The sequence below is a fragment of the Thermosynechococcus sp. PKX82 genome (assembly GCF_031583255.1).
In the GTDB taxonomy this organism is placed as follows: Bacteria; Cyanobacteriota; Cyanobacteriia; order Thermosynechococcales; family Thermosynechococcaceae; genus Thermosynechococcus.
On record NZ_CP134169.1, the window covers coordinates 515997 to 746682 of the forward strand.

Annotated in this window: 204 protein-coding genes, 7 tRNA genes, 1 other RNA gene and 3 pseudogenes (2 of these 215 only partly in view); 112 read left to right on the plus strand and 103 right to left on the minus strand. The window is 54.0% G+C overall.

From position 1 onward, the window contains the following. A protein-coding gene (locus tag RHH53_RS02440) for a Photosystem I reaction center subunit III (RefSeq protein WP_206200909.1) crosses the window boundary here: on the minus strand, positions 1-465 show its 5' portion. It extends 30 nt beyond the left edge of the window; the window shows 465 of its 495 coding nt (coding positions 1-465); it begins with the start codon at positions 463-465; the stop codon falls past the left edge of the window. A 316-nt stretch (positions 466-781) separates the two neighbouring features. Between RHH53_RS02440 and RHH53_RS02445 the strand changes: the two genes are divergently transcribed. The 4 genes from RHH53_RS02445 (at position 782) to RHH53_RS02460 (ending at position 5545) form a co-directional block, all read left to right on the plus strand. Further along, positions 782-1981: an adenylate/guanylate cyclase domain-containing protein gene (locus RHH53_RS02445; protein ID WP_206200910.1), complete on the plus strand. Its 1200-nt coding sequence runs from the start codon at positions 782-784 to the stop codon at positions 1979-1981. Between the two features lie 237 nt (positions 1982-2218). After that, entirely contained in the window at positions 2219-2623 is a 405-nt protein-coding gene (psbU, locus tag RHH53_RS02450; RefSeq protein ID WP_302677231.1) for a photosystem II complex extrinsic protein PsbU, read from the plus strand. A 31-nt stretch (positions 2624-2654) separates the two neighbouring features. After that, complete coding sequence (gene nadB / locus RHH53_RS02455; RefSeq protein ID WP_302678748.1) at positions 2655-4295, plus strand: L-aspartate oxidase; 1641 nt, start codon at positions 2655-2657, stop codon at positions 4293-4295. A gap of 41 nt (positions 4296-4336) precedes the next feature. Further along, on the plus strand, positions 4337-5545 hold the full coding sequence (locus RHH53_RS02460; protein WP_206200913.1) for an MlaD family protein: 1209 nt from the start codon (positions 4337-4339) through the stop codon (positions 5543-5545). 372 nt (positions 5546-5917) lie between these two features. Here the strand turns inward: RHH53_RS02460 and RHH53_RS02465 are convergent, their stop codons facing one another. Beyond that, complete coding sequence (locus RHH53_RS02465) at positions 5918-6292, minus strand: hypothetical protein (protein WP_310744040.1); 375 nt, start codon at positions 6290-6292, stop codon at positions 5918-5920. Positions 6293-6549: 257 nt separating this feature from the next. On the opposite strand from RHH53_RS02465, the gene RHH53_RS02470 reads away from it, so the two are divergent. Next, the gene (locus RHH53_RS02470; RefSeq protein WP_206200915.1) at positions 6550-7083 is read left to right on the plus strand and encodes a tetratricopeptide repeat protein; all 534 of its coding nucleotides are present in this window, start codon (positions 6550-6552) and stop codon (positions 7081-7083) included. 109 nt (positions 7084-7192) lie between these two features. Here RHH53_RS02470 and RHH53_RS02475 read toward each other — a convergent pair whose 3' ends face one another. From RHH53_RS02475 to pyk, 6 genes are all read right to left on the minus strand, one after another. Continuing rightward, positions 7193-7309, minus strand: coding sequence for a photosystem I reaction center subunit VIII (locus RHH53_RS02475; protein WP_149820283.1), 117 nt, complete (start codon positions 7307-7309; stop codon positions 7193-7195). A gap of 50 nt (positions 7310-7359) precedes the next feature. Then, positions 7360-7827, minus strand: a complete 468-nt coding sequence (locus RHH53_RS02480; protein WP_310744041.1) for a photosystem I reaction center protein subunit XI — start codon at positions 7825-7827, stop codon at positions 7360-7362. A 162-nt stretch (positions 7828-7989) separates the two neighbouring features. Then, on the minus strand, positions 7990-9162 hold the full coding sequence (moeB, locus tag RHH53_RS02485) for a molybdopterin-synthase adenylyltransferase MoeB (RefSeq protein WP_310744042.1): 1173 nt from the start codon (positions 9160-9162) through the stop codon (positions 7990-7992). Positions 9163-9232: 70 nt separating this feature from the next. Beyond that, positions 9233-10585 (minus strand): DUF3370 domain-containing protein, encoded by a 1353-nt coding sequence (locus RHH53_RS02490; protein ID WP_310744043.1) that lies wholly within the window; start codon positions 10583-10585, stop codon positions 9233-9235. A 9-nt stretch (positions 10586-10594) separates the two neighbouring features. After that, on the minus strand, positions 10595-11302 hold the full coding sequence (locus RHH53_RS02495; protein WP_302677241.1) for an SIMPL domain-containing protein: 708 nt from the start codon (positions 11300-11302) through the stop codon (positions 10595-10597). 82 nt (positions 11303-11384) lie between these two features. Next, positions 11385-12818 carry a pyruvate kinase gene (pyk, locus tag RHH53_RS02500; RefSeq protein ID WP_310453214.1) on the minus strand — a complete coding sequence of 478 codons (1434 nt, stop codon included), beginning with the start codon at positions 12816-12818 and terminating at the stop codon, positions 11385-11387. Positions 12819-12945: 127 nt separating this feature from the next. On the opposite strand from pyk, the gene RHH53_RS02505 reads away from it, so the two are divergent. The 3 genes from RHH53_RS02505 to RHH53_RS02515 are packed head-to-tail and all read left to right on the plus strand — an operon-like array spanning position 12946 to position 17318. Next, positions 12946-14670 (plus strand): ABC transporter permease subunit, encoded by a 1725-nt coding sequence (locus RHH53_RS02505; RefSeq protein WP_310453215.1) that lies wholly within the window; start codon positions 12946-12948, stop codon positions 14668-14670. Between the two features lie 9 nt (positions 14671-14679). Then, positions 14680-15816, plus strand: coding sequence for an anhydro-N-acetylmuramic acid kinase (locus RHH53_RS02510; RefSeq protein WP_310744044.1), 1137 nt, complete (start codon positions 14680-14682; stop codon positions 15814-15816). Then, positions 15813-17318: an NAD(P)H-hydrate dehydratase gene (locus RHH53_RS02515; RefSeq protein WP_310744045.1), complete on the plus strand. Its 1506-nt coding sequence runs from the start codon at positions 15813-15815 to the stop codon at positions 17316-17318. Before RHH53_RS02510 ends, RHH53_RS02515 begins: the two co-directional genes overlap by 4 nt. Here RHH53_RS02515 and gatB read toward each other — a convergent pair. Both gatB and RHH53_RS02525 read right to left on the minus strand, forming a co-directional pair. Then, positions 17301-18803, minus strand: coding sequence for an Asp-tRNA(Asn)/Glu-tRNA(Gln) amidotransferase subunit GatB (gene gatB / locus RHH53_RS02520; protein ID WP_310438000.1), 1503 nt, complete (start codon positions 18801-18803; stop codon positions 17301-17303). The two genes, RHH53_RS02515 and gatB, sit on opposite strands and share 18 nt — an antisense overlap. A 273-nt stretch (positions 18804-19076) precedes the next feature. Continuing rightward, positions 19077-20225: a citrate synthase gene (locus tag RHH53_RS02525; RefSeq protein WP_302678757.1), complete on the minus strand. Its 1149-nt coding sequence runs from the start codon at positions 20223-20225 to the stop codon at positions 19077-19079. A gap of 199 nt (positions 20226-20424) precedes the next feature. Here RHH53_RS02525 and bchB point away from each other — a divergent pair, with 199 nt between their 5' ends. The 10 genes from bchB (at position 20425) to RHH53_RS02575 (ending at position 33683) form a co-directional block, all read left to right on the plus strand. Beyond that, positions 20425-21951, plus strand: coding sequence for a ferredoxin:protochlorophyllide reductase (ATP-dependent) subunit B (bchB, locus tag RHH53_RS02530; protein ID WP_310744254.1), 1527 nt, complete (start codon positions 20425-20427; stop codon positions 21949-21951). A 72-nt stretch (positions 21952-22023) separates the two neighbouring features. After that, positions 22024-22407: a hypothetical protein gene (locus RHH53_RS02535; RefSeq protein ID WP_302678758.1), complete on the plus strand. Its 384-nt coding sequence runs from the start codon at positions 22024-22026 to the stop codon at positions 22405-22407. A gap of 51 nt (positions 22408-22458) precedes the next feature. Beyond that, positions 22459-23748: an adenosylhomocysteinase gene (gene ahcY, locus RHH53_RS02540; RefSeq protein WP_302677248.1), complete on the plus strand. Its 1290-nt coding sequence runs from the start codon at positions 22459-22461 to the stop codon at positions 23746-23748. Positions 23749-24102: 354 nt separating this feature from the next. Further along, positions 24103-25665 (plus strand): ferredoxin--nitrite reductase, encoded by a 1563-nt coding sequence (locus RHH53_RS02545; protein ID WP_310744046.1) that lies wholly within the window; start codon positions 24103-24105, stop codon positions 25663-25665. Between the two features lie 22 nt (positions 25666-25687). Beyond that, on the plus strand, positions 25688-27007 hold the full coding sequence (locus RHH53_RS02550; RefSeq protein ID WP_310743328.1) for a CmpA/NrtA family ABC transporter substrate-binding protein: 1320 nt from the start codon (positions 25688-25690) through the stop codon (positions 27005-27007). 12 nt (positions 27008-27019) lie between these two features. After that, positions 27020-27865 carry a nitrate ABC transporter permease gene (gene ntrB / locus RHH53_RS02555; protein ID WP_310744761.1) on the plus strand — a complete coding sequence of 282 codons (846 nt, stop codon included), beginning with the start codon at positions 27020-27022 and terminating at the stop codon, positions 27863-27865. A gap of 65 nt (positions 27866-27930) precedes the next feature. Continuing rightward, positions 27931-29925 carry a nitrate ABC transporter ATP-binding protein gene (locus RHH53_RS02560; RefSeq protein WP_310744047.1) on the plus strand — a complete coding sequence of 665 codons (1995 nt, stop codon included), beginning with the start codon at positions 27931-27933 and terminating at the stop codon, positions 29923-29925. Positions 29926-29944: 19 nt separating this feature from the next. After that, entirely contained in the window at positions 29945-30760 is an 816-nt protein-coding gene (locus RHH53_RS02565; protein ID WP_310744048.1) for a nitrate ABC transporter ATP-binding protein, read from the plus strand. Between the two features lie 7 nt (positions 30761-30767). Continuing rightward, on the plus strand, positions 30768-33191 hold the full coding sequence (locus tag RHH53_RS02570) for a nitrate reductase (RefSeq protein ID WP_310744049.1): 2424 nt from the start codon (positions 30768-30770) through the stop codon (positions 33189-33191). 36 nt (positions 33192-33227) lie between these two features. After that, positions 33228-33683 (plus strand): nitrate reductase associated protein, encoded by a 456-nt coding sequence (locus tag RHH53_RS02575; protein ID WP_206200933.1) that lies wholly within the window; start codon positions 33228-33230, stop codon positions 33681-33683. Between the two features lie 4 nt (positions 33684-33687). Here RHH53_RS02575 and RHH53_RS02580 read toward each other — a convergent pair whose 3' ends face one another. The 12 genes from RHH53_RS02580 to gltB all read right to left on the minus strand — a co-directional run bounded on the left by RHH53_RS02580 (position 33688) and on the right by gltB (position 50078). Beyond that, the gene (locus RHH53_RS02580; RefSeq protein WP_206200934.1) at positions 33688-34827 is read right to left on the minus strand and encodes a putative sulfate/molybdate transporter; all 1140 of its coding nucleotides are present in this window, start codon (positions 34825-34827) and stop codon (positions 33688-33690) included. Next, complete coding sequence (locus RHH53_RS02585) at positions 34828-35880, minus strand: anthranilate phosphoribosyltransferase family protein (protein ID WP_310744050.1); 1053 nt, start codon at positions 35878-35880, stop codon at positions 34828-34830. Next, positions 35861-36769 carry a LysR family transcriptional regulator gene (locus RHH53_RS02590; protein ID WP_310744051.1) on the minus strand — a complete coding sequence of 303 codons (909 nt, stop codon included), beginning with the start codon at positions 36767-36769 and terminating at the stop codon, positions 35861-35863. The genes RHH53_RS02585 and RHH53_RS02590 overlap by 20 nt, the downstream gene beginning before the upstream one ends. A 366-nt stretch (positions 36770-37135) precedes the next feature. Further along, positions 37136-37639, minus strand: coding sequence for a molybdenum cofactor biosynthesis protein MoaE (locus RHH53_RS02595; RefSeq protein WP_225901625.1), 504 nt, complete (start codon positions 37637-37639; stop codon positions 37136-37138). Positions 37640-37646: 7 nt separating this feature from the next. Further along, positions 37647-37901: a molybdopterin converting factor subunit 1 gene (gene moaD, locus RHH53_RS02600; protein ID WP_206200937.1), complete on the minus strand. Its 255-nt coding sequence runs from the start codon at positions 37899-37901 to the stop codon at positions 37647-37649. After that, positions 37885-38943: a cyclic pyranopterin monophosphate synthase MoaC gene (gene moaC, locus RHH53_RS02605; protein WP_206200938.1), complete on the minus strand. Its 1059-nt coding sequence runs from the start codon at positions 38941-38943 to the stop codon at positions 37885-37887. Before moaC ends, moaD begins: the two co-directional genes overlap by 17 nt. 4 nt (positions 38944-38947) lie before the next feature. Then, on the minus strand, positions 38948-39913 hold the full coding sequence (gene moaA / locus RHH53_RS02610; RefSeq protein ID WP_310744052.1) for a GTP 3',8-cyclase MoaA: 966 nt from the start codon (positions 39911-39913) through the stop codon (positions 38948-38950). A 5-nt stretch (positions 39914-39918) separates the two neighbouring features. Next, positions 39919-41094 carry a molybdopterin molybdotransferase MoeA gene (locus RHH53_RS02615; protein WP_206200940.1) on the minus strand — a complete coding sequence of 392 codons (1176 nt, stop codon included), beginning with the start codon at positions 41092-41094 and terminating at the stop codon, positions 39919-39921. Positions 41095-41107: 13 nt separating this feature from the next. Beyond that, complete coding sequence (locus RHH53_RS02620) at positions 41108-41785, minus strand: urease accessory protein UreF (protein WP_310744053.1); 678 nt, start codon at positions 41783-41785, stop codon at positions 41108-41110. Continuing rightward, on the minus strand, positions 41775-42209 hold the full coding sequence (gene ureE, locus RHH53_RS02625; protein ID WP_302678771.1) for an urease accessory protein UreE: 435 nt from the start codon (positions 42207-42209) through the stop codon (positions 41775-41777). Before ureE ends, RHH53_RS02620 begins: the two co-directional genes overlap by 11 nt. Further along, complete coding sequence (locus RHH53_RS02630; protein WP_310744054.1) at positions 42209-45391, minus strand: ATP-binding protein; 3183 nt, start codon at positions 45389-45391, stop codon at positions 42209-42211. The genes ureE and RHH53_RS02630 overlap by 1 nt, the downstream gene beginning before the upstream one ends. Before the next feature lie 61 nt (positions 45392-45452). Continuing rightward, positions 45453-50078, minus strand: coding sequence for a glutamate synthase large subunit (gene gltB, locus RHH53_RS02635; RefSeq protein ID WP_310744055.1), 4626 nt, complete (start codon positions 50076-50078; stop codon positions 45453-45455). A 380-nt stretch (positions 50079-50458) separates the two neighbouring features. Here gltB and gyrA point away from each other — a divergent pair, with 380 nt between their 5' ends. The 4 genes from gyrA to RHH53_RS02655 all read left to right on the plus strand — a co-directional run bounded on the left by gyrA (position 50459) and on the right by RHH53_RS02655 (position 55708). Beyond that, positions 50459-53020, plus strand: coding sequence for a DNA gyrase subunit A (gene gyrA, locus RHH53_RS02640; RefSeq protein WP_310744056.1), 2562 nt, complete (start codon positions 50459-50461; stop codon positions 53018-53020). Next, positions 53017-54006: a hopanoid-associated sugar epimerase gene (gene hpnA / locus RHH53_RS02645; protein WP_310453231.1), complete on the plus strand. Its 990-nt coding sequence runs from the start codon at positions 53017-53019 to the stop codon at positions 54004-54006. Before gyrA ends, hpnA begins: the two co-directional genes overlap by 4 nt. Positions 54007-54055: 49 nt before the next feature. After that, positions 54056-55138 carry a class I SAM-dependent methyltransferase gene (locus RHH53_RS02650; protein ID WP_302678775.1) on the plus strand — a complete coding sequence of 361 codons (1083 nt, stop codon included), beginning with the start codon at positions 54056-54058 and terminating at the stop codon, positions 55136-55138. A gap of 120 nt (positions 55139-55258) precedes the next feature. Then, positions 55259-55708 (plus strand): hemerythrin family protein, encoded by a 450-nt coding sequence (locus tag RHH53_RS02655; RefSeq protein WP_206200947.1) that lies wholly within the window; start codon positions 55259-55261, stop codon positions 55706-55708. 9 nt (positions 55709-55717) lie between these two features. Here RHH53_RS02655 and RHH53_RS02660 read toward each other — a convergent pair whose 3' ends face one another. From RHH53_RS02660 to RHH53_RS02690, 7 genes and pseudogenes are all read right to left on the minus strand, one after another. Next, entirely contained in the window at positions 55718-57454 is a 1737-nt protein-coding gene (locus tag RHH53_RS02660; RefSeq protein WP_310743335.1) for a diflavin flavoprotein, read from the minus strand. Positions 57455-57595: 141 nt separating this feature from the next. Beyond that, entirely contained in the window at positions 57596-58051 is a 456-nt protein-coding gene (locus RHH53_RS02665; RefSeq protein WP_310744057.1) for a hypothetical protein, read from the minus strand. Then, positions 58029-58898, minus strand: a complete 870-nt coding sequence (locus RHH53_RS02670) for a DNA adenine methylase (protein ID WP_310437981.1) — start codon at positions 58896-58898, stop codon at positions 58029-58031. The genes RHH53_RS02665 and RHH53_RS02670 overlap by 23 nt, the downstream gene beginning before the upstream one ends. Beyond that, positions 58898-59191, minus strand: a complete 294-nt coding sequence (locus tag RHH53_RS02675; RefSeq protein WP_315863358.1) for a YggT family protein — start codon at positions 59189-59191, stop codon at positions 58898-58900. Before RHH53_RS02675 ends, RHH53_RS02670 begins: the two co-directional genes overlap by 1 nt. A gap of 27 nt (positions 59192-59218) precedes the next feature. Next, positions 59219-59542: a metal-sensing transcriptional repressor gene (locus tag RHH53_RS02680; RefSeq protein ID WP_310744059.1), complete on the minus strand. Its 324-nt coding sequence runs from the start codon at positions 59540-59542 to the stop codon at positions 59219-59221. A gap of 67 nt (positions 59543-59609) precedes the next feature. Beyond that, positions 59610-59768: a hypothetical protein gene (locus RHH53_RS02685; protein ID WP_310744060.1), complete on the minus strand. Its 159-nt coding sequence runs from the start codon at positions 59766-59768 to the stop codon at positions 59610-59612. A gap of 14 nt (positions 59769-59782) precedes the next feature. After that, positions 59783-60100, minus strand: a pseudogene (locus tag RHH53_RS02690) (helix-turn-helix domain-containing protein); the annotation flags it as partial. A gap of 320 nt (positions 60101-60420) precedes the next feature. On the opposite strand from RHH53_RS02690, the gene RHH53_RS02695 reads away from it, so the two are divergent. Then, positions 60421-60876, plus strand: coding sequence for a hypothetical protein (locus tag RHH53_RS02695; RefSeq protein WP_206200953.1), 456 nt, complete (start codon positions 60421-60423; stop codon positions 60874-60876). On the opposite strand, the gene holA is transcribed toward RHH53_RS02695, so the two are convergent. Next, positions 60813-61820 carry a DNA polymerase III subunit delta gene (holA, locus tag RHH53_RS02700; RefSeq protein ID WP_302678780.1) on the minus strand — a complete coding sequence of 336 codons (1008 nt, stop codon included), beginning with the start codon at positions 61818-61820 and terminating at the stop codon, positions 60813-60815. The genes RHH53_RS02695 and holA overlap by 64 nt on opposite strands. A gap of 60 nt (positions 61821-61880) precedes the next feature. Here holA and RHH53_RS02705 point away from each other — a divergent pair, with 60 nt between their 5' ends. Genes RHH53_RS02705 through RHH53_RS02720 form a run of 4 tightly spaced genes read left to right on the plus strand, consistent with a single transcriptional unit; the run spans position 61881 to position 65311 of the window. Beyond that, a complete protein-coding gene (locus tag RHH53_RS02705) occupies positions 61881-62327 on the plus strand; it encodes an LptA/OstA family protein (RefSeq protein WP_302677271.1) in 447 nt (148 codons plus the stop codon). After that, positions 62287-63075 carry an LPS export ABC transporter ATP-binding protein gene (gene lptB / locus RHH53_RS02710; RefSeq protein ID WP_302677272.1) on the plus strand — a complete coding sequence of 263 codons (789 nt, stop codon included), beginning with the start codon at positions 62287-62289 and terminating at the stop codon, positions 63073-63075. The genes RHH53_RS02705 and lptB overlap by 41 nt, the downstream gene beginning before the upstream one ends. A gap of 2 nt (positions 63076-63077) precedes the next feature. Next, entirely contained in the window at positions 63078-64214 is a 1137-nt protein-coding gene (locus tag RHH53_RS02715) for an LptF/LptG family permease (protein WP_206200956.1), read from the plus strand. A 35-nt stretch (positions 64215-64249) separates the two neighbouring features. Then, positions 64250-65311, plus strand: a complete 1062-nt coding sequence (locus tag RHH53_RS02720; RefSeq protein WP_206200957.1) for a 3-deoxy-7-phosphoheptulonate synthase — start codon at positions 64250-64252, stop codon at positions 65309-65311. Positions 65312-65338: 27 nt separating this feature from the next. On the opposite strand, the gene RHH53_RS02725 is transcribed toward RHH53_RS02720, so the two are convergent. After that, entirely contained in the window at positions 65339-65677 is a 339-nt protein-coding gene (locus RHH53_RS02725; protein ID WP_206200958.1) for an STAS domain-containing protein, read from the minus strand. Between the two features lie 201 nt (positions 65678-65878). Here RHH53_RS02725 and RHH53_RS02730 point away from each other — a divergent pair, with 201 nt between their 5' ends. Together RHH53_RS02730 and RHH53_RS02735 are read left to right on the plus strand one after the other, a co-directional pair. Beyond that, the gene (locus tag RHH53_RS02730) at positions 65879-66109 is read left to right on the plus strand and encodes a photosystem I reaction center subunit IV (protein WP_011057407.1); all 231 of its coding nucleotides are present in this window, start codon (positions 65879-65881) and stop codon (positions 66107-66109) included. 11 nt (positions 66110-66120) lie between these two features. Beyond that, positions 66121-66975: a DNA-formamidopyrimidine glycosylase gene (locus RHH53_RS02735; protein WP_206200959.1), complete on the plus strand. Its 855-nt coding sequence runs from the start codon at positions 66121-66123 to the stop codon at positions 66973-66975. Here RHH53_RS02735 and RHH53_RS02740 read toward each other — a convergent pair. The 3 genes from RHH53_RS02740 to RHH53_RS02750 form a co-directional block, all read right to left on the minus strand. Next, the gene (locus RHH53_RS02740; protein ID WP_302678781.1) at positions 66945-68183 is read right to left on the minus strand and encodes a sensor histidine kinase KdpD; all 1239 of its coding nucleotides are present in this window, start codon (positions 68181-68183) and stop codon (positions 66945-66947) included. The two genes, RHH53_RS02735 and RHH53_RS02740, sit on opposite strands and share 31 nt — an antisense overlap. Positions 68184-68259: 76 nt before the next feature. Further along, entirely contained in the window at positions 68260-69582 is a 1323-nt protein-coding gene (gene rimO, locus RHH53_RS02745) for a 30S ribosomal protein S12 methylthiotransferase RimO (RefSeq protein WP_310744061.1), read from the minus strand. Positions 69583-69601: 19 nt separating this feature from the next. Continuing rightward, a complete protein-coding gene (locus RHH53_RS02750; protein WP_310453236.1) occupies positions 69602-70258 on the minus strand; it encodes a Mo-dependent nitrogenase C-terminal domain-containing protein in 657 nt (218 codons plus the stop codon). A 127-nt stretch (positions 70259-70385) separates the two neighbouring features. Here RHH53_RS02750 and RHH53_RS02755 point away from each other — a divergent pair, with 127 nt between their 5' ends. From RHH53_RS02755 to RHH53_RS02780, 6 genes are all read left to right on the plus strand, one after another. Next, the gene (locus RHH53_RS02755) at positions 70386-71021 is read left to right on the plus strand and encodes a chorismate lyase (RefSeq protein ID WP_302678784.1); all 636 of its coding nucleotides are present in this window, start codon (positions 70386-70388) and stop codon (positions 71019-71021) included. 98 nt (positions 71022-71119) lie between these two features. Further along, positions 71120-72553 (plus strand): 15-cis-phytoene desaturase, encoded by a 1434-nt coding sequence (gene pds / locus RHH53_RS02760; protein WP_302678785.1) that lies wholly within the window; start codon positions 71120-71122, stop codon positions 72551-72553. Beyond that, on the plus strand, positions 72537-73472 hold the full coding sequence (locus RHH53_RS02765) for a phytoene synthase (RefSeq protein WP_206200965.1): 936 nt from the start codon (positions 72537-72539) through the stop codon (positions 73470-73472). Before pds ends, RHH53_RS02765 begins: the two co-directional genes overlap by 17 nt. A gap of 5 nt (positions 73473-73477) precedes the next feature. Beyond that, a complete protein-coding gene (locus RHH53_RS02770) occupies positions 73478-73996 on the plus strand; it encodes a phosphoribosyltransferase (RefSeq protein ID WP_206200966.1) in 519 nt (172 codons plus the stop codon). Beyond that, the gene (locus tag RHH53_RS02775) at positions 73993-74988 is read left to right on the plus strand and encodes an aspartate carbamoyltransferase catalytic subunit (RefSeq protein WP_310453237.1); all 996 of its coding nucleotides are present in this window, start codon (positions 73993-73995) and stop codon (positions 74986-74988) included. The genes RHH53_RS02770 and RHH53_RS02775 overlap by 4 nt, the downstream gene beginning before the upstream one ends. Continuing rightward, positions 74985-75230, plus strand: coding sequence for a 2Fe-2S iron-sulfur cluster binding domain-containing protein (locus RHH53_RS02780; RefSeq protein WP_302677281.1), 246 nt, complete (start codon positions 74985-74987; stop codon positions 75228-75230). The genes RHH53_RS02775 and RHH53_RS02780 overlap by 4 nt, the downstream gene beginning before the upstream one ends. Before the next feature lie 17 nt (positions 75231-75247). On the opposite strand, the gene RHH53_RS02785 is transcribed toward RHH53_RS02780, so the two are convergent. Then, entirely contained in the window at positions 75248-76597 is a 1350-nt protein-coding gene (locus RHH53_RS02785; RefSeq protein ID WP_302678786.1) for an ArsB/NhaD family transporter, read from the minus strand. A 382-nt stretch (positions 76598-76979) separates the two neighbouring features. Here RHH53_RS02785 and RHH53_RS02790 point away from each other — a divergent pair, with 382 nt between their 5' ends. From RHH53_RS02790 to RHH53_RS02800, 3 genes are all read left to right on the plus strand, one after another. Continuing rightward, the gene (locus RHH53_RS02790; RefSeq protein WP_310437985.1) at positions 76980-77885 is read left to right on the plus strand and encodes a bifunctional riboflavin kinase/FAD synthetase; all 906 of its coding nucleotides are present in this window, start codon (positions 76980-76982) and stop codon (positions 77883-77885) included. Then, the gene (locus RHH53_RS02795) at positions 77878-78786 is read left to right on the plus strand and encodes a MoxR family ATPase (RefSeq protein ID WP_310453238.1); all 909 of its coding nucleotides are present in this window, start codon (positions 77878-77880) and stop codon (positions 78784-78786) included. Before RHH53_RS02790 ends, RHH53_RS02795 begins: the two co-directional genes overlap by 8 nt. 118 nt (positions 78787-78904) lie before the next feature. After that, positions 78905-79261, plus strand: coding sequence for a hypothetical protein (locus RHH53_RS02800; RefSeq protein WP_310744062.1), 357 nt, complete (start codon positions 78905-78907; stop codon positions 79259-79261). A gap of 1 nt (position 79262) precedes the next feature. On the opposite strand, the gene RHH53_RS02805 is transcribed toward RHH53_RS02800, so the two are convergent. From RHH53_RS02805 to serS, 3 genes are all read right to left on the minus strand, one after another. Next, a tRNA-Asn gene (locus RHH53_RS02805) sits at positions 79263-79334 on the minus strand. A gap of 48 nt (positions 79335-79382) precedes the next feature. After that, positions 79383-80726 (minus strand): UDP-N-acetylmuramoyl-tripeptide--D-alanyl-D-alanine ligase, encoded by a 1344-nt coding sequence (murF, locus tag RHH53_RS02810; RefSeq protein WP_310744063.1) that lies wholly within the window; start codon positions 80724-80726, stop codon positions 79383-79385. Continuing rightward, positions 80723-82015, minus strand: coding sequence for a serine--tRNA ligase (gene serS / locus RHH53_RS02815; RefSeq protein ID WP_310744064.1), 1293 nt, complete (start codon positions 82013-82015; stop codon positions 80723-80725). The genes murF and serS overlap by 4 nt, the downstream gene beginning before the upstream one ends. A 197-nt stretch (positions 82016-82212) precedes the next feature. Here serS and apcD point away from each other — a divergent pair, with 197 nt between their 5' ends. After that, positions 82213-82698 (plus strand): allophycocyanin subunit alpha-B, encoded by a 486-nt coding sequence (gene apcD, locus RHH53_RS02820; RefSeq protein WP_190278062.1) that lies wholly within the window; start codon positions 82213-82215, stop codon positions 82696-82698. A gap of 1252 nt (positions 82699-83950) precedes the next feature. On the opposite strand, the gene RHH53_RS02830 is transcribed toward apcD, so the two are convergent. The 4 genes from RHH53_RS02830 to RHH53_RS02845 form a co-directional block, all read right to left on the minus strand. Further along, the gene (locus RHH53_RS02830) at positions 83951-85090 is read right to left on the minus strand and encodes an AI-2E family transporter (protein WP_399373157.1); all 1140 of its coding nucleotides are present in this window, start codon (positions 85088-85090) and stop codon (positions 83951-83953) included. An 84-nt stretch (positions 85091-85174) separates the two neighbouring features. Beyond that, positions 85175-86269, minus strand: coding sequence for a metallophosphoesterase (locus tag RHH53_RS02835; protein ID WP_206200974.1), 1095 nt, complete (start codon positions 86267-86269; stop codon positions 85175-85177). 9 nt (positions 86270-86278) lie between these two features. Then, positions 86279-87835, minus strand: a complete 1557-nt coding sequence (gene purH / locus RHH53_RS02840; protein ID WP_302677289.1) for a bifunctional phosphoribosylaminoimidazolecarboxamide formyltransferase/IMP cyclohydrolase — start codon at positions 87833-87835, stop codon at positions 86279-86281. 45 nt (positions 87836-87880) lie between these two features. Then, complete coding sequence (locus RHH53_RS02845) at positions 87881-88915, minus strand: ribose-phosphate pyrophosphokinase (RefSeq protein ID WP_315862898.1); 1035 nt, start codon at positions 88913-88915, stop codon at positions 87881-87883. 73 nt (positions 88916-88988) lie between these two features. Here RHH53_RS02845 and RHH53_RS02850 point away from each other — a divergent pair, with 73 nt between their 5' ends. After that, complete coding sequence (locus RHH53_RS02850) at positions 88989-89885, plus strand: sugar ABC transporter permease (protein WP_310744066.1); 897 nt, start codon at positions 88989-88991, stop codon at positions 89883-89885. Here RHH53_RS02850 and RHH53_RS02855 read toward each other — a convergent pair. From RHH53_RS02855 to RHH53_RS02875, 5 genes are all read right to left on the minus strand, one after another. Then, positions 89882-90001, minus strand: coding sequence for a photosystem II reaction center protein J (locus RHH53_RS02855; protein WP_099798822.1), 120 nt, complete (start codon positions 89999-90001; stop codon positions 89882-89884). The genes RHH53_RS02850 and RHH53_RS02855 overlap by 4 nt on opposite strands. A gap of 43 nt (positions 90002-90044) precedes the next feature. Then, positions 90045-90158, minus strand: a complete 114-nt coding sequence (locus RHH53_RS02860) for a photosystem II reaction center protein L (protein WP_149820459.1) — start codon at positions 90156-90158, stop codon at positions 90045-90047. A gap of 12 nt (positions 90159-90170) precedes the next feature. Then, positions 90171-90308: a cytochrome b559 subunit beta gene (psbF, locus tag RHH53_RS02865; RefSeq protein ID WP_099798824.1), complete on the minus strand. Its 138-nt coding sequence runs from the start codon at positions 90306-90308 to the stop codon at positions 90171-90173. A gap of 7 nt (positions 90309-90315) precedes the next feature. Continuing rightward, positions 90316-90570, minus strand: coding sequence for a cytochrome b559 subunit alpha (gene psbE, locus RHH53_RS02870; protein ID WP_149820457.1), 255 nt, complete (start codon positions 90568-90570; stop codon positions 90316-90318). A gap of 139 nt (positions 90571-90709) precedes the next feature. Then, positions 90710-93739 carry a CHASE2 domain-containing protein gene (locus RHH53_RS02875; RefSeq protein ID WP_310744067.1) on the minus strand — a complete coding sequence of 1010 codons (3030 nt, stop codon included), beginning with the start codon at positions 93737-93739 and terminating at the stop codon, positions 90710-90712. 205 nt (positions 93740-93944) lie between these two features. Here RHH53_RS02875 and chlG point away from each other — a divergent pair, with 205 nt between their 5' ends. Continuing rightward, on the plus strand, positions 93945-94940 hold the full coding sequence (chlG, locus tag RHH53_RS02880) for a chlorophyll synthase ChlG (protein WP_310744068.1): 996 nt from the start codon (positions 93945-93947) through the stop codon (positions 94938-94940). A gap of 9 nt (positions 94941-94949) precedes the next feature. Further along, positions 94950-95903 carry an RluA family pseudouridine synthase gene (locus RHH53_RS02885; RefSeq protein WP_310744069.1) on the plus strand — a complete coding sequence of 318 codons (954 nt, stop codon included), beginning with the start codon at positions 94950-94952 and terminating at the stop codon, positions 95901-95903. On the opposite strand, the gene RHH53_RS02890 is transcribed toward RHH53_RS02885, so the two are convergent. The 5 genes from RHH53_RS02890 to RHH53_RS02910 all read right to left on the minus strand — a co-directional run bounded on the left by RHH53_RS02890 (position 95890) and on the right by RHH53_RS02910 (position 101914). Continuing rightward, the gene (locus RHH53_RS02890) at positions 95890-98403 is read right to left on the minus strand and encodes a GIY-YIG nuclease family protein (protein WP_310744070.1); all 2514 of its coding nucleotides are present in this window, start codon (positions 98401-98403) and stop codon (positions 95890-95892) included. The two genes, RHH53_RS02885 and RHH53_RS02890, sit on opposite strands and share 14 nt — an antisense overlap. After that, on the minus strand, positions 98393-99406 hold the full coding sequence (locus RHH53_RS02895; RefSeq protein WP_310744071.1) for a PDDEXK nuclease domain-containing protein: 1014 nt from the start codon (positions 99404-99406) through the stop codon (positions 98393-98395). The genes RHH53_RS02890 and RHH53_RS02895 overlap by 11 nt, the downstream gene beginning before the upstream one ends. Next, a complete protein-coding gene (locus RHH53_RS02900; RefSeq protein WP_399385495.1) occupies positions 99399-100994 on the minus strand; it encodes an Eco57I restriction-modification methylase domain-containing protein in 1596 nt (531 codons plus the stop codon). The genes RHH53_RS02895 and RHH53_RS02900 overlap by 8 nt, the downstream gene beginning before the upstream one ends. Then, positions 100978-101634, minus strand: a complete 657-nt coding sequence (locus RHH53_RS02905; protein ID WP_315863342.1) for a DNA methyltransferase — start codon at positions 101632-101634, stop codon at positions 100978-100980. Before RHH53_RS02905 ends, RHH53_RS02900 begins: the two co-directional genes overlap by 17 nt. 207 nt (positions 101635-101841) lie before the next feature. After that, positions 101842-101914: transfer RNA gene (locus RHH53_RS02910), tRNA-Ala, on the minus strand. A gap of 196 nt (positions 101915-102110) precedes the next feature. Here RHH53_RS02910 and RHH53_RS02915 point away from each other — a divergent pair. The 3 genes from RHH53_RS02915 to RHH53_RS02925 all read left to right on the plus strand — a co-directional run bounded on the left by RHH53_RS02915 (position 102111) and on the right by RHH53_RS02925 (position 105571). After that, positions 102111-103421: a PrsW family glutamic-type intramembrane protease gene (locus RHH53_RS02915; RefSeq protein ID WP_225901633.1), complete on the plus strand. Its 1311-nt coding sequence runs from the start codon at positions 102111-102113 to the stop codon at positions 103419-103421. Between the two features lie 97 nt (positions 103422-103518). Continuing rightward, the gene (locus RHH53_RS02920; protein ID WP_310744074.1) at positions 103519-104769 is read left to right on the plus strand and encodes a branched-chain amino acid ABC transporter permease; all 1251 of its coding nucleotides are present in this window, start codon (positions 103519-103521) and stop codon (positions 104767-104769) included. Beyond that, positions 104759-105571, plus strand: a complete 813-nt coding sequence (locus tag RHH53_RS02925; protein ID WP_310445728.1) for an ABC transporter ATP-binding protein — start codon at positions 104759-104761, stop codon at positions 105569-105571. The genes RHH53_RS02920 and RHH53_RS02925 overlap by 11 nt, the downstream gene beginning before the upstream one ends. A 118-nt stretch (positions 105572-105689) precedes the next feature. On the opposite strand, the gene RHH53_RS02930 is transcribed toward RHH53_RS02925, so the two are convergent. From RHH53_RS02930 to RHH53_RS02945, 4 genes are read right to left on the minus strand one after another with little or no spacing between them, the layout of a single operon-like run. Further along, positions 105690-106523, minus strand: coding sequence for a YwiC-like family protein (locus RHH53_RS02930; protein ID WP_310744075.1), 834 nt, complete (start codon positions 106521-106523; stop codon positions 105690-105692). Positions 106524-106537: 14 nt separating this feature from the next. Further along, positions 106538-106984 (minus strand): CopD family protein, encoded by a 447-nt coding sequence (locus RHH53_RS02935; RefSeq protein WP_302677304.1) that lies wholly within the window; start codon positions 106982-106984, stop codon positions 106538-106540. Next, positions 106984-107700, minus strand: coding sequence for an iron-sulfur cluster repair di-iron protein (gene ric, locus RHH53_RS02940; protein ID WP_302678802.1), 717 nt, complete (start codon positions 107698-107700; stop codon positions 106984-106986). Before ric ends, RHH53_RS02935 begins: the two co-directional genes overlap by 1 nt. 34 nt (positions 107701-107734) lie before the next feature. Next, positions 107735-110026, minus strand: a complete 2292-nt coding sequence (locus tag RHH53_RS02945) for a nitric-oxide reductase large subunit (protein WP_310744076.1) — start codon at positions 110024-110026, stop codon at positions 107735-107737. A 187-nt stretch (positions 110027-110213) separates the two neighbouring features. On the opposite strand from RHH53_RS02945, the gene RHH53_RS02950 reads away from it, so the two are divergent. Next, positions 110214-110816 carry a Crp/Fnr family transcriptional regulator gene (locus RHH53_RS02950; protein ID WP_310744077.1) on the plus strand — a complete coding sequence of 201 codons (603 nt, stop codon included), beginning with the start codon at positions 110214-110216 and terminating at the stop codon, positions 110814-110816. A 98-nt stretch (positions 110817-110914) separates the two neighbouring features. On the opposite strand, the gene dnaG is transcribed toward RHH53_RS02950, so the two are convergent. Beyond that, positions 110915-112993 (minus strand): DNA primase, encoded by a 2079-nt coding sequence (dnaG, locus tag RHH53_RS02955; protein WP_310744078.1) that lies wholly within the window; start codon positions 112991-112993, stop codon positions 110915-110917. Between the two features lie 192 nt (positions 112994-113185). Between dnaG and RHH53_RS02960 the strand changes: the two genes are divergently transcribed. Further along, a complete protein-coding gene (locus RHH53_RS02960; RefSeq protein WP_302677308.1) occupies positions 113186-114295 on the plus strand; it encodes an ATP-dependent 6-phosphofructokinase in 1110 nt (369 codons plus the stop codon). Between the two features lie 11 nt (positions 114296-114306). On the opposite strand, the gene miaB is transcribed toward RHH53_RS02960, so the two are convergent. Then, a complete protein-coding gene (gene miaB / locus RHH53_RS02965) occupies positions 114307-115659 on the minus strand; it encodes a tRNA (N6-isopentenyl adenosine(37)-C2)-methylthiotransferase MiaB (RefSeq protein ID WP_206200996.1) in 1353 nt (450 codons plus the stop codon). Between the two features lie 15 nt (positions 115660-115674). Next, on the minus strand, positions 115675-116361 hold the full coding sequence (grpE, locus tag RHH53_RS02970) for a nucleotide exchange factor GrpE (protein WP_302677309.1): 687 nt from the start codon (positions 116359-116361) through the stop codon (positions 115675-115677). A gap of 326 nt (positions 116362-116687) precedes the next feature. Here grpE and RHH53_RS02975 point away from each other — a divergent pair, with 326 nt between their 5' ends. The 8 genes from RHH53_RS02975 to cobJ all read left to right on the plus strand — a co-directional run bounded on the left by RHH53_RS02975 (position 116688) and on the right by cobJ (position 123885). Continuing rightward, complete coding sequence (locus tag RHH53_RS02975; RefSeq protein ID WP_310744079.1) at positions 116688-117134, plus strand: hypothetical protein; 447 nt, start codon at positions 116688-116690, stop codon at positions 117132-117134. 147 nt (positions 117135-117281) lie between these two features. Next, positions 117282-117977, plus strand: coding sequence for an aldehyde oxygenase (deformylating) (locus RHH53_RS02980; RefSeq protein ID WP_149820418.1), 696 nt, complete (start codon positions 117282-117284; stop codon positions 117975-117977). A gap of 44 nt (positions 117978-118021) precedes the next feature. Continuing rightward, positions 118022-119050, plus strand: a complete 1029-nt coding sequence (locus RHH53_RS02985) for a long-chain acyl-[acyl-carrier-protein] reductase (protein WP_302677311.1) — start codon at positions 118022-118024, stop codon at positions 119048-119050. Between the two features lie 23 nt (positions 119051-119073). Beyond that, the gene (locus tag RHH53_RS02990) at positions 119074-120048 is read left to right on the plus strand and encodes an acetyl-CoA carboxylase carboxyltransferase subunit alpha (RefSeq protein WP_206201000.1); all 975 of its coding nucleotides are present in this window, start codon (positions 119074-119076) and stop codon (positions 120046-120048) included. Next, positions 120045-120752 carry an SDR family oxidoreductase gene (locus tag RHH53_RS02995; protein ID WP_310744080.1) on the plus strand — a complete coding sequence of 236 codons (708 nt, stop codon included), beginning with the start codon at positions 120045-120047 and terminating at the stop codon, positions 120750-120752. Before RHH53_RS02990 ends, RHH53_RS02995 begins: the two co-directional genes overlap by 4 nt. A 47-nt stretch (positions 120753-120799) precedes the next feature. Next, complete coding sequence (gene folE / locus RHH53_RS03000) at positions 120800-121474, plus strand: GTP cyclohydrolase I FolE (protein WP_225901689.1); 675 nt, start codon at positions 120800-120802, stop codon at positions 121472-121474. Positions 121475-121563: 89 nt separating this feature from the next. Then, complete coding sequence (locus tag RHH53_RS03005; RefSeq protein WP_225901636.1) at positions 121564-122052, plus strand: TM2 domain-containing protein; 489 nt, start codon at positions 121564-121566, stop codon at positions 122050-122052. A gap of 3 nt (positions 122053-122055) precedes the next feature. Beyond that, a complete protein-coding gene (cobJ, locus tag RHH53_RS03010) occupies positions 122056-123885 on the plus strand; it encodes a precorrin-3B C(17)-methyltransferase (RefSeq protein ID WP_310438011.1) in 1830 nt (609 codons plus the stop codon). On the opposite strand, the gene RHH53_RS03015 is transcribed toward cobJ, so the two are convergent. Both RHH53_RS03015 and RHH53_RS03020 read right to left on the minus strand, forming a co-directional pair. After that, the gene (locus RHH53_RS03015) at positions 123882-124241 is read right to left on the minus strand and encodes a phage holin family protein (RefSeq protein WP_206201004.1); all 360 of its coding nucleotides are present in this window, start codon (positions 124239-124241) and stop codon (positions 123882-123884) included. The two genes, cobJ and RHH53_RS03015, sit on opposite strands and share 4 nt — an antisense overlap. Before the next feature lie 17 nt (positions 124242-124258). After that, positions 124259-124471 (minus strand): hypothetical protein, encoded by a 213-nt coding sequence (locus RHH53_RS03020; RefSeq protein ID WP_149820404.1) that lies wholly within the window; start codon positions 124469-124471, stop codon positions 124259-124261. 140 nt (positions 124472-124611) lie between these two features. Here RHH53_RS03020 and RHH53_RS03025 point away from each other — a divergent pair, with 140 nt between their 5' ends. Together RHH53_RS03025 and RHH53_RS03030 are read left to right on the plus strand one after the other, a co-directional pair. After that, on the plus strand, positions 124612-125859 hold the full coding sequence (locus RHH53_RS03025; RefSeq protein ID WP_310744081.1) for a site-2 protease family protein: 1248 nt from the start codon (positions 124612-124614) through the stop codon (positions 125857-125859). A gap of 11 nt (positions 125860-125870) precedes the next feature. After that, a complete protein-coding gene (locus tag RHH53_RS03030) occupies positions 125871-126554 on the plus strand; it encodes a type I restriction endonuclease subunit R (RefSeq protein ID WP_206201007.1) in 684 nt (227 codons plus the stop codon). Here the strand turns inward: RHH53_RS03030 and RHH53_RS03035 are convergent. From RHH53_RS03035 to RHH53_RS03045, 3 genes are all read right to left on the minus strand, one after another. After that, positions 126555-126627, minus strand: a tRNA-Trp gene (locus tag RHH53_RS03035). Positions 126628-126635: 8 nt separating this feature from the next. Further along, on the minus strand, positions 126636-126998 hold the full coding sequence (gene rplS / locus RHH53_RS03040; protein WP_302677316.1) for a 50S ribosomal protein L19: 363 nt from the start codon (positions 126996-126998) through the stop codon (positions 126636-126638). A 65-nt stretch (positions 126999-127063) separates the two neighbouring features. Continuing rightward, the gene (locus tag RHH53_RS03045) at positions 127064-127660 is read right to left on the minus strand and encodes a nucleoside triphosphate pyrophosphatase (RefSeq protein ID WP_302677317.1); all 597 of its coding nucleotides are present in this window, start codon (positions 127658-127660) and stop codon (positions 127064-127066) included. A gap of 113 nt (positions 127661-127773) precedes the next feature. Here RHH53_RS03045 and RHH53_RS03050 point away from each other — a divergent pair. The 5 genes and pseudogenes from RHH53_RS03050 to RHH53_RS03075 all read left to right on the plus strand — a co-directional run bounded on the left by RHH53_RS03050 (position 127774) and on the right by RHH53_RS03075 (position 133365). Continuing rightward, a pseudogene (locus RHH53_RS03050) lies at positions 127774-129749 on the plus strand (long-chain fatty acid--CoA ligase). A gap of 5 nt (positions 129750-129754) precedes the next feature. Continuing rightward, a complete protein-coding gene (locus RHH53_RS03060; protein ID WP_399375675.1) occupies positions 129755-130201 on the plus strand; it encodes a YlqD family protein in 447 nt (148 codons plus the stop codon). 65 nt (positions 130202-130266) lie between these two features. Then, positions 130267-131541, plus strand: a complete 1275-nt coding sequence (locus RHH53_RS03065) for a dihydrolipoamide acetyltransferase family protein (RefSeq protein ID WP_302677320.1) — start codon at positions 130267-130269, stop codon at positions 131539-131541. Positions 131542-131544: 3 nt separating this feature from the next. Further along, positions 131545-132192 (plus strand): energy-coupling factor ABC transporter ATP-binding protein, encoded by a 648-nt coding sequence (locus tag RHH53_RS03070; RefSeq protein ID WP_302677321.1) that lies wholly within the window; start codon positions 131545-131547, stop codon positions 132190-132192. A 3-nt stretch (positions 132193-132195) separates the two neighbouring features. After that, positions 132196-133365: a glycoside hydrolase family 10 protein gene (locus RHH53_RS03075; protein ID WP_302678813.1), complete on the plus strand. Its 1170-nt coding sequence runs from the start codon at positions 132196-132198 to the stop codon at positions 133363-133365. Here the strand turns inward: RHH53_RS03075 and ilvB are convergent. From ilvB to efp, 3 genes are all read right to left on the minus strand, one after another. After that, a complete protein-coding gene (ilvB, locus tag RHH53_RS03080) occupies positions 133362-135170 on the minus strand; it encodes a biosynthetic-type acetolactate synthase large subunit (protein ID WP_302677323.1) in 1809 nt (602 codons plus the stop codon). The two genes, RHH53_RS03075 and ilvB, sit on opposite strands and share 4 nt — an antisense overlap. A 176-nt stretch (positions 135171-135346) precedes the next feature. Further along, positions 135347-135826: an acetyl-CoA carboxylase biotin carboxyl carrier protein gene (gene accB / locus RHH53_RS03085; protein WP_206201594.1), complete on the minus strand. Its 480-nt coding sequence runs from the start codon at positions 135824-135826 to the stop codon at positions 135347-135349. Between the two features lie 11 nt (positions 135827-135837). Further along, positions 135838-136395: an elongation factor P gene (gene efp / locus RHH53_RS03090; RefSeq protein WP_149820380.1), complete on the minus strand. Its 558-nt coding sequence runs from the start codon at positions 136393-136395 to the stop codon at positions 135838-135840. Between the two features lie 183 nt (positions 136396-136578). On the opposite strand from efp, the gene RHH53_RS03095 reads away from it, so the two are divergent. Genes RHH53_RS03095 through RHH53_RS03105 form a run of 3 tightly spaced genes read left to right on the plus strand, consistent with a single transcriptional unit; the run spans position 136579 to position 138623 of the window. After that, positions 136579-136821, plus strand: a complete 243-nt coding sequence (locus RHH53_RS03095) for a NifU family protein (protein ID WP_206201015.1) — start codon at positions 136579-136581, stop codon at positions 136819-136821. Positions 136822-136850: 29 nt separating this feature from the next. Next, entirely contained in the window at positions 136851-137333 is a 483-nt protein-coding gene (locus RHH53_RS03100) for a CRR6 family NdhI maturation factor (RefSeq protein ID WP_206201016.1), read from the plus strand. Between the two features lie 15 nt (positions 137334-137348). Continuing rightward, positions 137349-138623 carry an FGGY-family carbohydrate kinase gene (locus RHH53_RS03105; RefSeq protein WP_302678814.1) on the plus strand — a complete coding sequence of 425 codons (1275 nt, stop codon included), beginning with the start codon at positions 137349-137351 and terminating at the stop codon, positions 138621-138623. Here the strand turns inward: RHH53_RS03105 and RHH53_RS03110 are convergent. From RHH53_RS03110 to RHH53_RS03130, 5 genes are all read right to left on the minus strand, one after another. After that, positions 138616-140004: a GTP-binding protein gene (locus RHH53_RS03110; protein WP_302678815.1), complete on the minus strand. Its 1389-nt coding sequence runs from the start codon at positions 140002-140004 to the stop codon at positions 138616-138618. The two genes, RHH53_RS03105 and RHH53_RS03110, sit on opposite strands and share 8 nt — an antisense overlap. A 51-nt stretch (positions 140005-140055) precedes the next feature. Next, positions 140056-140129: transfer RNA gene (locus RHH53_RS03115), tRNA-Arg, on the minus strand. 38 nt (positions 140130-140167) lie between these two features. After that, entirely contained in the window at positions 140168-140752 is a 585-nt protein-coding gene (locus RHH53_RS03120; RefSeq protein WP_302678816.1) for a peroxiredoxin family protein, read from the minus strand. 29 nt (positions 140753-140781) lie between these two features. After that, positions 140782-141966, minus strand: coding sequence for an NAD(P)H-quinone oxidoreductase subunit H (locus tag RHH53_RS03125; protein WP_149820368.1), 1185 nt, complete (start codon positions 141964-141966; stop codon positions 140782-140784). 193 nt (positions 141967-142159) lie between these two features. Then, entirely contained in the window at positions 142160-143449 is a 1290-nt protein-coding gene (locus tag RHH53_RS03130; protein WP_302676858.1) for a glucose-1-phosphate adenylyltransferase, read from the minus strand. A 143-nt stretch (positions 143450-143592) separates the two neighbouring features. Here RHH53_RS03130 and RHH53_RS03135 point away from each other — a divergent pair, with 143 nt between their 5' ends. From RHH53_RS03135 to RHH53_RS03155, 5 genes are all read left to right on the plus strand, one after another. Next, complete coding sequence (locus tag RHH53_RS03135) at positions 143593-143799, plus strand: translation initiation factor IF-2 (protein ID WP_206201021.1); 207 nt, start codon at positions 143593-143595, stop codon at positions 143797-143799. Positions 143800-143820: 21 nt separating this feature from the next. Next, positions 143821-144312 carry a photosystem II cytochrome c-550 gene (gene psbV, locus RHH53_RS03140; protein WP_302676857.1) on the plus strand — a complete coding sequence of 164 codons (492 nt, stop codon included), beginning with the start codon at positions 143821-143823 and terminating at the stop codon, positions 144310-144312. A 29-nt stretch (positions 144313-144341) separates the two neighbouring features. Then, a complete protein-coding gene (gene psbV2, locus RHH53_RS03145) occupies positions 144342-144869 on the plus strand; it encodes a photosystem II cytochrome PsbV2 (RefSeq protein WP_206201023.1) in 528 nt (175 codons plus the stop codon). A 99-nt stretch (positions 144870-144968) separates the two neighbouring features. Beyond that, positions 144969-145307, plus strand: coding sequence for a cytochrome c6 PetJ (gene petJ, locus RHH53_RS03150; protein ID WP_302676856.1), 339 nt, complete (start codon positions 144969-144971; stop codon positions 145305-145307). 199 nt (positions 145308-145506) lie between these two features. Then, positions 145507-149559 carry a GAF domain-containing protein gene (locus RHH53_RS03155; RefSeq protein WP_310744084.1) on the plus strand — a complete coding sequence of 1351 codons (4053 nt, stop codon included), beginning with the start codon at positions 145507-145509 and terminating at the stop codon, positions 149557-149559. Here RHH53_RS03155 and RHH53_RS03160 read toward each other — a convergent pair. Genes RHH53_RS03160 through rpsF form a run of 3 tightly spaced genes read right to left on the minus strand, consistent with a single transcriptional unit; the run spans position 149556 to position 152490 of the window. Continuing rightward, positions 149556-150425, minus strand: coding sequence for an S-methyl-5'-thioadenosine phosphorylase (locus RHH53_RS03160; protein WP_302678819.1), 870 nt, complete (start codon positions 150423-150425; stop codon positions 149556-149558). The genes RHH53_RS03155 and RHH53_RS03160 overlap by 4 nt on opposite strands. A gap of 60 nt (positions 150426-150485) precedes the next feature. Continuing rightward, positions 150486-152105, minus strand: a complete 1620-nt coding sequence (locus RHH53_RS03165) for an ABC transporter substrate-binding protein (protein ID WP_310438017.1) — start codon at positions 152103-152105, stop codon at positions 150486-150488. Between the two features lie 40 nt (positions 152106-152145). After that, entirely contained in the window at positions 152146-152490 is a 345-nt protein-coding gene (gene rpsF / locus RHH53_RS03170; protein WP_206201028.1) for a 30S ribosomal protein S6, read from the minus strand. Between the two features lie 115 nt (positions 152491-152605). Between rpsF and RHH53_RS03175 the strand changes: the two genes are divergently transcribed. Beyond that, positions 152606-153415: a fumarylacetoacetate hydrolase family protein gene (locus RHH53_RS03175; protein ID WP_206201029.1), complete on the plus strand. Its 810-nt coding sequence runs from the start codon at positions 152606-152608 to the stop codon at positions 153413-153415. Between the two features lie 102 nt (positions 153416-153517). Here RHH53_RS03175 and RHH53_RS03180 read toward each other — a convergent pair. Beyond that, positions 153518-154323 (minus strand): annotated as a pseudogene (locus RHH53_RS03180) (IS630 family transposase). Between the two features lie 148 nt (positions 154324-154471). Between RHH53_RS03180 and phoU the strand changes: the two are divergent. After that, a complete protein-coding gene (phoU, locus tag RHH53_RS03185) occupies positions 154472-155110 on the plus strand; it encodes a phosphate signaling complex protein PhoU (RefSeq protein ID WP_206201030.1) in 639 nt (212 codons plus the stop codon). A gap of 132 nt (positions 155111-155242) precedes the next feature. Then, positions 155243-157120: a caspase family protein gene (locus RHH53_RS03190; protein WP_310744085.1), complete on the plus strand. Its 1878-nt coding sequence runs from the start codon at positions 155243-155245 to the stop codon at positions 157118-157120. Here the strand turns inward: RHH53_RS03190 and RHH53_RS03195 are convergent. Together RHH53_RS03195 and yqeK are read right to left on the minus strand one after the other, a co-directional pair. Beyond that, positions 157117-157962 (minus strand): ABC transporter permease, encoded by an 846-nt coding sequence (locus RHH53_RS03195; protein WP_302678821.1) that lies wholly within the window; start codon positions 157960-157962, stop codon positions 157117-157119. The genes RHH53_RS03190 and RHH53_RS03195 overlap by 4 nt on opposite strands. 45 nt (positions 157963-158007) lie before the next feature. Next, positions 158008-158658, minus strand: a complete 651-nt coding sequence (gene yqeK, locus RHH53_RS03200) for a bis(5'-nucleosyl)-tetraphosphatase (symmetrical) YqeK (protein WP_149820967.1) — start codon at positions 158656-158658, stop codon at positions 158008-158010. Positions 158659-159014: 356 nt separating this feature from the next. On the opposite strand from yqeK, the gene RHH53_RS03205 reads away from it, so the two are divergent. Next, entirely contained in the window at positions 159015-160586 is a 1572-nt protein-coding gene (locus tag RHH53_RS03205; RefSeq protein ID WP_310743371.1) for a serine/threonine-protein kinase, read from the plus strand. Positions 160587-160623: 37 nt separating this feature from the next. Here the strand turns inward: RHH53_RS03205 and nrdJ are convergent, their stop codons facing one another. Next, on the minus strand, positions 160624-164988 hold the full coding sequence (nrdJ, locus tag RHH53_RS03210; RefSeq protein WP_310744086.1) for a ribonucleoside-triphosphate reductase, adenosylcobalamin-dependent: 4365 nt from the start codon (positions 164986-164988) through the stop codon (positions 160624-160626). A 156-nt stretch (positions 164989-165144) separates the two neighbouring features. Here nrdJ and RHH53_RS03215 point away from each other — a divergent pair, with 156 nt between their 5' ends. After that, the gene (locus RHH53_RS03215; protein ID WP_206201034.1) at positions 165145-166383 is read left to right on the plus strand and encodes an aspartate aminotransferase family protein; all 1239 of its coding nucleotides are present in this window, start codon (positions 165145-165147) and stop codon (positions 166381-166383) included. Here RHH53_RS03215 and RHH53_RS03220 read toward each other — a convergent pair. After that, positions 166380-169361, minus strand: a complete 2982-nt coding sequence (locus RHH53_RS03220; RefSeq protein WP_310744087.1) for an FHA domain-containing protein — start codon at positions 169359-169361, stop codon at positions 166380-166382. The two genes, RHH53_RS03215 and RHH53_RS03220, sit on opposite strands and share 4 nt — an antisense overlap. 232 nt (positions 169362-169593) lie before the next feature. Here RHH53_RS03220 and RHH53_RS03225 point away from each other — a divergent pair, with 232 nt between their 5' ends. The 4 genes from RHH53_RS03225 (at position 169594) to RHH53_RS03240 (ending at position 172291) form a co-directional block, all read left to right on the plus strand. Further along, complete coding sequence (locus RHH53_RS03225; RefSeq protein ID WP_206201036.1) at positions 169594-170346, plus strand: response regulator transcription factor; 753 nt, start codon at positions 169594-169596, stop codon at positions 170344-170346. 35 nt (positions 170347-170381) lie between these two features. Continuing rightward, positions 170382-171557 carry an 8-amino-7-oxononanoate synthase gene (gene bioF / locus RHH53_RS03230; RefSeq protein WP_206201037.1) on the plus strand — a complete coding sequence of 392 codons (1176 nt, stop codon included), beginning with the start codon at positions 170382-170384 and terminating at the stop codon, positions 171555-171557. Between the two features lie 81 nt (positions 171558-171638). Continuing rightward, on the plus strand, positions 171639-171845 hold the full coding sequence (locus RHH53_RS03235; protein ID WP_206201038.1) for a glycogen debranching protein: 207 nt from the start codon (positions 171639-171641) through the stop codon (positions 171843-171845). A gap of 131 nt (positions 171846-171976) precedes the next feature. Next, positions 171977-172291 (plus strand): DUF5132 domain-containing protein, encoded by a 315-nt coding sequence (locus RHH53_RS03240; protein WP_190278082.1) that lies wholly within the window; start codon positions 171977-171979, stop codon positions 172289-172291. Positions 172292-172347: 56 nt separating this feature from the next. On the opposite strand, the gene RHH53_RS03245 is transcribed toward RHH53_RS03240, so the two are convergent. Further along, on the minus strand, positions 172348-173238 hold the full coding sequence (locus RHH53_RS03245) for a universal stress protein (protein ID WP_310438048.1): 891 nt from the start codon (positions 173236-173238) through the stop codon (positions 172348-172350). A 576-nt stretch (positions 173239-173814) separates the two neighbouring features. On the opposite strand from RHH53_RS03245, the gene RHH53_RS03250 reads away from it, so the two are divergent. Further along, positions 173815-174102: a Mo-dependent nitrogenase C-terminal domain-containing protein gene (locus tag RHH53_RS03250; protein ID WP_149820949.1), complete on the plus strand. Its 288-nt coding sequence runs from the start codon at positions 173815-173817 to the stop codon at positions 174100-174102. 18 nt (positions 174103-174120) lie between these two features. Next, the gene (locus tag RHH53_RS03255; protein ID WP_310438049.1) at positions 174121-174834 is read left to right on the plus strand and encodes a ComF family protein; all 714 of its coding nucleotides are present in this window, start codon (positions 174121-174123) and stop codon (positions 174832-174834) included. On the opposite strand, the gene cobS is transcribed toward RHH53_RS03255, so the two are convergent. The 6 genes from cobS to RHH53_RS03285 form a co-directional block, all read right to left on the minus strand. After that, entirely contained in the window at positions 174765-175496 is a 732-nt protein-coding gene (cobS, locus tag RHH53_RS03260) for an adenosylcobinamide-GDP ribazoletransferase (protein ID WP_310744088.1), read from the minus strand. The genes RHH53_RS03255 and cobS overlap by 70 nt on opposite strands. Continuing rightward, positions 175493-177004, minus strand: a complete 1512-nt coding sequence (locus tag RHH53_RS03265; RefSeq protein ID WP_225901639.1) for a pitrilysin family protein — start codon at positions 177002-177004, stop codon at positions 175493-175495. Before RHH53_RS03265 ends, cobS begins: the two co-directional genes overlap by 4 nt. Before the next feature lie 8 nt (positions 177005-177012). After that, on the minus strand, positions 177013-179850 hold the full coding sequence (gene polA, locus RHH53_RS03270; protein WP_310744089.1) for a DNA polymerase I: 2838 nt from the start codon (positions 179848-179850) through the stop codon (positions 177013-177015). 81 nt (positions 179851-179931) lie between these two features. Further along, entirely contained in the window at positions 179932-183012 is a 3081-nt protein-coding gene (locus tag RHH53_RS03275) for an FHA domain-containing protein (RefSeq protein ID WP_206201045.1), read from the minus strand. A gap of 100 nt (positions 183013-183112) precedes the next feature. Continuing rightward, positions 183113-183352, minus strand: coding sequence for a hypothetical protein (locus RHH53_RS03280; protein ID WP_206201046.1), 240 nt, complete (start codon positions 183350-183352; stop codon positions 183113-183115). Continuing rightward, complete coding sequence (locus tag RHH53_RS03285) at positions 183349-184020, minus strand: PHP domain-containing protein (RefSeq protein WP_225901640.1); 672 nt, start codon at positions 184018-184020, stop codon at positions 183349-183351. The genes RHH53_RS03280 and RHH53_RS03285 overlap by 4 nt, the downstream gene beginning before the upstream one ends. A 120-nt stretch (positions 184021-184140) precedes the next feature. Between RHH53_RS03285 and ffs the strand changes: the two genes are divergently transcribed. The 4 genes from ffs to nadA all read left to right on the plus strand — a co-directional run bounded on the left by ffs (position 184141) and on the right by nadA (position 187512). Further along, positions 184141-184237, plus strand: an RNA gene (gene ffs / locus RHH53_RS03290) — signal recognition particle sRNA small type. 23 nt (positions 184238-184260) lie between these two features. Then, complete coding sequence (gene hisIE / locus RHH53_RS03295; protein WP_149820934.1) at positions 184261-184905, plus strand: bifunctional phosphoribosyl-AMP cyclohydrolase/phosphoribosyl-ATP diphosphatase HisIE; 645 nt, start codon at positions 184261-184263, stop codon at positions 184903-184905. Between the two features lie 78 nt (positions 184906-184983). Continuing rightward, positions 184984-186480 (plus strand): C-3',4' desaturase CrtD, encoded by a 1497-nt coding sequence (gene crtD, locus RHH53_RS03300; RefSeq protein ID WP_302678829.1) that lies wholly within the window; start codon positions 184984-184986, stop codon positions 186478-186480. Positions 186481-186552: 72 nt separating this feature from the next. After that, a complete protein-coding gene (gene nadA / locus RHH53_RS03305; protein WP_206201049.1) occupies positions 186553-187512 on the plus strand; it encodes a quinolinate synthase NadA in 960 nt (319 codons plus the stop codon). A gap of 19 nt (positions 187513-187531) precedes the next feature. On the opposite strand, the gene RHH53_RS03310 is transcribed toward nadA, so the two are convergent. The 6 genes from RHH53_RS03310 to RHH53_RS03335 form a co-directional block, all read right to left on the minus strand. Continuing rightward, positions 187532-188419, minus strand: a complete 888-nt coding sequence (locus RHH53_RS03310; protein ID WP_302676834.1) for a hypothetical protein — start codon at positions 188417-188419, stop codon at positions 187532-187534. A 10-nt stretch (positions 188420-188429) separates the two neighbouring features. After that, positions 188430-188930, minus strand: a complete 501-nt coding sequence (locus RHH53_RS03315) for a hypothetical protein (RefSeq protein ID WP_302676832.1) — start codon at positions 188928-188930, stop codon at positions 188430-188432. Between the two features lie 53 nt (positions 188931-188983). After that, complete coding sequence (locus RHH53_RS03320; protein WP_225901641.1) at positions 188984-189688, minus strand: lipoate--protein ligase family protein; 705 nt, start codon at positions 189686-189688, stop codon at positions 188984-188986. After that, positions 189685-192342: a bifunctional acetaldehyde-CoA/alcohol dehydrogenase gene (gene adhE / locus RHH53_RS03325; RefSeq protein ID WP_310744090.1), complete on the minus strand. Its 2658-nt coding sequence runs from the start codon at positions 192340-192342 to the stop codon at positions 189685-189687. Before adhE ends, RHH53_RS03320 begins: the two co-directional genes overlap by 4 nt. Before the next feature lie 39 nt (positions 192343-192381). Next, positions 192382-193146, minus strand: a complete 765-nt coding sequence (gene pflA / locus RHH53_RS03330) for a pyruvate formate-lyase-activating protein (protein ID WP_206201054.1) — start codon at positions 193144-193146, stop codon at positions 192382-192384. Between the two features lie 489 nt (positions 193147-193635). Continuing rightward, a complete protein-coding gene (locus RHH53_RS03335; protein ID WP_302678833.1) occupies positions 193636-194301 on the minus strand; it encodes a 1-acyl-sn-glycerol-3-phosphate acyltransferase in 666 nt (221 codons plus the stop codon). 73 nt (positions 194302-194374) lie between these two features. Here RHH53_RS03335 and RHH53_RS03340 point away from each other — a divergent pair, with 73 nt between their 5' ends. Continuing rightward, complete coding sequence (locus tag RHH53_RS03340) at positions 194375-196318, plus strand: ABC transporter ATP-binding protein/permease (RefSeq protein WP_206201056.1); 1944 nt, start codon at positions 194375-194377, stop codon at positions 196316-196318. On the opposite strand, the gene RHH53_RS03345 is transcribed toward RHH53_RS03340, so the two are convergent. After that, positions 196315-197700, minus strand: coding sequence for an NAD-dependent succinate-semialdehyde dehydrogenase (locus RHH53_RS03345; RefSeq protein ID WP_310744091.1), 1386 nt, complete (start codon positions 197698-197700; stop codon positions 196315-196317). The two genes, RHH53_RS03340 and RHH53_RS03345, sit on opposite strands and share 4 nt — an antisense overlap. Before the next feature lie 162 nt (positions 197701-197862). Between RHH53_RS03345 and RHH53_RS03350 the strand changes: the two genes are divergently transcribed. Further along, a complete protein-coding gene (locus tag RHH53_RS03350) occupies positions 197863-198312 on the plus strand; it encodes a fasciclin domain-containing protein (protein WP_302678835.1) in 450 nt (149 codons plus the stop codon). A gap of 4 nt (positions 198313-198316) precedes the next feature. On the opposite strand, the gene RHH53_RS03355 is transcribed toward RHH53_RS03350, so the two are convergent. Continuing rightward, positions 198317-198556 (minus strand): hypothetical protein, encoded by a 240-nt coding sequence (locus RHH53_RS03355; RefSeq protein WP_310453321.1) that lies wholly within the window; start codon positions 198554-198556, stop codon positions 198317-198319. A 143-nt stretch (positions 198557-198699) separates the two neighbouring features. Here RHH53_RS03355 and queF point away from each other — a divergent pair, with 143 nt between their 5' ends. The 5 genes from queF (at position 198700) to hisG (ending at position 202171) form a co-directional block, all read left to right on the plus strand. After that, on the plus strand, positions 198700-199098 hold the full coding sequence (queF, locus tag RHH53_RS03360) for a preQ(1) synthase (protein WP_149820908.1): 399 nt from the start codon (positions 198700-198702) through the stop codon (positions 199096-199098). A 19-nt stretch (positions 199099-199117) separates the two neighbouring features. After that, a tRNA-Gly gene (locus RHH53_RS03365) sits at positions 199118-199189 on the plus strand. Between the two features lie 168 nt (positions 199190-199357). After that, a complete protein-coding gene (locus RHH53_RS03370; protein WP_302678837.1) occupies positions 199358-200299 on the plus strand; it encodes a DnaJ domain-containing protein in 942 nt (313 codons plus the stop codon). Positions 200300-200305: 6 nt separating this feature from the next. Next, positions 200306-201532: an ATP phosphoribosyltransferase regulatory subunit gene (locus tag RHH53_RS03375; protein WP_206201061.1), complete on the plus strand. Its 1227-nt coding sequence runs from the start codon at positions 200306-200308 to the stop codon at positions 201530-201532. A 3-nt stretch (positions 201533-201535) separates the two neighbouring features. Continuing rightward, positions 201536-202171: an ATP phosphoribosyltransferase gene (gene hisG / locus RHH53_RS03380; RefSeq protein WP_206201062.1), complete on the plus strand. Its 636-nt coding sequence runs from the start codon at positions 201536-201538 to the stop codon at positions 202169-202171. Positions 202172-202173: 2 nt separating this feature from the next. On the opposite strand, the gene btpA is transcribed toward hisG, so the two are convergent. Further along, the gene (gene btpA, locus RHH53_RS03385; RefSeq protein ID WP_149820900.1) at positions 202174-203064 is read right to left on the minus strand and encodes a photosystem I biogenesis protein BtpA; all 891 of its coding nucleotides are present in this window, start codon (positions 203062-203064) and stop codon (positions 202174-202176) included. A gap of 69 nt (positions 203065-203133) precedes the next feature. Here btpA and folK point away from each other — a divergent pair, with 69 nt between their 5' ends. Beyond that, complete coding sequence (gene folK, locus RHH53_RS03390) at positions 203134-203715, plus strand: 2-amino-4-hydroxy-6-hydroxymethyldihydropteridine diphosphokinase (protein WP_206201063.1); 582 nt, start codon at positions 203134-203136, stop codon at positions 203713-203715. Here folK and tadA read toward each other — a convergent pair. After that, positions 203636-204130, minus strand: a complete 495-nt coding sequence (tadA, locus tag RHH53_RS03395) for a tRNA adenosine(34) deaminase TadA (RefSeq protein WP_302678838.1) — start codon at positions 204128-204130, stop codon at positions 203636-203638. The two genes, folK and tadA, sit on opposite strands and share 80 nt — an antisense overlap. Positions 204131-204209: 79 nt before the next feature. Between tadA and RHH53_RS03400 the strand changes: the two genes are divergently transcribed. Both RHH53_RS03400 and RHH53_RS03405 read left to right on the plus strand, forming a co-directional pair. Then, entirely contained in the window at positions 204210-204350 is a 141-nt protein-coding gene (locus RHH53_RS03400) for a photosystem II reaction center protein K (protein ID WP_011056031.1), read from the plus strand. 85 nt (positions 204351-204435) lie between these two features. Next, complete coding sequence (locus tag RHH53_RS03405) at positions 204436-205188, plus strand: YebC/PmpR family DNA-binding transcriptional regulator (protein ID WP_310438055.1); 753 nt, start codon at positions 204436-204438, stop codon at positions 205186-205188. Between the two features lie 290 nt (positions 205189-205478). Here the strand turns inward: RHH53_RS03405 and recJ are convergent, their stop codons facing one another. Beyond that, entirely contained in the window at positions 205479-207731 is a 2253-nt protein-coding gene (gene recJ / locus RHH53_RS03410; protein ID WP_310438056.1) for a single-stranded-DNA-specific exonuclease RecJ, read from the minus strand. 158 nt (positions 207732-207889) lie between these two features. On the opposite strand from recJ, the gene RHH53_RS03415 reads away from it, so the two are divergent. Genes RHH53_RS03415 through RHH53_RS03440 form a run of 6 tightly spaced genes read left to right on the plus strand, consistent with a single transcriptional unit; the run spans position 207890 to position 213676 of the window. Beyond that, complete coding sequence (locus RHH53_RS03415) at positions 207890-208339, plus strand: hypothetical protein (RefSeq protein WP_206201067.1); 450 nt, start codon at positions 207890-207892, stop codon at positions 208337-208339. Between the two features lie 12 nt (positions 208340-208351). Beyond that, positions 208352-209341 carry an o-succinylbenzoate synthase gene (locus RHH53_RS03420; protein WP_310744092.1) on the plus strand — a complete coding sequence of 330 codons (990 nt, stop codon included), beginning with the start codon at positions 208352-208354 and terminating at the stop codon, positions 209339-209341. 23 nt (positions 209342-209364) lie between these two features. Beyond that, a complete protein-coding gene (locus RHH53_RS03425; RefSeq protein WP_310744093.1) occupies positions 209365-210678 on the plus strand; it encodes a nicotinate phosphoribosyltransferase in 1314 nt (437 codons plus the stop codon). Further along, complete coding sequence (locus tag RHH53_RS03430; RefSeq protein WP_302676822.1) at positions 210675-211235, plus strand: nicotinate-nucleotide adenylyltransferase; 561 nt, start codon at positions 210675-210677, stop codon at positions 211233-211235. The genes RHH53_RS03425 and RHH53_RS03430 overlap by 4 nt, the downstream gene beginning before the upstream one ends. Beyond that, positions 211232-211942 carry an NrtR DNA-binding winged helix domain-containing protein gene (locus RHH53_RS03435; RefSeq protein ID WP_206201071.1) on the plus strand — a complete coding sequence of 237 codons (711 nt, stop codon included), beginning with the start codon at positions 211232-211234 and terminating at the stop codon, positions 211940-211942. The genes RHH53_RS03430 and RHH53_RS03435 overlap by 4 nt, the downstream gene beginning before the upstream one ends. Before the next feature lie 18 nt (positions 211943-211960). After that, positions 211961-213676 carry an NAD+ synthase gene (locus RHH53_RS03440; RefSeq protein ID WP_302678843.1) on the plus strand — a complete coding sequence of 572 codons (1716 nt, stop codon included), beginning with the start codon at positions 211961-211963 and terminating at the stop codon, positions 213674-213676. Position 213677: 1 nt separating this feature from the next. Here the strand turns inward: RHH53_RS03440 and RHH53_RS03445 are convergent, their stop codons facing one another. Genes RHH53_RS03445 through murC form a run of 3 tightly spaced genes read right to left on the minus strand, consistent with a single transcriptional unit; the run spans position 213678 to position 217086 of the window. After that, positions 213678-214754: a glycosyltransferase gene (locus tag RHH53_RS03445; RefSeq protein WP_310744094.1), complete on the minus strand. Its 1077-nt coding sequence runs from the start codon at positions 214752-214754 to the stop codon at positions 213678-213680. A gap of 5 nt (positions 214755-214759) precedes the next feature. Next, positions 214760-215665, minus strand: a complete 906-nt coding sequence (murB, locus tag RHH53_RS03450) for a UDP-N-acetylmuramate dehydrogenase (RefSeq protein WP_310744095.1) — start codon at positions 215663-215665, stop codon at positions 214760-214762. After that, positions 215662-217086, minus strand: coding sequence for a UDP-N-acetylmuramate--L-alanine ligase (gene murC / locus RHH53_RS03455; RefSeq protein ID WP_315863526.1), 1425 nt, complete (start codon positions 217084-217086; stop codon positions 215662-215664). Before murC ends, murB begins: the two co-directional genes overlap by 4 nt. A 347-nt stretch (positions 217087-217433) precedes the next feature. Between murC and RHH53_RS03460 the strand changes: the two genes are divergently transcribed. The 5 genes from RHH53_RS03460 (at position 217434) to fba (ending at position 222357) form a co-directional block, all read left to right on the plus strand. Further along, positions 217434-218684 carry a Ycf66 family protein gene (locus RHH53_RS03460; RefSeq protein ID WP_310744096.1) on the plus strand — a complete coding sequence of 417 codons (1251 nt, stop codon included), beginning with the start codon at positions 217434-217436 and terminating at the stop codon, positions 218682-218684. A gap of 554 nt (positions 218685-219238) precedes the next feature. Further along, positions 219239-219442 (plus strand): DUF2811 domain-containing protein, encoded by a 204-nt coding sequence (locus tag RHH53_RS03465; protein ID WP_011056228.1) that lies wholly within the window; start codon positions 219239-219241, stop codon positions 219440-219442. Positions 219443-219466: 24 nt separating this feature from the next. Beyond that, entirely contained in the window at positions 219467-220870 is a 1404-nt protein-coding gene (hemG, locus tag RHH53_RS03470; protein ID WP_310744097.1) for a protoporphyrinogen oxidase, read from the plus strand. A 2-nt stretch (positions 220871-220872) separates the two neighbouring features. Next, on the plus strand, positions 220873-221118 hold the full coding sequence (locus RHH53_RS03475; protein WP_206201077.1) for a type II toxin-antitoxin system HicB family antitoxin: 246 nt from the start codon (positions 220873-220875) through the stop codon (positions 221116-221118). Positions 221119-221277: 159 nt separating this feature from the next. Continuing rightward, positions 221278-222357, plus strand: coding sequence for a class II fructose-bisphosphate aldolase (gene fba / locus RHH53_RS03480; RefSeq protein WP_181495590.1), 1080 nt, complete (start codon positions 221278-221280; stop codon positions 222355-222357). 113 nt (positions 222358-222470) lie between these two features. Here fba and RHH53_RS03485 read toward each other — a convergent pair. Further along, positions 222471-222544, minus strand: a tRNA-Arg gene (locus RHH53_RS03485). A gap of 113 nt (positions 222545-222657) precedes the next feature. Between RHH53_RS03485 and RHH53_RS03490 the strand changes: the two genes are divergently transcribed. The 5 genes from RHH53_RS03490 to RHH53_RS03510 all read left to right on the plus strand — a co-directional run bounded on the left by RHH53_RS03490 (position 222658) and on the right by RHH53_RS03510 (position 228578). After that, the gene (locus RHH53_RS03490) at positions 222658-224325 is read left to right on the plus strand and encodes a hypothetical protein (RefSeq protein ID WP_302676815.1); all 1668 of its coding nucleotides are present in this window, start codon (positions 222658-222660) and stop codon (positions 224323-224325) included. Positions 224326-224349: 24 nt separating this feature from the next. Continuing rightward, positions 224350-224431, plus strand: a tRNA-Leu gene (locus tag RHH53_RS03495). Between the two features lie 205 nt (positions 224432-224636). Continuing rightward, a complete protein-coding gene (locus RHH53_RS03500) occupies positions 224637-225767 on the plus strand; it encodes a site-specific integrase (protein WP_310744098.1) in 1131 nt (376 codons plus the stop codon). A 68-nt stretch (positions 225768-225835) separates the two neighbouring features. Next, positions 225836-226246 carry a hypothetical protein gene (locus RHH53_RS03505; protein WP_310438063.1) on the plus strand — a complete coding sequence of 137 codons (411 nt, stop codon included), beginning with the start codon at positions 225836-225838 and terminating at the stop codon, positions 226244-226246. Then, positions 226239-228578 carry a VapE domain-containing protein gene (locus tag RHH53_RS03510; RefSeq protein WP_310744099.1) on the plus strand — a complete coding sequence of 780 codons (2340 nt, stop codon included), beginning with the start codon at positions 226239-226241 and terminating at the stop codon, positions 228576-228578. Before RHH53_RS03505 ends, RHH53_RS03510 begins: the two co-directional genes overlap by 8 nt. A 547-nt stretch (positions 228579-229125) precedes the next feature. Here the strand turns inward: RHH53_RS03510 and RHH53_RS03515 are convergent. Further along, positions 229126-230568: a TldD/PmbA family protein gene (locus RHH53_RS03515; RefSeq protein WP_302678850.1), complete on the minus strand. Its 1443-nt coding sequence runs from the start codon at positions 230566-230568 to the stop codon at positions 229126-229128. A gap of 45 nt (positions 230569-230613) precedes the next feature. Here RHH53_RS03515 and RHH53_RS03520 point away from each other — a divergent pair, with 45 nt between their 5' ends. Continuing rightward, positions 230614-230686, plus strand: the 5' end (the start) of a protein-coding gene (locus RHH53_RS03520; protein ID WP_310744100.1) for a TMEM165/GDT1 family protein. It continues 563 nt past the right edge of the window; the window shows 73 of its 636 coding nt (coding positions 1-73); it begins with the start codon at positions 230614-230616; the stop codon falls past the right edge of the window.

The following is a 230686-nucleotide window of genomic DNA, read 5'->3' on the forward strand; positions in this document are numbered from 1 at the left end:
TTTGGCGGTGAGTTCACCCGATGCCAGCTCCTTGAGGGCAGCCAATGGCCAAGCAAACCCCGTGAGCATGCATTTGATGGCAAGGGGCACATCAATAATGATTTCTTTTTCATTGGCCTCACCGCTGTTGCGCACAGCAATCAAGTAGGCGCGACCCACCCAGCCAATCCAGCCGGCAATGTACAGGAAGAGCACACTGGGAATGAGAAAATCACCGGCACGGCTGAGGCGACCATCCACAACGAGGTGGGGCAAACCATCTTGGCCGCATAGGGCTTGACTATAGCGCTCAAACCGTTTTTGACCGGAGGCGGGATCAGCGGTGGTATTCACAGCAGCGGCAGCACGTTTTTGAAAGGCAGGAGAATCTTTGCAGGGGACGAGTCCTGCCACATCAGCGGCGGCTAGAGGGGTAAAACCTAGCCACAGGGTCAAGACAAGGAGTAGGGCTAACAATCGACGCATGGAGTGTTGTCCTCAAATGCAGACAGGTCAAAGTGCATTCACGGAGAGAGCAATCCCTCCCAAAGCTGCCATCATTTTAGCGGATGGGCTTCAACCCAACCCTAGGGGAAAGGTTAATAATTTTTACGAGGGCAAATGCTGACTAATGCTTCCTCTGGCGATCGTTCTATGGTTGATTGGTGCTACCGCACAAACTGCATCTATTGAGCCAGACAAAGCTCCTTTGCTAGACTGGATCTATTGCTGGATTTGACTTTGAAACATCTACACATCGGTGGCGCTGGGGGGAGAGCTGACCCACGGTGATTTCGCAACCATGAAAAGTGTTTCTCCTATTTTACCCCCCATGGATGCTGACCTGACCTTTAACTTGCCCGACCAAAAGATCCTCGAGACCTTACCTGCCCAACAGTTAGTGGCGATTATTTTGCGTCAGCAGCAAATTATTAATCAACTCCGCCATACCCTCTCGCAGATTCCCGGCGCCCCTGAGGTCGTTCACCTTGAGACCCCACCCCCCTCAGAACCCCATCTGGCACTGGTGAGTGAGGACACGGTTTGTTATTTTCCCTTGACAGGGGGGAACTGCTGGACCATTGGCCGCAGTGAAGACAATTCCATTGTGCTCAGCGATCGCTGGATGTCACGGAACCATGCCATGATTCAGCGCATGGGACAGGGGGAGTTTTATCTCATTGATCTCGGCAGTCGCAATGGCACGTTCGTCAATGGTCGCCGCGTCAGTATTCCCGTGGCCCTGCACAATGGCGATCGCATTACCTTTGGCCAAACGGAACTGGACTTTTTTAACGAACCCTTTGCCTCCCTATTTGCCGAAAATGCCACTCTGTCTTTGCCTCAATCCGAAGGCTCCTCCACAGCACTGCTCCATGTCCGCCGCCTGTTGACGGTTCTGGTGGTGGATATTCGTGACTTTACCAAGCTAACGCGGCAACTCGAAGAGGAGCTACTGTCGGAGCTAATTGGCACGTGGTTTCATCGGGCGGGCGAGATTATTCGTCAGTACGGCAGTTGGGTTGATAAGTACATTGGCGATGCGGTCATGGCGGTTTGGATCCACGAAAGCGAGGAGATTGGCTATCAAGAAATTTGCCACACCCTCTCTGCCTTAGAGGATTTACGGCTGATGACGGGAGAACTGCACCAGCACTATCCCTTGCCGTGGCCACTGCGCATTGGTTCTGGTTTGAATACGGGCTATGCCATGGTGGGTAATACGGGGAGTGGCGATCGCCCCGACTATACTGCTCTGGGAGATACCGTTAACGCTGCCTTTCGCCTTGAGAGTGCCACCAAAACCATTGCCGCTGATCTGGCTATGGGGGCAACCACCTACCACTACCTTGTGCAGTCTTGTCCAACCGTTGTCCCCTTTCGACCCCAAGTGCTGAACCTCAAGGGCTATGATGCTCCTGTACCCGCCTACGTGGGCAGCTTTGATGACCTCCATCGGTTCCTTGCCCAAGCCATCAAAGGGAGGGACACCCTGCACTAAACACCTGAAAAAAGGGATTAAGGGACGGCCTCCCTCTGATATTATTGAATCACCTGTAGGGGGCAGTCTAGACATCAGTCTATTGTGGGCGTGATGCCTCAGTTTCCTCTGTCACCCTGCTGGCGATCGGCTACCGCCGCCTGCGCTCGCTGTGCGATGTGGTCAGTTCTTTGCTTTGACTCTTAATGAACCGCTGTTTTTTGTAATGACCTGTGAGATTTGGGAGGTAAAGGAATTATGCAACGTTTGGGCCGCTGGCTAGCACTGGCTTACTTCGTGGGCGTTAGCCTGTTGGGCTGGATCAACTGGAGTGCCCCAACCTTGGCGGCAACTGCATCCACCGAGGAAGAACTGGTCAATGTGATAGATGAGAAACTTGGCACTGCCTATGGTGAAAAAATTGACCTTAACAATACCAATATTGCCGCCTTTATTCAATACCGGGGGTTATACCCAACCCTAGCTAAGTTAATCGTTAAAAATGCCCCCTACCAATCCGTTGAAGATGTCCTGAATATTCCCGGCTTGACGGAGCGGCAAAAGGAAATTCTGCGGGAAAACTTGGATCACTTTACCGTGACCGAGGTGGAAACGGCTCTCGTTGAGGGTGGCGATCGCTATAATAATGGGCTATACAAATAACTACCCTCATTAGATCAACTTTGGGTTAGCGTTGACTCCCGCAACTTCTGGATTTGATGTCTTAATCATTGGCAGTGGTGCTGCGGGTCTCAGTGCTGCCCTTGCCCTTCCCCCTAGTTATCGCATTGGCCTGATTACCAAAACTGACCTTCGCCAATCTGCCAGTGGCTGGGCACAAGGTGGTATGGCTGCGGCCATTGACCCGGCGGATTCTCCCCTACTCCATGCCCAAGATACCCTTGCTGCGGGGGCTGGCCTCTGTGATCCAGTGAGTGTTCAGTTTTTGGTTGAGCAGGCACCGGCACAGGTGGAGCGGCTCTTGGCGATGGGGGTAGCTTTTGATCGCGTGGGCGATCGCCCGGCTCTGACCCTCGAAGCGGCTCATTCTCGTCCTCGGGTACTTCATGCCGCTGACACCACAGGTCAAGCCCTGATTACAACACTGCTCGAACAGGTCACTGCTGCACCCCATATCGCGCTTCTGCCCAATAGCTTTGTCTTTGATCTGTGGCTAGAGTCGGGGCGATGCTGTGGGGTGTGTCTGTTGCGTCAGGGACAACTTCAGTGGCTGCGCTCGGGGGCAGTTGTTCTCGCCACAGGGGGCGGCGGTCAAGTTTTTGCCCAAACCACGAATCCCCCCTTAAGCACTGGCGATGGTGTGGCAATGGCATGGCGGGCAGGAGCACACATTCGGGATGTCGAGTTTTTCCAATTTCATCCCACCGCTCTTGCCGTTGAGGGAGCACCGCGATTTCTGATCAGTGAAGCAGTGCGTGGTGAAGGGGCACATCTCATAGACCACACAGGGCATCGCTTTGTGGCGGACTACCATCCTGCTGGCGAGCTGGCACCACGGGATATTGTCAGTCGCGCCATTTACCGTCACCTTCAGCAGAGCCATGCCCCCCATGTCTGGCTGGACTTACGACCGATTTCTCGCGATCGCCTGCACTACCGTTTTCCGAAAATCATTGCTGTCTGTCGGCAGTGGGGCATTGATGTTGAACAGCAACCCATTCCCGTGTCTCCAGCAGCCCATTACTGGATGGGAGGAGTCGTCACCGATTTACAGGCCAAGACCAGCCTTCCCGGCCTCTATGCCGTTGGTGAAGTTGCCAGTACTGGTGTCCACGGTGCCAATCGCCTTGCGAGTAACTCCCTTTTGGAATGCTTTGTCTTTTCAGCTCAACTGGCACATCTGCACCCTCAGCCCCTTCCCTTGGCGGTGTCCCCTGTTAGCCAGCAAGCCCTTGAAATTGAGCCAGTGAGTTTTCGGCAGTGGCGCCAAGATCTGCGGGAACTCCTGTGGCAAAGTGCTGGCATTTGTCGCGATGCTCCCACACTGATGGCCGCTCTTTCCCAAGTGAAAGAATGGCGCCAAGAACTGCTGGCTCATCCGATTGCGATCGCCCTTCGTGAACTCAACCCCAATCACTGCTATACCCTCAGCAATACAGCCGCCCAGACAACTCTTTGGGAATGGGGCGAGCTACGCAATCTCTTGGACATTGCCTACTTAATTCTCAAAAGTGCCCTCTTTCGGGAGGAAAGCCGCGGAGGCCACTACCGTCAAGACTACCCCCAACCCGATCCCAATTGGCAAATGCACACCCTAATTTGGGGAGAGCACTGGCAAAAAGCGGCAATTCAAGGCGTCCAGAGTAAACTATAGTTGCTATAGATTCCAAAAATTTTTTGCGGTGATCTATCCCTATGATGCAGTCACGGCGTGTGCAGGAAAGTTTGGTGGGTCTGGTGATCCTTGCGGGCTTAGCCACATTAGGGGTCGGCCTACTCTGGTTGCGGGGCAACCTTGCCGGTACCAATAGCTACACCCTTGAGGTGGAATTGGATACAGCACCCGGCTTAGCGGTGGGGACACAGGTGCGCTATCGCGGTGTCCAAGTGGGTCGCGTCACGGCCATTGGGTTTGACGCCAATGGTGTCCAAGTGAGTGTGCGCGTCAATAATGTGTTGATTCCCCGTAGTGCTGTACCGGAGATTCGCCAGTCGGGCTTTATTGGTCAGGCTTTCTTGGACTTTACCCCCAAGGAGCGAGTACCGGAGATTCCCGAGGGCGTCACTGCCTTTGCCCCCAAGTGCCAACCAGACTTGATTTACTGCAATGGCGATCGCGTGACGGGCGTCCGAACAGCCAGCCTCGAAGACCTCATACGGGCAGCTACCCGCTTTACTCTAGCGCTGGAAGAATCAGGGATTATCAATAACGCCAATACCCTCATTCTGGGCGCAACCCGCACCGTCAATCGTGCCGATCAATCCCTGACGAAGGTGACCACTGCCCTCGATAGTTTCAACGCCCTCAGTAATGAAGCCCGTGCTGAACTACGGAACTTTAGCACAGCCTCGCAAGCGGTGACCCGTGCGGCCAACCAGATCAGTGAAATGGTTGAGGTCAACCGCAACACGATTAACTCCGCCTTGCGCAACATTGATGGCGCGGCCCGCGATCTGAGAACCACGCTTCATGCCCTTCGTCCCCTGACCAAGCAGCTGGAGCAGGGGGAATTATTGGCCAATTTGGATGCCCTCATTAAAAATGGTGCTGAGGCAGCAGCCAATCTCAATAAAGTCTCTGGGACACTGAGCAGTCCTATCATTATGCTGTCGATCGCCCAAACCCTAGATGCAGCACGGGCAACATTTATCAATGCCCAAAAACTCACGAATGACTTGCTCAAACTCACGGGCGATGAATCGTTCCAGTCTGATTTGCGACGCCTCATTAAAATCCTCAGCCGCCTACTGGCTTCGAGTGAGGAGCTTGAGCAGCAATTCTTGGCACTCCATGCCACTTCCCTAGGAGAAACTCAGCCACCACCCCCCAACCCTGCCCCGAGTCCAAGTGTGGCTGCGACGCCCCCCAAAGAGGAAGAAGCTGCCGTGACCAGTGATCCCTAGGTTGGCAATTGGTTGAGCGGGCGGTTTCTGTGCTACCCATACAGGTAAAGCGCACTTCGCTACGACGACGGGAAACATCTGGATTGCGGTTTACTGGTGCGAGTTGACCATTGAGCCAGTAGGGCTGCCCCGCAGAGTAGGCGCGAAATTTCAGGCCAGCCAGTTTGGGTTGTTTTGCTTGGGCCTTGCGCAGTTCGTTGGCGATCGCCAGTGCCCGCATCAGACCGAGATCAGCATTCGAGCCGGGGGTCAAGCGGTTCAATGTATTACTGGCTGCCGCCTGCTCTAGCAAGGCAAGGATTGGCGTTTAGTACAGCCCTTTTCCAAAATATCCCGTGCCCAATCCCGACGTAAAAATCCGTAACGTTGATTTTAACGAGCTGTTCGGGTTTCTCCTGTGCGGGTAAAGCGCACTTCGATACGACGCCGGGAAGCATCTGGATTGCGGTTCGCTGGTGCGAGTTGACCATTGAGCAAGTAGAGCTGCCCCGCAGAGTAGGCGCGAAATTTCAGGCCAGCCAGTTTGGGTTGTTTTGCTTGGGCCTTGCGGAGTTCGTTGGCGATCGCCAGTGCCCGCATTAGACCGAGATCAGCATTCGAGCCGGGGGTCAAGCGGTTCAATGTATTACTGGCTGCCGCCTGCTCTAGCAATGTATCGAGATTACTGCCACTGCCTTGATTGGGCTGGCCGTCGGTATGGCCAATGATTTCCACGGTGTCAATGGCGTATTCGTCGCGAGTAGCCATAATCTTGGCGGCTCAATCAACCCAAATGTATTGGCGAAACGGTTCAGAGAGTTGCGCACTGCCTGTAGGGAAACAAAATTTTTCATTATCTGGAATAGAGCGATCGCCGGCAACCGCAAGTGGATTCATGGTCAGTGGATGAAATTGCGAGATTTCTAGGGTTAAAGGGGTCGCCTCTGTTTATCATAGACCTAAGGAATAAATGCGTAGAGCCTCAATTTTAGAATGATCGGTTGTTACTGGGGATACGACTTACCATGGAGAATGCCTTACCTGCGGTTTATTTAAGTGTGTTGATTATTCTACTCGGCGTCTCAGCTTGGTTTGTGGTCAAACAAATCCTCAAAACCCGCCGCATTGAATCTACTTTGGCACGCCTGCAACGAAAACTCAAGCAGGAACCAGGGACCACTCAAGAATACTTTGAACTCGGCAGCATCTACCTGACAAAGAAACTGGCCAGTCAAGCGATTCCCCTGTTTCAAAAAGCCCTGAAGGCGGCTGAAAGTGAAGGTGAAACCTATGTGGCTCCCATCTACAATGCCCTTGGCTATGCCTATTTCATGCAGGAGCAGTATGATCTCGCAATTCGCCAGTACAAGGAGGCTCTGAAAAATCAGCCTGAGTACATCACGGCTGCCAACAACCTAGGCCATGCCTATGAGAAAAAGAATCTAGCCCAGCCAGCCCTTGAGGCCTATCAGCACACCCTGAAATACGACCCCAACAATGCGATCGCCCAACGGCGGGTGAATTCCCTGAAAAAACGGCTGAGTGGCGCGGCGGCTTGAGGATCCCTCGCCAAACAAAAACTGGTTAACAATAAAAAACTGGCTAGGACATTCCCCAACCAGTTCGCAATTCACTCTGTGTATTTAGCTGGATAAGCTACCCCTCGGTTTAGGCGTCTCCTTCGATGTAGAGGAACAGCAACCCCATCACCACCGTGGGCATCAGCCAGCACACTACGGGAATAAAAATCCAAGGCAAAAAGGATGCAGCGTAAGATCCCATCATAATCAGCGGTTCTCCTTCTGGGTGATCAAAAGTAAAGTGTGACCAAGGCCCTAGTTAAAGAGGCCGGTCATGATGCCATCCACAACAGCAAAGTTTTCGAGGAGGAAGAAGGCAACAAAGGCACCACCCATAGCCCCCACAAAGAAGCCAGCCGTAAACTGACTCCAACCCTCACCGGTTTTCAGGGGATCGCTGCTGCTGCCACCCTTTTGAAAACTCACAAGGCCATAGGCTGCTAAGCAGGCCGTGGCAATCAAAATCAGGGCGATACCAGAAATCAAACCGCCCAAGTTGGCCACATCGGAGTCCCGCAGGGGACCGAGCTTGACCCAAGGACCAATGAGAAAGTAGCCATGGGCCATGCCAATTTCAAGACCCCGCAGAATGGGGGAGAGGCCTTGACGATAGGCGGGGAGATTGCCAATAAAGGTCTTGACTAGGCCAGAGTCAGAAATGGGTGTAGATAGGTGACCGATAAAGGGATCACCATTGTATGGCTTAACCAGTTCTTCTGCCATGATTTTTATTTCCCTAGCATTCCGTCATGTCCGCGCACAGGCACGAACCTAAGTGGTTATTCTAGGCAAGGGCGGGCGATCGCGCGAGAGAGAGCGTTCATCTCTTTAAGAAAGTTCATGTATCGCAACATCCCCTTACGCAGACCCGCCCTCAAGTTGGGGTTAGTAGGTGGGTACGCTGGGATCGACTTCCTGACTCCAAGCGTTGATGCCCCCTTTGATATTGATCCCCTCAATGCCAGCCTGTTTCAGTATGCCCAAGGCTTTGGCAGAGCGACCCCCCATCTTGCAGTGCACCAAGAGGCGATGGCCATTCACCAGATTGCGGATTTTCTCCACACCGGGGCCATTTTCAATCTCCGAGAGGGGAACGAGTACAGCGCCGGGAATCCGAGCAATTTCGTACTCGTTGGGGTTGCGCACATCCACAAGAACGTAATCTTGGGCACCGCTGTCCATGAGGGCTTTGAGTTCCTGGACGCTCATTTCGGGAATTTCTGCCATTTGGGCGGCCTCCTGTGCTTTGGCTTGGCGAATACCACAAAATTCTTCGTAGTCAATGAGCTTGTCAATGACTGGCCGTTCGGGGTTTGGGCGCAGCTTGAGTTCACGGAATTTCATCTCTAGGGCGTTGAAGAGCAAGAGGCGGCCACTGAGGGTTGTGCCTTTGCCAAGAATAATTTTAATCGTCTCCGTGGCTTGGATGACGCCAATAATACCCGGCAGAATCCCAAGAACGCCCCCTTCCGCACAGGAGGGCACTAGGCCCGGTGGCGGCGGTTCCGGATAGAGATCACGATAGTTGGGGCCGCCTTCATAGTTAAAGACCGTGGCTTGGCCCTCAAAGCGAAAGATGGAGCCATAGACATTGGGCTTATTCAGGAGCACACAAGCATCGTTCACCAAGTAGCGGGTGGGGAAGTTATCGGTGCCATCCACCACAATGTCGTAGTCCGCCATAATCTCAAGGGCATTGGCGGCGCTCAAGCGAGTTTCGTAGAGATCCACTTGGCAGTAGGGATTGATCTCAAGGATGCGGTGCTTCGCCGATTGAATTTTCGGCTTGCCCACCCAAGAGGTGCCGTGGATCACCTGCCGTTGCAAATTGGAGCTATCCACCACATCAAAATCTACAATGCCAAGGCGGCCAATACCGGCAGCGGCGAGATAGAGCAGCAAAGGCGATCCCAATCCACCCGTGCCAATGCAAAGCACGCTGGCAGCTTTGAGGCGTTTTTGACCCTCAACACCCACCTCTGGCAAAATCAGATGGCGGGAATAGCGTTCATAGTCGTCTTTCGTGAGTTCAATCGTAGAAAGGTCTGGATTTAGCATGGTAGCCCTTCATAAAAAATGTGGCTGATCTAACCCGATCAGCAAGGGTGAGGGGACTTTCTTATTTTACTTAGGGGCGCGACAGAGGATCTGCCAAGGTTTCAATTGTCAACACTTGCGGGGGGGTGGCATCCGGCGGATAGAGCAGGGTGAACTGTACCCAGCGGATTTCTTGGGGTTGTAGCGTGAGCCGCACCAGATCGTCCCCCTGCTGGCCTTGGCGTTGGACAAGGTGAATGATCCGACTTTGGGGGGTGCCTTGATCATCGCGGAAGCGCAATCGGACACTGCCTCGGAAAAAGATGCGGTTGGGTGGTTCAGCAAAGAACCGTAAGCCCCTGGCGGGGGCGTCGAATTTGATGGGGGTTTGGAGGGCAAGGCGCAGGGTCTGGGGGCGATCGCTGGTGTTTTGTAGCGGTAGCACCAGATCATATTCAATGCCATAGTTGCCATGGGCAGCATAGGCCGTATCGGGATAGCGCACCACGAGGGGAGCCGTTTGCACTTGTCCTGTGCCCAAGCGCCCTGCCACTAACGAACTAATGGGATAGGAGAAGGCGGTCCCCGCGGCGGGAATCGGAATTGGTTGTTGTTGGGGATTGTGCCAGCGGGAGCCAAGGGCGACACCCGCCACTCGGCCATAGATAATGCTGCCCCCTTGATCGGGGGGGGTGGGGGCGCGATCGCGGGGGGTGACCAATTCCCCTGCCGTCAGTGTCTGCTGCCATTGCTCTAGGGTCGGCGGTTCATTGCCAAAGCGGGCTAAACTGGCGAGGTAGAGGTTGCCACTACTGCGGGCACGAATCAGCAGCGAACGGCCATTGAGGGGGGGGTCGAGTCCCTTGACCGGAATCGGTAAATTGGCGATCAGGGCATAACTGCGCGGGGGAATCATGATTTGTGCGGGCCATCCCGATTGCCGCCGTTGTCGCAAAATATCCAGCATGACGCGATCGCCCGGACCAGCAAAAACTTGGCCGAGATCATTGGCCTGCTGATTGGGCAGAGGACGAAAGGGCGCATCCGGCTGACTCAAGTAACTGGCGGCATGGATCAAATTCACCGTTACCGGTTCAGAACTGGGGTTGTAGGCGAGAATCCCTAGGTAGAGGGTCGTGAGATCCTGCGGGTCGAGGGGCTTCGCAATATGGTGGACAAAAATATCAAAGCGATCGCGAAAAGCAAAGTTCAAGTGGGCACTAGGAGTTGCTTTGCCCTCTGGCGGAAATGTGGACAGGAGAATCCCTGATCGCTGCACCACCTCTGGGCTATTGCTATTCAACACAGGCACCCGATCAAGGGCACCCGGCAAAGGGAGCACTTTTTGCGGTTTTTCAATTGTTGCCGGCGCCTGAGCTAGCACTGGGGAAATGACAACCAAGGCCGCACCGCTCGCCAACCACCAACGGAAATCAACAGACATTACCGAGACCTAGTAGCTCATTTGCAGCGTTACACTCGCCTCTACCTGTAATTCCCCGGACACCACAGGGGTGCTATCGGCCATGTTTGCTGCGCGAACGGCAAGGGGTCTTGGCGGGGGTGCCGCCTGATTAATTTGAATGCTCACCACTTGGCGCGGTTGGAGATTGAGGGCACTGAGTACCGCTTGGGCTTGACTTTGGGCATCTTGGGTCGCGCGCTGCAGGGCAGTGCGTTGGGCAGCGGCAATCGTCGCCTCTGGTGCGGTGAAGCTAATATTGTCAATCGTGGTTGCGCCAGCTTGGACAGCAGCATCAAGAAGGGACCCTACGCGATCGCTAGCAATGCGAAAACTCACCGTATTGCGCCCGATATAGCCCACCAGTATCCGCTGATTGTTGGTGTACTGATAATTGGGACTGAGGCTCAGCCCCGTGGTTTGCAGTTGACTGACTTCCCGTGCCCGCAGAACCGCCAAAACGGCATTGGCTCGCCGCGCCACCTCTTGCTGTACCTCTTGAGCCGTGCGACCTTGCACCTCGACCCCTAGGCTGACTTGGGCAAGGGTTGCTGAAATGGCTTCTGTCCCTCGACCTGTAACCGTCAGGGTACGTTGGGCTTCTTGGCTCACGGCGGGTCGCTCAGCAACCACCACAGATCCCCCAACAAGAAGCGCGGCAAGACTGAGGGTATAAAAAGGCGTTAACGGATGTTTCACAGCGGTATTCACCACAGCTCAGCAAAAAACTCATGAACCTTGTTCCTCTCCAGACCGCCTCCCACTCGGATTCTGTTCCCCTTTAGGCGCTAATCGTATGAATTTTAATAAAATTCGTTCCTTGGGGAGTTTGGGCAGGAATGCCGCCCAGAATCAAAATTTTATCGCCCTCAGTGACCATCTGGCGCTCCTTGAGTTGGTTTTCAGCCACGGCAATCATCCCTTCAAACGTCATAGGCAGCGTTTCCAAAAGAATCGGCTTCACACCCCAGAGCAAATTCATCCAGTGATAAACGCGGGGGCGATCGGTAAAGGCGACAATCATGGGTTTCACCCGTTCCCCAGAGGCAATGGTTGCGGTATAGCCCGTTTCCGTAAAGCAGGCGATCGCCCGCAGATCGAGGATTTGAGTAATGGTGGTTAAGGCTTCACCTAGGGCATGGGTCTCATCATTGCGGTAGGCGGGCATATTGTCAAACTCAAGGTGCGGCTCCACATCCGCTGCAATCCGCGCCAACATCTTCACCGCCTGCCCAGGAAAAGCCCCCACAGCAGATTCGCCCGACAACATCACCGCATCTGTACCATCAAGAATGGCGTTGGCGACATCACTGGCCTCTGCCCGCGTCGGACGGGGATTGTGAATCATGCTCTCTAGCATTTGGGTTGCCGTAATCACAGGAATACTGCGGTAGTTGCACTCGCGAATAATTTGCTTTTGCAGCAGCGGCACCTTCTCTACCCGCATCTCCACACCGAGATCGCCCCGCGCAACCATGATTGCATCGGCCACCCCCAAAATCGCTGAGAGATTTTCCACTGCTTGGGGTTTCTCAATTTTTGCCAGCACGGGCATATCACTGGCACCGTGGGCCGCCAAGTACTCCCGCAACTCCCAGAGATCCTCAGCTCGGCGCACAAAACTCAGGGAGATAATATCAACCCCCTGCTCAATGCCAAATTGAATATCCTGCTTGTCTTTGTCTGTGAGGGAAGGCAGCCGCAGATTGAGATCCGGCAAGTTTACCCCCTTACGACTTTTGAGCGTGCCCCCCTGCACCACCCGGCAGGTGACCCGATCTCCCGCAATGGCCTCGACCACCAATTCCAAGAGGCCATCATCCAAGAGCACCTGCATCCCCGGCTGCGCCTCTTCGGCAAGATAGGGATAATCAATGCCAATGCCTTGTGTCTCTTCCTCAGTGAGCGGCACGAGGTGGACTTGCTCCCCTTCCACTAATTCGATGCTCCCTTCAGGAAGCTGGCCAACGCGAATCTTCGGCCCTTGCAAGTCTTGCAGCAGGGTTAAGGGGGTTGCTGCTTCATTGGCCACTTGTCGTAGCAGAGTAATGGTTTCGGCATGATCTTTATAGTCACCATGGGAGAAATTTAACCGTGCCACATTCATGCCGGCGGTTAGCATCTGCTGAATCACTTCCCGCGATCGACTGGCAGGGCCAATGGTGGCCACAATTTTGGTGCGACGAAACAGCATAGGAGAGGGGGATAACTTCATGCTCTCCTAAATCTTAGGCATAGGTCAGGGAATCCGGTGGTGTTCTGGCTTGCATTGGACATTAACTTTTGTGGCTACAGGGATGTGGCTATAATTTGCCTCGTGGAGACTACCGCTGGAGGCCGCGATGGCACGCCCCCTTACCCCCGATAATCAAACGCTGAATCGTGCTTGGACTTGGCAAGATGGCCTGATTATTTTGGCCTTGATTGCCCTGATCTTTTGGATTGTCAACACGGCGGCGCAGTTTACAGGACAGTATGACCCCACGATCACCATTGAGCTGAGTCCAGCGGTCTTGCCCAGTTACACCGCTCAAACGCTGCTGCGGATGCTGATTGCCTACATCATCTCCTTGGTGTTTAGCATCCTCTATTCCTATATTGCCTACTACAATCGCACTGCTGAAAAAATCCTGCTGCCGCTGCTGGATATTCTGCAATCGATTCCCGTGCTGTCGTTTTTGCCGGGGGTGGTGCTGGCACTGATTGCCCTCTTTCCGGGGAGCCGTATTGGCGTGGAATTGGCGGCCATTATCCTCATCTACACGGGAATGGCTTGGAATATGACGTTTAGCTTTTATCAGTCTTTGATTAGCGTGCCTCGAGAGCTGCGGGAGGTGGCAAAAATTTATCGGCTGGGGTGGTGGCAGCAGGTGTGGACGCTGGATTTGCCGGCGGGTGCCATTGGCCTGATCTGGAATAGTGTGATGTCAGTGGCGGGGGGCTGGTTTTTCCTGATGGCGATCGAGTCTTTTACCATTGGCGAGAAAACCTTTACGTTGCCGGGGTTAGGTTCCTATCTGGCGGAAGCAGCCAACCAACAGGACTATGCAGCATTGGCCTACGGTCTGGCGGTATTAATTGGCATCATTATTGTAATTGATATTCTGGTGTGGCGCCCTCTCATTGCTTGGGGCGAAAAATTCAAGATGGAAATGGTCGAGGCGGAGAATGTGCCTAAATCCTTCGTTCTTGATTTCCTGCGGCGATCGCCCACGTTGCGAGCCTTCCACCAAAATATCTTTGCCCCCGCCTGGGAACGACTGGATGAGCAGTTGCGCCCCAAACACCCACGTCAATCTGTTGCCCCCCAGAATGACCAAGGCAACTGGCCGATAACCCCCATCATTTTGCTGATTTTTGCCGCCTTCGTGGGTTGGGGAGCGATCGCCTTTTTGCGGCAAATGTTTGGTGTCAGTTGGCAAGATTGGCAGCAAATTGGTCTAGGGGCGGTTCTGACCACGGTGCGGGTAGCGGTGGCACTGGTTCTCTCCCTACTGTGGACAGTTCCAGTGGGGGTGGCGATCGGTCGCAATCCCCGTGCTGCTCAAGTGTTGCAACCCATTGTCCAAATTGCGGCATCGGTACCGGCTACGGCGCTGTTTCCAGTGCTGCTGTTGGCGCTGGCCAATGTGGGTGGGGGTTTGGAGATTGGCTCTGTGGCGCTGATGATGCTGGGCACGATGTGGTACATCCTCTTCAATGTCATTGCCGGTGCCCAAGCGATTCCCACGGAATTATTTGAAGCAGCGGTAGTCTATCAACTCTCTTGGTGGCAGCGGTGGCGCACCCTGATCCTGCCCGGCATTTTTCCCTATTTGATTACGGGCATCATTACGGCGGTGGGCGGCGCTTGGAACTCCAGCATCGTCAGTGAATATGTGGAATTTCAGAATCAAACGGAGCAAACCCTTGGCTTGGGGGCCACGATTTCTGAGGCTAGCGTTCGGGGGGATTTTCCCCTACTGATGGCCGCCACGGCAGTCATGTCACTATTGGTGGTTTTGACCAACCGCTTGGTTTGGCGCCCCCTCTACCGCTTGGCGGAAACCAAGTATCAACTGCTGTAGGCGGTGAAGATGCGCGTTATTGGCCTCATGAGCGGTACCTCGGTGGATGGCATTGATGCGGTTTTAGTGGAGCTACAGGGGGGCGATCGCGACCTTGAGGTACAGGTGCTGAATTTTTGTACGGTGCCCTATCCCACAGCCCTACGGCAGCAGATTCTCGACATTTGTGGCGCAAAACCTTTGACCCTTGCAGCGTTGGCGGAGTTGGATGAGGCGATCGCCGAGGCCTTTGCTTTGGCAGCACAAACGGTTCAACAGGGATATCCCCGCGCAGATCTCATTGGCTCCCATGGCCAAACGGTCTTTCATCGCCCCCCCACGGGCGATCGCCTCGGCTACAGCCTACAACTGGGACGGGGAGATTGGATTGCTTGGCGCACGGGGATTACCACCATTGCTAACTTTCGTGCTCAAGATATTGCCCTAGGCGGCCAAGGAGCGCCCCTTGTGCCTCGGATCGATTGGTGTCTTCTCAGTCATCCCACGGAAGTCCGCTGTGTGCAAAACATCGGTGGCATCGGCAATGTTACCTACTTGCCGCCTCAACGAGAGGATCCTGAGGGCAAAGGGGTCATGGGTTGGGATACAGGTCCCGGCAATGTGCTGCTTGATCTGGCCGTAACGGAGTTATCGGGGGGTGAATTCACCTACGATGCCGATGGGGCATGGGCGCGGCAGGGCAAAATTATCGATCCCCTAGTAGAGCACTGGCTGCAAGACCCCTTCTTTCAGCAGCTGCCGCCAAAGTCCACAGGGCGAGAATACTTTGGTCTGCCCTTTTGGCAGCGATGCCGCACTGAGGCTGCTGGTCTGGCGCCTGCGGATCTGCTGGCCACACTGACGGAATTTACGGCTCGCAGTATGGTTGAGAGCTATCGCCAATTTTTGCCCCAAAAACTGCAGCGGCTCTTCCTCTGTGGCGGCGGTGCCCACAATCGTTTTCTCAGGGAGCGCCTTCAGGTGCATTTAGGAGACATTCCCGTGGAAACCACTGCGACGGCGGGCGTACCGGTGGATGCCAAAGAGGCGATCGCCTTCGCTATTCTCGCCTACTGGCATGAGTTGGGCTTGCCGGGGAATTTGCCCCAAGTCACAGGTGCGCGCCAAGCGGTTCCCTTGGGTCAGTGTTGGCTGGGACAGTCATGAAAACACCCTTTCCAGCCATTGTCACCACGGCTGAAATGCAGGCAATCGAAGGGGCGATGTTCAATGCCGGCTTTCCAGTGGCTGCCCTGATGGAAAAGGTGGGACAACGCCTCAGCGACTTTCTCCAGCGTCAGTTTCCACCGTATTCCCGTGTTGGGGTTTTGGCCGGTCCGGGGCACAATGGCGGCGATGCTCTGGTGGTGGCGCGGGAACTATGGCACCGCGGCTATGGGGTGAAGGTCTGGCAGCCCTTTGAACGTTTGAAACCCCTGACGGCAGATCATGCCCGCTATGCCCGCTTTCTCGGTCTGCCCTTTGTCGAGACAGTGGACAGCTTGCAAGAGGTTGACCTGATCGTGGATGGTCTTTTTGGCTTTGGCCTAGAGCGGGAACTGACGGGTGAACTTGCCGCTGCCATTGACCAAATCAACACGTGGCGGCAACCACGGGTGAGTATTGATGTCCCCTCGGGGCTCCACAGTGATACCGGGGCAGTTTTGGGTACGGCAATTCAGGCCGATCGCACCCTCTGTTTAGGACTCTGGAAGCGGGGGCTACTGGTAGAGGAAGCACAGCCTTGGGTGGGGCAGGGGGTGTTAATTCCCTTTGATATTCCCTCGACGCTGATTGAAGCGGTGTTGGCGACTGCGCCTCGGCGATATTGCTTAGATGCTTCCTGTTGGCAAGAATTGCCCCTGTCGCGATCGCCCATTACCCACAAGTATCAGCAGGGACAACTGTTACTCATTGGCGGCTCTGCCCAGTTTGGCGGCAGTATTCTCCTCAGTGCCCTTGCTGCACGCTGTACGGGTGTGGGAATGCTGGTGGTGGCGGTGCCCCAGTCCCTGAAGTCCCTTGTGCTCTCACGAGTCCCCGATGCCATTGTTGTTGGCTGTCCAGAAACAGCGAGGGGGGCGATCGCTGGCTTGCCGGAACCACTAGACTTGAGCAAGTTCTCAGCCATTGCCTGTGGGCCGGGGCTAACCCCTGAGGCGGTGCCCGTTGTGGAAACCGTTCTCGATGCCGGGCAACCCCTTGTCTTGGATGCCGATGCTCTGAATATCCTAGCGACGCTCTCGCCATGGCCGCTGCCAAGTCCGACCATTTTGACCCCCCACTATGGCGAATTTCGGCGGCTCTTTCCAGACCTTGTCACCGGCGATCGCCTTGATCAAGTGACCGCCGCCGCGAGCCGCAGTAATGCCATTGTTCTTCTCAAGGGCGCACGCACAGCCATTGCCTCTCCGAAGGGTGAGCTTTGGATCAACCCCCACAGTACCCCTGCCCTTGCCCGAGGGGGTAGTGGGGATGTTCTCACTGGCCTCATTGGTGGCCTTTTGGCGCAGCAGGAAGCCCTCAGCGCCACCTATGGTGGGGTTTGGTGGCATGCCCAAGCCGGCCTTCAGGCAGAACGAGAGGCCACTGCTCTAGGGGTCTATCCTGAACAACTGATTGCCCACCTGTTACCGACGCTGCACGCTGCTCTAACTGCTGGCGTTTAGCTTTTTGGCCAAGAGTTGATTGGTCAGCTTGGGATCAGCGCGCCCGCTGGTTTTCTTCATGATTTGGCCAACAAAGAAGCCCTGAAGTTTCGTTTTGCCCGCGCGGTATTGTTCCAGTTCATTGGGGTGCACTGCTAGCACTTCATCAATCATTGCCTCTAGGGTAGCCACATCGGAAATTTGGCTGAGGCCTTTTTTCTCGACAAGGGCTTTCGGGGAGCCACCTTGAGCCAGTAATTCCGGCAGCAGATCCTTGGCCATTTTGCTACTGATAGTGCCCGCCTCAATGAGTTGGATCAATTCCGCCAATTCAGCAGGTTTCAGAGGTAGTGCCTCGATCGCCAGTTTTTGTTCCTTGAGATAGGCGGTAATATCGCCCATGATCCAGTTGGCCGCTAATTTCGGGGGTGCCCCGGCGGCAACGGTGGCTTCAAAGTATTCGGCAACGGCTCGCTCATCGGTGAGGACACGGGCATCTTGGGGGGGCAGGCCCCACTCGGTCTCGTAGCGGTGCCGCTTTTGCGCTGGCAGTTCAGGCAAATCCGCACGCCAAGTGGCCAGTTGCTCCGCACTGACTTCAATGGGGCCGAGATCGGGTTCAGGAAAGTAGCGGTAGTCACTGGAGCCTTCCTTGACCCGCATGGTGCGTGTTTGCTGCGTGGCCTCATCCCAGAGGCGGGTTTCTTGAACGATGGCTTCGCCCGCTTTCACAGCAGCGACTTGCCGCTCAATTTCATAGTCAATGGCGCGTTGGATGGCACTAAAGGAGTTCATGTTCTTAATCTCGACCTTGGTGCCAAAGGTGTTGCTGCCCACGGGGCGCACGGAGATATTCACGTCGCAGCGCAGCGACCCCTCCTGCATATTGCCATCGCAAACCCCCAAGTAACGGAGAATACGCCGCAGTTCTTGGGCATACTCGGCAGCTTCTTGACCCGTGCGCAGATCTGGCTCAGAGACAATTTCCACAAGGGGCACCCCTGCCCGATTCAAGTCCACTAGGGAGTAGGTGGAGCCAGACAGGCGATCGCTCCCCGCGTGAACCAGTTTGCCGGCATCTTCCTCCATGTGCAGGCGAGTAATGCCAATTTTTTTACGGTGGGCGGTGCCGTTGTCATCCACCAGTTCAATCTCAAGGTAGCCATGCTGGGCAATGGGCAGGTCGTACTGCGAGATTTGATAGTTTTTCGGCAAGTCGGGATAAAAATACTGCTTGCGATCGAATTTGCTGTAGGGGGCAATCTGACAATTGAGGGCTAAGCCCGCCTTCACGGCATACTCGAGCACCTTTTCATTCAAGACAGGGAGTGTCCCCGGCAAACCCAAACACACTGGGTCAATGTTGGTATTCGGGGGTGCCCCAAACTGGGTCGAGCTAGACGAGAAAATTTTGGTTTGGGTACTCAGTTGGCAGTGAATCTCTAGGCCAATCACCGCCTCGTAGGTGAGACTGGCGGGATCCACAGGGGTGGGTTCAGGCGCAATGGTTGCTGCCTGCTGCGTCGAGGTTGGTGGGGTGGATTTCGCCGTTTTTGATGTTTTTGAGGTTTTCGATGCTTGCCGTTTGCTTGATTTTGCCTTTGCCATCAGAAACTCCACAAGGGTACCGCCACTATAAAGCAGCTTACAGCCCTTTTCCCAAGGATGGAACACGCTCAAGGCTGTGAAAGCAAGTACAGGAGAGTATTTGATTGCCCTAGGTCTATATGCATTTTCAGAAAAGGACTGTCTTCAGGGGGGGGAATTGAGGATCAAGAGCTAGGGGCGATGATTGCGCTCCTCCATGGGCACATAGGGCTGATTGTGGGCACCCGTATAGACTTGGGTGGGGCGATAGATGCGATTGGCCTCCAGTTGTTCTTTCCAGTGGGCTAGCCAACCGGCCACGCGGGCGATCGCAAACACAGGCGTAAACAGATCACTGGGAATGCCCAACCGCCGATAGACAAGCCCCGAGTAAAAGTCCACATTGGGATAAATCCCCTTGTAACTGAGGTATTCACCCACCACTTCTTCCAGTTTCAGGGCAATGTCGTAGTAGCGATCGCCACCAAACTTATCAAACAACTGCTCCGCCAGCTTCTGCAAAATCGTGGCACGGGGATCCTTGACCTTATACACGCGGTGGCCAAAGCCGGCAATTTTGATCTTATTCTGAACGCACTTTTCCACATAGGGACGCACATTCTCGACACTGCCGATTTCCTCGAGCATATTGATCACCTCTTCATTGGCGCCCCCGTGGAGCGGCCCTGCCAGTGTACCCACCGCTGAAGCAACCACAGCGTAAGGATCTGTCAATGTCGAGGCCGTCACCCGCGCCGAGAAGGTAGAGGCATTCATCGTGTGCTCGGCATGGAGAATCAAGCAAATATCAAATACCCGTGCCGCAAAGGGATCGGGACGCCGCTCATTGAGCATGTAGAGAAAGTTGGCCGCATAGTCCAGCTCATCACAGGGCATGACCGGATCATTCCCCTTGCGAATCAGTTGAAACGCCGCCACCATTGTTGGAATTTTGGCCAAGAGGCGGATGACTGCTGCCCGAATGTACTCCGGATCGTCGAGGGCCCGCCGCGAATAGAACAATCCCAAGGCGCCCGCCGAGGCCTGTAGGGCATCCATGGGGTGGCCACTTTCTGGGAAACATTTCATCATGTCGCGAATGCGATATTTGACCCGACGGTGGTAGGTAATATCGTGCTCAAAAGCGGCCAGTTCTTCCTTAGTGGGCCAGTAGCCCCAAATCAACAAAAAGGCGGTTTCCAAAAATGTGCTTTTTTCCGCCAGTTCCTGAATTGGGACACCGCGATACTCCAGAATACCGGCTTGGCCATCCACATAGCTAATGGCCGACTGGGCAATGGGAATCCCTTCAAGACCAGGGCTAAATTCGCAAGCAACCATGCGTGGGTGTCCTTAAAAGGGGGCAAACTGAATCGCAATTGCAACATCTATCAATTTTAGGGGAGAGGGGAAAGATGTTGAGATGTTAAGCTGCATTCCCGCTTCCTTGAAGTTTTCCAACGTTTTGTCGGGCGAGGGAAAGAGCCTCGCTACGATCGCGATCGGACATCAAAATGCCTTTGCCCAAGGAGTTGACGCGATGAAACTTGCCTACTGGATGTATGCAGGGCCGGCCCACATTGGTACTCTGCGCATTGCCAGTTCCTTCAAAAATGTTCATGGCATTATGCACGCGCCCCTTGGAGATGACTACTTCAACGTCATGCGATCGATGCTCGAGCGAGAGCGCGACTTTACGCCTGTCACCGCCAGTATTGTCGATCGCCATGTCTTGGCACGCGGCTCCCAAGAAAAAGTGGTGGACAATATCACCCGCAAAGACACTGAAGAGCACCCTGATTTAATTGTGCTCACCCCCACCTGCACCTCTAGCATTCTTCAGGAAGACTTACAAAACTTTGTCCAACGCGCCAGCCTCAGCACCACTGCCGATGTCCTCTTGGCGGATGTCAATCACTATCGCGTCAATGAATTGCAAGCCGCCGATCGCACCCTTGAGCAAATCGTGCAGTTTTATATTGACAAAGCCCGCCGCCAAGGCACCTTAGTGACCAACAAAACCCCCACCCCTAGCGTCAACATTATTGGCATCACCACCCTCGGCTTCCACAATCAGCATGACTGCCGCGAGCTGAAACAACTCATGGCCAACCTTGGGATTGAGGTGAATCTGGTGATTCCTGCGGCGGCCAGCGTCCACGACCTTGCCCGACTGCCCCAAGCATGGTTTAACCTTGTCCCCTATCGGGAAATTGGCGGCCTCACCGCCCAGTACCTAGAAACGGAATTTGGCCAGCCAAGCGTGAGGATGACGCCGATGGGTGTGGTGGAAACCGCCCGCTGTATCCGTGCCATTCAAGCGGTGCTCAATGCTCAGGGGGCCAATGTGGACTACGAAGCCTTTATTGAACAGCAAACACGGGAGGTGTCCCAAGCCGCTTGGTTTTCTCGCTCCATTGACTGCCAAAACCTGACCGGCAAAAAAGCAGTGGTCTTTGGGGACAATACCCATGCAGCAGCGATGACCAAAATTCTCAGTCGGGAAATGGGCATCCACGTTGTTTGGGCAGGTACCTATTGTAAATACGATGCCGATTGGTTCCGCGCAGAGGTGGCGGGCTTTTGTGACGAAGTACTCATTACCGATGACCACACCGTGGTGGGGGACGCGATCGCCCGCGTTGAACCCGCGGCCATCTTTGGCACCCAAATGGAACGCCATGTGGGCAAACGCCTCAACATTCCCTGTGGCGTCATTGCCGCTCCCATCCACATCCAAGACTTTCCCGTCGGCTATCGCCCCTTCTTGGGCTATGAGGGCACGAATCAACTGGTGGATTTAATCTACAACTCCTTTACCTTGGGCATGGAAGACCACCTGCTAGAGATTTTTGGTGGCCATGACACCAAGGAAGTGATTCACAAGGGGCTTTCCGCCGACTCGGATTTGACATGGACCGCGGATGGGCTAGCGGAATTAAACAAGATTCCCGGCTTTGTGCGCGGCAAGGTGAAGCGCAACACCGAAAAATTTGCCCGCGAACAGGGGATTAGCGAGATCACCGTAGAAGTGCTCTACGCTGCCAAAGAAGCCGTGGGGGCTTAAGTTTCACCTCTGGAACCTGTATGAACCTGACCCTTGCAGCGTATAGCGATTGGCATTTAACAAGCAATTGCTATGGTATTGCTGAAACGTTTCATTGCCCTTGGTTTACTGGCAGCAGGGGTTGGCTTTGCACCAAGTGCCCTTGCGCAGCGGGTGCCGCGTTTACGCCAAGGCATGAGCTATGCGGATGCCCGCCAACGCCTCCTTGATCGGGGTTGGCAACCCGTGGTTAATCCAGCAATGGTGAATCCGACAACAACGACCCCGATTGTGGCCTATCTCGTCGGTCAAGGCTATAGCGAACTGATGGGTTGTCAACTAATAGGGGGGGTGGATCTCTGCACCTTTCAGTTTCGCAATCGCAAGGGGCATCTTTTGGAAATTGGCACCGTGAATTTGCTCATTTTCCCCGGCGGCACGGTGACCAGTTGGGTATTGCGGAAGAATTCCCCCTAGGCGATTCTTGCGTATAATGGGGAGCCGTAACCTTTTTTAAGGAACCGCAGTATGGTGTCTTCTCCGATTAAATCTGAAGCCCCTGTTCGTCACGATGTCAAAGACTTGAGCCTTGCACCCTTAGGGCAGCAGCGCATTGAGTGGGCCAGTCGGGAGATGCCGGTACTGCGGCAGATTCGCGATCGCTTTGAGAAAGAAAAGCCCCTTGCCGGTATTCGCTTGGCCGCCTGTTGCCATGTGACCACAGAAACCGCCAATCTAGCGATCGCCCTCAAAGCCGGCGGTGCTGACGCGGTTCTTATTGCCAGTAATCCCCTCTCCACCCAAGACGATGTCGCCGCTAGCCTAGTGGTGAACTACGGCATCCCGGTCTTTGCCCAAAAAGGGGAAGACACCGCCACCTATATGCGCCACGTCAATATTGCCCTTGATCACCGTCCCAACATCATCATTGATGACGGCTGTGATGTGGTTGCCACCCTCGTCAAAGAGCGCCAGCACCAACTCAGTGACATTATTGGCACCACCGAAGAAACCACCACTGGCATTGTCCGCCTCAAGGCCATGTTCCGCGATGGCGTCCTCACCTTCCCCGCCATTAATGTCAACGATGCCGACACCAAACACTTCTTTGACAACCGCTACGGTACCGGTCAATCCACCCTTGATGGCATCATTCGGGCAACGAACATTCTGCTTGCCGGTAAAACCGTTGTCGTGGCTGGCTATGGCTGGTGCGGTAAAGGGACAGCGCTGCGGGCACGGGGCATGGGTGCCAATGTGATTGTGACGGAAATTGATCCCGTGCGTGCCATTGAAGCAGTCATGGATGGCTTCCGGGTCATGCCCATGCTTGAGGCGGCGCCCCTTGGGGATATTTTCATTACCGTGACAGGGAATAAGCATGTGATTCGCGCCGAGCACTTTGCCGTCATGAAAGATGGGGCAATGGTAGCCAACTCCGGTCACTTTGACATTGAAATTGACCTTGCCACCCTAAAAACCCTTGCCAAGGAAGTCCGGGTTGTGCGCAACTTCACCGAAGAATACATTCTCCCCAGCGGTAAATCCATCATTGTTTTGGGTGAAGGCCGCCTGATTAACCTTGCGGCTGCCGAAGGCCACCCGGCGAGCGTTATGGATATGAGCTTTGCCAACCAAGCCCTTGGCTGTGAATATCTCGTCAAAAATAAAGGTCAGTTGGCAGCCGGCATTCACCCCATTCCCACCGCCGTGGATCAAGAAATTGCCCGTTTGAAACTCCAAGCCATGGGCATTGCCATTGACACCCTCACTCCCGAACAGGTGGAGTACATGAACTCTTGGACCTCTGGCACTTAGACCCCCCAGCCACCTGCAAAATCATTAGAACGTTGCGTGCTGCATCCTAGCTAGGGCTAACCTCAGGGTGCAGCTTTTTATTTATCGCTTAATTTATTGTCATCAACAGCCTTTTTCTAAAATAGTGGCTACCGCTACCGGCTGTCATCTTGTTATAGAGCAATTTGGGCTGTTTTAGTTGTTTGGGCAGATTTAATCTCCCGCCCTGAAGTTAAGGTTAGATACAGTTTTGGCATATTTTTAATACGGAAACTGTATAGCGACAAAGAAAATGTAGCAAAATTTACAAATGTTCATGATTGACCTGCCTAAATTGGGTGTTCAAGTAACCCGTTGAAACCAAGGGCAACAACCGTGAGCAACAAAATTGAAGCCATTAAAAAAGAGAAAGATGTCTTAGCGGTTAAACAAGAGCTAGAGAAATTCGCAGCCATGGGCTGGGAAAACATTCCTGAAGCTGACCGCGATGTTCGCCTCAAGTGGCTTGGGATTTTCTTTCGCCCCGTTACCCCTGGCAGGTTCATGATGCGGCTGCGGGTACCCAATGGGATTCTCACCAGTCAACAACTGCGAACCCTTGGCGAAATTGTGGATCGCTATGGTGAGAACGGCAATGGTGACATCACCACCCGTCAAAACATTCAGATTCGGGGTCTGCCCATTGAGGATATTCCTGAAATCATAGAGCGGCTGCAAGCCTGTGGCCTGACCTCTGTGCAATCCGGCATGGACAATGTGCGCAACCTCACTGGATCGCCAGTGGCGGGCATTGATGCGGCCGAACTCATTGATACTCGCCCCTTGATTATGAAATTGCAGGCCATGATTACCAACAATGGTCAGGGGAATTTGGAATTCAGCAATCTACCCCGCAAATTCAACATTGCGATCGAGGGGGGGCGGGATAACTCTGTCCATGCGGAAATTAACGATGTTGCCTTTGTGCCTGCCTATCGGCAAGGGCGTTTGGGCTTCAATGTTTTAGTCGGTGGTTTCTTCTCTGCTCGGCGTTGCGCTGCCGCTATCCCCCTCAATGCTTGGGTGCCTCCCGATGATGCTGTGGTGCACCTCTCACGTGCCATCCTTGAAATTTTCCGTGACCATGGCCTACGGGGCAATCGCCAAAAAGCGCGGCTCATGTGGCTGATTGATGAATGGGGTATCGAGAAATTCCGGGCAGCAGTCGCCGCTAAACTCCCCTTTGAACTCCTCAGTGCCGCTCCCAAGGATGAAATTGACTGGGACAAGCGAGATCATCTGGGGGTGCATTGCCAAAAACAGCGGGAGTTGAACTATGTGGGACTGCATGTGCCCGTAGGGCGCCTCTATGCCACTGATTTTTACGAGTTGGCACGGCTAGCTCAAGTCTATGGTCAATCGGAAGTGCGGCTGACCGTGGAGCAAAATCTGATCATTCCCCATGTACCTAGCGCTGTTTTACCAAGCCTGCTGCGCGAACCCCTCCTCACTAAGTTTCGGCCGGAACCACCGCCTTTAGAACGTGCCCTCGTTTCCTGTACGGGTGCTCAGTTTTGCAACTTTGCCCTCATTGAAACCAAAAATCGTGCCCTTGCCCTCGTCCGCTGGCTGAATCAACAACTGGTGCTCTCTCAACCGGTGCGCATTCACTGGACCGGGTGTCCCAACTCCTGTGGTCAACCCCAAGTAGCCGATATTGGCCTAATGGGTACAAAAGCCCGTCGTAACGGCGAAACCGTGGATGCCGTGGATTTGTACATGGGTGGCAAGGTCGGTAAGGATGCCAAGCTGGGCACCTGTGTGAAAAAAGCGATTCCCTGTGATGAACTGCCGGAGGTACTGCGCCAACTGTTGATTGATCACTTTGGTGCTCAGCCCATCAGTTCACATACGCTGCAGGTTCCGATACACGCTGAATTAGCCTTGTCGATTGTTTAGGAATTAAAGGATTTGTAAACCAATGGTGACTTTCTCCCGGCGTCACTTTCTCGTGACCGCTGCGGCTACAACGGCCGTGACATTGATCTCCCACGGTTGTGGTAATAGCCAGCAAACTAGTGATGTTGCCCAACCCACCACCCTAGCGGAAACTCCAGAAGTGATGGGAGCGAAACTGGGCTTTATTGCTCTGACGGACGCGGCTCCCCTGATTATTGCCAAGGAAAAGGGCTTGTTTGCCAAGTATGGGATGCCCGATGTGGAGGTGATTAAGCAGGCTTCTTGGGGCGTGACCCGCGACAACTTGGTCTTGGGTTCTGCCGGGGGTGGCATTGATGGTGCCCACATTCTCACACCAATGCCCTACCTGATGACCGTGGGAACCATTACCGGTGGCAAACCTGTACCCATGTATATCTTGGCGCGGTTAAACACAAATGGTCAGGGAATTGTCTTGGCTAATGCTTACAAGGATCTCAATATCAGGACTGACAGTAGCCCCCTGAAGGAGGCCTTTGCTAAAACCCGTGCTGAACGGCGTGCCCAGAATCAGCAAGAGCAGATCAAAGTGGCAGTGACATTTCCAGGGGGCACCCATGATCTGTGGATGCGCTACTGGCTGGCTGCCGGCGGCATTGATCCTGAGAAGGACGTTTCTGTGATCGTTGTGCCTCCTCCGCAAATGGTGGCCAATGTGAAAACTGGAACCATGGAAGCTTTCTGTGTGGGTGAGCCATGGCCACAACAAGCGGTGAATCAAAAGGTGGGGGTTGATGCTATTACCACGGGTGAATTTTGGCAGGATCATCCTGAGAAATCGCTGACTTTGCGGGCGGATTGGGTTGATCAGCATCCGAAGGCCACTAAAGCTCTATTGATGGCTGTGATGGAAGCACAACAGTGGTGTGACCAACCTGAAAATAAACCAGAAATGGTCAAGATAATTGCCCAGCGGCAATGGTTGAAGGTACCCGAGAAGAATATTTTGGATCGCTCCCTCGGTAAGTTTGACTTTGGCAATGGCCGTACCTTTGACAACCCCGATCTAGCGATGAAGTTCTGGCGAGACAATGCCTCTTATCCCTACCAAAGTCATGATCTGTGGTTCCTGACGGAGGACATTCGCTGGGGGTATTTGCCGCCGAATATGGACACTAAAGCTCTCATCCAAAAAGTGAACCGTGAGGATCTGTGGCGCGAAGCCGCTCAAGCGATGGGGGTGCCGGCAGCGGAAATTCCCACCACCACCTCTCGGGGCGTGGAGACCTTTTTTGATGGTGTGGCCTTTGATCCCCAAAATCCTCAGGCCTACTTGAGTGGTTTGGATTTGAAAAAAGTTTAGAGGTAAAGAGCAATGGCAAGTTCTTCTATGGGTTTCACTCAATCTCGACGGCGGCGCTGGTTAAAGCATCTCAAGAAGTCAGCGATGTTCCGCAAAGTGGTACTGGGTAGTTTGGGGGCGCTGTGTTTCTTGGTCATTTGGCAGTTTGTCTGCATGGCGGGGCTACTTCGCCTGCCAACGCCCCTCACTGTTATTACTGAAACTTGGGGGTTGATAGTTGATCCCTTTTATCAAGGGAGTGGCACGGATGTGGGGTTGGGGTGGCAAATTCTCTCCAGTCTGCGGCGGGTGGCCGTTGGCTTTTCCTTGGCAGCAGTCATTGGGGTGGGGCTGGGGATGCTGATTGGCTCTAGTCGAGTGCTCTACGATGCAGTGGATCCCATTTTGCAGGTGTTGCGTCCGGTGCCCCCCCTTGCGTGGTTGCCCATTTCCTTGGCGGCTCTGCGGGACAATGAACCGGCAGCGATTTTTGTGATCTTCATTACCGCAATTTGGCCGATTATCATCAACACAATTGTTGGTGTGCAGCAAATTCCCAAGGACTACAAGAATGTGGCACGGGTGTTGCAGCTTTCCCGCAAGGATTATTTCCTGAATATTCTCGTACCAGCAACGGTGCCCTATGTGTTTACGGGGCTGCGCATTGGCATTGGGCTGTCTTGGTTGGCGATTGTGGCAGCGGAGATGCTCATTGGCGGTGTCGGCATTGGCTTCTTTATTTGGGATGCCTGGAACAGTTCTCTGATTAGTGAAATTATTGTTGCCGTGATCTATGTCGGCATTGTCGGCCTGGTTCTGGATCGCTCGGTAGCCTTTGTGGGTTGCCTGCTCAGCCACGGTGAAGAGGCGCATTCCTAGCTCCCTCACGTAACCCATCCTCCCCTCTTTTCCCCTTACTGTCGAACATTAGGTTGTTTAACCCTATGGCCAAGTCTTTACCGTTTATTGAAATTGACCATGTGGATCAGGTTTTTGATCTGCCCGGGGGCGATCGCTACATTGCTCTCAAGAATATCCACCTCGAAATCCAAAAAGGGGAGTTTATTTCCCTTGTCGGTCACTCTGGCTGCGGCAAGTCCACGCTCTTGAATATCATTGCTGGCTTTCAGCGGCCTAGCAGTGGTGGCGTGGTGATGGCAGGACGGCAAGTGACGGAACCGGGTCCCGATCGCATGGTGGTGTTCCAAAACTATTCGCTGTTGCCTTGGAAAACGGTGTACCAGAATGTGGCCTTGGCGGTGGCAGCGGTGCTGGGGCATTTGAGCAAGGCAGAGCAACGACAGCGGGTAGAGGCGGCGCTGGAACAGGTGCACCTCAGTAAAGCCCGCGAGAAGTTCCCTGCCCAACTGTCGGGGGGGATGAAGCAACGGGTGGCGATCGCCCGTGCCTTGGCGATTCAACCGGAGGTGCTCCTGCTGGATGAACCCTTTGGTGCCCTTGATGCTTTGACGCGAGGCTCTTTGCAGGATGAGTTGATGCAAGTGTGTCAAGGCAGTCAAACCACCTGCATTATGGTCACCCATGATGTGGATGAGGCACTACTGCTCTCTGATCGCGTGGTGCTGCTCACCAATGGCCCTGAAGCCCACATTGGCCAAATTCTCAAAATTCCCTTTGCCCGTCCCCGCAATCGCCATGACGTGCTCAACCATCCCAGCTACTATGGCCTGCGCAATGAGATGATTGCCTTTCTCAATCAGCAGAAACGCCGCTGCCCGCCTTTGGAGGTGCCCATGGTTGCACCAACAGTGCCGGCAGGTCTGACCCTTGGCTTTATGCCCCTGATAGACAGTGCCCCCCTCATTGTCGCCAAGGAAATGGGCTTCTTTGCTAAGTATGGTTTGGAGCCAGTCACGCTGCATCGCGCAGAAAGCTGGCAGGACTTGGTGATGGGGGTGATCGCGGGTCGCTTGACGGGCGCTCAACTGTTGGCGGCCATGCCCTTAGCCATGACCTTGGGGTTAAACGGTCAGCCTTCACAACCGCTGATGACCTCGTTGGTGCTGAGTCGCAATGGCAATGCCATCACCTTTAGTCGCCAGTTGTGGCAGCAGGGGGTGAAGACTGCTGAAGATCTGCGCGCCTATATTCAGCGCACGGGCGATCGCCCCCGGCTGGGAGTGGTTCATGCCGCATCAATGCACAACCTCCTGTTGCGGTACTGGCTGGCCGCCGCTGGCATTGACCCCGATTACGATGTCGAGTTGTTGGTGATTCCCCCCTGCCAAATGATCTATCACCTCAAGGCCGGCCATATCAGTGGCTTTTGTGTCGGTCAACCGTGGAATTCCCATGCAGTGCGCGAGGGTATTGGGGTGATTGTCGCTACGGATTTGGATATTTGGTCGGGGCACCCGGAAAAAGTTGTGGGTATGCGTTCCGATTGGGTGCAGGCCAACCCGCAGCTACACCAAGCGTTGGTCAAGGCATTGATCGAAGCCTGTGAGTACTGCGATACGATCAAACATCGCCCCGAAATTGCCCAACTGCTTTGTCGGCCAGAGTATGTGGGGTGTACTCCTGAGGATGCCTATGCCGGCTTTGTGGATCCCCTTGATTGGGGGGATGGCATTGTTGCTGCTTTTCAACCCCGGTTTCACCAGTTCTACGTGGATCGCTCTCCCTGTCCTGGGCGGTTGGAAGGGCTGTGGATCATGACCCAATTGGCTCGCTGGCAACTTACGCCCTTCCCAAAAAACTGGCTAGAAATTGTTGAGCAGGTGCGGCGGGTAGATCTCTTTGGGGCGGCAGCGCGGGAACTGAAGGTTGTAGATAATGAGCCAGATCGTTCTGCCTTTGCTCTTTTCGATGGACTGCCCTTTGACCCCGATAATCCCCTTGGCTACATTGAGGCGGCTGCGATTCGCCGTGGCCTTGATATTCGCACTGTTGATCCCCAAGAGGTTGTTGCTGTCTAGGTATTTTTGAGAGAAGTCTATGGAAACCCTCTATCGTCTTGACCCCCATTTAACGGCCACCCAGCATCTACGCATTGATGGGGTGAGCAAAGCCTACCCTACGGCTAATGGCGACCAGGTGGTACTTGAGGATATTCACCTTGAGGTGAGCAGCGGCGAATTTGTCTGTTTCATTGGCCATTCCGGCTGCGGCAAAACCACACTCTTGAATATGGTTGCGGGTTTTACAGCGCCAACACGAGGGGAAATTACTCTCAATGGCGTGCCCGTGCGCCGTCCGGGGCCGGATCGCATGATGGTGTTTCAAAACTACGCGCTGCTGCCTTGGCTGACGGCCTATCAAAATATTGAGCTAGCAGTGAAGTCTGTCTATCCCCAGAAAACTCGCCAACGCCGGCGCCAAATTGTCGAGGAGCACTTGGAACGAGTGGGGCTAACAGCGGCTGCCCACAAACGCCCTGCTCAACTGTCGGGGGGCATGAAACAACGGGTGGCGATCGCCCGCGCCCTCGCCATTCGCCCTGAAGTGTTGATTTTAGATGAACCCTTTGGTGCCCTCGATGCCATCACGAAGGAGGAGTTACAGGATGAACTCATAAAGATTTGGCGCAGCCACCGACTGACGGTACTGATGATTACCCACGACATTGATGAGGCGCTGTACCTCGCGGATCGGGTGGTGATGATGACCAATGGCCCTGCCGCCCGCATTGGCGATATTGTGAAGATGCCTTTTCCGCGGCCACGGCGGCGATCGCAACTCCTTGAGGATCCGCAGTACTACCATCTCCGCAACCAAGTGGTTGACTTTCTGTACACGCGGTTTGGGCACTAAGTAGCGTATGAGTACCCCACGGGTTGGCTCGTTAGCCGTTCAGTCCAGTCGTTACCTCTGCTACTACCGCAATACCAGCGAGAGCGTTCAGCAGATTTATTTGTCAAATCAGCCCACTTGGCAACGGGTAGTGTTTCCGAGGCAAGAGCTTTTTTTCCATGGCGATGCTACAGCGGATCTGATCATTTGCTCAGAGCAAGGGGTCAGGCGCTGTTCCTGTGAATTCCTGCGGTTTGAGGAAAAAGGGCGTGCTGTGCCTGAACCAAGTGAGCCAGTGTCCTCGCTGTGTCCCTACTGTGGGGTGGGCTGTGGCTTAGAAGCAGTCCCTCAAGGCAAGGGAGCCTATAAAATTCGGGGCGATCGCCAGCATCCCTCCTCCCAAGGCATGGTCTGTGTCAAGGGGGCAACTATTCTAGAAGCCCTTGATCGCGATCGCTTGGTTTACCCCCTGTGGCGGGAGCGTTTGGATCAGCCCTTTACGGTCATTTCGTGGGACGAGGCCATGACCCGCCTTGTGGAACGCATCCAATGGGTACGCTGTGAGCGGGGCGCCGATGCCATTTGTATGTACGGTTCCGGTCAATTTCAAACCGAGGACTACTATGTGGCGCAAAAGCTAATCAAGGGCTGTTTGGGTACGAACAACTTTGATGCCAACTCGCGGCTATGTATGTCCTCGGCAGTGTCGGCCTACATGGCTAGCTTCGGCGCTGATGGCCCCCCCTGCTGCTACGACGATTTGGAGGCTACCGATTGTGCGTTCCTTATGGGTACTAATACTGCCGAATGCCATCCCATTGTCTTTAATCGTCTGCGCAACCACCACAAGCGCGATCGCCGCGTCAAGTTGATTGTTGTGGATCCGCGGCGCACCCCGACAGCGGAAGTGGCGGATCTGCACCTTGCCATCCGACCCGGCACGGATATTGATCTGCTCCACGGCATTGGCCATTTGCTACTGCAATGGGGACAGATCGATGCTGAGTTTATAGAGGAGTGTACCCAAGGCTTTGCCCAGTATGTAAAGCTGCTGGCGGCCTACACCCCAGACTGGGTAGCGGAACGCTGTGGCATTGCTCAAAGTGATCTAGAACAGGCGGCTCGCTATTGGGGGCATGCCCAAGCGGTACTCTCCCTTTGGTCAATGGGCATTAACCAGTCTGCTGAAGGGACGGCCAAAGCTCGTTGTCTCATCAATCTCCACCTGTTGACGGGGCAAATTGGCCGCCCAGGGAGTGGTCCTTTTTCGCTGACGGGGCAACCCAACGCCATGGGGGGGCGCGAAGCCGGCGGCTTGAGCCATCTGTTGCCCGGCTATCGCCAAGTGACCAATCCACAGCATCGCCAAGAGGTAGAGGACTTTTGGGGACTGCCGCGAGGGCAAATAAGCGATCGCCCCGGTCGCACGGCATGGCAAATTGTCGAAGGTCTAGAACAGGGAGAAGTGGGTCTGCTGTGGATTGCGGCCACCAATCCTGCGGTTAGTTTTCCCCATTTAGAGCGTGCCAAGGCGGCCTTTCTCAAATCTCCTTTTACCGTCTATCAGGATGCCTACTTTCCCACTGAAACAGCAGCCTATGCCCATCTGATTTTGCCGGCGGCGCAATGGAGTGAGAAAACAGGTGTGATGACTAACTCTGAACGCCGCGTCACCCTTGCCCCCGCCTTTCGATCGCCCCCCGGTCTGGCTCGCCCTGATTGGGAAATTTTTGCTGAGGTGGGGCGCCGCTTGGGATATGGGCATCTCTTCCCATTTGCCGATGCCGCTGCCGTCTATGCCGAATTTGTCCAACTCACTGCCGGTCGCCCCTGCGATCAATCGGGTCTGAGCCACGAACGCCTTGCCCGTTTAGGCGCCTTGCAGTGGCCCTGTCCTGCCGGTATGGATGATGAAGAAGCCCGCAAACCCAAACGCCTCTATACTGACTGGCGATTTCACACACCCAATCAACGGGCATATTTTTGCCTTGCCCACAGTCAGGGCGTGGCGGAACCCACCGATCACATCTATAGCTTTACCCTGACAACGGGTCGTCTCTACGGCCACTGGCACACTCAAACCCGTACCGGTCGCATTGCCAAAATTCAAAAAATGCACCCCGATCCCTTTGTGGAAATGCACCCCGACGATGCCGCAAACTTACATCTCAAAGACGGGGATTGGGTAGAGGTGCGATCGCGTCGCGGTCAAGTGTGCCTGCCGGTCATCCTCACCAAGGCCATTCGTCCGGGCACTCTCTTTGTACCCATGCACTGGGGCTTTCTCTTTGCTGATAGCGGTGAGGCAAACCAACTGACCCATCCCATTGCCTGTCCGGTCTCAAAGCAGCCAGAACTCAAAGCCTGTGCGGTGCAGGTGCTGCCCCTGAAGTTGCGGCAGACGCCCCATACCCCCACCATGCAGGAAAGCGGCACTGCCCTCAAGCAATAATAGAATCTGATTCCCTGTGGAGGGTTATGGCTATTGATGTCCCACTTCTTTGCGTTTGAGGCCGAATTCACGGCTTCGTTACGCTGTATTCCAATGATTGTTCGCTATAAACTAGATTTATGTGGGGTCAAGCTGAAGCTGCTCCACTGGCATCAACTTTCCCAAGAACAGCGACAATGGCTTGTGGTGACTCCCTGCGACACCCCCGAAGCTCAGGCAGACTATCGTCAGCAACTGCGGGATTGGGTGACCCACACCCATGGAACCCCACCGAGTGATATAGAGATTCGCCAACCCTACCCTTGGGACATCACCACTGAACTGCCAGAGACAGTGCAGCAACAACTGACCAAGGTACCTCACCACAGCCTGACGGTGGAAAAATGGTCAGCCCTGACCCCCCTCCAACGCTTTGCCCTTGTGAAGCTCAGCCAGCCCGGCCACGAGAATCGCAATTTTTGGCCAGCATTGCAGGAATTTGGTCTGGCTTAGAGGGCTAGGAGAGTTGTAGTGGCATTTTTCTGCTGAGGTAGTACAGAGTTGTACCAACAAGGGTGCCCACTAAGAAGCCTTGGGGCACACTGAGGGCGATCGCCCCCACTAAGAGGGTAATCATCCAATTTGCGGGCATGGCGGCTTGATCTTTAATAAAGCCCATGAGTACCCACGCTTCAAACAAAAGAATGACCCCCAAAATCGAGAGGGGAAAAATTTCCAGCAGCTTATCCACACTGGAACCAAAAAAGAGACCCAAGAGAAGGTAGAGACTGCCATAGATCACCACCGCCCCACCTGTGCGGGCACCAAGGGCATAGTGTCCTGCCAAACCGCTACAGCCATGGCAGAGGGGGACACCACCAAAGAAGGGCAGGATCAAGTTGGTGAGGCTATACGTGAGGCCAATTTGGCGAATCGAGAGGGGGCGATCGGGAAAGAGATCGTGGGCAGTTTGCTGGGTTGCAATCACTGCATTGGCGATCGATAGGGGTAACTGCGGCAGTGCCAATAGCACGAGTCCGGGAATCAAGGCCTGAGGATCTAAAGGCTGCAGGTAGGGAAGCTGCCAAGCAATGGTTAACTGCAATTCTGTCTCAGCCAGAACACGGCTAATCGCTACACCCACCCCCAGCAACACCACCAGTAACCCTGCGGGAACTCCCCGTTCCTTGGGTAAAAGGAGCAAGATCAAAAAGCCCATGGCACCCAACAGATAACCAAAGAGGTCACCCGCGGGCAAGTAGGTCTTGAGGGCAACGGCGGCTAGAGACAGTCCCAGTCCCAATTGACAGCCCCGCACCACGGGTTGGGGAATCCAGCGAGCCAGTCGGGTCAGGATTCCGGTGGACGTTAACACCAACATCATCGCTCCTACCATCAGTCCCCCTGCCCAAAGGATAGATCCAGTGAGTTTTTCCGTCATCACAATTACAGCCATTGCCTTTAGGGGTTGCATCGGCATGGGAAGGCCATAGAATACCCCCGTGAGAATTTGTGCCACGCCAAACAAAGTGAAGACGTTAGCACTATCCAACTGGGCAGCCATGATCATCCCCACCAGTAGGGGCAAATCCGTACCCAAATCACCAAAACTGCCACTGAGTTCTTGCCAATTAAAGCGCAGTCGCTCCCGCAACATCTATATCTTCTCCAACATGGTTTGCAATTTCTGTAGGTGTTGAGCCACCCGACCACTACGGAGGAGTTCGCTGCTGAGTGCGAGTCCGGAATTGAGACTATCGGCTTTGCCCCCCTGCCACAAGTAAAACCCACTGTTCCAGATAACGGAGGTGGTGAGGGGCTGCTCCTCGGCAGCTAAGACGGCAGCCATCATTTTTGCAGCAGTTGTTGTGTCCGCTGGCCAAGGCACATTACTGCTGGCCATACCATACTCTTGGGGATGGAGACGCAGGCGTTGCCAAGGAGGGTCTTGATCACGGGCAAGGCCGATAATGGCGGTGCGTTCGCGGGGCAAATCACAACTGCCTTCAAGACCTTTGACGGTAGTAAATTCATGAACACCGTGGAGATAGAGGGCATCGCGCATGATCCCTTCTGTCGGCGGATGAACAAACCCTGCTACGAGGTGACTGCGCCCTTGGTAAGGATTCCAGATTAATTCCAATGTGGCAATGGGGGGACGTTTACCAATTTGCTCCCGGTAGGGGACTAGCCCTTGGGCTGCTGGAAAATGACGCGGGAGATAGACAAAACCTAAACCTGTTTGCTCTAGGCAGTGGGTGATTTGTTCTAGGGTTAGGGTTGACCAGTCCACCCCTAAACATCGCCATAGCTCAATGAGGGGAATGCCTTCTTTGGTGGGTATGCGATCGCCCCCGTGTTGAAGTACTGGAATCCCAGCAGCCGCCAAAACCAATGCTGTTAAAGGACTCAGGGGAAACGTGCGATCGCGACCATCATAGGGCTGACTGAGGATCATCACGGGGCAACTGGTCTCAACCGCTGGAATCTTTGGCCCTAGCTCGTTGTAGGCATCGAGCATACCCGCCATCTCTTCCGAGGTGGGTCGCTTAATCCGATGAGCAATCAAAAACGCCCCAATTTGGGCAGGGGTTGCCACCTGCTCCAGCATGAGTTGCAACGCCAAGGCTGCCTCGGCGCGGCTCAGGTCTTTGTGGGTGTGGGCACCACTGCCGACTTTTTTAAGGAGATCACGAAAAAGAGGACTCATGGGCAGCCTGCTGGCGGATCAACGTAAGCAACTGGGCAACGGGCGGTAAGGTCAGGCGATCGCGGGTGGTAATGGCCAACACCTGACGCAGGGGCAGTGGCGTGGATAAATCACGAATCCCTAGGGCAGGATCGTGGAGCGCTTCCTTGAGGGCAGAGCGCGGCAGCAAGGCAACCATCTCACTTTCGCGGATCACAGCAATAAACGCATCAGGCGTGTTGAGTTCAAGAGCGGGTTGCCAAGGTAAACCCCGACGGCTAAATTCTTCAGCCACCAAGCGGCGCATGCCATAGCCATCCTTAAATACCACATGGGGAAAGCGAGCTAGTTCTTGCCATGTCAAGGTCTCATTAACAGTGAGGGGATGTTCAGCCGCCATTAGCACTTGCACAGGCTCACTGTACAGCGGTTCAATCACCCATTCCGCCTGTTTTAAGAGGTGGCGATCGCCCATGACAATTGCTAGATCTACTAGGCTATCCTGCAAGACTTTGAGGGCGCGATCGCTCCCTAGGGCAGTCACCCGCAACTGCATTTGGGGAAATGCTTGGCAAAACGTCGGTAACAGCGTGGGCAAAAAGTAGCGGCAAATGGAGTGAATAGCGGCAATGCAGAGTTCCTGCTGCTGGCCATTTTGCATGGCTTTGAGTTCAGCATTGGCGGCCTGCCACTCTTGCCAGATGCGATGGGCACGGCGCAAAAACAAGTCCCCCGCCACAGTTAACTTGGCGCGATTCGAGCGGTGAACAAGTTGCATCCCCAAACTTTCTTCTAGAGCTTGAATTTGCCGACTAATTGTGGGTTGCGTCACCCCACACCGCCGCGCTGCCGCTTGAAAACTCCCCGTTTCAGCAACAGCTAAAAAAGATTGAAACTGATCAAGTCGCATAATACTTGCTGTGTTCTCCCTCTGCGTCTATGTCTATTGATGCAATTGTGGCTCTTGTGGCTCTTCATCTTATGCAACTTTCGGATAGTAAAGGGTGTTAATTGATACAGTTTCTTGAGAATGTCCTACAGCATACCCTCTTGGTTCCAGCGCTGAATGAGGTAAACTGATTGGTCATACTTGCCCTCCCATGCCAGTTCTGTTTCTTCTGTGCGCATTTGAGAGGTTAGGCTATACTCAAAGCGTCATGAATGTTACTCAAGAATATGAGCTATAGCTTGGACTGACGAGAGCGGGTTGTCTCCTACATCCAGCAAGGTGGCAAAATTAGTGAAGCAACTCAAATCTTCTAGGTCAGTTGCGCCACTATCCATCGCTGGCTGAAGCGAGACGACTTAGCCCCCACGGTTGTCCCCCGTCGTCATCAAACAGACCGTAATGGTGATGCTCACGGCAATACACCCAAGTAGCTGGCTCATTTAGATAGTATTCCTTTTTCCAAATGGGTAGGCGGTGTTTAATTTCATCAATGATGTAGGCCGCACCAGCAAAGGCTTGTTGGCGATGAGGCGCCGTCACCCCTACCCACACAGCAATCTCGCCAAGAGTTAGCGTTCCATAGCGATGGCTGGCGATCGCCCCCAGCAAGTCAAATTTCCCAATGGCTTCTGCTAGGATCTGTTCTCCTTCTTTAAGAGCCAAGGCAGGATAGACCTCGTATTCTAGGGCAGTGACGATCTTGCCGTGGTTGTGATTGCGCACCCAACCCTCAAAGCTAACAAAGGCACCGGCTCGCAAGTTGGCCAAGGGCTGCCACAACTGAGCTGGCTCTAGGGGAGTATTGGTTAGGGAAAATTGCTTGATCACCATCGCTTAGTTAACCCCCGGCAACAGGGGGAATAAAGACGACCTTATCTCCAGCTCGTAGGGGTTGATCCAGTGTCACAAACGTATCATTAGCCGCAACCTTAACATGGGTCAGATCAAGGGTAAACCCGTACTGGGTCTTTAGTTCTTGGTATAGCTCGCCATAGGTTTGGGCGGTGGTCACTCGCTCCTCCTGTTCCCGTTGGCTTTGCTCGCGTAACTGGGCAAAGTAGCGTAGATGAATAGTTTTAGGGCCGTCGGACATGGTGTAGGGCTTCCAGATAATCTTCAGGGGTGTTGATGTTGGCAGTAATGGTCGGCTGGGGTGGGGCAATCCGCTGGCAGGGCGATCGCTGGAGAATTTTCACAGGGCAGTAGATCCCTTCTGCATAGGCGGCCTCAAATACCGGCAGAGCTTGGGGGGTATAAATGGCACACAATGGCTCTGGGAAACCCTCTTGGGGATGGTGATAGCAGGTGGCCACCACATCTTCGCGGTAATGGTGCAACAGGGGCGCAAGGGTTTCTGTGGTCAAATAGGGCAAGTCACAGGCCACCACTAACCAGTTCACGTGGGGATAGGCACGTAAAGCTGTTAGGATGCCGGCAATGGGGCCAATCTGAGGCAGGGTATCGGGGAGGGTTGGCAAATCGGCAAGGGGAGTCCCCTGCCATTGATTGGGTTGCGCTGAGAGAAAGACTTGTTCGCAGGATTGAGCCAACAAATTGTAGAGGTACTGGGCATGGGGTTCGCCGTAGTAGTCTAGCAGGGCTTTGGCCTGACCCATGCGCTGACTCTGGCCGCCAGTGAGCACAAGGCCGTAGAGGGGATATTGGCCGAGGGTTTTCTTGCCACCACTTTTCGCCAGCAGGCGCACCTCGCGAATCACAATATGGGGGCTGAGGGCTTTGGCCATGTCGTAGATTGTGAGGGCTGCGATCGCCACCCCATGCAGGCTTTCCATTTCCACCCCGGTGCGATCGCGGGTTTTGACCTCACAGCGCAGGCGAATTCTAAGGCCACTCTCAAGTGACTCGATATCCGTCTCAAAGCGACAACTAGTAATCGGCAGCGAATGGCAAAAGGGAATGACTTCAGCGGTGCGTTTTACCGCCATTGTGCCAGCAATAATCGCCGTTTGCACCACAGGCCCTTTCGTGAGAAAGAGATCTCCCCCTTGCACATAGGCCTGAAAGACTGGTGGCAATTCAATCAGGGCTTCTGCCACCGCTCGGCGATCGCTCACGGCCTTCTCGCTAATATCCACCATCTGGGGTTGTTGGTTCTCATTGATGTGGGAGAGCATCCTCCTAGCCTCCAATCTGGTGCATCGCATGGTGAACTTCTGCTCCGCGCAAGCTGGGTTTCATGCCCAACACTTGCTCATAGGCGGCATACCGTTCCCTTTGACTTAAGCCCCGTAGGGACACCCCCGCCTCCTTAAACAGGCACGCTCGCAGGACACCATCCGCAGACAAGCGCCAACGGGAGCAGTGGCCACAAAAGGGTTGGGATTCTGAAGCGATAAAACCAATCTGCCCGCCACAGGCCGTCTCAAAGTTAAACGAAGTGGAATCCAAAGGACGTGGCACAGGTCGCAGATCATAATGCTGACGCAAGCGCTCAATCATCGTGGCAGCACTAACAAAGCGATCGCCCCCCAAGTGGCAAGCATAGCCAATGCGCATCAGCTCCAAAAAGCGCACCTCAATCCCCAACCCCTTGGCGTACTCCACCATCGGCACCAGTTCGTGATCATTGACAACCGCCATAACCACCATGTTCAGCTTCACCTGAAACCCTTGGTGAACCGCAGTGGCCACCGCCGCCTTCACCGTTTCCAAGTGGTGGCCATGACTAATGGCGGCAAAGGTTTCGGGGTCTAGGCTATCCAGACTGATATTCAAACGCCGTACCCCATATTGTTCCAAGAGGGGCAAAAAGGGCACCAAGCGAATCCCATTCGTGGTTAAGCTTAGCTCTGGCACCCCCACTGCCACCAAGGCTGCGACAATCTCAGCAAACTCGGCTCGCAGGAGCGGTTCACCCCCCGTTAGGCGCACCGACTCAATCCCCAGTGCCACCAGTTCAGCCACAATCGTGGCATACTCTGTGGGGCTTAAATAGGTCTGGGGGGGCATAAAGGCGGCATCCACGGGCATACAGTAAGTACAGCGCAAATTACAGCGATCGGTAACCGACAGGCGCAACTTGCGAATGTGTCGCCCTTGGTTATCCAGCAAACGTTGGCTAGGGATAGCTGTGGTGACAACCATCCGCCCTAACTCCACGGAAAATAGCGATAGCACTCCCCAGCGGCAAATATCCCTTGCGAGGCAGGTAGTTCCAAGAAGCCATCACTGTCAGCCAAGGCCAAAAAATCACCAGAGTTTTGCATCGGACGGGGGTGGGCAATCAGTTCAGCAGTTTTCGTGGTTTCTAGTTTAACGGGTAAAAAGTAGGTTAAGGGCTTCTCAAAAGAGAAGGGAGTGGCCAAGCGGGCATAGAGGCGTGGCATGTCCAAAATATAGCGGTGTAAACACACCAAACTGGAGACGGGGTTCCCCGGCAAGCCAAAGACTGCCGTTTGCTGCGTGTGATCCACCCCAAACCAGAGGGGTTTTCCGGGGCGCTGAGCGACACCGTGGATATATTGCTGCACGCCATGATCGCGCCACAGTTGCGGTAAATAGTCAAACTTGCCCTTGGAAACGCCGCCGCAATAAATCAGGAGATCGTACGCTTGGCTCGCTTGGCAGTAGTGGGTTGCCAGTTGCAGCGGATCATCGGGTAAATGGGTGATGCTGACGTGGCTGTACCCTTGGCGCTTGAGGGCAGCCATTAGGGCGTAGGCATTGGAGAGGCGCAGTTGATGGGGTTGAGGGACGTGGTCTGGCGGAATCAGTTCATTGCCGGTGGCAACAATTTGAGTGCGGGGGGTGCGCTGGACACAAACTTCGCTCTGCCCCACAGAGGCAAGAATGCCCCAAGCCGGACTGTGTAGAGGGGTGCCTGCCGCCAGCACCTGTTGACCCGCCGGCGCATCACTGCCACAGCGGTGAACAAATTGATAGGGCGACCACAGTTCGGCGTGGCGGATATGGGCAATGCCGTCACGAATTTCCAGAGCCTCGTAGGGAATGACCAGATCGCAGTTCTGGGGCAACGCGGCACCAGTCATCACTTCCAAGCAGGCCTGTGGATCCGTCAACGTGGGGGGTACCTCACCAGCAGGGACAACCCCCAGAATCGGGAAGGCACGCTGACCAGATTCATAGGCGGCCCACCGCAGGGCAATACCATCCATCATGATGCGGTCAATGGGTGGGTAGGGGCGATCGCTGGTAATGGCTCCTGCTAGTCGGCTGTACTGAGGCTCAGTCAAAGAGATGGTCTCTGTGCCCCAATCGGGCAAATGCTGCTGAATCAGGTCAACGGCTGTTTCGACGGAAATCATTTTCTAGACAGGATTAACTGCGAAATAGGCGGCAGTAGAGCGTTTCGTGCTGCATACTGGCGAGGGCTAAGCCCAAGGTACAGCTTTCTAAATCATTGTCAGTCACATTTAAGCTCTGCTGCACGGTTTGCTGAATCTGGGGCTGAAGTTGGCGCAGAAGCACTTGACCCGCCGTCTGACCAAGGGGAATCAGTTTCACCGCTGCATTGATCAGAGTAGTGACCCAACTATGGAGATAGCCTAGAAGTGCGGTTTCTAGGGGAATGTCGGCAAGGGCAGCGGCAATGCAAAAGGCAACACTGACATTCCAAGGGTAGGGCTGACCAGTCTGAAGTTCTGGCGGTAGGCGATCGAGGGCAGCGACGAGGTTGATCAATGCTGTTCCCATTTGCCAATTTTGGGCACGCAGTTCGGCGCTTTCGCGGGCAGCCGAGAGCCACGCATTCCACTGGTGAACAGCGTCAAAATCGCCCTTGGCGATCGCCCCATAGACCCGCCCTATCACTGCTGTTTCCAAGTGAGCACTGCCAAAAGCCAGTTCAAAGGTGAGCCAATCCTGTACGGCGGCTGCTGAGGTGATCTTGCCTTGGGCAATCAGGGTCTCCAAGCCCTCGGAGTAGTTAAAGCCGCCAATGGGCAAAGCGGGACTCACCCACTGCAACAAGGTTAACAGCGCTGACTCAGTGAACATGGTAGGCACCGCGCTCGGGACAAAAGGGCGCGACTTCAAACGTTACTATTAAGCCCCGCTGTTCCAGCATGGTTTGCAACACGGAATCTGCCCCCCAGCGAAGATAATCGGTGTGAATTTCCAAGGGGAGGTGGCGATTCCCAAGGTGGTAGGCGGCCTGTAGAAGGTCAAGGGGAGTGGTAGCCATCACCTTTAGCGTGGGTTCGGGTTTGGCGTGAACCGTGACGACTACTGTGCCGTCCTCGTCCTGAAGGCGATCGCCCGGCTGTAACGTCATCCCGCGCGGCAACTTCAGATAGAGAGATTCCCCCTCATCACTGTGGCAATGGAGACGACTGCGACAGCGTTCCTCTGCGGTCAATGAGAGGTGCAACTGACGGGCATTTTCCAATGTTGTAGGGCAAAGTTGCGTCAGCGTGAACATCAAACCAGCGTCAACTCGACAATTTTATCAAAGCGGAATGTTTTCACCAGTTGCTGAAGGCCTGCAATCAAGGCGGCTTCTTCGGATGGGATTTCAGCAATCAGTTCGCGAATGCGCTTGGCATTGAGCTTTTTGGCCGCTTCTTGGAGTTCAGCAATCCAAGGGCGGGGCATCACCATTAGGGCGGCTGGATCCAGCACCTGAGGACGGGGAGCACTTGCGGGGGGCAGAGCATCCTCGTAGGCATACTCTAGATTTAACTGGGCGGCGAGTCGTTCAAAAATCGTTTGCGGACGGAAGGGCTTGGCAATGTAGTCATCACAACCGAGATTCAGCAGTTCCTGTTTGTCCTGCTCAAAGCCACTGGCGGTCACCGCAAGAATTTTCGGGGCGCAGACGGCTTCGCCGCGTCGGAGGCGATCGCTCACTTCTTTCTTGATCTGTCGCGTTGCCGTTTTACCATCCATCACGGGCATGCGAATATCCATGAGAATTGCATGGGGCTGCCATTCTCGCCAGATCTGCACCGCCTCTTGACCATTGCCGGCTTCTCGACAGCGAAAGCCCACGGGTTTTAGGAGTTGGGTGAGCAGTTGGCGGTTTTCGGGAATATCATCTACCACCAGAATGCGGACTGCTGAGGTGGGCGATCGCAGGCCAACAACGGTTTGTGCCCTTTCCTCCTCTAGCGCTTGAGGATCGCCAAGGCCAATGTTGATCTCAAAGTAAAAGTGACTTCCCTGCCCCTTGGTGCTGCGCACCTGAATATCCCCCCCCATCAATTGCACAAACTGGCGACTAATGGCCAACCCCAGCCCAGTGCCTTCACTCACTTTTTTACTGCTATCGGTTTGGACAAAGGGCTGGAAGAGCATTTTCAACTCTGCCGCGGTCATGCCAATACCCGTATCACTGACTTCAAAGGCGAGTCGCGGGGGTTCTTGGGCTTTATAGCTGACCTTGAGGGAGACGCCCCCCTCTTTGGTGAATTTAATGCCATTGCCCAAGAGGTTCACCAATACTTGGCGCAGCTTCATTTCATCAGTGGTTACCGCCACCGGCAGATTGGCGGGCAAATCAAAGACCAGACGCAACCCTTTAGCTTCAGCTCGCACCTTGAGCATTTCTTCGAGGGTTTGCAGCATCCGCCGCAAATCAAAGGTGGTTTCCTGAAGCGTGATACGCCCAGCTTCAATTTTGGCCATGTCAAGGACATCGTTAATCAAACCCAAAAGGTGTTCACCGCTGCGGTTGATCTTTTCAAGGGTTTGCCGATGCTGCGGTGCAAGGGTGCGATCGCTGAGCAAAATTTGACTAAAGCCGAGAATGGCATTGAGGGGGGTGCGCAGTTCATGGCTCATGTTGGCAAGGAAAATACTTTTGGCTTTGTTGGCTGCCTCTGCTGCCTCTTTGGCCTTGAGTAACTCCCGCTCCGCTTGATGACGTTGATGGGCTGCAAGGGCGATTGTGACAATATCCGCCACATTGGAGACAAAACTGCGTTCCTCCACCAGCCAAACCCGATGCTCGCCAATACTCTCAACACAGATCACCCCCAATAATTGACCATTGAAGATGATCGGCGCATCAATCCGAGAATACACCCGCTGAAGTTTGGCATAGTCCCGCAGTTCGTGGGTGCGCGGATCCGTGAGTAAATCATTGACCACGAGGGGTTCCCCGGTGCGCAGCAGTTTCAAGTACTCTGGATAGGGGGGCTGGGTGAGGTAGGTGGATTGAGTAGGGTTGTTGGCGGCAGGGTCGTACTGGACAACACATTTGAGGCGATCGCCCTGGAGTTCCCATGCCGAAGCCCGCTGGACGCGCAGTGTTGTTGCCGTCACTTGGATAATCTCCTGCAACGCCATACGAAAGTGTCCCTGTTGCACATGGGGAGATTGGCTCAGCTGCACCAAAGCAACATTGTGGTCATGAAGTACCCGTTCTTTTTCGGTCAGTTGTCGATTGGCCGCCTCAAGGGCAGCCGTCCGGTGCGCCACTTCCTCTTCGAGGCGTTGATTAAAGCGGTGGAGTTCACTAAAACTTTCCTGTAATTGCCCTGCCATATCCACAAAGGTGCGACCGAGGTTGCCCAACTCATCCTGAGTTGCGGTGTCCACCTCAGCGGCAATGTCTAGATCACCCACTGCAATTTTGTGGGCTGCAGCATTTAGCCGCTTCAGGGGGCGCACGATGTAGCCTGTCACTCCCCAAGTCAGCAAACTAATCAAGCCAAAGGACATCCCCAAAATCCACAGACCCGCCCACGTTTCTTCATGAATAAAGTCAAGCAGTGTGTCTTCATTGATACGAATGGCCAGACTCCAGCGTGCCTCGGGAATCGGCGCATAAAAGACCCATTGGCGCTCTTGGGAAAGCCAATCAGTGACCCATTGCTGTCCCCTTTGACCCGCCACCATTGCTCTGCCTAGGGCGGCAAGATCGCCGTGGTTGTTTTCCTTGGCAATGTAAAAAATAGATTGACCAATGAACTGGACATCGTTATGAAAGATAATCCGTCCCTTGCGATCCAAGACAAAGAACTGGCCTTCTTGGAGGGCTTGAATGTTCATGGTCTGCTGCAGGCTTTCTAGAGCCACATCCACCGTGGCGACTCCCCGAATTTGACCTTGGCGGCGGAAGGGCACCGAATAGGTTACCATCCAACTATCCCCCGCACCCCGATCAAAATAGGGATCACTCCAGCGGGGCTGACCGCTTTGAATTGGCTCTGTGTACCAGTTCCATTGGGGTTGGGTGTAGTCGTAAATTGTTCCCGTATCCTTTTGCCGCCATGTGCCCCCCTGCCGATAAATATAGGGGCAAAAGAGGCGCTTGCGGGGAGAAAAGCTATAGGGAGTAAAGGCAATCGCCGATCCATAGACCAAGGGATTGACAGTGACATTGCGGCGCAAAAATGCATACAGCTGCTGTTCATCGACCTTGGGGAAGGTTTCTAGGGCATAGGCAGTGGTGGTTGCCAGTTGCGCCACCTGCGCCAGTGAGTCGTTAAATTGATCGGCGTAGAGGGACACCAGCGTTCCCTGCCACTTTTCATAATCGGCAGTACTGCGGCCAATCAGGCGCGCCCGAATGTAGAGGAAAAGGCCGGTGTAGATGACAACAATCGGCAGGAGCGTCCCCAGCAAGAGCTTATGGCGAAAGGATAGCTTGCTGAGCATGGCGGCCTCGACCTCCCTAGGCTTTCCCCTTAATTTTAGGCTGCCTAAAAAGACCAATCCTCTAGGAAAGGGGACTGAGTACTTTGCTGTCGCTGTCAGTGGCCACTTCACCCACCACTTCCGGGGTATTGGCTTCCGAAGGCGGCACCACCTGCCAGAAGAGGGGTAAATAGTGCTCCCACTGCTGGAGAATCATTGCGGCCTTGGCACTCCCCGTGCGCTCGTGGTGGGCAGTAATCAGTTGTTTGAGTTGGGCGGCACCAATGGCAGAGGTGACCCGCTGGAGTTTGACAACTTCGGGGTTGACCTTGGCGGGGAAGTTACCCGCTTCATCCAAGATGTAGGCCAAGCCACCGGTCATACCGGCACCCACATTGCGACCCGTAGTGCCCAAGACCACGACCACCCCACCGGTCATGTATTCGCAGCAGTGATCCCCTGTGCCCTCGACAACGGCAGAGGCTTTGGAGTTGCGGACAGCAAATCGTTCACCGGCGCGGCCATTGGCAAAGAGAAACCCCCCCGTGGCGCCGTAGAGACAGGTGTTGCCAATAATCACATTCTCCGCAGCCGCATAGGGAGCATTGGCCGGCGGCTTGATAATGATTTCACCCCCATGCATCCCTTTGCCGACATAGTCATTGGCTTCGCCGGTGAGGTTGAGGATCATCCCCGGCAGGTTGAAGGCGCCAAAGCTCTGGCCAGCACTGCCGCGGAAGTGGAGGGTAATCTGACCTTCAAAACCTGTGTTGCCATACTTTTTGGCAATGGCACCCGCGATGCGTGCCCCGACAGTGCGATCAGTGTTGACAATGGGCAGCTCTAATTCAACGGTTTGCTGCTTCTCAATGGCGGCTTGCACCTCTGGGCGTGCCAAAATTTCATCATCGAGAACGGCACCGTTACTGTGCACTGTTTCGTGCTGCAACCACTGGCGATCGTGCCGCGTGTCGGGCAGCTTCGTCAAGCAATCCAGATTTAGGGGTGCAGTTTTTGCAAGGGTAACATCTTGGCGCGGTACCAGCAAATCCGCCCGGCCAATGATCTCGTTCAGGCTGCGGTAGCCCAGTTGAGCCAGAATTGAGCGCACCTCTTCGGCAATAAAGAGGAAGAAGTTCACCACATGCTCAGGCATACCGGGGAAGCGCTGGCGCAGTTCTTCTTTTTGGGTGGCCACGCCCACGGGACAGTTATTGGTGTGGCAAATCCGCGCCATGATGCAGCCCTCGGCAATCATTGCCACCGAGCCAAAGCCAAATTCCTCGGCACCCATCAGAGCCCCCATGACCACATCCCAGCCACACTTGAGGCCACCATCCACCCGCAGAATCACGCGATCGCGCAGTTGATTTTCCAAAAGAACGCGGTGCACCTCCGTCAGCCCCAATTCCCACGGACTGCCAGCATGCTTAATCGAACTCAGGGGCGAAGCACCGGTGCCACCATCGTGACCGGAAATTTGAATCACGTCGGCGTTGGCTTTTGCCACCCCAGCAGCAATCGTACCAATACCAATTTCGGCCACTAGTTTCACGGAGACTTGCGCTTGGGGATTGATCTGGTGCAGATCAAAGATCAGTTGCGCCAAATCCTCAATGGAGTAAATGTCATGGTGGGGCGGCGGCGAAATTAAGGACACGCCCGGCTTTGATCGCCGCAGCATAGCAATGTAGGGGCTGACTTTCGTGCCCGGCAGTTGACCGCCTTCCCCCGGTTTCGCGCCCTGGGCAATCTTGATTTCAATTTGCTGGGCATTGATCAGGTACTCTGGAGTAACGCCAAAGCGCCCAGAGGCCACCTGTTTAATGGCGGAACTGGCGGTATCACCGTTGCGCAAGCCCCGCAGATGGGGAAATTGGGGAGAGTGCCCCTCACCATCCACATCCGTCAGCACTTGGAAGCGAATCGGATCTTCGCCCCCCTCGCCAGAGTTGGATTTACCGCCAAGGCGGTTCATAGCGATCGCCAGCACCTCATGGGCTTCCCGCGAGAGGGCACCCAAGGACATCCCCCCTGTGCAGAAGCGTTTGACAATTTCACTGGCGGGTTCAACCTCTTCGAGGGGAATACTGGGGCGATCGCTCTGGAAGTCCAGCAGATCCCGCAGTGCCGTGGGTACCCGACCGGTGAGTTGACGGCGATAGACCTCGTAATGGTCATAGCTATTGCTGCTCACGGCTTTGTGGAGTGCCTTGGCCATCTCCGGATTATTCATGTGGTACTCGCCACCGGGACGGAATTGGACAAAGCCAAAGTTCTCCAGTTTCTTGGCGGTGAGTTCGGGGAAGGCCTTGTGGTGAAAAGCAATGGTTTCTTGAGCCAAGTCTTGAAGCGTCAGACCCCCCACCCGCGACGTAGTGCCAATGAAGGCCTTGTTGAGCAGGTCATCACCAATACCAATGGCCTCAAAAATTTGGGCACCGCGATAGCTAGCAATCAGAGAAATCCCCATCTTGGAGAGGATTTTTAGGAGTCCCTCCTCCACGGCTTTGCGATAGTTGGCCTGCACCTGTTGCAGTGTCAGTTGCGGCAGTTTGCCCTTGGCCATCAGGTTTTGGGTGCGATCGCTATGCCACCACTGGCGAATTGTTTCCCATGTCAAGTAGGGACACACTGCTCCGGCGCCATAGCCAATCAGGCAGGCAAAGTGATGGGTACTCCAGCATTGGGCTGTTTCCACGACAAGGGAGACGCGACGGCGAATGCCTTGGGCAATCAAATGGTGGTGCACTGCCCCCACCGCCAATAGGGGTGGGATATAGGACGTGTCGGCATCCAAAAGATGGGGTTCGCCAGCAAGGTTGTGGCGATCGCTGAGCACAAGGATTTCGGCGCCTCCTTTGACGGCGGCAGCGGCCTGTTCACAGAGCCGATTCACAGCGGCCTCAAGCCCCGCAGGCCCTTGGGCGATCGCAAACTGTGTCGAGAGCCGAGTGGTACCAAAGGGAGCCTTGAGAATTTCCTCTAGCTCTGCTTCATTAATGAGGGGAGAATTGAGTTGCAGCAGGCGGGCATCTTCTGGGCTTTCAACGAGCAAATTCCCCCGCGCACCAAGGCGAGTCACCAAGGACATCACCAGTTTTTCCCGCAGCGGATCAATGGCCGGATTGGTGACCTGGGCAAAGCGCTGCTTGAAGTAGTCGTAGAGTAGGTGGGGTTGTTGCGACAGCACCGCCAAGGGAATGTCATCCCCCATGCAGAAGGTGGGTTCCTTGCCATCCTTGGCCATGACCTCAATGATCATTTCCACATCTTCGGCGCTGAAGCCAAAGGCCATTTGCTGTTGTAGGCAGGTTTGGCTTTCGAGGGTGGGGGTTTCGCCATAGGGTTGAGGGGCAAGTTCTTGGCGATAGGTTTTCAGCCATTCGCCGTAGGGTTGCTGCTGTGCCACCCGCTGTTTGATTTCCCAGTTGGTGAGCAGCTCTTGGTGTTCTAAGTCAACGGCAATCATCTGCCCAGGGCCAAGGCGGCCTTTTTCAATCACCGTTGCTTCATCAATTTGAATGCTGCCCGCTTCGGAAGAGACAATCACCAGATCGTCATTAGTGAGGGTGTAGCGTGCAGGTCGCAGGCCATTGCGATCAAGGGTGGCGCCGACAATTTTGCCATCAGCAAAGGCCACTAGTGCTGGACCATCCCACGCCTCTTGAAGGCCACTGTAGTATTCGTAAAAGTCCACCACCTCGGGGTGATCCGCCAAATCGGGCTGGTTTTGATAGGCCTCGGGAATCAGCATCATCATTGCCTGCAGGGGCTGCCGTCCCGATTGCACCAGCAATTCCAGCACATTGTCGAGGTTGGCGGAGTCACTATTTTCGGCATTGACAATGGGCATGAGATCCGCAAAGGCTTCGCCCCAATAGGGATGGCTCAGTTGGGCGGCTCGTGCCCGCATCCAGTTGATATTCCCCAAGAGGGTATTGATTTCGCCGTTGTGTCCCAGCATCCGCATCGGTTGCGCCAAGGGCCACTTAGGCATGGTGTTGGTGCTAAAGCGGCGGTGATAAAGGGCAAAGGGGGTGATGTAGTTGGGGTTGCGCAAATCCTCATAAAACTGGGCCAGTACTGCCGAGCGCACCATGCCCTTATAGACAATGGTGCGGGTGGAAAAGGAACAGATATAGAAGTCCTGTCGCCAGTCCGCCTTGATTTGGGCGATCGCCCGCTCAATGCGCTTGCGCGCTAAGTAGAGCTGCCGCTCCAGTTCATCACCACTGGCTTTACTGGAAGCCACAAAGAGCTGTTCAATTTGGGGCTGATTTTGCCTTGCTTGGCGCCCTAAAACACTGGGATTCACGGGCACTGCTCGCCAGCCCAACAGGCGCAGTTCATTTTCACTGAGCACCCGTTCCACAATCCCCTTTGCCGCTGCCGTTGCCGCCCCTTGGGGCAAAAAGATCATCGCCACCCCAATCCGCTGCCGCGGCACGCCAAACTCCGGCAACAACTCCCACGGAATCGCCGTCATGATGCCAGCCCCATCCCCAGAGTCGCGATCGGCACTACAGCCCCCGCGGTGTTCAAGGCAGGTCACTCCCTCTAGGGCTTGGGTCAAGATGCGATGACTAGCTATCCCCTTGCGATGGGCAACAAAACCCACACCACAGGCATCTCGCTCGGCCACAAGCCAAGGCTGTCCATGGTAACCAACTTGATGCACGGGGGAAGAAAAGGCGGATTGTTGCATGGGTCTGAAAGCGTTCAATCGACTGAGGGGTCTAACGTTGTCTTGACAACAGCAACCAGCTCTAGGGACTGAAAAACGCCACGACTCGAAGGGAGGAGCCAAGGCGACAGTATACAGAGATTAGAGAGGGCTGGTGATGGAGCAACGTATAGGGTCTTTCGCTATTATAGGGGCTTCGCTTGGATCCAGAAACGCCAAAGCAAGAGATTGTTAAGGTTTGGCCATAGGAGCCGGCAAACCAGCGATCGCTGAGGCTGACTTGAGGGCTAGAACGCCGCAGCAGAGAGGGGTTAAGGTTGGCGTTTAGGCTGGCGTGATATCATTAAATTTTCCAACTGAACAACAAGGCTTCCCGATTAATTGCTTGGTAAAACACGCCCATGAGCTTTGCTGCTGATTCTTCTCGGATCATTCCCACTGAGTTGCGGGACGAAATTTCGCGCTCATACCTTGAATATGCCATGAGCGTCATTGTTGGGCGTGCCCTTCCCGATGCCCGCGATGGTCTCAAACCCGTACACCGCCGCATTCTCTATGCCATGCATGAGTTGGGGCTGACCAGCGATCGCCCCTTCCGCAAATGTGCCCGTGTGGTGGGGGAAGTGCTAGGGAAATATCACCCCCACGGCGATTCAGCGGTCTATGATGCCCTCGTGCGGATGGCGCAGGACTTTTCTATGCGTCACCCCCTCATTGATGGCCATGGCAACTTTGGCTCGATTGACAATGATCCGCCGGCCGCGATGCGCTACACCGAGTGTCGGCTGCAAGCCCTAGCCACAGAAGCCCTCTTGCAGGACATCGAGCAGGAAACCGTTGACTTTGTTGATAACTTTGACGGCTCGCAGCAGGAACCCCTAGTTTTACCGGCGCGGATTCCCCAGTTGCTGCTCAATGGCACCTCCGGCATTGCCGTGGGGATGGCGACGAATATCCCACCCCATAATTTGGGAGAACTGGTGGATGGGCTGGTGGCCTTAATTCATAACCCCCAGATTAGCGATCGCGAGCTAATGCGCTACATTCCGGGGCCAGATTTTCCCACTGGGGGGCATATCCTCGGCCAAGGGGGCATTGAAGAGGCCTATACCACCGGTCGCGGCTCGATGACGCTGCGGGCAGTGGCCACGATTGAAACCCTTGAAGCACCGGGTCGCCAACCCCGCGAGGCGATTATCGTGACGGAGTTGCCCTACCAAACCAACAAGGCAGCGCTGATGGAAAAAATTGCCGAGTTGGTCAACGAGAAAAAAATTGAGGGCATTGCCGATCTGCGGGACGAAAGCGATCGCGATGGCATTCGGGTGGTGATTGAGCTAAAGCGGGATGCCTACCCACGGGTGGTACTCAACAATCTCTACAAGCAAACCCCCCTACAGGTGAATTTTGGTGCCAATATGCTGGCGATCGTCAACGGCGAGCCGCAATTGCTGACCCTCAAACGCAGTTTAGAGGTGTTCCTTAGTTTCCGTGAAGCGGCGATCGCCCGCCGTACCCGCTATGCCCTGCGCAAGGCTGAAGAACGGGATCACCTGCTCCAAGGGTTGCTGGTGGCGCTGGCCAATCTCGATGCCGTGATTCAACTCATTCGCAGTGCGAGTGACACGACCCTTGCTCGTCAGCAATTGATGCAAACCTATGCCCTCAGTGAAGCCCAAGCCGATGCCATTTTGCAGATGCAACTGCGGCGCCTCACGGCCTTAGAGGCGGAAAAAATTGAGCGGGAGCACGCAGACCTTCAGCGGCAAATAGCCGATTATCGCGATATTTTGGCCAATCGCCAGCGGGTACTGGAGATTATTGAAAAAGAAGTCACCGACCTCAAGGCCAAGTTTGCCACGCCCCGCCGATCGCTGATTGTGCAAGCGGATGGCGAGATTAGCGACACCGATTTAATTGCCAACGATAAATCCGTCATTCTCGTTACCCAGCAGGGCTACATCAAGCGGATGCCCGTGGATACCTTTGAAGCCCAAAGTCGCGATGGGCGGGGACGCAAAGGGGCAGAGATTAAAGAGGATGATGCCGTTGAGCACTTCTTTAGCTGTAATGATCACGATCGCATTCTTTTCTTTAGCGATCGCGGTTTAGTCTATGCCTTGCCCGCCTACCAAATTCCCAGTGGCTCGCGCCAAGCCCGCGGCACCCCCATTGTCCAACTGCTGCCCATTCCCCGCGAGGAAAAAATTACCTCCGTCATTGCCGTCCAAGAGTTTAGGGAAGATGAGTATCTGGTGATGCTCACCCGCAAGGGCTTCATTAAGAAAACGGCGCTAGCGGCCTTTAGCAATATCCGCACCAATGGCCTGATTGCCATTTCCCTTGAGGAGGGGGATCAACTGCGGTGGGTGCGGCGTACCCGCGAAGAGGACACCATTATCATCGGCTCGCGGCAGGGCATGGCGATTCACTTTCGCGCCAGTCACGATCAACTGCGCCCCCTTGGCCGTGCCACGCGGGGGGTCAAATCCATGAGCCTGCGTCCGGGGGATGAACTAGTGGGGATGGATATTCTGCCGGCGGCGATCGCCAACCGTTTTGCTACCCCCCCGGAGGATGACAGTGCCGAGATGGAAGACGTTGAGGAGACGGTGGCGCAGGGTGAAGGCCCTTGGGTACTGGTGATTACCACCAATGGCTACGGCAAGCGGGTACCCGTGCAACAGTTTCGGCTGCAAAACCGCGCCGGCATGGGCATTACCGCCACCAAATTCAAAGCCAAAAGTAACGAGGATCAACTGGCGGCTCTGCGGATTGTCAATGCCGAGGATGAATTGATGATTGTCACCAGTCGCGGCATCATTATTCGCCAAAAGGTGATGGATATTTCCTCGCAGTCGCGATCGGCCACGGGCGTCCGTCTGCAACGCCTAGATGAGGATGATGTGATTGTCACGGCAGCCGTCTTGCCCCCCGGTAGCATGGAGGCTGAGGAAGATTGAGCACCACCGCCTTTCTCACGGGTGCCAGTGGCTTTGTCGGTACCCATGTGGCACAAGTCCTTGCCGAGAGGGGGTATCGTGTCCGTGCCCTTGTGCGCCAACCGCAGCAGGCTGCCCATCTCAAAGCGTGGGATGTGGCGTTGGTGCAGGGGGATCTCCGCACCAGTGACTTAGTGCCCTTGATGCAAGGGTGCCAAGTGCTCTTCCATGTTGCCGCCCATTACAGTCTGTGGCGGCGCGATCGCCCCCTCCTCTATGCCGTCAATGTGGAGGGCACCCGTCGCATCTTAGCTGCTGCCCGTGAGGCTGGCATTGAGCGCACCGTTTACACCAGTTCCGTGGCCGCCATTGGTGTGGATCCCAGTGGCCAACCCACCACCGAAGCCTACCAAAGCCCCCCCGAAAAGCTGATTAGCGAGTACAAGCGCTCCAAGTACTGGGCAGAGCAGGTGGCTCACGCGGCAATCCGCCAAGGGCAAGATATTGTCATTGTCAATCCCAGTACCCCCATTGGCCCTTGGGATGCGAAACCCACCCCCACTGGCGAGATGATCCTGCGTTTTTTGCGGCGACAGATGCCCTTTTATGTCAACACGGGGTTGAACCTGATCCATGTGCGGGATGTGGCGATCGGTCATCTCTTAGCCTTGGAAAAGGGCAAAACCGGTGAACGCTACATCCTTGGCCACCACAACCTCACACTGGCAGAAATTCTAGGACGCCTAGCCACGATAACTGGATTGCCGCGTCCCCTTGGCGAAATTCCTGTGGTGATTCCCCTCGTAGTAGCTTGGTTCGATGAAGTGGTGCTGGGGGCTTTGGGCAAACAACCAACCATCCCCGTTGACGGAGTGCGCATGGCACAGCAAAAAATGTTTTACGATGCCCGCAAAGCCGTGGCCGAATTGGGCTTGCCCCAGACGCCAATTGAGGAGGCGCTCCGAGACGCCGTGACTTGGTACCGTGAACGCGGCTACTGCCCCTAGGGTTTGCGATATAGTGAGGAATGGAAATTATGAAGTTTAGTTAAGAACTATGCTGGTTGCGCCCTTTACCTCGCAGTTGCCGCTTGTGGAAGAGACGCTTCATCGTGGCTACCAAGCCCTGCAATGGGGCAAAAACATTTTCGCGATCGCCCACAAAACCCTGAGTGCTCGTCTTCTCAATACTCTCTTTCCCACCGAAGAGCGGACGCAACCCCTCAGCCCTGAGTTGCAAGCATGGCTCAAGGAACGTTATGAAGCCCTACTCCAGCAGGATTGGCAGGATGCGGTGGCTGGCTTGTATCCCCCCACACTTCTCTTTGATGCCCCTTGGGAAGAATTTTTGCGCTTTTATCCGGTACTGTGGCTAGATTTGCTGCAGATGTGGCAGCGGGCGCGATCGCGCCAATTTCAGGAATTTGCCAAGGACGTGCGCCTTGAGGACTATCCGCAGTATTATCGCCAAAACTTCCACTACCAAACCGATGGCTACCTCAGTGAGACCTCGGCCAACCTCTACGATCTGCAAGTGGAGCTGCTCTTTGGCGGTACGGCAGATGCGATGCGGCGGCGCGTGATTGCTCCCATTGCCCAACATTTTGCCACTCATCCTCCTACGCCACCTGTACGCATTCTCGATGTTGCCTGTGGCACCGGTCGCACCCTAAAACAACTGCGCTATGGCTTCCCCAAAGCAGCCCTCTTTGGCATTGATTTGTCCCCTACCTACTTGCGCAAAGCCAACTCCCTACTGGCCACCCAGACCGGGGATTTGCCACAACTCATTCAAGGGAATGCCGAAAGCTTGCCCTACGTGGACAACTACTTTAGCGCCGTCACCTGTGTCTTTCTCTTCCATGAACTGCCCGCCCCAGTGCGCCAAAACGTGATCAATGAATGTGCCCGCGTTCTCCAGCCGGGGGGTGTCTTTGTCATCTGTGACTCGATTCAAGCCCTGGATTCCCCAGAGCAGCGCCCGATGATGGAAAACTTTGCCAACCTTTTCCACGAGCCCTTTTACCGGAATTACATTGAAGATGATCTCAACATCCGCTTAGAAAAAGCAGGCCTAGTGGTCAAAGAGGTGCAGCACCACTTTATGAGTAAGTATTGGGTGGCCGTTAAGCCTTCTTAGCCCAAAGGTACCAGTCCGCTACACTTTGTAACGGTGCCCACCTCCTGCGATGCGGGGCTGCTAGGCTGAACACAGTATGTCAAAATGTCTTTTCCCTGTGGCAGTCTGGAGGGTTAATTGATGGATGGGCTGGCATGGCAAGCGGAGTTTGTCTCTGGCTTGGCGGAAATCGATCAGGAACATCAGGCACTGCTGGCGATGTTACAGCAGTTACGCTCGGCGATCGCTGAGGGAGCAACCTTTTCGCAAGTGAAGCCGCAATTACTAGAGTGCGCCAGCGAAACAGAACGCCACTTCCAGCACGAAGAAACTCTGATGGCTGCTGCCAACCATCCCCTCTATCTCTCCCACCGTGCGGCTCACCAAAATCTGCTACGGGATTTGAGTGGGGTGCTTGAGCAGGTGCAGGGTCATCCCGAAAAGCTGACACCAGAGACGATTGAGGCGATTGGTGCTCTAGTCGTGCGCCATATTCGCGAAGAAGATCTGCCAATGCTCTACCTGCTCACCCATCCCGAGGAGCTAGCACAGCAACAAGCGGCTGAGTTGACGGCGGAAACTGCCTTTTAGATCTCGGGACTAACCACTGGTTTTGCGATGTTGGATGGCCGTTAAGCCACTGGTTTGCAGCAATTCACCACTCTCGACCACGGCATAGATCAGCGAGTGGTTGCCACAGTTCATGCGGGACTCTACCGTACATTCCAAATAGGCAAGGGCATCGAGCAAAATCGGGGCACCACTCTCAGCGCTTTTGAGGCCAAGGGTGGCTAATTGTTGCTCACCAAGGCGTTGTGCCTGCTGAAATTGGCGAACGAGGGGACTGCCTTCCTTGAGAATATTCAAGACAAAGCGATCGCCCACCAAGCAGAGGCTTTCTGCCCATTCCTGCGGCAAGGACACTGTGATACCGGGGGGATTAAACGAGGCTTGGGAGACCGACGACACCAAAATCGCTGCCGCTTGGGTGAGGTGAAAACACCCTTCCGGTAGGGTGGTCAGAACACACAGGGAACCCACGACCCGATTCACTGCCTGCTCGGTGCGATCCACCTGTGCCTCGACGAGACTGGGGGGGCGGACGGTGCGACTCTTGCGCAGTTTCTTCAGGGCTTGGGCAAACTCGTTGGCGGCAATTTGGCATTTTTCAAGATCGCTCGCCGTGGGGGTAAACTTCACCCGCAGCGTTTCAAAGCCAAGGGTATAACCAGCATCAAGCAACTTTTGTTCAATGTCATCAATGGCCTCACCACTCCAGCCGTAGGAGCCAAAGACCCCCGCCAGCTTGGTTTGGCTGCCCTCCGCCAAAATAAACCCCAAAGCGGTCTGCACCTGTGTCGGCATGTGTCCCCCTAGGGTGGGCGAGCCAATAATAAAGCCGTCGCTACTGTGGATCAGGGCTTGCATTTCTGCTGGGGGTGTGGTTTCACAGTTAATGGCCTCCACTTGCACACCGGCTGCCGTTAGGGCTTGGGCGATCGCGTTGGCTAGAATTGCTGTATTGCCATAGGCAGAGGCATAGAAAAGTGCTACCTTGGTGTCCTGTTCCGTTTGGGCTTGGCACCAGTCGCGATAGTCCTGAAAGAGGCGGCTACGGCTAAACTTGACGATCGGGCCGTGGGCGGGGGCATAGAGGCGCGGTGGCGGTGTCAGTTCTACCAAGCGATCCAAAATGCTTTCCACTTGGCGGGTTTGCGCCGCATGCAAACATTCAAAGTAGTAGGCACGATCCGCATCGAGTTTTTTCCACTGCTCATCGTAGAGGCTATCGCCACAGACATGGGCACCAAAGAGCTTATCGGTAAACACAATTTGATTCTGAGGATCAACGGTGATCAAGCCATCGGGCCAGCGGGGCGTAGCAGCAGCAATAAACTCCAGTTGGCGATCGCCCCCTAACTCTAGGGGTGTTTCCGCACGGGGAATCCAGAGATTCAATTGCTCGCCAAGGGTGGAGCGCAAGGTTACTGCCCCTGCCTTAGAGCAGACGATAATGATCTGGGGCGCTTTTTCCAGCAAAACCTTGACGGTCGCCAGACGGTTGGAGTTGACATGACTAAGAATCAGGTACCGCAGTTGACTCAGATCAATGTGCTGCTGGAGTTCCTGCAAATAAATTTGGGTAAAGGATTCCCCTGGCGGATCCAGCAGGGCGGGTTGGGGTGCTCGGATCAGGTAGGAATTGGAGGTGGTTCCCTGCTGACGGCCGTACTCCACTTCAAACTTCAGCCGATCCCAAGTGCGCGATCGCAAGACCAAAACCCCGGGCGCAATTTCTGCGACTTGAACATCACGGGGACGAGTTTCCGTGAGCATTGGACACCTCCTGAAAACCTATCTGCGGTACTGCTATCGAAAATATCGAAATAGCACTGCCACTATAACGTAGTTTAATCGCCTAGGGAATTACCAGTAAAATTTTTATTCTTGATCATTGATGTTTTATTTGATCATTTTTCAAATCGCAGGGTTATTAAAAAGGCTATTAAGTAATTGGAATTCAAGAAATTGGTTAACGCTTAAAAACTTTAATAATTTTTTTAATCTTATCAAATAAAGAGATTCAATATTATGGTTTTTAATCTTTGTTTTTATATTTGCTTTATAATACCAATTCAATTTGAAGATAGGGTTAATAAAGGCTGTGTAATAAATGACCAGCCCGTCAAAGAACGAATCACTGCCGTCGTCAGTTGTAACAATACAGCTTGCAGGTTTTGACGCAGGGCTTCCAGCGCCTCGAACGACTGCCATGCTCATGCTGCTCGCAGATTTTGCCACAACCGCTCCATGGGATTGACCTCGGGGGCAAACACAGGCACAACATTCCGTGGCTTCTTGAGTGATATTCATGAATTTTTGAGTATAGCTTATCCCTCTTGAAAATATCTCACTCCCTTTCGAAATAGCCATAGGTAACAACCAGCAGCTCGCTAATCTTACCGCGTTTGTGGCGATTGGAGTTGATCACACGGCTGGCCTTGAGTTCAATACAGTGCCAAGAGCGATACAGGTGCAGCATGGGTTCAACCCAAGCATTGCTAAGCATGACGTAGCATCCCCGTTGAGCCAACTCAGCGACAACGTTGGCCAGGGCAATCTGTTCTGCCTCGCCAAAGGGCTGATCAGTGTAACTGGTGAAGCTGGCTGTTTTAGAAAGAGGATAGTAAGGTGGATCAAAGTAGATAAAATCCCCCGCCGTTGCCCAAGTTAAGACCTCTTGAAAATCCGCCACACTCAATGTCACCTTTTGCAGAGCAAGGCTCGCTTGGCGCAGAGCCTCTGGATCAAAAATTTGGGGATTGCGATAACGACCCATGGGAACGTTGAACTGCCCGGCACGATTAACACGATAGAGGCCGTTAAAACAGGTTTTGTTCAGATAGATGAAGCGAGCTGCTCGCGTGAGGGGATCAAGTTGCTGCTGATCTAAGCTACGAATGTGGTAGTAAAAAGCTTCGCTGTGCTGTTGGCGATATGCCGTGAGTTCTTGAATTAAGTCCTCCACGCGATCGCGCACAATTTGGTAGCAGTTCATTAGTTCAGGGTTGCGATCGCTCAACCGCACCTGCTGAAACTGAAATTCCCCCTGTTGGGCTTGGCCAAAGAGATACCAGTAGAGCGCTGCACTGCCACAAAACGGCTCAGCATAACAGCGACATTGATGGGGTAAATAGGGAGCCATTTGGCTCAACAATTGCGACTTGCCCCCCGCCCACTTGAGAAATGGCTTCGGGCTGAGGATCGTTGTTGTCCCCACTAGACCGGTGGAAACAGGATGAACAACAGTCCCTGCTGCCCCACGAGCAATTCCCGTAGGAGCGTGACAATACCCACCCAGATAATGGGACTAATATCCACTCCCCCAAGGGGCGGCACAACGCGGCGAGTTGGTGCCAGCACAGGCTCTGAAAGCCAGTAAATCACTTTCAATGGCCCTTGGGTGAGGTTAATCTGGGGGTACCACGTGAGGACAATCCGCACCAGAAAGATCAGGGTAAAAATGGCGAGGATGATTCCCAGTACCCAATTGATGACAATAACCACAGGCATTGGCATCGCTTACACTATCCCAAATCATTATCCCAAAAAATGATCAAGGGCAGCTTTAAGTTCTGCGAGTTCCTGATCAATGCGTCCCTCTTGAGCGGCACGAGTCACACATTCATTCAAATGCTCATCGAGAATCAGCCGTGCCACCCGATCCAACGCTCCCCGCACTGCGGCAATTTGAATCAGTACCTCTGGGCAAGGGCGACTATCCTGCACCATCGTTTTGATACCACGCACGTGCCCTTCAATGCGCGAGAGCCGATTGACGATCGCCCGCAGCGATTCCTCACTGTGATGATGGGGATGGGAATGCAGGGAAGGAGAAGAATGGGAATGGAATTCAGTGCTCACGGCAAATAGTCCTAAACAATCAGTACAACAATCAACCTATTCAACAAAATATTCAACAGATTAGGAACTAGGGTTGTGTTGCTCCCTGTTGAAAATAATTTCTTAAATTCACTAAGCGTTGGCGATTCATAGCCGCCGGTTGTTGGCGCTGAGCAGGGCTGAGAACTTGTTGGACTTCTAAAGCAGCCGCAAAATGTGTTCGTTGCACCATCTCCCGTAAGCTCATCACCAATGCCGCCGCTCAAACGCTTGGTCTAGCCGCTTCAAGACTTGCTGCAATGCTTGGGCGTTAACCGACGCTAAATCAGGGTTGAACTGCTTTGCTTCAGTCAATCGTTGGCACTGCACGTTGAAGCTGGGGTAAGGGGCATCCGCTGGGATGATGTACTCGCTACGCACAGAGCAGGCATTGACTGGACATTTGCGCGAAGCAATCCAGTCTTTGCGTTCCCTCAGCGGATCATTCCAAACTTGGCGACACACGTCTAGATCGTGGTCGATCTGCTTGGCCTGCTGCTGGGTTAGTTTGAGTTTGTACTCGTACGTCAGGGTGAGCATGAGTGCATTATAGCGATTAGTCACGCCCGATGTTCGGTGCTAGCTCAATATATCCAGCAACAAGCTGAGATTGAGTGACTGCTCCCTGCGGTCGCCCGCCGCCTCACCACCTAACCGCTTTGCGGTATAGACGGAGCACTGCGGCGAATTTTGGTAGCAAACTTGCTAGCTGCACTTGGTTTTGGCCATGAATGTGACGGCTCTTTCCTAAATTTTCAAGTGGGCGTTTGCCTTGGGCGTCACTCCCGTAACTGTTGTCCCTAGGGAAGTCGTGATAGTATCGGGACACATCCCCCGCAGGATTCAGTGGACGAACCAACGTGACAGAACCAATTTTTTGGTTGGCGGTGTCACTGGTATTAGTGGCCGTATGCTTGGCAGCCGTTCTGGTTGCTGCGATTCCGGCGTTTATGGAATTGGCACGGGCGGCGCGCAGTGCCGAAAAGCTCTTTGATACCTTGGGGCGTGAATTGCCCCCTACCCTAGAAGCAATTCGCTTGACAGGTCTAGAGATTAGCGATCTCACCGACGACATTAGCCAAGGGGTAGAAAGTGCAGGCAATGTCGTCAAGCAGGTGGATCAAGGAATTGCAGCGGCAAAACGCCAAGTTCAAGAGGCGAAAGTGACCACCCGTAGTGTTTTTGCCGGGGTAAAAGCCGCATGGCAAACGTGGAATCGTCCCAGTCGCAAACCTTCGCGGTTGCCGCCGAGTCAATTGTCACCGCCGCCCGAGCGATCGCCCCAAGAACGCCGTGAGCAGGCCAAGGAAAGCTGAATCATCCCTTGGCGTAGAGTCGCCACTGGCTCAGCCCCTAGCTTGAGTTGATACTCCGTGGTTAAGAGAATCTGCAAACAGGCTTGAAGGGCCGGCAAAGCAACAGCGTTCACTTCTTTTTGCAGGAAATAGACCCGTTTCGGATTTCCCACTTCGGCGAGCTTGGCAATGCGTTGATGGTCGCGCTCATGGCTGAGCAACTTGACCCACAACCAGGTGCGAAATTGTTTCGTCAGGGTGGCCAAAAGGCGCAAGGGGGGTTCATTTTGGAGTAGCAAGTCCTCCAGTTGGCTCAGGGCAGTGGCTGTGTCTCCCCGCAGCAGCGTACTGGCAAGGGTGAGGCTACTTTGTTGGGTGGCATGAACAAGGGTGGTGATGTCTTCAGCGGTAAGGGGGCGATCGCCCGCAAACAAGGCCAATTTTTCTAATTCATTGTGGAGTTGGCGACTGTCATTGCCCACGGCTTCGGCAAGCAGTTGTATTCCTTCTGGGGGCAGGCGGACTGGATAGCGTTGAGTCGCCTCACGGATTTGCTGTTCAATCTCAGCGGTTTTCCAAGCGGCAATCGGACTAAATTCCTGAATCTTGCCATGCTGTTGCAGCAGCTTGACGGCTTTACTGCGGCTGTCGGGTTTTTGGCGACTGGTAAGAAGAAAATGACAGTTCGGGGGAATTTGTGGCAAGGTGAGTTCTAAATCTGCGAGTAGTTCCGCACTACAGCGTTGACCTAGCGTTGTATTCACTAGCCACACCAAGCGATCGCCTTCTCCAAAGGGCGGCGTCATCACCTGCGCCAACGCGGCTTGAACGGCCTCAGCATCCTCCCCAGCAAATTTTTCGAAGTTAAAACTCTCCCACAGGGGATCGACCACTTGTTGCCGTAGGTCTTTCACGGCCTGCTCGAGTCGGAATTGATCCTCCCCCCAATAGAAGTAAACGGGCATGATGCGGAAATTTTCCCTTATCCACTAGGATAAAGACATTGTGGCGGAGACTTTAAGGAAATGTTGCACTCTTGTTCCCGATGGCCATCCCGCCTTTTGGCGCTGGGTACACTGGGGGTAGGGTTAGCAATCGCTCCCCTCTTCTGGCAGCCCGCAGACTCCCAAGAAACGCCTTCCCAAGCACTTACCATTTTGGCCGATGTGCAGCAGGCGAATGCCGTCACAGGCGTGATCACGGCACGGGGCAATGTGCAACTGCGTTATCCCGCCCGCCAAATTCAGGCCACGGCGGCACAAGCACAATACTTTAGCCGGGAGGGGCGCATTGTCCTCAGTGGGAATGTGTATGTTTTGCAACAGGGGAACAGTCTCCGCGCTGACACCATCACATATCTTATTGAGGAAGCAAAATTTGTCGCTCTGCCCGCCCCCAGCCGCCAAGTCGAATCTATTTTAATGATCCCCGATGACCCTAACCAACAAATTCTTACACCTGTGCAGCCCTAATGGGCGGTTTGCGCTACCGACCACGCTTCGCCTAGAGGGGGTATGTAAACGGTATGGCAGTCGTTGGGTGGTGGATCACGTCAGTCTCTCGGTGGCTCGCGGAGAGGTGGTGGGTCTGCTGGGGCCCAATGGTGCAGGGAAAACGACAACCTTTTACATGGCAACGGGGATTGAACGACCGGATGATGGCCGAGTATGGCTGGATGATGAGGATATTACCCAAGCTCCCTTACATCAGCGAGCACGGCGGGGCATTGGCTATCTGCCCCAAGAACCGAGTATCTTTCGCCAGTTGACGGTTGCTGAAAATATTCTCTTGGTTTTAGAGGAGACGGGAGTGCCGCGGCGGCAGTGGCGCGATCGCTTGGATCAACTACTCACGGAATTCCGCCTCACCCACATTGCCCACACCCTCGGTCGGCGAGTCTCAGGGGGAGAACGGCGGCGCACCGAATTAGCCCGTGCCTTGGCAGCAGGTAAGCAAGGCCCCAGTTTTTTACTGCTCGATGAACCCTTTGCGGGCGTGGATCCCATTGCCGTGCATGACCTCCAGGACATGATTGCCAAGCTGCGCGATCGCCAAATGGGCATTCTCATTACCGATCACAATGTGCGGGAAACGCTGGAAATTATTGACCGCGCCTACATTTTACGGGAAGGGCAGATTTTAGCCGCAGGGAATAGCTGGGAATTGGCCCAGGATGCCAAAGTGCGGCAATACTACCTCGGTGAGGATTTTCGCTTCTAGACATGATCAGAGCACTGCGGCGGATCTGGTTGCCGACCCTTCCCAAGTTAGATCAGTATCTTCTCTCGCTACTGCTGCCGGGGTTTGTTTTTGGCGTTACAATCTTTACCACTTTGGCGCTGACCGTCGGCACGATTTTTGATCTGGTGCGACAAATTGCCGATGCTCAACTGCCCCTAACGATTTTGCTGCAATTGATTGGCTATCAACTGCCCAGCGTCTTGGTCTTGGTGTTTCCGATGGCCGTGTTGCTCGCGGTTGTGGGGGCGATGAGTCGGCTCTCAGAGGAGGGGGAGTGGATTGCGCTGCGCAGTGTGGGGATTTGTCTGCGCCGTGTCCTCGTCCCTGTGGTGGTTTTTGCATTGTTTGTGAGTGGGTTGACCCTTGCGCTCAATGAAATCGCCGTACCCATCGCCAAGTATGAATCGCAAAAACTCATGCGGGAGTTACTGCAACAGGAGCGTACCCTCGGCTCAGGCACCGATATTTTCTACCCTGAGTACGATCGCCAAGGAGATGTGCGGCGACTGTATTATGGGCATCGCTTTGATGGCAGCCGCATTCAGGGAATCACGGTTTTGGACTTTTCACAACCACAGGTGACTCAGGTCATTAGCGCTGAATCCGCTGAGTGGAATGTGCGTGAGAGTCGCTGGTTACTCTCTCAGGGGGTAGCCTATTTGATTACCCACACGGGAGTCAGCCGCAATCTCTTGCAATTTGATCAACAGGAGATCCGCTTGCCGCGGCCTGCCCAATCTCAACAACTGCGGCCAACAGATGTGGATGAACTCTCGATCACCCAAGCACGCCGTGCCCTGCAACGTCTCGATCCCAATCAAGAGCCAGAACTGGTGCGTGCCCTCAAGGTTCATCTGGCTCAGGCCTATGCCCAACCCTTCTTGGCGGTGGTCTTTGCCCTTTTGGGGGTGGGGTTTGGCCTCAGTCCCTCCCAACGACGGGGGCGCCAAGGATTTGGCATTAGTGTGGCAGTGGTGTTTGGTCAGTACGTGCTCACGTTTTTTCTCGGTGCACTGGGGACGATTGGCACCCTCTCCCCCCTTGCAGCAGCGTGGTTGCCCCACGGTATTGGCTTGGTGGTGGCGATCGCCCTACTGTGGCGCGCGGATCGTAGCTAGAGAGGTATGATGAAAAAAGTGCTGATTGCTGATCCATGCCGCAAACGTTTGATCTTCACGTTGTTGAGACGCGACCCTTGTTGACGCCTGCTACCCTGCTGGCGGATTTACCGCTGACCGAATCCCAAGCCACCCTTGTGGCCACAACCCGCGATCGCATTCGTGACATTTTTAAGGGGCGCGATCGCCGACTGCTGGTCATTGTGGGGCCTTGTTCAATTCACGATGTCAAGGCAGCCTTGGAATACGGGGAAAAGTTGGCGCGGCTGCGCGATCGCCTGCGGGATAGTCTTGAAATTGTCATGCGGGTTTATTTTGAAAAACCCCGCACCTCTGTAGGCTGGAAAGGGCTGATCAACGATCCGCACCTCGATGGCAGCTATGATATCAACACCGGCTTACGCCTCGCACGGAAGCTGCTGCTGGATTTGGCCAACTTGGGGATGCCCGCCGCTACAGAATTGCTCGATCCAATCATTCCCCAGTACATTGCTGACGTTGTGAGTTGGACCGCCATTGGTGCTCGTACGACGGAAAGCCAAACCCACCGTCAAATGGCGTCGGGTCTCTCGATGCCCGTAGGCTTCAAAAATGGCACCGATGGTCACTTAGATTCCGCAATTAATGCCATGATCGCGGCACAGCAGTCACACCATTTTCTGGGAATTAATGCTGAAGGCCGTGCCAGTATTGTTGCCACCACTGGGAATCCCGATACTCACCTTGTACTGCGCGGCGGCAAAGAGGGCCCTAACTATTCTGCCGCTCACATCGAAATGGCGGCTGCCCTCCTAGAGCGTAAGGGACTCACCCCCCGCCTGATGGTGGATTGCAGCCATGCCAACGCTGCCAAAGATGCCCAACGCCAAGTGCTAGTGTGTGAAAATCTTGCCCAGCAGGTACAGCAAGGTTCCCGTTATTTGGCGGGTGTGATGATCGAGAGCCATCTCAAGGCGGGTAATCAACCGATTCCCAAGGATCTCTCGCAGTTGGTCTATGGTCAAAGTATCACCGATCCCTGCGTGGACTTTGCGACAACAGTAACGATGCTCGAACAATTGGCTAGTGCGGTGGGGTCACAACTGGTTGCCAGATAACTGAATCGCCTATTGTAGCAGGGGAAGCTAGTTACTTGCCCCTTGGGAAGGTAGATTCAATGAAAAGAACTCTTCCTCATTTTTGAGGATGTGAAAGACCTTATCCATGCTCGTGAGTTCAAAGAGCATCATCATCTGCTTGGGAATATTGCATAGGTAAAGCTGTCCCCCACCTGCCCGGACGGTTTTTAGGGCAACAACAAGAGCGCCTAAGCCAGAACTGTCAATGAAGGTGACCTCACCACAATCCAGCAATAGGGCTTGAGTCCCCCCTTGAACCAGCTCACCAATGGTTTGACGAAATTCCTGAGCTTGGGGGCCACCAAAGACCCCAGACAGCTTAATCACTTCGACAGTATTAGCCATAACAGGATGATGGAAAGGAGTTCCCCGCTAGTATACAGCCTTTTTTTCACCGAGATTCGTCACGCGACCAACCCATAACCGCCCTTTGCTGGGTTCCAGAGATGGGGTGCTCTGTGAAATTTTGTGGAGTGAGCGTAACAGGCCGTAGTAGTCATAGTAGGCTTAACTCTAGCCGTTGAGAAATTTTTAGGACGATAACTCATGGTGCAACGTGGTTCTAAAGTCAAGATTCTCCGCCCTGAATCCTACTGGTACAACGAAGTGGGCACCGTCGCCTCTGTGGATCAAACCCCCGGCGTCAAATATCCTGTGATTGTGCGCTTCGACAAAGTCAATTACACCGGCTACAGCGGCAGTGCCAGCGGTGTGAACACCAATAACTTTGCGCTGCACGAAGTGCAAGAAGTGGCTCCGCCCAAAAAAGGTAAATAGTTTCTCAGACCGTGCCGGAATTACCGGAAGTTGAAACCGTACGTCGTGGGCTAGAGGTGGTCACCCTTGGGCAACCCATTGTGGGGGTGGAGGTGCTTCTAGCCCGTTCTATTGCGCTTCCTGAAGAGCCGCAAGCGTTTATTGATCACCTGCGCGATCGCGCCCTGCAACAATGGCAACGGCGCGGCAAGTATCTTTTAGCCACCCTAGATGACGGCAGCCACCTCGTCATTCATCTGCGCATGAGTGGTCAGTTACTGTGGCTCACTGATCCGGTGCCCCTTTGTTCCCATACCCGTGTACGCTGGTTTTTCGCAACGGGGGCGGAACTCCGCTTTGTGGATCAACGGACGTTTGGTCGCTGTTGGTGGATTCCTGCACACTGCCGCCCCGAAACGGCGATTCCCACACTGGCCAGCTTGGCACCAGAACCCCTGAGTGAGGCCTTTACAGTTTGGTTCTTGGCGGAGCGGTTGGTGCATTATCGTCGCGCGCTAAAAACGGCACTTTTGGATCAAACCGTTGTTGCCGGCATGGGGAATATCTATGCCGATGAAAGTCTTTTCTTGAGTGGTCTGCACCCCGCCCTACCCACCTACACCCTAACGATTGAGCAGATCGTTCACCTCCATCAGGTGATTCGCCAAGTGCTGAGGGAAGCGATTGCAGCGGGCGGTACGACAATTCGTAGCTTCGTCACTCCGGCGGGGGTGAATGGTCGCTATGGGGGTCAAGCATGGGTCTATGGTCGCAAGGGGGAAGCCTGCCGCGTCTGTGGCACAACGATTGAACGGCTGCGCTTGGCAGGACGCTCCAGTCACTATTGTCCCCGCTGTCAGCCGCTGTCTTCCGCAATGGGCAAATAAAGGGTGAGAATTTCGCCCGCTTGGCGATCGCGCCGTTGAATGACCTTAGCGCCGACTGCTTCTATTAAGAGTTTTGCCGCCTGAAAGTTGAGACTCAGTTGGCCGGTTGCGGGATGCCACAGGAGCAGGTGCCCCAAGGCGGCCAGATCGCTGCGGTGTTTGTACTGGGGCGATCGCAATTCTAGCTTCACGTGCTGCCCTGCCCGCTGCACCACCAATTTCAGTTCACTCTCTGGGGCAAGGGTTTGGCTATAGTATTCCACTAACCCAGTCAAGACCTGATCCAAAGACGCTGGATCACTGAGAACAAGGGGTAAATTGGGCGGATAGTCGAGAACCAATTTGACTTGACGACGCGCCGCCTGTTTTTGCCAGCGAGCCAAGTTGGTCGTGAAGAGTTCCGTCAAGTGGGTTTGCCCAAACGCAAGGGGGGGTTTGGGGCTAGGACTAGTGAAGATTTCGGCGGCATCACTCAGGAGATTAAAGCGGGTGATTTGATCCTGAATCTCTTGACCAATCTTTTGCAGATACTGGTACGTGCGCTGCGGTAGATTCTCTTGCCGTTGTAGCAATTGGATAAAGGTATTGATGGTGGTGAGGGGAGTGCGCACCTCGTGGGAAAGGGCTTGCAGCAGGCTAATATCCGCAGCCATGGGGGTAGAAGTCACAGTCAGGGGCGTGGCCGCCGGTTGACTATAGTCCAGCAGCCATTGAGCAAACTGACTCACCAAACGATAGCTGGGGGGCACCATCTCGACACTGGCCAGCCACTGATCAATGGGGTGGAGATTGGCTAAGGGAAGTTGCTGCCGCAATTGCTGCCAAAAAGCATGAATTTCCTCAGGGGCAAAGGAAAAGTGCAGTCCGCGCTCCCCTTGATAGATCAGTAAAAGATTGACCTCTGGACTCAGAAGCAGGCAAAAGGGATTCATGCCTTCTCGCGCTGCGGGCAAAAGGGTCATTGCTGGCAAAGCAGGATTGGCGTCTGTAGGGGGCAGGTAGGGCAGCGATCGCCCTTGGGGCATGAGGACATAGGTTTTTAGGGGACAATCTTGAAGAATGAGGCTGGGGAAGGAAACTAAAAAGCCCTCAATGGGATGCGTGACTGCCAATAATCTTTCTAAGGCAGCAACCCCCGCTTGCCACTGCCAAAAGCGATCGCCAGCACGGGTATCATACCGATCAATGGTGGAATGAGAGCGTCCCATAGCAGCCGATGCAACGTCCCCAACTGCCTTGACCATAGCCCCAATAATTCCAATCTGCCTAGGAGTAAAACCGTACTTAGGCAGGGATGATGCCGTACAGGTCGTAAATATCAGCAGCAGTAATCTTCACGGGGACAATTGTGCCCAAGGTGGCTCTTCCCTTCACATAGACCACACCATCAACATCGGGGGCAAATCGGGGCGATCGTCCAATCAATTCCCCAGTTTGTGGGTTTTCCTGCTCAATGAGCACAGGTACGGTTTTGCCCACTTCAGCAGCATTTTTGCGCTGGGCAATGGGTTGTTGCAGTTGCATCAGGCGATCGCGCCGCGCCATTTTGATTTCCTCTGGAACCTGATCCGGCAGATCATAGGCGGCAGTCCCTTCCTCGGCGGAGTAGGCAAAGACCCCCACATGGTCAAATTCATGGCGCTGCACAAACTGGCAGAGATGCTCAAAGTGGCTCTCGGTTTCCCCCGGAAAGCCGACAATAAAGGTCGTGCGCATCACTGCTTCGGGTAAGTCCTGCCGTAGCCGTTCAATCAGGCGATCGTTCACCCCCGCTTGCCAAGGCCGATTCATCGCCCGCAGCACCTCTGGGTGGGAATGTTGCAACGGCAAATCCAGATAGGGCAAGATATTGGGGGTTTCTCGTATCGCTGCAATCACCTCAGGCGTTAGCCCCGTAGGATAGGCGTAATGCAACCGAATCCAAGGTACATCCACCTCCCCAAGGGCACGGATCAGCGCCGCGAGTTGGGGTTGACCATAGAGATCAATGCCATAGTTGGTGGTAATTTGCGAAACAATAATGATTTCTTGGACGCCCTCGCTGGCGAGTTGATGGGCTTCCTTAACAATGGATTCAATGGAGCGCGATCGCTGGTTGCCCCGCAGATGGGGAATGATACAAAAGGCACAGCGATAGTCACAGCCCTCAGCAATCCGCAGATAGGCCACCGGTTCCGGCGTGGTGCGGTAGCGAGGAACGGTTTCATCGGCAATGTAGGTGGGCACAGCACTAATTTGTTGCACCCGCTCACCCGTTTCTACCCGCTCAATCACCTCAACAATGTGCTGGTAATCGCCACTGCCAACGACGGCCACCGCCTCAGGAAGCTCCGCCAAGAGTTCCCCTTGAAAATGCTGCGCTAAGCAGCCTGTGATCACAATCTTCTTATTGGCTTCTGCCAGTTCTACCAGTGTGCGCACCGACTCTTCGCGGGCGGCTTGGATAAAGCTACAGGTATTGACAATAACGTAGTCGGCTTCGGTTTCATCGGTACCCACCCCATAGCCCGCTGCCGCCAGCAGGCCAATCATGTGCTCCGTATCCACGCGGTTCTTATCACAGCCAAGGTGGGCAAAGGCAATTTTCGGTTTGGTTGGGTTTGGCATCTAAACGGGTCAGCACCATCTAACAGTAGGGGGTAATATCTTCACCACACTCGTCGGCCAAATAGCTGAGCGAGCGGAAGCGCAACCCCACTAATTGATCATAAAGGGGATTGAGTTTACAGAGGGGGGGAATATGGACAATCTTGCGACCAAAAAGGGTAATGTCGCGCTCAAAGGGGCATTGAGGGGGAATCAGGCGGCAGAGAAAGCGAGCCACCTTGGCATCTTTGACCTCTAAACCATCCAGCCAGTGGCGCACGGGATCCAATAGGCGCAGGGTTTGTTCATTGCTCTCGTGCTGACCATCAAGGGTGTGCTTCAGGGACTCAAGGGCAGCAATTTCCAGTCCCAAGGCGTTGCAAAAGCGTTGCAGTTCGGCATCCTCTGGTTGGGAGTAAATGCCATTGGCAAGCGCCACCATCACGGCTGTACGCACGAAATTTTCCGCAAGGGCGCGATCGCCGCCAAAGGTGGCCACCAGTTCTTCATTAGTGACTGGAGCAAAATGTTCAAGATCTATTTCTGGGGCAATTTCCTCGCGAATCAGGCTCGCAATCAGTTGCTTCTCTTCGGGATCAAAGTGACCATCGGCGCCGGCAATGCTCAAGAGACCCTTAATCCAAATGGCCGTTTGTTCCGGTGTCAGTTCTAGGGTAGATGCTGCGGTGGTTGCCATAGAGATTGCCCCAAGATTGCTGCTCACTACGACTGTACTCTAGGTCTGGGTCCTTCGTGCCATCCTGAAGGACGGATAAAATCCTTGCTACAATTGACGAAGTTTTGTTAAGCACTGTGTCCCGTCCTTGACTGTTTCGCTGTTGCCCTCCACCTGCTCAACCCCTTGGTATGCCCTTGATCCCATTTGGCAGGGGGATGCGGCGGCGATCGCCCAAGGATTACCTCATGATCTTTTAGCGCCGGCGTGGCAAATCCTGATTCTTGGGGATGGCTCCCCCACCCGCCACTTGCAACTGCTGACGGGTGAAACCACGGAAGTGGACGTGATTGATATGTCCGCCATTGGCCATGCCAGCGATCGCGCCCCGGCGCAACTGCAACTCATTCCCGGCCCGCGGCTGCGGCGTCAAGTGTGGCTACGCACCGCTTCAGGTCAACGTTTGGCCTACGCCACCTCTTGGTGGGAAGCTGCCCATGTGGATGAGTATTTGCAAAACCGTGCCATGCCCATTTGGACGAACCTCGCCCAACGCAAGGTGGAGCTTTATCGCGACATTCAGGCGGTGTATCTCGGGCACTCTGAAACCTTGGCGGCAGCCTTTGGCGAGGCGGGGCCTTTTTGGGGGCGGCATTATCTCTTTTGGCACGATCGCCGTCCCATTACGCTGATTTATGAAGTCTTTTCGCCCTACCTCTGCCGCTACCTTGGTCCGATGGGAAGTACGGCCTATTTGGCAAATTCAGGCTCAACATTAGCCTAAAGCGGCTGCCTCCGTAACGTTTTGTAAATATAATATGAACAGCTTTTTGTCCCCCTAGGGGGTTGCGTTCATCTTCGTCAGTTAGGGTAGCGTCATTCATGCGAGTTGCAATTGCCGGTGGTGGCTTAGCGGGCTTAGCTTGCGCCAAGTATCTAGTGGATGCAGGACATACCCCCATGGTGTTTGAGCGTGCCAATGTCCTTGGTGGCTTGGTGGCGGCATGGCAGGATGCCGATGGGGATTGGGTGGAAACGGGCTTGCACGCCTTTTTTGGTGCCTACCCCAATATGCTGCAACTCCTAGCGGAATTGGGGATTAGCGATCGCCTGCAATGGAAACGCCATGCCCTGATTTTTAACCAACCGGAAAAGCCGGGGGTGCTCTCGTGGTTTGATGTTCCCGATATTCCTGCGCCTTTTAATGTACTGCTCTCCATTTTGCGCAACAACGATATGCTGACGTGGGAGCAGAAATTCCGCTTTGCCTTGGGGCTGTGGCCAGCGATCGTGCGCGGCCAAAAATACGTCGAGGCAATGGACAAGTACACCCTCCTCGAATGGCTGCAACGCCAAGGGATTGATGAGCGGGTAAACTCCGACATTTTTATTGCGGCCTCAAAGGCACTGACCTTCCTGAACCCCGATGAGGTCTCGGCCACGATTCCCCTGACGGCGATGAACCGCTTTCTGCGGGAACGCTATGGCTCAAAAATTGCCTTCTTGGATGGGGCACCCCCCGAACGGTTGTGTCAGCCCATTGTGGATTATGTGACCGCGCGGGGCGGTGAAGTGCACACCAATGTGGCTCTGCGGGAGATTGTCCTCAATGAAGATCTCTCGGTGCAGTCCTTTGTCATGGCCGATCGCGAGGGACAACAGCGCTTTGAAGTCACAGCGGATGCCTATGTCTCAGCAATGTCGGTGGATGCCATTAAACTGCTGCTGCCGAAGCCGTGGCAAGACCTACCCTTTTTCCAGAAACTCAATGGCCTCGAAGGCGTCCCGGTGATTAACGTCCAAATCTGGTTTGATCGCAAATTGCCGACAGTGGATCATCTCCTCTTCTCGCGATCGCCCCTGTTGAGTGTTTATGCCGATATGAGCGAAACCTGCAAGGGTTATGCCGATCCCGACAAGTCAATGCTAGAGCTAGTATTGGCGCCTGCTGCGGAGTGGATTGGCCGCAGTGATGAGGAGATTGTTGAGGCGACCCTTGCGGAACTGGCCAAACTCTTCCCCAATCACCTACCGGAACCTGCTAAAGTGCTGAAAACGGCGGTGGTGAAAACCCCCCGCTCAGTCTATAAAGCCACCCCCGGTCGCCAAGCCTTTCGTCCGGATCAGGCCACACCCATTCCCAACTTCTTCCTGGCGGGGAGCTACACGATGCAGCCCTACCTAGGGAGTATGGAAGGTGCGGTACTTTCTGGTAAGCTGACAGCGCAGGCGATCGCGAAGCGGCTCGCAGAGAGCAACGCCCCGCAGCCCCCTAAAACCTCTATTCAAACTGCCGCCAATGCTGCAACTGCCTAGAGCCGAGTACGTCCCTCCCCTGATTTCCCTCGACGAGGCCTACGAGTTGTGTCGTCAGGTCACTGCCGCCTATGCCAAGACGTTTTACCTCGGCACGCTGTTGATGCCCCCCGCCAAGCGCCGCGCCATTTGGGCAATTTACGTCTGGTGTCGGCGCACCGATGAACTGGTGGATGGCCCCCAAGCCGCAACGACAACCATGGCCACCCTTGATGAGTGGGAAGCGCGCCTTGAGGATATTTTTGCTGGACGTCCCCACGATGGCATGGATTTAGCTCTAACGGCAACGCTGGAACAGTACCCCCTCGACATCCAGCCCTTTCGGGACATGATTGCTGGCCAGCGGATGGACTTGCACCGCAGTCGCTATGAAACCTTTGCTGAATTGGAACTCTATTGCTACCGCGTGGCCGGTACCGTCGGCCTCATGTCCCTTGAGGTGATGGGGGGAAACCCCTACAGCGATCGCCTGTGTTCCCCTTGGGTGGATCCCTATCAGGCTAAAGGTACCCTCAAGGATCAAGCCATTGCCCTTGGCATTGCCAATCAACTGACCAATATCCTGCGGGATGTGGGCGAAGATATGCGGCGGGGGCGGATTTATCTGCCCTTAGAGGACTTGGCTGCCTTTAACTACACCGCAGAAGACTTGCAGCGGGGAGTGATTGACGATCGCTGGCGGGCATTGATGCGCTTTCAAATTCAGCGGGCACGGCAATTTTATCGGGAAGCCGAAGTGGGGGTGGCTTACCTAGAGCGGGATGCCCGTTGGCCCGTGTGGTCGGCATTGATGCTCTATCGCCAGATTCTTGATGTCATCGAAGCCAACGATTACGATGTCTTTAATCGGCGCGCTTTTGTCTCTGATTGGCGCAAGCTGCTGTTTATCCCTATTTCTTGGTTCAAGGCCAGCTTCTAGGCACCATGGCAGATCTGTACGTGGATTGGGACGAGTATCATCGCACCATTGAACAGTTGGCGATCGCTATCTATGAATCGGGATGGCAGTTCAATCAAATCCTCTGCTTGGCCAAGGGGGGGCTGCGGGTAGGGGACATTCTTAGCCGCTTGTTTAATCAACCCCTCGCGATTCTGGCGGTGTCCTCCTATGGCGGTGTCAATAACCAAGAGCGGGGTCGCATCACCTTTGCGCGAGATTTAACCATGACCACCGCTACCCTTGGCAGTCATGTCCTCTTAGTGGATGATTTGGTAGATTCTGGCCTTTCCTTGCAGAAAACCCTGCGCTGGCTAGAGGTCAAATATGGCTTTGCGGTGGAGGAAGTGCGCACTGCCGTTCTCTGGTACAAAGCGGCCTCTTGTATTCGTCCGGACTACTATGTTCATTACCTGCCGGAAAATCCGTGGATCCATCAACCCTTTGAACACTACGAACAACTGACAGCGGCTGATCTTGCTCAAACCCTAACCCCCTGTCCATGACGCCTACCCTCACTCCCCCCCTCCAATGGCAGCGTCGCCACGTCCTCTCCCTGCAAGACTTTACGGTGGCGGAGCTAGATATTGTGCTGCAAACAGCGCTCAGTTTTCAGGAAGTCCTGAATCGTCGCACCAAAAAAGTCCCTACCCTGCAAGCGCGGGTGGTTGCTAATCTTTTCTTTGAAAGCTCGACGCGCACCCGCAATAGCTTTGAACTGGCGGCCAAACGTCTTTCTGCGGATATTCTCAACTTTTCGCCCGGTACCTCGGCCCTGAGTAAAGGGGAAACGATCCTCGATACCGCTAAGACCCTGTGGGCGATGGGGGCAGAGTTCATGGTGATTCGCCATCAGCAGTCGGGGGTGCCCCATACGATTGCGGCGGAAATGGATCGCCTTGGCGGTCAGGTGGCGGTTCTCAATGCCGGTGATGGCTTGCACGAGCATCCCTCCCAAGCCCTGCTAGATTTGTTTACCCTTTGTCAACTCTACGATCCGCGTCAGCCCCGCTGTGCCCTGTTGCAGGGGAAGAAAATTGCCATTGTCGGGGATATTCGCCATTCCCGTGTGGCGCGATCGAACCTCTACAGCCTCAAGACCGCTGGTGCCGATGTTCACTTGGCCGGCCCCCCCACCCTCTTGCCGCCAGAATTTGCAGACTATGGAGCAACGCTCCACTGGACACTGGAACCTGCCCTTGCTGATGCCGATATTGTGATGACGCTGCGCCTGCAACGGGAACGCATGGATCAGCACCTGATTCCCAGTTTGCGGGAGTACCATCAGCAGTTTGGTATCACCCATGAACGGCTGCGCCTATGCCGACCGGAGGTGCGGGTTTTGCATCCGGGACCGGTGAATCGCGGCGTGGAATTGAGTTCGGCATTGCTGGATGATCCGCAGTTTAGTTTAGTGAATCAGCAGGTGACCAGTGGGGTAGCGGTACGGATGGCGTTACTGTATTTGATGGGAACGTATCATGGAGGCAGGCCATGATTAAGGTCACCTTTGTGCCGGATCAGGTTTCCGTTGAGGCCGAAGTGGGGGAAAGTTGGCTGAGCGTTGCAGCGCGCGCTGGGGTCGACATTCCCACGGGTTGTTGCATGGGCAGTTGTGGTGCCTGTACGTTGGAATTGGAGGATGGCGAGGAAATTCGCGCCTGTATTTCTACGATTGCGGGCGATGGCGAGGATGGTACCCAGATTACTGCCTATGTCTTTCGAGATCCCACGTGGTGATCACAGGAATCAAACCCTTAGCGCCAAATGAGAAAGCGCACAGTTAGAAAGAGTGCTGAAACCCCCAACTGCAAGGCCGTAATCGGTACCCCATAACGCAGGAAGGTTTTGAAGCTAATCCGGCGGCCATGGAGTTCCGCAATCCCGGCACCAACAATGTTGGCAGAGGCGCCCACCAGCGTGGCATTGCCGCCCAACGTTGCCCCTAGCATCATGGCATAGAACAGGGGCAGCACCTGGGGGGGCAAATCACCCCCATAACCAGGGTGGAGAATTTCTGAACCTGCTAGACCCACATCGACAAGGTATTTTTTCAGCAGTGGCACCATCGCCACCACAAGGGGGATATTGGAAATGACGCTAGAGAGAATGCCAATCGCAAATAAGAGCAGCAGGGAGCCAAAAAAGATATTTTGGCCAATGAGAATGGCGAGGAGGTGGGAGAGTTGACCAATGATGCCGGTTTTTTCTAGGCCACCGATCAAGACAAAAATGCTCATAAAAAAGATCAGGGTGGCCCAGTCCACATCCCGCAGAATGTGGGTCACCGTATCGATTTTGCTTTGATGGGATAAAAGGAGTGCAAGGGCAGCCCCCATTAAAGCGACCGCAGGGGGAGACACTTTGACGACCATGCCATCGCCAATAACAAAGAAGGTCAAGACAAAGACGATGATCACACAACCCACCGCTAGGGTGCGGGGATGATTAATTTTGGGGTGGGGCAAGTGATCAAGGGAGTTGAGTTCTTTGCGCCAAATGCGGCGAAAGAGAACCGGCAGACAAAAAACAATGACAGCGATCGCCAGTACACCCCCCAAGCTGAGACGCAGGAGATAATCGGCAAAGCTGAGATTAATGGCATCCCCGACAATATAAGTCGCTGGATCCCCGACAAGGGTCAGCAAGCCAGCGCTATTGGAGACAATCACCATCAAGATAATCAGGGGGACAAAGTCCACCCCCACTTCAGCCGCCATGGGGGGCAACAGGGGGGCAAGGAGCATCACTGTTGTGGCATTGGGCAGTACGGCACAGATGGGGGTTGTCAGAGCCACGATCCCCAGCAGCAGGCGTTTTCCCTGACCGCGGGCAAGCAGAACCATTTGGGTGGCCAGATACTCGAACACCTTAGTGGGTTCAAAGGCTCGCACCAGAACCATGACGCCGAAAAAGAGGGCAAGGGTGCCATGACTGCGGCCAATGTAGCTAATGGCCTCCCCAAGGGTCATAATGTTGAGAAAGACAAGGAGAATCGCACCCAAAAAGGCAGCAACCGTGATGTTGATCCACTCGGTGATGATCAGCAGGATCACCCCCAGAAAAATGGTGCCAGCAGCGAATGCATGCCAGTGTTCAATCAGCATTGAGATTCCTAAAAGAGTTCTAAAGTCAAAAATTCAGTCAACACCACGAAACTGCATCCTTGGAACACTGAGCAGTTGTGAAAAACAGCCAGTCTCCAACTAAATCCCGACAAGGTTAGCTGCCGGACGAGGATTTATTAGTCTGCCTTCGCGGTTGAGAACGCGCTCCCTATTAGTTAATTCCTCCGATCTACGCCGCAAACGCTCAGATGAGGCAAAAAAAGATAAATTGGTACTCAACCTAGCATAGGCCTCTTAGAGGATTCAAGAGAAGTCCTTCTATGAAGTGAATAGAAAATCTTAATAAAAACTTTCCCAGACTGTTGCGCCGCGGTTAAATGTGTCAAAATGTTTCCTGTGTCAATTGAATAGCGGCCTACCCTTGCAAACTCCTACGGCGATCGCCCTTGGCAATTTTGACGGTGTCCATCGCGGGCACCAAGAGGTTATCCGTACGCTTGTTGAAGCAGCGCCTCCCGACTGTTACCGGTCAGTGATTACGTTTTCGCCCCACCCGCAGGCATTTTTTACGGGAGAAGAGCGCCTGCTGCTGACCCCAGAGGCGGAAAAACGTGCCCTTTTGAACCACTATGGCATTGAGCAGGTGATTGTCCTGCCCTTTACCCATGCTCTTGCCCAACTGTCGCCCTTGGAGTTTGTTGAGCAGATTTTGGTACAGCAGTTGCAGGCCAAGGTATTGAGTGTGGGTTTTAATTTTGGCTTTGGCCGTGGGCGATCGGGGACAGCGGCGGATTTGCGCACCCTCTGTGCTGCCTTTGGTATTCCAGTGCATATTGTGCCCCCCTATTGTCGGGGGAGCGATCGCGTCAGTAGCTCAGCAGTAAGGGCCGCCCTCGCCGAGGGAGATGTGGGCTTGGCACGGGAGCTTTTGGGACGCCCCTACCAATTGAGCGGCACCGTGATTCAAGGGGAACAGTTGGGACGGCAGTTGGGATTTCCCACCGCCAATCTAGCCCTCCCCCCAGACAAATTATTGCCTCGCCACGGCGTTTATGCTTGCCGCGTTACGGGGGCAGCGTTTGCGACTGAGCAATTGGGGGTGGTGAATGTTGGGATGCGACCGACGGTGACGGGTCGGCAAGTGACCACAGAGGTGCATCTATTCAACTGGCAGGGGAATCTTTACAATCAAGAGATCACACTTCATTTAGAGGCCTTTATTCGCCCAGAGGTACGGTTTCCCAGTTTGGCTGCCCTACAGGCGCAAATTGCTGCCGATTGCCAAGTAGCGGCTGATCTTCTTGAACGAGTGGTCTCCTATGCGTGAACCCCTACAGCGACTGGTCAATAACCTTGGACAGGTCATGGTGGGCAAAGAAGCCGCCATTGAACTCATGTTAGTGGGGTTGCTGGCGGGGGGACACGTTTTGCTGGAGGATGTACCGGGGGTGGGAAAAACCCTCTTGGCCAAGGCCTTGGCGCGATCGCTGGCGGGTACCTTTCAGCGCATCCAAGCCACACCCGATCTCCTACCCACGGACTTATCGGGCACCAATATCTGGAATCCCAAAACAGCGGAGTTTGAGTTTCGCCCAGGTCCTGTCTTCTGCAATATCCTGCTGGCGGATGAAATTAACCGCGCCACACCCCGCACCCAATCGGCACTCCTAGAGGTCATGGAGGAGTACCAAGTCACCATTGATGGCGTCACCTACCCCCTGCCCCGGCCCTTTTTTGTCATTGCCACCCAAAACCCCGTGGAATACCAAGGCACCTTTCCGCTGCCCGAAGCCCAGTTGGATCGCTTTGCCCTGTGTTTTAGCTTGGGCTACCCCACCGAGGAAGAGGAACTACAAATGCTGCAACGGGTGCAGGGGGGCTTAGATGTCAATCAACTGGAACCGTGCCTCAGCTTGGCGGAGATCCAACAGTTGCGGCAGCAGGTGCTACAGGTGCGGGTAGATTCAGTGTTGCAAAAGTACATTCTTGCCCTTGTGCGGGCGAGCCGCGAGAGCGATCGCATTACCTTGGGGGTGAGTCCTCGCGGTACCGTGATGCTCCAGCGCACAGCTCAGGCCTTGGCCTTTCTCAATGGCCGTGACTATGTCCTCCCCGATGATGTCAAGCAATTGGCGCCCCATGTTCTAGCTCATCGTCTGATTACAGCAGCAGGGCGCTCAGGGCGGGCCTGTGTGGCAGAATTGTTGGAAACGGTAGCCGTTCCCTAGGGAGAGTTGGCGCGACTGTTCTCTATGAACATCTCTGCGATCGCCAAGCTGTCATTGTAGTGTTAAGTCTTTTTAACATCGCGATCGCCCTCGCAACCGTCGAAGGATTTAGGCATTGATGACAACGATACTCATGACACAAGCCCTCCAACGGCAGGGAGAAATTTGGCACAACATCCTCAGCAGTCAAAACCTTACGGTCATCTGGGAAAACCTTGATGCTGACATCCTTACTGTGCTAGAGGGCATGGAGACGGCTGGCCTAGCATTGTCCCAATTGCTGCTGTTAGATATGGGCATGATGGTCACCAATCCCTACCGCTTTTGTCAGGTGGCACAGTCTCGCTTTCCGGCGATACCTGTGGTTATTAGGGCGGGTCACGATCGCCAAATTAGTGCAGCCGACACAGCTCCAACCCCAAAGGGAGAGGATGATGGGCAGCGCCGCCGTCGCTATCGTGGCTCAAGTTATTAAACTCCCCAGGCTGGATTCGAACCAGCGACCAATCGGTTAACAGCCGACCGCTCTACCGCTGAGCTACTGAGGAATATTGACGATTTTTTAATGTAGCGTAGTTCACCGCTCTTGGCAAGTCTCAACCGGACTGAAGTTTTGGCCAGCGCTGCTGCAGTTCATTCACTACGCGATCCAAGGCAACGGCATGGGAGGCCTTAAAGAGGAGGCGATCGCCCGGCTGTAAATGCTGCAGCAAATAGGCCACCAATTCTTCATGGGAAGCAAATTGCTGACTGGGAACGCGCCCTGCCCCCCGCGCAAGAGCTGCTCCCTCATCGCCCTTATCGAGAATTAAAAGGCCATCGAGGTCTAATTGGGCAACCGTGGCTCCCACCTGCTCATGGAAGGCAACCGCAAAGTCCCCCAGTTCCCGCATAGGGCCAAGAACTGCCAGATGCCGCTGACCGGGGAGCGATCGCAACAGGTGCAAGGCGGCGACCATCGATTCCAGACCCGCGTTGTAGGTTTCATCCAGTAGCCAAATATCGGGTTCGAGGCGATAGCGACCGCCCCGACCACTGGGCAATTCTAACGTCAACTGTCGGGGTAGGCGATCGCTCTTTAAGTCCAAGGCTTGCAGCACCCCAAGGGCAGCCAGAAAGTTCAAGGCATGGTGTGCCCCCGCAAGGGGAACGGTGTAGGTGCGTCCAGCCACGTGGAGGGTTTGGGGCGGTTGATAGATTCCCCGTAGGGTGCCCCCCTCAAGGCCATAGGTAATTGTGGGCCCTGACCAGACCTGCGCCGCTGTCGGCAAAAGTAGGGGACTATCGGCATTGAGCACGGCTGTTCCCCCTTGGGGCATTTCGGCAAGCAGTTCGCATTTGGCTTGGGCAATGGCTTCGCGGGAACCGAGGCGGCCAATATGGGCAGTACCCACATTGGTAATCACGGCAACATCCGGTTGGGCAATCTGGCTCAAAAGGGCAATTTCACCGCGCGCCCGCATCCCCATTTCAATCACGGCAAATTGGTGGTGGGGTTCCAGTTGTAAAAGGGTTTTGGGCACGCCAATCTCGTTATTGAAGTTGGCTTCGGTTTTGAGGACGGCGCCATAGTGACTCAGAACAGCGGCAATCATTTCCTTGGTGGTGGTTTTGCCCACGGAGCCAGTGACGGCAATGACTTTGGCTGGACATTGCTGCCGCCACCACTGTCCCAAGCGTTGATAGGCACTCAGGGTATTGGCTACCTGAAGTTGCGGCAGAGCAGAAGACACCGGCACCTCGACAATTAGGGCGATCGCGCCGGCGGCGGCGGCCAGATCGACAAATTGATGGCCATCAAAGGTTTCCCCCCGCAGAGCAACAAAGAGATTGCCAGTTGCGATTTGGCGGGAGTCAGTGGAAATGCCTGTGATTGGCAGATCTGGATGAGTTGTATCTAACCCCAAAGCTTGGGCGATCGCCCCGAGGGTGGTGTTCACGATTTTGCCCCGCCAATGTGGCTACACTTCAAGTAAGGTTGCAGCACCGCTGGTACCCGCACCGTCCCATCGGGTTGTTGGTAGTTTTCGAGAATGGCTGCCATGGTTCGTCCAACGGCTAGACCAGAGCCATTGAGGGTGTGGACAAACTGTGTCCCTTTTTGCTTGGCAGCTTTGAAGCGAATCTTGGCACGCCGCGCTTGGAAATCGCCAAAATTGGAGCAACTGGAAATTTCGCGGTAACAGCCGGCAGCGGGCAGCCACACCTCTAAGTCGTAGCACTTCATGGCGCCAAAGCCCAAATCGCCAGTACACAGTTCAATCACTCGATAGGGCAACTTCAGGGCTTGGAGAATATACTCGGCATCGGCCACAAGGGCTTCATGTTCAGCGGCAGAAGTGTCCGGATGGACAAACTTGACCAACTCCACTTTGTTGAATTGGTGTAGGCGAATCAGGCCACGTGTATCTTTGCCATAGCTCCCCGCTTCACGGCGAAAACAGGGGGTGTAGGCACAGTGGTAAATGGGCAATTGATCGGCAGCTAAAATTTCATCGCGGTAGAGATTCGTCACCGGCACTTCCGCTGTCGGAATCAGCCAGAGATCATCATCGGCACAGCGAAAACTTTCCTCAGCAAACTTGGGTAACTGCCCCGTTCCCGTCAGCGAGACACTATTGACTAGCAACGGCGGCAAGACCTCCACATAGCCGCGATCGCGGTGCGTATCAAGCATGAATTGGATCAAGGCTCGCTCAAGGGCAGCCCCCATGCCCAAGAGGGTAACAAAGCGACTCTGCGCTACTTTCACCGATCGCTCCACATCCCAGAGTCCCAATTGAGTCGCAATGTCCCAGTGGGGCTGACAAGGCTGGCTCGGTTTATACTCCTCACCCCAGCGGCGTACCTCAACGTTTTCGGTTTCATCGCGGCCAATGGGGGTGGTCTCACTGGGGGGGTTGGGAATCGTTAGCAGCAGGCGTTCCAATTCTTCCTTGAGTTGCCGTTCTTGGGGTTCAAGATCACTGAGTTGCTGCTTGAGCTCGTTGGCCTCAGCCTTGAGGGCTTGAATTTCGGGGTCAGTGGCGGCAACGCCGGACTTGATCTTTTTGCCAACGAGGGCACCAATTTCGTTACTGCGGGCTTGGAGGTGCGATCGCTGTTGTTCCAGCTGACGCTGTTGCGCATCCAACTCTAAAATGCGGTCAAGGTCAAAGTCACCGCCGCGCCGCCGCAGGCGATCGCCAAAGGCTTGGGGATTTTCTCGCAGTTGTTTGAGATCAATCACAGGTGAACGAAAACCAGTGCAAACCGCATTGATCCTATCACCAAGGGAGCAGATTGGCTCTAGGGGGCTGTCTTGCTGTGGTTTGCCATCGACACCGCTAAATTCCTCTATCAACCGTCGAGATTTTGATCAGGAGTGGCGTCAACAAGGGGTCGCCGTCCTCTAAAATGAGGGATGTATTAAGCGGTGTTAGCAATATGAGTGTCATTAGTCAGGTTCTTCTTAAAGCGGACGATGAATTGCGCTACCCCACCACGGGCGAACTCCAGACGATTAGTGACTTTTTCCAAACGGGTGAGCAACGCCTCCGCATTGCCACGACACTGGCCGAAAATGAGAAACGCATTGTTGAGCAAGCCAGCAAACAACTGTGGCAGAAGCGGCCTGACTTCATCTCACCCGGGGGCAATGCCTACGGCCAGAAACAGCGTGCCCTCTGTCTGCGTGACTATGGCTGGTACATGCGCCTGATTACCTATGGCATCCTCGCGGGTGACAAAGACCCCATTGAGCGCACGGGTATTATTGGGGTGCGGGAAATGTACAACTCCCTTGGTGTGCCGATGACAGGGATGGCAGAAGCCATTCGTTGCCTCAAGGACGCCTCCTTGGCACTGCTCAGCACTGAAGATGCTGAAGTGGCGGCACCCTACTTTGACTACATTATTCAAGAAATGTCTTAGGGAGACTGACGGCAGCCAATTTTGCATTCAAGGGGAACATAACCCATGACATCTCCCCTTGAAATTGTGGTTGTCAGCAATGGCCCCGGTGAACTGGCCACTTGGGTGTATCCCTTTGTAACAACGCTGCGGCAACAGGTCAGAGAGGGGCTGCGGGTTTCAGTGGTCATTGTTCCCTGTCCCCATGCCAGTGGTCAGGAGGCGGGGATTGCGCGCCGCTATGCGGGGGTGGATCGGGTGCTGCCCGCGGCAGAGTTCTGGCACCTCCTGCGCACAAAGACCACCCGTAGTAATTGGGATTGGTTTGCCCAAGGGGTTGTGGTCTTCTTGGGGGGCGATCAACTCTTTGCGGTGCTGTTGGCCAAGCGTCTGGGCTATCGCTGTGTGCTCTACTGTGAGTGGCAGGCACGCTGGCAAGGGTGGGTGGATGGCATTGGGTTGCGGCGTCCGCTCCCCGTGGGCAAAACAAGAGCTAAGGTGGCGGTGGTGGGGGATCTGATGACCGATGTGCAAGCCCTTGCCCTCGATTCTCTGCCTGATGTGCGCCAACAGTTAGGCGTTGCTGCAGATGCTCCCCTTGTGGGTCTGATGGTGGGTTCCAAGCCCAATAAGCTCAAGCTGGGGGTGCCCCTTTCGCTGGCGATCGCCGACCATTTAGCTGCTGCTCATCCCCCGATTCAGTGTGTGATTCCAGTGGCACCCACCCTGACGCTCAAGACCCTCAGTTGCTACGCCGATCCCCGCTTTAACCCCGAACTCAAGCACGTTGAGGGCACGACGGCGACACTCATCCAACCCAGTGAGGGGCTACCCTATCTGGAGACGCCGAGGGGTACGAAGGTCTATCTCTGGCAGCAGTTACCCAACTATCCCCTGCTGCGGCAGGTTGCCCTCTGTGTGACGACCGTTGGCGCCAATACCGCTGAACTGGCCGCCTTGAATGTGCCGATGATTGTTCTTTTGCCGGCCCAACAACTGCGGGTACAGCGGGCACACCCTTGGGATGGGTTAGCCGGGTTGCTGGTGGGCTTGCCAGCGATCGGGCGACAGTGGACGGCATTGGTGTTTTGGGCACTGGTGGCCAAGGGATTGGGCTGGCGGCGATTTTGGCAGTTGTGGCGATCGCCAGAGATGGATTGGGACTTAGTGAAACAGGGTCTCGGCTACAAGGCGTGGCCGAATATCTGGGCAGGCAAAGAAATTGTACCAGAACTGGTGGGTCCGATTGAGCCGGCGGTGGTTGCTGATCAGATTAAGTCTCTATTGAGCCATCCTCAGAAATTGCATCAGATGCGGCAGGATTTGCGGCAGCAGGTGGGGGCGGCGGGGGCAGCGGCAAAATTGGTGGATTTGACCCTGCAGGTGGCGGGCTGGGCTGCCAGCGATCGAGAATGTCCTTGAGCACAATTTCTGTAAACCAAATTTGACCCACAATCACCAGAGGCAGTGCCAGCAGTAAGCCCAGAAAGCCAAAGAAAATGGCAAAAACAATTTGTGACACCAGCGTCACAGCGGGCAGTAGAGCCACCTGTTTGGCCATGACGACGGGCACCAGCAGGTATTGCTCCAACTGTTGAATCACAATGTAGGCAATGAGAACGGCCACCGCCCGCCACGGATTGTCAATAAAAGCAATGATCATCGGCGGAATCACACTCAGGGCAGGGCCAATATTGGGAATCGCCTCCAGCAGACCGGCCAGGAAAGCATTGGCCAAGACCAACCGCACCCCCAGTAGCGCAAGAGCAATGCCACTGACCACACCAATGACCAGCATATTCAAGCCTGTGCCCGCCAGCCATGCCAAGAGCGCCTGTTCACTTTCGGTGAGAATCGTGTCAATGCGAGACCGATAAAACGCTGGAAAGAGGCGAATGAATCCCCAACGGTAGGACTGAGGATCAATCACTAGCATCACCGTCAGCACCAAGACCAACAGCGTATTTAGTAAGACTGCCAGTGTATTGGAAAAGAGGGCAAGGAAGTTATTAAAGATTTGCTCAAGGAATGGCTCTAACTGGGTAATCAGCCGATTAATGACAGGGGTATCATCAAAGCTGCTACTTGGCAAAAGGTAAGCCATCTCATCCAGCCATGCTTCCACCCGTCCTAACCCCTTGGGAATCAATACACCCAGTTGCTGCGCTTCCTGCAAAAAGGGGGGAATGATCATCCAAAAGAAACCAAAGATGATCAGGAAAGTCAAGCTAATACTGATGGCGATCGCCCGGCCTCGTTGTAGTCCCCAGCTCTGGAGTCGCAATTGCAGCCAGTTGAGTGCCGTTGCCAAGACCACCGCCAAAAAGACCAAGAGTAACACTTGGCGAATTTCCCAGAGGATGTAGAGACACACCCCCAGTACCAGCAAGCCAATCCACTGACCAAACGTCACTACTTTGCGTCCAATTCGTGCCTCAACCCCCTATTAGAGCAGGTTTTGGGACTCTACCATCCCAACCAAAGGAATTGCGAGGTGCTAAATGACAAAGACCGTATTGTTGTCCCGCAGCTGGGGATACTCCGCTGGTGCTCTGTGGTTAAACTGGGCAAAGTAGGCGGCCAAGGGTTCGGGTAGGGTCGGTAGTGTGACTTGGGTATCTCCTTGGGCAATTTCTGGCCAGAGGGACGATAGGGCTTGGGCGAGGGGCTGGGCCTCAGTTTCCGATAAATTAAAGGGCGGTAAGGTGAGAAAGCGCACCATAAACCCCGCACCCCGCTGCAGCATCCATTGGCGGGAGAGATCACTCAAGGTGGGATAGGTCTTCAGAGATTCAATGCGGTAGGATTCCACATCCACTTGCCAGCCCCCTTGGGGATGTTGCTGCAAAATGAGCCGGCGATAGGGATGGGGATAGCTGACGAGGGAACCCGTCGTTAGATCAAACAGCCCCTGCTCATAGGCAATGTCTTGGACATGAAGATGTCCGGTTAAGACCAAGGCCACCCCCGCCGATCGCAGGAGGTTGAGGAGTTCCACCCGATTCTCCAAGAGGTAGCGCTGCCCCATTGGACTTTGGCTCTGTTGTGGCCAATGCTCAAGGACATTGTGGTGAATCATTACAAGGCGCAGTCCGGCAAAAGGTTTTGCCAATAGAGCCGCCAACCATGCCAGTTGTCCTTGATCGACTGCCCCCATCTGCTGACCTGTCGGGCTAAATTGGTTGGAATTCAGGGCAATCAGTTGTAGGTTGTCTGCAAGCAGGGTTTGATAGTAATGCTTGGCGCCCTTGCCATAGCCCGCATGGGGATACCACTGGGGAAAGTCAGCCCAACCAATACGCTTGTGATCTCCTAGCGGCAGAGGCACATCGTGATTCCCCGGAATCACATAGCAGGGAATGGGCAGGGTTTGCAGATAGCGACTGAGCCAGCGGTGGTTAACGACTTCGCCATCCCGCGTCAGGTCACCGGGCATCAACAAAGCATCAATACCCAGATCAAGAAGATGAGTGACGGCTGCTTCAAAAGCAGGAATACTCACTTCATAGAGAAAAATGGGGGGATGATCCGTCGGAATCGTCTCCGGCAGAGCAATGTGGGGATCACTGATAATACCGAGCCGCACCGCCATCGCTATTTCCTAGTGGCGGAAGTGTCGCCGGTTGGTAAAGACCATGGCAATTCCCGCTTCATTGGCTGCTTGGATAGACTCATTATCCCGCAAACTGCCCCCCGGTTGAATAATCGCCGCAATACCAGCAAGGGCAGCGGCTTGCACAGAATCGGCAAAGGGGAAAAAGCCATCACTGGCCAGTACAGCGCCGCGGGCAGCCTCACCGGCCTCCCTGAGGGCAATGTGTACAGCACCCACCCGATTCATTTGACCGGCGCCAATGCCGCGGGTTTGGCGATCGCGACTGACCACAATGGCATTGGACTTAACGTGTTTCACCACTTTCCAAGCAAAGATCAGTTCTGCCATCAACTCTGGACTGGGTGCGGTGGCGGTGACCACTTGCCACGCCTCTGGATCAATGGGGACGGGGTGAATATCTTGGACAAGAAAGCCGCCAGCAATGGTTTGAATCGCCGTCGTGGGAGCCGTCTGCAACTCAGGTAAGGTGAGAACCCGCATCTTGGGTTTGGTTTTCAGGATCGGTAGCGCTGCTTCCTCACAGGCGGGAGCCACCACACACTCTAAAAAGGTACGGGTGAAGGCTTCAGCGGTGGCCACATCCAAGGGGCGATTCAGGGCAACAATGCCGCCAAAGGCAGAAACACTGTCGGCAGCCAAGGCACGTTCGTAGGCTTCCACAAGGGTTTTGCCCTCAGCCACGCCACAGGGATTGGTGTGTTTAATAATGACGGCAGCGGGGGCACCCTCCCCTAAAAATTCACTGATCACTGCCCGTGCCGCTTCTAGATCTAGCAGGTTGTTGTAGCTAAGTTCTTTGCCCTGAAGCAGGTCGGCGGCTGCCCAACCACTGGGGTGTGCGCCACTGATGTACCAAGCAGCCCGTTGATGGGGATTTTCGCCATAGCGCAAGACTTGTTTTTGCTGCCCCGTCAGGTGGAAGACCGGCGGCAGAATTTCTGGTTCAGTACCAGGGGACGTGATTTCTTGGAGATACTCGGCGATCGCCTGATCGTAACTGGCCGTCAGCGCAAACGCCCGCTGGGCACAGGCAAGGCGAAAAGCAGGTTGAGCTTCCCCGTGTAATCGTAATTCCTGAAGGTAAGTTTCATACTGGCTGGGATCCACCAATACTGTCACATGGGCATGGTTTTTGGCAGCAGCGCGAATCAGCGTCGGCCCACCAATATCAATTTGCTCGATCGCCTCGGCAAGGGTCACGTTGGGCTGGGCAATTGTTTCGGCAAAGGGATAGAGATTGACAACCACCAGATCAATCGGATGAATCCCTTGGGCTTGCAGATCAGCCGCGTCTTCGGGGCGATCGCGCCGTGCCAAAATACCGCCGTGAATTTTGGGATGCAGGGTCTTGACCCGCCCACCAAGGATTTCCGGTGCTCCTGTGTACTCCGAGACCGTTGTCACGGGAATCCCCGCTGCCTGTAAGGTCTTTGCGGTGCCACCACTACTCAGGAGCGTAAAGCCAAACTCCTGCACCAAGGCCGTAGCCAACGCCACCAGTCCCTGCTTATTGCTGGTGCTGAGTAAGGCCATTCGCCCCATGCCTGCAATCCTCCTAGGCGACTAAGAACACCTATTTTAGCGGTTTTAGCGGAACATACTGCTCACAGAGCTATCTTCATGGATGCGCCAAATGGTTTCGCCGAGAATACTCGCCACCGACAGCACCGTGAGTTGGGGAAAGCGTTGCGTCTCCGGTACAGGAATCGTGTTGGTAACAATCACCTCTTCAAAATCGCCTCCTTGGAGTCGCTCGATCGCTGGCGGTGAAAAAACCGCATGGGTGGCACAGGCATAGACTTCCTTGGCACCTTCCCGCCGCAGTAACCGTGCTCCTTCTAAAATCGTGCCGGCCGTATCAATCATGTCATCCACGAGCACCGCTGTCTTGCCCTTAACATCCCCCACCACGTTCATCACTTCAGCCACATTGTGGGCTTGGCGTCGTTTATCAATAATGGCTAGGGGCGCATCATCAAGCTTATTGGCAAAGGCACGGGCACGAGCCACCCCACCCACGTCGGGGGACACCACCACAATATCCTCAAGATTTTTGCTGCGCAGGTAGTCAAGGAGCACGGGTGAACCATAGACATGATCCACGGGAATGTCAAAATAGCCTTGAATTTGCGCTGAGTGCAGATCCATGGCCAGAACGCGACTCGCTCCCGCTTGAGTAATCAGGTTGGCTACTAGTTTAGCGGTAATGGACTCGCGGCCAGCGGTCTTGCGATCGGCACGGGCATAGCCATAGTAGGGAATCACCGCAGTCACTTGGCGGGCTGAAGCGCGGCGGCAGGCATCCACCATGATCAGCAGTTCCATCAGGTGGTCATTGACGGGTCGGCAACAGGGCTGGATCAGATAGACATCACAACCGCGAATGGATTCTTGAATCTGCACATACAGCTCGCCATCAGCAAATCGCTTGCGCACCATTGGGCCGAGATCAATACCGAGGTAGCGGGCAATTTCCTGAGCAAGGGCAGTGTTGGCAGAACCCGAAAACAGCTTTAGACGATTATGATCAGAAATGTGAGAGGGGGTAGTCGTGGGCAATGGCGCAGTGTGAATCACAGCATCTCCCCAAGATGGCGTGCATTTTGATTTTGATCTTATCATTTCCAATTTTGGGAGCCACTACCCTAGGATTGAATTTATAGAAAGATGAATTTTGAGGTCATCAGCTTTGCCAATGGCGCGATCGCAACTCCCACGATTGGGGGATGTTTTTTTGTCACCGATAGGAGTCGCTTGGTTATTCCTTTTACCTGCACTTTTGTTTCTGACAATTTTTGTTTTTTTGCCGATTTTGTACCTTGTCTATCTTAGTTTTACGACGGGGAGTTTTAGTCAAGAAGGGGTGCGTTGGGTTGGGCTGCAAAATTATCAGCAATTGCTCCTGAGTCCAGACTTTTGGCAGGTGATTGGCAATACCATTTATTTCACAGGGGCAACGGTGCTCCCCACGATTGTGCTGCCCTTACTCTTGGCGGTGGGTCTCAACCAAGGGATCAGGGGACGGGATCTGCTGCGCACGGCCTACTTTTTGCCAACAATGACCTCGATTGTGGCGGTGGGTTTAGGGTTTCGTTGGCTGTTTCAAACCGATGGCCCGGTGAATCAACTGGTGCAAACCTTAGGGGGGCAGCCGATTGCTTGGCTGAGTGATCCCACTTGGGCAATGCCAGTGCTAATTTTGCTCAGTAGCTGGAAGCAGTTGGGGTTTAATTTAGTGGTCTTTTTGGCGGGGTTGCAAACCATTCCTCGCGATCGCTATGAAGCGGCACTGCTCGATGGCGCCAATGCTTGGCAACAGTTTCGCTACATTACGCTGCCGGGGCTGCGACCCACCTTAATTTTGGTGTTTGTCACAACAACGATTTTCACATTGCGCAGTTTTGAACAGGTCTATGTGGTGACCGGTGGCGGCCCCTTAGATACAACAAACCTGCTGGTATTTTATATTTACCAACAGGCGTTTGCGTTATTTGACTTTGGCTATGCCGCTGCCGCAGCAACGGTTCTTTTGGGAGTCACCCTAGGACTGATCTGGCTACAATTGCGTACGCGCCAAGACCCCAATCTTTAGAGAGAGGAGCCAAGACCAGCGTAAGCACCGTAGAAGAACAGCCCGACAATCACAATGACCCCCATGCCAGCCACCGTGGCCACAACCCACAGGGGAATGCGTCCGCCTTCAGACAACATGATCAATTCCTCCTAAGCAGATTCAGTTATAGAGAAGAATTTAGTTAAAGAAGTAGCTTGAAAAGAGCAACGCAAGGACGAAGATCAGCAACAACCCTAGGTACAGGGATGTGCGATTCAGTTCGACCGGCTGACGATTGGGATTCGGTTCCATGGCTGCACCTTCCTAACGTTGGATAAACTGCATAGCCGCGATCGCCCCGAGGAAGAAAATCGTGGGCACAGCAAGCGTGTGAACGGCCAACCAGCGGACCGTAAAAATCGGGTAAGAAACGGGTTCTTGATTGGGGGTATTACTGGTCATGGCAATCCTACTTCACCTGTTCTAAGAAGGTTTCAACTTGTTGTTTAGCTTGAAAGCGATCGGTCACCAGAGGAATCGACCGCTGTTCCTGAGCATAGTAGCTATCGGGGCGTGGTGTGCCAAACACATCATAGGCCAAACCGGTGCTGACAAAGAGCCAGCCAGCAATGAACAACGCCGGAATGGTGATGCTATGAATCACCCAATAACGGACACTGGTAATAATGTCGGAAAATGGTCGTTCTCCTGTCGTTCCAGCCACGTTGCGATGCCTCCAAAGTGTCTAATGTTAAAAAAAGGAAACGGTACTATCTATCATACAGCCTTTTTTCACAACGATTGAGCCGCATAAATAAGAACTGCGAACCCCCTCTACAGCGCTAAAACTTGGGTCTATAGGCCTAAAGTCCAGCCTTGGTCAAATCGGTGAGCACCTCTGCAGCACTCTGGTAGCGATCGCGAAAGTTATACTTGATCATTTTATTGATAATGGCAACAAACTGCGGCGAAAGATGCCGTCCCGGCTGCCAAATCATATCACCCGTGTTGCGATCAGAGGGCAAATCCATCGGGGCGAGTCCCGTCAGACCTTCAACAATAACCATACCCAAAGAGTAAATATCACTGGCAATCACCGGTCGTCCTGCCATTTGCTCGCTAGGGGCATACCCACGGGTACCAATTGAGATCGTATATTTGCCGTGCTGGAGCAACTCCTCGGGCTGGACATGGCGTACCGCCCCAAAGTCAATCAAAAACAGTTGTTGATCACTGCGGCGGCGCATGATATTGGCAGGCTTAATGTCGCGATGCACCACCCCAAACTGATGCACATACTGCAAAATTTCCAGAATGCTCTTGAGAATGGTGAGGGCTTCGGCTTGGGAGAGGGTAATTTTCTTTTCAAACTCCTCCTTGAGGGATTCCCCATCCACATACTCTTGGGTGAGATAGAAATATCCCCCCTCTTCAAAGTAAGCCAGTAATCGAGGGATACGCTCGTGTTGACCCAATTGGGCTAAGGTTTTTGCTTCCCGCTGAAAGAGGCGACGGGCAATGGCCAAAAAACGTTCATCCTTACGGGAGGGCACCAACTGCTTGACCACGCAGATCGGATGATCTGGCAGATGTAAATCCGCAGCCAAGAACGTGCGCCCAAATCCCCCTTCGCCGAGTTGACTGAGGACACGGTAGCGTCCCCCCACAGTTTGTGGTAAGGGTTCACTGGCTTTTTCGCTGATGTCAGAAATGACGGTGGTTTTGGGTTGGGTGCCGCTCGGTGTTTGCGTTTCTGTCGTTGGGGGGGGCGGCGAGGGGACTGTCGTGGTGGGAATCACCTCTGGCCGCTGGGTGGGATCCACAGGCGCCGCGGTTAAGGGGTCAGGGTTGGATGGCTGGGTTGCTGGTAGGTCTCCCTTGGGGGTGGCTGGGATTGACAATTGGGTTTCGGGCAAATCTGCGCTGGTTGTAAATTGGGTGGGTGGAGTTGAGGTGATGTCCGGTGCCGTCTCAGGAATGGATAGTTGCGTTTCAGGCAAGTCCACACTGGTTGCAAATTGGGTTGAGGGCGTCGAGGTCGGTTCTGGGGTCGTTAGTGGCTCAGGTAGGGTGAGTTGCGTTTCGGGTAAATCAACAGTAGGGATGCTAGGGGTCTCTGGCATCGTTGTTAAGGCTTCGGGAACCGTCAGTTGGGTTTCTGGTAAATCAGGGCGCAGTGTCGAGGGGATCTCTGAGGGAACTGTTGGCTGCGGGGTAGGAACCACCCTCTGGGTTTCAGGAAGATCAATATGGGTAGGTTCAGGAGCAGTTGTGGGAGTTTCTGGCAATTCGGTGGCGGCAGTGGCAGCATCCTCAGGGTGAACCACTAAGAAGGTTTCCCGCTCAGTGATGGATTGTGGTGGTGTCTCGCGGATCTCTGTGGGGGGAATTTGATCAACGACGGAGGTGAGGAGGGTAGGTGCGGTGTGGGGTTGATCTCTAGGGGGTGGGGTAGGTTCGATGGGGGTAAAGGAAATTGCTGTTTCCGGTTGCAGCACCGTTGCATTGGCATCCGTCTCTAGGCGAGAGACTTCTGTTGGCGAGGTTTCGGGGATTTCCAGAATGGGGGCTGATTCAGGTGTGGTTGATTGACTGATGCCTTCAGTCATGAACTCCAAGGGAGTTGCTGAGCGGCCACTGGGAACAGCCGTCGGTGTAGAGGGGGTAGGGGTGGATTCTGCAGGACTGAAGGCACGATAGCCCAGCATCAAAACCGCCGCACTGCCAAAGCCAACCAGAGGTGCCACCAGCGGAATCCAACTCCCCTGTAAAAAGAGGAGGAATGTCAGGCCACTGAGACCCAGTCCCCCAGCAACCAGCAGCGGCACAATCACCCAGCGCTGTCCCTTGGCGATGATCAGGGCACCAAGGCCAGACCAAGCCAGAATCCAAAGGGCGATCGCCCCCTGCGGCCATGTACCCATAGGAGAACGGTTATCGAGAGCCGCTGCTAGCAAATCTTCAAGGATCGCTGCTTGAACCACAACACCGGGGGTCAGGCGGTTGGTTTGCCCCGGCAGTGTCATTGGAATCAAAAACTTATCGTTACTACTACTGCCAGTGAGGCCAATGAGGACGGCGCGATCGCGCACCTTAGAGGGCAAGACTTGCCCCTTGAGCACCTCGCTCAGGGTCACGGTTTCATAGGGCTGGGTTGGGCGGGCGTAGTTGATCAGGATTTGAAACCCGGCTGCATCTAAGTGGCTGTAGCCTCCCCAGTTACTGGTTAAGGCTTGAAAGCGAGCCGTTCCCAAGTCAAGGCGGTTCTGAGTCACTGCTTGGGGATTCACCCCTAAAAAAAGACGCGCCAAAGCTAAAGCGAAAGATTGAGGGGTAGAGCAGCGATCGCTGGCTTCGGGTTGAGTTGCCAAAATCGCCCGCCGCACCACACCATCCTCATCAATGGGAATGTCTGCAAATCCCACCTGATCATTGAGCAGTCCAGCGGGTGGGGCAATTCCGGGATCTGTTTCGCCCCCCACTTTACAGACAATAACGGTGTTGGGCTGGGTCATCATCACCCGTCCGAGGGAGGGCAGCACATCGGTTGGCAGCTTGAAGCGATCGGGCACCGGAAAATCGCGAAAAATGTCAATGCCAATGACCTTGGGTTGGTGCTCCTGCAATTCATTGACAGCTTGAATGAGCACCTCGTCGGGAATGGGGTACTGCTTGAGGGTTTGAATATCAGCCTCGGTAATTTCAACAATCAGCAGTCGCTGGGACGTGGCCGGTGTCGATCGCCAGCGCAGCCATTGGTCATAGACTCTCAATTCCAACGGTTCCAGCAGGCCCCCCACTCGCAGCGCAAGGACACCCACCGTGGCGATCGCCGTGGCAATGGCCGCCGGTAGAGCGCGTTTAAGATAATCAGGGATGGAGACAGGGGTCATGGCACAATCTGCGGTTGTTCCACTGACGCTGAAGGATTCTAAAAGGAGTTTCGCTTCTATCCTGACCTACACCACGGGCGATCGGCAAATTTACGAGGACAACTTTTAACATCCTGCCCACGCTAGAGGGCAACATGATCCCCCTAGGTGGCGGAAGGTGAAACGACTATAATCATTGAGGTGATTGCTGAGCACAACAAGCGCTATGACGGAAACCCCCGATTCAACGACGACTTCAACATCCACGGAAACCACTACTGCAGCCGCACGGCAACTGCTGGGCATGAAGGGTGCCAAAAGCGGCGAGACCAATATCTGGAAAATTCGCCTGCAACTAATGAAGCCGATTACATGGATCCCCCTCATTTGGGGCGTGGTCTGTGGTGCAGCCTCGTCGGGGGGATTTACCTGGAGTCTGGAGGATGTGCTCAAGGCAGCGACCTGTATGCTGCTGTCAGGGCCTTTGATGGCGGGCTATACGCAAACGCTCAACGATTACTACGATCGCGAGATTGATGCGATTAACGAACCCTACCGTCCCATTCCTTCAGGGGCGATTTCCCTTAACCAAGTGCGGGCGCAGATTATCTTCCTCGTTGTCGCAGGTTTGGGTCTAGCTGTTCTACTCGATCTATGGGCTGACCATCCCACGTTCCCTGTGACCAAAATTGCTTTGCTGGGAGGCTTTTTGGCGTATATTTATTCCGCACCGCCCCTGAAGCTGAAAAAGAATGGTTGGCTGGGAAATTATGCCCTCGGAGCCAGCTACATTGCTTTACCGTGGTGGGCAGGTCACGCCCTTTTTGGCGAATTGACACCGACGATTGTGATCTTGACGTTGATTTACAGTTTGGCGGGCTTGGGTATTGCCATTGTCAATGACTTCAAAAGCGTTGAGGGCGATCGCCAACTCGGCTTGGCTTCCTTGCCGGTGATGTTTGGCGTTACTACCGCCGCATGGATTTGTGTTCTGATGATTGACATTTTCCAGTTGGGGATTGCGGGCTACCTGATGGCGATTCATGCCAATCTTTATGCAGTGCTGCTGATTTTGCTGATTATTCCCCAAATTGTCTTTCAGGATATGTACTTCCTGCGGGATCCCTTGAAAAACGATGTCAAGTACCAAGCCAGTGCTCAACCCTTTCTCGTCTTAGGGATGCTAGTGGTGGGTTTAGCCCTTGGGCATACGCCAGTGTAGTTGGGGGGCATGACGACATCGCTGACCTTCAAGGTAGAACAGGGGGGCGATCGCCTCGATACGTTTCTTGCACAGCGGCATCCTGAACTCTCGCGATCGCGCTGGCAGCAGCTGATCCAACAGGGCTATGTGCGGATTAATGGCCAAGTGTGCGATCGCAAAAATCAGCCCCTCAGTGGTGGTGAGGTACTGCAGGTGGTGCTCCCTGAACCAGAGCCGTTGGATTTAATCCCTGAACCCCTACCCCTGAGTATTCTCTATGAGGATGATGAGTTACTGATTCTCAATAAACCCGTGGATCTAGTGGTGCATCCTGCGCCCGGTCATCACCACGGCACCTTGGTTCATGGTCTGTTAGCCCATTGCCCTGAATTGACAGGCATTGGCGGTGTCCAGCGACCGGGGATTGTGCATCGCCTAGACAAAGACACCTCTGGGGTGATGGTTGTTGCCAAAACGGAGTTTGCCCTACACCATCTGCAACAGCAATTGAAAGCACGGCAAATGCAGCGCCATTACCTTGGTGTCGTCTATGGCCAGCCCCCGCAGGACAGTGGAACGGTAATTACGCCCATTGGTCGTCACCCGGTGGATCGCAAAAAGATGGCGGTGGTGCCTCCAGAAAAAGGCCGCACAGCAATTACCCACTGGTACGTGCAGGAGCGCTTCCGCCACTGTGCCCTTGTGGAGTTTCGCCTTGAAACCGGTCGCACCCATCAAATCCGCGTTCATGCTGCTCACTTGGGTTGGCCGCTGTTGGGGGATCCTGTCTATGGCCGCGGTGCACCGCTAAAAGTAAAACTGCCCGGCCAAGCGCTCCATGCCTATCGCTTAGCGTTGCAGCATCCCCGTACAGGTGAGGAGATTGTGGCGATCGCCCCTCTGCCAGAGCATTTAGAAAAACTACTGCGGATATTGCGCCAGCAAGCGCTCAATTCCGAATCAATCCCTATAAATTGCTAACTTCAGGCAGGGATGAGGGGCAATTTCCTCGACAGAGGACGGTATCATACAAGCCGATCTCTTTCCCTTCATGCTTATTAATCCCTGTGTAAGCCAAGCTCGGGTCTTCATATCTTTTGAACTTATACACCGCATCGTTCATCAACGCGCTGTTGAACACCCCCAAGCTGACGAGCAGTTCAAAGTCTTTGACCGTCAACCCTGTGACCTTCTTGAACAACCCCGGCTCCAATTGCGTGATCACGTCCCGCAGTGTTCGTTCCCGGTAATCGGTCAGGTACATGAAAATGGGGATGCGGGTGGCAAATTTGATCAGTTTTTCCTGAATTTGCTTACGCTTGCTCTTGAATTCCTTTTCTTCTTCTGTGAGCTGCTTTTTCTTTTGAGAGGAAAGTTTCTGGTCATTTGCCTCTTTCTTCGCCTTCTTGACCGCTTCAGATTTGTTGATGATGGTCTCGATCTCCTGATTGAGATTGCGGAACCCCTCGATGCGCATCAGCGCCTGCATCGCCTCTTCATTGTTCATCAACCGCCGCAGCGTGTCGTCGTCCACGTTCACCAGCAGCGCGCTTTCCCAGCGGCGAGCCAACAGGGTTGCCGTGGTCCCGGCCATGGCCATATCGAGCACCCCGGCGGCGTCAATCTGCTTCATGGAACTGCCGTCGTAGGCCAACACCGGCAAAAATTGGATAAATTCCGCCACCTTCTTTTCCGGGTCTTCCCCGTTGACGTTCAGGCGGCAACTGTAGTCGGCGATCTGACGCAAGGCCCGATCCGGCGCAAAATCGAAGACGTAGCACTCCTTTTTGAGGATCAGCTCCTCATTAGGCGAAACGCCGTCGGGATTTTTGATGGTCCACGGGCTTTGCACGCGAAAGGCGGCCTGAAAGTAGGTCTCTGGGCTGGAGGTGTTGCGCAGCATGAAGATCCCTGTCCAAGGCCGCACCGTCACGCCGGTGGTGAGCTTGCCGCAGGTGAGGGTGATGGTTTTGGTCTTGAGGGGATCACCCATTGCTTTGAGAACAGGCGGCAGAGCATTGACCCCAATACCCGCGGCGGCGCCGGCAGCAACGATGACTTTGTAATCGTGGTAGAATTTATTTTGGCTCTTTGCCAGCAGATTCTGCATAGCGTAGCAAGAGGCAACGCTGGGCAAGAACCACAGGGTATGCGAGAGCACATTCAACAGCCGCATATCCGAGAAAGGCAGCGGCGGTTTCTCCGCACCCAGTTTTAAGTTGTCTAAACTCGTGGGGAGATAGGCGCCCCGAATCAGATCGAGCCACTTCTGTACTTCCTCTTCATACGTGAACCGCGCCTGATCGTCGACGCCTTCCGCCGCGAAGAAGAGGTTCAGGTCGAACTCGTTGAACTCGCCCTTCATGGCCACGTCGCGGATGTCATCCGGCAGTTGGTACGTCATCAGCACCATCCGCGGCAATGCAGCGTAGGGGTTATTGTCTCCCTGCCACTCTTCTTTAGCTTTCTGTTCGTCAGAATAAGTCCAGTTGTAGATCTGCTCTTCGATGAATTCGCCGGTGGCAATGGCTCGAAACGGCGTGCCTGAGAGATACAAGTAGTGATCCGCGGTGATGGGCAGAATGTCTTCATCAAAGTAGTCGATCGCTTCGCCTTCCGCCGCTTTGCGTTCCTGTTCGTCTTCGGATTCAAAAAGGTCTTTAGCTTTCTCCCGCCAAGCGCCGAAGTGATATTCATCGAACATCACGCAGTCCCAGTGTGTGGTATGCACCCATTCATTCTTGGTTTTAATCCCGCCGGTGCTCGGATTGCGGCCCAGATAATCCTGAAAGGAACCGAAGCAGACGATGGGTCTGTTCTTGTCCGCCTGTTCGTAGGTGAGGCCGCCGGGTTTGATGAATTGCCAGCCCTGAAAATCCACGTGACAGCGCAGGTCTTCTTCCCAAGCGCTTTGCACTGCCGGCTTGAAGGTGAGCACCAGCATCTTTTTCCAGCCCATGCGCTTGGCCAGTTGGTAGGCGGCGAAGGTCTTGCCAAAGCGCATCTTGCAGTTCCAGAGGAAATGGGGCGGCTTGTCGTTTTCCCGGCGGCAGGTCTGGAAATAGGCGACGGTTTTTTGAATCGCGGCTTCCTGCTCGGGACGCAAGCCGAAACTCAGCGATCGCTGTTCTTCTATCAATTGACCTGCCCGCACAGCATTGATAGCGGACTGCACATCTTTGTCCGTGCAGCGGAACCACTCGCCGCCGGCATGCGGGATGCCGTTGATGCGCAGCATCCGGTGCACGTCGTGGTCGGTAAAGCCGGTGCCGTCGTTGCGGATAGCCGGCTCATCCACCACGATGCGATAGGGCTTCTCGCCAGGACGGAGCGTAGGATACTGCTGCGCCACCCGCTCCTGCACGCTCTTCGTGGTGTAGCCGATCTTGAGCAGGCCCGCATATTGGGGATTCGTATCCTCGTAGGCGTAGATTTTCGGCTCGATTCTGGGCCGTTGTGGAAAGAAATCTTTATGCGTCATGGGTCAAAAGCCTCTCCAATTCTTCCTGCAATTGTTTTTTGTCTGGCAAATAAAGCTGATATTTGCTCACGAAGAGTTTATTACTGATGTTTTGGGTAGCATATTCCACCAGGATATGGTCTTTGTAAGCTCCAAGCACGATGCCGATGGGCGGATTATCGCCTTCGACATTTTCCTCTTTGGCAAAATAATTCAGATACATGTTCATCTGCCCGATGTCGGTGTGCTCGATTTCCCCACGCTTGAGGTCGATCAGCACAAAGCACTTGAGTATGCGGTGATAAAACACCAAATCCACATAAAAATGGCGGTTTGACAGCGTGATTTTGTATTGCCTGCCAACGAAGGCAAATCCCTTGCCCAACTCCAGTAGGAATAACTCCAGGTTTTGAATCAGCCTTTGCTCCAGTTCGCCTTCCAGATATTGGTGTTGGGGTGGAATGCCAAGAAATTCGAAAATATAGGGGTCTTTAATCAGGTCTTCGGCATGCTGAACATCGCTGCCCTTTTGAGCAATCTCAAGTACGCCGGCCTTGTCCTTACTCAGAGCCAGACGGTGAAAGAGCATGCTCTTCATCTGCCGCTTCAATTCACGCACGCTCCAGCCCTCTTTCTCGCATTGTTTTGCATAAAAACTGATCTCAAGGTCACTGTCTGCTTTTATAATTTCGACATAGTGACTCCAGCTTAATTGTCCAGACAGTGTCTGGATTTTTGGAAACTTGAGATAAAATTGTCGAATCTGGAACAAATTTGAGCGGCTAAACCCCTTGCCGAATTCCGCGGTCAGGTCTTTTGATAGCCGATCGAGCAGTTCGCTGCCGTACTCGGCTTTCACATTTCCTTTTTGTTCGAACTCTACGATGTGTCGGCCGATCTGCCAGTAAGTCTGCACAAGAATTGTGTTGATGGCCCGGCCCGCCTGAATCCTTCCCTGACGGAGCAGTTCACCAATTTGCGTCTTTAACTGCTCATAGGGATTTGACGCAAGATGGCTACTCATCGGCAGGCTCCGTTTCTTCGTTTTTTGCGCCGTTTTCTTTAGTCGCCGGCATCGGGCGAATTTTCGACTCAATAAAGGCAATTTCTTCTTCCGTAAGCCCGTATCGCTCGTAAAGCTTTTCGTCGGTCCACTCGGTGTTCATGTCGAGGATGGGCACGAAGGCGTAGGCCTCTTTTGTAATGTGATGGGAATACATGAACTGGGATACCAAGAAACGGAAAAACCGAGTCTTCATATAAGCGACCAAATGTTCAGCCTGCTTTTGGGAAGCATAAGCCCCAATTACCAGATACGTTTCTGTGCAGATGGTTCTCGGAGGTAGTATGTCTATTTTGGAGAAAACCCTTCTCCTTCCGTCTGATCCTGGATTTCCGGCATGGTCATAGCCCACGTAGGATGTAATAACCTTCCATTTGTCGATCATTTCCACGCCAACGGTTATGTCCTCCCTTTTGTACGATCCTTCGCCGTTTTGCCAGCGCAGGATGAGATCGCCAGATTTTTGGGGGCGCACGAAAGTGCGCAATCCGAAAGGTTTGCTAGCTGATACCTGTTCGCTCATACTCCTTTCTTTCTTGGCGAGCACTTTTCTCACAATGGAAACGGCCTGACTATGGCGGATGAAGGTTGGGAATTCATCGAGTTTTCGTGTCGAAACGACCTTTTCTCCTTTATGCACATTGGTCACTTCGCAAGTCCCACGCGCGTCCCGTTCCCAAAGGAAATAACACACACCGCCAGCAATATCTACGCCGGGGAAGACCTCTGATGCATCCTCGAAGTCCACCAGTTTTCGGATGCGATCATCGCCAAGCATCTCGGCTCGGAAGGAATCCAAGCCCTTACCGCCAGCAAACCAGCGGGAAGGGATGATCATCACCAGATAGCGTGGATTCAGTTTTTTTGCTTGATGGACAAACTTGTTGTAAATGGGCGTTGCGCTTCTACCAAACCCCCCGTCGCTCAACTGATACGGCGGATTGCCGATGATGACATCGAATTTCATCGATTTCTCCTCGCTGTGCTCGTCGAAATGACATGGCTCGCTGTGCTCGTCGAAATGACGGAGTGGGTTTTCCGTATGGATGAACTCATAGGCGTGGGTTTCCAGTTCCTCGCCACGGGCGTAGTTGGCTTCGTTGGCGCCGCAGAAGAGGCAGCGGCCGTTTCGCCAGGTGTGCTCGGTGCGTCGGTAGCGGATGTTGCCTTCTTCGGTGTTAAAGGCGGTGCAAATGGAGTATTTGCCGTTGGCGTGTTTGGAGCAGTAGAGGGTGCGGCGCGCGATGAGCGCCGTCAGTTCGGTGATGGCGATGCCGAAGAGCTGGTGCTTCATGATGTGGTTGATGCGCTCTTGGCGATCGGGGATTTGGGTTTCCAGGCCCTTGTCGAGCCGCTTGGCGATCTCGCGCAGAAACACTCCGGACTTGCAGGCTGGGTCAAGAAAGCGGGCGTCGGGGTTGCTCCAGAGATCGGGCGGCAGCAGATCCAGCATCTGGTTAGCCAGCGCCGGCGGGGTGAAGACCTCGTCGCTGGAGAGGTTGGCCAGGCACAAGAGCACGTCCGGGTTGTGGCTACTCATCGTAGGCATGGGCAACCTCCAGAAAATGCACCGGTGGGTAGTCTTTGACCGGTTCAGGGATGAACACCTCCTCGCCGGCATCCGAAAAGAGCGGCAATTCCCGCATCGCTCCCTGGTTCACCAGTTCATGGAAGGCAAAGTCCCGCCGCTTGAGCAGGCTGCCGTTGACCAGCGACCATTCAGGAAAAATAATCGGTTGGGGGTTCGCCCCTACGGTTTTCAACGTCAGCGCGTCGCCGTGGACAATGTTTTTGCTGAGGATATAGCGCACCGTTTCCCGGCAGGGCGCTTTGGCCTTGTCTTTGAAAAGCCGCGTGTAGGCTTCATCAAAAACGGCAAACAGCCGCTGCCGGCATTCCGCAGCGTTGTCTTCCAGAATGTCAATCCCGTAGAGCGACGACACGGCCAGGATGGCGTAGCGCTCGTATTCCAGTTGGACCCTAGCATAGCGCGCTTCCACCACGCGTAGTTTCCGGTTCAGGATTTCGACGAGAAAGTTCCCCGTGCCGCAGGCCGGCTCTAGGAAGCGCGAATCAATGCGCTCCGTCTCCTGCTTGACCAGATCGAGCATGGCGTTGACGATATGCGGCGGCGTCAGAACCTCGCCGTAATCCACAACCCGCTGTCTGGATTTTGTCATGGTTCTCATCGCTCACCAACATGGAAGTCAAACCTGAATCTCGACCTGTGGGCAACGGTTCGGCCTGTGGGTCGGTCTGGAAGGGAGGATTAAGCGCTCCTTGTTTCGGGTGGATGCGATCGCGGGTGCCATGGTTCATTGCAGTGCTAATTTGGAGTGACAGCCTATACTGACTGCACCCCTCGGTCTAACAAAAAGCATGGTTTGCGTTTCCACTGGAGCTAAGCGGATTCGAACCGCTGACCCCTTCAATGCCATTGAAGTGCTCTACCAACTGAGCTATAGCCCCGCATCAGCAGAACTCTATCATTGCGCAAAATGCTGCCCTTTGTCAACTCCTGCCCCCAAAGTAACCCTCTGCCTAGGATGGACAGCCATGGTTTCCCCTCGCGATCGCCCTCTCGCTCAAAGGAAGTATCAAGTACCCAGTGTATAGTGGGTGTGAGTGCTGAGCAGGTCGGACTTTGGGAGTCTCATCGTCCCCCTTGCAGTTGATACGGGTACCAATGAATCGCGATCGCTCCCCCCTCCATCCAACGCTGAAGTATGCGGGTGTGCTGCGGCAAGTTTCCCCTGAAATGGGGCAGTTTTGGCTGTCTCAGGAGGAGGTGACCATTATTGGTCGTGACCCCGCTACCTGCCACATTGTCCTTGACGCTCACATCTATACTTCTGTTTCCCGCCACCATGCCCAACTCACCTGTCAAAAGCGTGGCAGTATTCCCGTGTGGGCGATCGCTGACCTCGGCAGTGTCAATGGCACCTATGTCAATCAACAGCGAGTAGAGAGCTTAACTGTGCTCAATGCCGGCGATCGCATTCAATTGGGGCGCCAAGGGCCTGAATTTGTCCTAGAATATCTTCCCCTCACCGAAGTCGTGAGTACCCAGCCCGATCAACCCCTCACCCTTACCCAACTCCTGCCTATTTTTGCCATTCATCCCGACTGGGTACGCAAAGCCTATCTGGTACCGGGGATTGTTACGGTTGTTGCGGTTATCCTCCTTTTCGCCACGGCTGGCTCCCCCGATGCCTTCAAGGTCATCTTGGCGCTCTATTTGGGCAGTGCTGCCTATTACTTTATCTATCAACTCTGTGGCAAGCGCAAACCCGCATGGGTTCTACTGGGCACATTGACGCTGGAAATGTTGATTCTGCAAAGCCCAATTTTGCCAGCCATGATCTATCTCTTTCGCACCATTTTACCCGGCCAACTGCATCCGCCCCATCCTTCATTTTGGGTGTTATTCAGCCGCAACTTCATTGGTGCCGGCTTAATGGAAGAACTCCTCAAGGCGTTACCCATTGTTGTGGCCTATGGCTTAGGGCGATGGCTGCCGAGTCCGTGGAAACAAAAGGTGGGCGTATGGGAACCCCTCGATGGCATTCTCTTGGGAGCGGCTGCCGGTCTGGGTTTTACTTGGATAGAAACCCTTGGGCAGTATGTCCCTAGTATTGCCGGTCAATTTGGTAATTTAGCTGGTCTGCAAGTACTGATTCCTCGGGTCTTGGGATCCCTAACGGGGCACATGGCCTACACGGGCTACTTGGGCTATTGTGTGGGATTGAGTGTATTGCGCCCCCATCGAGCGCCCTTGATTTTAATGGTTGGCCTAGGTCTAGCGGCCTTTCTGCATGCCCTTTGGAATACGGCTGCCGCCCGTTTTGGTCCGATGGGTTTGGCAGTGGTGGGGATTTTGGCCTATGTATTTCTCACCGCCGCGATTTTGAAAGCGCGTCAACTGTCCCCGACGCGATCGCAAAACTTTGCCACCCGGTTCTATGGTTATCGCTAGGCAGGTGTATAAAATATATTCATTTTGATTCCTTCATCCACTGGCGCGATCGCAACAGCGCAGCGCAACTGTCTCGCCCTTAACTTCGATGATCTAAATGGTTGGCTATCTCATTTCCCTTGGTATCTTTACTGCCACCTTTGCCCTTTTTAGCTTGGGGCTGAATTTGCACTGGGGCTATACGGGGCTAATTAACTTTGGCCATGTTGGTTTTTTGGCCATTGGTTCCTACACCACGATTTTGTTGGGAATTGCTGGCGTCCCCATGTTCTTTGCTGTCCTTGCTGGCGTGGTGCTGGCGATGGGACTGGGCTTTTTAATGGGGATTGCGACGCTGCGGCTGCGGGAAGATTACCTCGCGATTGTGACGATCGGCATGGCAGAAATTGTCCGCTTGATTGCCCTCAATGAGGATTGGCTAACCCGAGGCGGTCGGGGGGTGTATGGGTTTCCGCTGCCCCTTGCTCAGTTCAATCCCAATCTGCCGACCAAACTGGGGATGATTGCTCTTTTTTGGGTTGTGGTGGGGGCGGCTGCAGGGCAGTGGTGGCAATGGCTACAGCGGCAGTATGGGCGATCGCACCCCCGCTGGTTACTGCCTAGCTATGCAGCTTTATTCATTGCCGGTACCCTCAGCCTTTGGGCCACGTTGCTCCCCTTGAGCTTAGGCCGGGGAATGGCCATTTTTCCTCTTGGGTTGACACTGGTGACGCTGGGTGGGGCGATCGCCCTTGTGAACTATTATTGCCATCCAGAAAAACGAGCCGTGGTTCCCATTGCCCTGAATACCTTGGCCGCTGCTTTGGTGGGTCTGGTGGTCAAAGCCCTGACCCTTGGTCTGTGGGCCTTTAGCTACCGCGCTGGGTTGTTGTGGCTGCTGGTATTGGTGCTTGCTTTGGTGGTGTGGCAGTTGGAGCGTTTGATCCGTTCTCCTTGGGGACGGGTGCTCAAAGCCATCCGTGAGGATGAAGAAGTGGCCAAGGCCTTGGGTAAAAATGTCTTTGCCTACAAAATGCAATCCTTCCTTCTGGGGGGGGCGATCGCGGCGGTGGCCGGGTCGTTTTATGCGTGGCAGCTGACCTTTATTAACCCCGACGGCTTTGTATCCCTGATTACATTTCAGGCGTGGACCATTGTGGTTTTGGGGGGCGCAGGCAATAACATGGGTACCCTCCTCGGCGCTGCCCTCTTTTGGGCCTACACTGCCCTGACCCGCTTTATTCCCCTTGATGGCGGTCGCCTAGAGGCCTTGCGGATGATGCTCATTGGCCTTGTCCTCATTATCTTGATGATGTGGCGACCCCAAGGTATTTTGGGCAAAAAGGAGGAACTCAGCCTTGGTCGATGAATCTTCTCTTGCGCCCGTCTCTAGCGGTGTCAGTCAAGTCTTGCCTTCGGATCTCCTAGTGGCCACGGGGCTGTGCAAAAGTTTTGGTGGCATTCGCGCTGTCGATCATGTGGAAATTCGGGTTGCCCGCGGCAGCATCACCGGTCTCATTGGCCCCAATGGTGCGGGCAAAACCACCCTATTCAACCTGTTGTGCAACTTCCTCATCCCCGATCAAGGCCGCGTGATCTTTGACGGCGTCCCGATTAGCCATTTGCCCGCCCACCAAGTTGCTCTCCAAGGACTCCTGCGAACATTCCAAGTGCCCCGTGTGCTCTCGCGCCTCTCGGTTCTCGAAAATATGCTCTTGGCTGCGCCGCTGCAAACAGGGGAGAAATTCTGGAATAGTTGGCTACAACCGCTGCGCATTCGTCAAGAGGAACAAAAGCTGCGGCAACGGGCGTGGGAGATTTTGGAGTCTGTGGGGTTAACCGCTAAGGCCCATGACTACGCTGGCGCCTTGTCGGGAGGGCAACGCAAACTTTTAGAAATGGCACGGGTGATGATGCACCATCCCCGCATGGTGCTCCTCGATGAGCCAGCAGCAGGTGTTAACCCCACCTTGATCCATCAAATTTGCGAGCACATTGTGCGGTGGAACCAACAGGGCGTGACATTTTTGATTATTGAACACAATATGGACGTGGTCATGTCCCTGTGTCAGCACATCTGGGTCTTAGCAGAGGGGAAAAATCTGGCTGATGGTTCCCCCACTGAGATTCAAACCAATCCTGAGGTTCTGACCGCTTACCTCGGACAGTAGTTCCTACTCCCATTAAGGGCTAAAGCCTTGGGGATCGTTGGCACCCCTGAGGCTCTCCACAGCTTTGAATCCTCCCCCTCCTGAAGGGCGGCGCATTGAGCCAAAACCGCTAAAAAAGCTAAGGTCGAGGCAAATGGGCAGGCAACAGCGCCGCAAGGATCAGGCTGAGAAATAAAAATGCTGAGCCTGTTTCCAGCAAGGCAACGTTTTTTATGGCTGTGTTTCTGTACCAGTTGGCTTGCCAAACAATGAGGCCAAACTTGAGCAGTGCAATGGCAAAGGCCGCCGCTGCCAAGGGGGGCAACCACCCTAGCCACCACAAAAGACCAATGAGGAGAGCGGCAACACTGTGATAAATCAAACCAGGGAGCCAAAAGGCGGTTTTGTGCTTACGCAGCTTCACAGCAAAAATCGCACTGCCAAAGAAAAGGGTATTCAACAGCCATAATCCAACAGACAGGAAAGAGACCTCTTCAGTGGTGGCCATCTCCGTTAGGGGAGCCACCAAGCAGACCCCTGCAAAGGTGAGTAACTCGTTCCAGATGGCTTTGCGTTGACGATAAACTACGGCAATACTATCAATCACAAAAATGGCGATCGCCCCTAGGTAAATCCAAAGTAACCGTGGCACCTCAAGGTAAAGATAAAAAGCAAGGCCAAGGGCAAGGGCACTGTAGACGCCTCCCCACATCAGGCAACGGGGTTTCCAACTTCGCCGCTGCTTGATTTGTAGTGTTAAGGGATGCTCCGCCTGAAAGGCACTAAAGGCAGTCACCAGAGCCAGCGTGGTTCTCCAACTCCAGTGCTGCGCTGCTGCTGCCCCCGTGAGAAACGCCACAATCAACATCACATAAACCCCATGTTCTGGGGAGAAGGTGGGCACGTACCAAGGTGTTCCCCTCCTTGCTGCTGATGCAGTTTCCGTAGCCGCTGATGGCTCTGAAATGGTCATGATTGCATCCTCCACTAAACCAATCCCCCTAGACGAATACCAACACCAAAAATAGTCAACAGAACAGCCAGAACTGTGACCCCCATAATGTGAAACCCCAGCCGGGGCAGTGTTTCTGCTGTCAGCTTGGGCAAAATGAACCACCGAGCCTGTACAGCGAGGGCAAGGGTTGCCAGCAACAGTCCCAACTTCACGAGAACATATTGGGAGACCACAGACTGCGGTGGCCAAAATCCCACCCCGCCGGGAAAATAAATGAGGGTTAGGGCAATACCCGTCAGCACCTGCAGCAATAATGCCCCCAGACCCAACCTTTCAAAAGGCTGCTCAAACTGCTGGATGGGCGTTGCATCCTGCTGCCTGAGGGCCTTGGGCAGAACGGTTAGGGCAAGAATAAGGTGCCCGCCCACCCATACAGTTGCGCCGAGGGTATGGAGAATCACCAGGAGTTTGAATAACATCACGACGCACAGGCTAGACGCTTGGCTTCAAGGAGGGCGATCGCCTTGGGAAACAGGAGATTGTTTTCCTTGTGGATATGCTGGTGCAAGTCTTTCTCAAGGCTCAACAGCCCTGCCAAAAGCACGCGGTACGTATTGCAGGCCCACTCAGGCGGCGTAAAACCATCGCTCAGGCGCCGCAACTGGGTGAGGGCTACGCCCGTCTCTGCATGCTCCCGTTGCATACAATCAATCGCAGCTGGGATCAAGACATTGACTGCCTGATCATAGTTTTTCTCCAACTGCCGCAGCCTAGGGAACAGAACTTGCTCCTCTTTTTGGAGGTGGGTTTTTAGCTCTGCGGCCAAGGCCACGACGGTTGCGTGCAGTTGCTGGAGACGGGCATCCCGCGAGCCGTGAACGGCCGCCACCTTCTCCGCCTGCGCCTCGAGGCGGGGGAGTTCCCGCTGCAAGTAGGCATGGTGCACTGTTTCAATGTGGTCAACGAGGGCGGTCAGTGAAAGGTCAGCGATCGCCGGCTCAGGAGCAGTTTCTATGGCAGCTTCTAGCTCCTTAAGGAAGGTTTGGGCATCGATGCCCCGCTGGGCACAGGCTTCAGCAAGGGTTTGCCGACCACCACAGCAGTAATCAATCTCTGCCGTCTCAAACAAGGCCGCTAAGGAAGGGTAATCCCGCACAAGGGCACCCACCGTATCCGTCAGTTGTAAAGATGTCATGGTCAGGCCTCCAAATACAAGGTGGAGAGAGAATCTAGCGGGTAAGGTCGAGGGAGACCGCAACACTGGGCTGCCGCCAAATCCCCCAGAGGGCGCGTCCTACGCCATAGATGAGCAGTCCGGCACCAACGGCAAAGATGACATCCCCAGGAATCCGCAGCCAGACGGTCCATTCCATCCAGGGGGAGTGAATGACGGCTCCACTGCGGGCATACCAAGTACCGTGGTTAATGGATTGCACCAGCTGATAGAAGCCATTGGGAATCAGACCGAGCACCAGCATGCCCACCAAGCCACCGTTGAGCCACCAAAATGCCCAGTTGAAGGTCTTTTCATCCCAAGCAGTTTCCGGGGTGATTTCCCGCAGAACAAAGAGCATTAAGGCGATCGCCAGCGAGCCGTATACGCCGTAGAGGGCGGCATGGGCATGAATTGGCGTCGTATTCAGTCCTTGGGAATAGTAGAGAACTATCGGTGGATTGATTAGAAAACCAAAAACCCCTGCCCCCAGCAAATTCCAAAAGCAGGTAGCAATGAAAAATCGCAGGGGTAGCCGATAGAACCCTTGGGCTTCTTGGGAAAGCTGCAGCGACTTCAGAACCTCAAACCCAATCAGGGTCAAGGGAACCACTTCCAACGCTGAGGCCACAGCGCCCAAAGCAGTGATCAAAACCGGTGTACCCGCAAAATAGAGGTGATGGAGTGTGCCAATGACACCACTGCCGAGGTAGAGAATGGTGGTCAAGTAGGTGGCTCGCAGAGCTGCGGAGCGCCTTAGGAATCCCAGTTCACTGCACAAGTAGGCGATCGCCACCGTGGCAAAGACCTCAAAGAAGCCCTCTACCCACAGATGAACCACCCACCAGCGCCAATACTCGGCCACACTGAGAGGGGTATGGTTGGTGTACATCAGCCCTGCCCCATAAAAGAGGGGAATGGTAATGGCGCTGTAAAGGAAAAAGTGGTTGAGGCCTGTCTTGCTCCCTTCTGCCTGAAGGGCAGGTCGCAGCGCCCGAAACATCAACCATAACCAAAATACCATGCCACCAATCAGCAAGAGTTGCCAAAGTCGCCCTAGCTCCACATACTCATAGCCCTGATGGCCCAGCCAAAAACTCCGGGCACCCAGATAGCCCTGAACGGCTGCCCAAGCTCCCCCAAGGGAACCAAGAACCACTACGGTGAGGGCAATCAGAAGCCCCATGTTTCCCCAAGCCTGAAACTTCGGTTCATGGCGCGCAAAGCGAGGGCCAAAGTATAGACCGGCCGCCAGCCAGCAGGTGGCAATCCAAAAGACCGCCAGTTGCACGTGCCATGTCCGTGAGGCAGCGTAGGGGAGATACTGCTGAATTGGCACACCATAAAATCCATCTCCTTCCACGGCATAGTGGGCAGTGACCATGCCCATGAGGATCTGCAGGAGAAACAGACCCATGGCCACCCCAAAGAAAAGGGTAGTCACTTTTTGGCTGGGGGTGGCAAGGCGGATGGCGGGGCGCTCTGTTACCGCTTGAACCGCATCCTCCCCTTGGAGCAGATAGACAACGAGAAAGCCGGCGATCGCAGCAATTAACACAACGACTGAGACAATCGACCAAATGACAAACTGCCCTGGGGGTTGGTTGCCCACCAGTGGATCATGGGGAAAATTCGCCGTGTAGGAAAAGGGCGCCAAAGGACGAGTGGCGACTGCTGCCCAAGCGGTCCAGGCAAAAAAAGCAGTCACATCGCGGATTTGCGCGGGATCAGTAAACCAGTTGCGCGGAATAGAGTGCGCCGCAGCACCTTGGGATAGCAGTGTTTTGTACTGCTCAAAGACGTGGCGCAGTCCTTGGGCTTGAGCACGGGTGAGCGTCAGCACTCCTGTTTCAGGATTGTAACGGTTGGGCTTAAATTGCTCTTGGACTTGCACCTGTAGTTGAGCCCGCTCAGAGGCAGAGAGTGCCTCCCAATCTGCTTGGCTAAAGCTCGCATCGCCGCGGTAGAGAATTCCAGCCGTGGCTAGACCCCAGCGGTGCAGCACATCCGCTGTCCAGTCTGGAGCCAGATAACTGCCATGACCCCAGATGCTGCCAATGTGCTGGCCGCCCCGTGCCAAATACAGTTCTTGACCTCGCTGTATGTTCTCACAGCTAAAAAGCACCTCCTGTTGGGGCGAGACAATCGTTGTCGGTATCGGCGGGGCATGCCGGTAAATAACGGCGCCTGCTGTCAGCAGCACACTAAAGGTAATGACACAGACTAGCACTAACCAAGCGGGCAGCCGCAAGTGCCACCCTCGCTCTAGGTGAGCTGCTTGAGTAATATTGAAGGGGACGTTTGCCATAGACACTTCCTCTCGGCAGCTATTGAGACTTAAGGTAGCTGCGGCTTGGGGGGTAGCGCCTTGACTTAGGTCAAAAGGAACCTTGAGAAATATTTAACTTTTACGGTGGGTCATGAAAGCGGGTATTGAGGAATGTCTGCGCCAGTCACCAATGTTTAGTGAGCTTTCGCCACCCCAGCTAGGGCGGTTGGTTGCAATTGCACAGTTACAGACTTGGCAACGGCAGCAAATCATTTTTAGAAAAGGCGATGCCGCTGCGGGGTTTTTTGTTGTGAAAACCGGGCGGGTCAAGGTCTTTAATCTCTCAGCGGCAGGGAAGGAGCAAATCCTAAATATCTTTGAACCGGGCGACAGCTTTGCGGAGGTGGTGGCCTTCGATAACCAGCCCTATCCTGCCTCGGCAGAAGCAATTGAATACGTTGAACTGATCTTTCTGCCGCGGTTCGCCTTTTTGAATTTGCTCCACCAAGATGCGGATCTAACTGTTCGTTTGCTAGCTAGCTTTGCTAGGCATCTGCGTCATTTGGTGAGTCTTATAGAAGACCTTTCCTTTAGACAGGTGCCCCAACGCCTAGCAGCCTATTTGTTGCAACGATTGGCCACTAGCGATCGCCCAGATAGTATTACCCTAGATTTGAAAAAAACAGAGCTGGCCGCTTTGCTAGGCACTATTCCTGCAACGCTGTCGCGGGCGTTTTACGACCTGAATACCCAAGGCATTCTGAAGGTAGAGGGCAATGAGATTACCATCTGCGATCGCCAGCGGCTACAAAGATTGAGTGAAGAATAGTCGAGCTTTTTCCCCAAGGCTCAACCGGCTCAAAACCTTCAGAAACAATTTTGGGGAGCGATGAAGGGGCTCAGTATTGAACAGCGCCAGAACTAGACCTAGGTATAGCTGCGAATTGCGGCCAACGGCGGACAGCGCTGCTGATCCAATTGCTGCAGGTATTGGCGATGCTGGTAGTAGTCACGGCGCAGTTGGGCAAGCACTTGCAGTCGCTCTGGCGCCACACCGGGGATGTCGTCAATCGCAGGTTCGTTGTCGGTGAGTAGGCGATCCAAATACTGGCGCAGGGCTTCGCTGGCAAGGGATTCACTTAAAATCAGCGCGACAGTTTCCTGCCAAGTCCGGAGAATATAGCGACATCGCTTTTCAACAGCAATGCGCTCAAGGGCTGCTGCCGCTGCTTGGATCACGAGTTCAGGACGATCCAGACTCACGGTAGTCGTTTCATCCAAATGGAGTAGTGGAGTAATGAGGGCGGCCTCCTCTGCCTCATCGAGGCGATCAAAAAGGTGCGTGACCAAATCTAAATCCGTGAGTTGGGTTCCTGTTTCCGTGGGCGAATGAAGGGGCCACTCAGTGGTATAGGGATCATCGGGCGCTGGCAGACCGGCACAGTACGCTTCTTCAATGGCCAAGATCTGCCGCCACAGCCAACGATGGTGGGAGAGGCTAAATTCAATGTCCCGCGCTTGCAGGGCTTGGCGAATCAGGGGACGATAGTCGCCGCAGTGGAGGTAGAGGCGCAGCAGTTGTTCTTCCGCCGCTTGACGGAGGTTATAGTCCGCCGGACGTTGCCATTTTTGCGATCGCCCCTGCCAACGTTGACCCCGCACCTGTTGCCGCAGGGATTCTTCTAAACGGAGAACGAAGCGACTATCATGGCCTCCCAATAGCTCAGCACAGTGGTGAATGTAGTGGCTGCGCAGTGTGGCATTGGGCAGTTTTCCCAACAGTTGGCTCAGGGCTTGGCTCGCCTGCTGAAATTGATCACTTTGCTTGAGATCGTACTGCTGCACAATGGTTTGCATTTGCCAATCCAGCCACAGGGGCGCTTGATCCAAGAGAGCTTGGTAGTGCTCCCGCTGTGCTTCACCCGCGCTGAAAAAGTCAGCCGCATCTTTGCCCGCTGGTAATGTGAGAATTCGCAGTTGCAGATCACCCCGATAGGCCAAATCGGCAGCCTCACCAATGGCGCGATCGGCCGCCCGTTCTCCCGCTGGGTCGGCATCAAAGTTGAGAATAATTTGCTTCGACTCGGTGTAGCGCAGCAGTAATTTAATTTGAGCTTGGCTGAGGGCCGTTCCTAGACTGGCCACCGCTTGGGAAAACCCCGCTTGGTGCAGCGCCATCACGTCAAAGTAACCCTCGACAACAATTGCTTGATCTTGGCGGGCGATCGCCTGCCGCGCCTTATCCAGCCCAAAGAGCAACTGCCCCTTGTTAAAAATCGGGGTTTCTGGAGAGTTGAGATACTTTGGCTCTTCGTTGCTGAGGGTGCGACCGCCAAACCCCACCACCCGTCCTTGGGCATCCATAATCGGGATCATCAGGCGATCGCGAAAGCGGTCATAGTAGCCGTCCCCTGTCCGCCGAGGGATAATCAAACCGGCCTGTTCTACCAGCTGAGGGGGATACCCTTTTTGCTCCACAAGGTAGGTGTAGAGCACTTGCCAACCCGCAGGGGCATAGCCCAAGCGAAATTGCTGAATCGTCTCCTCTCGCAGATGGCGTTGCCGCTGCAAATAGTCTTGGGCGGCTTGGCCAATGGGTTGCCGCAGGGCATGTTCATAGAAACTAGTGGCGATCGCCAGAATCTCGTAGAGTTGCTCTTGAAGGGAGAGCCGCGCTTGTAGGGCCTGTTTTTGCTCACTATCGAGGGTGCGCACTGGAATCTGATGGCGTTGGGCAAGGTCGAGTACCACCTCGGCAAAGGAGCGTTTTTGCAGTTCCATCAGGAACTTAATGGCATTGCCGCCCGCCCCACAGCCAAAACAGTAATAAAAGCCCTTCAGGGGACTCACCGTAAAACTGGGGGTTTTTTCCTCATGAAAAGGACAACAACCCACGTATTCTTGCCCACGCTTGCGTAGGACAACGTGCTCGGCCACCACATCGACAATGTTAACCGCTTGGCGCACCGCCTCAATCGTATCGGGGTGTAGGCGAGGAATTTCCATAGATCACTAGTCTAAGCGATCCCCCTAATCAGAGATTCCCCGCTGCAAAATTCAACGATTCCTAAGGATGTTGCAAGCTCTTAACTCAAGCAGTCAAGGGCGATTGACCTTCGCTAGGATGTTGACGGTGTCGTTGTTAGGCGCAGAGGCAGGCTTTGAGGCCATAACCGTTCACATAGGGAGCAAGGATTCATGAGTACCAGCCGCAAACGACTTGGTGTGTTTACGAGTGGCGGAGATTGCCCGGGTCTAAATACGGCCATCCGTGCTATTGTTGCCCATGCTACCTTAAGTTACGGTTGGGAGGTGCTTGGCATTCTCCACGCCACTCAGGGGTTAATTGAGCGGAAGGCGATCCCCCTCAATGCCGAGGGTCTCGGGGGAATGGATGTACTGCTCAACATGGGGGGAACCATTCTCGGAGCAATTAATAAGGGCGATACCCTTGGCCATGCCGATGAAGTCATTGCTGGGTACTATGAATTGGGCTTGGATGCTCTTATTGCCATTTGTGGCGATGGCAGCTTGAAGATTTTGCATCAACTGGCGCAAAAGGGAAACTGGAATTTCCTTGCCATTCCGAAAACCATTGATAATGACGTTGCTCTTACGGATCGCGCCATTGGCTTTGATACCGCCGTCAACATTGTGGTGGAAGCCCTGAGTCGGATTACCTCCACCGCCGCTAGCCATGATCGCGTCTTTGTGGTGGAAGTGATGGGGCGCACTGCCGGTCACTTGGCTCTGTATTCGGGGATTGCTGGGGGTGCCGATATGATCCTCATCCCAGAAATTCCTTACTCCATTGAAGGCATTTGCCAGCATCTGCAAAAGTTGCGCGATCGCTGGGGACGTAAGTTTGCCCTCATCGTCGTTGCCGAGGGTGTCAAAGAACTGGAGCAGGACGCCCACCAGCGCCGCCATTGCAGTATTGGTCAGTACATTGCCGATAAAATTGCCCAGCACAGTCCCATCCCCATTGAGCTGCGGGTTTCAGTCCTAGGTCACATTCAACGGGGCGGTGCCCCCATGGCCATAGATCGGCTGTTGGCAGCGGGCATGGGCCATACCGCTGTGGATTTAGCCGCTCAAGGGACATTTGATCGCATGGTAGCTTGGCAGGCAGGACAGGTGGTCACTGTTCCCATTGCCGATGTGGTGGCTCAATGCCCACGCCATGTAGATCCCAATAGCTTTTTAATTCGCACGGCTCAAGGGCTGGGCATTTATGTCGGGGATCAGCCGATGCTGCCCTATGTTGATCCCACTCTTTGCCGCGATGAAGTGATTTGTGCGATCTAGACCCCACGGAATCAGCCAACCAAGGAATGAGCTGTAAGAGGCACGCCACTGAGGCTAAAGGCTCGCGCCTCGGTAATGCGAACCCGCACCAGTTGTCCCCGTAGGGTCTCAATCTCACCGGGTAAGTAGGTCAGGCGGTTGCCATCCGTGCGGCCATAGACTTGTTGCGGATCCTTGGGATTGACCCCCTCCACCAGCACTACCTCTTCCCGTCCAAGATAGCGTTGGGAGCGATCGCTGGCGATCGTGGCCACTAAATGATTCAGCCGTTGCAGACGATCTTCTTTAATCTCTTCCGGTACTTGATTGTCCCAGGTGGCCGCTGGCGTATTCGGGCGCGGTGAATAGGCTGCCGTATTCAGTTGGTCAAAGCCCACCTCCGCCACCAGATCTAGGGTGCGTTGGAATTGGGCTTCTGTTTCGCCGGGAAAGCCGACAATGGCATCGGCACTAATGGCGGCATCTGGCATATAGCGGCGAATCGTTTCAATGATTTGTAGGTAACGCTCGCGAGTATAGCCCCGTGCCATTGCCCTAAGAATCTCATTATCTCCCGACTGAAAGGGAATGTGGAAATGCTTACACACCTTGGGCAGTTCGGCACAGGCTCGAATCAAGCGTTCTGTAAAATAACGGGGATGGCTGGTGGCAAAGCGAATCCGCTCAATGCCGGCCACATCGTGGATGTAATAGAGCAGATCCGTAAACGTGTGCTGTCGTCGCCCCTCTGGGGTAATTCCCGGCAAATCGCGACCGTAGGCATCAATGTTTTGCCCAAGGAGCGTCACTTCCTTGTAGCCTTGAGCCGCCAGTTCCTCAATTTCGGCGCGGATTGCCTCGGGGCGGCGGGATTGCTCTTGCCCCCGTACCCCCGGCACCACACAGTAGGTGCAGCGTTCATTACAGCCATAGATCACATTGACCCAAGCAGTGACCGTACTATCGCGGCGGGGTTTGGTAATGTCCTCAACAATGTGCAGTGGCTCCGTTGCCACCACTTGGCTGCCATTCCACACCTGCTCCAGCAGCTCGCCAAGGCGATTGGCATACTGCGGCCCCATCACCAGATCCACTTCAGGCACTCGCCGCAGCAATTGTTCCCCCTCCTGTTGAGCCACACAACCGGCCACAATCAGCGTTAGGTTGGGGTCTTGATGTTTGCGCTTGGCTTGCCGCCCTAGGTAAGAATAGAGTTTCTGCTCGGCGTTGTCGCGAATCGTGCAGGTGTTGTAGAGCAAGACATCGGCCTCATCCGGCTCGGCCACCGGTTCTAAGCCCATTGCTTCTAAGACCCCGGCCATGCGCTCGGAGTCGGCCTTGTTCATTTGGCAGCCAAAGGTGGTGATGTAGTAGCGGCGTGGCATTCCCTTGAAGTGCCCCTATACGTCCGTCACATCATTGGTGGGATTCGTGTCACTGGCACTACCCTCTTCAGGAGGAGCGGCCACTTTGACCATGGCATGGCGCAACACGCGATCGCCCAGCATATACCCCCGCTTGAGTTCTTCAATCACCGTGCCTTCAGGGTGCTCATTCGTTGCTTCCCGCAGCACAGCCTCATGGAGATTGGGATCAAAGGGCTTGCCTCTGGCCTGCATCGCCGAAACACCAATGCGCTTGAGGCATTCCACCAGTTGCTTGTAAACCCCCTGATAGCTGCGGTGAATTTTTTCTTCCGCCTCTGTTTCGGTTTGAATGTGGGTGCGGGCTAGCTCAAAGCTATCCACCACCGGCAGTAAATCAGCAATGACGCTGCACTTAATCTGTAGCTCTAGTTCCTCTTTTTCTCGCTGGGTGCGTTTGCGGAAGTTTTCAAAGTCAGCGGCAAGGCGCATATATTGGCTATTGCGCTCCTCCACCACCTGCGAAAGACTAGCCTTGGCAGCTTCAAGGGCAGCAATTTTCTCTAGCAAGTCCGCTGCATCCGCAGGAGTATCCGTAGAGGTCGCCTCAGATGCTTGACCCTCTTCGCTCGTGGTGGCCTCTGCATGATTCTCAACGACATCGGGGGTAATTTCGCCTTCTTGGGCTTCAGCAGCGGGGTTGGTTAGGGTTTCATCACTCATAGGTTGACTCAGGTTATGCCCTCTAGACTGTGGATTGCGCACCGCAGTGCGTTTAACTCGTGCAATCGTTTTAGCCTATCACTTTACCCATTGTATCAATAGGGGCGAGGCATCCGTCTATTACGGACTTCTCTACTACGGCTCTTTTCCCAAGGCTGGCACGCAGCCAAAAACCAGAGGGGCACTATGGAAGAGGATTGCCTCCCCTTTATGGATCCCCTATTTTAGGACAAGGTTCATATTGGGTTTGGAACTGAAAGATTCAGTTGCTCGTCACTTAAGGGCATGACTGCCAAAGCAAAGTTTAGGAGTGGGAGTTTGCGTTGATGTCCTTTCACCCCATGACATTCAGCCTGATTCTAGCGTGCGCGTTGACAGGTATCAGTCCAGTGCTGGCACAGACAGAGCCACCACCACGGGAAAACTTTAATCCCTTTGGGGTAGATAATCCAGTCCTCCAGCGGGCACGGAATTGGGCACGACAGGCAGCAGAGCGGGCGAATGGCGGGTTGAGTCGCTACCGCGCTGAAGCATCCATGTTTGGGCCTGCGAGTCAATCCCCCTACGTGGACAATGGTGATGGTACGTTTACCTTTCGCTTTCTAGGGGGGGCACCTGCGGAACCACCAACTATTGAAAGTATTGTCACGGTCAACCCCGACCCCAGCAATCCGATGATTCGCATTGACTACAATGGCCCTATTCAGTTGGCCGCTCCTCCCCCTCAGCCGTTGCCAGAAGTGCCACCCCCAAGCAATATGGGCAGTTTCTAGTGCTATCGGTGCATAGAGATTCGCCTATTCAGGAACTCGAAAATCTCTGGCACGCTGCCCCTCGTCAGGGGATCGCTGCTGCGCTATGATAACGGAAGCCCTGCTACCTCATAACTTCTAATAAATTTGTGTTTAGGAGAGTTTGCAATGACAACGGCTACCGCTACCCCTGAGTTGGACTACCATAGCGATCGCTACAAGGATGCCTACAGCCGCATCAACGCCATTGTCATTGAAGGTGAACAGGAAGCTCACGACAATTACATTGACCTAGCCAAGCTGCTGCCCGAGCACCAAGAAGAACTCACCCGCCTTGCCAAGATGGAAGCCCGCCACAGAAAGGGGTTTGAGGCCTGTGGTCGCAACCTGAGCGTGACCCCAGATATGGAATTTGCCAAGGCCTTCTTTGAAAAACTGCACGGTAACTTTCAAGCGGCACTCGCAGAGGGGAAAATTGCGACTTGCTTACTGATTCAAGCTTTAATCATCGAGTGCTTCGCGATCGCCGCCTACAACATCTACATCCCGATGGCAGATCCCTTTGCCCGCAAAATTACTGAGGGTGTGGTCAAAGATGAGTACAGCCACCTCAACTTTGGCGAAATCTGGTTAAAGGAAAACTTTGAGAGCGTCAAAGCCGAAGTTGAAGAAGCCAATCGCGCCAACCTGCCCTTGGTCTGGAAAATGCTCAACCAAGTGGAAGCAGATGCCAAAGTGCTTGGCATGGAAAAAGACGCCCTTGTGGAAGACTTCATGATTCAGTACAGTGGTGCCCTAGAAAATATCGGCTTTACCACCCGCGAAATTATGAAGATGTCGGTTTATGGCCTAACTGCGGCATAAGGGTGGCTTAACATATCGTTACATTTTAGTCACCGCACGCTTGTATGTTTGGATTAATTGGTCATCTGACGAATCTGGAGCACGCCCAAGCCGTTGCCCACCAGTTAGGCTATCCCGAATACGCCGATCAAGGCTTGGAATTTTGGTGTATGGCACCGCCGCAGATCGTCGATGAGATTACGGTGACAAGCGTCACGGGCAAAACTATCTATGGCAAATACGTCGAGTCCTGCTTCTTACCGGAAATGCTGGCCAACCAGCGGGTGAAGGCGGCGACTCGCAAAATCATTAACGCCATGGCCCATGCCCAAAAGCATGATATTGACATTACGGCGCTGGGGGGCTTCTCCTCGATCATCTTTGAGAACTTTGATCTGGAGAAAATGTCCCACGTTCGCAATATCGAGCTAGACTTTCGCCGCTTTACCACGGGGAATACCCACACCGCCTATATCATCTGCCAACAAATTGAGCAGGCGGCGCCCCAAGTGGGGATTGATTTGCGTCAGGCAACTGTGGCTGTCTGTGGGGCTACTGGGGATATTGGCAGTGCTGTCTGCCGTTGGTTGAATACCTGCTTGGATGTGCAGGATCTCTTACTGGTGGCACGAAATCGCGATCGCCTGCTAGATCTACAGGCGGAATTGGGACGGGGGAAAATTCTAGACTTAATGGATGCCCTGCCCCTTGCCGATATTGTGGTTTGGGTGGCCAGTATGCCCAAGGGCGTCGAGCTGAGCGTTGAGCAGTTAAAACGCCCCTCGCTGATGATTGATGGCGGCTACCCGAAAAATATGGGCACTAAAATTCAGCACCCGCAGATCCATGTTCTCAATGGTGGCATTGTCGAGCACGCCCTCGATATTGACTGGAAAATTATGGAAATTGTGAATATGGATGTGCCCTCACGGCAGATGTTTGCCTGTTTTGCGGAAGCCATGCTTTTGGAGTTTGAGGGCTGGCACACCAATTTCTCTTGGGGGCGCAATCAAATCACGGTGGAAAAGATGCAGCAAATTGGTGAGGTCTCCCGTAAACACGGATTTCAGCCCCTACTGTTGAACCCTCAGTAAAACCAAAAGGAACCCAATCGCCTATGGCAAACGAACGTCGCACGCTTCTGTTGGAGTTTGAAAAGCCCCTTGTGGAGCTAGAAGCCCAAATTCAGCAGGTGCGGGATAAGTCCTCGGAGTTTGGCGTTGATGTCTCGGAGCAAATCCGTGAATTGGAAGAGCGCGCCAAGCAACTGCGCTATGAAATTTTCAGTAAGCTGACGCCGGGGCAAACCCTGCAGGTGGCTCGTCATCCGCGCCGTCCCAGCACGCTGGATTACATCCAAGCCATTAGCGAAGAGTGGATTGAACTCCATGGCGATCGCCGAGGCAGCGATGATCCAGCGATTGTCGGTGGTATTGGTCGCCTCAATGGTCAACCCGTCGTGATGCTGGGGCAGCAAAAGGGTCGCGACACCAAGGATAATGTGGCTCGCAATTTTGGTATGGCCTCACCGGGGGGCTATCGCAAAGCCCTGCGTCTGATGGAGCACGCGAACCGTTTTCAGATGCCCATCCTCACCTTTATTGATACACCAGCGGCTTGGGCTGGGGTAGAGGCGGAGAAGTTTGGCCAAGGGGAAGCGATTGCCTACAATCTGCGGGAGATGTTTCGCTTTGAGGTGCCGATCATCTGTACCGTGATTGGTGAAGGTGGCTCAGGGGGAGCCTTGGCCATTGGTGTCGGCGATCGCCTGCTGATGTTTGAGCACGCCGTCTATAGTGTGGCGCCCCCAGAAGCCTGTGCCGCAATTCTCTGGCGCGATGCCCAAAAAGCGCCCCAAGCGGCGGAAGCCCTGAAAATTACGGCTCGCGACCTGCTGAAGCTGGGGATTATTGATGAAATTGTGCCCGAGCCTGTCGGCGCTGCCCATAGCAACCCCGTAGAAGCGGCGGAAAATCTCAAGGCGGCTCTCCTGCGAAATTTGGCGGCAGTGCAAGCCCTCAGCAGTAGTGAACGGCGGGAGTTGCGCTATCAGAAGTTTCGGCGCATGGGCGTCTTTAGTGAAGCGATATGACCCAACAAGTCTTAATCACGGGCGCCAGTAGTGGCATTGGGGCCGCCACGGCCATTGCCTTTGCCCAAGCGGGGTTTAATGTCGTGCTGTTGGGGCGATCGCCCGCCAAACTTGCTGCCGTTCATGCCCAAGTGGTGGCCTGTGGGGTTGAAGCCCATACCTTTAGCGTGGACTTTAGCGATCCTGAACCCCTGCGATTGCGCCTTGATGAGATTCTCGCTCGTGTTGGCGATGTCCATGTACTGGTGAATAATGCGGGGATGGCTAGGACTGCGCCCCTGATTGATCAACCCTTGGCGGACTGGCAGCAAATTCTTAACGTCAACCTCACCAGTGCCCTCATTTGCTCGCAAGCGGTACTGCCGCAACTGCGATCCCGCCAGTGCGGTACGATAGTAAATGTTGTTTCAATTGCTGGACGCCAAGTTTTTCCCGACTGGGGCGCCTACTGTGTCTCGAAGTTTGCCCTCATGGCCTTGACCAAAACGATGGCGGCTGAAGAACGCGCCCACGGTATCCGCGTGATTGCCATCTGTCCCGGCGCCGTTGATACCCCCATTTGGGAAGACGTAGCAGGAAACTTTGACCGCACGGGGATGTTAACCCCTGAACACGTTGCTAACACGATTTTGTACACGACTCAATTGCCGCAAACGGCTTTTGTGGAAGAGCTAGTGGTGATGCCCCTTGGCGGAACCCTCTAGGCTCCCTTTGTCCTTCACTTGTCACTCTTTCTATGACAACGTTCAATATGCCCGATTCGATCATCAACGGTAAAGCGACCACTCCGGCAATTCTGCCCGATCGCAACACCCACCAAGGCAAAGAAGCGATTCCCCACCCACCCCCCCCTGAGGTTGCCAAAGAAGAAATGATGGCCGCAGTGCGCACAATTCTACTCAATGTGGGTGAGGATCCCGATCGCGAGGGGTTACTGAAAACCCCCAAGCGGGTTGCTGAAGCGATGCAATTTCTCACCAGTGGCTATAGTCAATCCCTTGAAACCCTTGTCAACGGCGCGATTTTTGATGAAGGCCACGATGAAATGGTCTTAGTGCGCGACATTAACTTCTTTAGCCTCTGTGAGCATCACATGTTGCCTTTCATTGGCAAAGCCCATGTGGCCTATATCCCCAATCAGCGGGTGATCGGCCTCAGCAAATTGGCACGAATTGTCGAAATGTATGCACGGCGGCTGCAAGTGCAGGAGCGCCTGACCCGTCAAGTGGCCGAAGCCATTGAAACCGTTCTCGATCCGAAGGGGGTGGCTGTGGTCATGGAAGCCAGCCATATGTGCATGGTGATGCGCGGTGTCCAAAAACCCGGCTCTTGGACGGTGACCAGTTCGATGCTGGGGGTTTTCCGTGAAGATCAAAAGACCCGTGAGGAGTTTCTGAATCTGATTCGTCATCAGCCGAATTTCTAGGACGTATCCTTGGGGGGCGATCGCTAGCCCCCGCAGTGGTTTTCAGAAACTTAGGTTAGGATGAGAAATAGCGGAATCCTCCTGAGATCATGGGGCAAACACTCTCCTTTTCCAGTCATCGCCAACGCTGGCAAACGCAGCCAAAATTCCTCAAGGTGGGGGTTGCCTATCTGCTGTGGTGCTTGAGCTTTGGGGGTTTCTGTGGCCTGCAACGCTTCTATGTCGGCCAGCCGATGATTGGCTTTTTGTACCTGATCACCTTTGGCTTTTGTGGCATTGGCCAATTCATTGATCTCTTTTTAATTCCGGGGATGGTAGATCACCGCAATACCTACCTGCGGGGGCGCTATCTGACCGCATGGGAACAAGCCGACCTCAACCCCACGACGCCCATGCACCGCTTACTGCAAGTGGCTAAGGAACACGGTGGCGTCCTTTCTGCCGCCCAAGCCGCACTTTATACCCATTTTGATGCCCAAACCGTTGAGGAACTGCTCTTTGAAGCCCAACGCCTCGGCTACGCCACAGTATTTAACGATCCAGAAACGGGCGCAGTGCGCTATCGCTTTGATGTCTAGTTCATGCCACGGTTAGACCAGTTTCAACCCATTGGGGCGATCGCCACCACTGCCCAAGGGCTGGCTCAACTGCAACGCCTTGTTGACACGGGGATTCCCCTGAACATCTGGGTACCCAGCCATTTAGCATCCACTCACCCTAGGGTACAAACCTACGATCGCCCCCTTGCAGCCCATTTGCAGGAACACTGGTGCCACTATCGCGCTTGGGTCTTTGCCCTAGCCTGCGGTGCGGTGGTGCGGTTAATCGCGCCCCTGTTGACCCACAAAAGACAGGATCCGGCGGTCTGCGTTCTGTCTGAGGATGGTCAATGGATCGTGAGTTTGCTAGGTAGTCATGGGGCTGGGGGCGATCGCCTGTGTCAAATGCTCAGCGCCGCCATTGGTGCGACACCCATTCTCACGGGAGCAAGTCATGCCCAAGGCTACTTTGCTGTGGATACCTGGGGAACGGCCTTGGGGTGGCAACGAGGCAGCGGCGACTGGAACGCGATCGCCCGCCAACAAGCTCAAGGAAAACCGCTGCAAGTGTATCAAACCTGCGGTAGCTCTTTGTGGCGCACGGCTCTTAGTTCAGATCACCCCCTTGAGTTTGTCAGCACCCCACCCCTAGAAAATGCGGTTTGGATTACCGAAAAAGCGTTGCCCGCCTCTTTGACCTCAGGTGTGGCTTGGCATCCACGGGTACTGTGGCTCGGCATTGGCTGTGAACGGGGAACATCCGCAGCCCTGATCCAGCAGGCCATTGATCATACCCTTGCCCAAGCCGGGTTAAGCCCGCTGGCGATCGCCGGCCTTGCCAGTATTGATCGCAAAGCCGATGAAGTGGGGTTATGTCAGGTGGCTGCGGCGCACCATTGGCCAAGCCGCTGGTTTTCCGCTCAAGAATTGGCGCCTGTTAGCGTACCCACCCCCTCAACCATTGTCGCCGCAGAAATGGGAACGCCCAGTGTGGCTGAAGCCGCAGCAGTATTAGCCAGTGAGGGGGGGCGTTTAATTGTTCCTAAGCAGATTTACCGTCAAGGGGGTGAACCCGGTGCGGTGACGATCGCCATTGCCCAGTCTGAACGGGAATTCATTCCCCGCCAAGGTGCCTTGAGCCTGATTGGCACTGGTCCGGGAGCCTTGGATCAACTCACCCTCGCAGCCCGTTCTGCCCTTTTGGCCGCCGATATTCTCGTGGGCTATGGGCTTTACCTAGAATTGCTGGCCCCCCTGCGGCGACCAGGACAGATGGTTGCTGCCTATGCCATTACCCAAGAGCGACAACGCGCCAAAGATGCCATCGATCTAGCCCAGTGGGGACTCAATGTCGCCGTGGTCTCTTCTGGGGACTGTGGCATCTATGGCATGGCGGGTCTGGTGCTAGAGCTATTGGCAGAAGCGGGTATCAGCGATTTACCCGTAGAGGTGTTGCCGGGGGTGAGTGCCGTGAATGCTGCCGCTGCCCGCCTAGGGGCACCCCTGATGCATGACTTTTGTACCATTAGCCTCAGCGATCGCCTGACCCCTTGGCCAGTGATTGAGAAGCGCTTACGGGCGGCGGCTGAAGCCGATTTTGTGACCGCCCTTTATAATCCGCGTTCGCGCGATCGCCAGCAGCAATTGGTGGACGCCAAAGCCATTTTCTTAAAATATCGTTCACCGCAAACACCCGTGGCGATCGTCCGTGCCGCCTATCGCCCTGAGGAGCAGATCACCCTCACCACCCTTGGCGCCTTGAAACCGGAAACGGTGGATATGTTCAGCTTGGTGCTGATCGGCAATGCCAGTACCCGCCGCTTCCATGATTGGCTGATTACCCCTCGTGGCTATCTAGGAAAGGCATCCTAGAGCAAGCCGGCCTGACCCAGCAGACTAAAGCAAGCCCAGTTGACAATACTGAGGGCGATCGAGCCAAAAAAGGCGCTCCAAAAGCCATTGCGTAGTCTAAAGCCATCGACAAGGGCTGCTGCAAGGGCAAAAATGGCGGCATTGATAATCAGCGCAACCAAACCAAACGTCAGAAAAATAAAGGGGAATGCAAAGAATTTCAGGATAGCCCCCAACGTGGCATTCAAAAAGCCGAAGACAATCGCCGACCACAGCGCGGTTGTGAATTTATCAATTTCCACACCCAAAAATGAGAGGCGCGACACAATAAACAAACTAATACTGGTCACAATCCAAGTAATGAGTAAACCCCACATACGCAGCTCCTCACCAGTTAAACAACAATCAAAAAGAAGGGCAGTACGGGTATCCCAAAAGTCACGCTAAGCCAGTAGCTGATCAGACTGAGGAGAAGGCTCAGGAGCAGTGAGAGACACAATGACCACAGCAAATGGGAGCCAAACTCCTGCAACCCTTGCCAAAAGGAATCAAAGGGCACGTCTAGGACATGGCCATTGGCAGAGACCAGTACAGGGGCTTGAGACATCGCACCATCCTCTAGCAGCGTTGCCTTTATTTTAGGCCAGAGATGGGAAGGTCACGTTTTGAGACGCAAATTTTTGTAAATCATGTGTATTCAGAATCTGGGGCGATAATGGAGATAGAGCGCGATGCACTGAGGTGGGCATGGGACAAGGTTGGCAAGTGGGGCGTGTCTTTGGCATTCCCCTCTACATTGATCGGTCGTGGTTTCTGGTGATTCTGCTGTTTACCTTTCTCAATGGCAGTGACTGGCAAGCCACCTACCCGCAGTGGGGAGCACTGGCATGGGGAATGGGATTTGTCGTTTCCCTGCTGTTGTTTGCCTCAGTCTTGCTCCATGAATTGGGACACAGCTTGGTGGCACGTTCCCAAGGGATTACGGTGCGCTCGATTACCCTCTTTCTCTTTGGCGGCATGGCGGCCATTGAACGGGAATCCAATACCCCCGGTCAAGCTTTTCAGGTGGCGATCGCGGGGCCTTTGGTGAGTTTTGCCCTTTTTGCCCTGTTGCAAGGGGCAGCCGTGGTACTGCCGGGGGATCATCCCCTCCATGAACTGTTGCTCTATCTGGCCAATATCAACTTTGTCTTGGGGGTTTTTAACCTTCTGCCGGGACTTCCCCTCGATGGGGGTCAAGTGCTCAAGGCAGCCGTTTGGAAATTGACAGGCAATCGCTTTCAGGGGATGCGTTGGGCGGCGCGATCGGGACAACTGTTGGGCTGGTTGGCCATTAGTTTTGGGCTGTTTGTGACCCTCCTTGGCAGTGGTAATGGCCTGTGGTTGGGACTGTTGGGTTGGTTTGCCCTGCAAAATGCGATACTCTACCACCGTCTCAGCCAGCTCCAAGAAACGCTGCTCACTCTAACGGCTGCCGAGGCCATGACACGGGATTTTCGCGTCATTGAGGGCACGCTCTCTCTGCGGGAGTTTGCCGATTGCTATCTCCTCCTAGCTGATCGCCAGCCCACAGCCTACTTTGTCGCCACCGATGGTCGCTACCGCGGTTATTTGGAACCCCAAGCCTTGAACCATGTGGAGCGCAGCCGCTGGGAAGTGACGCCAGTCGAAGAGTTAGCCGTCCCCCTGCGGGCGATCGCCACCGTCAAAGAATCAGACTCTCTCGCCAAGACGGTTTGCACCCTAGAGGAGCAGCAACAGCGCTTTGTTACGGTTTTAACCCCTGCCGATGCCGTGGCGGGCGTCATTGATCGCGGCGATGTCCTACTGGCTCTAGCCAAACGGTTGCACTGGCAACTGGGGAAACAGGACATTCAACGCCTCAAGCAAGAAAGGCACTATCCCCCTGAACTGCAATTATTGGAACTGGCAAAAACAGCGCTGCAATTTCAGGGGAGCGATCGCGGCACACCACTCGTTTCTCAAGTTCGCTAAGAATTTTAACAATGGCTACTGCAACGGCGATCGCTCGAGCAATCATCAACTTTCGGGATTTAGAGACCAAATTAGGTCTCGTTAAATCCACCAACCCTAACTTTTTTCCTGAGTGGCAATCGGAAACAGCACAGCTCAGCGATAGGGAAATAGAGGCATTAAACCGCTTATCCCAACGGTATTTACTCTACTTAGAAGAAAGTGAAGTGAGCGAGGGAACACTAAACATTATCTTGCTATCCCCCTTACTAGACGCATTAGGCCTGTGTGACCCCCCCTATCGCATTCGCGGTGAAACATGGGTAGAAATCCAAACGGAAGTTGATAGTGAGGAGGGCAAAGTCAGCCTAGAGGGACGGATAGATGCGCTGACGATTCGGGACAACTTCTGGCTAGTCGTGATTGAAGGTAAACGAAGTGGCTTTAGTGTCTTACGGGCTGTGCCCCAAGCCCTTGCCTATATGTCTGCCTGTCCCGACCGCAATCTCCCTATTTTTGGCTTGGTGACGAATGGCTATGACTATCTTTTTGTGAAACTCATTGGCAATGAATTTGCGCTATCTCATAACTTTACTTTGCTTTCCGATAGCGATCGCAATCTCATCCGCGTCGCCCAGATACTCAAGCATTTAGTCCAGTACATCCCTGTTGCAAAGGACTTTAAGACACCAAAACCTTCAGATCAGATTAACTAACGCGCCCTGGAGGACTCGAACCCCCGACATCCGGTTTTGGAGACCGACGTTCTACCAACTGAACTAAGGACGCAAGGCTGTTTACAGAGGGCGATCGAACCGTGCTTTGATACGCGAGGCCTTACCCACGAGGTTGCGCAGGTAGTAGAGTTTGGCACGGCGGACTTTACCCCGCTGGATTACTTTTATACTATCAATTCGTGGCGAATGTAGCAAAAAGACGCGCTCAACGCCCACTCCTTGGAAGACACGGCGCACGGTAATGGTGCGGTTAATGCCCGTGTTGCGCATAGCAATCACATCCCCTTCGTAGGGTTGGACGCGCTCTTTACCGCCTTCTTGAATTTTGACACCAACCCGAACGCGATCGCCCACATGAATCACGGGCAAGTCAGTCTTCATTTGCTCCGCTTCAATCGAGCGAATAATGTCTTGGGCGTTCATGACAGTTCCTTAACTCGCAATCTCTTAGCATACCCTAAGCATTTAGACTTGTCTAGGCCAGTTTTTCATTTCTTGCTTTGCACATCGCCAAGGGTGTATCCCAAGCTCAGCAGCATCTGCCGCAGTAGGGGCAAGCTCAAGCCAATGACATTACTAGGAGTCCCGACAATTTTCTCGACAAAGGCACCACCTTGGCCATCGAGGGCAAAACAACCAGCACAGGCAAGGGGTTCACCAGAAGCGACGTAGGCAGCGATTTCGGCATCGCTAATATCGGCAAAAACAACTTGGGTGGACTCGACCTCAACACAGGTGCGCCCCTGTGCCAAGTCAATCAAGGCATGGCCTGTCAGCAATTCTCCCGTTTGACTGCGCATTTGTTGCCAGCGGGCGATCGCCACCTCTGGCGAGGCTGGTTTACCATAAATTTCTCCCCCTAGAACCAGCACAGAATCACAGCCCAAAATGAGGGCGGGGGGTGGGTAGGTTTGAGCCACTGTTTCTGCCTTACACCGTGCCAGTAATCGCACCAGTTCCGTGGGAGTAGTTGCCTGAATCACGGATTCATCAAAGTGACTGGGTTGAATAATGGGATCAATGCCAACCTGTCGCAGCAGTTGGCGGCGCGCCGGCGAGGCAGAGGCAAGAACAAAGGGCACCATAGGACTGCTTGCTAAGTAACCGATTCTTATGATCTCACATTGAAATTGTTAAACCTGCATGAGGTGTCCCATTGAGGGTTTATTATCTAGGTGTTGCGTCTGGAGCCAAACCAATGACCAGTGCGGCCTACACCTACACTCCCCCCGGCGGCCTCCCCCAAGATGCCTCGTTACCCGATCACTTTTTGGCCTACAAAACCCTCCAGTCGCTGCCGGAAATTTGGCCTCTCCTAGCGCAACGCCATGGGGAGGTGGTTGCTGTTGATGCGCCCTACGAAGAGCCGGCCACTCGCATTACCTACAGTGAACTCTATCAACGCATTCAACGCTTTGCTGCTGGCCTACAAACGCTGGGTGTCGCTGCCGGCGATCGCGTGGCCTTATTTGCTGACAATAGTCCCCGCTGGCTGATTGCCGATCAAGGCAGTATGATGGCCGGTGCCATTAATGTGGTGCGCAGTGGTACCGCAGAGGCCCAAGAACTTCTCTACATTCTCCGTGATAGTGGGGCAACCCTGCTGCTGATTGAAAACTTGGCCACCTTGCGCAAACTTCAAGAGGGTTTAGCAGAGACAGGGGTGGAAACTGTTGTGCTCTTAAGTGCAGAATCCCCAGAACTTGAGCATTTTCCCCTGCGGCTCTTGAATTTTGGTCAAGTCTTTACGGAAGGACAATATGGCACAGTGCGGGCAGTCGCCATTACCCCCGATGACTTGGCAACGCTGATGTACACCTCCGGTACCACAGGTCAACCCAAGGGCGTGATGGTCACCCATGGGGGGCTACTGAGTCAAATTGTCAATCTCTGGGCAATTGTGCAACCGCAGGTGGGCGATCGCATTCTCAGTATCTTGCCTATTTGGCATGCCTACGAACGGGTGGCCGAATACTTTCTCTTTGCCTGTGGTTGTAGCCAAACCTATACTAACCTCCGTCACTTCAAGAATGACTTAAAACGGTGTAAGCCCCACTACATGATTGCCGTACCTCGTATCTGGGAAGGCTTTTATGAAGGGGTGCAAAAGCAACTGCGCGATGCCCCGGCCACAAAGCGGCGTCTTGCCCAGTTTTTCCTCAGTGTTGGCCAGCAATATGTCCTGCAACGGCGACTGCTCACCGGCCTCAGCCTGACCAACCCCCATCCCAGCGGTTGGCAAAAATTGGTTGCCCGTCTGCAAACCTTTTTCCTCAAGCCTCTCTACGAACTGGGGGAGAAGCGTGTCTATCGCAAAATTCGTGAAGCCACGGGCGGTGAAATTAAACAGGTGATTAGTGGTGGCGGTGCCCTTGCCCCCCATTTGGACACATTCTATGAAGTCATCAACCTAGAAGTGCTAGTGGGCTATGGCCTCACAGAAACGGCTGTGGTACTGACCGCTCGCCGCTCTTGGGCAAATCTACGCGGCTCCGCCGGCCGTCCCATTCCCGATACCGCGATTAAGATTGTGGATCCCGAAACTAAAGCCTCCGTCGAGTTTGGCCAAAAAGGACTGGTGATGGCCAAAGGGCCACAAGTGATGCGCGGCTACTACAACAAACCGGAGGCCACTGCCAAGGTGCTGGATGCTGAGGGCTGGCTTGACACGGGTGACTTGGGCTACCTCACCCCCAATGGCGATTTGGTGCTGACGGGGCGGCAGAAGGACACGATTGTTCTCAGCAACGGCGAAAATATTGAACCGCAGCCCATTGAGGATGCCTGTATCCGCAGCGCCTACATTGACCAGATTTGCTGGTGGGTCAAGATCAAAAAGCCTTGGGTGCCTTGATTGTGCCTAATTTGGAAGCGCTGGAGCAGTGGGTGGCTGCCAAGGGGTACCGGCTAGAGTTGCCGAACCGACCGGCACCAGCAGGCACGGGTGAACTGGTGACGCTGGAGAGCAAAGTGATTATTGATCTCTACCGCCAAGAACTGCTGCGGGAAGTGCAAAATCGCCCCGGCTATCGCCCAGATGATCGCATTGCCACATTTCGCTTTGTCCTCGAACCCTTTACGATAGAGAATGGTCTTTTGACCCAAACCCTAAAAATTCGTCGTCATGTCGTGAGCGATCGCTACCGCGATATGATTAACGCCATGTTTGAGTAATCTCCATGACAGACCCTATGGATACTAAACTGCTCCTGCGGCGCCAAATTATGGTGAAAGCAATCGTCACTCCCGAGTGGAAAGACGATGCCCAAAGGCAGCTTCAGACACAACTAAATCAAGTGGATAGCCAAATTCAGCAGTTGGATTTTCAATTGCAGCAGGTGATTGAGGAACTGCGCAAAAGCACTGAAGCGCCAGACGTAATCAATGCCCGCATTCAAGAGGTTCAAGGGCAAGCCAACAACCAAAAGGCGCAACTGTTGCAGCAAAAAAATCTGATTCTTCAACAATTGGATCAGGTGCAACGCCTCCAAATGGGGCAGGAAGTGGATCAAGGTCAAGTGGATAATTTCTTCTATGTCACTAAAGGAGACAACTTGATCCAAAAAATGCAGGTGGAGATTCTCCTGCGCAATGGCGTCATCGAAGAAATTCGCGGCACGCTCTAACTTTTACCTTTCATTTTTAGTGAATTTGACTCCCTCTCGATTGCCAACCAAGGATAGCAGCCTCTATGATTCGTGAACTGTTCATGCCCGCCCTCAGCTCCACCATGACCGAAGGGAAAATTGTCTCTTGGGTGAAATCTCCCGGCGATAAGGTGGCCAAAGGGGAAACCGTGCTGATTGTGGAATCCGACAAGGCCGATATGGATGTGGAGTCCTTCTACGACGGCTATTTGGCGGTGATTACCGTGCCTGCTGGCGAAGTGGCACCCGTCGGTTCCACCATTGGCCTTGTGGCAGAAACAGAAGCAGAAATTGCGGAAGCAGAGGCAAAGGCGAAGTCCCTTGGTAGCGGCACGAGTGCTGCGACTCCGACGACGACAACCGCGGCGGCCACCACGAATGGCTCCGCAACGGCTCCTGTGGCAGTGGCTTCTCCCACCAGTGCTGTCGCTGCAACTACTGGGCGAGTGATTGCTTCCCCCCGTGCCCGCAAATTGGCCAAGGAACACAAAATTGATTTGCAGACGCTCAAGGGAACGGGCCCCAATGGTCGGATTACCGCCGCTGATGTGGAAGCCTTGATTGGTGCGCCTGCAACTCCCGTTACACCAGTAGCGACACCCCCTGTCCCCACAGCCCCCCCTGCGACTGCCCCGGTCGTCGCCAAAGAGGATCTGGTGCCCCTGACAACGCTACAAAATGCCGTTGTGCGAAATATGGTGGCCAGCCTTGGCATTCCCGACTTCCATGTGGCCTACACGATTACAACGGATGCGTTGGATCGGCTGTACCAGCAAATCAAGTCAAAAGGGGTGACAATGACGGCGCTCCTTGCCAAGGCGATCGCCCTGACGCTGCAAAAACACCCGATCATGAATGCCTATTACACAGAGCAAGGGATTCAATATCGCCGCGACATTAACATTGCTGTGGCTGTGGCGATGCCGGGAGGGGGGCTGATTACACCGGTGTTGAAGAACGCTGATCAAATTGACATCTACAGCCTCTCGCGCACTTGGAAAGACTTGGTGGAGCGGGCGCGCGCCAAGCAACTGCAACCTGAGGAGTACAGCACAGGTACCTTTAGTCTCTCCAATTTAGGCATGTTCGGGGTTGACTTCTTCGACGCCATTCTCACCCCCGGTCAAGGAGCCATTATGGCGGTGGGGGCGTCGCGTCCAACGGTGGTTGCCACCGAGGATGGCCTGCTGGGGGTGAAACGGCAGATGAAGGTGAATATCACCTGTGATCACCGTGTGATCTATGGTGCCGATGCTGCCGCTTTCCTGCAGGATTTGGCGAAACTGATTGAAACCAATCCCCAAGCCCTGACGCTCTAAACTGTGACTGCCCTGCTGGAAATCAGGGATCTCCATTTTGGCTATGGGGCAACCCCCTCACTACTCCAAGGGATTGATCTCACGGTGCAGGGGAGCGATCGCCTAGGCATCATGGGGGACAATGGTTCTGGCAAAACCACACTTCTGCTGCTCTGTGCGGCTGTTCTTGCGCCACAGCGGGGAACGATCACCTGCTTGGGACAGTCAGTGGTGGCTGGACAGTTTCAACCGGCGGTGGGGGTCGTGCTGCAACATCCAGCGGATCAGTTAATTGGGGCTACCGTGGCCGAGGATGTCGCCTTTGGCCCTGAAAACTTGGGCTGTCCGACCGCAGAAGTGCAGCAGCGAGTTGACCAAGCCTTGGTCAAGACAGGAACCAGTCACTTGGCCAATCGCATGCCCCATCAACTGTCGGGCGGCGAACAACGCATGGTGGCGATCGCGGGCATTTTAGCCATGCAGCCCCAGTTGATTCTCTATGATGAACCCACGGCCTTTTTGGATCAGCGAAGTTGTGGCACGTTGATCGAGTTTTTGCAGGCGGATACCACCCCCGGTCTCATCGTCAGTCATGACCCTGCATTTTTACGCAGAGTCTGTACTCAGATTTTTCTCCTAGAGTCAGGACATCTCCGTCCACTGGCGTTGTAACCTATGCTGCATCGTCGCGTTTGGCTGTTATTTTTTCTCTTCTGTTGGAGTTTGTGTTGGACGATTTGGCCAGTACAGGCAAAAAACTCAACGCTGATTCGCGGCGTCTGGCTGACAACCAATGATTTACCGATCCTGCGCGATCGCCCGCGGTTGGAGGCAACCCTCAATGATTTACAGCGGTTGAACTTCAACACTCTCTATCCCGTTGTTTGGAACTCTGGCTATGTCAGTTTCCCCAGTGCCACGGCCAAGAATCTGGGCATCCAACCCTTTGTCCTGCGGGGAATCCAAGACTACGACATTCTCGGAGAACTCACCCAGCAGGCGCACTGCCGTAATCTCTTGGTCATTCCTTGGTTTGAATTTGGCTTCATGGTGCCAGAAACCTCAGAACTCGCCCTTGGCCATCCAGACTGGCTTACCCAAGGGGTCAATGGTCAAACCACTCGCTTAACGGCGGCCGGGGAAGTGGCGTGGCTCAATCCCTTTCATCCGCAGGTACAAGCCTTTCTCACTAGTATTGTCCTTGAGGTGCTGCGGCAGTATCCAGTGGATGGTGTACAGTTTGATGACCACCTCAGCCTGCCCGTGGAGTTTGGCTATGATGACTACACCCGTGCCCTCTATCAGCAGGAAACCCAAAACCCCGTTCCCGAGAATCCCCGTGATCCCGACTGGATGCGCTGGCGTGCCGACAAACTCACCGCCTTTGTGCAAACGTTGCGGCAGCAGGTCAAACAAGAATTTCCCAATGCCATTTTTTCCGTCTCACCGACCACATTGCCCACCGCCTACCAGACATTTCTCCAAGATTGGCCGCAGTGGGTCGCCCTCGGACTCCTCGATGAAGTGATTGTACAAGTCTATCGCTACAATCTTGCCAGCTTTGTACAGCAGTTGACTCAGCCGGAGATGCTCCACGCCCAAGCCAAAATTCCCACCGCCGTTGGTGTCCTTACAGGGCTACGTACCAACCCTGTGCCCATCGAACTGGTGGATGCTAAGGTAGAAGCCGCGCTGCGATCAGGGTTAGGGGTGTCCTTTTTCTCCTTTGAGACGTTATGGGGGCGTGGTCCTGAACCGCGCGATCGCCGCCAAAATACACTTCGCTTCCATTTTCGCCAGCCCCTGCCAAGGCGATTGTTTGCTCAAGCCTGTCCAACTCCCTAGAGCTTACTGCCGCACTCTGGACAAAAGCGATGGGTCGAAATTGTCTTTGCCCCACAGTTGGCGCAGTAGATCAATTCGGCAGCCTTTTCCAGCACCTTCCGTTCCGGCAGCCCCAGCATTTGGGAGTTGGCCTTGCCGGGGGCCACCATCGGGTAGCAATTTTCATCGCGGGTGACATGGGCATCCAGTAGCACGGGGCCATCGTAGGCCAAAACCTCTTGGACAATTGCATCCAAATCGTGGCGATCGCTCACCCGCAACCCCTTAACCCCGTAGGCCTCCGCCAATTTCACAAAATCGGGCATCCCCTTGGCCATATTGGAATGGGAATAACGCTCCTCGTAAAAGGCTTGCTGCCACTGGCGCACCATTCCCTGCCAAAAATTGTTAATAATCACCGTCTTGACAGCAATACCGTACTGAGCCAATGTGGCCAACTCTTGGGAATTCATTTGAAAACTGGCATCGCCACTAATACAGATCACCTGTTGATCGGGTAGTGCCACCTTCACCCCCATTGCTGCGGGCATGCCAAAGCCCATCGTGCCCAAGCCAGCACTGGAGATCCAACGCCGAGGGCCATTTTTCAGGAATTGCGCTGCCCACATCTGGTGCTGACCCACATCAGTCGTGTAGTAGGCATCAGGCGCATGGCGGCCAAAGGCAACAATCACCTCTTGGGGTGAGAGTTCACCACTGGGCTGCGGCACGACAAGGGGATAGTCCTCTTTCCAGACCTTGATGCGCTCGAGCCACGCTTGGGTGACGGGTTCAATGGCTTCACCACTGTCTTCAATGTGCTTGAGGAGTTGCTGCAGCACCGGTTTAACGCTGCCAACAATCGGCACATCCGGCACGCGGTTTTTGCCCACCTCGGCAGGATCAATGTCAATGTGAATCACCTTAGCGCGGGAGGCAAATTCATCCAGCTTACCGGTGACGCGATCGTCAAACCGCGCCCCCACGGCAATTAATAGATCACACTCACTGACGGCAAAGTTGGCATAGGCGGTGCCATGCATCCCCAACATACCCACGGAGAGGGGATGGGACTCAGGAAACGCCCCCTTGCCCATCAGGGTTGTTGTCACCGGAATCTGGAATAGCTCGGCTAACCTGAGCACCTCCTCGTGAGCACCCGCTGTAATTGCACCGCCGCCCACATAGAGCAAGGGTCGCTTGGCCTCACGAATCAGTTGAACCGCTTGGGCAATTTGGCGGACATTGCCGCGAATCGTGGGACGATAGCCCCTTAGCTTGACTTGCCCCGGCTCGATCGGTTCATACTCACAGACTTCTAGGCCGACATCCTTGGGAATATCCACAAGCACAGGCCCTGGCCGACCGGTGGTGGCAATGTAAATGGCTTCAGCAACAATCCGTGCCATGTCCTTGGCTTCGCGCACGACGTAGGAGTGCTTGACAATCGGCAGCGTAATGCCAAAGATATCCGTTTCCTGAAAGGCATCGGTACCAATGGCGGAGCGAGGCACCTGACCGGTAATTACCAGCAGCGGAATGGAATCCATGTGGGCTGTGGCAATGCCTGTCACTAAGTTCGTCGCCCCCGGCCCTGAAGTACCAAAACACACCCCCACTTGACCTGTGGCACGAGCGTAGCCGTCAGCGGCATGGGCTGCCCCCTGTTCGTGGCGTACCAGAATGTGCTGAATGATTCCCTTTGACTCAGCACGGTACAGTTCATCATAAATCGGTAAGATTGCGCCACCAGGATAGCCAAAAATATGCTTAACGCCGTGACGGCATAGGGTATCAATAAGAATGTATGCTCCAGTTGCTTGCACAGGCCAACCTCGTCAGGCAGTGGTGGTAGATGTTTCTAAATTCTAATTTTTCAATTAGGGTCTCGGCAAGAGCGCAAAGGCTTGAAAGCATTGAATTCTTGGCCTTAAACTCCTCGATGCTTAACATATCTTTACAATTAGTAGCTGCCTCTCCTTGCTGAAAGAACGCTGTTGATTTAGTTAGGTAAAATGCGCATTAAGGTTTGGCCATACTCAATTGGTTCAGCATTTTGCACCAAAATTTCCACCACTTGGCCATTAACTTCGGCTTCAATTTCATTCATCAGCTTCATGGCTTCAATGATGCAAACCACTTGGCCTTTTTTGACTGTATCGCCCACTTCGACAAAAGGGGGTTCATCGGGAGCGGGGGCACGATAAAAGGTACCTACCATTGGCGCCACAATATCCACGGTTTTACGGTTGGCGGGAGGTGGCGTTGGTTCCGGATCGGGGGTAACAGCTGGAGGGGGCACAGGGGTGGGCGTGACGGTTGATGCAGGAGCTGGAGCCACAACCACGGGGGCGCTGCCACTGATCTGCTCACGCTTGCGGAGTTGAAGTTCCAGTTCGCCACTCTTAAGGTTGAGTTCGGTGACGCTGGTTTGGTCAAACATTAGTAGCAGTTCGCGTACTTGGTTGAGGTCAAGCTCCACACCCATTACTCCTATTCGCGGCCAAGATACGTATCTGAGCGAGTATCAATGCGAATCCGCTCGCCGACAGAGATAAATAACGGTACCATGACTTGGGCACCGGTTTCGACAATGGCGGGTTTCGATCCACCAGTGGCAGTATCCCCTTTAACCCCCGGATCGGTTTGCACCACTTCTAAAACAACGGAGTTGGGTAGCTCCACCTCAAGGACTTGCTCACCCCATTTGACAATATTGACTTCCATGCCTTCTTTGAGATACTTGGCGCGATCGCCCATTTGTGCGGGCGTGAGGCGAGCCTCTTCATAGCTTTCCATGTCCATAAAGACATAGTCTTCGCCATCTTTGTAGGTATGCTGCATGGTGCGTTTTTCAAGGGTGGCTTGGGGAACGGTCTCGCCGGCGCGGAAGGTGCGCTCAATCACGTTGCCCGTTTGCACATTCTTCAATTTTGTGCGCACAAAGGCTGAGCCTTTACCGGGTTTGACGTGCAAAAATTCGACGACTCGCCAGACGGCACCATCCAGCTCAATACTTACACCGGGGCGAAAATCATTACTGGAAATCATGTCCTACCGTGCAGTTCACCAAGCTATTATTGTATCCTTGAGCGTTGCCCTTCCTAAACATTGTTCAGCAGATTTCCCTAGAGTCAGATCCATTGCCATCCCTTGCAATTCCCAAAGGGCGATCGCCCATGGGGATGATAAACTGAAGCTGTTAATCTCATTCATGATCCAAGGACACTAACAATGGCTGCAACCCTTGAACTCAGTCAAGAAAACGTCGAAAAAGTCCTTGATGAGCTCCGTCCTTACCTGATGGCCGATGGCGGTAATGTGGAATTGGTGGAAATCGAAGGGCCGGTGGTACGGCTGCGCTTACAGGGTGCCTGTGGTGCTTGTCCCAGTTCGACGATGACACTGCGCATGGGTATTGAGCGCAAGTTAAAAGAAGCGATTCCAGAGATTGCTGAAGTCCAACAGGTTCTTTAATCTCGCTGGCTGCTGGGGAGAGATAGAACGTGGCGATCGCGATCCAGTTAACGCCAGATCAGATTGATCGTCTCGATTTATCTCCCCTGCAACAAGTCCTTGCTCCTCTGATTGCAGAGCGGCGGCTTTTAGAGCATCACCAAGCGCTGCGTTTTCTTATTGATTATCCTCGGCCAGCGGATGAACCTGATCTAGAGCTTTCGGAATTGCCAGCTGTGCGCCTGTGGTTCATTCGTGCTGATGTCTGCTACCCATGGTTGCCCTATTTACTGGATTGGTCAGCAGGTGAGTTGGTGCGCTATGGGGCAATGCTGGTGCCCCACGAATTTCATCCGCAGCAGGGTATTATCTTCAACCCCCAAGCCCTTGATATTTTTGTGATGGCCAAGGTCTTTACCCTTTGGCAATGGCTTCAGGGACAGGGCTATCCTGCTGCTGAAAAAATTAAAGGCATGGCAGCGATGTTTGGCTATGAGCTAGATACGGCTCTTTTTGACCTCCTTGAGTTTTGAAGGCTCCCTAGCGCTATGGCGGTCATCGCACTGGGGATTGATTTTGGTACCTCGGGAGCGCGGGCGATCGCCATCGATCCTGAAGGCAAGATTCTCGCCACTGCCCGTCGTCCGTTGCACCAGCCCGATCGCCCCCAAGAATGGGCGGCAACTCTGCGGGCGTTGATTTTAGATATTCCAAGCGCTATCCGTCAGCAAATTCAGCGGATTGCTATTGATGCCACCTCTAGCACCGTTTTCCTCTGTGATGCTCAGGGGCAGCCCTGCTCACCCGTTCTCCTCTACAACGACGATCGCGCCCAAGATCAGGTTCAAACGCTGCGGCAGATTTTAACCACGGATCACCTAGTCCTGAGTGCCACCAGTAGTCTCGTTAAGCTGTTGTGGCTCCAGACCCACTACCCCACGGTCAACGCTGTTTTGGTACACCAAGCGGATTGGCTGGCCTTTTTGCTCCATGGTCAACTGGGCATTTCCGACTGGCACAATGCCCTGAAGTTGGGCTATGACCCGGCAAAGGAAGCTTACCCCGACTGGTTCAGCCACCCCACGCTTGCGTCCTTGCAGCCCCTGCTCCCTAAGGTCATTCCCCCCGGTACAGTTCTGGGAAAGGTCACAGCCACCGATTTAGGCTTGTCTTTAGAGTGTGAGGTGTGTGCCGGTACCACCGATAGCATTGCCGCCTTTTTAGCGAGTGGTGCCTCGGAGGTGGGTGAGGCGGTGACATCTTTGGGGTCAACCCTTGTGCTCAAGCTCTTGAGTGCCTCTAGGGTAGAGGATTTGGCAGCAGGTATCTACAGTCATCGCTTGGGCGATCGCAGCTCGCGCGCCGTAGGCGATCGCTGGCTAGTCGGGGGTGCCTCCAACTGTGGCGCCGCAATTTTAGCCCAGTTTTTTACCCCAGCGGAACTAGAGCGCCTCAGCGCCCAAATAGATGTCAATCAACCCACGGGGTTGGACTACTATCCTCTGCTCAAGCGGGGTGAGCGCTTTCCCATCAACGATCCGCATCTTGAACCGCGCCTAGAACCCCGACCCGACGACCCTCGCCTCTTTTTGCAGGGACTTCTCGAAAGTCTCAGCCGCATTGAAGCCCAAGGCTATCAACAATTACAACGTCTGGGTGCCTCGCCCTTGAAACGGGTCTGGACGGCGGGGGGCGGTGCCCGTAATCCCGCATGGTTAGCCCTCCGCCAGCAATACCTAGGGGTTCCCGTGGCCGTTTCACCTCAAACAGAGGCCGCCTATGGCGCCGCCCGTCTGGCTCAAGCAGGCCTGAATTTTAACTAGGGTAGAGTTGGGCCTGAATTTCTGACTTCAGCCGATTGAGGATATGGCGCTGATCCAACTGGCTGAGGATTTGTTGCACTACGGTTTTCGGCCCAGCAGTTCCCCAGCCTGCGCCGTTGGCAAAGTAGGTTTTGGCTACTTGTCCCATCGTATAGGAGGCAAAGCCAGCAATCCCCGCTTGGGTCATGGCGACTGAGAGGTAAGGGCCAAAGGCAATGCCGCCACTCATGGGTGTAGCTAATCCCAACAGTCCCTTGAGGGAACTGAGTCCTAAGTTGACAGCAAATTCCCCTAAACTGATGCTGCCCATGGCGAGGGCGATTGTTTGTAATAGCTCCCTGGCGCCTGCTTCTGTGAGTTCAATGCCGTAGAGGCGCGAGAGTAGTTGAATCGTGGTCAAGTCAATGACGGCACTGCTGACCATATCGAGCACGGTAACAGGGTTGAGGGCGATCGCCAGCGCCTTGGCGACAGCTCCTTTCCAAATCAGTTGGTTGGCCTCCTGATCCCGCAGTTCCAGCTTGTAGCGGGCTAATTCTTCACTGACTTTATTGGCAAAAAGCATTGAGTTCAGGGCAATCAGGGCCTTCCCTTCGCGATTGAGCACCTCCAAGATCTTTTGCTTCAGGGGTTCCACTTGGGGAGCACCGACGGTCATTTTCACCTGTACTCGTCCTTGGCGATCGCGATTCACTTGGGGGACAAGGGGCGCTGCCGCTACCATGACAATCTCTTCGGGGGAGAGGAGTTCTTTGACGCGCTCATCGCGGATTTTGTTATAGATGGCCTCGCGATCCGCCTCTGGATACTGATCCACTTTGTTAAACACTAGAATCATCGGCTTGCCTGCCTGCCGCAACTCACTGAGGGCTTGGTACTCAAGACGGGTCAAATCCCCGGCAATGACAAAGAGAATCAAATCCGCTTGGGCTGCTACCTCCCGTGCCAGTTGCTCCCGTGCGGCGCCATTGACTTCGTCTAACCCCGGTGTATCAATGAGGCGGATGGGATTGCCACGCTGAGCTTCCGAAATTTGCCACAGGGCACTGGCTTCTTCTTGAGTGACGCCATGAATCGGCCCAGTCGCAAAGTAGGGTTCCCCTAGCAGCGCATTTAGTAGGGAGGACTTTCCCCGCCCCACCATACCAAAGACGGCAATTTGCACGACACCATAGTGGAGCTTGTCGAGCATTGCTTCGAGGTCAGCGATCGCGCGGGCGAGGGAGGCTTTTTCGCTGCCAGTCGCTTTGCACTCGAACAGGAGTTTTTCAAGGGCACTTTTGGCCGCTTCATAGCTGCGGGCGCTTTGATAATCATCAAGGTCATCAATCGTGCCTTGAAGTTCCTTCAGCAGAGAATTCGCTGGCGATCGCTCTATCACAGATGCAACACTGACGTTACAAAGATTCGCTTTTTATTCTAAGGGCAAGAACGGGACTGGTGCGATTTGAACGCACGACCTAGCGCTTAGGAGGCGCTCGCTCTATCCGACTGAGCTACAGCCCCAAAGAGATACCTTCTATCCTAGCGAGTTTTGATCGCCCCTAAGCTGCTGTCGCCACTGTTGCCCTCAGGGCATCAATTTCCTGAAACAAGCGCTCTAGGGGTGCATTGGGTTCTAAAAACGAGAAGAGATGCTTGTAGCGCAGCTTACCTTCCTGATCAATGAGAAACTGTGCGGGCAGTGGTGCCCCCAAGGCTTGACCCGTGCGGTATTTGCGAAAGACTTGGCAACTGGGGTCATAGAGCAGGGGCATCTTCAAGGCCATATCGTCCTTGACCTTTTGACTTTGCTGGGCATCGGTACTGGTGATCACAAGAACGGCTACTCCCTTGCCTTGGAATGTTTCATAGTGTTCATTCAAGGCCTTGAGATAGGGGTAGCACAGCGGACAGTATTGATGCTCCGTAAAGATACGAGTAAACACCAGTAGGAGCGGCTGCTCTTGCCACACCGTTGAGAAGCGCACGGGCACGGTTAGCCCTACGCCGGGTAGCTCCCAATCAGGAACCACTGCACCCCGCTGTAGTTGATTTTGGGGTGGCAGTGGCCACGCGTTCTGCCAAAACCGCTCATTAAAGAGGCCACTGAAGTTGGTGGAGGTAAAAAACGGTAATTGAACAGCCATGGCGCCCTCGCTGGTGGCTCAACATTTTCCTAGCGATCGACAGATCCCATAATCACATCGATACTGCCAAGGATAGCAACAATATCCGCCACTTTCATCCCCTTCAGCAACTGGGGCAGGACTTGCAGGTTATTGAAATCCGGTGGACGAATCTTCCAGCGCCAAGGGAAAACATTATCATCGCCAATCAGGTAAATCCCTAGCTCCCCTTTCCCCGATTCAACCCGCACATAGTGTTCGCCTTTGGGAATTTTGAAGGTGGGAGCCAGCTTCTTGCCGATGTATTGGTAGTCAAAGCCATTCCACTCCGACTTGGCACCCTCGAGCATCCGCTTGGCTTCGAGGTTTTCGTAGGGACCACCGGGCAAACCATCCAAGGCTTGGCGAATGATTTTCACCGATTCGCGCATTTCTTGAATACGGACAATGTAGCGGGCAAGGCAATCACCTTCTGTGGCCACAGGTACATCCCAGTCAAAGTCGTCATAGCACTCGTAGTGATCCACCTTGCGCAGATCCCACTTCACCCCAGAGGCACGGAGCATCGGCCCCGATAGCCCCCAGTTGATGGCATCCTCACGGCTAATTTTGCCCACCCCCTGTAAGCGACGCACAAAGATGGGGTTGTTGGTGATCAGGCGCTCGTACTCATCCACTTTGGGCAGGAAGTAATCGCAAAAGTCGCGGCACTTGGTTACCCAGCCATAGGTGAGGTCGGCGGCCACTCCCCCCATGCGGAAGTAGTTGTTGTTGATGAAGCGCATGCCTGTGGCAGCTTCAAAGAGATCGTAGATGTATTCCCGCTCACGGAAGATGTAGAAAAAGGGTGTCTGGGCACCGACATCCGCCAAGAAGGGGCCTAACCACAGCAGGTGATTGGCAATGCGGTTCAACTCCAGCATGATTACGCGGATATAGCTGGCGCGTTTGGGCACAGGAATACCAGCCAACTTTTCGGGAGCGTTGACGGTAACCGCTTCGTTAAACATCCCGGCGGCGTAGTCCCAACGACTCACGTAGGGGATGAACATAATGTTGGTGCGGTTTTCAGCAATTTTCTCCATGCCGCGATGGAGGTAGCCAATCACCGGCTCGCAGTCAATCACATCTTCGCCATCAAGGGTCACCATTAACCGCAAGACCCCGTGCATTGAGGGATGGTGCGGCCCCATGTTGATGACCATGGGTTCTGTGCGAGTCTCTATCGTGGGCATAGATGGCAGTTCCGCTAGAGGGTTGGACGCTTACTTTACAGCCCTTTTCTAAAATGTGGCATACATGAAGGGAGTGCAATTTCCTCCCATAGTGGCTTTCGCGGTTTTAAGCCTGTTCCATCTGTGAAAAGGGCTGTTCTTTTGATATGCTACACAGGTTTTCCCCGCTTGCCAATTCAAATTTGCTTATGGCTTAGATAACGGTGCCATCGGGGATCATGGCATTTTTGATAATCACCACCACCCCGCTGCGGATATAAAATCCTTGATCTTCACGGTTGGATTCTTCAACATGGTCTTTGTTGATGATTTTGACATCGTGGCCAATGGAGGCATTTTTATCGACAATTGCCCCGCGAATGACACTGTTGGCACCAATGCCGATGGGAATTTTATGTTGCAACAGGAGCTGGCTGCGCTGCGCCGAGTCTTGGTAGTAGTCGGCGCCCATCAGCAGGGAATGATCAATGACACAACCGGATTCTACGCGCGATCTCACCCCCAAAACGGAATGGTGAACTTGGCATTCCTTAAGAATGCAGCCCTCGCTAATGATTGACTCGGTGATCGTGCAACTGAGAATCTTACTGGGGGGTAAATAGCGGGGACGGGTGTAGATGGGGGCGTTTTCGTCGTAGAAGCTAAAGGGTGGTTGGGGTTGTTGGGTGAGGGCAAGGTTAGCCTCGTAGAAGGATCCAATCGTGCCAATATCTTCCCAGTAGCCATTAAAGACGTAGGTTTGGACAAGATGAGAACGGGTCGCAGCGGGAATGATTTCCTTGCCAAAGTCCGTGGCATCGGCCATCTGTTGCAGCAGATCAATCAGCACTTGCCGCTTAAAGACATAAATCCCCATTGAGGCAATGTAGGGTTTGCGATGGGCTTCCTCGGCACTAAGGCCATAGCGGGTTGTGTCCACGCGCATATCCCGTAGGGCATCACCGCTGGGTTTTTCGCGGAATTCAATAACTCGCCCTGTGCCATCTACCTTAATCAAGCCAAAGCCAGAGGCGGCTTTTTCATCGACGGGCAAGACGGAGAGGGTAATATCGGCGCCCGTTTCGCGATGGCGCTGCACAAAAAGGCGATAGTCCATGCGGTAGAGGTGATCTCCTGAAAGAATCAGGTATTCATCCACGTCCCAATCGGCTAACAGCCACAGGTATTGACGCACCGCATCGGCAGTGCCCTGAAACCAGTTGGGATTTTCTGGGGTTTGTTGCGCTGCTAACACTTCGACAAAGCCGCCCGTCAAGCCGGGGAAGGTATAGGTACGAGCAATATGACGGTTGAGGGAGGCCGAGTTGAATTGGGTAAGGACGTAAATGTTATTGATTTCGGAGTTGATGCAATTGCTCACAGGAATATCAATGAGGCGATATTTTCCAGCAAGGGGAACCGCAGGCTTGGCTCGACGCTTGGTCAAGGGATAGAGACGTGTGCCGGCACCGCCCCCAAGGATAATCGCCAAGACTCGTTTCATTGAAAACTCCATCTGAACAGCCACATCAACAGTGTACGCTGTGGTGGCACTTCTCTTTGCGAAGGGGACGCTTTTTGGTAAAGAAGCCGCGCAATGGCATGATAATGATACTTGGTCGTTGATCCCAAGCGGAGAGTAGCAGCATGGGATTTGTGGATATTGCGATCGCTGATTTGGCAGCGGACTACGGCGTCTCGGTCGAAACCGTCTGTGGGTTGTGCGATCGCTTGGGTATTCGCTATACCAGTCCGCAAACGCGCCTGCCCCTTGAAGATGCCAAAGCAATCATTTTGGCTTTGACGGACTCTGCTACACCGACCGATCAACGGGACACATCACCGCACTCGTAAGACCTGCTTATTGGGAGAACTATGTTAAGAAAATCCATTTGGCTTGCGGTCGCCCTTTGCCTCTGCCTCTGGCAACTGACCCTAGGTACAGCACTGGCCGCTGAACTGACCCCTGACGTCCTGACCGTTCCCCTCAACAGTGAAGGAAAAACCATTACCCTGACGGAAAAGCAATACTTTGAGGGTAAGCGTCTCTTCCAGTATGCTTGCGCCTCCTGCCATGTGGGGGGGATCACCAAAACCAACCCCAATTTGGATTTGCGCACTGAAACCCTGGCTTTGGCCACACCGCCACGGGATAACATCGAAAGCTTGGTGGACTATATGAAAAACCCCACCACCTACGATGGTGAGCAAGAAATTGCTGAGGTGCACCCCAGTCTGCGCAGTGCCGACATTTTTCCCAAAATGCGGAATTTGAACGAAAAAGATCTGGTGGCGATCGCCGGTCACATCCTCGTCGAACCCAAGATTCTTGGGGATAAATGGGGAGGCGGTAAAATTTACTACTAGTCACAACTCAAGAAGGATCTTCCCAACTCATGCACCAACCTCACTCTCGGCTTCGGCCTGTTGTCTGGCTCTGCAGTGGCCTACTGTTCTTGCTGCTGGGCTGGGCGATCGCCCCGGCAACGGCGCTGGCGGCCTCTGGGGTAGATAACTATGTGATCCAATACCTGAAGGTCACAGATACGGTGGAACTGCCCCTCAATGACGGCGGTGAGACCAAAACCTTTACAGCCGTGGACTTGACCCGTGGGAAACGGCTCTTTGAGGAAAACTGCAAAAACTGCCACGTTGGCGGCAGTACACTCCCCAATCCGTTGGTCTCCCTCTCCCTGAAGGATCTCAAGGGAGCCACCCCCCCACGGGATACAATTACCAGTCTGGTGGCCTTCCAGCGATCGCCGAGATCGTACGATGGCAGCGAAGAGAGTTATTCCTGCCGCCGCGTGAGTGAGGACTGGTTGACCACGGAACAGCTTGAGACCTTAGCTGCCTTTATTTTGCGAGCGGCAGCCGTGGCGCCCGGTTGGGGCGTAGAAAGCTTTCCGGACAGTGTCCCCTAGGTTGGGAACTTTGCTACACTGACCTTTGGTGAACCTTGCACCCCTTGATTTTTGGGGCTTTATCCATACCCTGACGCATTCCATGAAAGGAGAACTCCGTTGAAAAAGCTATTCATTTGTGTTTGCGCGATCGCGATCGCGCTGTTTGTCAGCCTCACCCCTGCGGCCTTTGCAGCAGATTTAGCCAATGGTGCCAAAGTCTTTAGCGGCAACTGTGCAGCCTGTCACATGGGGGGTGGCAATGTGGTGATGGCCAACAAAACCCTGAAAAAAGAAGCCCTTGAGCAATTTGGCATGTACTCCGAGGATGCCATTATCTACCAAGTGCAGCACGGCAAAAATGCCATGCCCGCTTTTGCTGGTCGTCTCACCGATGAACAAATTCAAGATGTGGCTGCCTACGTGCTCGATCAAGCCGCCAAGGGTTGGGCAGGCTAAGATTGCCACCGTCTGAAAAAACGATTGATGAAGGGTGTAGGCGTAGGTGCTACATCCTTTTTTTATTCTGTGACTGCCCTCCAAGTCCTGCAAAGATAGATGTTGTGTTCTGCATCCCCTAGGGAATCCTCTCTAGAACCAGTGCAATTCATATAATGATGAAAGACTTGCTCCTACAAAAAGGCGGTACACTTGGGCTATGCCTGCTGCCCCATTGCCAGCAAATGAACCGGAACGGCAACGTGCCCTTGAGCAGTATCGAGTCTTAGATACGCCTCCGGAACCGATCTTTGATGAAATTACGAATTTAGCGGCAGCCATTTGCGAAACCCCCATTGCTTTGATTAGTCTCATCGATCGCCAGCGGCAGTGGTTTAAGTCCAAGGTGGGGCTAGATGCCTGTGAAACCCCTAGGGATATTGCGTTTTGTGCCCATGTGATCCTTCAGCCAGAACTGGTGGTGGTACCGGATGCTCGGCTGGATCCCCGCTTTGCCGATAATCCCGTTGTTACAGGGCCGCCCTATATCCGCTTCTATGCGGGGATGCCCTTGATGACGCCCGATGGCTATGGCATTGGTACCCTCTGCGTAGTGGACTATAAGCCGCGTGAGCTAAACCCCGTTCAACAGCAAACCCTGCGCACCCTTGCTCGCCAAGTCATTAGTGAACTGGAAATCCGCCATCACTTAGAGGTTACCCAGCAACAACTGGCCTACATTCAGCAGATGAGCAGCCTCCAAGAGGCGGTCTTCAATAGTAGTAATCACGCCATCATTGCCACCCGTACCGATGGCATTATCACGCTGCTGAATCGAGCTGCTGAGGAATGGCTAGGATATTCTGCCTCAGAACTGGTGGGTAAAGCAACGCCAGAACGTTTCCATGATCCTCAAGAGGTGGAGCGCTATGCCCAGATCCTCAGTGCGCAATTGGGAGAACCCATTCCTGCGGGGTTTGAGACTCTCGTGGCTCGGGCGCGGCGGGGCTTGGCCGATGAGCAGGAGTGGACATTTGTACGGCGGGATGGCTCTCACTTCCCTGTGTCTCTGTCAGTCACCCCGATTCATGATAGCCAAGAGCAACTGATTGGCTTTTTGGAGTTAGCGGTTGATATTACCGACAAGAAGCAAATTGAGGCAGAGCTGCGACTGCGGGAGCGAGCGATCATTGCCAGTACTAATGGCATTGTGATTACCGACTACCGCCAACCCGATAATCCAATTATCTATGTGAACCCCGCCTTTGAGCGGATGACAGGATACCGAGCAGCGGAGGTGATTGGCAAAAATTGCCGCTTTTTGCAGGGGCGCGATCGCCATCAACCGGGGGCTGAAGCCATTCGTAATGCCATTAAAAAAGGCCAATCCTGCCGGGTGGTGCTGCGCAACTACCGCAAAAACGGCCAACCCTTCTGGAATGAACTGGCCATCTCGCCGATTTATAACGAGTTTGGCGAAATTACCCACTACATTGGCATTCAAAGTGATGTCACCAAACGGCAGCGGGCACAACTGTTTTTACAGCAGCAGGTGAAGCGCACGCTCCTGCTCAATCGCATTACTGAGGAAATTCGCCAGCAAATTGAACGGGAACACATCTGTCGTACAGCAGTGCAGCAGGTGGGAGCAACCCTCAATGTCAGTCGTTGCCTCTTATTTGTCTATCAGGAGAATGCCCCTTCGCCGATGGAATTGGTGGCAGAGTATTGTGCGCCGGGGGTGTCCTCCGTCAAGGAATGCCCTCTCGATTTGAGCCAGATGCGGGGAGCGTTTTTGGAATCGGTTTTTGCCTCTGATGAGGTGTTTAGCTGCGAGGATGTGGCAACAGACAGTCGTCTAACCTCACTTCATGAGTACTGCGAAGTCCTGAGTGTGAAATCTGCGGTGATTGTGCGCACGGCCTATCGCAATCAAGCGAATGGTTTACTCATTTTGCACCAGTGCGATCGCCAGCGGCGGTGGACGGAGGCGATTAAAAGTTTGCTCAAGAGTGTGGCGGCACAGGTGGGGATTGGCCTTGCCCAAGTACAACTTTTGGAACAGGAAACCCGCCAACGTCAGCAACTGCAACAGCAAATGCAGCGGGCATTACTCTTGAATCAAATTACTGAACAGATTCGCCAGAGCCTCGATACAGAGACAGTTTTTGAAACAACTGTCACTCAAATTGGTCGTGCCTTTGGGGTTAGTCGCTGTTTAATTCACCGCTACGAGCCGGGGCCACCACCGCGTATTCCTGATGTGGCCGAATATCTGCAACCGGGCTACGCATCCATGAAGGGGGTCAATGTGCCCGTGGAAAATAACCCCCACGCCCTCCAAGTCTTAGGTAGCGATGCCGCCGTTGTTTCCCACGATGTGACTCAAGAGCCCCTACTGGGCAGTGCCATTGAGCTGTGTCATCAATTTCAAATCAAGTCAATGCTGGCTATTCGCACCTCCTATAAAGGCGTACCCAATGGCGTTATTGGCCTGCATCAGTGCGATCGCCAGCGGCAGTGGACTCCCGATGAGATTGAACTTCTGGAAGCAGTGGCCGCGCAAGTGGGGATTGCGATCGCCCAAGCGGAACTCCTGCGCCATGAACAGCAGCAGCGCCAATTATTGGCTCAGCAAAACCAAGAACTCGAACAAGCCCGCCTGCAAGCAGAACTGGCCAACCGGGCCAAGAGTGAATTTTTGGCCACCATGAGCCATGAAATCCGCACCCCCATGAATGCGGTTTTGGGCTTTACGAATTTGCTCTTGGATACGCCCCTCAATGAGCAGCAACGGGACTTTTTGCAAACTCTGCACCAAGCCGGCGAGGCACTCCTAACAATTATTAACGACATTCTTGACTTCTCGAAAATTGAATCGGGCAAACTGGTGCTAGAGCAGCAGCCCTTTGATGTGCGTGAGTGCGTGGAGGATGTCCTGAGCCTATTGGCCAGCAAAGCCGAGGAGAAGGAGTTAGAGTTACTTTACACCTGTACCCCCGAAACCCCTGCCCAAGTTAAAGGGGACGTGACCCGGCTACGGCAGATCCTCGTTAACCTAGTGGGCAATGGCATTAAGTTTACCCACGAAGGCCAAGTCGTCGTCCATGTGAGCGCGGTCAAGCACGAGGGCAAGGATTTTCTCCAATTTCAAGTTCAGGATACGGGCATTGGCATTCCCAGCGATCGCTTGGATCGGCTCTTCAAGCCCTTTAGTCAAGTGGATGCCTCGACGACGCGCGAGTATGGCGGTACCGGCCTAGGCCTTGTGATCAGCAAACGCCTCTGTGAGTTGATGGGCGGCAATATGTCCGTTGAAAGTGTCGAGGGGCAGGGCACCACATTTACATTTACGATCCTCGCTGAAGGACAAAAACCCTATGTGCCGCCGACAATCCATGCTGCTTTGGCAGACAAGCGGGTTCTTGTAGTGGACGACAATGCCGCCAGCCGCGATAATCTCTGTACATTGCTGCAAAACTGGGGAATGGTTCCCGTCGGATATGGAGATCCGCAACTGGTGCTAGAAGCACCGCCCCAGTGGGATGTGGCAGTCATTGATTTGAATATGCCGCAAATGTCGGGGCTGCAGTTGGCAGAACGCTTGCAATCACAGGCCTCTTGCAACCAACAACCCATTGTCCTGCTCACTCCCCTGAGTTGGCTGGAAACCACCAGTCGCAAAGAGCTGATTACAACGCATATTCCCAAACCGATTCGCCCCCTCACCCTCCGGCAAACGCTGATTAGAGTACTCAGCAGTGAGTCAGCGACCCAACCAGCACTGACAAGAACCGGTATTGATCTGAACTTGGGTAGCCGTTTTCCCCTACGCATCTTGCTTGCCGAGGATAATGCTGTTAACCAAAAGGTGGCACTGCATATTCTCAAGCGGATGGGGTACCGCGCTGATGTGGCGGCCAATGGCCTCGAGGTGCTTGAAGCACTGCAACAGCGCCCCTACGATGTGGTGCTCATGGATGTGCAAATGCCGAAGATGGATGGCCTCGAGACCACCGAACGCATCTGTGCCCAATGGCCTCCCAGCCAGCGTCCTTGGATTATTGCTATGACGGCAAATGCCCTAGCTGGCGATCGCGAACGCTGCTTTGCGGCGGGGATGGATGACTACATCAGTAAACCGATTAAAATTGAAGCCCTTGCCGCGGCCCTCAACCGCTGTCGCTGCCTCAGTCCCAAGACCACCTATCCGCAACTGTGTGAGCAGATCAGCTTTGAGGGTGATCAGAATACAGCAGAGTCTATGACCTAGAGATACTTAGCCAAGAGCAGATGCAGTTTCTCCTTGGTGGCTGCGGGTACCTTGTCAAGGGGAGTGAGAATGGCATTCTTTAAGGCACGGTGGGCTTTAGAGGCTGGTGGATTGGCATGGAGGCGTTTGACGGTTTCACAGATAATCGCTTGGGCATTTTTGACATTGCGCTGTAAGTTGTCAATAATCATCTCCACTGTGACTGAGTCATGCTCGGGGTGCCAGCAGTCGTAATCGGTAACGAGCGCCAGCGTTGCATAGGCAATCTCCGCTTCACGAGCTAATTTGGCCTCTGGTAGGTTGGTCATACCAATCACCGTTCCGCCCCAAGAGCGGTAGAGATTCGACTCCGCAAGTGTCGAGAAGGCAGGCCCTTCCATACACACATAGGTACCTTGGCGGTGCAGGGTGACATCGGGCAGGTTGAGATCGGCGATCGCATCAGCAAGAACAGCAGCAAGGGCAGGACACACCGGATCGGCAAAGCCAATGTGCGCCACAATACCCTCACCAAAGAAGGTGGAAATGCGGTTACGGGTACGGTCAATAAACTGATCGGGCACCACTATATCAAGGGGTTTCACCTGTTCCTGTAGGGAACCCACCGCAGACGCAGAAAGCAGGTACTCGACCCCAAGGGATTTGAAGCCATAGATGTTGGCACGAAAGGGAATCTCCGTCGGCAGTAGATGGTGATCGCGGCCATGACGTGCCAAAAAGACGACTGGAACCCCAGCAATCTTGCCGCAAATAAAGGCATCGGAAGGATCACCAAAGGGCGTAGTCAGACGTACCTCTTCGACATCGGTGAGGGCCTCCATCTTGTAGAGACCACTACCGCCAATAATGCCAATTTTTGCAGTCATGGAGATTCCTAAAACACCAATCGGCAATAGCTTAGCACTAGTTGCCCCAATTTTGATGGTTTAGAGGCTACCGAGGGGGTTGAACTGGTAGTTGGAGCCTTTAGGGCCATTGGGTCCCGGTGCTGCTTGCACCAGAGGAACTCGATCAAAGGTACCACTGGCGGTTTGCCCCTGAATTTGTACCCCTTGGCGGAGCAGTTGTTGGGTGCTGGCGCGATCGCCCCCTTGAACCATCGCTTGGGCAAGGGCTTGAGTTGCATCGTAGGCGGTTGTGGTGCGCCAACTAATTTGCCCCCGCCACGCTTGTGCGGCCTGCTGCGCAAAGGGATCATTGGGGTTAGTACTCCAAGGCACTGCTAGAATCATGCCATTGATGGCACTATCCCCCTTGATCAGTAAATCAGGGCTGTAGAGTTGATCACTACCAAACAACTGCAGGGGGGTAGTTTGGGTTTGATTGGCAATAGCAAGGGCAACGGCATCATTCACCCGGGCGCGACTCATGGCCAAAATGACCACATTGGCTCCCGCTTGCTGTGCTGTGGTCATTGCTGTATTGGCATTAAAGCCGGGGGCGGCCACATCCATCTGTTGCACCACTTGCGCACCAAACCGAGGCAGAGCAGCGACTAATTTAGTTTTCAGTTCATCACTGTAGGGACTATCGCTGTTGTAGAGAACAGCCACTTTGGCATTAGGGACTTTTTTCGCAGCGGCTTGGGCGAGGGTATTGGCGGCATTGTCAAGGTAGGTATTGAGGAGTTGTTGCCCCTTTTCACTCAAAGATAGGGTTTGCACTTGAACCGTGCCGTTGTCTTGGGGGATGACATTCGTGGTCAGGGGAGAAAGGGCCGCAATCCCCGCTTGCTCATAAACCTGTAGAGCGGCACGACTATTGGCGTCGGTGCCATGACCTAGTACCCCTTGGATTGAACTGTTGATCAAATCTTCGGCCAAACTGGTCACACCATTGGGGCTGTTTTCATTGACAATGGCGACTTCAAGGGCACGACTGGGGCCACTGGCATTAAAGCGCTCTTGGTACTGAGCGACCCCCCGCAGAATTTCCTTGGCAGTATCGGGGCTAGTACCAATGGGAACAACGGTGGCCATCGTCATCGGGTTGCCGGCTTGGCGAGCACGGGCATTGTTAAGATAAATGCGCGCCTCTGGATCATTGGGATCGAGGGTGACGAGTTCTTGATACTTGGCGATCGCCTGTGCCCAATCTCCCTGATCAAAGGCAAGGGCGGCTTCTTGCTTCAGGGCTGCTCGCTGCGGATTGGGTTCACTGATCAGGATGCGCTCCCCTTGGCTAATATAGGCTGTGTTGCGGGCAGTGGTTTTGCTCACCAAGTGGTTGCCACTGGTTGTCCCTCCTATCGGCAGTGGCGTAGTGCCGTTGCGGTTGGCAATAAAGATTCGATAGCCAAGGAAACCAATACCACCCGCGAGTAATAGAACCACCCCAAGGGCAGCAGCAACTAGCGGTAGTTTCCACTTTCCAGCCCCAGCAGCACTATTACCACTGGCAGGATTCATGGCCTCACGGGGTAGTCCACAGATGTCACAGTCGGGGCCAAAGTTTTCATAGGGGGGGTGGGCACCGCTGGCATTGGGGTAGGATTTACCGTTTTTAGGTACGCCATCGCACTTCCAAGAACCGGGAGATGGTGCCATGATGCCCCCCTTTCAAGTGAATTTGGATCAGTGTACTGTCCTAAGCACGGGCAAGAACAGGATTGTCGTCTTCGGCGTCTTCGGTGTCGGCCTCTTCTTCAAGGACAATCGTCATGAAGCGGAGGATGTTTTCATTGAGGCGCATAGCGCGTTCTAGGGGGGCGATCGCCGTCCCAGCAGCGGTATAGGTCATCAGAATGTAGTAGCCCTCCCGCAGTTTCTTGATCGGGTAGGCAAACCGACGCTTGCCCCGATTTTGCACCTTAAGCTTTGTCGCACCCTGTTCTTCTAAAAAAGTGCGAAATTGGCTAATGGTTTGTTCCAGTTGTTCTTCGCCCACATCAGGACGAACAATATAGAGCGTTTCGTAGTTCCGTGTAATCATTGAGGTCAACTCCCTTTGGACAAATGGCCTTTTGACGGATGCAAAAAGCAAGGCTTTATAATTTTAGCACCGCAGTTTGCCATTCTTGGCAAGGAAAAAAGGGGACTAATTCACTATGGTGGAACGGTTTGTGCGGGTACAGACCACGGGGGGACAGATTCATTACGGCACACTGCAACTCAACCGCGAAGTGATGATTTGGGATGCGGCACCGTGGCTCCACGGCCAACCCACGAACCAAGTCCTCAGTCCCGATAGCTATCAACTCTTGGCTCCCTGCTCCCCCTCAAAAATTGTTGCTGTCGGACGCAACTATGTGAAGCACGCTGCCGAAATGGGCGATAGCGTGCCCCCTGAGCCATTAATTTTTCTAAAACCACCGACAACGGTTCAAGCCCCCGGCTGTCCCATTTGGTATCCGCCCCAAGTAAAGCGGGTGGACTATGAGGGGGAATTGGCGGTGGTCATTGGTCGTCGTACCCGTGCCTGCCCTGAAAATGAAGCTCTTGAGCATATTTGGGGTTACACGATCGCCAACGATGTCACGGCTCGGGATCTGCAGCAGCGGGAGCAGCAATGGACGCGGGCCAAGGGGTTTGACACCTTTTGCCCCCTAGGGCCTTGGATTGTGCGAGAGGTTCCTAGCGATGCGCGGTTGCAAACCTTTATTAATGAGGCCGCGCAACCCGTCCAATCAGCAACGATTGATCAAATGGTTTTCTCACCCGCCAAGTTGGTGAGTTTCATTAGCTATGTGATGACACTGCTGCCGGGGGATGTGGTATTGACGGGGACACCCGCAGGAATTGGTGCATTACAGGTGGGCGATCGCGTGCGCGTCGAAATTGAAGGCATTGGCAGCCTCCTGTCGGTAGTCACAACACCGGAGACCCCTTGGACACCCCCCTTAGGTCGCGCCTATTAGGAATATCCCTCTTTAATGACTTTAGGCGGATGAAAAGACACATTGTCGGCTCCATTGATGCACCAGTGGACAGATATAGCTATTCCAATAAGGAATGAGATATCATCCAGCACAATACTTGCGAATCACTTCATCAATCGAACTGTTTGACCCTGCATACATCCGCGATCGCTTCAACGCACTGAAGTCGTGCTCAATCACATTCAAATCAGGAGAGTATTTCGGTAAAAATAACACCTCGTGACCCGCCGCTTTCACCACTGCCTGAATCACCCCTTTTGGATGAATCGGTGCATTATCCATCATCAACAACGACGGTCTCTTTAACGTCGGCAAACAGTACTGACTCAGCCAACTCACAAACCCTACCGCATTCAAGTATCCGCAAAACAGCATTGGGGCGATGAAGTCTTTCTGGTGTCTATACCGTCCTGCGACTCAACTCTCTCTTTTCTGACGCTTCCCCGCTCGCTCTCCATCAATTCGTTGGCCTCGCGCTGACCACCCATACTCACACTCCACCCGAGAGTCAAACCCCCTCTCATCGATAGACACCACCGTTTCCTCCCCATGGCTCTCTACCCATGTGTCGAGCTGCTGTTGGTACGCTTGCCGCTCTTCTTCACACCGTTCTTGGTAACGCATCTGTTTTTTTTTCGGGTGATGCCCATCTGGGCGAGGGCATAGCTAATGGTGGAAACTTGGACGCCAAATCGCTGGGCACGGTCGATTAAACGGTCATCGGGATGGGCAGCAACATCGGCTGCTAAGGCCGCCCAATCCAGCTTCCAAGGACGACGGGGGACAACCGTGGGCGCTAAGTTCTCTCGCTTCAGCCAGCGATGGATGGTGGCGCAACTGACCTAGAAGATTTGAGTTGCTTCACTAATTTTGCCACCTTGCTTGATGTAGGAGACAACCCGCTCTCGTCAGTCCAAGCTATAGCTCATATTCTTGAGTGATATTCATGATGCTTTGAGTATAGCCTATGCCTCTTGAAAATATCTCACTCCCTTTCGAAATAGCTATAATGTTACAAAGAGCTGGTCTGAGGCCGTGGCCACCCATTTTGAACGGCAATTACAACGTCTGCGCAGTGACTTGCTGCGACTGGGGACACTGGTGGAAAGTGCCTGTCAGTTGGCCTATGGTGTCTTGATTGAGCGACATCTCCTCAGTGTCGAGCAGTTGATCCAAAGGGAGCGGGACATTGACCGCAGCGCCCAGGAACTCAATCGTGAGGCGATCGCCCTGCTGACATTGCAAGCTCCTGTGGCCGAGGATCTCCGATTTTTGGTCATGCTCTCGCACCTCTGCCGCGATCTAGAGCGGATCGGCGATTATGCCCTTGAAATTGGCCGTGCGGGTCAAACGCTGCTGCGCTATCCACCCCCACCCTACCTTGAGGACATCCGCTTGATGTTCCAGCGATCGCAACTGTTACTATCGGAAGCCCTATCCGCCATTGCCAATTTGGATCCTGAGGTGGGGCTAGCCCTTGCCAATTGCGATGATGCCGTCGATGCCGACTATCAACGTCTTTATGAGCGACTCTGCACCCCTTTGGATCCGCAAGAACCAGTGGAATTGCGCTTAATCCTCCTGCTGCTGATTCGCAACCTAGAGCGCATTGGTGATCATGCGGTAACCATTGGCCAGCGCGTCTGCTTCATTGTGCGGGGGGAAGACCCCTAGGAAAAATTGACGTTTTATGCTCGCTGTGCGCTGAATTGCGTCCACAACCTTTGAGAATAGAACTAGTCCTAATTCATAAGTGTTGTCGTGCCTGTGCTCGAATCTGAGGATGGGCCTGTTGGGAGGTAAGGCATGAGGTTAAGCCGTCGTTCTTTTTTGTACGGTGCTGCGGCACTGACACTGATGCCGTGGGTTTGGCAAACGGCAGGCGGCTCCTTGGCAGACTCTCTTCGTCCGTGGCGAGCACTCCTGATTGGCATTAACCACTATCCCCAGTTAGTGGGTGTGCCCCCTTTAGGCGGTTGTCTAACGGATGTTGAGCTAGTGAAAAACCTATTGCTAGATGGCTGGGGGCTAGCGGACAGTGACATTACGCTACTGACGGAACAGGCGGCAACCCTCGATGCGGTTCAAGAAACCCTAGGGGTGCTGGAGCACGCGGGTCAGCCCCTGTTAGTTTACTTTAGTGGCTACGGCACGCTTTGGCAGCAACAACCAGCACTGGTTTTCGCCGATGCCACAGCAGCAGGTGAGGGCATCTTACCGCTTGCTGAATTACTGCGTACCAAAGGGGTACAGGTATGGCTCGACACCCGCTTTAGCCCGCCACCCATTGAGGGGGAGATGTTGCGCTGGCGATTTGTGCCGTTGCAGCCTGTAGAGACCCGTGGCGCAGGCCGAGTTCCCAAGGATCATCTGCTTTGGGCCGATTTGGGGGTAGAAACGCACCTGAATGGCGTTCCTGTGGGACTCTTTACTGCTAGTTTGAGCCATTATCTAGCGGCTTTGGGGGGCGATCGCCCTTTGGCGACGAGCCTGATGTACACCGCCGATGAACTGCGCTGGCAAACCGGGGCAGAAATTCATCTCGTCAGCGATAGCTTGCCGGGGAATGTCCCCCTATCCCACGGCTTTGACGGTGTGGTGCAAAGTACCGGTCACGACCGCGCCCTTCAGGTTTGGTGTGGCGGCCTCAGTCCTTGGCTATTAGCCCATTGTCATCCCCACAGTCGTTGGAGCACTGCTGACGGTGCCACGGTCGTTGACATGGTTAGTTTTAATGGCATCATGGCTCAGGGGGTAAGTGGTCAGCCCCTGCAAGTGGGCGATCGCCTCTATGAGCAACAACGGCGCCTAGGGAAAAATCTGCAGGTACAAGTGGCACTAGACCCCAAGCTGAGCAAAATTGAGCGCGTAGATGCCATCAATGCCCTGACCAACGAAGAGAACGTTGCTGTGCTCAACGGCAGTGAGTCGCTGCCAGATGTGGTTCTCACCAGAAGTGCCACAGGGGGTAGCTATGGATTGGAATGGCCGGTGGGAACATTGCTTCAACACAGTTGTAGTGGTACCAATGAAGCTGCTAAAGCCGGCATCCGCCGCTTGAACCCCCTGCTGAATGCCCTGCTAGCTCAAAAATGGCTGACACTGACCTTGAACCCCACCTCTAGTCAGGTGGCCGTGTGTACAACCCTTGAGCAACTATCGCCAATGGCAAAACTCTTAAGCCGCCAATCCCCACCCCGCAGCCCCAATCCCCTGCCAGATGTCCTGAGCACCAAGCTGCCAGCCACGAACTTAGACACGCCCCTCACCTTGGCCAAGGGGGATACTTGCCGCTGGAGCCTCTACAACTATGGCGATCGCCCCCTCAACATTGTCGCCTTTGCATGGGATAGCAGTCAGGGCATTCTCCTCCTGCCGCTGCAAACACAGTCGTGGCAGTTGGCGGTTGCGCCGGGCTTGAATATTCCCCTTTATACGTGGACGCTGAATCGCCCTTGCCAATGGCTGAAGGTTTTTATCATCAGCAGCCACCGCCCCCTGACTCGTTTTAGTCAACTGAGTAGCCACCCTAGCCATTCAGAGCCATTGCTAATTTCTGGTGAGGATAGTCTTGCCTTGGTTCTCGGTCTGCTAGGGGATCTCAGCAGTGAACCGGAAGGGAATGAGTTTTGCTTGGATGTGCGGGAGTGGTGTACCCAAGGCTTCACGCTGCGGGTGGTCTAGGCCAAGCGCCGCCGCAACAGGGGTTGAATGAGTAGGCTCATCCCCACGGCAACCGCCAAAAGAATCAGCAGCGCTGCTCCCAAGCTTAGGGATCCCCAAGGCGCCACCATGACCACATCACTAAACTGCCAGTCAGGATGTAAATAGACATAGCGAATCGGTTCAATCGCCAAACTGAGGGGGTTGAGGCTGGCAATCCACTGCAACCAGCGCGGCATAAACGACAGGGGCACCAAGGCAGTACTGGCAAAGAGTAACGGCAGGTTGATCACAAAAATCACCGCCAACAGTTCAATGTGACCGGGCAAGGCAAAGGTGAGTCCCAGACTCAAGGCTGTCACACCAAACACCAAGATTAGTACGGTGGCCAAGACAACTCCAATGCCCGCTAAATTCGGTAGCCCCGTTCCTAGCAGCACCCCTAGGCTGGCGATCGCCACCACCTGAATCAAACTCAGGGTTGTGATGAACAAAGCCGAGGCCAACACAATTGAAAACCGCGAAGCCAATGGCGCCACCAACAGCCGATTCAAAAAGCCAAACTCACGGTCAAACATCACCGGCAGCCCCGCATTGAGGGCACCACTAAAGGCGGTAAACACAATAATGCCGGCGCAGAGAAACTGGCCATAGTTGGAACTCTCGCCAAACAACCCCTGCGGCACATTCTGGAAGAGAGCCCCAAAGAGGATCAGCCAAATCAAGGGTTGTACCACCCCCGCCACCAGTGTTGAAGGGCGCCGTTGCAGTTGGATAAATAGGCGACGGGTCAAAGCGAGCGTTTCCTGAATGAATTCACCTGAGAAAATACCGGGAACAGCCCTTGCTGAAGCGGTGGTCATAACGCAACTCCCAGATCAAACCTGTTTTCTAGGGTAGCAAGGCCTCTAAACCTTGGCGGCGCCTTTCTTTTCGCTCTTTTTCGGTTTTGCTGGTGCCACCTGCATTGCCCAGTTGCGGGTGAGGATCATGCGGGGGTGAATTAAGCGGTGCTGGTCAACCAACCACAACAGCGTGCGATCGCACACCCGCCACACTGCCTCCTGTAAATTTTGGTGAGCCACCTTGCGCAATTCCTCTAGCTCCACTGTCTGGCCTCGCCCCGGCTCCAAGCTATCCGCGAGAAACACAACACAACTCAAGGCATCCATTCCCGGTTGACCCAAGGTATGGTTGGCGACGGCTGCTAAGACCTGTTCATCGGTAATGCCAAATTGCTGTCGCGCCACAAGGGCACTCACATCCGCGTGAAGCAGGTGGGGATCCGCCTCATCCACCTCCGTAATTGGCAGCCCCGCCTCCCGTGCCATGCTCAATAGCCGCTCCGGCGGAAAGTACTTTGCCAAATCGTGTAATAACCCCGCCCACGCCGCCCGATCCACATCCAAGCCATGGTGGAGAGCCAGCTCCGCCGCCATTGTTTCTACCCGCAGGATATGTTGGAGTCGGGGTGCCGGCACATTCTCCGTCAACCACGCCAAAACCTGCTGGCGATCGCACAGCGAATCTTTAGCATCAGTTGTCACAAGCGGGGTCATAGCCAAAGCCACAGCAGGGATGATGAAGTGCTACCCTTGTATCATACCGAAGGCTCTTTTCACAAGGTTGGGAAACTCTTGAAACCGTCAAAGCAACTGTAGAGCAGGATAAACTTTCTCCTTATGCATCCCATATTTTTTTAAGAAAAGGCTGTAAGCGTTTTGTCCAACTTCCGTAATTTCACGGATAGGGTAAGGCAAAGAAAAAAGAGTATCGTAAAAGTACGGAGTCGTCCTGTGGAAGCTATTGAATCATACTAGCGGTGGGGGCACATTCCTGTGAGCTGTGACTTGAAAACAGGTCACCCTATCACCCTTCCCCCTGTTGAACGTGCTGTTCATCCCCTTGGCTGCTTATGAGTTACTGCCTAAACCCAAACTGTGTCAAGCCAGAAAACCCCGATGATGTAGAGGTTTGCCAATCCTGTGGCAGCAAATTGTTGCTCAACGATCAATACAAAGCCATTAAAGTGCTGGGGCGAGGGGGGTTTGGCACGACCTTCTTGGCGATTGATACAAAGTTGCCCGGCAATCCCAGTTGTGTGATTAAACAATTACGGCCAGCCGCCACCGCCCCCCATATCTTGGCTATGGCGCGGGAACTCTTTTTGCGGGAAGCGACCACCCTCGGCAAAGTTGGCAATCACCCCCAACTGCCGCGTCTGCTTGGCTACTTTGAAAATGAAAATGAGTTCTATCTCATCCAAGAATATGTGGGTGGCCTCACCCTGCAACAGGAGGTCAAACGCTTTGGCCCCAAAAGTGAAGAAGAGGTGAAGCAGGTTTTGCAGGAAGTGCTGCCCATCCTTGATTACCTACACAAAAATGGTGTGATCCACCGTGACATTAAGCCTGCCAACTTGATCCGCCGTGATATTGACAACAAGCTAGTGCTCATTGACTTTGGTGCAGTCAAAGACAAAGTCACCCAGGCGATGGTGGAAAATGCCCCAGAGCTATCCACATTTACCAGCTTTGCCGTGGGAACGCCCATGTATGCGCCGCCGGAGCAAATGGCCATGCGTCCCATCTATGCCAGCGATATTTACGCTCTGGGTGTCACCTGTGTTTATCTCCTCACTGGTAAATCACCCAAAGAGATTGAGCGAGATCCGCACACGGGGGAATGGCATTGGAAGCGGTACGTCAAAAATATCTCCCCTGAGTTTGCCGCTCTCCTCGACAAAATGCTGGAGGATAGCGTTAAAAACCGTTACCAAAGCGCGATCGATGTCCTAGCCGATCTCCAGCTCCTTGATTGCCAAGAAACACCTGCGCTGGCTGCCCCTACCGTTACAGCAGAGGATGATGACCTCAGTAATGCCCTTGCAGCCCCTCCCAGCCAAGGCCGACCCCGTGGATCAGCTCAGTCCTCTAGTTATGCCTCCTCTGTGCGTCAAAATGCTGCAGCAGCTCGGTTGCGCCAATCGCGGATGACAGGATCTCCATGGGGTGGGCCGCCAGTTGTGGGGGTAGGCTCGGGTCAGCATCTGCGCCCCAAAGTCACCGTACGGATGACGGCTGCCCAAGTGCTAACGGCCTATAAGCGGGGAGAACGGGATTTTGTGGATGTCGATCTCTCCAATGTGGTATTGCGCAATGCCGATCTCTCCGGTGCCAATTTTGCCAATGCCAATTTTACCAATGCTGATTTGAAGGGTTGTATCCTCACCAATGTGGTCTTGCGGGAAGCCAATCTTCAGGGGGCCAACCTGAGTGATGCCAATCTCTGCGGTGCCTATCTGGTGCAAGCCAACTTTGAGCGGGCAAATTTGAAGGGAGCAAAATTGCAGGATGCCTCGATCTCAGGAGCCAACTTTACCGGTGCCGATATTTCTGGGGCAGACTTCAGTATGGTCTCTGGAATGGTTCAAGGCCAACTCGATCGCGCCAAAAAGAATTGGTTTACAAAGTTGCCTAAATACTAAACCCGAACTCAATCAGGGGGGCATCCCCCCAGCTGTCCTAGGATGTGAGACACTTGTCGGAGTCACAGCCGGCAGGCCCTGCTTCCATCACGGGCTGGGTATAGCGGGAAAGGGCTGCATGGAAATCATGGATCCGCTTGCGCCGAGCAACCGCAGCGACTTCTTGCTCGTACCGTTCTTTGCTAATGGGCTCAAAGGGCAGACGCGGGAATGTTTCATGGGCATCAAAGCGTGCCAAGAGCGCCGCAGAGATATACCCTTGATCCTGCTGAATCGCCGTGTAAATTGCCGTGGCAAGGGGTTCGACTTCAGGTTCCCGTAGCTCAATGGTGGCACTGGTGTTGTGGGTGGTGTAGTGCTGCTGCACCTGCATATAGAAGTCAAACTGCGCCAAGGCCGAAAACTGGCTAATATCAATCGTGTCTGCCCCCGGCAGATCTGCCCAAGAGACGGCAACGGGAATTTCCACTAGCCACTCGGTACACCGTGGATCAAAGGGATCATCAAGAAGTTTCCCTGTCTCATCCTTATCGGACTGGGAGGGAATGATATTGTAGCCAAAGTCATAGCAGGCCATGGCCACGGGGTCGCCCTTGCGGAAGGTAATCCGTCGAATAAAGCGTTGGGCTTTGGGGGGATGCCAGCCGGGAGAGGCACCCGTCAACAGGGATTTGGTACCGGAGGGTTGGACGGTGGTACAGCGATTGGGGCGCTTGAGGCCGTGGCGATCGCAATACTCCCAGACGGTCTCATGGACAATTTGCCGCCAGTGTTGTAGGAAGGCTGCCTCTTGGGCTTTGAATTCGCGCCCTTGGGGGGTATCCGGTCGTCCTGCGGCCCACCATTCCAGCCAAGGCACACCAAAGGCATGAACACAGAAGTCAAATAGCCCCGTAAAACTGACGCCAACAATGGGATCAATCGCGCGGGAGTATTGATAGCGATCGACAACAAAGCGATGGTTCAACAGCGCTGCCACTGAGACCGCACCAGCCTTGAAGGCTTTTTCCTGTGTGATCGTATCCGCTGGATCAATTTGATTCAGGTGGATTTCCGCAAGGTTGCAGTGGAAATCAGCACCAATAATTTCACCGCAATTGTGAGCAACAAAGCCATTGGCATCAAAGCAATTCGGGCCGGGCACGGTACAGTCATACACTGGCTCAATGCCATCGGGAGTAATTGACTCAACGACAACTGTAAAGCGTTCGGGAGGTAAGGAGTCATTATGGGCGATCGCCCCCAATTCCAGAACCCGAGCCAGCGTTGTGAGATTATCCCCTTGGATAACTAGGGATGATTCTGCAACCACCGAAACGATTCCCAAACGCAGTAGCATGCGCTGAATAAGTGAGGCTAGTTGTCGATCCCCCAGTGTGACATGCAGCCGTGGTATTGATGTTAACTGAGTCGTAACGAAAATCTCTCGGAGGAACCCGCAGTAGAATGCATAGCTGCCTTCTTCGATCGTGATTAGGCGAAAGTTCTTTTCTAAGCTATGGGGGAGTACAGCTATCCAGTCGTTTTGGCGGTGTTCAATCCCTGTGAAACAGCCTGCTGCTTGGGTTTGCACAGCAGCGCTTCCTATGGCAACTTGATAAAGGGCTTGAGCGGCGTAACGGCCTTCTTCCCAAGTTCCCTTACCACCCCAAGGGGTTAGATCACGGTGATTGTGCAAAAGAAGGCGATCGCCCGCGTGCAATTGACCTGCTTCTACCCATTCCGTGTATTGTCTTTTCGGGGTTTGGGCGGTCACTTTCAGCAAACGATGGTTCGCGGTGAGCCGTAGGGTATAGCCTTCACGGGTGGTAAGTTTGAGAACTGGCTGGATACCACTCAGGAAAAAGCCAGCGGCGGTGGTACTAAACAATTCGCCATTGACATAGGTGCCGTGCTGTTGGCCGATCAAATCTTTGACTTGGCGCGGCCCTACTTCTGTGAGTACCCACGTATCGCTTGTAACACAGGGATTGAGGCCATAACGACCCAAGCGGTGAGCCAGCTCCCGCTGATCGATAGTGGGCAACAGTTGCCGCAAAAACGCCTCCCCCTGTTGATTTTCATAGGCACGGAGGAAGGCCTGCTTGAGATCCGCTGTAGTCAAAAGATCGGCATTGGCGCGGGCGATCGCCTCCCCGGCCCATTGAATGGCACCTTCTCCTGAATAGAACTGACTGCGCACGGCATTGATACATTCTTCGAGGCTGGGCTTGGTGTGAAAGACACGGGTGTGGTTGGCCATCCGCAGCGCATCCCGCTTCGGATCAATTCGCCAATTGCCTTGCTCATCCTGTTGCCAGAGATTTTGTTTAGCTTGGGCAAAAGCCTCATCCTCACTTGCCCCCTGACGCATACCAGCGCTGTTGTGCATCAGATAACCATCACAGTAAAAACAGTGGGCATCTTCGACCTCAATATCATAGGTCTGAACATAGTCATAGCTGCCTAGTTCCTTTACTGTTACGGGAATATCAAGACTAACTTCAGCTTCAGCAATATACCTCTTGTAATTGGTATCCACGCTTCGGGAACCTTCAAAACCCATTTCCTGCATTTGGCTATAGGTATAGGTTTCCCGCATCATAGTTGCAGGAATTGTAAAGCCATCGGCTTCCTGTCCTTGATGAATTTGGCCTTTCAAGGAATACGGTGCAATGAGACTGTTGTAGCGAGCCTTAAAAGCCGGTAGTTTAAGGTGATATTTGAGTTGCCAATGCTCTTTTTGGGGGAGTGTGACACCGATTCGAGTAGCAATTCCCAAACTAGATAAAAGAGCGCTAACTTGACGAGCAAATTTAGGATATACAGTCGTTAATAGGTAAGGTGGCCGCCCACAGACAGAACCGTCACTATCCACTAGACCTGCTAAGTAAGCGCAACGCACCTCAACCGTTCCCTGCAAGATAAAGCTAGGGACTTCTAACGGTTGTTTAGGTTGCTTAATATAGCGGTGAAAGTATTCTGCAAGATGAATAGAGGTTACTCGCGATCGCAAGGTATTCTCACCTTCAACACACTCTTGTCTGGCTTGTACACCGAAGAGAGTAAGAGCACAGTTGATTTTAGTATGAATCTGCTGAGCAAGCTTGGAATCTAAACTGTTGTAAACCCAACAAATGCTACCAAAGGGTTTGTTGTACTTGTTGCGTCCCAAGCTAACATAACCATCCCCGTGGGTAAAGCCAATTAACCAAGCAACATCAGCCGTCAGTTCTGGAATAGTGATTGCTTGAGAAGTATGACTACCGCGTGGTCGAGAATCAGTCAAGTCTGATGGCAAATGAGTAACTGTGCCGGGTAAAACTTGAGTATTGTGAAGCAGGCGATCGCCCGGGTTTAAGGCATTGACAAATTTCCAGTGAATTCCCCCTGAAACATCCGCAAGAGTTGCAATCCGATGGTTTAGGGTAGCTCGCAGCAAAGGACCATTGGTTATTACTTCATAAGCCTCTTGGTAGCCTTGGTCAAATTTCTGGGTTACTTGCCGAAACCCTAAGGGCGTTTGCACCCAGTCCCCCACTTGGATGTCTTTGATCGGGATCAGTCCCTTGCTTGTGTGTACCAAAGCATCCTCAGGCAAACAACGCCTCACATTGCCAGCAACAACCACAACGGCTGCCTCATCAATCAGCAGACAACACTCCACAGAGGTCAACTGGCGACCCACCGCCGCATTCAACAGTGCCGCGCAGCGATGGTAGAGGTCTGGCAGCTTTACTGGATTGGCAACTCCCCCAAACCCCTTGAGCCGCTCACCGGTGGGACGCACATCACTAATGTCAATCGTCACCTGAACTAAACCACCGAGTTGAGGGTTGCTGGCGAGTTCAAGCAGCGTTTGGTAGGACTTCACCCACCCTTGGCGGCTATCCCCCACTTTGATGTGACAGGTCTGCCCCGTGAGTATTACAGTTGTTTGCTCTTGACGCGCTTCCTTGGGGGTTTGACCAATTTGACCAATGACAGTCACCTCAAGGCGATTGCAAATCGGCGGCAACTGGGAGATGTATTTCTGCTCTAAGATCGCCCCTGTGCCACAGCCCTGCATGGCCAGATCCATCATCAGGCCAAAGGAATCCCAATCTACGACATTGGTGCTGGTGCAGTTGTAGGCACCGGAAAAGTTCTCGGGCTGGCGCACCCAATCCGTTCCTCCGACCCACAGCCAGCGCCCAGAGGGCAACGCCTTTAGCGCCTGCTGCATTTCCCGAAGAAGGGCAACTTCTGCTGCGGTGAGGTGCCCCACTTCCTGTAGTCCTTGCAGGGTGCGATCGCACACCTGTTGCCAACTCTCCCGCTCACCCGCTTCATTTTGGCGGCTGTAGGTGCGGTAAAACACGGGATAGGCGGTGGGAGCCGTAGCGGGGAAGCTAGTTTGAGGACGGGGAGGATTTTGCACCATAGGGGCAGGACTCAATGGCGAAATACTAGGTGTAGTGTACCGAAGCAATCCTTGGGGGTCAATAAGCACTAATTCTAGAGCGACCCGTAACTCCCCTGCCACAGCGAGAGGGAGATGCTAAGATAGCAGGAAGTTTTTGCTTTGAGTCCAGAGTCAATGGTTGCTGCTCCCCCAACGTCCTTCAGTACCGATGCCTTTGACCAAGTGGTGATGACCACCTATGGTCGTTTTCCCATTGCGCTGCTGCGCGGTGAAGGCTGCCGCGTTTGGGATGATCAAGGCCGCAGCTATCTGGACTTTGTGGCGGGGATTGCCACCTGTACCTTGGGTCATGCCCATCCGGCCTTGGTGGAGACGGTCAGTCGGCAAATGCAAACCCTGCACCATGTTTCCAATCTCTATTACATTCCTCAACAGGGGGCGCTAGCGCAGTGGCTTGTGGATCACTCCTGTGGCGATCGCGTGTTTTTCTGCAATTCCGGTGCCGAAGCCAACGAAGCGGCCATTAAACTGGCGCGCAAATATGCCCATACCGTTCGCCACATTGCCAACCCGATCATCATTACGGCGCAGGCTAGCTTCCACGGACGCACCCTCGCCACGATTACTGCTACGGGTCAACCAAAATACCAACAACACTTTGACCCCCTGGTGCCCGGCTTCGCCTATGTTCCCTACAACGATTTTGCGGCATTGCAGACTCTTGTTGAGCAACTAGATCAGTCCCAGCCCCAAGTGGCCGCTATTCTGTTGGAACCGTTACAGGGAGAAGGGGGAGTCCGTCCTGGCGATCGCCCCTACTTTGAGCAGGTACGCCAACTCTGTACCGAAAAAGGCATTCTCCTGATTTTTGATGAAGTGCAAGCGGGTATGGGGCGCACGGGTTCCCTGTGGGGCTATGAAACCCTCGGTGTTGAACCCGATATTTTCACCTTGGCCAAAGGCCTAGCGGGGGGAGTTCCCATTGGTGCCATGATTGCCAAGGAGTTTTGTGCTGTCTTTCAGCCGGGGGATCATGCCAGTACCTTTGGCGGTAACCCCTTGGCCACGGCAGCAGCGCTCACGGTTTGTGAAACCCTTGAAAAAGAGAATCTCCTCGAAAATGTGCGCGATCGCGGGCAGCAACTGCGGACAGGACTACGCGAACTAGCAGCAACCTATCCCCAGCTCATTGCTGAGGTGCGCGGCTGGGGACTGATCAACGGTCTGGAACTGCAACCCGACACCCCCCTCACCGCTGCTGAAGTCGTCAAAGCTGCCCTTGCTGAGGGGCTATTGCTGGTGCCCGCGGGGCCGCAGGTGGTGCGCTTTGTCCCTCCTCTCATTGTCAGTGCTGCCGAGATTGATATGGCCTTAGGGGCAGTGAGCCGAGCCTTTGCCCACTTAGCAGCCTAAAGCACATCCTTGCGTTTTTGAAAAACCCCCACTAGTCCCAGCATGAGGGCAATAATGCCCCCTAAGCGCAGGTTATTGACGGTGACATTGGCGTTGAACGTGTGCCCCTGAAGACTCCAAAAGCGATCAATAAGAGCTTCACCGCTGGCGATCGCCCGCCCCCGCTGCTCTTTCCAGAGGGCAAATTGGTCTTGCCAGCGCTCCATGGCCGCCTGATAGTCTTTGACCCGTTGATTGTACTCCTCGACGCGATCGCGATAGGCCTGATCAAACTCTAAGACCGAATTGGGCAGTGGCGGTGGATCACCCGGTTCCGGAGGTTGTGGGGGTTCGGGTTCATCTACAGCGGGGTGGTACTCCTTGCGCACGCCGGGAAAGCGGCAACGTTGAAAGAGGTTATCATCAAAACACGGACATTGCTCTAGGGCTTCAAGACTGAGTTTCTCCCGTTCAGATTTGGATTGCTGCCAGCAGGCATCCCGCGCCACATCCTGACCAAAGCCGAACAGGGACACCACATTGGCATAACTCCAGCGGGTCAGGGTGACATCGCTGATCAAATTGCCCACGCCCCCTAGATCCTTCAGAGGAATAATTGCTCCAGCAAAGGTAATCTGGGGTACCAAAAAGAGAATCGTTAACAAGGGAGCCACGGTTTGCGTCGGCGAGAGGGCAGAGACCAATAACCCCATCACCATGCCACCAAAGGTGGCCAGAAACAGCGTTAGATACAAGCCAGCGATCGCCCCAATACCGAGGCTCAGATCGATCGCCAAAAACTTCACCGCCAAAAAAACCGCTGCTTGGTACAGTGCCAGCACCACTGCTGGGCCAAGCTTGGAGAAAATATAGGGCCACAGCCCCAACCCCACCATCCGCTCCCGGCGATAGATCTCCAGTTCCTTAACAATTTCCCGCATTGTCGCTAGGCTGCCCACCATCACCGCAATCAGCACAGTAACAAAGGCCATCGTAAATGCCTGCCCCGCATCCCCCTGATCCGGATCGAGAATCGTTGGCTTCCAGAGGACAAAATCCAAGGCTCCCAAAATCGGCGCGAGGGAGAGCATGAGAATGAGTGCCGCCCGATCCTGTCGCAAAATGGCCAAGTTTCGCTGGGTGAGAATCCACCACTGCCGCCACGGTGCCACTTGGGGAATCGTTGCTTTTTGGCGTTGGGGTTGGACTTGTCGGGTTGCCCCCGTATCCACGTTGAGGGGACGCTGCCGCTCCACCACATAGGTTTGATACAGATGAGACTGGCGATAGCGCTGCTGCCATACGGCTGGATTAGGTTCGCTCTCAATCTTGAGGTAAATTTCATCAAAATCTTGGACATCAAAATAGTTGAGGGCTTGATCCGGTGGCCCAAAATAGGCAAGGTGGCCGCCCCGTGCTAAAAACACCACCAAATCGCAGAGCATCACATTTTTAGTGGCATGGGTAATCAGTAAAATTGTTCGCCCCTGATCTGCCAACTGCCGCAACAGCCGCATCATCTGGGTTTCCGTGCCCGGATCCAAGCCAGAAGTGGCCTCATCCAAGAAAAATAAACTGGGGCGGGTGAGCAATTCCACACCAATCGACACTCGTTTGCGCTGACCGCCACTCAGTTGTTTCACCAGTACATTGCGGCGAGATGTTAACTCCAATTCCGCAAGGACGCGGTTCACCTGTTCCTGTCGCTCTTGATCGCTAAAATCAGCAGGTAAGCGCAGTCGCGCCGCATAGTCCAAGGCCTGAGCCACCGTTAGCTCGCTGTGGATAATGTCATCCTGAGGCACATAGCCAATCTGGGTGCGATAGGTGCCAAAGTAGCGGTACAGATCATAGCCGTTGACGAGTACCGTACCCGCCGTAGCAGGACGAAAGCCGTTGAGGGCATCGAGGAGTGTTGATTTACCGGCACCACTGCCGCCAACAATCGCGACAAACTCGCGGGGCAAAATTGAAAGGGAAATATCTTGCAGCAGCTTCGCCCCCTTGGCGGTGGTTTTGATGAGGTGGATGGCATCGAGGCGCAGATTACCACTGTCGTTGTGGGGAACAATGGTTTCATCGGGGGTAAACAGCGAGCTATAGGGGCCAATGCGCACCAAGGCCCCCGTGGGTAAAGGCATAGGTTTGCGGGGTTCAAGGCGCTGGTTATTGATGAAGGTGCCGTTGGCAGAGTCGAGATCGACAATGTACCACTGTCCTTCCTGAAGGTAGAGGCGGGCATGAAATCGCGAGACGACCGGATGATCCAGCACCATATCGTTACTGGGGTCACGGCCAATCCGAATCTGCTGGCGATCGCGCAGTTGGAGGGGGCGCGTTTGCTCCACAACCTCCGTGGCGGGCATCAACAAGTAGGTCAGCCGCAGGAATTCCCCCACATGGATCACATCCCCCGGTGCCAAGGCATGTTCGCTAATCGTTTTTCCGCGCCAGTGGAGACCATTTTTGCTGCCCAAGTCAATAATTTTGTAATGCTCTCCCGATCGCACCAGTTTGGCATGGTGAAAGGACACAAAGGGATGGTCAATGGTGATGTCCGCCTTCGGATCCCGACCAAGAACCAGTTCCTCCTTCAGCAGCGGAAACTCCTGCAACCACTGGGGCGTCGCCACCTGCAAGATCGGCGTACTGGCAGCCCCCATCACCACCGTGCCCGGCAGTTCCGTTGTTGCTATGCCATCTGGATCAAAAATGGCTTCAAAGTCACCGATTTGTAGGCGATCGCCCGCCTTCAGCGCCACAGGGGTGCGTGGCCGCAGCTTCGTACCATTCAAAAAAGTGCCGCTGGCGCTCCCGAGATCCGCCACTTGATAACCCGTCTCCGTGGGAATAATCAAGGCATGGTGGCGGGAAATCCCCTCACCGACGAGAATCACTTGGCTTTGGGGGTCGGTACCGATAAGCAGGCGATCGCGCCCCAGTTGAATTTGCTGTCGTGAACCATCAGCCGCTAAAAGGTTGAGAATGGGCACTGCCATACCGCTTGTTTAGAAACCCCACTTCATTTTGTCACTAGAGCCAGAGTAAGAATTTTCTATTACAGGAACAAGAAAAAACCCTAAAGTATTAGTCGTTACGAAATCATTGGGATTAAATTTGCTAAATTAGCATCCAATTCATCCAGACATTGCCACTCTGTTGCACCTTCTCCCAGACATGTAGAAGAAATCTCTTTTTCCTGTACTCCGCCGTTGTTGTGGGGATGTATTGATGTTGATGCACGTTGAAATTATTGAAAGTAACCCCCACCTGCGTTCCCTCCTTGGCTGGCACCTACAGCAAGTGGGGCACATCGTTCATCTTGCCAGTGGTTGTCAACAGGGGCAGGAAGTATTTCAACTGCGACATCCCGATTTGGTTGTTCTCGATCTGGACTTGAATGAGGGCAATGGTTTGGAATTATGCCGCTGGCTTCACTACCAAAACACTGTTTTGATTTTAGTTCTTTCTGGCCATGAGGATGAAGCGGATGTGGTGACGGCGCTGCGGGCGGGTGCCGATGATTACTTGGCCAAACCCTTTGGGATGCAGGAATTTCTTGCCCGAGTCGAGGCCTTGGCACGGCGAGCACGCCCCTGTTTACCCAGTGTCCTGAACTTGGGTGAGTTACAAGTCGATTTAGTGCAGCGGCGAGTGGTGGTACGCAATGTGCCAGTGGATTTGACACCGCAGGAATTTAGCCTACTCTATGTTCTGACGCAAATGGGGGGCACACCTTTGAGTCGTCAGGAATTGCTGCGGCGAGCTTGGCCAGAGAGCATTGACAACCCTCGCACCGTGGATACGCATATCTTATCTTTGCGTAAGAAAATCGAAGTGGATCCGCAGCAGCCGCGCCTAATTCAAACCGTGCGCAATGTCGGTTATCGACTGCACCTTGAGCCATTGAATGGGCGCTACCAACAGAATGGCAATAAACCCCATTCCCGTCCCCCGCGATCGCCCCGCCACGTATTGGTTTAGACTTTGTCCAGTCTTCCTAAAATATTCTCTCTCAAATGAGCGATCCCTTTGCGTGGCTAGAACCTGCCCTAGATGCCCTGCACCGTGCCCATTGGTATCGCCAACCCCTTCTCAGTAGCGCACCGGGGGCAGTGGTGAGTGTTGGCGAGCCGCCCCGCCCATTGATTAACTTTTGCAGCAATGACTACTTGGGTCTGGCCAACCATCCGCAGGTGAAAGCAGCCGCCATTAAGGCGATTGACGAATGGGGTACTGGGGCGACCGGGTCTCGCCTTCTGAGTGGTCAACGTTGTCTTCATGAACAACTAGAGCGGGCGATCGCCCAGTGGAAAGGCACAGAGGCTGCCTTAGTCTTTAGTTCGGGTACTGCCGCCAATCTCGGTACCATTGCTGCCCTTGTGGATCAACGGGACTTGGTGCTTGGGGATGCCTACAACCATGCTTGTCTCAAAAAAGGTGCCCGTCTCAGTCATGCGACGTTCTATGAATACCCCCACAACGCTGTCGCTGCCCTTGTCCAACTCCTAGAAACCCATCGCTGCCAATACCGCCGTTGTCTGATCCTCACGGATGGTGTCTTCAGTATGGATGGGGATGTCGCCCCCCTAGAGGAGATATTGGCGCTAGCCGAGACCTACACAGCCATGGTGCTAGTGGACGATGCCCACGGCACAGGGGTCTTGGGAACCAACGGTGCCGGTACCTTAGTCGCCTTGGGGCAATCGAGTCCGACCGTCATTCAAATGGGTACCCTCAGCAAAGCCCTTGGCAGTTTAGGGGGATACATTGCTGGCTCCCAAGCTCTGATCTCCTATCTGCAACACCGTGCCAGCACATGGATCTATAGCACTGGACTTTCACCAGCGGACACTGCTGCTGCCCTTGCTGCCCTTGAGCAACTACAAACAGAGCCTTCCCTACGCCAAGCCCTTGAGGAGCGCATTCAACAACTCGAAGAAGGACTGCAAGAATTGGGTTGCCCCGTTTTGCCCCGTCCGCTACCGACCCCCATCTTTTGCTTGCCTGCTCCCGATCCAGCCACTGTTCTCCAATGGGGTCAGAAATTACAAGAGGCTGGATGTTGGGTGGCGGCGGTACGGCCACCGACCGTGCCCTTTAGTCGGCTGCGCATCACCCTAAGAGCCGATCACACCCCTGAGCACATTGCGCAATTGCTGGCAGCATTGGCTGAGTTGTTAAAGTGCTGTTAAGAAGGGCTGACGGTCTCGGTGTATTTCGCCTAGGCTGGAGATAGTTCTGTGAAATCGGCAAACTGCGCCAAGGAGTGAGCGATGAGGATTTGGGTAAGCGAGCAAATTGATCCCTCTGGCCTGCTTTATGCCTGTATTGCCTGTCGTGATGAAGCTCAGGCGAGGGAGTGTGTGCAGTCTTTTGAGAAAAACTTAACAACAGAACAAAAAGCCGCCGGTTGGCAAGTGCGTCTGCGTACGGTGGCCTCTTGGGATGAGGTTCCCAGTACTGCCCTCAAGCTCTGCTAATCTTTTGGCTCAGCCCTGCATAAGAATCTCAGTGGAGCGATTAAGCCAGTGGGGACGTTGCCCTCCCTGCACCTTTGCTATCATGGGTGCGATGTGCTCATCATTGCTTTTCCTTTGGAGGATGCCGCAGAATGGAGTTTGAAGCCCTGTTACTTGGTTTAGAACCACTTACCGTGCTTGCCCTTGGGGTGGGTGCTGTTGCTGTTGCCCCCGTTGTGGGTGCCGTTGACTCAATGACCGGTCACAACTTGGCAGAGCAAGCTCGCAATGCGGCAAAATCAGGCTTGATGTGGGCGTTTGAAGCCTATGAAAAGGCACAGACGGCTGTCGCTGAAGCCAGTGAGTCTTTCCAAGACTTGGTTGCCGAAGCCCGCTCAGAAATGATGGAGCAAAAAGCAGCAAAGGCCGCCGCGCCTGAGGAACCCCGCCAAGTGACGATTAGCTAAGTTTTACTTTTAGTGCCTAATTGAAATGCCTTTGGGGTAGTTCTGCTGCCCCATCTTTATTTTAATGAGCGACCAGCGGGCGGGAAATAGATCACGGGAAAGACGCAACGACGAATGATCTCCCCGGCAAAGCTAGGGATTGATAATTCCCAAATTTTACCGACGGAACCAGAGGAAACGGCAATCCCATAGATGTCGCGATCGTGGGCTGCCAATTGTGCTTCGACCACCGGACTACCAAAGCGAATCTCGGTTTCAATGCTCAGGCCATAGCCAGTGAATTCTTGCTTTAGCTCGGCAAGAATTTTTTCAGCCTTCGGACGTTGCTCGCCAACGCCCAGTTCCCCTTTGCCGGCATCGCTGATAATCCAGCAGAAGGTCAGTGCAGCAATGCTCGTTTGATCGCGCTTTTGCACGCCTTCCCGCAGTTTTTGAACAAGGTGTTGGGCAGAGGGGCTGTGGTCGTAGGGCACTAGTAGGTGGCGAAAGAGATTTTGACAGCGGAGATTCAGTTCTGCGGTTGTCATCACCCACAACAGTTGCGGGCGCATAATCATCACTGGCACTTTAATCCGTTGCAGCACCTCAATGGTTGTACTGCCGAAGAGCTTCTCGTCCAAGAGATTGCGAATGGGACGGCTGGCCAGCACCAAGTCAATTTGATGTTTTTCAACGGTGTCCAGAATGGCATCGGCGGGGCGGCGGTTTTCGATGATCACTTCTGCTTTAAGATCCGCTGGAACTTTTGCGGCGTCGATTTTGAGTAATTCGCGTGCCTGTTGCAGCTTTTTTTCCCGCAGCCGAGGCTTATCGCCATCCTCGTCAATGGGGCGGGCATGGAAGAAGATCAACTTGCGAGCACCGGCTGTTTGCAGTGCCTCAAGGTAGTGGGTCAGTTTGGGGAGACCATCATGGAGATCGGTTGGAATCAATATGTTCTTGAACATGCCAGTGCTCCCCAATGCCAAACTCTAATTGCAGATTACCTTAGAAGGGGGAGGCGCGCTACTCAGTTCTTTTCTCTTTTTAAGGAATAAAATAATTACCCCCTCGCAAGCCGCAGGGGTCTCTGCTGGCAAATGGCAAGGGCACTGCCAAAGTCTTGGGGGCAGTTGCGCGACCCTATACGGACAACTGATAGTACAGACAACTGATAGAGAAGAAAACGGTTGCTTAGGGGCAACTTTTCGGAAAACCCCATCGTCAACTTCAACAGGAGTCACTAAAATAGGGATGGGTACAGAGTCATCATTAAATTCAATAATGTATCCATTACTACTAAATCCCTGTGAAACAAGGAGATTGTCTATCGTGATGCGATTTTCATTGAGATTTTTCTGGGATTTCGCCCCTCGCTAAGAGCTGTTAAATCAGAATCGCAACGACTTTTTTCCCATCGAATGCAGCGACACATTTCCCCTTCTCAAGAAAGGGTTTTAAGTAACTGAAATTGCCTTCTTAAACAGTTGAGGAAGGGGAGCTTTCGCTGCCAACTTCAATGATTGAGTTGAGGTGTTGAGTTGATGACAATTTTGACGTTGGGGCAACGCATGCTCCGCACAATTTTGTGGCCTGTCCGGCAGTGGCTAGAGCATCTAGAAGTGCACGATCGCCAGCTAGCGCATCGTCTATGCCGCTTGATCCCCGCCCAGTGTCCCTTTGAACGCGATATTGTGGTTGCAAAATGGCATATTCACATTCCGCCTTTGTGCCACCTCAATCCCCTTTACGAGGAGCTCATGCTGTTGCGCTACCGTGCCCTCTGCTATTTGGCGGATGAGTGCCATGAAGATATTAGTGCCTACTGTTAGCACCTAGGGGGTGTGCTGGTGTGGCGATCGCTAGCCTCCTTCCTATTTCAGCAGCCCTGTCCCTGTTGTGGTCGAGCCAGTCCCCAAACGATCTGTAGGGATTGTGAACGGCGGCTGAGGTCATGGGAAGTGCGCCAACGCCAACGCTACTGGCGGGGCAGTCTCCCCCTTTTTCCCTGGGGGTATTATCAGCAAGACCTCAAGCGGGCGATCGCCACCATGAAATACAACAATCACCCCGAACTAGGTACCCTCTTTGGCCAATGGTTAGCCCTGAGTTGGTTGGAAGCGAAGATCGCCCAACGCCTCCCGTTGCAGATTGTGCCTATTCCCCTCCATCGCCATAAATTGCAGAGCCGCGGCTTTAATCAAGCAGCGCTCATTGCTGAGGGGTTTTGCCGTGCCCTTGAGCTACCCCTTGCCCCAGTGGGACTAATCCGCCAAAGAGCAACCCAGTCCATGTTTCAGCTTTCACTCACAGAACGCCAAGCCAATCTTGAGAATGCCTTTCGCCTAGGGCAGGGGCTGCAGCGACGGCGCTGGCTCCTTTTGTGCGATGACATTTATACCACGGGGACAACGGCACGAACTGCAGCCGCAGTATTACGGGGGGCTGGCTACAAGGTCTTGGGGATCATCACCGTGGCCGTGGCGCTGCCGGATCAACTGGTCGATGCCACCGTGAAGGCAACCAACATCAAGGCTTCTGTCCACTCAACAACCGCACCATAGGTATCCCCCGTGTGACCGCCCAACTGCCACTGAAACCATGCCGGGATCAAGGGGATGAGGAGCAAACCAAAAAGCAATTGTCCGAAGGGAAGCGGTAGCAGGAAGCTGAGTAATAGCACCAGTAAACCACTCGGCCAAAAATCGCGGGGAAAGGCACAACTGGCTTTATGGATCTGACCCGTGCCTTGGGGTTTCAAATAGGGATAGCGGGCGATCGCCCACACCTGAGCAAGGCGCCCGATCACCAATACCCACACCAAGACCTGACCCCTCTCTAAACTGCTCAAGGCCGCTACTTTTAAGAGCAAAATGACGAGTCCTGCCATGACGCCAAAGGCACCCGTGCGGCTGTCCGCCATCACCTCAAGGCGCCGTTGTTGATCCCTGACGGCTAAACCATCGGCCGTGTCCATGGCACCATCCAAGTGCAATCCCCCAGTTAATCCTAGCCAAAGTGCCACAACCAAGACACTGGCCACGAGGGGGGGAACGTGCAAAAATGCCAGCAACTGGTGGGTTCCCCAAAGGAGTACGGCCAGCAATAGCCCGACCCAAGGACACCACTTGGCAGCTCCCGCCAATTGCATGGGGCAGTTAGGGGGAATGGGCAAACAGGTATAGAAGGCGATCGCCCCCAACCATTCCATCCAAAGGGTCTTCATGAACGGGTTTGAATTTGCGCCACTGTCCGCTGCTGGGGTTGCAGGGATTGAGCCACCCGCTGAATGTCCGCAGGGGTAATGTCATTAATGGCCTCTAAACGGGCAAAGAGTTGCTGCCAGCCGCCGCCTTTTACAGCATACTCCGCCAAGAGTTTGGCCATCCCCTCATTGGACATTAGGTTTTGCAGCAGTTCCATCCGCAGTTGCGCTTTTACCCGATCCAGCTCTGCCGCCGTCACGGGTGTTGTTTGCAGTGCCTTGAGTTCTTGGGCAATACCTGCCGCAAGGGCAGCCGTCGTTTGACCCGGTGCTGGTGCCCCGTAGATGAGAAAGCGATTGGGGTATTTATTACCGGGAAACCCCACGTAGGCTTGCACGTTGAGGGCTAATTTTTGCTCTAGGACAAGGGAACGGTAGAGACGGGAGGTGCGACCGCCACTGAGGAGACGTGTCAAAATTTCATAGGTGAGGTACGCGGGATCCCTCAAAGGTGGACAGGGATAGGCTTCAATATAGAGGGGTTGACTGGCCAATTCGAGGGTAATCTGCCGAGGTTCCGTTTGCGGCGGTTCGGGGGGAATGGCTGTGGTTTTGCCCGTGCCCTTGGGATAGCGACTAAAATAAACCTTGGCCAATTCCTTCACCTTCTGGGGATCAACATCTCCGACAAGCACCATGGTCATTTTGTCAGGTGTGTAATACTGGCGAAAAAACCGTTCCACATCGGCGCGGCGCAGGTTTTGAATATCCTCACGGTAGCCAATGACGGGTCGGCGGTAGGGATGCTGACGAAAGCTGGTGGCCAAAAAGGCCTCAAAGAGTTGGCCAGTGGGGGAATTTTCAGTGCGTAGCCGCCGCTCCTCAAGGATGACTTCCTTTTCTTGATAGAAGTCGCGAAAGACGGGTTCCAAAAAGCGTTCCGACTCTAGGGACATCCACAGTTCCAATTTGTTGGCGGGAAAACTGTAGAAGTAACGGGTGGCATCGGCAGATGTGGTTGCATTGAGACCCACGCCCCCGGCCTGCTGGACAATTTGGCCATATTGATTGCGAATCACATAGCGATCGGCAGCCTGCTGCACAGCGGCAAATTCTGTAATCAATGCCTGACGTTGCCGCTCATCCGTCGTGGCTTGCAGTTGCTCAAAGAGGCGATCCAGTTGGGCAAGTTTTTCTTTTTCAGCGGCATAATCCGTCGTCCCAATGCGGCGGGTGCCCTTAAAGGCCAAGTGTTCCAGATAGTGCGCCACACCGGTCTGGCCTTCCGGTTCATCAACGCCCCCCACATCCACGTAGGTGAGAAATGACACTATCGGGGCTTGGTGTTGCTCCATGACAATGAAGTGCATCCCATTGTCAAGATAGAATTCACTGATTTGATCCATGGCACGGTCAATGTAGGGGCGAATCGTTTGGGCGTCGGCCGGCAAGGAGAGGGCGATCGCCCCCAAAACAAGGCAGAGGAGAATTTGCCAGAAATAAACTTGCCAGTGGCGTTGCTGCCGCATCAACAAACCTAGTTGGCCTCCAGCCAGTTGGCCGCCGCGTAAATGTCCACCGCAAGGGGCACACTCAGGGGTACTGCTGTACTCATGACTTCGGGAATTGTAGTTTGCAGTTGTTCCCACGCTTCAGGGGTCATCTCCAACACCAATTCATCGTGGACTTGGAGCAGCAGGCGGACTTCTTCAGGGGAAAGTAGGGGAGCCAGTTTCACCATCGCACACTTAATAATATCGGCACTGGAACCTTGAATCGGGGCATTGGCTGCCGCCCGCAATAGTCCCCGCTCGTAATTGCTCATTTTTAGTTTACTGGGATCGACATCGGCTAGCGCCTCTAAAGGCTTGCGCCGCAGGGCTTGCAGTTCAGAACTCTGAAATTCAAAATAGCGCCGCCGTCCCAAAATGGTTTCCACATAGCCTTGGCTGAGGGCAAGCCGTTCCATTTGCCGCAAATAGTCAAAGACGCGTGGATAGCGATCGTAAAACCGCTGAATAAACACCTTAGCATCGGCCACACTCACCCCGGCCTCACGGGCAAACCGCTGTGCTCCCATCCCGTAAATGACGCCAAAGTTAATAATTTTGCCCAAGCGTCGCTCGCTGGAACTAATGTCGGTTTTTTCTAAGAGAAACTGAGCTGTGAGATGATGGACATCCTCCCCTTTTTGGTAGGCCTCTAGTAGGGCCGGCTCTTGACTCAGATGAGCAAGGATGCGCAACTCAATTTGGGAATAGTCCGCTGCCACCAGCAACCAGCCCGGCTCGGGAATAAAGGCGCGGCGAATTTGCCGACTAAACTCGGTGCGAATGGGGATATTTTGCAGATTGGGATTAGAGGAGGAAAGGCGCCCCGTAGCGGTCACCGCTTGGTTGAATTCCGTATGTACACGGCCTGTGTCCGGACGCACCAAGGTTGGCAACACATCCACATAGGTGGATTTGAGCTTGGCGAGGGTGCGATGGTTCAAAATGAGTTCAATCACAGGATGATCTCCCCGCAGTTTTTCGAGGGTTGCGGCATCGGTGGAGTAGCCCAGTTTTGTTTTATGGGTCTTTTTCGTATCTAACCCCAAAATGCCAAAGAGCAGTTCACTCAGTTGCTTGGGGGAGGCCAAGTTAAAGGGTTGTCCCACGGCATCCCATGCTTGTTGTTGCAGTGCTGCCAGTTGCTGTTCGAGTTCTTGGGAGAGTTGCCGCAAATAGTCACTGTCAATGCGAATCCCCGTGGCTTCCATTTCCGCCAGAATGGGTTCGAGGGGCAATTCCACCTCTAGGAGGAGTTGGCGCAGGCGGGGGGGCAAGTCGGCCTCTAGTTTGTCCTTGAGAAGATAGGTGGTATAGACATCGAGGCCACAGTATTGCGCTACCACCGCAGGGGGGAGATCCGCAAGGGTTTGATCTTTGCCCACCAGACTACGGTAGGTTTGGGCTTGAAGGGGCAGATAGCGTTGACACAGATCCTTGAGGTTGTGACTGGCTTCGGGATTAATCACATAGCTCGCCAGCATCGTGTCAAATACGACACCCTGTAATTGAATCCCCTGAAACCGCAGCACCAAGCGGTCAAACTTGGCATTTTGCAAGACTTTGGGGTAGCGATCGCCCTCAAGAATCGGTCGCAAAGCGGCGAGGGTCTCTGGTAGGGGTAGGTTCTGCCCCTCTTTGTGCCCCAACGGTAGATAGGCCACCTGATCAGGCGCTGCGCCCCAACAGCAGCCCAAGCCCACCAAGGCAGCATCGCGGGGGTTCAAGGCCGTGGTTTCCGTGTCCCAAGCCACGGGATGGTTCGCATCGGTACAGGTTTCTAACTGGGCGATCAGCCATTGCAGTTGCTCTGGCGTCTCAATGAGTTGCACATTCAAGGGGTCAGGGGTATCCGTCGGCGCAAAAAACCACGTTTCATCGGGATTGCTCTCTACATCCGGCAGTGTCCCCCCCAAGCGGAGGTGCCAGTCCTGAAGTTGCATCCGCAGGGCACGAAATTCCAAGTGATCCAATAGCTGATCCAGCGTTAGCCACTCAAAGGGACTCAGATGCAGTTCCTCTAGGGGCAGTTCCAAGGGGACATCGAGGATAATTTGAGCTAGGGTGCGGGAATGGCGGGCATCGGCCTCCCCATTGATCAGCTTCGTTCTTAGGCTAGGGGGCGTAATCTCATTAATGTGGGCGTAGATTTCCTCTAGCGTGGGGTACTGATTGAGTAACTGCACCGCTGTTTTTGGGCCAATCCCCTTAATACCGGGAATGCGATCGCTGGCATCGCCACAGAGGGCTTTATAGTCCACAATTTGCTCGGGCCAAACCCCCATTTTTTCCTTGACCTTGAGGGCATCAAAGACCTCCAGACCCTGCTTGCGTTGGCCAAGGGTATTCCCCAGATACAAGACCTGTACTTGACCTTCGCGATCAATCAATTGAAAGAGGTCGCGATCGCCACTGACAATGGACACCCGCCATCCTTGGGGTCGCAAGCGATGGGCCACCGTACCAATCACATCATCGGCTTCATAGCCCGGCTGACTCAACAGGGGTAGACGCAGTGCCCGCAGCAACGCCTGCAAATTGGCAATATCGGTAATAAAGTCCTCGGGCGTTTCTGCCCGCCCCGCCTTGTAGTTTTCGTCGGCTGTGTGGCGAAATGTCGGCTCCCCCAAGTCAAAAGCAATGGCCACATGATCCGGCTGCTGCTGCTCCAGAATCTCCAGCAGCGTCTTAAGAAAGCCAAAACACACACTAGTGGGAATCCCCGTGGAGGTACGCAACCCCCCCTCTCGCCCCTTACTAAAGGCGTAGTAGGCACGAAAGGCCAAGGAATGACCATCAATGAGTAAGAGATTGGCAGAAGGCATGGGGACAGGAAACGGCGGGGGATAACTTTTCCATTATTCAAAAAATTGGTCTAAAACCCCACCCCTGAAAATGGCAGCGTATCAACGGCTAAAGTCACGGCGTTTTTGGCAGAAGGGCAAAGCCACTAGCATTGCCAAGATGAGAATGCTTTGATCGCGCCAATGGCGTTGCACATCTACGGTAAACATGTAGCCTTGATCTCGTTGGAAGCGGCTGATAATGCCTTGGGCTTCATTGATGGCACGACTGCGTTGGCGGTTCCACTCAGAATATTTTAGTTCCCACTCATCCATGGCTGCCTGATAGGCTTGCAGCCGTTGCAGATAGTCTTGGAGCGCTGCTGGATCATTGGGGGGATCGCCCGGAGACTCTGGCCGCGGCGGTGCGGGTTCATCCACTTCGGGGACATACTTGGCGCGGATACCGGGGAAGTTACAGGTCTTAAAGAGACCGGGACCATAGCACAGACAAAAATCCCGCTGCATCTCCTCGGTCATTTTTTCCCGTTCCTCCTCTGGTTCGCGCCAACAGGGGTCATTGGCAATGTCATCCCCGATGCCTGTGAGCTTGACCATCGCCTCAAAGGGCCACTTAATGACCGTCAGATGGTTAATAATCTGCCCCGGTAACCCGAAGGAAGAAACGGGCTGAATCCCGCCACTAAAGATAATTTGGGGCACTAAAAACATCAGCACCAGCAGCGGCACAATGTTCTGGCTAGGGGCAAAGGCAGAGACTAAAAGACCCATCGCCATACCGCCAAAAATGGCAAGGGCAAGGGTGACGTACATGGCAAAAGTAACCCCCCAATCTCCCGGTAAATCCACCGCCAGCTTTGTCACCGCAAGGTAAGTGGCCGCTTGATAAAGAGCTAGCCCAAGGGCGATCGCCCCCTTGGAGCCAATGTAGGGCAACAGCCGCAGGCCAATCATCCGCTCCCGCCGATAAACCTCCACCTCCTTAACCAATTCCCGCATCGTTGTCATTGCGCCAATCATGACGGCAATCAGACTGGTGACAAAAATCATCGTCAGGGCTTGACCCGCATTCCCCGTTTCCGGATTAAAGAGATCCCGCTGCCAAGAAACAAAACTCAAACTCCCCAAGAGGGGGGCTATTAAGAGGGTCAGCAGCAGGTTACTGCGATCTTGGCCAAGAATTGTGAGATTGCGGCGGGTGAGAATGAGAAATTGTTGCCAAGGGGAGATTTTCGACTTGGGTTCACTGCTGCGACGGGATTTGCCCTTGGTGCGCCGTTGACTTTCATCGGGCATGTGAGCTAGCACCTGCTGTCGCCCGACCACATATTCCTGATAGAGGCGCGATCGCCGGTAGGCTTCCTCTAGTTCTGCCGAAGTGGGGGCATTGGGGTTTTTCTCTTTGTCTAGGGCACGATAGATGCCAGAAAAATCCTCGAGCTTAATGCCACTAAAGCGATCGCCAAAGGTAGCTCGGAAATAGGGCAGCAGTTGATCAGGAGGACCAAAGTAGGCCAGCCGGCCGCCCTCCGCTAGATAGATCACCAGATCACACTCCCGAATATTTTGGGTGGCGTGGGTAATGATCAGAATCGTTCGCCCCTGATCCGCCAACTGCCGCAGCAAAAACATCAGGTCGGCTTCCGTGCCCGGATCTAAGCCAGAGGTGGCCTCATCGAGGAAGAAGAGACTGGGTTGCGTGAGCAATTCGGCACCAATACACACCCGCCGCTGCTGACCGCCACTGAGGCGGGAAATGGGCACATCGCGACGATGGTTCAGTCCCAATTCTGTTAACACCTCGGTCACCCGCTGTTGGCGTTCCGCTGGGGTTGTATCGGGAGGCATGCGTAGTTTTGCCGCGTATTCCAAGGCTTGGGCGATCGTCAGTTCCTCGTGGATGATATTCTTCTGCGGTACATAGCCCAATTGCGCTTGAAAGGCCTGATAGTTGCGGTAGAAATTTGTGCCATTGACCAGTACCGTGCCCGTTGTTGCTGGCCGCAGTCCATTGAGGGCATCGAGGAGCGTTGACTTGCCGCTACCACTAGGCCCCAAGATGGCCACAAACTCCTTGGGCATGATCGATAGCGAAATATCGTGGAGAATTTGCGTTCCCTTGCCCACCACCTTACTGAGGTTGATGGCATCTAGGCGCATGTGACCCGATTCGGCATATTGGGTCAGGGTTTCATCAACATTGAGGACAAGGCGATCGCTACCAATGCGAATACTGTCCCCCACCCGCAGCAGTGTGGGTTCTTCTACCTCGCGGCCATTGACAAACGTGCCATTACTCGACCCCAGATCCGTGAGCAGGAAATCGCCATTGCGGCGCTCAATTTTGGCGTGGTGACGGGACACCGTTGGATGCTCAATCACCAGATCATTGCTTGGATCGCGGCCAATCGTGAACGTGTTGTATCCCACCAGCGAAATCGTCTTCACGGGGACAGTGGATGTCGCATCGGCCTCAGGAATCGCCAGTACTGTTGCTGTGCTCAACTCCGTCGCGGGGCTAAAGACAACGGCATGACGCTCTGTGTCAATGCGATCGGGCAACTCCTGCCCCACATAGGTCAGCGTCACAAATTCCATCAGGGCATAACTCTCCCCGATTCCCAAATGCACATTCATTGCTGGCTGCGGGTCACTGAGATCTACCACCTGCAAATGCTGATCCGCAAAGCGTAATTTCAAGTGGCAGGGCAAAAGTTCAGGGGTATCCACCACCACATCGCAGGCGGGATGGGTGCCTAAAAGCGTCGTTTGCTCCTGTAGCCCCCAGCGTTGCTGCCATGTTTTGGTGCGCACTTCAATCACAGGGACTTCAGTCTCTTTGCTGACCTCAGTGGTACGGGGTTGATAGTCGTGGTAGTGCCAGATGAGGCGAAAGCGCACAGCAGAGTTGCCCAGCGTTATCAAGTCGCCATCTTCAAGGGGAATGGGGGTATTGGGCACAACCGGTTGGCCATTGAGATGGGTGCCCGCTTTACTGCCGAGATCTACGAGGTGAACTTTCCCTTCTTGCCACTCCAAGAAAGCGTGGTAGCGGGAGACGGAAAGATCATTGAGGACAATGTCATTATCGGGGGCACGGCCAATTTTGAGGCCGCTGGCGGGTAGCTGAACCCCCTGCTCACTGACGGATTTGACAAGTTCTAACCATGCTGTTTGAGTCATGACCTTGGGGCAAAGGGGCTTGATGCCGGTCAGTTTACTGGATTCTGGCCGATCTGACAAAAGACGCCCGCCAAAGCTCAACCGGCGCAGAAACCTATCATTATTGCGAGGAGGGCAAAGAAGGCATCGGCAAATAACTCGCCACCTGTGACCATAGAAACTGTGCTTGCTCCCACAGGCGATCGGGACCAATACCAAAAAAGAGTTGCAACAGGAAAACAATCAGGGCAATTTTAATCGCCGTACCGAGAGTGACCTTGAGGACAGTGATCAGCCAGCGGAGCACGAACCAACTGATGGCGATCGCCCCTAAGGTGATCAGGATTTCAGTCACGGTCATCGCCGCACCAAGATATCTTGGCCATGGGTATCCGTGCCGCAGGTCTCCAGCAACTGGTGTTCAACGGCCAAAGCATGCACAAGGGCGGTTGTTTCAGGGGTGGGTTCCCACACATCGGGATTGCTGTAACAGTAGTAGGTTTCCACCCCATCAATCCCCCGCGCCACAGCTGCAGGAATCAATTGTTCAGCAGGCAAACGATAGCGCGCCGGGTGTGCCAAAATCGCCAAGCCTCCTGCTTCATGGAGTGCGGCAATCACCCGTTCTGCCTGTGCCAAGTCCCCTTGGGGGGCAGTGCCCATTGTATAGAGATGCAGGATCGGCGCATAGGGGTCAAAGCCATAGCCCAGAATATGCACCTCAGTACCCAAGAGTTGAGCCGTAATTTCAATGCCCGTGTAAACTTGGGGGCGATCCGTTCCTGGATAGGCTTCTACGTAGGTTCGAGCCTGAAAATAGCCCTCTAGGGCATGGTGATCGGTAATGGCAAATCCCTTGAGGCCATGGATCATTGCCTGTTGCGCCACTTGCTGCGGTGTCAGTTGCCCATCGGAGCAGATGGTATGGAGATGAAAGTTATAGCGATAGGGACAACTGGTTGCCGTCAACATCCGAAAGAGACCACGGAGAGTCTCAGCCTGCGTCACCATCAGTGCAGCAAGGGTCATAGGCATTACCAAATCTTACGCTGTTACCTCTTTAATATAAACTTTCTTTAAGAAACGAGAGATAAAGATTCCTAATAGGGCGATTTATGTACCTCGATGGGGTGTGCTAGGATACAAGTTGGCTCGGAATCATGCGATCGCAACGCCTCAACCTTGTCAGGTCCGGAAGGAAGCAGCAATACGGGATGCTTGCGGTAGGCGTGATCTCCGGGTCACCCTCTTGAGACCTGCGAACGATTCATGCCTGTCACTACCCTTAGCCTCCCCCTCGATGAGATTCGCTACGATGAACGGGGTTTAGTGCCAGCAATTGTCCAAGACTATTTGGACGGCACCGTGTTGATGCTGGCGTGGATGAATCGGGAATCGCTACAGAAAACCCTTGAAACCGGTCGTACGTGGTTTTGGAGTCGTTCGCGCCAAGAACTGTGGCCCAAGGGCGAAACCTCTGGCCATGTCCAGTGGGTCAAAAGTATCCGCTACGACTGCGATAGTGATGCCCTGTTGTTAACAGTAGAGCAAGTGGGCCAAGTCGCTTGCCACACGGGGCAGCGCAGTTGTTTCCACCGCCATGGGGAGGCCGGACAACGGGTAGAAGACCCACCAGCAGATACCCTTTCGCAAGTGTATAACGTGGTCTGTCAACGGCGCGACTTTCCGCAGCTACAGTCCTACACTTCCAGCCTGTTCACAGCCGGTGATAATAAAATTCTCAAGAAGCTGGGCGAAGAAACCGTAGAAGTGGTGATGGCCTGCAAAGACGATGACCCCGAGGCGATCGCCAGTGAGGTAGCGGACTTGTTTTACCACACGCTAGTTGCCCTTGCCTATCATGGGGTGTCCCTGCGGCAGGTCTATGAGCAGCTTCAGTTGCGGCGGCGCTAGTTGCTTGCCGTTTTCCTTGTCAGCACTGGCTCAACGTCGTTAAAGTGCTAGATACAGGTAATTTACATAACTATACAAATGGCAAAGCAGGTGGTCGTCATTGGCGGCGGCATTGGGGGTCTGACCACAGCGGCATTGTTGGCACGACGGGGCTATCGGGTTCAGCTGTTTGAGCAGGCAGCCCAACTGGGGGGCTGTGCCTCCACATTTCAGCGGCGGGGCTTTACCTTTGATGTTGGCGCCACCCAAGTGGCTGGCCTTGAGCCGGGGGGAATTCACGCGGCGATTTTTGCTGAATTGGAGATGCCTCTGCCAGCAGCAACCCCCTGCGATCCTGCCTGTGCGGTGTATCTGCCGCAGGAAATGACGCCCATCAATGTTTGGCGCGATCGCGATCGCTGGCAACTGGAACGTCAACGCCACTTTCCCCACAGTGAGCGGTTTTGGCAAGGCCTTGAACACCTCTTTGCCATTAGTTGGCGATTTCAGCAGCGGCAGCCCATTTTACCCCCGCGCAATGGCTTTGATCTGTGGCAATTGGTGCAAGCCCTGCGTCCGGAGACGCTTCTCACGTTGCCCTTTAGCCTGATGACGGTGACCGATTGGATGCGTCTTTGCGGTGTCGGGGGCGATCGCCGGCTGCGGCAATTTCTGGATCTTCAACTCAAGCTCTACTCCCAAGTAGATGCCAGTGAAACCGCACTCCTCTATGCCGCCACCGCCCTCTGTCTGTCCCAAGACCCCCACGGCCTCTACCATCTCCACGGCAGCATGCAGGTGCTCAGTGATTTACTCGCCAATGCCTTGCAGCGCGATGGCGGTCAAATTTACACCCGGCATTTGGTGCGTCACATTGAAGTCGAGCGGGGGCGTGCCGTCGCTGTCCAAGTGGAGAACCTGAAAACAAAAACCTTGCACCGCGTTGCAGCGGATCACATTGTGGCCAATGTCCCTGCCCAAAACCTGCCCCAACTCCTTGGCGATGCCATTCCCACTGGCTATGCCCGCCGCCTCAAAACACTGCCGCCGGCCGCCGGTGCCTTTGTGATTTACCTTGGCGTTAAAGAGGCCGCCATTCCCGAAAGTTGTCCACTCCACTTGCAGTTTCTCTACGATGCGGAAGGGCCGATTGGCGAAAATAACTCCCTGTTTGTCTCTGTGAGTCAGCCGCAGGATGGGCGTGCCCCCAGAGGCTATCGTACCCTGATTGCCTCCAGCTTTACTGAACCGAATTTTTGGCGTCAGCCCGACTTAGACTATGCCGCCACCAAGGCGCAATACACCCAAACAGCTCTTGAACACCTCGGGGAATTCTTTGATCTGCGGCCTGAGCACATTGTTCACTGTGAAGCGGCGACCCCCCGCACCTTCTGGCGCTATACCGCGCGGCTAGATGGCATTGTCGGGGGCATTAGTCAACGCCTGAGCACCTTTGGCCCCTTTGGCTTGGCCACCCGCACCCCGATTCCTCACCTGTGGTTAGTGGGAGATTCCGTGCATCCGGGGGAAGGTACGGCCGGTGTCAGCTATGGTGCCCGTGCCCTTGTGCAGCAACTGCTCGCCAATGATGCCTAAGGGATTCCTATTTTGGTGAAAATCACTATAATAGAGAGACTCGTTACCAATTGCGAAAGGAACCCACTGCCTGTGTTTGCGACTCTCGCTGCCCCCCAACCGTCCCTGCCGTTGGATTTAATTGCGGCCATCCAAGACCTGAAGCGGGAACTGAATGCAGTGATTCTAGCCCACTACTACCAAGACCCCGCCATTCAAGATGTGGCCGATTACATTGGTGATTCCCTTGGGCTGTCGCGGCAGGCCGCCAGTACCAATGCCGATGTCATTGTTTTTGCTGGGGTGCATTTCATGGCCGAAACCGCCAAGATTCTCAACCCCGATAAGCTGGTGTTGCTGCCGGATTTGGCGGCGGGCTGTTCTTTGGCAGACAGTTGTCCTGCGGACGCCTTTGCTGCTTTTAAGGCGCAGTATCCTGACCATTGGGTGATTTCCTACATTAACTGCACTGCCGAAATTAAAGCCCTGAGTGACATTATTTGCACCAGTTCTAATGCAGTGAAAATTGTGCAGCAGTTGCCTGCGGATCAGCCCCTGATTTTTGCCCCCGATCGCAACCTTGGTCGCTATGTCATGGCACAAACCGGACGGCAGATGGTGCTGTGGGACGGCAGTTGCATTGTCCATGAAACCTTCTCCGAGCGACGCATCCTCGAACTCAAGGCCGCCTACCCCACGGCCCAGGTGATTGCCCACCCCGAATGCGAAGAAGCCGTACTCCGCCATGCCGATTTTATTGGTTCGACAACGGCTTTGCTCAACTATAGCCAACGCCAAGATCACGATACCTTTATCGTTGTCACCGAGCCAGGGATTCTCCACCAGATGCAGCGGCGCAACCCAGAGAAAACTTTTATCCCTGCGCCCCCTCAGGATCAGACCTGCAATTGTAATGAGTGCCCCTTTATGCGCCTGAATACCCTAGAAAAACTCTATTTGTGTATGCGCGATCGCCAGCCCCAGATTGAACTACCAGAAGACATCCGCCTTGCGGCGCTCAAACCCATCCAACGCATGCTGGAAATGTCCTAAACCAAGGGTGTCAGCTCCCTTAAATCTCAGCAACTGCTCGCTCAATCAGGCGACGAGCTAGGGTCTGAACGCCCGTATGGTAGTAGTAGTTGGTGCTCATGTCCAAAAAGGCTCCCAAGTAGTCGAGGTTATCCTTCGAGAGTTCAATAAAGCTTTGCAGACTATTGATCACCTTTTGCGGCGTTAACTCGTGGCTGCTGACAAATTGATGCATCCACCCCTGCACGGCATTAAAACTTTCGACAATAAAGCCCAATTGACCGCTGGGATTGCCCCCCGGCACGACACTGCCAATTGCTTTGAAGGTGGGGTTTTCCTGTAGATCATTGGGTTGCAAGCTTTGCAGTGTGCCCAAGCATTTGAGAAGAAAGTCAGGCCCTAGGGGAATCAGGCCATCAAAGCAGATGAGGGCGGCCATCCGCATCAGGGATTCACCACTGTAGTCGGCAAGGGCACGCAGGAAGTCGCCGAGGCTGTCACCGGGAATGCCATTGATTTGACAAAAGGCCAGAATTTCCACAATCAGCTTAATGCTGAGATCAATGGACTGCGCCCGCTCTGGCTTGGGTGTCATTTTATCCAAGAAGCCGAGGAAGGAAATTTTCTCGCCCACTTTGTTGGCAAGGGCAGCCGCTCCTAGGAGAGCATCGGTGTTGTCCACGGTTTGATAGAGCCACAGTGCCCGCTGATAGCCTTGGGATTTGTCATTAAAGAGCCGCACGGCGCGATCGCCAATTTGGCGGATCAAGGCAGGATCCGTTTCTCCAGTTACATGGCGGATCGTGTTATCAAAACCAACGATATTTTGCCACTGGCCGGGAATGATGAAATCCAAGGACTTGAGGGCCATAACGGTGATGCCCCCAGTGGGGAGTTGATCAACAATTTTATAGATAGCTGCGCTCACGGTGGTCTCCTTAGGGGGCAAGTTGGGCTAAACCAGCAAGATCAAATTTTTCAATCCATTCGCGGCGATCGCTGGCGGTAAAACTGGGATCACGGGAGAGTACCTTCACCTGATAGCGGTTGGCCACCAGAATGGCCGTTTGTGTGGTTCCCACCTCTACTGCTGGATAGCCAGCAATCTGCATCGTACTGTTTTGAAACTTGGCGGCAGCCTCAGGGGTGCTAATCGTATCGGAAATGGCCAGCATCGCTAGTTCTTTGCCCTCTTTTTTCAGCTTAGCCTCGGCAAAGCCCTTTTTCTCTTGGACATAGATGCGCTCAAAGCCATTCCCCTCGGGCGGAAAGAAGCGATTAAATTCACTGCCTTGGGTGGCTTCACGACTCACTGCCGGTGGTGCATTGCGCTGAGTGCTTTCCTGTTGCACCTGCTCATAGGGAGAGGGCGGGGTAGGGGCGCAACCGGTAATGAGAAGCGTCAGGGTTAAAATAAGCGCAGTCAGCCAGCGTGCCATGTGAATCCCCAAGACAACAAGCCAATCATAGCCTAGAGGGGGAAGCCACAGCCCTAGTTTGATACTTTGTTAATTTCTGCATTAATCTCTTGCCACTCGCGATCGCTCAAGGGTTCCGGGGTCAGTTTCACTTGCCACTGCGCCTCAAAGGCGTCCAAGAGAGCCGTTTGCACCACCTCTAAAGGGGGAAGGGACTGCCGATGGGGAACACTGCCAAATACCTGCTGCCATAGATCGAGGTCAGGGGTCAGGACAATTGAACCATGCTGCAGGACGCGATCGCCCCGCCAAGCTTGGGCACTACCAATGACTTTCTCGCCCGTAGGTAAAACCAAATCGGCCACGGTGGCTTGGGCAAAGCAATTGATCGGCGCTTGAGAGGAATAGGGGTCTTGTCCCAACTGCAGAGGCCACCCTAGGCGCTCAAACCCCACCCTCAGGAATTGACACAGATCGGTATAAACCTGTCGCCGCCGTTGCCCCAACCCCCACACCACTAGACTGTAGGTGAGATCCCCTTGGTGCAAAACAGCCCGCCCCCCCGTGGGTCGCTGCACCAGTTCGATGGCTTGCCCCTGCCAGGGCAGATGTTGCCAGTGCTCTGGAATTTGCCGCTGACTGTAGCCAAGGGAGATGGCGGGCGGTGACCAAGTGTAAAACCGCAGACAGGGGCGATCGCTAGACTGCCACAACCACCGATCCACCGCCATTTGCACTTTTCCCGGCGCCCCAAAGGGGGGAATATAACGCCACTTCATTCAGAAGCTGCTTCTGCCGGATGGTAGGCTGCCGCATCCCGCCGACACCCCATATAGGCAAGGATATACAACTCCTTCAGGTCTTGAATCAGCGGATAGCGAGGATTTGCCCCCGTGCACTGATCGTCGAAGGCCAGTTCGGCCATGCTTTGCACCTGTTCATAGAAGGCTTGATCCTCACTGTTGAGGGCTTCCTTAATGGTGGCTGGAATCTCTAACTGCGCCTTCAGGTCTTCAATAGCGGCAATCAGGCGCGCCACTTTTTCCTCTGGAGTGCTACCACCCAATTCAAGAAAGTCGGCAATTTGGGCATAGCGTTCCTTGGCTTGCGGATACTTGTACTGTGGAAAGATTGCCTGTTTCAGGGGGGCATCCGTGGCGTTATAGCGGATGACATGGCAAATCATCAGCGCATTGGCAAGGCCGTGGGGCAAATGGAAGGTGGAGCCAAGTTTGTGGGCCATCGAGTGGCAGACCCCCAAGAAAGCATTGGCAAAGGCCATGCCGGCGATCGTGGCGGCATAGTGAACTTTCTCGCGAGCTTCTGGGTCAGCCGCCCCCAAGCGATAGGCACGGGGTAAGTACGTAAACAGCAGTTTGATTGCCTCTAATGCCAGTCCCTCAGTAAACTCCGTCGAGAGCACCGATACATAGGACTCCAAGGCATGGGTTAGGGCATCAATGCCGCCATAGGCCGTGAGTTTCTTGGGCATGTGCAGCACCAAGTCGGGATCCACAATCGCCATGGTGGGCGTGAGGGCATAGTCCGCCAAGGGGTATTTAATCCCCACGCGATCGTCGGTAACCACTGCAAAGGGCGTCACTTCGGAACCCGTCCCCGAGGTCGTGGGAATTGCCACCATCATGGCTTTTTGACCCAAGGGGGGCAGTTGATACACCCGCTTGCGAATATCCATGAAGCGCATGGCCAAGCCGTCAAACTCCACCTCTGGATGCTCATACAACAGCCACATCACCTTGGCCGCATCCATGGGTGAGCCACCCCCCACGGCAATAATCACATCGGGCTGATAGTCTCGCAGCAGTTCTAGGCCGCGATTCACCGTACTCAGGGTCGGGTCTGGCTCCACTTCATGGAAGATGTCGTGCTTGATGCCCAGTTCTTCGAGGGTGTGCACAATCGGGTCAGTGATCCCCAAGTCAAAGAGGGGTTTATCGGTAACCAAGAAGGCGCGTTTTTTCCCTTCTAGCTCTCGCAAGGCAATGGGTAGGCAGCCGGGTTTGAAGTAAATTTTCGGCGGCACGCGGAACCAGAGCATATTTTCGCGGCGATCGCTCACCGTTTTGATATTCAACAGGTGATGGGGACCGACATTTTCCGACGTGACATTACCGCCCCACGTCCCACACCCCAAGGTCAGCGAGGGATCCAACTTGAAGTTGTACAAATCCCCGATCGCCCCTTGGGAAGAAGGGGTGTTAATCAAAACCCGTGCCGTCTGCATGCGGTATTTGAAGTAGGCAATGTCATCTTGGTTGCGGGGATCGGTGTAGAGCACAGAGGTGTGCCCCATGCCGCCAAAATTCACCAACTGTGCGGCAATTTCCACCCCTTTATGGAACTGGGGTGCCCGATACAAGGCCAAGACGGGACAGAGTTTCTCATAGGAAAATGGCTCCTGCGACCCCACTTCACTCACTTCACCAATGAGTACCCGCGTTTCTGGCGGCACTTGGATATTGGCCATTGCAGCAATAGTGGCTGCTGATTGACCGACAATCGCAGGATTGAGGCGACCATCCTTCAGGAGCAGTTGTGCCACCCGCTGCCGTTCCTCAGGGGAGAGAATGTAGCCCCCCCGCCGTTGAAACTCGGCTTTGACCGCGTCATAGATCTCATCAACGACAATCACCGCCTGCTCCGAGGCACAGATCATGCCATTGTCAAAGGATTTACTGAGGAGAATCGAACTCACCGCTGTGGGAATATCGGCTGTGGCATCAATGAGCACCGGGGTATTGCCCGCCCCGACCCCGATCGCCGGATGACCAGAGGAATAGGCGGCCTTCACCATGCCTAGCCCACCCGTGGCCAAAATCAATTTAATTTGGGGATGCTGCATCAGGACTTGGGAGAGTTCAATGGTTGGCTCATCAATCCAGCCAATAATATCGCGGGGTGCGCCAGCGGCGACTGCTGCATCCAACACCACCTTGGCTGCGGCCACCGTACAGACCTTTGCTCGGGGATGGGGCGAAAAGATAATGCCATTGCGAGTTTTCAGGGCAATCAAGGCCTTAAAGATGGTCGTCGAAGTTGGGTTCGTCACCGGCACCACACCGGCAATGATTCCCACGGGTTCAGCAATTTTTTGGATGCCAAAAATGGGATCATCCTCAATTACGCCGCAGGTTTTCTCATGTTTGTACTTGTTGTAGATATATTCCGAGGCAAAGTGATTTTTAATGACTTTATCTTCGACAACCCCCATGCCCGTTTCGGCAACGGCTTGTTTGGCAAGGGGAATCCGCGCTTGGTTGGCCGCCATGGCCGCTTGGTGGAAAATGTGATCCACCTGCTCTTGGGTAAACTGAGCATACTGGGTTTGTGCCCTTTGGACACGCTCAATGAGTGCTTCGAGATCGGCAATGGTTTGAACGGGTTGAGAATGAGTTAAGGCTTGGGCAGTCATGGGCGACTCCTGAGGAAAGAAATTTCTTAAATGGGCAAGTTATTGAACGTTGAGATCATATTCACGGAAAAGGGCGATCGCCCGTTGGACATCTTTGGGACTCGCTGCCGGCGTATCAAACAGTTCATAGGGCAACCCTAATTGCTGCCATTTGTATTCCCCCATTTTGTGAAAGGGCAACACCTCCACTTTCTCCACGTTACGCAGACCCGCCACAAATTGCGCCAATCCCCGGATATTTTCGGGATCATCCGTCAGCCCCGGTACCAAGACAAAGCGGATCCACGTCGGTTTGTGGATCTCATCTAGGTACTTGGCCAACTCCAAGGTGGGGGTAATCGTGACACTGGTGACCCGCCGATAGGTCTCCGGCAGAAAGGATTTAATGTCCAGCAGAACCAGATCCGTTGCCGCCACAACCGGTTTAGCCGCCTCCAAGACCACATAGCCCGACGTATCTAGGGCGGTGTGCAATCCTAATTCGTGGCAGCGCTCAAAAATTTCACGCACAAACTCCGGCTGCATCAGTGGTTCGCCGCCACTAACCGTTACGCCCCCTTGGCGCAGATAGGATTGGTAATGCTGAATATCGGCAATCAGTTCATCCACGGTTACGAGCTTGCCCTGATGGGGTTCGCGGCAGTCGGGATTGTGGCAGTACAGACAGCGCAGTGGACACCCTTGGGTAAAAATCACATAGCGAATGCCGGGGCCATCTACCGTGCCACAGGTCTCAACGGAGTGAATGTAACCTGTCACCTTTTGTTTTTCGGGTTGTTTTTCAGGGAGTATGGAAACCATCATTGAAACCTCGGTGACAACAGATTGCTTGAGATAGCGTTTATGGATTTAAAGAGAACTTTCTAAAAAATTTGCTAAAATTTTAATCGCTTAAGAAAGTATCCCAGTTAACAAAAACTCTGTTTTCAATTCCTCTCTACGTCTTGCCTACGGCCTAGGGGGTACATCTGTTATGTAGCTAGCCATTTTGAACGTGCTCCATTCTTGGGAAAAGAGCAGTACAGTGCTGCGCTTGGTAAAACTATAATTTCAGCATAAAAGCAGAAGCACAATTTGCCTGCTGTCTTAATTAACTTTTAGGATTGGTGGTTGTTTCGCAACGTTGCCTAACTTAATAAAGAGTCTTTAAGTACACCCCTATTGGTGGGCGATCGCTCGCTCAAAGCTTGGAAAATATCAAGATTGAGGCTTTTGAGGACTTGTTCAATCTTGTCTTTATTCTACAAAATTCTCTTGATCTAGGCCAATTGTGTGATTAGTGACAAAGTAGCTCTACTCGCCCTGCGATCCCGCACATTTGCGGGCCTCAAGCACGGCTGCATGTAAGGCTGCTTCCAGTTGCTGGGTCAATTCCTGTGCCTGTTGTTTGAGGTTGCCCTCGCGCTCAGCGGGCGTCCACAGGGGCGCTCCAATCCAAAGGGCTACCCGCGCACGAAACTGCGGCTGTGGATCGTAGGCAATGCCAACGGGAAAAATCGGCAGGGGGCGATCGGCCTGCAAGACAAGACGGGCAAGACCGGGCTTCAGGGGACGTACTACCTGATCCGGCACAATCCCACCCTCGGGAAAGATCACTAGGGGCTGACCTGCATTGAGAATCTCCAGCACATGGCGCAAACTACTGGGCTGAGGACGGTTGAGGTTCACAGCAAAGGCACCCAGACGACGGATAAACCAGCCCTGCACCCCGCCAAACTCGATCGCATTGGTCATAAAGCGTAGCGGATAAGGCCACACCAAGGGCAAAATCACCGGATCCCAACGGCTACAGTGCTTGGGGGCAAGCAAGAAATGACCCTCCTTGGGCAACTGCTCGCGACCGACAATCGTAATCCGCGAAAAGTAAAGGGGCAAAAATAGGCGATGAATTGGCCATAACCCCCAATAGAGCCACGGTGAGATATGAGATGTGGTGGGTGCCGTTTTTTTATGGCGCATCCGTTCTCCTCTGTAGCTGCCCCCACTACAATAGTAGGCCTGTAGCCCCTTGCCACTGTCGAGGAACAAGCCAATGTCGCAGCCGACCCATCGCTTTAATCTCCGTGTTTGGGGGCAGTTTCTGCGGATTGCCCAACCCTATTTCTTTCCCCGCGATCGCTGGGGCAGCAGTGTGATCTTTATCCTGCTGCTTTTTCTGGTCATTGCCCTCATGTTTGGTGTTCTCTTTGGCCTGACAGCAGCTATCACCTTTGGCCTCAATGCCCTTGCCCCCGAACTGATGGGACAAATTGCCGGCGGTCTCATGGAGATGATTCAATCCCTGTGGGCACAGCCCCTCAGCCGTAGTATTCTGCTGGGGACGGTGATTCTCCCCTTGGGCGTCTTTGCGCTGCTGCGGCAACCCCTGCTGCCTCGGTGGCAAGCGTGGGCACTCTTGGGGTTACTGCTGATGCTTTCCCTCTCCGTGAGTGGCCTCAACGTGATCATTAGCTTTGTCGGGCGCTTCTTCCAGACGGCACTGGCGGAGAAAAATGCTGAAACCTACTGGCGATTCCTCTTGGTGTATGCTGGCGTTTTTGTGGTGGGGACGCCGATTGTCGTCATTTATCGCTACGTGCGCGAATATCTAGGGTTGCGCTGGCGGGATTGGCTCACCCGTCATTTTTTGGATCGCTATTTCCAGAATCGAGCCTACTACACCATCGAAAACCAAGGCGAGATTGATAACCCTGATCAACGGATCACCGAGGATATCCGCTCCTTTACCCAAACCTCACTCCAGTTTCTACTGATCATTCTGGGCGAAATTATTGACCTCATTGCCTTTAGTGGCATTCTCTGGAGTATCTCCCAAACCCTAACGCTGACCTTGGTTGGCTATGCCATTGTCGGTACGATTGTGACCGTTTTGATTGGACAACGCCTGATTTGGCTGAACTTTAACCAACTGCGGCGCGAAGCCGATTTTCGTTATGGCTTGGTTCATGTGCGCGATAATGCCGAGTCCATTGCCTTTTATCGCGGTGAAGGCCAAGAGTCGGTGCAGGTGCGTCAGCGCTTTCTCGAGGTGCTGCGGAACTTTAACCTCTTGATTGGTTGGCAGCGCAATCTGGAGTTTTTCACCACGGCCTACAACTACTTTGTGGTGATTGTGCCAGCAGCTGTGGTTGCTCCCCGCTACTTTGCTGGTGAGATTGACTTTGGTGCTATTAGCCAAGCCAGCTTTGCTTTCTCGCAGGTGCTGGGGGCACTCTCAATCATTGTGAACCAGTTTACGAACCTCACGGGCTTTATTGCGGGTATTGAGCGTTTGGCAGAGTTTGATGAGGTTTTGACAACGCCCCCAGTGCCCCCCCAATCCCAAATTCAATTGGTGGAGAAGTCCTACATTGCCCTAGAACACGTGGCTGTGGATACACCGAACTTAGCACGGCGGCTGGTGGAAGATGTCACATTTGCCCTTGAGGCGGGGGAAAGTGTGGTGATTATGGGGCCGAGTGGGGTGGGTAAAAGTTCGCTCCTGCGGGCGATCGCTGGACTCTGGCAAAGTGGCAGTGGCCGTATTATTCGTCCCCCCGTAGATGAAGTGCTCTTTTTGCCCCAACGCCCCTATATGGTGCTGGGTACGTTGCGCACCCAACTGCTCTACCCCAGTGGCGATCGCCAAACCCCAGACGATGTGCTTTTGCACGCCCTTAACGAAGTCAACTTGGCACATTTGCCGGATCGCGTCGGTGGTCTGGATGTGGAATTAGCGTGGGATGATGTGCTGTCGCTTGGGGAACAACAACGACTGGCGATCGCCCGCCTGCTGCTGAATCACCGCCCCTACGCCATTTTGGATGAAGCCACCAGCGCCCTAGACTTAGCCAACGAAAAACGGGTCTATGAGCACATTCAGCGCACCACCCGCAACTACATTAGTGTTGGCCACCGTGAGAGCCTGATGCAGTACCACAAGTACGTTTTAGAACTCAAGGGCGATCGCGAATGGAAATTTTATGCCCTCAGTTAGGTATCGCCGTAGCGGCACACTGTTTTAATATTGACAAACTCCAACAGTCCTGCCCGTCCCAGTTCACGGCCATAGCCAGAGGTCTTGATCCCGCCAAAGGGCAAACGTGGATCCGACTTGACCATCGCGTTAATGAAGACAGCACCCGCTTCGAGATCCCGCACGAGGATCTTCGCTTCATCGCTCTCCTGTGTCCAAGCACTGGCGCCTAAACCAAAGGGTGTGGCATTGGCCAGTTCGATTGCCCCAGTTAGGGACGGTACCCGAAAGAGCATCGCCACAGGTCCAAATAGCTCCTGATGAAACACGGGGTTATCTGGAGTGACCTCTGCCAACATCGTCGGCGCAAAGAAATACCCCTGCTGACAATGGCTCGGCAGATCAAGGTTGCGGCGGTAAAAGACCTTGGCACCATGGGCAAGGGCAAGTTCAACCTGGGCGTGGAGTTCATCACGGATGGCGGCAGTAGCAAGAGGCCCCAGTTGTGTGGTGGGTTCCAAGGGATCGCCAATTACCCACGTCTCGAAGGCAGCTTTCATGCCCTCGGCAAAGGTGTCATAGACAGCCTCATGGACAATAAAGCGTTTAGCCGCAATGCAGGATTGGCCATTGTTAATCATGCGGGCTTGGACAGCGGTGGCGATCGCCTGAGGGATATTGGCACTGGGCATGACAATAAAGGGATCACTTCCCCCCAGTTCCAGAACGGTTTTCTTGAGGTGCTGACCTGCTGCTTGGGCTAAACTTTTGCCCGCTGCTTCGCTGCCCGTGAGAGTCGCTGCCTTAATACGCGGATCCGCCACCAGATCAGCAATGGCACTGCCGGGAATCAGCAGGGTTTGAAAGACCCCCGCAGGAAAGCCCGCTTCCCTCAAGAGCTGGGCGATCGCCAGCGCGCACTGAGGCACATTAGAAGCATGCTTGAGCAGAACCACATTCCCCGCCATCAAGGCCGGAGCCGCAAAGCGAAACACCTGCCAAAAGGGAAAATTCCACGGCATCACGGCCAAAATAATGCCAAGGGGCTGGTAATGAATCGCGCTGTAGCTTGCCTCTGTGGGAATTAATTCAGGCCGCAGGAAAGCTGTCCCCTGCTCGGCATAGTAACGACACACCCACGCACATTTGTCAATTTCAGCCCGCGCCTCTGTCATTGGTTTACCCATCTCAAGGGTCATGAGGCGAGCAAGCGCATCCCGCTGCTGTTGCAGGAGATTTGCTGTGTTTTCTAGCCACTGGGCACGCTGCTCAAAGGCTGTCAGACGATAGGTCTCAAAGGTCGTCGCCCCTTGGGCAATCGCCCTCTCCACTTCCTCAGCCCCTAAGGGGGAAAAAGTTTTTAAGACCTCAGCGGTTGTGGGATTAACCGACGCGATTGCCATGATTAAATTTCCCTATCTGGCTGACGCCAGCGATCGCTAGCGCCTAGGACGTGGGTTCAGTATGCTAATTCTAGCGTTTGTTACAGTCCCCATCCTCTTGATGAATGGGGCGATCGCAAACCATTGTTGTGCATTTTCATCGCAGTTGTGGGGCACGCTTTTATGGCAACCATTGTTGATATTGCAGTGAATACTCGCGGCTTTTCCACACTAGTGACTGCTGTCAAGGTGGCCAATCTGGTGGAAGCCCTGCAATCGCCGGGGCCTTTTACGGTGTTTGCCCCCAATGATGATGCCTTTGCCAAGTTGCCCGATGGCACCATTACCTCCCTTGTGCAAAATCCTCCCCAGTTAGCGCGGATTCTCAAATACCATGTGGTTGCCGGTGCCTACAAAGCCGCCGACCTGAAAAAGATGGAAATTGTCACTTCCCTCGAAGGTTCCACTATTCCGATTCATGGCGATCATCCCTTGGAAGTCAAAAACGCCACTGTCCTTGCCGCTGATATTGAAGCGGAGAACGGTATTATCCATGTCATTGACACCGTGATCTTGATGGGTCTGAATCCAGCCCACTCCTTTCAGGACACCAACATCCCCTACAAAGTCTAGGGCGTTAGCGAATTTCCCGCACCAAAAGCCCTTGGTGGATTTTCTCCTCCACAAACTGGCGGTAAAGCTCTAGCTCTTCATAGGTGACTTTGCCATCGGCGCGAATTTGTCGCTTGATTTGCGCCATTTCGTCGGCAGTCAATACGCCGTCGGCGATCGCTCGCTCTAGCAGTTGTTTGAGTTGGGCTAGTTCTGCTTTATCGGCCTCTGAGAGAGGGGTTCCATTTGGCTGATAACGTTCCATGGCACTCTCGCCTCAACAACCTCTCTACCCTATTCTCACCCTGCAACGTTGGTGTCGAGGGGCTAGGAACTTAAATCTTGATAAACTTTACTTATGGTCTAAAGAGAATCTCTGAGTCGTTCTCAAGCTGTTGGAACCAAACAATGCAAGTATCAGAAATGAAGTACGGCGAACGCGCCATTCAAGAAGGGCAACTGATTACATTTCCCAATCCACGTCCCGGTCGGCAATACACCATTGAGATTACCCTGCCGGAGTTTACCTGTAAGTGTCCATTTTCTGGCTATCCTGACTTTGCCACGCTTTACGTTAGCTATATTCCCCATGAAAAGGTGGTGGAACTAAAAGCGATTAAGCTTTACATCAACAGCTATCGCGATCGCTACATTTCCCACGAAGAAGCGGTGAATCAAGTCCTCGATGATCTCGTGGCCGCCTGCGACCCCCTCTACATGAAAATCAAAGGGGACTTTGCCCCCCGTGGCAATGTGCATACCGTTATTACAGTCGAACACCATCGCCAGCCGGACAGTTCGTGCTAAAATTATAGACTGCAAGACTGCGGACGTAATTCAGTGGTAGAATGTCAGCTTCCCAAGCTGAACGTCGTGGGTTCGAGTCCCATCGTCCGCTTTCCCTAAAAACCACCAAAATGCGGTACTCTGGGGCATTTCAGAGATTCAAAGCTGCCCTTTCGCGCTAGCGTGGCGGAGCCATGAAGGTACCCAATTGTTTGGCCACCAACCCCCTCTATCAGCAGGTATAATCTAATGATGTTCTGCCCCTGCGGTTTCACTGATTATGCCCTTCGAGATCAATCACGGTCTGGGTCGCTTTAACTCCAAACGGGATCTCCATGCTGCCCTAGGGATTCCATTGTCGGCAGCACCCGGGGAAATTCGCAAGCGGTATCTCAAAATTGCCAAGACACTGCACCCCGACAGCCGTGATGATGAATCGGGCAAAAAAATGGCCAGTGATTTGCTCTCCAAGTTTGTGAATCCTGCCTATGAGGTGCTTTCCCAAGAAAAAGAGCGGGAAGAATATCAAGTCATTTTGCGCTTGCTTGAAAAGCAACTGCTAACGGCCAATATTGTGCCAACGCCCACCTTTGATTTGGCACAGGAAGTCTTTAACGCTGCCAATGTTGAAGAAGCCTATCAAAAGGCGCTCAATACCCTTGCCCAAGATCAGTACAAAGACTTAAACAATGCCCTGAAAATTAGCGAACAAATTAGTGAACTCAATTTGATTTATCTGTGGCGATCGGCAGGCGGCAAGGCAACCACAGCCACGGTTTCTACGCCTGCACCCCCACCCAAATCAGATGAAACCCAAGTGCGTGCCACACCAGCAGCCGCCACAGGGACGACACCGCCGACAGAGGCTCCCAAAACAGAGCAATTTACAGAGCAATACTTCCGACGGGCAGAGGAACTCTTTAATAAAGGCATTTATCTGGAAGCCATCAAAGAATTGAAGGATGCCCTGAAAATTGACCCCCGCAGTGCCCGCTGCAATGCTCTCCTAGGCAAGGTGTATCTGCAACAAGGCTCCCTCAGTATGGCCAAAATTCACTTTAATCAAGCCCTGAAGCTCAATCCTCAAGAGGTGACGGCCATACAGGGACTCGAAGCAATTAGCAAGAGGGAGCGCAAAGCCCAGCAACAGCAAAAAAATACTGAGCCGCCAAAACCGGAGAAAAAGAAATCCTCCTTCTTTGGTCTTTTTGGGAAAAAATAATTCACTATGGTGTATCAACCTGCCTGTGGTGCCCGCGATATTTTGCCCCTTGATGTGGCACGGCAACGGTGGCTAGAGCAGCGCTTGGAGCGCGTCTTTCAAAGCTGGGGGTATCAAGAAATTATTACGCCGACGATCGAGACCTTGGCCACATTGACGGCAGGGGGAACCGTTCATCCAGAAACAGTCATTCAAGTCCAAGGAAGCGGTGATGAACCCTTGGGATTGCGGCCAGAATTAACGGCTTCGATCGCTCGCGCTGCTGTGACTCGTATGGCAGGCAGGCAACTGCCCCAACGGCTCTATTACAAAACCAATGTCTTTCGGCGGACAACCGTGGCAGAGTTGGGCAACCAGCAGGAATTTTTCCAAGCGGGAGTGGAGCTACTGGGGGCAACAGGTTTAGCGGCGGATGCAGAAATTCTCTGGCTGGTGCAGGAGTGCCTTGGGGCACTAGCGGTTGAGGAGGCCTATCTCTTGGTGGGGGATGCCCACCTGACGCAACAGTTGCTCAGTCCCTTTCCAGCGGAGCTGCAAAAAACGGTGCGCCAGTGCTTGGCTAATTTAGACCGCGTGAGTTTGCAGGCTCTCCCTACCCCTTGGCGCGATCGCGCCCTTGCCCTCTTTGATCTGCGGGGCACTCCAAGGGAAGTGGGGGAACGCTTAGCGCAGTGGTCTGACGTGGCAGGGGTGGCCGATCGCTTTGGGGAATTGCAACAGTTGTTGGGCTTGGTGGCTGAGTCTTTGGCGATTACCCTTGATCTCAGCCTTGTGCAGTCCTTTGATTACTACACGGGGATTATCTTTGAGGTCTTAATTCCCACGGAAACGGAACTGCGGTTGGTGGCTCAAGGGGGGCGCTATGATCAACTGCTCAGTATTTACCATCCGGACGGTGCCACGGTGCCGGGGATTGGTTTTGTCTTTAATGTCGAGGCGCTCCTGCAGGCGATCGCCATTCCCCCAGCCGCCCTCTTAGCTCCCCGTAGTCAATGGCTGGTGGTTCCCCGCACAAGCAACGCCCTCGCTGCTGCCCTCCACCATGCCCAAACCCTACGCTTGGATGGCTCGACGCGGGTGGAGTTGGCACTTCTAGATCTGACGCCAGAACAAATCCGCGCCTATGCCCGCGATCGCCAGATTCCCTATATTGCTTGGATTGAGAGTGATGCGCCACCGCAGATCGAAGCCCTCAGTGATGGGGCAACCTATTTGCAGATTCAGAGTGTTTAGGCCATGCTAACGATCGCCCTACCCAAAGGTGCCCTACTCAAAGATAGTATTGCCTACTTCCAACGGGTGGGCTTAAATTTTGAAGCGCTCCTCGAGCCGGGAAATCGCCAACTTCAGGTGCTTTCTCAGGATGGCCGTGCCCGCGCCCTTTTGGTACGTGCCCAAGATGTCCCGGTTTATGTGCAGTATGGTCAAGCGCAGTTGGGCATTGTGGGCTACGATGTGCTGCGGGAAAAAAATCCCCACGTGGCCAAGCTAGCGGATCTCGGTTTTGGTCAGTGTCGGCTATCGGTGGCCGTCAAAGCCTCTAGCCCCTACCGCAGTGCCCGCGATTTGCCCCCCCATTGCCGCGTCGCCTCAAAGTTTGTCCGCTGTGCCGATGCCTTTTTCCAGCAGTTGGATTTGCCCGTGGATATAGTGCCACTCTATGGTTCAGTGGAACTGGGGCCGATTACGGGTATGGCAGAGGCGATTGTGGATTTGGTGTCAACGGGGCGCACCCTCAAGGAAAATGGCCTTGTGGAGTTAGAGCAAATTTTTAGCAGCACGGCCTACTTGATTGCCCATCCCCGCAGCTATCGCCTCAACCTCAATGGTCTTGGACACTACGTTCCGCAGTTAACAGGAGCGATCGCCTGATCTCATTTTTGGCCGTGCACAACCATGGCTGGCAGGGGTTCATTGATCGACCCCCGGCAGTTGCCATTGGCGCGATTGAGTTCCTGAATCTTGTGGTGGGCTCGCTGCCATGCTTCGACAAAACGGCTGACACGAATGGGGTCAATGGGTTGTTCAATCTGGCCATTGCGCTTCAGAGAACTGGCAACAATGACGCCGTTGACGTAGGGCACTAATTGCTCCACATTGTCCCAAGAGGCACCACTGCCAATAAAGAGGGGTTGTCCCTTGGCGGCACTGGCGGCCACGGATAGATCTTCCTCAGTGGGCGGATGTCCCGTTGCCCAACCGGAGAGAATCACCCCATCGGCGAGTCCCCGTTCAAAGGTGTCCCGTACCGCAGTGGCGAGGTTCGGACTGTGGAGCGGCTGGGCGTGCTTTACCATCACATCGGCAAAAATTTTGATGTCTTGCCCCAGTTCGCGGCGGTAGCGCAGGAGTTGATGGGCTTGGCCTTCAATAATGCCTTGATCTGTCGCCATTACCCCAGTGAGCACATTAACGCGGATAAATTGTGCCCCGGTACAGGCAGCGATCGCCAGACCACTGAAGGCATCATTGCGCAGCACATTCAGGCCAATGGGCAAGGCCACCAGATTCTTTAACCGCTGCACCACCAAGGTCATGGCACTGACGACGGCGGCATCCACCCGATCTTTGGTGAAGGGAGCATCAAAGAAATTCTCAACAATAATGGCATTGGCGCCCCCTGAGGCGAGGGCTGTGGCTTCCTGTTCTGCGCGGTCAATAACGGCCTTCAGGCTCCCCCCCCAACGGGCAGAGGTGGGTAAGGGCAGGAGGTGGACAACACCAATGACGGGGGTTGCAGTGTGAAAGAGAGTCTGGAGATCCACAACAATTTCGGCAATAGGTGAACAGTGCAGGTATAACAGGAGGAGTGGCAGGCACTCTACACAGGCACAATGGCAGAATGCACTGACTTAAGTATATCCCCGTCTGACCCCCCCCTCGTGGCGATCGCCCTCGGAAGCAACCTTGGTGAGCCATTGCTACAACTGCGCTCAGCCGTCCAAGTGCTTGCCCAAACGCCGGGGATTCATGTCTTAGCCTGCTCGCCGTGGTATCGCACGACCCCGATAGGCCCCCCGCAACCGGACTACTGGAATGGCTGTCTGATTGCCCGAACGCAACTTTCCCCTTGGGCACTTCTGCAAACGCTGCAAAGGATTGAGACGCAGTTTGGTCGCCAACGGCAAGAGCATTGGGGATCCCGCACGCTTGATCTGGATCTGCTGCTCTATGGCGATCGCGTCATGACCACTGCCGAACTCACCCTGCCCCATCCCCGCTTGGCCGAGCGACCCTTTGTCCTTGTGCCCCTTGCAGCGATCGCCCCCCACTGGCGACACCCCCTACTGGGTGACACCATCCAAACCCTACGGGAGCGAGTGGGGGATGCGGGCATTATTGCCGTTCTCTCTGACGGTGCTGGCGAAACCACGTTTGCAACTGCTGCCGACAGGCCGCCGCCTGAACCCCGCTAATCACCTGAATCCGGTGGAACACCGCTGGGCTTTGCGGAAGTTGCAGCACTGAATCAATGGCCCCAGCTTTTGGATCGGTCGTCCCGTAGATGAGGGTGTGAATGCGGGCTTGAACAATGGCAGCGGCACACATCGGGCAGGGTTCTAGGGTCACATAGAGGCGGCAGCCCGTTAAATACCACGTACCTAGACGTTGACCCGCGCGGCGGAGGGCAATGATTTCCGCATGGGCAGTGGGGTCATGATCTCGCTGGCGGCGATTTTCCCCCGTGGCAATGAGTTCATTCTCCGCACTGACAATCACCGCGCCTACGGGCACTTCATCGGCAGCTCCTGCCTGTGCTGCGAGGGCGATCGCCTGTTGCATCCAAAAGTCATGCAGGTCTGTTTCGGATAAAGGGAGAATGTCTGGCATGGCGATCCCGTTGCCGCAGTGGCTATGGTACTATTTTTTCAGTTCTCTTGCGATCGCTGAATTCTTTTAGGAAAACACCATGATTGATGCTTTAGTTTTGGTTGCTAAACTCCCGGAAGCCTACGCCATTTTTGATCCCCTCGTGGATGTGCTGCCGGTAATTCCTGTGCTCTTTTTGGCCTTGGCCTTTGTTTGGCAAGCCGCTGTCGGTTTCCGTTAAAGATAGCTTCGATCAAAATAACCCTGTTGACTTGCCCCGTTGATTTCAGCGGGGTTCTTCTTGACTTTTGGCATGTGTTTCCCCTATGGCAGGTCACAGTAAGTGGGCAAACATTAAACGGCAAAAGGCGCGGGTGGATGCCCAAAAGGGCAAGACCTTTGCGCGGCTATCGCGAGCGATTATTATCGCGGCGCGGCATGGGGGAGGGGATCCAGCGGGCAACTTTCAACTGCGCAGTGCGATTGAGAAGGCAAAAGCCGCGGGGATTCCCAGTGAAAATATTGAGCGGGCGATCGCCAAAGGGACGGGTACGCTTGAGAGTGATGCCCCCCTAGAGGAAATTCGCTACGAAGGCTATGGGCCGGGGGGTGTGGCGTTTTTGATTGAGGCCCTCACGGATAATCGCAATCGCACGGCAGCGGATCTGCGGGCAGCCTTCAATAAGCAAGGGGGCAACCTCGGCGAAACCGGCTGTGTGGGCTGGATGTTTGAGCAGTGGGGCATTGTTACTGTTACCGCCCCTACAGATGAGGAAGCCTTCCTTGAGGCACTCCTAGCGGCTGATGTGGAAACCTATGAAATGCTAGGGGATGTAGCTGAGGTGCGCTGTCCCGTGCCTGCCCTAGAAACCGTCAGCGAAACCCTGAAAGAACACGGCTACACTGTTCTCGACACCGAAAGCCGCTGGGTCTCAATGAATACGGTAGAAATCACCGATGAAGATACCGCGCGGCGCGTCCTCAAGTTGATGGATGCCCTTGAAGCTCTCGACGATATTCAAAGTGTGGCCACCAACGTCACGATGAGCGATGCCCTCATGGAGGCGATGTACGTCTAGGCATCCGTGGTTTTACGGGATTTTGGCAAAGATTTCTGCGCTGCTGAGACTCAAAAAATTGAGTGGAAACACGGTGGGCAGCCAAAGGCAGCCGTGGGAGCATAAAAGTACGGTTGCAGGCATTGCACCGAGGCACGTTGTGTGTAACCAGACTGAGGCTCTCCTTAGAGCGATCGCTCTTCTTCTCTCAATCAACGTTGATTGCCTGTGTGTTCCCGCCTTTGTGTGTTTCCCCTGTCGGCTCGTGTGTGTTCCTCAGGTTCCCTGCTGAAAAAAGTTGTAGCCAGTTTTTAGTGTGTTTCCTGAAGCGCTGGGAGGGGGGCGGCGGCGAAATAGCGACGACGGAAATTTTCCTCGGCGATCGCTGCTGTGAAGGTCTCTAAGGCCACTGCCGTATGGCGGGAAGATTTCACTTCAGGTGGCCACTCACACCAAAACTCTTCTCCGCTCTGCATAACTTGAACCCCCAGTGTCTCCAGCACATTGAGGGCATAGTTCAAGGTGGCCATTTCAATGCCAAGGTGTTCCCGCAACTCCTCGCGTTGTAAAGATGTTCCCTGCTGACTGGCCTGTTGGCATAACGTCAAAAATGCCTGCCAGACTTTTAGGGCGTCCTGCTCTGGAGGGAGAGAGTAGGCCAGAATTAAAGGTTGCTGTTCCCTTTTCGCTCGCTGAATCCACTGGCGCCAGCTTTCCCGTGATGTCGGGCAAGTTTCGACGCGCAGACCCTTGCCGCTTGCCTCGTGGGGGCGATCGCGATAATCCATGAGGGACTGAAAAGAGGCCGATTGGATGACATTGGTTGCACTGGGTCGCAGCTCTTTAATGATGGCTGATAGGGACTTTTGCCACTGCTCTAGCTCAATCACCAGATCACAGCGTTCTTTGGGACAATCCGCCACTTGATGATCCCACCACTTGGCAGGAAAGGAGGACTTCCCTTGGGGATCGCGGAGCAGCATTGAGACGTATTTTCTGATGTTCTGATTCCCCCTGTTCTGGTTATCTTTGAGGTCAGTAAGTTTCACATTTCGCACCAGCAAGCGGGGGAGAGGATGGTGAGTAGAATCAAAGGGAGCCAGCACTTCTAGTTCCTTGAGCAATCGCTCATTGAGTTGATCCAAGCTCACTTCCAAGTCAATCCTCAAGGGTTTTGGTGTCGCGATCGCCGTGCCCTCTTTTTGTGCCAAGAATTGGTTGAGGGCGGCTTCCAAAAGGGGAATATGCGCCACCTTCAGCCGAAAGCCCACTGCATAGGGATGCCCGCCAAATCCCTCAAATAAGTGCCGTTGACTGTGGAGTGCCTCATAGAGATCCACAAAGCCATCGGAGCGCGCTGAACCTGCGGCCATGCCCGTTTCTGGATTGGTCTGAAGCAAAATTGCCGGGCGGCCATAGGTTTTCACGATCTCATTTGCCACCAGCCCCAAAAGACTCAAGGGCCAACTGTCATCGGTGAGGAGAATCACCCGTGATGCTGAGAGGTCCAACTGAGCCACCTTGGCATGGGCCATCTGAGCAATCTCTTTTTGGCGTCGCTGCCGTTCTGCATTCACTTTTTCAATGTGCTGTGCCAACTGCCGCGCTTGGCGCCAATCTTGGGTAGTCAACAGCGTAATCAAAGGCCGCACATCTCCCTTTACACGACTGACAGCATTGAGGCGGGGTGCGACGGTAAAACTAATCTGCCGTTGCCGAGCCGTGTCTTTGGACGCGCCCTGCAAAAGGACAGCAATCCCCGGGCGGAGGGTCTGACGCTTGCCGAGTTGTTCCAAGCCGCGCTGGGCAAGGTAGCGGCACTCATCCCTCAATTCAACCAAGTCGGCAATCAGGCCAATGGCCACCAAATCAAGGAGGTTTTCGAGGGCATACCCCTGGGTTTTCTCTGGCCACGTTGCATAAACGGCTTCCAAAAATTTGTAGGCGACGCCGACCCCGGATAAATGGCGCAGCGGATGCTCCAAAGGCAACTGCCGCGGATTGATCAGCGCCACAGCCCCCAAGGAAGCGGGTTCAAGGGTGTGGTGATCGGTAACAATCACCTCCATCCCCAACTGACGGGCAAGGGCAATTTCAGCACCGTTGGTACAGCCCGTATCACAGGTAATGATCAGGGAGACCCCCTTTTTTTGAAGCTCCTCAAGGCCATGGCGCGAGAGACCATGGGAGTCGTGCTGGCGATTGGGAATATAAAAGTCCACCAATTGCGCCCCCAAAAGGGGTTTTAGCCCTTCCCAGAGAACGGCGGTGGCCGTGACCCCATCGGTGTCAAAGTCTCCCCAAATGGCAATGTTTTCTTGATTGTTTAGGGCTTTCTGCAAACGGGCTAGGGCAGCTTGCATTTCTGGAAACTCAAAGGGAGAGGCAGGTTGGTAGTGTCGCCAATTTAAAAAAGCGGGCACTTGCCGATGAAGATCGCGATAGCCCCGCTGCCAAAGCAACTGGGCAGTGATTGCCCCCGCATCGGGGTGGAGGCTCTTGACTTGCTCGATAAACTCTAAGGGGGCAGGGTGAGCAGAACAGGATTGCCAAGGACGCTGCATGGAAGTTCAGTTTCTAGGGAAGGGCAGCAAAGATATTCTTTGACTATTCCTTTAATCATAGCGATCGCCCCCTGCGGCCAGAGAGACTTCCAAAAATTGCTGCTGCTCTCTAGCACTGAAAATTGGGGAAGGCTACAATCAGGACAGCCATTGGGGATATGAGAAACGTGAATCATACGTTTTTAGTTGATGGGGGGCGGTGGCTGCTCAAGGGAATGTGGTTAGAGGCAAATCAGGAGCCGATTCCGGTGACGGGGAGGATTCTCGTCTCCTACGGCCAAGATGACTGGTTTTCAATGGCCGCCAAGATCACCTTTCCCGATCAAGTTAAGCCAGAATTAGTGTTGCAGTCGCGGGGGAAGTTGGAAGTGGATGAGCAGGTGTTTACCTATGTGCTCCAACATAGTCTCTTGGGTCGGCTGGAGGGAGAGGGATGGATTACGCCCCATGCGATCGTGCAGCAGTTTATTTTGCTGGGGGATGCCAACCGCTGTACAGGCTTCGAGCACTACTGGCAACTGGATGCTAATCACTACACGCTGCTGAGTGGGATTCACAACAGCCATAAGCTCAAACATTTGCTCGAGGCAACGCTTGAACGGGTTTAGCGGCCTGCACGGATGCGCTGGCAATGGCGGGTGTATGAGGAACTCCTTCGAGAACCCTTGGCAACGGCGCAGGGGGTCTGGCGATCGCGCTCAGGAATTTATCTACGCCTTGAAGATGAACAAGGTCAAGTGGGCTACGGTGAAATTGCCCCCCTTCCCGGCTGGGGCAGCGAAACCCTCAGTGCCGCTATTGCCCTGTGTCAGCAACTGCCTTGTCACCTCAGCCCAGAGATCATTGCCGCAATTCCTGAGGACTTACCCGCCGCCCAGTTTGGTTTTGCCACCGCATGGCAAAGTGTCGGGCAATTGCCCTATAGGATTCACCCTTGGCCAATCTGCGCCCTTTTAGGCAGTGGTCGAGCCGCCCTTGAGCAGTGGCAGCAGCCTTGGCAGCGGGGGCAAACCACCTTCAAGTGGAAAGTCGGTGTCCTGTCCCCAGAGGAGGAGCAAGGAATCCTCACGACCTTACTGGCAGCCCTGCCTCAGGGGGCTAAATTACGCCTTGATGCCAATGGGGGTTGGGATTTGGCCACTGCAGAGCGGTGGTTTGCTTGGCTCGATCGCCATGGGAACGGCAAAATTGAGTATGTGGAGCAACCGCTACCCCCTGACCAATGGCAAGCCCTATTGAGGCTGTCTCAGACGGTGACAACCGCGATCGCCCTCGATGAGAGCGTAGTGAGTGCAAGAGAATTGCAGCGTTGGTTAGAGCGCGGCTGGCCGGGACGCTTTGTGATTAAGCCAGCGCTGTTTGGCTCTCCAGAACGCTTGAGTGTCCTGTTGCGTCAAGGTTTAGAACCGCAACGGCTGGTCTTTTCCTCTGCCCTCGAAGGGGCGATCGCCCGCACGGCAATTTTTCAGTGCTTTGAAACGTGGCAACCCTGTCGTGCCCTTGGCTTTGGCGTCGAACGCTGGCGATCGGCTCGCCTACTGAACACTCTTGCGGATTACACAGCGATATGGGATTGCCTTGACAATTATGGTAAAAATTACTATAAATAAAACATCCTTCACCTCTCAAAGCCATGACAGGTTTCACCTTGGCCGCCAGTGATTACAGTTTGCTGACGGACCTCTACCAACTGACAATGGTGGCCACCTACGCAGGTGAGGATTTGGCTTGGACACCCGCTAGCTTTGAACTCAGTGTGCGGCGACTACCCCGAGGATATACGTATTTGGTGGCCATGGGGTTGGCTCAGGTACTGGAATACCTACAACAAGTGCAATTCACCCCGCAGCAAATTGATTACTTGAAAAGTCTAGCGGTTTTTGAGCGGGCACCTGCAGCATTTTGGGACTTGTTGAGCCACAGTGAGTTTCGTGGGGATGTCTGGGCGGTTCCGGAAGGGACAGTGGTGTTTGCCCAAGAACCCCTGCTGCGGATTGAAGCCCCCCTCTGGCAAGCCCAGTGGCTAGAAACCTGTCTGCTCAATATCGTGAACTACCAAACCCTTGTGGCTACCCGCGCTTCACGGTTGCGACAGTTGGTGGGAGAAGAGGTAGATCTGCTGGAATTCGGCACACGGCGTGCTTTTAGTCCCCAAGCTTCCCTATGGGCAGCACGCTCAGCCCTCGCCGCCGGATTTACAGCCACCTCGAATGTCTTAGCAGCACAGCAGTTGGGGGTTTCCCCCACAGGCACGATGGCGCATTCTCTGGTGATGGCGATCGCCACCCTTGCTGGTACAGAACAGGATGCCTTTACGGTTTTCCTGCGCTACTGTCCCGAAGGCGCACTGTTGGTCGATACCTACGACACCCTCGCTGCCGTTGCCACCCTTGCCGATCGCCAAGCGGCCGGGGAAATTGTTGTCAAGGCTGTTCGCATTGATTCAGGGGATCTCCTTAGCCTCTCCCAGAAAATTCGCCAGCTCCTGCCCCAAGCGAAAATTATTGCCAGTGGGGATCTCGATGAGGGGGAAATTCGCCGCCTGCGAGCAGCCGGTGCCTGTATTGATGCCTATGGCATTGGCACGAAGCTGGTAACGGGGGATCCTGTCAACGGGGTCTATAAGCTAGTCGAGATCAATGGTCAGGGGGTGATGAAGGTCTCCAGTGGCAAAATGACCCTACCCGGACGCAAACAAATTTATCGCCGTCCCAGTGGGGATTGCCTTGCCCTTGCCAGCGAGGAAAATGTTTGGGGCAGACCGCTCCTCGAACCCGTCATGAAGGCAGGGCGCCCCCTCTCTCCCCCGGAGTCCTTGGCGACAATTCGCGATCGCCACCGCGCCAGTTTGGCAGAATTGCCAGAGACGCTCCTCGATGTCACCCAGCCCGTGGTCTATTCCCCTGCCTTGGAAGCCCTGATTCAACAGTTGCGACAGCATCCATGACGATTGCCCTTTTTGGTACCAGCGCTGATCCACCCACCGCCGCCCACGGGGATATTCTCCAGTGGTTGAGCGATCGCTATGACCGCGTCCTAGTGTGGGCAGCCGATAATCCCTTCAAAGGGCAGCAAACCCCCCTACCCTATCGCCAAGCCATGCTCAATCTCTTGGTGCGCAGCCTCAACCGTGCCAATGTGGAGCATCACCCCGAACTCAGCCACCCCTACACCATCCATTCCGTGGAGCAGGTAAAGCAGCAGTGGCCGAATGAACCCCTTACCCTAGTGGTGGGCAGTGATGTTCTCGCTAAACTGCCGCAGTGGTATCAGGCGGAGAAACTGCTTGCACAGGTGCAACTGTTGGTCTTGCAGCGTCCCGGTGTTGTCATTGACCCCAAGGACTGGCAAGCCGTGCAGCCACTATGTCCCCAAGTGGAACTGGCTGACTATCGGGGGCCGGCGGTCTCCTCGACGACCTATCGGCAACAGCGGGATGAACAACAACTCCTGCCGGCGATCGCCCAGTACATTCAGCAGCAAGGACTCTACTCCCAGCCATGAGCGCCTCCCCTTTACCCCTTGCGGAATTTGTTGTTGGCGTGGACAACGTTATTTTCTCTGTGGATACGGATCAAAATCGCCTTCTTGTGCTACTGGTTCAGCGACAACAGGTGCCCTTTGCCGGGTATTGGAGCCTCCCCGGTACCCTCGTGCGGCAGGGGGAATCCCTTGAAGCCGCTGCCTATCGCACCCTAGCGGAAAAAATTCGCGTCCGTAACCTCTATCTGGAGCAACTGTACACCTTTGGCGAACCGGCGCGAGATCCCCGCGAGGGCACCTATGGCAAGCGCTATCTTTCTGTGAGTTACTTTGCCTTGGTGCGCTTTGCTGATGCGGAACTGATTGCCGCCGGCGAATGTCCCGTGCAGTGGTTTGCCCTAAGTACCTGTCCAGAACTGGCCTTTGACCATAGCAAAATCTTGGCCTATGGTCACCGCCGCCTCTGCAATAAGCTGGAGTACAGCCCCGTTGCCTTTGATGTGCTGCCAGAGTACTTCACCCTCAATGATCTCTATCAGTTTTACAGCACCGTTTTGGGAGCCAACTTCTCCGACTACTCCAATTTCCGCTCACGGCTTTTGAAACTCGGCATTTTGCAGGATACGCACCAAAAAGTGATCCGCGGCGCGGGCCGACCGGCAACCCTCTACCGTTTCGATCGCGAGGCCTTTGCGCCGCTGAAGGATAAACCCCTAGTTTTTGTCTAAACTTTTTGAGGAGTTCCTATGGCCGTGCATCTGTGGATTGCGCAGCTCAACCCCACCGTCGGCAGTCTCAAAGCCAATGCCCAAGCAATTCTCACCGCAGTCCAAGAGATCCGCAGCCAGCACCCTCTGGATCTGCTGATCACCTCTGAACTCGCCCTCTGTGGCTACCCCCCCAAGGATCTGCTCCTCAACCGCTACTTTGTTGAAGCGATTCAAGCAGAACTGCACCGCCTTGCCGCTGCCTTACCGGCTGATGTGGCGGTTTTAGTGGGCACAGTGCTAGCCAATCCCGCCGCTGGCGTCAAGGGCGAAAAGCCCCTCTACAATGGCGCAGCCCTGCTGAAGGGGGGACAGGTGCAGCAGGCCTTTGCGAAGCAGTTATTGCCCACCTATGATGTCTTTGATGAATCTCGCTATTTTGCCCCCGGCGGTACGGAGAATCTCTTTACGCTGACGACGGCCAGCGATCAACTCAAAATTGGCGTCACCATCTGTGAAGACCTCTGGAACAATGAGCAGTTTTGGGGAGAGCGGTACTACCAGCGCAATCCCGTTGCTGAATTGGTGGCCCAGGGAGCAGATCTGATTGTGAATCTTTCGGCATCGCCCTACTGTGTTGGCAAACCGAAGTTACGGCAGGCGTTGATTGAACATACGGCTCGCCAATATGGCTGTCCCTTAATCTACGCCAATCAGGTGGGAGGCAATGATGATTTGATTTTTGATGGCAGCAGCTTAGCGGTGAATCGTCAGGGTGAGATCGTTAGCCAAGCCAAGGGGTTTCGTGAGGACTACCTAGCCGTGCGCTGGGAAAAGGGAGACCTCGAACCAACGGCGATCGCCCCTGCAGCCACGGGCGAACCTGAGGAAATTTGGCAAGCCTTGGTTTTAGGGGTGCGCGACTATGTCCGCAAATGTGGCTTTCAACAAGTGGTCATTGGCCTCAGTGGGGGGATTGATTCCGCCTTGGTGGCAGCGATCGCGACGGCAGCCTTGGGCAACCAACAGGTGCTGGGGGTGTTGATGCCCTCTCCCTACAGTTCCGATCACTCGATAACCGATGCGAAGGAATTGGCCGCAAATCTGGGCATTGCCACGCAGATCTTACCGATTGCGCCCCTGATGCAGACCTACAGTGAGGTGCTGGCGCCTCTATTTGCTGGTACCCCCAGTGGAGTTGCCGAGGAAAATATCCAAGCCCGTATTCGCGGTACGCTGCTGATGGCGATCGCCAACAAGTTTGGCCACTTGCTTATTTCCACGGGTAATAAATCTGAACTAGCGGTGGGCTACTGCACCCTCTACGGCGATATGAATGGTGGCCTTGCAGCCATTGCCGATGTGCCCAAAACCCGTGTCTATGAACTCTGCCATTGGCTGAATCAGCAGGCCGCCCAAGGGCATCCGATTCCCGATCTGGCGATCGCTGGTGCCGTTGTCATTCCCCCCCCCATTCTCACCAAAGCCCCCAGTGCCGAACTCAAACCCGGCCAAACGGATCAGGATAGCCTACCGCCCTACGACATTCTCGATGGCATTTTGGTACGAATGATCGATCGCCACCAGTCAGATCAGGAAATTGCCGCTGCCGGATATGATCTAGACTTAGTGCAGCGGGTGCGCCGCATGGTTCAACGGGCAGAATTCAAACGTCAGCAGGCGGCACCGGGGTTGAAAGTGACCGATCGCGCCTTTGGTTCCGGTTGGCGGATGCCGATTGCCGCCCAGTGGTAAGCTACAGCAGTCCCATGGCTTGCAGTTCTTGGCTGAGGCGTTGCGCTTCTTGGGGATTTTGAGCCTGCAGTAAATGAATGGCTTGCCGCAGTTTGTCAAGGGCCGGTCTGAGTTGTCCTAAACGCAGCAGCAGGGCTCCCTGATTTTGATAGGCTAAGGCACAGGTGGGATCCACGGCTTGCAGGCGATCGTAGGTGGCAAGGGCATCGCCCCAGCGTTTCAATTGCTTTTGAGCCTCCGCCAGCCGCAGATAGGTTGCCAGATGCATCACCTCAGGGGTGGGGGTTCTGAGGGCGGTTTCATAGGCTTGGATTGCTGCCGGCCACTCACCGCGTTCGGCGTAGAGATTGCCCCGTTGATAGTGGAGTTCGTAGGCAACGGCGGGGGGGACGCTTTTGACCTTTAGCCCCTGCTCCAGACAGTGCTGAGCCTGCTGCCAAGCTCCTTTAGCCAGATACACCCCTGCCAATTTACTCCACAGGTAGGCATCCTCAGGGTGCTGCTCAAGGTGGCGGCGCATGATCCGCTCCGCCCGTTCCTGCTTTTGTTGTCGCTGGGAACCAAGGTAGCCACTGTGCACAAGGGCCACACGGTTAACTTGACCAATTTGCCAATGGGGTTCCCGCTGCTGCAGGGCAAGAACGCTGTCATCAATCGTTTCGTGGTACGGACGCTGAAAAAAGAGGTCGGGATGGTGACGAAAGAGGCGCGACACATAAGTATAGGGGGGCACAACGCCCAATTCCTGCCGCAGCAATATCACCACCAGCCAATTCGGTTGTCGGCAGATCTCAGGCAGTACGGCGGCAAATGACGGTGTCAGCGTTTCATCCGCATCGAGAACCAGTACCCACTCGGTAGTGACATATTGCAGGGCAATGTTGCGAGCGGCAGCAAAATCCTCTTGCCAAGGAACTTCATAGACCCGTGCTCCCCACTGGCGGGCGATCGCCACCGTTTCATCCTGTGACCCCGTATCCACAATCACCGCCTCATTCACCACACCAACCACACTGGCAAGGCATTGGGGTAAGCGTGCCGCCTCATCCCGTACAATCATACAGAGGGTAATGGCCATAGCAACTAGGCAAAGTCACCAATCAGCTTCACTTCCGGCTGCAACCACACGGACCAGCGATCCGCAACAGCAGCTTGTACATGGCGAATCAAGCGATAGACATCCATCGCTGTTGCGCCGCCACAGTTGAGGATAAAGTTGGCGTGTTTTTCAGAAACTTGGGCGCGGCCAATCTGGTAGCCCTTCAAGCCCGTTTGCTCAATTAACCAACCCGCTGTTCGCTCTTGGGGATTGCGGAAGACACTGCCACAGCTGGGGAAATCGTAGGGCTGCGTCCGCAGGCGATCGCTCAGGTGTTTTTGGGTGTCTGCTTTCACCTGGGCTGGGTCATGTCCCGGTTCCAGCTGCCATGTGGCCTGCAGCACCAATCGCTGGCTGTTTTGAAGACAAGAGGTACGGTAGCCATAGCCCAACTCCCGTGCCGCCACCACCGCCAATGTGCCGTCGGGTTCCAAAATCACCGCTGACACGAGTCGCTCCGCTGTACAGCCACCATGGGCACCGGCATTCATGACCACCGCCCCCCCCACCGTACCGGGAATGCCAACAATCCACTCCAGACCACGCCAGCCCAGTTTTGCAGCATAGTGAGCCAACTTGGGTAAGGGATACCCCGCACCCACCGTCAGTTGTCCAGTTTCTAGATCACTGTTGAGATAGCGCAGATGCTTGGTGGCGATCACGAGACCCGCCACACCGCGATCGCTCACCAGCAGATTAGAGCCTGCCCCCAAAACCGTAATTGGCAGTTCCTGTTCCTGCGCCCAAATGTAGGCTGCCTGCAATTCAGTAATCGTACGCGGTTCCACAAACCATTCAGCACAGCCACCCACATTCAGGGTCGTAAACTCGGCAAGGGAGATGTGGCGTTGCAGAGGGCACTGGGTTTGGGGCAAGCAGGACAAGGTCATAGGGCGATCGCCTCAGTGAGGGAAGAGACACTTAATTGTTCTTGATCCGCCATTACAGACGGAATCAGTTGATTGAGGTTGCCAGCCCCAAGAAAGATCACCAGATCCCCCGGTTGCAGCAGATGCGCCAAGCGAGTTTGTACCGCTTCAAAGGTGGGGCAATAATCCACTGCAGCATGATACTGCCGGGCACAGGTAGCCACATCGGCACCACTAATTGTGCCGGGATTGGGTTCACCCGCACTATAGATATCCGTCAAGATCACGTGATCCGCTGCGGTGAAGCACTGGCCAAAGGCCTCGAGAAAGGTTTGGGTGCGGCTATAGCGATGGGGTTGAAACACGGCCACGACCCGTTGCCAAGGAGCTTGCGTCCCCACTTGCAGGCGGGCTGCCTCTAGGGTTGCACTAATTTCGCTGGGGTGGTGGGCATAGTCATCAATAAAGCGAATCCCATTCACCTGTCCCCGTTCTTCAAAGCGGCGGCGGGCACCGCGAAACTCCAATAAAGCAGCAGCAATGGTGGCAAAGTCAATGCCAAGATAACGTCCCACAGCAATCACTGCCAGAGCATTTTGGAGATTGTGGGCACCTAAGACACTCAGTTGTAGAATGCCAAGGGAGGTGCCCCGCTCCCAAACCCGTGCCGTGGTGCCCTCAGAGGTGTATTGAATATGATCCACACAGTAGTCCACCGCCGCTTGTCGCTGCAGGCTATAGGTCAACAGGCGCGGATGATGCAGGCGATCGCGAATATTTGGACAATCGGCACAGCCAATCACAATGTCTGCCTGATTGGCAAACTGCTGAAACGTGGCCACCACCTCTTCAAGGGAATTGTAATAATCAGGGTGGTCGAGTTCGATATTCGTAATGACGCCAATATGGGGATGGAATTTGCGCAGGGAGCCATCGGACTCATCGGCTTCAGCAACAAGGCAAGGACTTTGACCCACGCGGGCGTTGCCCTGCCACGCCGCCACTTCACCCCCGACAATAATCGTTGGATCCAGCCCGGCCTGCAACAGCAAATAGGCAATCATGCTGCTGGTGGTTGTCTTACCGTGGGTACCGGCAACGGCAATACTTTGGCTACGGTGCATCAGTGCCGCCAGCACATCGGAACGGTGAAAAATGGGACAGCCTAACCGTTGAGCCGCTTGATATTCAGGGTTATCGCTACGAATGGCGGTGGAGCAGATGACTTGAGGCAGCGGGGCAAAGGGATACGTTTCAAGGTTGGCCGCACTCTGACCAATAAAGATCTGCACGCCTAACTCAGCCAGTTGCTCAGTCAAGCGGTTGGGACGCAAATCGGATCCAGACACCCTAAAGCCCTGCTTGGCGAGAATGTAGGCAAGGGCTGACATACCAATACCACCAATGCCAATGAAGTGGAATGGACGCTCACTAAACTCCATCACTGGCTGATTTGCCACAAACAACTCCTTTGCTCCACCAAAAAGAAATACGTTGAATCAATAATTAATTAATATCAATAGATTAGTATCAATAGGCATAAATTCTTAGGCTCATCATAGCAGGTCACCCTCAATCCTCATGGGCTAATACTGGCAGATCCAAGGCAAATATGTCACCCTGAGCCAAAAATTTTTTGCAAACAGTTTATTCAGCCCGTGGCACCCTCTTCCTTGGGGATCAGCAGTTCGACAAAGAATAAACTCTAGCAGAGACAAATTCAGTGCGGTGTAAGGTAGAAGGTTGATACCGCCTTGTCGGTGTGCCGTTATCTTTCTGAGGACTGGGAATGCTGACGAACTTGCTGGCTTGGAGTATGGCGATCGCCAGTTTAGGCTTGTATCTGTTGGGGTTCTTTCTGCCGGAACTGTACCGTAGGTTTGATCTGGTGGCCAGTGGCGCGGGATTATTCTTTGCCCTGACTCTGTGGATCTATGGCGATCGCATTGGCGGTGGATTGCTCCTAGGAACAGCAGCCGCAGTGGCCTTAATTCTCTGGTTGGGTTGGCAGACCCTCAGCTATCGCTGGCAACTCACCTACCCGGGCGATCGCACCGACACCCAAAAAGCTCAAGCCCTCTGGCAAAAAATCCAGTCTCTGCTGCCCGAAGGTACCTTTGCAAAAATCGGTGAGCAACTGCAAGGCTTCATCAGTAGCTTGCGCGATCGCCTCCAGAAACAGCCGGATCGCCCCCAGCTTCCTGTGGATACCCCACCACCGCCGATGGATACTGGCGACATTAAAGAAGATTTGTGGACAGGGGAAACCAGCACCCCCAGTACCGTTGCCGAACAACCCACCCCAGCCACTGAGGAAGCAGCCACCGTCCCAGAAGAATCTGCTGAACCAGTGCCAGTCGCAGAAACAACAGCCAGCCCCACCGCAGACACTCCTACAGACACACCGGCTGATCTGCCGTCCGAAGGGGTTGCCGAAATGACTCCCCCAGAAACGCCTAGTGTTGAAACGCTGCAGCCGCCCACTGCCAGTACCCCAGAGGAGTCAGAACCAGCAACGGTTACTGCTTCAGAAGAACCAGCCCCTCCCGAGACAACAGTTGACGCTCTAGAACCCACAGTGACCGCCGAAGCACCAGAAGAGCACGCATCTCCTGAAACGGCAATTGAGACTCCAGAATCCACGGTGACTCCTGAGGCAGTGGCAGAACCAGCCCCTCCTGAAACGGCAGCAGTGACGCCCCCTGAGACAGTCGTTGATGGCCCAGAACCCACGGCCACTCCTGAGCCAGTGGCAGAACCAGCCCCTCCTGAAACAGTGGTTGAGACTCCAGAACCGACGGCGACCTCTGAAGGAGTGGTTGAACCGCCTCTAGTCTCTGAATCTGCTCCCGATGCTGAACCGACAGAAACGCTGCCTCCAGTGCCAGAATCGCGCACCGCTGCCGCCGATCTCCTAGGGGATATTCCGGAAAGTAGTGATATTGAGGATGAGGCAACGTCAGAGGGGACAACCATCGAAAATCCAGAACATACTCCCCCTGAAGATGATGACTGGCCGCCCCCTGAAGCCCGTCTATGACCTCTCAGGCCATCGGGTACAGGGCAGGACTTATCGCTCCGCGAATCCCGCAAAAGTTAATAAAGTCATGAATCCCTGACTTTTGCTGCTTTTATTTTCTCTGAAGCGAACCTTAATAGAACCTTAATTTTCCCCTAACTTTCCCCAAAAATTCCCCAATTTTCCCAAGGTTTTCCACAGATTGGGGCAAAGTTTTCCACAGGCCTTGACGGTGTGATCGGATTTCAAGAGATTTCTGGGGATAACTGCTGCTGGAGCCTTGGGGAAAACGCAAGGAGCGTCAAAAGTCCGGAAACGCTGATTCTGTCGTGGATTGCGATCGCCAAGATGGGTGAAAACAAGGATTGACAGACCCTAGGACAACCCAGACAATGGAGTTCCACGGATAGAGATTCACTTGCTCTGAAACCTTGTGAATGTAGGGCTAAATCCCGCTCTGAGTCAGGGGTCTGGGGATTTGGTCAGAACTTTTATGGGAGTTTTCCACAGGTTTACCCAGGGCGAGCTGATGGCGCCTGCAATTTTGTCTTGGTTTTATTGAGGTAACTCACGGTATGAACGCTCAAGCCACGATTAGTATTCTTGCCGAGATTCCAGAGGAGCTACACGAGACCCTAAAATACTACCTCGAGCGGCATCCCGATTGGGATCAGGATCGCGTCTTTGTGGCCGCACTGTCCCTCTTTTTGCTGCAAAATGGAGAATGCGATCGCCGCACGGCACGGGTCTATCTCGACTCGTTGTTCAAGCGATCCTAAACACGTTGGAGGGTAGCAAAACGGGTGAGTGAGGTAGATGTCGCAATTGTGGGTGGTGGCCTCAGTGGCCTGAGTCTGGCTTGGCGGTTGCAGCAAAGCGCCCCCCAGTACAGTGTGGTTGTCCTAGAGGCCAGCGATCGCCTTGGGGGGAATATTACGACACAAGCAGCGGAGGGCTTTGTCTGGGAACTGGGTCCCAATAGCTTTGCACCGACCCCTGCCCTGTTACAACTCATTGCTGAGCTGGGCTTGCAGTCGGAACTCATTCGGGGCGATCGCCACCTACCGCGCTACATCTACTGGCGGGGGCACCTCTACCCCCTAGAACCCACCCGTCCCCTTGCCTTAGCCACCTCAAATCTCCTCAGTCCTTGGGGAAAAGTGCGGGCAGCCCTTGGTGCCTTGGGGTTTGTCCCCCCCTATCTGGGCAGTGGCGATGAATCAGTTCATTCATTTTTCCGTCGCCATTTGGGGCAAGAGGTGGCTGAACGGCTGGTGGCGCCCTTTGTCTCTGGGGTTTATGCGGGTGATCCACAACAACTGAGTGCCGCTGCTGCTTTTCGTCGTATTGTCCAACTGGAAAAACTCGGGGGTGGCCTCATTGCCGGTGCCCTGCGCCTACGGCGTCAACAAGCCCCTAAACCGAAGCCGCCTACGGGTGTGCAGATGCGACCGGGGGAACTTGGCTCCTTTAAGGAAGGCTTGGCTGTGCTACCTCGGGCGATCGCCCAACAATTGAAGGCACCGATTCACCTGCAAACCCCGGTTCAGGAAATTGCCCCAGAATCCAAGGGTGGCTACCTGCTGCGCAGTGGTGAGCAAACGTGGCACGCCCGCAGTGTGGTCTTGGCAACGCCCGCCTATCAAACCGCAGAGTTGGTAGCACCTTTTCAGCCAGCGATCGCCCGTGTTTTGGCTACCATCCCCTATCCCACCGTGGCCTGTGTGGTCTTGGCCTACCCCGCTGGACTCGGGCGCAGTGTCCGCCCCGGCTTTGGGGTACTCATTCCTCGCGGTCAGGGCATCCGCACCCTTGGCACTATTTGGTCGTCCTGTCTCTTTCCCCAACGCACTCCCGCCGGTTGGCAAGTCTTTACGAGTTTTATTGGCGGTGCCACGGATCCTGATTTGGCAAGCCTCAGCGAAGAAACCATTGTCCAGCAGGTGCAGCAGGATTTGAGCCGCCTCCTTGATTTACCCGCAGCCAAGGCACGCTTACTCGGTATGAAAGTTTGGCGACGGGCGATTCCCCAATATATTGTCGGCTACCCTGAGCAGTGGCAGCAGGTGACCCATGCCCTCAGTCAAACCCCCGGCCTGTTCCTGTGTAGTAACTATGCTGAGGGTGTCGCCTTGGGCGATCGTGTTGAACATGGCAATCGAACCGCTGCTGCTGTTGCTGCCTACCTTTCAGGAGGCCAGCCCTAGGGATGTCGCTGTCGGACTATATGAATGCGGCTCTTGAGCGGGCTATCTATCACTTCAATGCAGAGGATGGCCTGATTTACGGTGAAATTCCAGACCTTGAGGGGGTCAAGGCCCATGGCAAGACAGTGCTTGAATGCCGCGAGCATCTCTCCGAACTCTTAGAGGATTGGATCTACTTCCATGTCTCGCGGGGCATTGCCGTACCCATGATTAACGGCATTGAAGTTCCCGTACGGGAGATTTTTTGAACCTCACCCTCTTTGGGTACGGCTGATCTATAGAAAAGGACTGTATTCTCAATAGGCCAGCGATCGCTCCCCTGTAACATAAACGAGCAAACATAGCCTAAGATTATCGGTAAGGTTAACGAAGCGATACATCCGCTCTACTAAGGAGGACATAACCCTATGGCACTCGTACCCATGCGCTTGCTGCTCGATCACGCAGCCGAAAATGGTTACGGCATTCCCGCCTTCAACGTCAACAACATGGAGCAAATCCAAGCCATCATGCAGGCGGCCCATGAAACCGACAGTCCCGTGATTTTGCAAGCATCGCGGGGTGCCCGTAAATATGCTGGGGAAAACTTCCTGCGTCACCTGATTTTGGCTGCGGTGGAAACCTACCCCCACATCCCCATTGTCATGCACCAAGACCATGGTAACGAGCCTGCCACCTGCTACTCCGCCATTCGCAACGGCTTTACCAGTGTGATGATGGATGGCTCCCTTGAAGCGGATGCCAAAACTCCCGCCAGCTATGAGTACAACGTGGCCGTCACCAGCGAAGTGGTAAAAGTCGCGCACTCCATTGGTGTTTCCGTGGAAGGGGAACTCGGCTGCCTTGGTTCCTTGGAAACCGGTAAAGGGGAAGCCGAAGATGGTCATGGGTTTGAAGGTGCCCTCGATCACTCAATGCTGCTCACTGACCCCGATCAAGCTGTGGACTTCGTGGAGCGTACCCAAGTGGATGCCCTTGCAGTGGCCATTGGTACCAGCCACGGTGCCTATAAATTTAGCCGCAAACCCACGGGTGAAATCCTCGCCATCAGCCGCGTGGAAGAAATCCACCGTCGTTTGCCCAACACCCACTTGGTGATGCACGGTTCTAGCTCAGTGCCCCAAGAATTAATTGACATCATCAACCAGTACGGTGGCACAATTCCTGAAACCTACGGCGTGCCTGTGGAAGAGATCCAAAAAGGCATCAAAAGCGGTGTCCGCAAAGTGAACATTGACACCGACAACCGCTTGGCCATTACCGCTGCGGTGCGTGAAGCTCTCGCCTTGGCACCCAAGGAATTTGACCCCCGTCACTTCCTCAAGCCCTCCATTAAATACATGCAAAAAGTGTGTGCTGAACGCTATCAGCAATTTGGTACCGCCGGCAATGCCAGCAAAATTAAGCAACTCAGCCTTGATGACTATGCTGCCAAATATGCCAAAGGTGAACTGAAACAAGTGACTCAGAAAACCGTGGTGGTCTAGGCACTCTGCGATCGCTGAGCAACGATAAGTAACGTGATAGAGGGTGGCTACGGTCACCCTTTTTGATTTGAATAAAAAATAATAGCTCTATAGTTTTATTCAGCTTTACTCAACGGGCTTGGAGGGACTCGAACCCCCGACCTGCTGATCCGTAGTCAGCCGCTCTAATCCACTAAGCTACAAGCCCAAGTCAGGAACACTATCCTAGCATGAATTCCCAGAGAGATCAAAGGGGCGACAGGAAATTTGCGCGCGGGTGTGTCATAGTCGGGAGCGGAGACCCTTGACTCAAACGGATAGATGCTGAAGAAACTCCACCGCTGGTTCTTGACCACTCCCCATCTGCCGCGATCGCTCGTGGCTTTTGGTCTGAGTCTGGCTGCCCTTGCCCTCTTGGATAGCAGTGCTAATCTTGTCCTCGCTCATCTAAAAGCAACTGCCCCAAGGTTCTTTGCTGGCTTGGTTGCTGGTACCTTTGATACTGGCTTTGCCCCAGAGGTGTGGCTCTCGGTCATCGGCCTCACCCTCGGTACGTTAATCATTGTGATTTCCATTGCGGCGCAAAATATCCCCAAAATTACTGAACTGTACATGCAGGACTGGACGAGCCTGATCTATGTCTGGTGTCTGGTTTTGGGGGGTGCCCATATCTTCTACATCAAGGTTTTGCAGGACTTGGGACGGCATCCTGTCGGCAGCATCCTGTTGAATTTATACGGCCTCTTGCCCTTGGCAATTTTGACGGCCCTACCCTACATCTTCTACATCCTCAAGTCCATCCAGCCAGAAAGTGTGGCTCAGCAAATTTACCGCCGCCAGTATCACTACATGAGTCAACTGGGCATTGTTCTCAAGGATGGGGTGTCCTATCAACCGCAGTTTTTGCGTCGTAGTCAGGCTCACCTGATCGCGGGATTGAACCAATTGGATGATTTGCTGGCCTATGTGGCGTTTCGGGGAGCGCAGGCCGAGATTATTGGTGCAGTCAGTGAACTGCTTCAGCACTACATCAGTTGCAAGCCCGATTATCCAGCCTATTTCTTTCGCCTCAGTGGGGCGGTGATGGGGGATATTGCCTTCAAGACGATGTTTGACCAATTTAGCCAGATTGAAGAGAACCATACCTTCTATGAGCAAAAGTGTTTTCGGCTCCTCGGCAATGCCTATGTGCGCTTTTTGGAGGAGGAGCAGTTTCCTCTCGCGTCGCTGTGTGGCTCTGAGATGTGCGCGATCGCCCACCGCATTCTCAGTATGGGGGATGACATTTTGCTGGACCTAATCATTATTCGCTTTAATACAATGATGCGCTTTGCCATTAAACACGGCAGTCGTTACAACGAGGCACGCAATCTCTATAACTTGGCCTTTCACTATCGGCGGTTTATTGAGAGTCTGGTGCATTACCAGCGCCCCCAGCTCACCCAAAAGTGTGTGAATTATCTACGTGCCTACGGGAATGAAGTCTATGAGTTAGCACAGAATAGTCCTGCACTGTATTTCATTGTTGATGTCTTTGCCGCTGAGCTAAAGAAGGTCTTAATCTTGGTGAACGAGCAGCAGTGGGAGGAGCGACTGCAACTGGAACTCTTGGAGGAAATGCTTCGCCTAGATAATCCACCGGAACTGCGTCAACCCCAAAATGGCGATCGCCCCTATGGCAAAAGTACAGGGGTTCGCCTCCTACAAATGGGACTCGCCCTCTTTTACTTGGCACGGCAGCAACCTCAGTTTGCGCAGCGGATTGTTGAGGATATGGTGGAGGATGCAGCGGTTCTCGGCTTGGCGGGGTTTAAGCGTCTCTTTCAGCAAAATTGCGATCGCCTGCGCCAGGCTCAGCCCAAGTTTTGGGAGGACACCGATCGCGGCAATGCCAATTTGTACTACTCAGAACACACCGAGCAACTGCCTGCCCTACAGACCCTTGTGGATCGCGCTTGTCACGCTCTGGAGATGACTCAGTCGTCCTAAAGCATGGTATAGTAATAAGTCTGAGGGCGAGTGGCGAAATGGTAGACGCACTACACTCAAAATGTAGCGGGAATACCCCATGTCAGTTCGAGTCTGACCTCGCCCATTTCTGAAAACCTAGTCTGGTAGCGGGTTTCCAAAGCCCCTAACTCTGAAAAGGTTGGCCAAGGCGAGCGCATTTGGCGGTTCTGGATAGGTGCTTGGGTATTGTCAGGGTATCCAGCGATTATCCGACGCCGGAAACGATTAGGGAAAGGCATGACAGAGAAGTGGTCAATTCCTTGTTTTTGCAGTGAATGGCCTTCTTTTCTATGAAACTTACGCTGGAAAACTTTAAGGGGTGCTACCGGTGTCGGTTCACTATCGCTGGCAAGCGCCATGCTGTTTACTTTGGCACTAGGGACTACGCTACGGCAGTTCGATTGCATCGAAAGCTCCAAAATGACGTGCTGAACGGCACCCTGAATCCCGATCTAAAGAGTTATTCCCTGCGCCACAGTCTTCTGGTTAAGAGTTCCCCTGCTCAGCCAAAGATAACCTTGCAAGGGCTTTGGGATAGGTGGGTAGAAACCCTAAACCTAGAGCCGGCGGTACGACACAACCACTACCACTGGACAAGAGCAGCTATCCCCGGAAAGTCATTGTGGAATGAAACGGCATGGTTTCTCAGAAAATCTGCTGAATGGTCTGCTAGCACTGCTCGCTCCCGTCTCACGATGATTCGGCGTTGCGTGGATTGGGGCATAGCGACTGGCTTAGTTTCCGGGGAGAATCCTTGGGGCTCCGTTAAGCTGCGATGCAAAAGAGGGCAATCGCGGATCAAGCCGTTCAGTAGAGCAGAAGTACAAGCAATTGTTAAGGCGTTTAGCGAGGATACTTTTTGCTCAAAAACCGCCAATACAAAGCACTCCTACTATCTCCCTTTCGTGAAATTCCTATTTACCTATGGAACACGGCTGGGAGAAGCTGTTGCTCTCACTTGGGATAAAGTTCTTTGGGAGAACCGGTTAATTGTTATTGAGCAAACCGCCAGCCGCAATCTGAGTCAATCCCCAACCTCGTCTAGACTCGTTCTCAAGGAGACGAAAACCGGAGAAATCCGTTTTCTGTATCTGACTGCCGCCATGGAAGCAATGCTGAAGGGGCTAAAGGAGACAAGCGATAGTCCCTATGTGTTTCCCGGCAGGCGGGGCGGATTGCTTGACGTCAATTCCTTTAGGAAGGCGTGGCGTAGGGTTTTAGAGGGGCTGGGGATTCCCTACCGATACCCCTATCAATGTCGCCATACTGTTCTATCCCATGTGGCCAAAGAGCATGGATTACCTGCTGCGGCTGAATTAGCTGGCCACAAAAGTCTTGAGATGGTGACCCGACATTATGCGAAGTTTGTGGGCTGCCAAGCTGATATTATCCCGAATCTTCTAGAGGAAGACTCTAGATAGCTGCACTAAAAAAGAGCGACACATTAACCAAAGTGTCGCCAATCTAATTTTGTAAAGGGGTGGAAAGAATGCAAGCCAAAATCATACTGGATTTTGATCATAATCTAGCCGAGTTATGGTTCAACGGTGAACCGATTCATGTCGGTCACTGCGAATTGTTCCCCCCAGTGCCCTACTTTTCGGATGGGTACTGGCAGCTTTCTCCTTATGTAGCGCGAGTCTCAGAGCTTTTCTATTTCACTGGCGGGATTAGACCGTTTTCGCAGGTAGATTTTGCTCTTTGCGATCCTGATTATTCTTTCCCAATCGACGAGGCAAAACGAGTCTGGGCTACCAAGCCAAGACCCAACCCAAGACTTATGGCTCTAGTAGCTGAACTCTTGAAACGCACTGATCGAGACGTTCTGCTTTTCTTGCAGTCCCGTTACTCTGCGGAAGAAATTTATGAAGCCATGAAAAGAGGAGATTCTGATGCATAGAAAATTTATTCCATCTTCCAAGACGAATCCTTGTCCTGTGTGTGGGCGAACCAAAGATGGGGATTGCCGCGTTACCGTTGACAAACAGCTTGTTCTTTGCCACACCTACTCTGATTCTCTCCGTTTATGGGAAGAAGTTAACGGCTGGAAGTTTATCGGTTCGTCCTATAATCCACTATGGGGCAAGTTTATCAGGGTAAAAGAAGATTGGCAAAAGCCTTGTCGTCCAGCGGGAAAGCGGTATTGGGACTATCATGACAGCCAAAACCAAAAGATTGTTCGCGTGCACCGCCAAGACTTCGGGGATAGCCGCCCAAAGCGAATCTGGCAAGAGTCCTTAATAAAGGGGAAATCCCCCGCAGAAACGTTAACGTTTGCGCTGCCCTACCGCTATACAGAGTGCATATCCGCCCAATCCCGAGGGTGCCCCGTATTTTGGGTGGAAGGTGAAGCTTGCGCTGACAGCTTATGGGATATAGGCATTGCTGCAACGACGACTATTGGCGGCTCTGGCCAATACAGGTCCCACCAGTACCGCAATCTGTTTGACGACAAAGCGCTAGTTATATGTCCGGATTGGGATGAAACGGGCTTCAAGTACGCAGAAGCCGTCGCCCAAGATTATCCTGAAGCACGCTGGCTGTACCTTGATGTTGCCTTCGCGAGAGGCCTCTCTATTCCCAAGAATGGCGGCCTCGATATCGCTGACTGGATTGGTATTCTTGCTGAGCGGGGACTGCCAAAGGATGAAATAAAACAATTGATTCTCAGGTCGACAGAGAGCCGACGGAAGGGGTTTGCGCCTACCAATACCCCTGCGGAAGACAAGCCCAGGGAATTACTGGACTATGAACTGCTAAAAAATCGGTTTGGAGACCGACTGCGCTACAATCTGCTGACCAAGGAAGTGGAACTGGATGGTCAGCAGATAGAAGTCGGCGAAGCTAAGCTCCTGTTTGCCATTGACCATGCAATCAGGCTGAAGTCCAGCAAGGAAGACATCGCCAGTATTACTACAAAGCTAGCCAAAGAGCACGCTTACTCTCCAGTACGGGATTACTTAGAGAGGGTTTGGCTATCCTATCGGTCAAACCCCCATCCCCTAGAATCCTTGCATCGGCGAATTGAGACATATCTAGGTTGCGACAACAGCGTGCTGCGTTTACTTGTCATCAAAACATTGGTGGGAGCTGTGGCGCGCGCCTACGAGCCTGGAGTTAAGGTGGACACCATCCTAATCTTGTGCGGTCCCCAAGGATGCCGTAAATCTTCCTTTTGGCGCGCTTTGGCCAGTGCGGCATGGTTTGATGACTCGCTGGACTTGGAATCGTTGGGCGATAAGGATTCGCGGTTACAGTTACACGCTTCTTGGATAGTCGAATTCCAGGAAGCGGAACAGATGTTCGCCACTAAGCAACAGCGAGGAACGCTCAAAGCTTTGCTTTCGACTTGCCGAGATCGGATTCGTCGCCCCTACGGCCGGGTCTTTGAAACCCTAGAACGCCACTTCGTGGTGGTTGGGACAACCAATCATCTTCAATTCCTCGATGACCCGACTGGAAATCGCCGTTTTTGGATAGTTCCGGTGCGCGCCCCCATCCCCCTAGAGAGGGTAGAAGCCGAGAGAGACCAAATTTGGGCAGAAGCAGTCGCTCTTTACAAATCCGGTTTTGCTTGGTGGTTGTCTTCGTCAGAACAGCAAGCTGTTTCGGACTTGACCAGCCGACACGAAAACGAAGATCCTTGGCAGGAGCCGATTGCCAACTTCCTCGCGGCGCGCTCAGAAACAACCATGGCAGAAATTTTTTCAGACGTGCTGGGCGTAGAGATGTCACAGCGAGAACAGTATAAACAGCGGCGAATTGCCGCAATCCTGCATCAGCTTGGCTGGGAGCGGCGGCATGGGATGCGCGGCAAGAAATGGGTGAAGACGGAACCGCAACAACTTAACAGCCATGGTAGTTCTGAGCAAACGGATAAACAGTGCTCTCCCTTTATTCAAAATTTTGATCAATACGGGTCATATGGGTCATATGGGTCATATAGTACTCAAAAGCCAGACAAATCAAGCACTTCTGGCGATGACCCCTCTGATGACCCCTATAACGGCAAGGTGGGTGACGGGTCATTGGGAGATGACCCCAACGCCCATCATGACCCCCCAAAAAAAGAGGAATTTTGCCAAGGGGTCATAATAGAAACCTCGATTTCTCAAGCCTTGCGCCGACTGGATGACCCTAATGACTCTTATGACCCCTCAAAAGTGCTTTTTACCCAAAACTTTTCCGGGAATGGATCCGAATGGGATCTTTATTGCGATGGGTATGAATGACGTGATGGCTTTACCATCTCACGCGAGTCTCATTTTCTCGCTTAAGAATAAATATCAAGACTCTTGCCAAGGTGAGAGATGGTGCTAGCGGTTTTTCCTTTCTGCTTGCTAGAGCGATTTGGTGCCGCGAAGCCCCTGCCCTACCCTTCTTCCTAAAGAACTGACGAGGGGGGGATTTGGCTCGTTCTAACACGTCTTAACACCGCCCCACCTATAGGGTCAGCATGGGCACTCAAGGGGAGTCTGAGCCGTGATCCAGTACCCTGCACTGCCGAGGATTTTATGCGCTATTACCGATACTGAGTTTCTCGGCTGGGAGAGGATGCTTACCTTCTTACTGGGTCAGTTGTGCTTGCTGATCGTTTTTTTAGTTTGCCGAACCCATAGGGGGGCACAGTTTTTTTTTGGGATGAGTGAGTATGGTACGTTTTGGGTATAGTAGAGGGAATATGCACTGCTCTGTCAAAAACTGAATTGCGAGGGGATAACCACTCAAAATGTAGCGGGAATACCCCATGTCAGTTCGAGTCTGACCTCGCCCATTGATTCAACCCCCGCCAAAAACTTGGATATTGGCAAAGGCACACACCGGTGAAGCGTGACCCACCCGAATGGCTTGATTGGGTTCGCCTTTACCACAAAACGGTGTACCAAAAATACCGAAGGTGGAGGCATCTCCCACCGCAATGAGGCTATGCCAAAATTCAGGGGTGGTACCGCGATAGTTGGGATTGCGCAGGGTGCGGGTCAGGCGGCCATTTTCAATGCGCTTGGCATATTCACAGCCAAACTGAAATTTGAGACGGTAGTCATCGATTGACCAAGAACGATTGGACTCCATGTACACCCCCGACTCAATGTTGCCAATGATCTCGGCAAAGGACTGTGTCCCTGGCTCAATATTCAGGTTCGCCATCCGGTCAATGGGGGGACGATTCCAAGAACAGGCACGGGCATTGGCAACACCAAGGACACCCGCTCGCTGCTGACTTTCAAGGCTGCCCAGACCGCGCAGGAGGCGTCCTTCCTTGATGAGATAGATGCGTTCAGCCGCCACCCCCAAATCATCAAAGGCATAGCTGGCCAGTTCACCGGCAACGGTCGGATCAAACGTGACGTTCAAGAGGGGGGAGCCGTACTGCCGCTGCCCAAAGTCCTCAAGGCGAATAAAGCTGCTGCCGGCATAGTTGCGCTCATCCCCCAAAATGCGGTCTAGCTCTAGGGGATGACCAATGCTCTCGTGGATTTGCAGCATCATTTGATCGGGGGCGAGTACCAGTGTTGTCGTTGTTTCTGGGCACTCTTGGGCACTGAGGAGTTCAACGGCCTGCTCGCCAATGTGGCGGGCGCGATCGCTCAATTGATCAGCCGTCAGCCACTCTAGCCCCCCTTGATAGCACCGCGCTAACCAACCATGATCGGTTCGCTGCTGCACTACCCCTGCCCCCTGAGCCGTGGCGCTCATATCGGTGAGCACTTGATAAAATTGCTGTTCAATTTGACTGCCATCACTGGTCAACCACTGAGTGGTGGTCTCTACAGTTTGCACAAAGGCACGGGTTTGCACAATGTCGTCACTGACTTTGAGGCAATGGCAAATGTCCTTGAGGAGGTGATTCAACTCAGCGGCTGAAAGTTGGTCAAAAGGTTGCTGCTGGGGCGATCGATAGTGTCCCTTGCCCTTGCCCCGTGCCGCTGGCGTAAAGTTAAAGACTCGCCAATGGGCAGCGGTTTTCGCCTGTTGATAGGCCTGCTGAATCGCCCGATGGATAGCACTGGGTTGCAAATTTGGGGTTGCTGTATAGGCAAATTGACCATCGACGAGCACCTCAACCATGACACCCCGCTGGCGCGATCGCTGGTTCATTTCAGGATGTCCATCCCGAGCACTGCGAGTCGTGACAATCTCCTCAACGTAACGCAGCCCAAGCCAATCAAGGGGTAAATCCACCTGATTCAAAAGGGCGGTGAAATTCTTCGGTGTCGTCATGGCAGCGTGCTAATTTAAGGCATGGTAAAGTTTGAATTCTTTTCCATGCTAACGGCTTTTACTGCGGGGCTGACCCTCATCACGATTTCTGAGCTGGGAGACAAGACCTTCTTTATTG

What these genes read in the sequence shown, in the direction of transcription:
- RHH53_RS02445 (WP_206200910.1), top strand. Translation starts at nt 782, where the DNA reads ATGAAAAGTGTTTCTCCTATTTTACCCCCCATGGATGCTGACCTGACC.
- psbU (WP_302677231.1), top strand. Translation starts at nt 2,219, where the DNA reads ATGCAACGTTTGGGCCGCTGGCTAGCACTGGCTTACTTCGTGGGCGTT.
- RHH53_RS02460 (WP_206200913.1), top strand. Translation starts at nt 4,337, where the DNA reads ATGATGCAGTCACGGCGTGTGCAGGAAAGTTTGGTGGGTCTGGTGATC.
- RHH53_RS02465 (WP_310744040.1), bottom strand. Translation starts at nt 6,292, where the DNA reads ATGGCTACTCGCGACGAATACGCCATTGACACCGTGGAAATCATTGGC.
- RHH53_RS02470 (WP_206200915.1), top strand. Translation starts at nt 6,550, where the DNA reads ATGGAGAATGCCTTACCTGCGGTTTATTTAAGTGTGTTGATTATTCTA.
- RHH53_RS02475 (WP_149820283.1), bottom strand. Translation starts at nt 7,309, where the DNA reads ATGATGGGATCTTACGCTGCATCCTTTTTGCCTTGGATTTTTATTCCC.
- RHH53_RS02480 (WP_310744041.1), bottom strand. Translation starts at nt 7,827, where the DNA reads ATGGCAGAAGAACTGGTTAAGCCATACAATGGTGATCCCTTTATCGGT.
- moeB (WP_310744042.1), bottom strand. Translation starts at nt 9,162, where the DNA reads ATGCTAAATCCAGACCTTTCTACGATTGAACTCACGAAAGACGACTAT.
- RHH53_RS02490 (WP_310744043.1), bottom strand. Translation starts at nt 10,585, where the DNA reads ATGTCTGTTGATTTCCGTTGGTGGTTGGCGAGCGGTGCGGCCTTGGTT.
- pyk (WP_310453214.1), bottom strand. Translation starts at nt 12,818, where the DNA reads ATGAAGTTATCCCCCTCTCCTATGCTGTTTCGTCGCACCAAAATTGTG.
- RHH53_RS02505 (WP_310453215.1), top strand. Translation starts at nt 12,946, where the DNA reads ATGGCACGCCCCCTTACCCCCGATAATCAAACGCTGAATCGTGCTTGG.
- RHH53_RS02510 (WP_310744044.1), top strand. Translation starts at nt 14,680, where the DNA reads ATGCGCGTTATTGGCCTCATGAGCGGTACCTCGGTGGATGGCATTGAT.
- RHH53_RS02515 (WP_310744045.1), top strand. Translation starts at nt 15,813, where the DNA reads ATGAAAACACCCTTTCCAGCCATTGTCACCACGGCTGAAATGCAGGCA.
- RHH53_RS02525 (WP_302678757.1), bottom strand. Translation starts at nt 20,225, where the DNA reads ATGGTTGCTTGCGAATTTAGCCCTGGTCTTGAAGGGATTCCCATTGCC.
- bchB (WP_310744254.1), top strand. Translation starts at nt 20,425, where the DNA reads ATGAAACTTGCCTACTGGATGTATGCAGGGCCGGCCCACATTGGTACT.
- RHH53_RS02535 (WP_302678758.1), top strand. Translation starts at nt 22,024, where the DNA reads ATGGTATTGCTGAAACGTTTCATTGCCCTTGGTTTACTGGCAGCAGGG.
- ahcY (WP_302677248.1), top strand. Translation starts at nt 22,459, where the DNA reads ATGGTGTCTTCTCCGATTAAATCTGAAGCCCCTGTTCGTCACGATGTC.
- RHH53_RS02550 (WP_310743328.1), top strand. Translation starts at nt 25,688, where the DNA reads ATGGTGACTTTCTCCCGGCGTCACTTTCTCGTGACCGCTGCGGCTACA.
- ntrB (WP_310744761.1), top strand. Translation starts at nt 27,020, where the DNA reads ATGGCAAGTTCTTCTATGGGTTTCACTCAATCTCGACGGCGGCGCTGG.
- RHH53_RS02560 (WP_310744047.1), top strand. Translation starts at nt 27,931, where the DNA reads ATGGCCAAGTCTTTACCGTTTATTGAAATTGACCATGTGGATCAGGTT.
- RHH53_RS02565 (WP_310744048.1), top strand. Translation starts at nt 29,945, where the DNA reads ATGGAAACCCTCTATCGTCTTGACCCCCATTTAACGGCCACCCAGCAT.
- RHH53_RS02570 (WP_310744049.1), top strand. Translation starts at nt 30,768, where the DNA reads ATGAGTACCCCACGGGTTGGCTCGTTAGCCGTTCAGTCCAGTCGTTAC.
- RHH53_RS02575 (WP_206200933.1), top strand. Translation starts at nt 33,228, where the DNA reads ATGTCCCACTTCTTTGCGTTTGAGGCCGAATTCACGGCTTCGTTACGC.
- RHH53_RS02580 (WP_206200934.1), bottom strand. Translation starts at nt 34,827, where the DNA reads ATGTTGCGGGAGCGACTGCGCTTTAATTGGCAAGAACTCAGTGGCAGT.
- RHH53_RS02585 (WP_310744050.1), bottom strand. Translation starts at nt 35,880, where the DNA reads ATGAGTCCTCTTTTTCGTGATCTCCTTAAAAAAGTCGGCAGTGGTGCC.
- RHH53_RS02590 (WP_310744051.1), bottom strand. Translation starts at nt 36,769, where the DNA reads ATGCGACTTGATCAGTTTCAATCTTTTTTAGCTGTTGCTGAAACGGGG.
- RHH53_RS02595 (WP_225901625.1), bottom strand. Translation starts at nt 37,639, where the DNA reads ATGGTGATCAAGCAATTTTCCCTAACCAATACTCCCCTAGAGCCAGCT.
- moaD (WP_206200937.1), bottom strand. Translation starts at nt 37,901, where the DNA reads ATGTCCGACGGCCCTAAAACTATTCATCTACGCTACTTTGCCCAGTTA.
- moaC (WP_206200938.1), bottom strand. Translation starts at nt 38,943, where the DNA reads ATGCTCTCCCACATCAATGAGAACCAACAACCCCAGATGGTGGATATT.
- moaA (WP_310744052.1), bottom strand. Translation starts at nt 39,913, where the DNA reads ATGGTTGTCACCACAGCTATCCCTAGCCAACGTTTGCTGGATAACCAA.
- RHH53_RS02615 (WP_206200940.1), bottom strand. Translation starts at nt 41,094, where the DNA reads ATGATTTCCGTCGAAACAGCCGTTGACCTGATTCAGCAGCATTTGCCC.
- RHH53_RS02620 (WP_310744053.1), bottom strand. Translation starts at nt 41,785, where the DNA reads ATGTTCACTGAGTCAGCGCTGTTAACCTTGTTGCAGTGGGTGAGTCCC.
- ureE (WP_302678771.1), bottom strand. Translation starts at nt 42,209, where the DNA reads ATGTTCACGCTGACGCAACTTTGCCCTACAACATTGGAAAATGCCCGT.
- RHH53_RS02630 (WP_310744054.1), bottom strand. Translation starts at nt 45,391, where the DNA reads ATGCTCAGCAAGCTATCCTTTCGCCATAAGCTCTTGCTGGGGACGCTC.
- gltB (WP_310744055.1), bottom strand. Translation starts at nt 50,078, where the DNA reads ATGCAACAATCCGCCTTTTCTTCCCCCGTGCATCAAGTTGGTTACCAT.
- gyrA (WP_310744056.1), top strand. Translation starts at nt 50,459, where the DNA reads ATGAGCTTTGCTGCTGATTCTTCTCGGATCATTCCCACTGAGTTGCGG.
- RHH53_RS02650 (WP_302678775.1), top strand. Translation starts at nt 54,056, where the DNA reads ATGCTGGTTGCGCCCTTTACCTCGCAGTTGCCGCTTGTGGAAGAGACG.
- RHH53_RS02655 (WP_206200947.1), top strand. Translation starts at nt 55,259, where the DNA reads ATGGATGGGCTGGCATGGCAAGCGGAGTTTGTCTCTGGCTTGGCGGAA.
- RHH53_RS02660 (WP_310743335.1), bottom strand. Translation starts at nt 57,454, where the DNA reads ATGCTCACGGAAACTCGTCCCCGTGATGTTCAAGTCGCAGAAATTGCG.
- RHH53_RS02665 (WP_310744057.1), bottom strand. Translation starts at nt 58,051, where the DNA reads ATGGCTATTTCGAAAGGGAGTGAGATATTTTCAAGAGGGATAAGCTAT.
- RHH53_RS02675 (WP_315863358.1), bottom strand. Translation starts at nt 59,191, where the DNA reads ATGCCTGTGGTTATTGTCATCAATTGGGTACTGGGAATCATCCTCGCC.
- RHH53_RS02685 (WP_310744060.1), bottom strand. Translation starts at nt 59,768, where the DNA reads ATGAGCTTACGGGAGATGGTGCAACGAACACATTTTGCGGCTGCTTTA.
- holA (WP_302678780.1), bottom strand. Translation starts at nt 61,820, where the DNA reads ATGCCCGTTTACTTCTATTGGGGGGAGGATCAATTCCGACTCGAGCAG.
- RHH53_RS02705 (WP_302677271.1), top strand. Translation starts at nt 61,881, where the DNA reads ATGTTGCACTCTTGTTCCCGATGGCCATCCCGCCTTTTGGCGCTGGGT.
- lptB (WP_302677272.1), top strand. Translation starts at nt 62,287, where the DNA reads ATGACCCTAACCAACAAATTCTTACACCTGTGCAGCCCTAATGGGCGG.
- RHH53_RS02715 (WP_206200956.1), top strand. Translation starts at nt 63,078, where the DNA reads ATGATCAGAGCACTGCGGCGGATCTGGTTGCCGACCCTTCCCAAGTTA.
- RHH53_RS02720 (WP_206200957.1), top strand. Translation starts at nt 64,250, where the DNA reads ATGCCGCAAACGTTTGATCTTCACGTTGTTGAGACGCGACCCTTGTTG.
- RHH53_RS02725 (WP_206200958.1), bottom strand. Translation starts at nt 65,677, where the DNA reads ATGGCTAATACTGTCGAAGTGATTAAGCTGTCTGGGGTCTTTGGTGGC.
- RHH53_RS02730 (WP_011057407.1), top strand. Translation starts at nt 65,879, where the DNA reads ATGGTGCAACGTGGTTCTAAAGTCAAGATTCTCCGCCCTGAATCCTAC.
- RHH53_RS02740 (WP_302678781.1), bottom strand. Translation starts at nt 68,183, where the DNA reads ATGGGACGCTCTCATTCCACCATTGATCGGTATGATACCCGTGCTGGC.
- rimO (WP_310744061.1), bottom strand. Translation starts at nt 69,582, where the DNA reads ATGCCAAACCCAACCAAACCGAAAATTGCCTTTGCCCACCTTGGCTGT.
- RHH53_RS02750 (WP_310453236.1), bottom strand. Translation starts at nt 70,258, where the DNA reads ATGGCAACCACCGCAGCATCTACCCTAGAACTGACACCGGAACAAACG.
- pds (WP_302678785.1), top strand. Translation starts at nt 71,120, where the DNA reads ATGCGAGTTGCAATTGCCGGTGGTGGCTTAGCGGGCTTAGCTTGCGCC.
- RHH53_RS02765 (WP_206200965.1), top strand. Translation starts at nt 72,537, where the DNA reads ATGCTGCAACTGCCTAGAGCCGAGTACGTCCCTCCCCTGATTTCCCTC.
- RHH53_RS02770 (WP_206200966.1), top strand. Translation starts at nt 73,478, where the DNA reads ATGGCAGATCTGTACGTGGATTGGGACGAGTATCATCGCACCATTGAA.
- RHH53_RS02775 (WP_310453237.1), top strand. Translation starts at nt 73,993, where the DNA reads ATGACGCCTACCCTCACTCCCCCCCTCCAATGGCAGCGTCGCCACGTC.
- RHH53_RS02780 (WP_302677281.1), top strand. Translation starts at nt 74,985, where the DNA reads ATGATTAAGGTCACCTTTGTGCCGGATCAGGTTTCCGTTGAGGCCGAA.
- RHH53_RS02785 (WP_302678786.1), bottom strand. Translation starts at nt 76,597, where the DNA reads ATGCTGATTGAACACTGGCATGCATTCGCTGCTGGCACCATTTTTCTG.
- RHH53_RS02795 (WP_310453238.1), top strand. Translation starts at nt 77,878, where the DNA reads ATGCGTGAACCCCTACAGCGACTGGTCAATAACCTTGGACAGGTCATG.
- RHH53_RS02800 (WP_310744062.1), top strand. Translation starts at nt 78,905, where the DNA reads ATGACAACGATACTCATGACACAAGCCCTCCAACGGCAGGGAGAAATT.
- apcD (WP_190278062.1), top strand. Translation starts at nt 82,213, where the DNA reads ATGAGTGTCATTAGTCAGGTTCTTCTTAAAGCGGACGATGAATTGCGC.
- RHH53_RS02835 (WP_206200974.1), bottom strand. Translation starts at nt 86,269, where the DNA reads ATGGCGGTGCGGCTCGGTATTATCAGTGATCCCCACATTGCTCTGCCG.
- purH (WP_302677289.1), bottom strand. Translation starts at nt 87,835, where the DNA reads ATGGGGCGAATGGCCTTACTCAGCACCAGCAATAAGCAGGGACTGGTG.
- RHH53_RS02845 (WP_315862898.1), bottom strand. Translation starts at nt 88,915, where the DNA reads ATGATAAGATCAAAATCAAAATGCACGCCATCTTGGGGAGATGCTGTG.
- RHH53_RS02850 (WP_310744066.1), top strand. Translation starts at nt 88,989, where the DNA reads ATGGCGCGATCGCAACTCCCACGATTGGGGGATGTTTTTTTGTCACCG.
- RHH53_RS02860 (WP_149820459.1), bottom strand. Translation starts at nt 90,158, where the DNA reads ATGGAACCGAATCCCAATCGTCAGCCGGTCGAACTGAATCGCACATCC.
- psbF (WP_099798824.1), bottom strand. Translation starts at nt 90,308, where the DNA reads ATGACCAGTAATACCCCCAATCAAGAACCCGTTTCTTACCCGATTTTT.
- RHH53_RS02875 (WP_310744067.1), bottom strand. Translation starts at nt 93,739, where the DNA reads ATGACCCCTGTCTCCATCCCTGATTATCTTAAACGCGCTCTACCGGCG.
- chlG (WP_310744068.1), top strand. Translation starts at nt 93,945, where the DNA reads ATGACGGAAACCCCCGATTCAACGACGACTTCAACATCCACGGAAACC.
- RHH53_RS02885 (WP_310744069.1), top strand. Translation starts at nt 94,950, where the DNA reads ATGACGACATCGCTGACCTTCAAGGTAGAACAGGGGGGCGATCGCCTC.
- RHH53_RS02890 (WP_310744070.1), bottom strand. Translation starts at nt 98,403, where the DNA reads ATGACGCATAAAGATTTCTTTCCACAACGGCCCAGAATCGAGCCGAAA.
- RHH53_RS02895 (WP_310744071.1), bottom strand. Translation starts at nt 99,406, where the DNA reads ATGAGTAGCCATCTTGCGTCAAATCCCTATGAGCAGTTAAAGACGCAA.
- RHH53_RS02900 (WP_399385495.1), bottom strand. Translation starts at nt 100,994, where the DNA reads ATGCCTACGATGAGTAGCCACAACCCGGACGTGCTCTTGTGCCTGGCC.
- RHH53_RS02905 (WP_315863342.1), bottom strand. Translation starts at nt 101,634, where the DNA reads ATGAGAACCATGACAAAATCCAGACAGCGGGTTGTGGATTACGGCGAG.
- RHH53_RS02920 (WP_310744074.1), top strand. Translation starts at nt 103,519, where the DNA reads ATGGTTGGCTATCTCATTTCCCTTGGTATCTTTACTGCCACCTTTGCC.
- RHH53_RS02930 (WP_310744075.1), bottom strand. Translation starts at nt 106,523, where the DNA reads ATGACCATTTCAGAGCCATCAGCGGCTACGGAAACTGCATCAGCAGCA.
- RHH53_RS02935 (WP_302677304.1), bottom strand. Translation starts at nt 106,984, where the DNA reads ATGTTATTCAAACTCCTGGTGATTCTCCATACCCTCGGCGCAACTGTA.
- ric (WP_302678802.1), bottom strand. Translation starts at nt 107,700, where the DNA reads ATGACATCTTTACAACTGACGGATACGGTGGGTGCCCTTGTGCGGGAT.
- RHH53_RS02945 (WP_310744076.1), bottom strand. Translation starts at nt 110,026, where the DNA reads ATGGCAAACGTCCCCTTCAATATTACTCAAGCAGCTCACCTAGAGCGA.
- dnaG (WP_310744078.1), bottom strand. Translation starts at nt 112,993, where the DNA reads ATGGAAATTCCTCGCCTACACCCCGATACGATTGAGGCGGTGCGCCAA.
- RHH53_RS02960 (WP_302677308.1), top strand. Translation starts at nt 113,186, where the DNA reads ATGAGTACCAGCCGCAAACGACTTGGTGTGTTTACGAGTGGCGGAGAT.
- miaB (WP_206200996.1), bottom strand. Translation starts at nt 115,659, where the DNA reads ATGCCACGCCGCTACTACATCACCACCTTTGGCTGCCAAATGAACAAG.
- grpE (WP_302677309.1), bottom strand. Translation starts at nt 116,361, where the DNA reads ATGAGTGATGAAACCCTAACCAACCCCGCTGCTGAAGCCCAAGAAGGC.
- RHH53_RS02975 (WP_310744079.1), top strand. Translation starts at nt 116,688, where the DNA reads ATGTCCTTTCACCCCATGACATTCAGCCTGATTCTAGCGTGCGCGTTG.
- RHH53_RS02980 (WP_149820418.1), top strand. Translation starts at nt 117,282, where the DNA reads ATGACAACGGCTACCGCTACCCCTGAGTTGGACTACCATAGCGATCGC.
- RHH53_RS02985 (WP_302677311.1), top strand. Translation starts at nt 118,022, where the DNA reads ATGTTTGGATTAATTGGTCATCTGACGAATCTGGAGCACGCCCAAGCC.
- RHH53_RS02990 (WP_206201000.1), top strand. Translation starts at nt 119,074, where the DNA reads ATGGCAAACGAACGTCGCACGCTTCTGTTGGAGTTTGAAAAGCCCCTT.
- RHH53_RS02995 (WP_310744080.1), top strand. Translation starts at nt 120,045, where the DNA reads ATGACCCAACAAGTCTTAATCACGGGCGCCAGTAGTGGCATTGGGGCC.
- folE (WP_225901689.1), top strand. Translation starts at nt 120,800, where the DNA reads ATGCCCGATTCGATCATCAACGGTAAAGCGACCACTCCGGCAATTCTG.
- RHH53_RS03005 (WP_225901636.1), top strand. Translation starts at nt 121,564, where the DNA reads ATGGGGCAAACACTCTCCTTTTCCAGTCATCGCCAACGCTGGCAAACG.
- cobJ (WP_310438011.1), top strand. Translation starts at nt 122,056, where the DNA reads ATGCCACGGTTAGACCAGTTTCAACCCATTGGGGCGATCGCCACCACT.
- RHH53_RS03015 (WP_206201004.1), bottom strand. Translation starts at nt 124,241, where the DNA reads ATGTGGGGTTTACTCATTACTTGGATTGTGACCAGTATTAGTTTGTTT.
- RHH53_RS03020 (WP_149820404.1), bottom strand. Translation starts at nt 124,471, where the DNA reads ATGTCTCAAGCCCCTGTACTGGTCTCTGCCAATGGCCATGTCCTAGAC.
- RHH53_RS03025 (WP_310744081.1), top strand. Translation starts at nt 124,612, where the DNA reads ATGGGACAAGGTTGGCAAGTGGGGCGTGTCTTTGGCATTCCCCTCTAC.
- RHH53_RS03030 (WP_206201007.1), top strand. Translation starts at nt 125,871, where the DNA reads ATGGCTACTGCAACGGCGATCGCTCGAGCAATCATCAACTTTCGGGAT.
- rplS (WP_302677316.1), bottom strand. Translation starts at nt 126,998, where the DNA reads ATGAACGCCCAAGACATTATTCGCTCGATTGAAGCGGAGCAAATGAAG.
- RHH53_RS03045 (WP_302677317.1), bottom strand. Translation starts at nt 127,660, where the DNA reads ATGGTGCCCTTTGTTCTTGCCTCTGCCTCGCCGGCGCGCCGCCAACTG.
- RHH53_RS03060 (WP_399375675.1), top strand. Translation starts at nt 129,755, where the DNA reads ATGACAGACCCTATGGATACTAAACTGCTCCTGCGGCGCCAAATTATG.
- RHH53_RS03065 (WP_302677320.1), top strand. Translation starts at nt 130,267, where the DNA reads ATGATTCGTGAACTGTTCATGCCCGCCCTCAGCTCCACCATGACCGAA.
- RHH53_RS03075 (WP_302678813.1), top strand. Translation starts at nt 132,196, where the DNA reads ATGCTGCATCGTCGCGTTTGGCTGTTATTTTTTCTCTTCTGTTGGAGT.
- efp (WP_149820380.1), bottom strand. Translation starts at nt 136,395, where the DNA reads ATGATTTCCAGTAATGATTTTCGCCCCGGTGTAAGTATTGAGCTGGAT.
- RHH53_RS03095 (WP_206201015.1), top strand. Translation starts at nt 136,579, where the DNA reads ATGGCTGCAACCCTTGAACTCAGTCAAGAAAACGTCGAAAAAGTCCTT.
- RHH53_RS03105 (WP_302678814.1), top strand. Translation starts at nt 137,349, where the DNA reads ATGGCGGTCATCGCACTGGGGATTGATTTTGGTACCTCGGGAGCGCGG.
- RHH53_RS03120 (WP_302678816.1), bottom strand. Translation starts at nt 140,752, where the DNA reads ATGGCTGTTCAATTACCGTTTTTTACCTCCACCAACTTCAGTGGCCTC.
- RHH53_RS03125 (WP_149820368.1), bottom strand. Translation starts at nt 141,966, where the DNA reads ATGCCCACGATAGAGACTCGCACAGAACCCATGGTCATCAACATGGGG.
- RHH53_RS03130 (WP_302676858.1), bottom strand. Translation starts at nt 143,449, where the DNA reads ATGAAACGAGTCTTGGCGATTATCCTTGGGGGCGGTGCCGGCACACGT.
- RHH53_RS03135 (WP_206201021.1), top strand. Translation starts at nt 143,593, where the DNA reads ATGGGATTTGTGGATATTGCGATCGCTGATTTGGCAGCGGACTACGGC.
- psbV (WP_302676857.1), top strand. Translation starts at nt 143,821, where the DNA reads ATGTTAAGAAAATCCATTTGGCTTGCGGTCGCCCTTTGCCTCTGCCTC.
- psbV2 (WP_206201023.1), top strand. Translation starts at nt 144,342, where the DNA reads ATGCACCAACCTCACTCTCGGCTTCGGCCTGTTGTCTGGCTCTGCAGT.
- RHH53_RS03155 (WP_310744084.1), top strand. Translation starts at nt 145,507, where the DNA reads ATGCCTGCTGCCCCATTGCCAGCAAATGAACCGGAACGGCAACGTGCC.
- RHH53_RS03160 (WP_302678819.1), bottom strand. Translation starts at nt 150,425, where the DNA reads ATGACTGCAAAAATTGGCATTATTGGCGGTAGTGGTCTCTACAAGATG.
- RHH53_RS03165 (WP_310438017.1), bottom strand. Translation starts at nt 152,105, where the DNA reads ATGGCACCATCTCCCGGTTCTTGGAAGTGCGATGGCGTACCTAAAAAC.
- rpsF (WP_206201028.1), bottom strand. Translation starts at nt 152,490, where the DNA reads ATGATTACACGGAACTACGAAACGCTCTATATTGTTCGTCCTGATGTG.
- RHH53_RS03175 (WP_206201029.1), top strand. Translation starts at nt 152,606, where the DNA reads ATGGTGGAACGGTTTGTGCGGGTACAGACCACGGGGGGACAGATTCAT.
- RHH53_RS03190 (WP_310744085.1), top strand. Translation starts at nt 155,243, where the DNA reads ATGAGGTTAAGCCGTCGTTCTTTTTTGTACGGTGCTGCGGCACTGACA.
- RHH53_RS03195 (WP_302678821.1), bottom strand. Translation starts at nt 157,962, where the DNA reads ATGACCACCGCTTCAGCAAGGGCTGTTCCCGGTATTTTCTCAGGTGAA.
- yqeK (WP_149820967.1), bottom strand. Translation starts at nt 158,658, where the DNA reads ATGACCCCGCTTGTGACAACTGATGCTAAAGATTCGCTGTGCGATCGC.
- RHH53_RS03205 (WP_310743371.1), top strand. Translation starts at nt 159,015, where the DNA reads ATGAGTTACTGCCTAAACCCAAACTGTGTCAAGCCAGAAAACCCCGAT.
- nrdJ (WP_310744086.1), bottom strand. Translation starts at nt 164,988, where the DNA reads ATGGTGCAAAATCCTCCCCGTCCTCAAACTAGCTTCCCCGCTACGGCT.
- RHH53_RS03215 (WP_206201034.1), top strand. Translation starts at nt 165,145, where the DNA reads ATGGTTGCTGCTCCCCCAACGTCCTTCAGTACCGATGCCTTTGACCAA.
- RHH53_RS03220 (WP_310744087.1), bottom strand. Translation starts at nt 169,361, where the DNA reads ATGGCAGTGCCCATTCTCAACCTTTTAGCGGCTGATGGTTCACGACAG.
- RHH53_RS03225 (WP_206201036.1), top strand. Translation starts at nt 169,594, where the DNA reads ATGTTGATGCACGTTGAAATTATTGAAAGTAACCCCCACCTGCGTTCC.
- bioF (WP_206201037.1), top strand. Translation starts at nt 170,382, where the DNA reads ATGAGCGATCCCTTTGCGTGGCTAGAACCTGCCCTAGATGCCCTGCAC.
- RHH53_RS03235 (WP_206201038.1), top strand. Translation starts at nt 171,639, where the DNA reads ATGAGGATTTGGGTAAGCGAGCAAATTGATCCCTCTGGCCTGCTTTAT.
- RHH53_RS03240 (WP_190278082.1), top strand. Translation starts at nt 171,977, where the DNA reads ATGGAGTTTGAAGCCCTGTTACTTGGTTTAGAACCACTTACCGTGCTT.
- RHH53_RS03245 (WP_310438048.1), bottom strand. Translation starts at nt 173,238, where the DNA reads ATGTTCAAGAACATATTGATTCCAACCGATCTCCATGATGGTCTCCCC.
- RHH53_RS03250 (WP_149820949.1), top strand. Translation starts at nt 173,815, where the DNA reads ATGACAATTTTGACGTTGGGGCAACGCATGCTCCGCACAATTTTGTGG.
- cobS (WP_310744088.1), bottom strand. Translation starts at nt 175,496, where the DNA reads ATGAAGACCCTTTGGATGGAATGGTTGGGGGCGATCGCCTTCTATACC.
- RHH53_RS03265 (WP_225901639.1), bottom strand. Translation starts at nt 177,004, where the DNA reads ATGCGGCAGCAACGCCACTGGCAAGTTTATTTCTGGCAAATTCTCCTC.
- polA (WP_310744089.1), bottom strand. Translation starts at nt 179,850, where the DNA reads ATGCCTTCTGCCAATCTCTTACTCATTGATGGTCATTCCTTGGCCTTT.
- RHH53_RS03275 (WP_206201045.1), bottom strand. Translation starts at nt 183,012, where the DNA reads ATGACTCAAACAGCATGGTTAGAACTTGTCAAATCCGTCAGTGAGCAG.
- RHH53_RS03280 (WP_206201046.1), bottom strand. Translation starts at nt 183,352, where the DNA reads ATGACCGTGACTGAAATCCTGATCACCTTAGGGGCGATCGCCATCAGT.
- RHH53_RS03285 (WP_225901640.1), bottom strand. Translation starts at nt 184,020, where the DNA reads ATGACCCTTGCTGCACTGATGGTGACGCAGGCTGAGACTCTCCGTGGT.
- hisIE (WP_149820934.1), top strand. Translation starts at nt 184,261, where the DNA reads ATGCCTGTCACTACCCTTAGCCTCCCCCTCGATGAGATTCGCTACGAT.
- crtD (WP_302678829.1), top strand. Translation starts at nt 184,984, where the DNA reads ATGGCAAAGCAGGTGGTCGTCATTGGCGGCGGCATTGGGGGTCTGACC.
- RHH53_RS03315 (WP_302676832.1), bottom strand. Translation starts at nt 188,930, where the DNA reads ATGGCACGCTGGCTGACTGCGCTTATTTTAACCCTGACGCTTCTCATT.
- RHH53_RS03320 (WP_225901641.1), bottom strand. Translation starts at nt 189,688, where the DNA reads ATGAAGTGGCGTTATATTCCCCCCTTTGGGGCGCCGGGAAAAGTGCAA.
- adhE (WP_310744090.1), bottom strand. Translation starts at nt 192,342, where the DNA reads ATGACTGCCCAAGCCTTAACTCATTCTCAACCCGTTCAAACCATTGCC.
- pflA (WP_206201054.1), bottom strand. Translation starts at nt 193,146, where the DNA reads ATGATGGTTTCCATACTCCCTGAAAAACAACCCGAAAAACAAAAGGTG.
- RHH53_RS03335 (WP_302678833.1), bottom strand. Translation starts at nt 194,301, where the DNA reads ATGCGCCATAAAAAAACGGCACCCACCACATCTCATATCTCACCGTGG.
- RHH53_RS03340 (WP_206201056.1), top strand. Translation starts at nt 194,375, where the DNA reads ATGTCGCAGCCGACCCATCGCTTTAATCTCCGTGTTTGGGGGCAGTTT.
- RHH53_RS03345 (WP_310744091.1), bottom strand. Translation starts at nt 197,700, where the DNA reads ATGGCAATCGCGTCGGTTAATCCCACAACCGCTGAGGTCTTAAAAACT.
- RHH53_RS03350 (WP_302678835.1), top strand. Translation starts at nt 197,863, where the DNA reads ATGGCAACCATTGTTGATATTGCAGTGAATACTCGCGGCTTTTCCACA.
- RHH53_RS03355 (WP_310453321.1), bottom strand. Translation starts at nt 198,556, where the DNA reads ATGGAACGTTATCAGCCAAATGGAACCCCTCTCTCAGAGGCCGATAAA.
- queF (WP_149820908.1), top strand. Translation starts at nt 198,700, where the DNA reads ATGCAAGTATCAGAAATGAAGTACGGCGAACGCGCCATTCAAGAAGGG.
- RHH53_RS03370 (WP_302678837.1), top strand. Translation starts at nt 199,358, where the DNA reads ATGCCCTTCGAGATCAATCACGGTCTGGGTCGCTTTAACTCCAAACGG.
- RHH53_RS03375 (WP_206201061.1), top strand. Translation starts at nt 200,306, where the DNA reads ATGGTGTATCAACCTGCCTGTGGTGCCCGCGATATTTTGCCCCTTGAT.
- hisG (WP_206201062.1), top strand. Translation starts at nt 201,536, where the DNA reads ATGCTAACGATCGCCCTACCCAAAGGTGCCCTACTCAAAGATAGTATT.
- folK (WP_206201063.1), top strand. Translation starts at nt 203,134, where the DNA reads ATGGCAGAATGCACTGACTTAAGTATATCCCCGTCTGACCCCCCCCTC.
- tadA (WP_302678838.1), bottom strand. Translation starts at nt 204,130, where the DNA reads ATGCCAGACATTCTCCCTTTATCCGAAACAGACCTGCATGACTTTTGG.
- RHH53_RS03400 (WP_011056031.1), top strand. Translation starts at nt 204,210, where the DNA reads ATGATTGATGCTTTAGTTTTGGTTGCTAAACTCCCGGAAGCCTACGCC.
- RHH53_RS03405 (WP_310438055.1), top strand. Translation starts at nt 204,436, where the DNA reads ATGGCAGGTCACAGTAAGTGGGCAAACATTAAACGGCAAAAGGCGCGG.
- recJ (WP_310438056.1), bottom strand. Translation starts at nt 207,731, where the DNA reads ATGCAGCGTCCTTGGCAATCCTGTTCTGCTCACCCTGCCCCCTTAGAG.
- RHH53_RS03415 (WP_206201067.1), top strand. Translation starts at nt 207,890, where the DNA reads ATGAGAAACGTGAATCATACGTTTTTAGTTGATGGGGGGCGGTGGCTG.
- RHH53_RS03420 (WP_310744092.1), top strand. Translation starts at nt 208,352, where the DNA reads ATGCGCTGGCAATGGCGGGTGTATGAGGAACTCCTTCGAGAACCCTTG.
- RHH53_RS03425 (WP_310744093.1), top strand. Translation starts at nt 209,365, where the DNA reads ATGACAGGTTTCACCTTGGCCGCCAGTGATTACAGTTTGCTGACGGAC.
- RHH53_RS03430 (WP_302676822.1), top strand. Translation starts at nt 210,675, where the DNA reads ATGACGATTGCCCTTTTTGGTACCAGCGCTGATCCACCCACCGCCGCC.
- RHH53_RS03435 (WP_206201071.1), top strand. Translation starts at nt 211,232, where the DNA reads ATGAGCGCCTCCCCTTTACCCCTTGCGGAATTTGTTGTTGGCGTGGAC.
- RHH53_RS03440 (WP_302678843.1), top strand. Translation starts at nt 211,961, where the DNA reads ATGGCCGTGCATCTGTGGATTGCGCAGCTCAACCCCACCGTCGGCAGT.
- RHH53_RS03445 (WP_310744094.1), bottom strand. Translation starts at nt 214,754, where the DNA reads ATGGCCATTACCCTCTGTATGATTGTACGGGATGAGGCGGCACGCTTA.
- murB (WP_310744095.1), bottom strand. Translation starts at nt 215,665, where the DNA reads ATGACCTTGTCCTGCTTGCCCCAAACCCAGTGCCCTCTGCAACGCCAC.
- murC (WP_315863526.1), bottom strand. Translation starts at nt 217,086, where the DNA reads ATGGAGTTTAGTGAGCGTCCATTCCACTTCATTGGCATTGGTGGTATT.
- RHH53_RS03460 (WP_310744096.1), top strand. Translation starts at nt 217,434, where the DNA reads ATGCTGACGAACTTGCTGGCTTGGAGTATGGCGATCGCCAGTTTAGGC.
- RHH53_RS03465 (WP_011056228.1), top strand. Translation starts at nt 219,239, where the DNA reads ATGAACGCTCAAGCCACGATTAGTATTCTTGCCGAGATTCCAGAGGAG.
- RHH53_RS03475 (WP_206201077.1), top strand. Translation starts at nt 220,873, where the DNA reads ATGTCGCTGTCGGACTATATGAATGCGGCTCTTGAGCGGGCTATCTAT.
- fba (WP_181495590.1), top strand. Translation starts at nt 221,278, where the DNA reads ATGGCACTCGTACCCATGCGCTTGCTGCTCGATCACGCAGCCGAAAAT.
- RHH53_RS03490 (WP_302676815.1), top strand. Translation starts at nt 222,658, where the DNA reads ATGCTGAAGAAACTCCACCGCTGGTTCTTGACCACTCCCCATCTGCCG.
- RHH53_RS03500 (WP_310744098.1), top strand. Translation starts at nt 224,637, where the DNA reads ATGAAACTTACGCTGGAAAACTTTAAGGGGTGCTACCGGTGTCGGTTC.
- RHH53_RS03505 (WP_310438063.1), top strand. Translation starts at nt 225,836, where the DNA reads ATGCAAGCCAAAATCATACTGGATTTTGATCATAATCTAGCCGAGTTA.
- RHH53_RS03510 (WP_310744099.1), top strand. Translation starts at nt 226,239, where the DNA reads ATGCATAGAAAATTTATTCCATCTTCCAAGACGAATCCTTGTCCTGTG.
- RHH53_RS03515 (WP_302678850.1), bottom strand. Translation starts at nt 230,568, where the DNA reads ATGACGACACCGAAGAATTTCACCGCCCTTTTGAATCAGGTGGATTTA.